The organism is Luteibacter pinisoli (assembly GCF_006385595.1).
Taxonomy (GTDB): domain Bacteria; phylum Pseudomonadota; class Gammaproteobacteria; order Xanthomonadales; family Rhodanobacteraceae; genus Luteibacter; species Luteibacter pinisoli.
This window is the reverse complement of the sequence record NZ_CP041046.1, coordinates 4,355,001-4,581,337: the sequence shown is the minus strand read 5'-3', so window position 1 is coordinate 4,581,337 and position 226,337 is coordinate 4,355,001. Positions and strand designations below refer to the sequence as shown.

Genomic DNA, 226,337 nt, shown 5'->3' with positions numbered 1-226,337 from the left:
TGGGGCGGCGCGACGGCCGGCTTCGCCGTGGTACCGGGAGCCGGCGGCGGCGGCATGAACAGGTCGCCCTTCTGGCCGCAGCCTTCGAGGCTGGCGGCAACGGCGCAGGCGAGGACAAGCGGCAGGATCAGTCGGCGCATGGGCGTCTTCCCGGAAACGGCGGCCAGTATAGCCCCGGGTCGCGTCAAAGCGTCTTTTCGAGGCGCAGCGCGTCGGCACCGTCGCCGTAGTACGCCGCGTACTCGCCGATCCGGTGGTAACCCATGCGCTCGTAGAGGCGGATCGCCACGCTGTTGTCCTTGCGAACCTCCAGGCGCAGCACGCGGCAGCCGCGTGCGCGGCCGGCGTCTTCGGCGGCCTCGATCAGCGCCGAACCCACGCCCTTGCCACGGGCCTGCGGCTTGGTGGCGATCGAATACAGCCGGGCCACCGAGGTGCCCTTGCGGTAGAAGACCACGGCCGTGCCGAGGAAGCGCCGATGGTTCGCGCTGGCCACGAGCACCTGTGCCGTTTCGCTGTCGAGGTGCTTGCGGTACTGGGCGCGGCTCAGGCGGTCGGTGTCGAAGGTCGCCTCTTCGAGGGCGACCAGGTCGTCGAGATCACTGACCTCGGCGCGACGAACGCGTACCGCGGCGGTTACCGGGGGTGGACGCATGCGCTTTGGGGGCTCCGGCGCGAGGTTGGGGGGTGGGGCAAGCGCGGCACTGTAGACCCGTGGGGGCGGTCGATCAATGACTTTTTCCTTAATCCTTTGCGAAAGCCGGAACCCGGCGCCTTGTACGCCGCCATCGCCCGGACCACACTGCGCCACCGGCGAACGATCGGCCCCGGGTGGGGTCGATCCAGGGCATGCGCCGTGGAATCGAGGTCACATGAGCCGGCTCGTCATCGTCGTGGAGAAAGCCTCGGACTGGGGCTCGTATTACCCATCCGCCGACGTCGTCAGCGCCATGGATTACCTCCGCGAGCCCGTCGGTGGCGACGACGAGCGCACGCACGTGATCAACCTCTGCCGCAGCTACAAATACCTCGGCACGGGCTATTACGTGTCCCTGCTGGCCGAAGCGCGCGGGCACAAGGTCATCCCCTCCGTGCGCACGGTGAACGACCTGCGCCGCCGCTCGCTGTACGGCCTGCACATCGACGACCTCAACGAAAAGCTCGAGAACTTCCTGCCCGCGCGTGGCCGGGACACGACCGACTTTGGCGTGCTGATGTATTTCGGCGAGACGGCCTACCCTGACCTGCAAGATCTTGCGCGACAGATCTTCGAACTGTTCCCGTGCCCGCTCATGCGGATCGAGTTCGAGCGCGAGCGCATCTGGCAGATTTCCGCGGTGAAGCCGGTAGGCCTGCACACGCTGGATGACGCGCAGGAAGACGCCTTCGCCGCGGCGCTGGAGAAGTTCTCGCGCAAGATCTGGCGCCGTCCGCGTGCGCGCAGGCAATACCGTTACGACATCGCGATGCTGGTGGACCCGAACGAATCGATGCCGCCGTCGAACAAGAAGGCGCTGAAGCATTTCATCGAAGCGGGCAAGCACCTCGGCATCGAGGTGGACCCGATCGGCAAGAACGACTACCAGCGCCTGGCCGAATACGACGGCCTGTTCATCCGCGAAACCACCGCCAGCGATAACCACACCTACCGCTTCGCCCATCGCGCCGAGCGCGAAGGCATGGTGGTGATGGACGACCCGACATCGATCCTGCGTTGCACGAACAAGATTTTTTTGAACGACCTGATGGTGTCGCGCAAGCTCGCCACGCCGAAAACCGAAATCCTCTATCGCGACGACATCCGCCGCCTGCGCGACCTGCCCGACGCGCTCGGCCTGCCCATCGTGCTGAAGATTCCCGATGGCTCGTTCTCGCGCGGCGTGGTGAAGGTGGAATCGGTCGAGGCGCTGGAGAAGGCCGCGGTGGACCTGTTCTCGCACAGCGCCCTGCTCATCGCCCAGGAATACCTGTACACCGAGTTCGACTGGCGCATCGGCGTGCTCAACCACGAGCCGCTGTACGCGTGCCAGTACTTCATGTCGCGCGGCCACTGGCAGATCTACAACCACGGCGCGAAAGGCACGGCCAAGTCCGGCGGTTTCCGCACGGTGCCGGTGCGCGAGGCGCCATCGGACGTGGTGAAGCTGGCGCTGAAGGCCACGCAGACGATTGGCGATGGCCTGTACGGCGTGGACCTCAAGCAGGTCGGCGACCGTCCGGTGGTGATCGAGGTGAACGACAACCCGTCGATCGACGCGGGCGTGGAAGATGCCTACCTCGGCGAAGACCTGTACCTGCGGATCATGCAGGAGTTCCTCCGCCGGCTTGAGCTGAAGCGGCTCGGCATCCAGCCTTAAGAGCCCTCAGCGGCGCATCAGCGCGGCGAGCAGGTCCAGCGGCAGCCGCGGCTTGATCGCCACCAGCACGCTCATCGGGGCGAGCAGCAGCCAGAACGTCGGCGTCCAGCCCAGGGTCTCGCTGCGCGCGGACAGCGGCGTCAGCAGGAGCAGCAGGAAGCCACCGGCCAGCCAGGCCAGGGCGATCAGGGCGACGGTGCGGCGCGGGGTCAGCGTGTCGTGCATGGCGTGCTCCTCGGTGCGGTGGGCGTGGAACGGATCCTGGCCCGCCGCCGTCTCAGATGCCGCGACCGTTGACCGCACGTTGATCTCGTTCGTTGCAGGCTGCCCCATGAGCCGCTTTCCCACCGCCTTGCTTCTCCTGGTTAGTGTCGCCGCCGCCAGCTGCGCGGCCGATGCGCCGCTGAAGACCGTGGACCACGTGGACCTGCCCCGTTACATGGGCACCTGGTACGTGATCGGCACCATTCCCAACATGTTCGAGCGCGGCAAGGTGGCCACCGCCGATGAGTACCGGTTGCGCCCCGACGGCACCATCGACAACTGGTTCCACTACCGCAAGGGCTTCGATGCCCCGGCCAAGAGCTGGCACGGCAAGGCCTGGCTGCCCGACCCGAAGGACGCCAGCCGCTGGAAGGTGCAGCTGCTGTGGCCCTTCCGCAGCGACTACTCGATTCTCGCCCTCTCCGACGATTACCGGATCAGCCTGGTCGGCCTGCCCTCGCGCAAGCTGCTGTGGGTGCTGGCGAAAGACCCGGTGATCGATGACGCGGTGTACCAGCGCCTGCTGGAGCTGGCGCGCGGGCAGGGCTATCCGGTGGAACAAGTGCGGAAAGTGCCGCAACGGGCGGAAGACGCCGGCAAGCCGGGATATCTCTAGGCCTTGCTAGAATCGCCTCGCCGGGCGCGGGGTCCGGCGTTGAGCCAGGAGAGTCCATGAGCGCTGAAGCGCCACGTTTCGCCGTCTTCGGTCACCCCATCGCGCATTCGCTGTCGCCCCGGATCCATGAGGCGTTCGCGGCGCAGCTGGGCATCCGCCTCGAGTACGCGACGATCGACGCCGAGCCGGCCCGGTTCGAGGCCGCCGTGCGCCAGTTCTTCGCGGAAGGCGGTGTGGGCGCCAACGTCACCCTCCCGCACAAGCATGCCGCTTTCGCGATGGCCGACGAACACACCGAAGCCGCCCGGCGCACCGGCGTGGCCAACACCCTGACCCGCCTGCCCGACGGCCGGATCAAGGCACACAACACGGATGGCGGCGGCTTCGTCCGCGACATCACCGAGCGTGGTGGCTTCGACCTGCGCGGCCACGATGCCCTGCTGCTGGGTGCCGGTGGCGCGGCGAAGGCCGTGGCCTGGGCGCTGATGGACGCCGGCGTGCAGTCGCTGACCATCGTCAACCGCACGCCCGAGCGTGCCGATGAAGTGGCCGACGCGATCGGCGAGCCGGCCCGTTGCCACACCCGCTACTGGGATGGCCTGGAAGGCGAATGCTTCGACCTGATCGTCAACGCCACCTCGATTGGCGTCACCGGCGGCGGTTTCGACCTGCCGATGTCCATCGTCCAGGACCACTCCACCGCCTACGACCTCTGCTACGGCGCATCGGCCGCTGAGTTCAAGGGCTGGGCCGTGGCCGCGGGCGTGCGCCCGGACTGGTTCCGCGACGGCCTGGGCATGCTCGTGGAACAGGCAGCCGACGCGTTCGAAGCCTGGCACGGCCAGCGCCCGGACACCGACCCGGTGTACCGGGAACTCCGCCAGCGCTACTGATGGCGCTAGCCTGCCGCCCCGGATGCGGGGCGTGCTGCATCGCCCCGTCGATCAGCTCGCCCATCCCCGGCATGCCCCACGGCAAACCCGCCGGCGTCCGCTGCATCCAGCTCGGCGCCGACCACCGCTGCCAGATCTTCGGCCACCCCGATCGCCCGAAGGTCTGCGCCGGCCTCCAGCCCGAGGCGGCGATGTGCGGGCCACATCGCGAGCATGCGATGGCGTGGCTGGCCGACCTCGAACGAGCTACTTCGGCGCCACCGCGTTAACGGGCGAGGCGCAGCTGTAAGTCGCGCGATAGTCGTAGCGTGGCGTGCCTGCGCCGGGTTCGGCAAGCACCAGATGGATCGTGTCCACTGCGGGCTTCGCACATCGATGCTGGGCTTCGGCGAAGCACGGCCGATCGCTGATGGCGTCTTCCGTACACGACACCGCGATGCCGGCGCTGGCTGGCAGGGCAGCCACCGTAGCGGGGGGCGATGAAGCACAGCCGGCCAGGGTGGCCAGCAGCATCGCGGGGCAAAGGATTCGTCGCGGGTATCGCATCGGCCACCTCCACGGTCCGGAAGGTAGCTTCACCGGATGACGGCGCGGTGTCAGCGAACCAGTTGGCGAATGCCGAGGGCCAGGATCACCGAGCCGCAGACGCGGTCGATGGCTTTCTTCCACTGGCGGTAACGCGTGGCGACGCGCGGCGTGGCGAACAGCACGGCGACGAAGGCGTACCAGGACGAGGCGACGACGGCCACGGTGGCCAGCATGCCCAGGAAGGTGGGCGCGTTGACGTGGGCTGGCGCGGCCGCGGCGAACACCGCCGCGAAGAAAGCCATCGACTTCGGGTTGGCGATGTTCGTGGCGACGCCGGCGCGGAACGACTGCCAGACGGTGGGGCCACCTTCGTTCACCCTCGCCTCGCTGGCGCTCCCCGCCTTCGCGATCAACCGGCCGCCGAACCAGACAAGGTAGAGGGCGCCGGCGATCTTCACCGCCAGGGCGATCCACGGGAAGGTGGCAAAGACGATGCCCACGCCCAGGATCGAGCAGCTGGCCCAGAACAGGTTCACCACGACGATCCCGGCCACCATCGCGAGGGCATCGGCCGTGTTGGTCGATGCCGCCTTGTGGGCGACGGCCACGAAGTTCGGCCCGGGGATCACCACGCCGACGACGTAGACGGACAGGACGACGGCGATGGCGTGGAGATCGAGCATCCCCGGATACTAAGGGAAGGCTGCGCCGTGCGCTCAGGCGGCGCTTACCACCACGAGGGCCAGGACAATCGCCACGACGTCCTCGACCAGGCCCGCCGGGCGGTCCGACTTGAACGCCCGGGCCATGGCCGTGCGGGCCGACGAGCCGCCGTAGGTGCCCAGCACCGCGCCGACGATGCCGGCAACGCCGCCGCCGATCAGCATCCCGTGGGCCGCCCCGACGCACGCGCCGCTCAGGGCGCCGGTGACCACGCGTGTGCCGAACTGCACGGGAATCTTGCGGCTGGGCGTGGTCGGCAGCTGGTCGGTCACCAGTTCGGCCAGGGCCGCGATGCCCAGGATCCACGGCGTCCACGCGTAACCCATGAAGGCTAGCGGCGTGCCGGCGAGGGCCAGGCCGCCGAAGCGGGCGGCGAACGACACGGCGGCCGGGGCGAGCATGGCGCGCAGTCCCGCGACGATGCCGATGAGCAGGGCAAGCAAAAGGATCATGACCGGTTCACTCCATGGGTGTGATGGGATTCGATGCCGGGCGGCGGGTCGCTGGCTTGTCCGAAACCACCGCCATGGGTGGCCGGTCACCGGCCTGCAACACTGGGCGGGGAAGATGGCGCGCCCGCAGGGGCCGTCCGACAGGGGGCCGGCCTGGTTGCGGGCTGTGTGACGGAACTACCCCCATGAACTCCGCTTCCCGTATCGCCGCGGTTCCCCGCCGCGCGATCATCGTCGTTGTCGTCACCGCCGTGCTGCTGGTGGCGGCGCTCGTGCTTGGCGTCCGCCAGCGCCACCAGCTTGCCGAGGCCGATGCGCCGGCGAAAATCCCGGAGCCCGTCGCCACGGCCGGCGCCTCGCCCGAAATCGACATCCTCCTCGGCCTGGCGCGCGACGCCACCCGCGAGGGGCGCCTCGTGGCCCCGCAGGGCAACAACGCCTACGAGTACTACCTCAGCATCCTCCAGCTCGACGTCAACAACGCCACGGCCACCGACGCCCTGCGCGAGACCCTGCCGTTTGCCTCGCAGGGCATCGAGCGGCAGATCAACCACCGCGACCTGGAAGAGGCGCGCCGGGAGATCGCCCTCCTTCGCGACTTCGATCCGACCAACTACACCCTGATCATCCTGGGCGCGAAGCTCGACGCCCAGCAGCAGGTGGTCACCGCCGAAGACGAGGCGAAGGCTGATGCGATGCGTCGGAAGAGCGGGGGCTGAGGCACCGGTTCATGGTCCGTGGCGGGGCGCTGTCTTAAGATCGGCGCTCCCCCCAAGGCAAGGAGCCTGTCCCATGTCCCGCATCGGAACCCTGTTTTTCATGGCGATCCTCGGCGGCGCCGCCCTCAGCGCCTGCCAGACCACCCCGGCCTCCCCGCCCGCACCGACGGCGGTGAAAGGCTTCGTTACCGATACCAAGGCCTTCGACGCCTTCATCGCCACGAAGCCCACGGCTGAGCAGTTCCATGCCGCCTACCCCGACGTCCAGCTGGTGATGCCCGACTCGATCACCACGCGGGAATTCCGGATGAACAACAGCCGCTATTACCCCCAGTGGGACGACAGCGGCCACATCACCGGCGGCAGGTTCCAGTAGGAACGCACCCTGTGCGCGACGCCCTTCGCGATCGCGCCACAGGGCCTCCCTCGAGGACCTAGAATGGCGCCATGCCTACGAACCTAAGGCCCTTCAAGGGCACCCTTCCCCGCCTCGGCGCCCGCGTCTATGTCGATCCGGCCGCCACGGTCATCGGCGACGTGGAACTGGCCGACGATGTCTCCCTCTGGCCGGGCGCCGTCGCCCGCGGCGACGTGCACCACATCCGTATCGGCGCGCGCAGCAACCTGCAGGACGGCGCCGTCATCCATGTGACCCACGACGGCCCGTACAGCCCGGGCGGCTTTCCCACCATCATCGGTGAGGACGTCACCATCGGCCATGGCGCGGTCATCCACGCCTGCACCCTTGAAGACGCCTGTCTGATCGGCATGCACGCCACCGTGCTCGACGGCGTGGTAGTGAAGAAAAACGCCTTTATCGCTGCCGGCGCGCTGGTCCCGCCCGGCAAGGTCGTCGGCGAGCGAGAACTGTGGGTCGGCAATCCCGCGAAGATGGTGCGGGTGCTGAGCGATGCGCAGGTAGAACAGTTGTATTACTCGGCGGCGAATTACGTTCGCCTGAAAGACACGTATCTGGCCGAACCAGGAGATGTCCATGGATAACAGCACTAACCCCCTTCTGGATCCCAGTGGCGACCTGGCCGCGTTCTCGGCTATCCGGCCCGAGCACGTGGAACCCGCGATCGACCGGCTGATCGCCAACGAGCGCGCCGGGATCGACCAGATCACCGCGGCTGGCGCCATCCGCGATTTCGAGCACGTCATCCTTGCCCAGGAGCGCCTGGACCAGGCGCTGTCCCGCGCGTGGTCGCCGGTGAGCCACCTGCATTCGGTGGCGGACTCCGCCGCGTTGCGCAAGGCGCATGGCGCCGCGGAAGAAAAGCTGACCGAGCACGGGCTCGAGGTAGGCCAGAACCGCGACCTGTACGCAGCCACCCAGGCCGTCGCCGACGATGCGGCGTTCGCCAGCCTCCCGGCGGCCGCGCGTGCCGCGGTGGAGCATGCCCTGCGTGATTTCCGGCTCTCCGGCGTCGCCCTGGAAGAACCCGCCCGTACCCGCTTCCGCGAGATCGGCGTGGAGCTGTCGCGCCTGACCACGGAGTTTTCCAACGCCGTGCTCGACGCGACCGAGGCCTGGCACAAGCACATCACCGACGAACGCGACCTGGCCGGCATCCCGGAATCGGGCCGCGCCGTGCTGCGTGAATACGCGCGCGAAGAGAAGCTCGACGGTTACCTCGTCACCTTGAAGCAGCCCAGCGTGCAGGCGGTGCTCACCTACGCCGAGAACCGCGACCTCCGCTTCGACGTGTACTACGCCTACCAGACGCGTGCCTCGGACGAAGGCCCGAACAAGGGCAAGTTCGACAACTCCGAACGCATCGAGAAGATCGTGGCGCTGCGCCACGAAGCCGCGCAGCTGCTGGGCTTTGCCAACGCCGCCGAGGAATCGCTGGCAACGAAGATGGCGAGCTCGCCGCAGGTGGTGCTCGATTTCCTGCGCGACCTTGCCGCGAAAGCACGGCCGCGCGCCCGCGAAGAACTGGCGGAACTGCGCCGCTTCGCCACCGACACACTGAAGATCGACAACCTCGAACCCTGGGACGTCGCCTTCGCCGCCGAACGCCTGCGTCAGGATCGCTACGCGCTGGACGAAGAGCAGCTGAAGCCGTACTTCCCGGCGCAGCAGTCGGTGGACGGCCTGTTCGCCGTGGTCGAGCGCCTCTACGGCGTCACCTTCACGCCGCGCGACGACGTGGACACCTGGCACAAGGACGTCCGCTATTACGACCTGAGCAACGCCGACGGCACCATCTTTGCCGGCGCCTACCTCGACCTGTACGCGCGCTCCGGCAAGCGTGGCGGTGCGTGGATGGACGTGAGTGCCGCACGCTTCCGCGATGGCGACCACCTGCAGCTGCCGGTGGCCTTCCTCACCTGCAACTTCCCGCCGCCGACCGACGGCGCGCCGGCGTTGCTGACCCACGACGACGTGCTCACCCTGTTCCACGAATTCGGCCACGGCCTGCACCACATGCTGACCGAGGTGGATATCCCCTCCGTCGGCGGCATCGATGGCGTGGAGTGGGACGCGGTGGAACTGCCCAGCCAGTTCATGGAGAACTTCGCCTGGGACCGCGAGGCCCTGCGCTCCTTCGCGAAGCACTACCAGACCGGCGAGCCGCTGCCCGACGAACTTTACGAGCGCATGCTCAAGGCCCGCCATTTCCACACCGGCATGTTCCTCGTCCGCCAGCTGGAATTCGGCCTGTTCGATTTCCGTCTGCACCTGGAATACGACCCGGCCCGGGGTGCGCGCCCGATGGAGGTGCTGGAGCAGGTACGCAAGGAAGTGTCGGTGCTGCACCCGCCGGCATGGCAGCGCTTCCCGCATGCCTTCACCCACGTGTTCGCCGGCGGCTACTCGGCCGGCTATTACAGCTACCTGTGGGCGGAAGTGCTCTCGGCCGATGCGTTCGAACCGTTCGAAGCGGCGGGCGTGCTGGACCGCGCCACCGGTGAGCGTTTCCGGAAGGAAATCCTCGCCGTGGGCGCCACCCGTCCTGCCCTGGCCTCGTTCACGGCCTTCCGCGGCCGGGAGCCCAGCCCGGATGCGTTGCTCAGGAGCTACGGCCTCACCGCCTGACCGCCGGGGGAAACCCATCTGACGCCGGGTCGTCACGTGGGTTTCCTTTACAATGCGGCGATGAAGATTGCCTCCTGGAACGTCAATTCGCTCAAGGTCCGCCTGCCCCACCTCCAGCAGTGGCTGGCCGAGGCGCAGCCGGACATTCTTGCGCTGCAGGAAACCAAGCTCACCGACGACAAGTTCCCCGTCGACGAGATCGCCGCGATGGGTTACCGCGTCGTGTACTCGGGGCAGAAGACCTATAACGGCGTGGCCATCCTGGCGAAGGATGAGCTGACCGACATCGTCACCGATATCGAAGGCCTCGACGATCCGCAGCGGCGCATCCTCGCGGCCACCGTGGGCGACGTGCGCGTCATCAATCTTTACGTGGTGAACGGCAAGGCGCTCGGCGACGAGAAGTACACCTACAAGCTGCACTGGCTGGAGCGCGTGCGCGCCTTCATCGCGCAGGAAATGGCGAAGCACGCGAAGGTGGTGGTGCTGGGCGATTTCAACATCTGCCGCGACGACCGCGACGTGTACGATCCCGTGGCCTGGGGCGAGGATATTTTCTGCTCGCCGCCCGAGCGCGCGGCACTGCAGGCGATCCTCGACACCGGCCTGCACGACAGCTTCCGCCTGTTCTCCGACGAGGCCGGCCTCTTCAGCTGGTGGGACTACCGCCAGGCCGCGTTCCGGCGCAACATGGGGCTGCGGATCGACCTCATCCTGATCAGCGACGCCCTCAAGGCCGCCGCCGTCTCGTCCATCATCGACAAGGCGCCGCGGAAGTGGGAGCAACCGTCCGACCACGCGCCCGTCGCGCTGGAGTTAACGCTTTGAACGTACCCAAATCCGAATGGCCCAGTTCGCTTGACGACAAGGAACTGGAAGAACTCGACACCTACCTGCGCGTGCACGGGCGGGAAGGTGACCTGATGCTCGACGGCGTGCACGGACTGCTGTCCGCCATCGCCGTCGGCCCACTCGAAGTCCAGCCTGACGAATGGTTGCCCGAAGTGCTGCACGACGCGTTCACCGATGAGGATGAAGGCAATCGCGTGCTGGCGCTGCTGGCCAAGCTCAACGACTCCATCACCGCCGAACTCGACGTGGAAGCGTACGAGCCGATCCTCGGTGAAATCGATACCGAAGAAGGCCCGATGCTCTCCGCCGCCGGCTGGTGCGAAGGCTTCAGCCGTGGCATCGACATGCGCGCCGCGCTGTGGGAAACGCGCCTGGCCGAAGACCCGGAACTGATGCAGCTGCTTGGCCCGGTGATGGCGCTGGCGGTGGACGAAGGCGTGCTGCAGGCAGACGCGGAGTTCGAGCGGCTGAGCGACGAAGAATACGACGAGTGCCTGGGCCAGCTGCCCGAGGTGCTCGCCGTGGTGACGGCCTACTGGCGCGACAACGTCCCCACGGAAAAGGAGATCGCCGCCATGGCGACGCGCCCCACCGACGAGGAGCCGCCGCCGCGGCATCGCTCCGGCCACTGGGTGCACTGAGTCCCATGGGCCAGCGCAGCATCACGCGCCGCGTGCGCGGCATGGATACCGCCGACGGCGCCGGCGTGAAGCTCAAGCGCGTGATCGGCCAGCCGGCGCTCGACATGCTGGACCCGTTCCTCACGCTCGACGAATTCCGTTCGGACCAGGCCGGCGATTACATCGAAGGCTTCCCGGACCACCCGCACCGCGGGTTCGAAACCGTCACCTACATGCTCGCCGGGCGCATGCGCCACGGCGACAACCAGGGCAACCAGGGCGATCTCGGCCCCGGCAGCGTGCAGTGGATGACCGCCGGCCGCGGTCTTATCCATTCGGAAATGCCGCAGCAGGAAGAAGGCCTGATGTGGGGCTTCCAGCTGTGGGTGAACCTGCCCGCCGCCGACAAGATGACCGCGCCGCGCTACCAGGACATCCCGCCCTCGGACATTCCCGTGGTGCAGCCCGCTCCCGGGGTGACGGTGAAGGTCGTCGCCGGCGAGCTGGCGGGCGCGACGGGTCCGGTGTCCGGCATCGCCACCGATCCGATCTACCTGGATATCGCGCTGGAGGCGGGCGCGGCGTTGGACGTGGCCCTGCCGGAAGGCCACAGCGCCTTCGCTTACGTGTTCGATGGCAAGGCGGCGAGCGTCGCCGGCCAGGTGCTCTCGCGCGGCGAGCTGGCCGTGCTGTCGAAGGGCGATACGGTGGCCTTCGCCGCCGCGGAGCCTGCCCGGCTCCTGCTGGTCGCGGGACGCCCGCTGGCCGAGCCGGTCGCGCGCTACGGTCCGTTCGTCATGAACACGCCCGCGCAGATCCACGAAGCGATCGCGGACTTCCGCGCCGGCAAGTTCTGAAACTGAACAAGGCCGGGAAGTTCCCTGCCGCGTTTAAGTGCCGGACGGGGAAGGGTTTGTAGGCTTGGGCCCATGCGCTTCTTCCTCACCGTAATCCCGCTAACGGCCGCCTTCATCATCGCGGCCTGCTCGCCCCCGGGGCCCCAGGCGCCCGCGGGCGCGGCCCCCGCCGCCGCCAGTACGGCCTCCTCCCCGGCGCCCGGTCGCCTCGCACCGGCCACGGCCGCCCTGGGTACCCCTGAGTGGTTCAGCTGGGTCGACACGACCCTGGCCGTGAGCGACGACGGGCACGGCCCGCAGCCGAACACCCCGGCCTGGGATCAGGCCGTGAACGCCAAGCTGGGCGAGGAAGCCCCGCAGTCTGAACCGGGCTCGGCGGAATGGCAGCAGGCGGTGGACGCCCTGCTACGGACGCGCGTCGCCGCCCACTGACGCCTGGGTCTGGCCCTTGGTGACCTTGATCTCGCCCGATGGCAGGGACAGCACCAGGCCGCCCGGCGGATGGATCGGCTGGGTGATGGTCAGCGTCGCCTTGCCGTTCTTCGCTTTCAGCGTGTAGCCCAGGCGGCCATACGGCGTGCGCAGGTCCTGGACGGTGATGCCGTCGCCTTCGAGCCAGGCGGGCTGGACGCCCGCGGCCAGCACCATGGCGCCGTCGGCGTCGCGATCGTAGGCGAACAGATCCAGCGCCGAGCGCACGTAGTCCGAGGCGATCCACGCGTGCGGCATGTCGCCGACGAAGCGCGGCTTGCGTGGGTCGTGGCCCACCACTTCCGCCCACTGGTTCCACGCTGCCGGCCGGCGGTCGGCGAAGAAGAACGCGATGAGATCGTTGGTCCGTTCACGCCAGCCGAGGCGGACGAACGTCGCGATCGTGCGCAGTTCGTAGGGCGTGTAGTCCTCCCACGCCACGCTGCCGTCGCGGCGGGCGACGAAGGTCTGCCAGTACTTCTCGAACGTCCCGTCGACCAGCGCCTTCGGCAGGCGCGAGCCTTCACCACCGGGCGAGAGCGCAATCGTCGTCGAGGTGGCATCGAAGTCGCCGAGCTCCGCGGAACCGGGAATGAAGCTGAGGCCTTTGGCTTTCACCGCAGCGTCGATCGAGGCGTGCAGGTCGTCGCGGAACTGGTCGCGCGAGGTGCCGAAGCGCGACGCGTCGTCGGCGTGGCCCAGCGCGGTCGCCAGGTCCGCGGCGTCTTCGTAACCCTTCAACGCCCAGAAATCATCCCAGTACGAATGCATCGGCTTGGCCGAATAGCCTTCGTGGCTGATCGAGGCCGGCATCAGGCCGTACAGGGCGCGGTCGGCGCCTTGCAGCCGCGCGGGCTGGCGCTCGCTGGCGCGCAGCGTGTCCATGTACTCCGCTGCCTTGCGCACGTGCGGGTACAGCGCCTCCACCGTGGCGCGGTCGTGCGTGTAACGCCACAGCTCGGCGACACTGGAGATCAGCTCGCCGTGGCTGTCGTTTTCCGGCACGGGATCGGAGCCGCGCGTGTCCACGCAGCAGGGCACCTTGCCGTTCAAAAACTGGTGCGGCGCGTACCAGGTGATGAACTCGCGCGCGACATCGTCATGGCCCGTGCGCAACAGGCCTTCCAGCATCATCGCGCCATCGCGCACCCACGTGCGTGAGTACGAGCGCGTGCCCGGCTGCAACGCCGGGCCGTCACGTGAGATGAGGATCTGGCCGATGCCGCTCTTCATCGTATCGACGATGGGCTGCGCCACGGCGGGTACGGTGATCGACACGCGGTCCAGCTTCTCGCGCCACTGCGCCGCCACCGCGTCCGCGTGCGAAGCCAGCCACGCCGACACATCCGTGGGCACGGCCACCGCATCGTCCTGCGCCACCGGCACCACGAGCCCGAGATCGACATGCCCGTGCGCCGGCACGTGCACCGGATAAAGCAACGCGCCCTGCGCGAAGCCCGATGCGTCGCGCAAGCCGTTGGCACCCAGCGCCAGGCTGCCGGGTGATTCGCCACCCTCGATGCGCTCGGTCAGCATCTTCGGCGTATTCACGGAGCCGATGACCGCCCCGGTCTTCTGCAGCGGGATCACCTTGCGGCTGCCGTTGACGGTCAGCGCCGTCCCATCCCACGCCAGCTCACGAATCGTCGCGATGCCGCCTGGTGCATTGAGGAACTGTGTCGGCGGGTTCACCTGGAACGGCCGCGCGGCGAGCATCACGGTGACGTCGCGCGGCGCATCGCCCGCGTTGGCCACGCGATAGGACAGCACGAGTTCGGAGGCACCCGCCGCACCCTGGGCAAACGCCGTGGTGCTCAGCGACAGATCGCCCTTCGTCCACGCCACCGAAGGCATCGGCAGGTAGCGATCGCGCAGCGACTGCGTGGTCGTGACATCCGCCCACGTCACCAGCTTGCCCTGGTCGAGCAGGAAGGGTTCGATGGAGAAGCCGCCGCGGGTGATCTCTACCGCGCCATCCTCGGAAATCAACGCCGAATCACGGCTGCCGCCGTCGACGCCGACGATGGTCCAGTACGACTGCTCGCCGGAGAAGCCGCGCGGGTAGAGTCCGCGACGAACCGCCGTGGCGCGCTGCTCGAACACCGCATTGGCGGTTGGCGCCGGTGCCGGCACGGCGGCCGGCTTGCGCGCCACCAGCGCGAGGTTGTCGAAGCAGACCTCGCCCTTGTCAGGGCCGGCCTGCGGCTGGGCTTCCTTGTAGACGACGAATTCCACCTCGCGCGTGTGGCGCAGCGTGCGGTCCTTCGTCGGGCCCCAGGCAAACTCCACCTGGCGGCTGGTGGCGTCCACGGTTTTCCACTGCGTGGGCGGCACGAAGCCCGACTGCTGGTACCACCACACGTTGTCGCCGCTGTCGTCGATCAGCTTCAGCTGCAACGTGTTCGCCGGCATCGCGCCGCGCACGTCGAAGCTCAACGCAAAGCCGGCGGGGAAATCGATCGGCAGCGTCTTGCGGATCGACGCCGCGCCGGACACGCCGTTGAAATCGAACGCAAGGCAGACGCCCTGGCCCTTCGTGCCCGGCACGGCATGCAGCGACGCGGAGACATCATCGGTATGCGTGGCGACCCAGCCGGTGGTGGCGTCGAACGTGTCCAGCGTCGTCGCCTGCGCGCCCGTACCCACGAGCGCGGCAGCGAGGAATCCCAGTGCTTTCATGGCTTACCCCTTCACGCTGCCGAGCAGCAGGCCTTCCAGGTAGTAGCGCTGCAGCGCCAGGAACAGCACGAGCACGGGCAGGATGGTGACGACCGAGCCGGCCATCATCAGTTCGCTGTCCTGCACGTGCTCGCGTGACAGCGAGGCCAGCGCGATGGGCAACGTGTAGTGCTCCTGGCCGGTCAGCGCGATCAACGGCCACATGAAATCGTTCCACGCGGCAAGGAAGGTGAAGATCGCCAGCGTCACCATGATCGGCTTGAGCAGCGGCATGACGATGGTGGCGAAGATGCGGAACTCGCCCGCGCCATCGATGCGCGCCGCTTCCATCAGGTCGTCCGGGATACCGCTCGCATACTGGCGGACGAGGAAGATGCCGAAGATGGTGGCCAGCGCGGGGACGATGACCGCCCCGTAGGTATTCACCAGGCCCATGTACTTCAACAGCAGGAACAGCGGCAGCATGGCGACCTGGGCCGGGATGACCAGCGCGCCGAGCAGCAGCTGGAACAGCCGCGCACGGCCCTTGAACTCCAGCTTGGCGAACGCGTAGCCGGCCATCAGGTTGAAGGCCAGCGACACCACGGTGATCGAGGTCGACACCAGCAGGCTGTTGAACAGGTAACGGCCCATGCCCGCGTTGAGGAACAGCTGCCGGTAGTTGGCCAGCGTCCAGTGCGTGGGCAGCACCGGCGGCGGCAACGCGCTCGCCTCGCCCGGCGTCATGAACGATACCGAGACCATGTACAGCAGCGGCGCGATCGCGACGGCGGCCGCCGCGATCAGCAGGCCATTGATGACGGCTTTCGCCATGCGCGGGCTCATGCCGGCTCTCCCCGCTTCGACAGGCGAAGCATCGCCGCGGTCACCGCGAACATGATCACGAACAGGATGAAGGCCACGGCCGAGGCCGAACCGAGGTTCCACCACTTGAAGCCTTCTTCATACATCAGGTACAGCACCGACGTCGTGCTCTGCAGCGGGCCGCCTTCGGTCATCACGTAAGGCTCGGCGAACAGCTGGAAGTAGCCGGACACGGTGAGGATGCTCACCATCAGCATCGTCGGCTTCAGCATCGGCAGCGTGATGTGGCGGAACTGCGCCCAGGCGGATGCGCCATCGATGCGCGCCGCTTCGTACAGGTCGGCGGGAATCGCCTGCAGGCCGGCCATGAAGATGATCATGTTGTAGCCGAAGTTCTTCCACACCGCGAACAGGATGATCGTGGGCATCGCCCAGTGCGGATCGCCCAGCCAGTCCACGGTGGGCATGCCGATGGCATCCAGGGTGTAGTTGATCAGGCCGTACTTGGTATTGAACAGGTAGCGCCAGATCACCGCGACGGCGACCACCGTGGTCACCACCGGCGCAAACAGCGCCGTGCGGAAGAACGGCTTGAAGCGGGCCAGCGGCGAGTTCAGCAGCATGGCCGCGCCCAGCGAGGCCAGCAGCGACAGCGGCACGCCCACCACCACGAAGTACACCGTATGGCCCAGCGCCGACCAGAACAGCGGACGCTGCAGCAGCGCCCAGTAATTCTGCAACGCCACGAAGCGCAGGTTGCGGATGTCCGCCAGCGCGTAGAGGTCGTAATCGGTCACCGACAGCACCAGCGCGGCGACCACCGGCAGCAGGAAGAACAGCCCGAGGATGATCAGCGCAGGGGTGATGAAGAGCCAGGCGGCACGGGAGGTGTTCATGGCGTTGCCTTGTGGCCGTGGTCGAGCATCCAGCGGCGCTTCTCGAGGAGACGGTCGGCGCGGCGGTCGATCTCGGCCGCGGCCTGGTCGATGGTGAGGTCGCCATGCGCGGCCTGCGCGGCCACCAGCTGCATCTCGGTGACGATGCGCTCCCATTCCGCCACCGGCGGCGTGGCCTTCACCCGCTCCAGCTGGTCGCGGAACGCGGCGGCCTTGTCGTCATCGCGCAGCGCGGGCGCCGTCCACGAGGAACGTCGCGGCGGCATGTCGCCGAGGATCTGGTAGAAGCGCTCCTGGATCGCCGGCCGGGACAGGAACTCGATGAGCGCCCACGCATCGTCCTTGTGCTTCGAGGCGCGGTAGATCACCAGGCTGGACCCGCCGGCATTCGATGCGCCCGGGCCATCGGGGCCCGGCAACGGCGTCGTCGCCCAGTCGCCCTGCTGCTCCGGCGGCAGGCGCTTGCGGAACTCACCGATGTTCCACGGGCCGGACAGGTAGAACGCGTAGAAGCCCTGGCCAAACGCGGCCCACGGGTTGCCGACGCCGACGTTGGTCATCATCGGCGCCTGGTCGTCCTTGAACAGCGACACGTAAAAGGCCAGGGCCTTCTTGAAGCCCGGGCTCTGGAAATTGCCGTAGCGGCCGTTGTCGCGCAGCAGCGGGTCCGGCTGCTGCAGGGCCAGCGACAGCAGCTGCTCGAATTCGTTGGTCGGCAGCAGCACGCCGTAGGCCTTGCCGCGCGGCTGGGCCAGCTTCGCCATCATGGCCTGCCATTCCGCCCAGTCGCGCGGCGGATGGTCGTAGCCGGCCTTCGCCAGCAGGTCCTTGCGGTAGAACAGCAGGCGCGTGTCGACGTACCACGGCACGCCATACAGCGTGCCGTCGATGACATTGGTGGACCAGATGGCCGGGAAGTAATCGGCCGGGTCGACCACCTTCGAGGCCTTCACCCGCGCGTCGAGCGGCTCCAGCGCGCCGAGCGCCACCATCTCCGGGATCCAGGTGTTGCCCAGCTGGGTGATGTCCGGCGTGGAATCGCCCGCATACGCGGTGAGCAGCTTCTGGTGGGCCGCCGTCAGCGGCAGCTGCTGCACTTCCACGTGCAGGCCCGGATGCTCGTGTTCGAACTCGGGAAGCAGTTGCTGCACCGCTTCGCCCTCGCGGCCGATCGTCCACAGCTGCAGCGTCCGCGTGCCGCTCTCTTCCTTCGCGCACGACGACAGCGCCACGCCGGCAAGGGCCAGCGCGGCGACGAAGCCAAGGCGGGTGGCGCGAATCACCACAGGGTGGAAGCCGTCTCGGCGTCCAGCCAGCCGCCGGTGAAGCCGGCACGCTGCAGGCCCTTGCGGATGTACGGGTTCTTCTTCATCACGTTCCAGACGAACTCGCTGCGGTAGTTCTCGATCATCAGCACGATCGGGCCCTGGTCGATGCCCAGGTGCACGGTATCGGCCCAGCCGAAGCCCGGTACCACCTGGCCGGTGCGCAGGTCGGTGTGCGTGTCGAAGGTGAGGTTGAACGCGTCGACAAAGCCGTACTTGGTGAAGATGTACTTGCCGTACTTCGCCTTCATCTCTTCCAGCGCGGGGATGACGATTTCCGGGGCGAAGGCGATGGAGCCGCCGGCCGCCGTCGGCACGATGGTGCCGTCGTCGGAGATGTAGTCCAGGCCGGCGCCGCGCGCGGTATAGCCCTGGTACGTACGCTCCTTGTCGCCCTGCTTGATGATCAGGCCGCCCGGGCCGTTGCTCGCCGTGAGGCCCCAGACGTTCTTGCCATAGCCCGTCCAGCCGCCCGGGTTGGCCACGGCGTAGGCCTGCTGCGAATACGCGGCGCGGCGGCTGTTCTCGAAGTAGTCCAGGCCCTTCTCGCGGTTCCACGCATCCTTGATGCCGCGGAAGTCCACCCAGGTGTGGCTGTACTGGTGGCCGAACATCGGCGCGAAGTTCAGGAAGGTCTGGCCGTGGAACTCGCCCCAGGTCTTATCGTAGGTTTTCGTCCACGCGGTCCACGCGTCGTCACCCACCGGATGCGTCGGCGAGCCCAGCGCCAGGATGTAGACAAGCATGCCTTCGTTATAGCCGGCCCAGTCGTGCGGGATCATCTTGCCGCCCGGCGTCCAGCCCATGCTGATCAGCGGCGAGTGGTTCTGCAGCCAGGTCCAGTCCACGCGGCGGTAGATCTGGTCGGCCAGGTCGCGGATTTCCTTTTCCTTGGGCGTGTCGTGGTCGTAATAGCTCTGCGCGAACAGCACGCCGCCGAGCAGCAGCGTGGTATCCACCGACGAGACCTCCACCCAGCGCGCGAAGCGCTTGCCGGTCTGCATGTCGAGGAAGTGGTAGTAGAAGCCGTGGACGCCGGTGGCGTCGTCCTCGGTCTCGTTCTGCGCGGACTCGTTAAAGAACTTCAGCGTGGCCAGCGTGCGGTCCACCGCCTGGTCGCGGGTGACGTAACCGCGCTCCACGCCCACGCCGTAGGCGGTGAGGCCGAAGCCCACCGAGGCGATGGAAGCGAAGGAATTGGTCGGGTAGTGATCCGGGATCAGCCCGTTCTCCGGGTTGGCGCTATCCCAGAACCACTGGAAGGTGCGCTTCTCGAGGTCGGCGATCATCGGCGGCACGGGGTGCAGGTCCTTCGACATCACGGCGGCCGGCCTGGCCGCCTTGGCGCCCTTGGTGGCGTCGCGGGCCATGGCCAGGGGGGCGGTGCACGCCAGCAGGGCGGCGAGGGCGAGGGTCAGGCGCTTGGTGGTCGAAGCTTTCATGGGGGAAGTCCTTGGAGCTGTTTCGAGGCTAACGCGAACCGCGTGGGGACGGTGTTCGCGTAAACGTTTACGTCGCGAGGCCAGAAGAAGGCCCCGAAGGGCCCTGGTCGAAGTCAAAACCATACGGGGCGCCACCCCCCGTGTCCATGCCCCGGAAGGTCATGCGGCGACCTGCGGGGCGGGGCATTCGCGGGCGATGAACTGTTCGTGCGCCGGCATCAAGTCGACATTCTTCGACACCACCTCGCGCACGCTGGCCAGGAACTTCACCAGGTCCGCATCGGGCATCTGGTCCACCAGCGGATGGTAGCCGGTGGGCATGATGCCCTGGCCGACCATCACCTGGACCCAGCTGACCAGGCCGAACATCTCCTCGGCATTGCGGAAGAAACGCCCGCTATGCCGGAACAGGTCGATATTGGCCTGCAGGGACTCGGGGATCGGCATGGTCCGGCAATGGTTCCAGAACGCCGAATCGTCGCGCTCGGTGGCCTTGTAATGCAGGATCAGGAAATCGCGGATCCGCTCGGCTTCAAAGCGCGACTGCTCGTTGTAGCGGTCCACCAGCACCGGGTCGATATCGCCGGTGGCCGGGAAGAGCTGCAGCAGGCGCGAGATGCCGGACTGGATCATGTGGATGGACGTCGACTCCAGCGGCTCCATGAAGCCGCTGGACAGGCCCAGGGCCACCACGTTGCGCATCCACGCCTTGCGCCGGATGCCGGTGGTGAAGCGCAGCGGCTTCGGGTCGGCCAGTGCCACGCCGTCGAGGTTGCCGAGCACGGTGGCCGCGGCTTCGTCGTCGCTGAGGTACTGGCTGGAATACACGTAGCCGTTGCCGGTGCGGTGCTGCAGCGGAATGCGCCACTGCCAGCCGGCTTCGCGCGCGGTGCTGCGCGTATACGGCGTGGGCGGGCCCACCTTCGCGCACGGCACGGCCATGGCGCGGTCGCAGGGCAACCAGTGGCTCCAGTCCTCGTAGCCGGACTGGCAGGTACCTTCGATCAGCAGGCCGCGGAAGCCCGTGCAATCGATGAACAGGTCACCCTCCACGCGATCGCCGTTCTCCAGGCGCACCGCGGTGACGTAGCCGTTCTCCGGGTTGGTTTCCACCTCCCGCACCTTGCCTTCGGTGCGGCGCACGCCGCGTTCTTCGGCGAACTGGCGCAGGAAGCGCGCGTACAGCGCGGCATCGAAATGGTACGCGTAGGCGATGCTGCCCAGCGGATTGCTCGGTGGCACGTCGACGGGCGCGGGCATGAACTTGCCGCGCATCGCCGCCACCGTGTTGACGGAATAATCGAGCAGGTCAGCGGCCTCGCCGCGCAGGCGGCCCTTGATCCAGTACTGGTGGAACGGAACGAGGCCAATGTCATGGCCCATGGAACCGAAGCCGTGCACGTACGTGTCGCCCTTGCGGCGCCAGTCACGGAATTCGATACCGAGTTTGAACGTCCCCTGGGTGCGCGCGACGAACTGCGCTTCATTCAGGCCCAGGAGCTGGTTGAACGCCTTGATGTGCGGGACGGTGGCTTCACCGACGCCGACGATGCCGATCTCTTCGGATTCCACAAGGCGGATGCTGGCGTGCTGGCCCAGCGTTCGCGAGAAGGCCGACGCCGCCATCCAGCCGGCCGTACCGCCGCCCACAATGACAATCTTCGTCGTGCCGTTGCTCATCGCGCGGAACCATCATGCCGGAAGAGAAAAGACGCCCGCGGGGAGACTCGCGGGCGTGAAGGAGGCGCATCCGGTCTTGCCCACCGGATGCACCCTTGCTACAGCGATAACGCTTAGAACTTGAAGCCGGCGGTGATCTTCGCCGTGCGCGGCACACCCGTGATGTTGCCGTCCTTGTTGTAGACCACCGGCGAACCCACCGCGTTCGGACCTACGTTCGAGGTGTAATCCGCGAAGTTCTTCCAGTTGAACACGTTGAGCAGGTCGATGCGGACGTAGAACTTGGTCTGGTCGTTCTCGTTGACCAGGAAGTCCTTGGTGGCCTGGAGGTCGATCTCGCGGTAACCCCAGATCTTGCCCCCCACCAGGAACTTCGATGCCGGCGGCACGGCTGCGATCGGGTACGACGACTCACCCTTCGCATAGACGCAGCCCGAACCGCAGTTCTGGAAGCCGTTCCACGGCAACGGCGTCGCCACGATCAGCTTGCCGGAGAAGGTGAAGCCCCACGGACCATCCAGCGAGCCGGTGGCCACGAAGCGATGCTTGGCGGCGGCGTTCGAGGTGATGAACGGGTAATCGCGGATCGAGCCGTAATCGAACGAGTAGTGCTCGTTGATATCGCGGTTCTGCTTGGCGTGGCTATAGGTGTACGCGAAGTTCGCGCTCCAGCCCGATTCGCGGGTGTACGGCTTGTCGGTCGACAGCAGCACCTGGGTCGTCGCGGTACGAATACCGTTATCGCCACGGATCATCGAACCGAAGCCCGGGATGCCGTTGTTCCAGGGCTGGCCGCCGTTCTGGAAGAACGAGCCATCCGGGTAACGGTTGCCGAGGGTGAACACGAAGCCGTCGTAGGACAGCACGCGGGTGATGGTCGCGTCGGTGTTCCAGTCACCCAGCTTGTTCGACATGCCGATGCTGAACTGATCCGAGTACGGTGCGCGCAGGTTGTTGTTGAGCATGTCAACTTCCTGGCCCAGGTTCGTGCCCTGCACGAGGCCCTGGAGCGTGCTCAGGCCGTTGAGGTAGGCCGGATCCCACGCAAAGCAGCTGTTCACGCCGACCGTGCAGGGGTGGCTCGCCGTGTTGATGTTGATCGCCTGGTACGGCAGCGCGGACTTGGTCTGCTCAAGCTGCAGGTAGTCGTACAGGTTGCGGTCGTACGAACGACCGACACCACCGTGGATCACATGCTCTTCGTCGGCGAACAGGTCATACGAGAAGCCCAGGCGCGGTGCCCACTGGTTCTGCGCATGGCGGTTGCTGCCGTTGCTGATGTAGTTCTGGTAGTCGATGCCGCCCTTGGCCAGCGTCTGCGCGTAGGTCTGGCCCGGGAACTGGCCCTGGGCATTCGGATCGAGCGAATTGAACGCGTTGACCACGCTCTCCGGAGTCACCCACTCGAGGTACGACGGGGTCTTCTCCTTATCCCAGCGCACGCCAAGGTTCAGGGTCAGGTGATCGTTCACCGACCAGTCGTCCTGGATGTAGGCGCCGTACTGCTTGTCCTTCGTCTCGGAAACCGAGTTCAGGCCCGGGACCGGGTTGGAGAACTGGATCTTGTACGGGATCGCTTCGGTGCCCGTGTCGTCCACGCTGTAGGTGTACTGCGGGTTGACGTCCTGGGAGTCCTGCGCATGCAGGGTCACTTCCTTGTACTTCCAGCCCATCTTCACGACGTGGTCGCCGTGCCAGGTCAGGTCGTTGAAGGTGAAGTCATCCGACAGCATCGGGCCTTCCTGGCCCTTGATCTGGGTGGCCAGCGGCGAGGCGGCGCCGATACCGATGATGGTGGCGTCGTTGGCCGGCTTGTACGTGTAGTTGTAGCCGTTGCCGTAGTTCACCGGCAGCGGGTCGTTCGACGAATTCTCGTACGACGCCTTCAGCTCGTTGAAGTACCAGTCGCCGCTATGCTGCCAGCGGAACGTGCCGCGGGTGTCATGGTTCTCGGTGAAGATGGACTGCGAAACCGACTGGCCCTGGCCGATGTTGTCGGCCTGGGTTTCACGGCGCACCTGGGTGCTGATCTCGATACGGTCGCGATCGGTGAATTCCCAGTCGATCTTGCCGAAGTACAGCTTTTCGTCGAACGGCAGGCTGGCCGAACCGAAGGCGTTCTGCGCGGCGGTCGGCAGCAGGCCGATCGCACTGGCCGGCGCATCGGAGCCCGGGCTCACGGTGATCGGCGTATCGAACTTCTTCTGTTCGAAGGTCACGAAGAAGTGCATCTGGTCCTTGATGATCGGACCACCCAGCGCGAAGCCGTATTCCTTCTCGAACGAACGCGCCTTGTCACCGTCTTCTTCCGACGGGGTGCGGCTGCGGTACTTGTCCGAGGTGTAGGTATCGAACACTTCACCGTGGAACTCGTTGGTGCCCGACTTGGTTTCCGCGGTGATCGCCGCCGACGAGACCTGGTCGTACTCGGCCTTGTAGTTCGAGGTGATGACCTTGTACTCGCCGATGGCGAGCTGCGGGAACGGGTTGCCCTGGCTGTTCACCTGGCCGGAGACGCCGCCTTCCTTCACGTAGCTCTTCTGGCCCACGCCGTCGATGAAGACGTTGACCGAGCTGTCGTTCTGGGCACCGCCGCGCAGCGAGGTATGGCCCTGCGCATCGACGCTGAACACCATGCCGGGGACGGTATCGGCGAACTCAAGGAAGTTGCGCGACACCTGCGGGATGGTCTGGATCTGGCGCAGCGAAATGGTCTTGGCCACTTCCGGCGTCTTCACTTCGGTCAGCGTCGAGGCGCTGACGGTGACGCCTTCCATCGAGGTGGCATTCGCCGCGGTGGCGGCCGGCGCCGTGGACGAGGCGGCAAGGTTGAGCGTCGCCGTGGAGGCGACCGTCAGGGTGACGTTCTGCTGCGTGCCCGGGCCAGCATCCACCTGGTAGGTGGCCGGCGGCAGGCCGTTGATGATGTAGGCGCCGTCCGAACCGGCGGTGGCCTTGCGGGTCGTGCCCGTCTGCGGGTTGAACGCGGTGACCTGCGCGCCCGGCGTGGCCTTGCCCTTCAGGGTAGCGGTGACGGTCTGCGCCATCGTGGCGGTCGGTGCAACGGCCGCGGCGATGCTGGCGGCGATCACGCCGCACAGCAGTTTTTTCTTCATGTGCTTCGAAGCGTTCATGGTACCCCTCTCTCCCAATAACTCTCTGTGTGTGCGACCCGGTCCGGCTGGGCTTGGGTACGACGTCCGGCCTTCCAGCCGCGTCGCGGTGGTCGAAGCCACCTCATCAAAGGCGATCTGCGACGTACCCCCGCCCGTTCCGCGCGCGGACCGGATGGTTCTCGATATCCATCAATAACGCCGTCCTGGTTTCCAGCCACGGCCCGGCAAGCCGCGTAGCGCCGACGCCGCAATCAGTCGCGTCGTCGTACCTTGTCGCTGGCGCCACAGGAGGCGCGTACGACGAGTTCGGTGCCGACCACGACGCCCGGCCTGGGCTCGTCGTCATCGGGGGATTCAATCATCTGGGCCAGGCGATCCAGCGCGGCTTCGCCCAGTTCGGCAATGCGCACGCGCACCGTCGTCAGCGGCGGCGTCACGTAACGCGCCATCGGGATATCGTCAAAGCCGACCACGGCGATGTCGTCCGGCGTGCGCACGCCAGCTTCGGACAGCGCGGAGAGCGCGCCGATGGCCATCATGTCGTTGGCGGCGAAGATCGCGTCGGGGCGTGGCGACAGCGCAAGCGCTTCCTTCGCCAGGCGGTAACCCGCTTCTTCGGTGAAGTCACCCTGCAGCACCACGGCGGTGTCACCGAGGCCGGCGGCGGCGAGGCCTTCGCGGTAGCCGCGGCAGCGCTCCTGCACGTCGTGGTTCACTTCCGGGCCGGCGATGAAGGCGATGCGCTTGCGGCCGCTGGCCACCAGGTGGTCGACCATCGCGTGCGCGCCACCGAAGTCGTCCACGTCCAGCGACGCATGGCGCTCGGAGCGCACATGGCTGTTGATCAGCACGGTGGGGAGGACGATGGGGAGGTTTTCGTCGAGGAAGGCGGCGTCGGCGTGCGGGGACATCACCAGCAGGCCGTCCACGCGGCCCTGCATGGCACGCAGGGCGATGGCCGCTTCGGTGGCATCACCGTGCGAGCTGGAGACCAGCAGGTAGAGCCCACGGGCCCGTGCGGCGAGGTCGATGCCGCGGATCAGTTCGGAGAAGAAGGCGCCATGCAGGTCGGGCAGGAGGGCGCCGATGGTCTGGGTGCGACGGGTGATCAGGCTGCGCGCAGCACTATGCGGCACGTAGCGCAGCCGGGTGGCGACTTCGCGGATGCGTTTCTGCGTCTCGGCGGTCACGCCGCCATGGCCGTTCAGCGCACGAGAAACCGATGCCACCGATACGTTGGCCATCCTCGCGACGTCTTTGATCGTCACACTCACGTCGTGTTCGCCCTGCGTCCCGGCCCCTCCGGGGTTCGACGGCGCGGAACGTAAACGTTTTCAGATTCCGTGTAAAGCCTGTTAAATCAAGCAGTTGTTGCACTGCACGAGTAAACGTTATTACGTGCAATACCACTTGCCCGGCTTTAATGAAAATCTATTTAGAAACGGTGACTTGGGTGGTCTTGCCCGAACTTCTGCGGTGCAGCACGTTTCTATGCAAAACCTTCACGTTTTTGAATAGCTGTCGGGGCTATTAAACGCCGAGCAACGCGTCGAGCCAGCGGCCGATGTCGTCGTTGGTCGGGGTCGACGGGGCGAAAAGGATCCCGTACATCAGCTTCGAGACCACGCCCTCGATCACCGCGTCCGTCGGCAGCGGCGTCTCGCCGCGAGCCAGGGCGCGTTCGCCAATCGCGTCGATCTGCTGCGTGCAGTAGAACAGGCAGCGGCCGGTGTTCTGCTCTGTGGAGGCGCCGAGGATGTCGCGCAGCATGGTGCGCCCCGGGCCGGACGACATCTCGTCGAGGTACTGCTCGAGCCACAGGGTCAGGTCGCCACGGTAGCTGCCGGTGTCGGGCGGCGCGCCTTCGGGATGCAACACGGCGACGGCCACATCGGCCATCAGCTGCGAAAGATCACCCCAGCGGCGATAGATCGTCGACGGCGTGACGCCGGCACGTGCCGCCACCGCAGGTACGGTCAACGCGTCACGCGGCCCCTCGGCAAGGAGCTCGCGGACCGCCTGGTGGACGGCGGCCTGGACACGCGCACTGCGGCCACCGGGACGGGGGCCGGCAGTACGGGCAGGAATGAGGGTGGCGTCGTTCATGGCGAGCGCCAGTTTACACCTAAACGCAAAGTAGTTGCTTTAGTGGCAGGGCGGCGTACACTAACGCACATTCTTTGCTTTTAGGCGAAACCCATGATCGCCCATGACGCCCGCCGCCCGCTGGCCATCCACACCTTCACGCTGGCCACCTTTATCGCCGCCTCCACGGCGCCGACGCCGCTGTACCGGCTGTACCAGGCGGCGTGGCACTTCACGCCCACCCTGCTGACCGTGATCTTTGCGGTGTACGCCTTCGCCCTGCTCATGGCGTTGCTCGTCGGCGGCCGCCTCTCCGACCACCTCGGGCGGCGGCCGGTGATCGTCGCTGCCATCGCGCTGGACGTGGTCGCACTGGTGCTATTCATGGTCGCCGACGGCCCGGCGTGGCTGATCGTGGCCCGCCTGGTGCAGGGCGTCGCCACGGGCATCGGCATGTCCACCCTCGCTGCCGCCCTCCTCGACCTCGACCGACAGCGCGGTGCCACGGTGAACAGCCTGGCGCCGATGATCGGGCTGGGCGCGGGCGCGCTCGGCAGCACCGCGATGGTCGTGCTGGCGCCGGCGCCGCTGCAGGGCGTGTACGTGGTGCTCGCCGTGTTGCTGCTGGCCGGCCTGGCCTTGACCTTGCGCACGCCGGAAACCGCGGTGCGCAAACCGGGCGCCCTCGCCAGCCTACGTCCGCACGTGGCCGTACCGGAACGCGCGCGTGCCGCGCTGATGGCGGTGACGCCGCTCAATGTCGCGCTGTGGATGCTCGGCGGTTTCTATCTCTCGCTGATGCCGTCGCTGGTGGCGAAGACGACGCACTCGACGTCACCGTGGCTGGGTGGCCTCACCGTCACCGCGCTGATGCTGAGCGGTGCCATCGCCGTGCTTGCCGGCCTGCGCCACGCGGCGCTACACGCACTGGTCGTCGGCGCGTCGCTGCTCGCCGGTGGCTTGCTACTCGTGCTGGTGGGTGCGGGCACCGGCTCCGCCGTTGGCCTGCTTGTCGGCTCGGTGATCGCCGGCGCGGGCTTCGGCGCCTCGTTCCTCGGTGCCGTGCGCAGCGTGATGCCCCTGGCCGAACCGCATGAGCGCAGCCGCCTGATGGCCGCGTTCTATATCGAGAGCTACGTGGCCTTCAGCGTGCCGACCATTGCAGTGGGCTATGTCGCCCAGCACCAGGGCCTGCTCACCGCCATCAATCTTTATGGCGGCGTGATCATCGCGCTGACACTCGCGGCGCTGGCCTGGATTGTCCTGCGCGCGCAGCACGTGCGCGCACCGGTTGCCGCCTAGCCCCGATGCGCGAGCGCGTAGTCGATGGCGGCACGCACCGCCGCCACCTGCGCGTCGTTGCATTCCTGCGGCGTGGCGCGCGGGCTGTCCGGATACACCTCGGTGGTGGTGCAGAAGCGCGCCGGGGTGATGCCGGCGCACAGGCCGAGTGACTTCAGGGCGTATTCGATCACGCCGTGCGCGACTTCAGGCGAGCCGATGATTTCACCGGCCGCGTCGGCGGGGGCGATATGGGTGACTTTCGCCACGGCGTCGATCACCGCTTTCTGGAAGTCGGGCTGCGGCTTGTCCGCGTCGTCCACCAGGTAGAAACCATCCGGCACGTCGCAGGGGTCGTAGACCTTGCCATCGCGCGCCGCCAGCGCGGGGCGGAACTCCGATTCATCGGTGTCCGTCGTTTCGTGCAGGTCGATGTGCATCAGCACGCTGTCGCCCAGCGGTGCCAGCAGCTGCACGAGCGCGGCGGACTCGGCCGCAGGGCTGCCCTCGCGGAAGTTGCGGTTCGGGTCGATGGCGTCGTAGTTCCAGCGATGGATGCGCTCGTACGCCCAGGGGCTCACGCAGGGCACCACCAGCACGTTCGCCCGGCCGGCGTAGTCGTTGCCGTGCTCACGCAGGAACTGGAGTGCGCCATGCACGCCGCTGGTTTCGTAGCCGTGCACGCCACCGGTAACCACCATCACCGGCAGGCTGGCATCCCAGTCGCGCGTCCGCAGTGCGACGAACCGGTAGTGCTCTCCGGCGTAATCGACGGCACCGTAATCCTGCACATCGAAGGCCGCGCGCAGCGGCTCGATCGCGGCGAGCACTTCGTCCGCATAGCTGCGCTGCTTCACCTGTTTCGCGCGCCACGCGTCGATCTCGGCAGGCCCCCAGGGCTGGCCGGGTGTACCGATGGGATAAGGCGTGGCGTGGGTCATGGCGCGGGCATCAAGGCGGGAACAAGCCCCGATTCTATACGGCGCCTGTCAACGCGTGGTGCTCAGGCCGCCGTCCGTACCACACGCTGCACGGGTCACCTTCCACCGCGCGCTTGCGCGTGGCCATGCCCAGCCAGCCAAACCCCGCGCCCATCGCAATGGCGACCAGGTCCACGCCGAGCACGTCGTAACGGCCTTCAGCCAGCGTGCGGGCGAGGCGATCGCCGTGCAGCACGATGTCGAGCCCGCCCACGGCAACGGAAATCACGGCGGTGGCCCACAGCAGGTCCACGGCGGCGCGTGCCGGCCGGCGCCAGACCGTCCAGGCGATGGCAGCGAAGAAGGTGATGAAGCACGCCGGCTGCACCACCCGCGTGGGTTCCGCACCAACATACGACGCCAGGTGGTTGGCAACGAACATCACCGAGATGGCCAGGCACGACCCCAGGCAGACGCCGACCGTGGCCGTGGCCATGGCGCGCACCTTCAGGGGCTGCTCCGCCTGGCGGCGTTTGCGGCGCGTTTCGATGTACAGCAGGTTGCCGGAGTAGAACAGGAAGGCGCCGGCCAGGCCGAGGATGAAATACAGCCAGCGCAGCGACAGGCTGCCGAACGTCCCGAAGTGCAGGCCGAAGATGGCCGAGTACGTCGCGTGGTTGGCATCGCGCGCGCCGGTCAGCTGGATATTCGTCACGCGGCCGGTGGACGCATCGAGCGCGACCATGCCGTACTCGCCCAGCGTCTTCGTCGAGGTGCCGCGCACTTCCGCCGCCGCACCGGGCTGGCCGTAATGCACGTAGCGCATGTAGTCCGGCTCGAAGTTCGCCGCGCCGGCGCCGAGCGCGGCCTTGCGTGCGAGCGCGCCGAGTTCGGCCGGCGGCAGCATGGTGGCGACACCGGCGCTGGCCTTCGTCTCGGGCAGCGCGCTGGTCATGCGTTCGAACGCGCCCATCAGCTTGCCGTCGAAGATGGCGGTGTTGAAGGCCATCAGCGTCACCATCGTCAGGCACAGCAACGCGCCGGTGATGGCGAAGATGATGTGGAAGGGCAGGCTGAGGATGCCGATGACGTTATGCGCGTCCTGCCACAGCCGCTTGAGGTTGTGCCCCGGGCGCAGCGCGAACATCTCGCGCACCAGGTTCGGCAGGTGGATGATCACGCCCGTCAGCAGCGCCAGGCCATAAATGACGCTGACGATGCCCATCAGGTAGATGCCGAACTCGGGGATGCCGAGGTCGTAGTGCAGTTCGTAGACGAAATCCGCCAGGCCGTGCTCGTGGTCTTCGGCATCGTGCGCGGCGGTGTCGTCGATGGCCTGGGTCATCCAGGAGCCATCTTTTTCCATCCAGTACGCGGCCACTTCGTGCGACGGGTGTCCCGCGGCATAGGTGACGCCGATCGACGCGCGGGCGGCGGGATGCTTCGCCACGATGTCGGCCATCATGGCGCCGGCGCGGTCCATCACCCGTGCATCGGCCAGCTCCTGCTTCGGCAGCGCCCAGGTGTCGATGGGGTCGTGGAACATGGTGATCGCGCCCGCATAGAACGCGATGAACAAGGCAAAGCCGGCGAGCAGGCCCGTCCAGGTGTGCACGGTGGTGAAGGTGCGGAGGGTGCTGGACTTCATGGCTCAGATACCCGGCAGGGTGTGCTTGGCGAGGAACAGGGCGGCGAACGCGCCCACGTTGGCGACCGCCAGCCACGCCCAGGCGCGGACGCCGGTGCGGAACAGGAAGGTGCAGGCCATCACCACCGTCCACAGCGGGAAGAAGGCGACCAGCCACGGCATCAGCACGGCTTCGCTGGCGCCCGGCCACAGGTACACGGCCAGGCCGACGATGGCCATCGACAGTGGGAAGCCGAGGAGGATGCCGGCGAACGTCTTGCCCAGCATCAGCGGGCCTTCCTTTCAGCGGCCGGCTTGAACAGCCAGGTGACGTAGGGCAAGGCCACCGCGCCGAGCATCAGGGCGGTCAGCGTTGAGAAAATTCCTGGAAGCGTCGTTTCACCCGCCACCCAGCACGCCAGCGCCAGCACCGTCAGCACGCCCGCCGCCACCTTGGCCCCACGGCCCAGGGGCCGCGCCAGGGCGCGCTGGTTGCGCGAAGACAGGTAGGCGAGAGCCATGGCGGCGAAGGCCACCAGGCAGCCGAGGAGGTTCATGGGCGAGCCCGGTCAGGGAGTTATTGATAATTGTTATCATTTGGGGTCCACCGGTCAATCGGTGGTCACTCCTTGCCCAGTGCTCAAGTTTTGACCAACCCGTCCGCTAACTGAATATGGGGGTTTGGTAAAACTAGCGTTAACCCCTCCCGTTAGTTTAGAGTTAACACCCCAACCGATCAGCGCCGTGCGGCATCTCGTTGCACCGCGAGACAGGAAAACGACGTAACCGTCTGATGTAACAGCCATGCTGACTATCGCCCTCCTCACCAGCGTCCTTCTCGCCAGCGCCCTCGCGGTTGCCTCGGTGAAGCGCGTGCCGGAAGGCAAGGTCTACAGCGTCCGCCGTTACGGCCGTACCCCGGCCCTGCTCTCGGCCGGCACCCATATGGTGCTGCCCATGCTCGACCGCATCGCCCACAAGATCGACCTCGGCGGCCAGGTGCTGCGCTTTGAAGGTGGCACGGTCTACTGGCAGGTGCTCGAGCCGGCCGCGGCGGATCCGGTGATCGACGAAGCCCCCGAGCTGATCCGCAGCAACGTGGTCGCCGCCCTGCGCGACACCGCCACGGGCCATGCCCTGGACCGTCGCGCCGTCGGCACGCAGCTCAAGCACGCCGTGAACGGCTCGCTCCGCGCCCGCGGCATGCTGGTTACCCGCGTCGAGCTCGACGCCGCCTGAAGCAGATAACAAGAGAACGCGTGCGCGTTTTTTAAGAGGCGGCGGCAACGCCGCCTTTTTTTCGCCGATAATTTGCGGCCAGTAGACGAGTCCCCATGCCCATGACCGCGCGCGACGACCTCAAATCCCTGCTCGAACGCGGCATTGCCCAGCTGGACGTCGGCCTGCCCGAGGGCACGGTGGACCGCCTGCTCGACTACCGCGAGCTGCTGGAGCGCTGGAACTCGGCCTATAACCTCACCGCCGTCCGCGACGACCGGGAGATGGTGACCCGCCACCTGCTCGATTCGCTGGCCATCCTTCCCTATGTCCACGGCCGCTCGCTGGCCGACCTGGGCACGGGCCCGGGGCTGCCGGGCATCCCCCTGGCGCTGGCCGAGCCGGCGCGCGAAGTGCTGATGGTGGATTCCAACGGCAAGAAGGTGCGCTTCCTGCGCGAGGCCATCCGCTCGCTGAAGCTGGGCAACGCCAGGGCACTGCAGAGCCGCGTGGAAGAGGTGGAAGGCACGTTTGAATGCATCACAGCCCGCGCCTTCGCCTCGCTGGCCGACATGCTCGGCTGGGGCGGGCACCTGCTGGCGCCGGGCGGCACGTGGCTGGCGATGAAGGGCAAGCAACCGGCGGAGGAGCTCGATGGCGTGCCGGCGGGCTTCGTGGTGGAGGCGATCCACGCCCTCTCCGTGCCGGGCGTGGAGGGTGAGCGGCACCTGGTGGTGATTCGCCGGGCCTGAGCGGGCGGCGCAGCGCCTGCAGCCTTCGCGCGCTAGATGCTACGCTAGCGCCCCTTCCGTGCACGGCAGCTACCGACACTCCATGGCCCGCATTATCGCAGTCGCCAACCAGAAGGGCGGCGTCGGCAAGACCACGACTTCCGTCAATCTCGCCGCGGCCCTGGCCGCCGCGAAGCGCAAGGTGTTGCTTGTCGACCTCGATCCGCAGGGCAACGCCACCATGGCGTCGGGCGTGGACAAGCACGAAGCCAAGCCCAACGGCTGCGAAGTGCTGCTGGACGAAGTGTCGATCCAGGACGTGCTGGTGCGCACCGAGGCCGGCTTCGACCTGATGCCCGGCAACGGCGACCTCACGGCCGCCGAGCTGAAGCTGATGGACGGCATGGCCCGCGAGCATCGCCTGAAGGAGCAGCTGAAGAAGGTGTCCGATCGTTACGACACCATCATCATCGACTGCCCGCCCTCGCTGCACCTGCTCACGCTTAACGCGCTGACCGCCGCCGATGGCGTGCTGATCCCGGTGCAGTGCGAGTATTTCGCGCTGGAAGGCCTTTCCAGCCTGCTGGATACGATCTCGGCCGTGCGCCAGCGCCTGAACCCGGCGCTGGAAGTGGAAGGCCTGCTGCGTACCATGTACGACGTGCGCAACAACCTCGGCAACGAGGTCTCGGCCCAGCTCACCACGCACTTTGGCGACAAGGTGCTGCGCTCGATGATCCCGCGCAACGTGCGCCTTGCCGAGGCACCCAGCCACGGCCAGCCCATCCATCTTTACGATCGCGGCTCGCGCGGTGCCATCGCCTATATTGGCCTGGCCGGCGAAATCATCCGCCGCGAGCGGGCCCTGAATGGCGCCACCCCCCCTGCGGCCGACGCAGAGGCGGATGCCGGCGACACCACGGCCCCGACCACGCCTTAAGGAGCGCCCCATGGCAGCAGCGAAGAAACGTGGACTCGGCCGTGGCCTGGACGCCCTCCTGGGCGGCGGCAGCGGTCCCGAAGCCGCCCCCTCGGTGATCGAGCAGGAAGGCGAGCTGCGCACGCTGCCCATCCACCATATCCAGGCCGGCAAGTACCAGCCGCGCCGCCACTGGAACGACGAGGCGCTCGACGAACTGGCCGCCTCGATCAAGGCCCAGGGCCTGATCCAGCCGGTGGTGGTGCGCGCCATCGGCAAGAACAGCTACGAACTCATCGCCGGCGAACGCCGCTGGCGCGCCGCCCAGCGCGCGCAGATGAGCGAGATTCCCGCGCTGGTGAAGGACGTGCCCGAGCAGTCCGTTCTGGCCATGGCGCTCATCGAAAACATCCAGCGCCAGGAGCTCACCCCGCTGGAAGAAGCCCAGGCCCTGCAGCGCCTGGTGGACGAATTCGACCTGACCCACCAGCAGGCGGCCGACGCCGTGGGCCGCTCGCGCGCCTCCGTCTCCAACTTGCTGCGCCTGAACGAGCTGCCGGCCTCCATCAAGCAGCTGCTCGACGAGAGCAAGCTGGAGATGGGCCACGCCCGCGCCCTGCTCACCCTGCCGGCCACCATCGCCGAGCCGCTGGCGCTGGAAGCCTCGCGCCACGGCTGGACGGTGCGCGAGTTGGAAGACGCGGCCCGCAAGGCCCAGGAAGCGCCCAAGGGCAAGGCCAAGTCCGCCGGCCCGGTGGATCCGAACATCGCCACGCTTGAGCGCGAGCTGGCCGAACGCTTCGCCACCCGTGTCGAAGTGGCCCATGGCCGCGGCGGCAAGGGCAAGCTCGTCATCCACTACCACAGCAACGACGAGCTGGACGGCATCCTCAGCAAGATCCGCTGACGCGCGCCGGGGTGTAAGGAAATGGCGAAGCCCCCGGTCAGTGAGGTAGTGAACCCGAAGCAACGCCAGTACGAAGCCATGGTGCGCGCCCTCTCGGCCGACCTCTACCGGTTTGCCTGGTGGCTGACGCGCTCTGAAACCGTGGCCCAGGACCTGGTCCAGGAAACCTTCCTGCGTGCCTGGAAGAACCTGGACGCCCTGCGCGACGCCGAGTCGGCCAAGGCCTGGCTGTTCACCATCCTGCGCCGGGAACACGCGCGGATGTACGAGCGCAAACGCCTCGAGGTGGTGGAACTGGATGACAACATCACCGAAGACACGGTGTTCGCCAGCCCCGAGCGCAGCGGCGACGCCGCGCAGGTGCGCGACGCGATCAGCCGCCTGCCCGACAAATACCGTGATCCGCTGGCCATGCAGGTGCTTGCCGGCATGAGCGCCGACGAGATCGCCGCCAGCACGGGGCAGAAGCCCGGTGCGGTGATGACCCAGTTGTTCCGCGCCCGCCAGCAGCTCAAGGCGCTGCTTGGCGGACGCGCCGCGGCCGAAGGGGGCCGGACATGAACTGCCTCGACTTCCGCCGCCGCATCGGCAGCGAACCCCGTTCGCGCGATCCCGAACTGCTCGCCCACCGCGACAGCTGCCGCGACGGCTGCGCCGCGTTCTGGCAACGCGCCCAGCGCTTCGAAGACGACATCGAGGCGGCGATGAACATACCCGTGCCCGAGGGCCTCGCCGACCGGATCCTGCTCGCCCAGGCCACCGGCGAGCGCCGCCAGCAGCTGGGCCGCCGGCGCAGCTGGATGGCGATGGCCGCGTCCGTGCTGATCGCCTTCGGCGGCGTCGGGATGTTCTGGCGCTACGCCGACCAGCACTCGCTGGACGCGCTGGCCGTGGCGCACATGCCGGGCGAAATGGACGCCCTGGCGCTGACCCGGCCGATGACCGACGACCAGGTCGAGGCCGGCTTCGTCGGCCGCGCCACGCACCTGAAGGGCCCCGCGCCGGGCATGGTCACCTACGTGCACGACTGCGTGGTGGGCGCGTATCCGGTGGTCCACGCGGTGACCCGGATGGACGATGAGCCGGTGGTGGCGCTGTACATGCCGGGCAAGATGGACGGCAAGGCCGGCACCTTCCAGCGCGATGGCTGGGATGGCCGCGAGGTGCCGCTGCGGGAGGGCACCCTGCTCCTGCTCGCCCAGGGCGCCAGCCACAAGGCCATGGATACCGCGGAGCGCGGCTGGCGCGAAGCCATCGAGGGCCCGGCCAGCCCGACGGCCACGGTGTCGCTGTAAAGGTTTGTTGGGCGATAATGCGGCCCGACTCCCGCTACCCGCCCCGGAACCACGATGACCGACCTCGCCGTGGTCGTGCCCGTCTTCAACGAGCGCGACAACATCCCGCCCCTCCTCGCCGAAATTGCCACGGCCCTGCGCGGACGGATCGACTTCGAGATCATCTACGTCGACGATGACAGCAGCGACGACAGCGTCGCCGTGCTGAAGGCGGCGCAAAAGGACTACCCGGAACTGCGCATCATCCACCACGTGACCCGCAGCGGGCAGAGCACGGCGGTGTGGAATGGCGTGCGCGCGGCGCGTGCGCCGTGGATCGCCACGCTCGACGGCGACGGGCAGAACGATCCGGCGGATATCCCCAAGCTGCTCGAGGCCCGTGCCGGCGCCGCTGCGGACCTCAAGCTGTTCGCCGGCTGGCGCGTCACCCGCCGCGACAGCTTCAACAAGCGCATTTCCTCGAAGGTCGCCAACGCGGTGCGCTCGCGCATGCTCCAGGACAGCACCCCGGATACCGGCTGCGGCCTGAAGCTGTTCGAACGCGAAACCTTCCTGCGCCTGCCCTACTTCGACCACATGCACCGCTACCTGCCGGCGCTGGTGAAGCGCGCGGGTTATGCAAGCCAGAGCGTGCCGGTGGGCCATCGCCCGCGGACGGCGGGCACCTCGAAGTACGGCATGCTCGACCGCCTGTGGGTGGGCCTGGCCGACCTGCGTGGCGTGGCCTGGCTGATGCGTCGCGCCAAGGTCACCCGCACCGAAGAGCTCTGAGCGTTACGGACGGAGCGGGGTGCCGCGCGGCACCCACTTGTCCAGCATGGCGTCGGTGCGTTCGCGGCCGAGTTCGATGAGCTCGCGGGCGCGGTAGAACTCGTACACCGCCGACACATTGCGCGGCATCTCGATCAGCAGGTCCGGCGGGTACGCCGCCAGGCGCAGGCGCGAGAGATTGGCCTGCATCAGGTCCATCGCCTGGGTCATCAGCTCGAAGGCCCCCGGGTCGCGCGCCAGCTTAGAGTCCGAGCCGGGCAGCACCTTGCCGAGCAGCCGGCCCAGCTTCGCCGCGTAGCCCTGGTCCGGCACGGCGGTCACGTCCTTCTCCGGCGCCTTCTGCAATTCAGCCGCGCCATCGACGCTCACGGCGATAACGTAGTCGGCGTCTTCGCGCATCAGCGGCAACACCGGCAACGGATTGAGCAGCGCGCCATCGACCAGGCGGCGGCCTTCGTGCGTATACGGGCGGAACAGCGTGGGAATGGCGATGGACGCGCGGATCGCATCGAACAGCGGCCCGCGGGTGAGCCACACCTCGCGCTCGCGGTCGATGTCGGTGGCCACCGCGGTGTAGTCGATGGAGAGGTCTTCGATGTTCACCTCGCCGATCAGCTCGCGCAGCGCCGCCATGATCCGGTCGCCCTTGATGAAGCCGCCGCCGGAGAAGCTCCAGTCGACTAGCCGCAGCACGTCGAAGCGGGCCAGGGTGGAGACCCAGTCGCGGTACACGTCGAGCTTGCCCATGCCGTAGATGCCGCCGACGAGGGCGCCCATGGAGGTGCCGGCGATGGCGACGATCTCGAAGCCGCGGGCTTCCAGCGCTTCGATGGCACCGATGTGGGCCAGGCCCTTGGCCGCACCCGCCCCCAGCGCCAGTGCGACGCGCGGTTTGCGGGGATGGCCGAGGGTGGCAGGTAGCGCGCCGGTTTCGGCGATATCAAGGTCGCTCATGGAGCCAGGCGCGTCTTCTTAAGGGTGGTTACCGTTCGTGCCGTTCTGGTAGCCGGTCAGCGCCAGTTGCAGCAGGATCTTCATTTCTTCGCGCAGCGGCAGCGGTGCCACGATTTCGGCATCGGGGCCGTACTTCAGCACGTCCATCAGCAGCTCGCGCGAGTTCGAGTACGGCACCTTCAGCTCATACCGGCCGTCGGGCAGCCAGTCGCCCTTCTGCTGCGAATGCCAGTGCTCGTCGGCCACCCAGCGGGCGGCATGCGAGGAAAAGCGGATGGTGGCCCAGGCCTTCGGCTTGCCGGCGAAGATGCCGTAGCTGGAGGCGAGCAGGTCGTTGAGCTCGGCGTCTTCCACGTCCTTCGCGCGGGCATCCTGGGCCTGCGGTTCGGCGATGCGGTCCACGGCGAAGCTGCGCAGCGCTTCGCGGTCGTGGTCCCACACGTCGAGGTACCAGTTATCCCGGTAGTGGGTGAGGCGCTGCGGCGAGACGGTGCGGCGGGTGTCCGAATTGGTCGTGCGCGCGCGGTAGCGGAAGGTGACCTGGCGGCGCTCGAGCACGGCGCCGGCGACGATGCGGAACACCTGCTGGTCGAGCTTGCGCGCGCCCCAGGAAATGACCCGGATACGGTCGACGGGCAGGGCCTTGCCGCTGCCGTGGTCCGAAAGCAGCCGCTCGATACGCGCCTTGAACGGCGCCAGGGCGCCGGCCAGTACCCCGGGGTCGGACCGGCCGATGAGTTCGTTCAGGGCCATCAGGGCGGCCAGCTCGTCGCTGGTCAGCCACAGGCCGGGGAGTTCGAAACTGTCGCCCTCGCCCGCCTCATAGCGGAACGAGGCCTGCTCGCCGGCCACGCTCTGCACGGGCGCGCCGAGGGCGTCGCGGAGGAAGGCCACATCGCGGTAGAGCGTCGCGCGCGAGCATTCCAGCTCGTCCATCAGGCGCGAAAGCGGTACCGGATAGTGCGCGGACTTCAGCAGTCGGTGCAGGGTGAGAATGCGCTCGTAGCGGTCCATGGGTCTCGCCGGCAGGTGGAGCTGTGCAAAGTGTGTCCGCGCGGGCGTGACACCCGTATCTACGCGCAACAAGCATGGCGTTGGCCGGGGCCGTCCGCAAGGGTTGGCGCACTACGCCGGACGGCCAGGCGGGCCGCCAGGGCATGAGAACGTTTGCGCCAGGGGCCAATCGGCGCAAAAATGTCGCTTTGCCATCGCCGAAGCCCCCGACCATGGCGCAACCCGACGACGGTGCGACCGTCGCGCCGGACCCGAGAGGTCAGCTGTTCTCCCTCCCTGCCGCGGTCATCCAGACCGCGACCGCGGCCGGTTACGGCCTGTGGATGGTGCTGGGCACGGCCGTGGCGCTGGGCAGCTACCCGGACGGGCGTGGCGATGTGCTGGTACCCTTGTCGTTCGGCCTGGTGCTGGTGAGCCTGGGCCTGGTCGCCACCTGCCTCCGCCTGCCCTTTGCGCGCGAATGGCATGGCTGGGACCCGTTCAGGCGCATGTTGCCGACCACCGAGGGCATGGTGGCCATGGCGAATTACCTGCCGATGCTGGCCCTGGGCGGCCTGGCGCGGGGGGAGAACGATTTCTGGGCCACCCGGCTGGCTGGCGCGGCGCTGATGCTCTGCAGTCTGGCGACGCTGATCTTCACCGCGCGCGGCACGGCGCGGGAGATGCCGCAGCCGCTGGCCTCGGTGGCCAATGCGCAGCCCCTGGGGCGCGCGGTCTCCGCGGTGTTTGCCGGTGGCCTGTGGTTCTGGCTCTGCGTCGCGCTGCAGAATGAGACGACGCTGGGGCCGTTGAACCCCTGGCGGCTGAGCATGCTGGCGCTGGGGCTGGTGCTGGGCGTGATCGAAGGCATGCGCTGGCGGGCCTTGCGCCTGCTGGCCGCGGAACGCGCCTTTGACGGCGCGACGGGCATGGGCCGCGAGGGCGGCACCTTGCTGGCGTGGTGCTTCGGCATTGCCGTGCTGTCGGTGGGCCTGCCGTGCGTGCTGCTGGTATCGCACCCGGTCGGGCCGCTGGTCTCCGTGGCCGCCGGTATGGCCGCGTTAAGCTGCGTTATCGGTCAATGCCTTGAGCAGCGCCTGTATGGACGCGCCTGGGTACAGTTCGCCGGCCATTGACCCGCCACCCTTTTTTTTCCACATCCGGGTAAACGATGAAAAAGATCCTCCTTGCTTCGCTTGTTCTTGCCGCGCTGCCGATGGCCGCCCAGGCCCAGGACGCAAACGCCAACGCCAATGCCGCCCCGAGTTCGGACGCCTCCAAGAACAACGGCTGGACGGGTTCCGGTGAATTCGGCTTCGCCTCGTCGCGAGGCAACTCCCGTTCGGAGAACGCCAACGCCAAGCTCGGCCTGCAGCAGGAAAACGAGGTGTGGAAGAACAGCTTCTACCTTAACGGCCTGCGTTCGAAGGGCGACGTGGAAGTGCAGGACGCCGCCGGCAACACCATCGACAAGTTCAGCACCACCGCCAACCGCTATGACAGCGGCGCGTCGGTGGGCTACAAGTTCGACCCGCGCAGCTACGTGGTGACCGCCGCCCGTTACGAGCACGACGATTTCGGCGCCAACCTGTGGCAGGGCATCATCTCGGTGGGCTACGGCTACATCGCGCTGAAGAACGAGCGCGCCGAGCTGTCCTTCGAAATCGGTCCCGGTTTCAAGCGCTACCAGCCGGCCAAGACGACGGAAGACGTGACCCAGCCCGACGGCTCGGTGGTCTCGGTGACGACCCAGCCCAACGCCCAGAGCGAAGTGGTTGGCCGTGGCCTGGTCAACGGCAAGTACCGCCTCACCGACAACACCGCGCTGGAAGATACGTTCCTGGTGGAAGCGGGCTCCAAGAACCAGTACTACCAGAACGACATCGGCCTCTCGGTCAGCATGACCAAGAAGATGGCGCTGAAGCTCGGCTACCAGATCCGCTACAACAGCGACACGCAGCCGGGCACGGTCAGCACCGACAAGCTGATGACGACGAACCTCGTCTACAACTTCTGAGTCGACGAACGACGGTGGAGGAGCGCACGGGTTGCGCTCCTCCTATCCTCAGCGCTGCGGCTTGAGCAACTCGGCCGCGCCCTGCTGGATCAGCATGGCAGCCACTTCGTGGCCCAGCTCCACCGGCTTGTCGCCGTCGATATCGGCCTGCGCCACGATCAGCTCGCCGCTGCCGGCATCGCCGACCAGCGCATGCAGCGTGAGGCCAAACTCGGCCACCACGCAGAACGCCCCGATCGCCACGGCGCAACTGCCACCCAGCTGTTCGTTCAAGGCGCGCTCGGCGTCGGTCGCCAGGCGGGTGTCGGCATCGTCGATGGCCGCCAGCAGTTCGGCGACGCGGGTGTCGCCTTCGCGGATTTCCACGGCAATCGCGCCCTGCCCTGGGGCGGGCAGCCAGTCGGGGCTGGCCAGGCGGCTGCGCACGCGGCCGCCCAGGCCCAGGCGATCCACGCCGGCGCAGGCCAGGATGATCGCCTCGTAATGGCCTTCGTCGAGCCTGGCCAGGCGGGTGTTCACGTTGCCGCGCAGGTCGAGCAGCTGCAGGTCCGGGCGCAGTGCGCGCAGCTGGGCCTGGCGGCGCAACGAGGACGTACCCACGCGGGCGCCATTCGGCAGTTCGGCGATCGTCGCGTAGTCATTGCTGATGAAGCCATCCGCCGCGTCCGCGCGCGGCAGGATCGCCGACAGCGCGAAGCCGGGTTCCAGCGAGGCGGGCACGTCCTTCAGCGAATGCACCGCGATATCCGCGCGACCTTCCTGCATGGCCACTTCCAGTTCCTTGAGGAACAGGCCCTTGCCGCCGATGGTGGCCAGCGAGCGGTCGAGGATCTCGTCGCCGCGGGTGGAGAGCGGCACCAGTTCCACCACCAGGCCGGGGTGCGCCTGGCGCAGCAGCGCGGCCACGTGTTCGGCCTGCCAGAGGGCCAGCGCGCTTTTGCGGGTGGCGATGCGAAGCGGTGCGGTCATGGGGAGTCCGGAAGTGCGGATAGCAATCCGCCTATTCTAGCGGCCGCTGGCGGCCACGGCTCAGGCGTCCGTGCGTAGCAGCTGACGCACCGCCGGCAGGTTGCGCCGGCTCACCTCGGGCGTGCTTTCGGTACCGGCAAGGCGCGCCAGCACCCGGCCGTCGGCCAGGCTGCGCAGGCCCACCAGGCGGTCGCGCGGCACCAGGCAGTTGCGATGCAGGCGGATCACCCGTTCGCCCAGGGCCACTTCGAGCTGGCGCAGCGAATCGTCGATCAACCGGGCCCCACCCACGTGTTCGACGGTGACGTATTTCTCGCCCGCCGTCAGCAGCAGCACATCGGCCAGGGGAATACGCACTTCGTCACCACCGCTGCGCGCGCGCAGCCAGCCGCCACGCTGGGGCTGCGCGGGGGCCAACCGGGAGGCCGCGCGGTCCAGCGCTTCGTCCAGGCGCTCCGCGCGCACGGGCTTGAGCAGGTAATCGGTGGCGCCGAGTTCAAACGCGCTCAGGGCGTGCTGCTCGTACGCCGTGCAGAAGACGATCTGCGGACGCACCGGCAGGCTGGCGAGCTTCGCCGCCACCGCCGTTCCGGAGAGCCCGGGCATTTCGATATCGAGCAGCAGCACGTCGGGTCGGTGGCTGGCGCAGGCGGCCAGCACCGCGTCGCCATCGCCGACGCTGCCGACCACTTCCACGTCGCTACGGCGGGCGAGCAGGCTGGCCAGGCGCGCACGCGCCAGCGGTTCGTCATCGGCGACCAGGACGCGCATGCGCTACCTCCGGCAGGAACAGGCTGACGACGAAACGGCCGTCGCGTGTTTCGGCTTTCACCGTGGCGCGCTCGCCAAAGTGCAGGCGCACGCGCTCGCGCACGCTGCGCAGGCCGTGCCCGGTGCCCGGCGTGGCCGGTGTATCGGCCAGCGGGTTATCCACCGTCAGCGCCACGCCACCGTCGACACGGCGCCCACCCAGGCGCAGCACGCCGCCTTCGCGCAGCGGCTGGATTCCATGGCGGATGGCGTTCTCGACCAGCGGCTGTAGCAGCAGGCGCGGCATCGGCAGCGCCTCGGGTACGTCGATGTCGCGTTCCACGCGCAGGCGCGAGCCGAGGCGCAGCGTTTCGATATCCAGGTACTGGTCCACCAGCCGCCATTCCTCGCCCAAGGTGCCGGGACTGGCGCCGTCGCTACCCAGGGCGGCGCGGAACAGCTCGGCCAGGTTTTCCACCGTGCGCTCGGCGGCGTCCGGATCAACGCGGATCAGCGCCGCCACGGCATTCATGCTGTTGAACAGGAAGTGCGGGCGGATGCGCGCCTGTAGCGCGGCCACCTGCGCCTGCGCCGTGGCTTCCACGCGAGTCTGCCACTGCGCCACCACGTAGAAATAGCGAAGCAGTGCCGCCCCGAGCAGGCCGGTGGCGAGCAGGGTGTCGCGGACGAAGCGGGCCGTGGAGACCGGGGTGAGGCCCGAGCCGATGTTGTGGTCGATCCAGGCCAGGGTGAGGCTGGTCACGCCGACCATCACCATCAGCACGCCCCAGATGCCGGCATACGGCCACATCCCCGGCAGCCGCTGCATCACCGGCCGCGCCTTGCACAGCACCACGGTCAGCAACACCGAGAGCCACGCCGTGTAGAGCACGCCCACCGACAGCGAGCGCACCCGCAACGTGCCGCCCGGGGCGAGCCACATCAGGCACGCGGTGATCGTGCTGACCACCAACAGCGCGAACAGCGTCGGCAGGCTGCAGAAGTCGGGCAGCGGTGCCGACGCACGGGGCGTGGCGGGGTTATCGGAGGGCGCGGGCGGCATGCGGCAGAGTATGCCGGATGCCCGGCACGCCGCGCCGCGCCGGCCATCACGCGGCGGCGAAGATGCCGCTGAGCCAGGTACGGATGTCGTTGATCTCCGGCAGGCTCACCGAGTGGCCCATCGGGTAGGTATGCCAGTCGATCCGGTGGCCAAGGCTTTCGAGCAGCTGGCGCGACTGTTCACCCAGCGCCAGCGGCACGACCGGATCGGCCACGCCGTGGCCCCAGAACATCGGGGTGGCGTGGTTGGCACCGCTACGCTCGGCCTCAATGGTCTCGTGCATGGGCAGGTAGGCGGAGAGCACCAGCAGGCCGGCCAGGGTTTCGCGATGGCGCAGGCCGGCGGATAGCGTCATGGCCCCGCCCTGCGAGAAGCCGGCGAGGACGATCCGCGACGCGGGCACGCCGCGTTCCTGCTCCCGCGCAATCAGCTGTTCCACTTCGCCGATCGACATCCGGATGCCTTCCGCGTCCTGCTTGTCGGCGATGGCCAGGCCCTTGATGTCGTACCAGGCCCGCATCGGCGCGTTGTTGTTCACCGTCACCGGCCGCACCGGCGCATGCGGGAACACGAAGCGGATGGACGGCCACGCCGGATCCACCAGCTCCGGCACGATCGGCGCGAAGTCGTTGCCGTCGGCGCCCAGGCCATGCAGCCAGATCACCGACCATTCGGGGGCGGAGCGGGTTTCGTGTTCGACGGTGGGAAGCGGCATGGGCAACGGTCCGGGGAAGGAGAATCGGCTGATGCTATCAGCCCCGCTCCACGCGGACGCTGACCAGCTGCCACCCGCCGACGGCGATATCGCCCTGCACGGGCGCGAGCGCCGCTTCGGCCAGGTTGGACAGCGACGCCTTGCCCACCGGCCCGCTCCAGTGCAGCCGCGCGCGCCGGTCGCTTCCCGAGGCACCGAACAGGCGCAGGATGAAGGCCTTGCCGTCGCTGCTGGGCGTGATCGACTGCAGCTGCACGTCCTCGGGTTCGATCCGTAGCAAGGGCGCCGAGGGGGCGGCGGCATCGACCAGCAAGGGCTGGGTCATGCCGGTGGCCAGGCGCGAGGCAAGCCCGTCGTCGCGCGCGCCATGCGGCCTCAGCGCATAACGAAAACGCACCGGGCCTTCCTGCCACGCCCGGTAGTTCGTGCCCCAGTGGTTGTTCATCACCCACGACATCACCGTCTGGCTCGGCGCAAGGCGATCCATCCACACGCTGGGATCGGTCTGCGAGTTGAGCTTGGTGGCGGTGACGCCGCCGACCTCGATCAGGGGCGCATCCAGCGTCATCCACGTCACGCCGAGTGCGTCATTCGCCACGTCGACATAGCGGCCTACCGGCATCCAGTTGCGGCAGGCGCCAGGCAGCTGGTCGGCTTCGGGTTCCATCTGGCCCAGCGGCACGTCCACGTGCATGCGGCCACCGGGGACGGCGAAGGGAAACGCGAACTGCAGGCTTTCCTTCGCCACCGCCTGCATGGTCTTGCCGCGGTGGTTCGGGTCCGGCACCTCCTCGTACGGTGCACGCGTCTTGTCGATCGTGTTCTCGATCTCCAGCCAGTCCGCGCCGGCCATGAGCCGGATGCGGCGCGTGAGGGAGCGGCACGACGGTGCGGACGAGGTCACCAGCACACTGACCACGAACGGACCGGCCTCTTCCACCGTGATGACGGCCTGCGATGTCGTCTGCAGGCGGTTCACCGCATCGCCCGCCATGTAGACGAACTGGTTGGCTGACCACGCGGCATCGGTGGCGAGGAATTCGTGGTCGATACCGTGCCGGCGCAGGCTGGCCAGGTTGCCGGTGGCCGGATCGATGCGCGCGCTGACCAGGCCGTTGTCGAGCACCGACCCATCGAAGGATACGGCATGCGGCGGCGCACCCGCGCTGCCTTCGCCGCGATGCACGGCCACGGTGGCCAGCGGTGGCAGTGGCGGCAGCCAGGCGGCCACGCGGCCGTCATGCAGGCGCTGCGACGGCAGCACGTGGCCGTCGAGGGTGAGCCTGTCGCCGGCACCGGCGGGAAGGCAGACGAGCCCGCCGCGCTCCCAGCCGGTGGTGTTGGTGACGTGGTGTGTCGTCGCGTGGGCCGGTGACCTGGCGGCCACCATGCCGTCGGCCAGCGCCGCCGCGTCGTCGGCAAAGGCCCGCTTCACCCGCCACTGGTCCACGGTCATCGCTTCTTCCGGGCGGGTCACGCTGTGCGCGGCGCCCCAGGTGTGCTCGGAATACAGCAGCACGTCGCGCCATGCCGCGTCGCCATCGAAGGGCTTGCCGTGCATCGCCGCAAGGGCGGCCGCCTGCACCAGCGTATCCGCCGTGTTGCGGTTCAGCGCCGTTTCGCGCGCGGACGAGGCCGCGCCATCTTCCCAGTAGGGTGTCAGGTCGCCACGCAGCTGCGGCAACGCATCGCCGTGCTTGCGTTCGAACGCGGTGAACGCCTCGCTGGTGCCGCTGATCTGGAAGCGTGGCCATGCATAGCGGGTGTTCCAGTCGCGTACGAAGTCGCTGATGCCCTGGTCCGGCGGCGCGTTGTCGCCATGGCCGGCCCAGCGCACGTGGGCGATGTCGTAGCGGAATCCCACCTCGTCGAGCCGTGCCTGGTAGGCGCCGACCCAGTCGACATCCGCGCTCATCACGTGCGACATCGCGTAGCCCGTCCACGGCACCCAGAACAGCACGCGCGAACGGCCGCTGCGCGATACCCACCAGAACGGCCTGTCCTGCCACGTGGCCATGAAGCGGCCAATGCGATCAAAGTAATTCGGCGCGGCGGAGAAGTAGCGGATCCCGGCCTGGGCCATGGCCTCGACCGTGCCCCAGGTGTAACCCGGCACATCGCTGATCATGGCCGCGTTGACGGGCGTGCCCGTCTGCGCGGCGAGCTGCTGGCCGAAGCGGAACAGGCGCAGCAGTTCTTCCGGACGGCAGATGCCGGTGAGTTCATTGGCATACGCGCCGTTGAGCGCGAGCTTGCCGCTGCGGACCGCGTCGATGAAGGCGTCGCGGTCGGCGGCGTTGCCGCGCTTCAGGTAGAGGTCTGCGCCCCACAGCACCTCGAGGTTCCAGACGAACCGCGCGCCCTCTACGTAACCGGACGTCGCATCGGCCATCGCGATGCCGCGGCGGATGTTCTCCACCTGGTGGTCTTCGACGTCGGCCTGGTGCTCGGTGTAGCCGAGGTCGTGGTGCGAATGCGGCAGCACGTAGACCAGCATCTTCCGTACCGGCTGCAGGGTGACGGCGCCGACGACATGCGCGCCGCCTACCTCGGACTCGACGCGCACGGCCTTCGCGGCATCGACGGCGGGGACGAGGATATCGAACGACGCCTCACCGGCTGCGACCGTCCGGCGATCCACCTCCATGCCGTCGACGCGGGTGATGGCGAGGCGCGAGGTGCCGGACGCCGGTGGCGTGATGCGAATCGGCTGTCGCGCCGGGCCGTCGCCTCGCACCAGGCCCCGGATGGCGCGGACCGGCGCGGGCGCGGTGGGTGCCGCGCCTTCGGCGCCTGCCCAGCGGGGAAGCCAGAGCCCCGCGGTTCCCGCGAGGGCGAATCCTTTAAGCAAGTCACGTCGCTGCATGCAGGGTCCCGTCGACATAACGCGGGACTGTCACGATCTAAAACGAATCGACAACTTCACCCGCAAGACCCCTGTTTATAGGCGGCAGGGATCGGGTTGTCACGATCCAATGCAGCATGGAATCCCGAACTGCGACCGGGTCAACGAAACCGATGCGGCACGAAGCAGCTGGTATTCCGCGTGATCCGGTCGTTGTCCTCGCGGATGCCGATGCCGGCGGCTTCATCGCCGACCACCCACGAACCCACCAGCGTGTGCCGCCCGTCGAACACCGGTAGCGGTGCGAGCGCCTGGTAAACGCGATGCGGTGCGACCACCGCGCCCTGGTGGGCGTCGAGGATGGCGATGCCCTCGCCTTCGCGGCCCCAGAACGGTTTGGCGACGGCCGGGCCGGCAATGTCTTCGCGGCGCAGGCTGGCGGGCAACAGGTTCGGATGGTGGGGGAACCATTCCCACAACAGCGGCAGGATCGCCTTGTTCGACAACAGCATCTTCCACGCCGGTTCGACGAAGCGCGTACCGGAGCGGGCGATGTGGTCGGCAAACGGCTCGGCCAGCATCCACTCCCACGGATAGAGCTTGAACAGGCGGTCGATCGGTCGGTTGGCCAGGTCGATGAAGGCCTTGCCGGACCAGCCGACCTCTTCGATGTCGAGCGCCTGCACGTCGTGGCCGGCCTGCACGCAGGTGTCCAGCAGGTAATCGGTGGTCGTGCCGTCTTCGGGGTTGTCGTAGCAGGCGGCGAAGTGCACGCGATGGCCGCCACCGACGCGGCGCCAGCGCTCGATCAGTTTCTCGTGGATGGAGTTGAACTGGTCGTCGTCGGGATAGCAGGCTTCCAGCCAGTACCACTGCACGACCGAGGCTTCGAACAGCGAGGTGGGCGTATCGGCGTTGTACTCGAGCAGCTTGGGTGGGGCGACGCCATCCCAGGACAGATCCATGCGGCCGTACAGCGCCGGCTCGCGATCGAACCAGCTGCGCTCGGCGAGTCGCGCGGCGTGGTCGTCGATGCCCAGCGCGTCATAGCGTCCGTCGCGGACGATGCGGTCCACCGCCTCCAGGCACATCGCATGCAGCTCCCCGGTCGCCGCCTCCATGCGGTCGATCGCCTCGGCGTCGAACACATAGCAGGCGTCCTCGCGCCAGTACGGGTGGCCATCGATGGTATGGAAGCCGAAGCCGACGGACTCCACGTCACGCTGCCAGTTCGCCCGCGGCGTGATCCGCTCGCGGCGCATCAGCCGCCTCGTGCCGAGACGTGGCCCGTGCTGCCGAAGCCGCCGCGGCTACCGAAGTCGAAACCGGTCGGGCCGTGGCCGGTGTAGCCGCCCATCGAGGCGGTGCTGCGTCCCGGGCCCGGATCGCCGGCACGCGGGCCATTGCGCCAGTCGCTGCGATACCAGGGGCCGTAGTAGTGATAACCGCCGCCACCGCTGTAACCGCCCGATACCGAACGATCCTGGCTGCACTGGCCGGTGGCGTAGTCGCGCTCGCAGTCCTCGAGGGAGTTATAGCTGTTGCGCTGCACGTCCTTGCCGCTGAAGACGGCCATGCCCACGGCGGCTACACCAAGCACGCCCAAGGTAATGCCCACCGTGCGCTTACGAGTGAGTGGTTTGCCCTCGTCTTCCATGGCGATGGCCTCAGTACGACATGGCGGCGGCGTTGATCGCACCTACGCAGGCGGCGACCACGGCGACGAACAGGGCGACCGAGCGCACGTCGGCTTCGATCTGCTGGCGCAGGTCGCGGATCGTCAGGCGCAGGATGAAATGCGTCAGCAGCTGCACGGCCCAGGCCACGGCACCCCACAGCGCCAGGTCGAGCGGGTTCACGCTGTGCGCGATCGCGCTGGCCAGCGGCTGGACGAAACCGATGGCCGCGCCGGCCAGGCTGATGGCGGCGGCGAGGTTGCCCTCGCGGATCAGCGCCATCTCACGCTGCGGCGTGATCCAGATGTAGGTCACGATGAACGCGACGAAGTAAAAGGCGCCCAGGGCGAGGTAGGCCACGAAAGCGGGCAGGGTGAACAGGTCCGACACGATCACGAACGCTTCCTTGTAAGACGCGGCTCCCCATGGCCGCCTCGCCACTATAAGGCGAGGCGGCGCGGGTTGTTACTCGCCCAGCCCCAGCTCGTTCGCGAAGAACGTCATCGACAGCGCGGCGTTGCCGACGCGCTGGCTGAAGGGGGCGCCGATGCCGTGGCCGGCGTCCATGCGGGTGAGCAGGAGCACGGGGTTACCCGAGGTGGACGCATCCTGCAGGCCGGCGGCGAACTTGCGCGACTGCCACGGGGCCACGCGCGGGTCGTTCGCACCGGTGGTGATCAGCACGGACGGGTAGGCGGTGCCCTTCTTGATGTTGTAGATCGGCGTGTAGGCGCGGATAGCCTTGGCCACCGCCGGATCCTTCACCGAGCCGTATTCGCTGACGTTGTACGGGCCGTTGGCGAAGGCCGTCTCGTGGCGGCCGACGTCGTAGATGCCGACCATCGCCACCACCGCGCGGTACTGCTCCGGGTGCTGGGTGAGCGCCGCGCCCATCAGCAGGCCGCCGTTGCTGCCGCCGAGGATGCCCAGGTGCTTCGTGTCGGTCCAATGCGTGGCGACCAGCGCCTGCGAGGCCGCGTAGAAGTCGTCGAACACGTTCTGCTTGTGGGTCTTCTGGCCCTGCTCGTGCCACTGCTCGCCAAACTCGTTGCCGCCGCGGATGTTCGCGTAGGCGAGCACGCCGCCGCGCTCCAGCCAGGCCAGGTTGGCGCCGACGAAGCCCGGGGTCACGGGGATGCCGAAGCCGCCGTAGCTGTACAGGATGGTCGGGCGCTTGCCGTTCGGGGTGATGCCGTCCATCGAGATGACGGTGACCGGGATCTTCGTGCCGTCCTTCGAGGTGCCATCGATGCGGGTGACGCGCACCTTCGAATAGTCCGCGGCCGGCTTCACTTCGAACACCGTCTTCAGGGTGCCGCTGGCGCCGTCGTACTCAGCCCAGCGGGTCGGCTGGGTCCAGCCGCCGTAGGTGATCAGCGCCTTGTCCTGGCCCTTTTCGGCGGCGACGCCACCGATGGTGATGCCGGTGGCCGGCAGCGGCAGGCGGCGGACGAAGGTGGCCTTCGCGTCGTACTGGTCAGCCCACCAGTCGGGGCCGGCACTGCGCACCACGAGGAAGCCGTTGCCGATCGGCGTGACGCGCTGGATGGCGCCCTCGCCCTGCGGCAGCACGTCGGTCTGCTTGCCGCTGGCGTCCAGGGCGATGACCTTGCCGCGCGGCGCACCGGCGAAGGTCACCACGTACAGGCGGTCGCCCACCCAGTGCGCCGAGCGCACGTCGGCGTCGTGGCCGAGCACCTTCTTGAACGGGCCGTTGCCCTGGCGCAGGAACACCTCGGCCGGGCCGCCGTCGCCTTCGTTGGCGAGCAGCGCGGTGGTCTTGCCACCCTCGCCTTCGAGCAGGATGTATTCGGCCACCGGCGAGTAGCCCTTGCCGAAGACCACGGTGTCCTTGTCCTGCGTGGTGCCGATGACGTGGTGCGCCAGGAAGGCGTCGAACTCGTGCAGCGGCTTGGCCTTGGTCGGCGTCTCGAAGCGCGCGTAGGTGACGCCCTTCTCGTCGGCATCCCAGGCGAGCGCCTGCGGGGTGGTACCGCCGCCGGCCCACGGCAGCGAATCGGAGAGCGCCTTGCCCGTCTGCGTATCCAGGATATGCACGGTGGTCAGCTCGCTGCCGCCCTCGGCGGTGCCGTAGGCGAGGTAGCGACCGCTCGGCGAGGGCCAGTATTCGGTGATGGCGGTGTTGCCGTCGCCCTTGTTGAGGTCCACCAGCGTGCGCACCGGGCCGTCCGGCCAGGCCTTGGCCACCAGCAGCGGCTGGGCCTGCGGCGGGGTGTTCTCGAAGTAGAACAGCGTGCCGCCGGCCAGGGTCGGCGACGAGCGCGTGGTGGAGGTGATGGCCAGTTCGCGAATGCGCGCGCTCAGCTCCTTGCCCATGGGCATGCTGCCAATGGCCGCTTCCGTGTAGGCGTTCTGCGCCTCGATCCACTTCTGCACGCCGTCGCCGGTCGGGTTTTCCAGCCAGCGGTAGGAGTCCACGACAGGCTGGCCACCCAGGCTGTCGTTGACGTCGTGCCTCGGCGTGGGCGGCGGGCTGCCCGCGGCGGCGTGGGCCGAGCAGGCGGCGAACAGGCTAAGGGCAAGCAGGCGGGGAACCATGGCGCGCATTGGGGACAACCTCGTGGGCAAGTCCTCCGAGCGTAGCAAACCCATGACGCCTGGCACCCCTGCCGCCAGTTGGGTAGCGCCTGCGGTTATCCTCGACGAATTTGCCGCTGCCGGAAACACCCATGCGCACGCTCGCCACCGCCCTCCTCACCGCCCTGGCCGCCGCGCCCGCGCTGGCGCTGGCCGCCCCGCCGCCGCTGGACATGGAAACGATCATGGCCGACCCGGACTGGATCGGGCAGGCGGTGGAAGAGCCGTACTGGAGCGTGGACGGCAGCCAGGTGTACTACTCGCTCAAGCGCGATGGCAGCCCGGTGCGCGACCTGTACCGCGTGCCCGCCGCCGGTGGCGCGGCCGTGAAGCTGGACCCGGCCGCGGCCGCCACGGCCGACGGCACGAAGCAGGTGTTCGACCGCGAGCACCGCCATGCCGCGTTTGTCCGCCACGGTGACATCTTCCTGCGCGACCTGGGCAGCGGCACGACCGTGCAGGTCACCCGTTCGGCCACGGCGGAAACCTCGCCGCATCTTTCGGCGGACGGCCGCCTGCTCACCTGGCGCGCCGGCAACGACTGGTTTGCCTACAACACCGTGGGCGGCCCGGCCTGGCAGGCCGCGGTGGTGGAAGCGAAGGACGACCCGAAGAAAGACAAGACCTCCGACCTGCAGGACCAGCAGCAGGCGCTGTTCACCACGCTGCGCGGGATCAAATCCGACGAGAAGGCGATGAAGGCTGACGCCGACGCGCTCGCCGCCGCCGACCCGGGCCGCGCGCCCGAGGCCTTCTACCTCGGCAAGGACGTGGCCATCGTCGATACCTCGCTGTCGCCCGATGGCCGCTACCTGCTGGTGGTGACGAAGGCGAAGGACGCCGATGACGGCAAGGTGGCCGACCTCACCCATTACGTCACCGACTCCGGTTACGCCGAGCCGGAAGCCACGCGCCCGTACGTCGGCCGCAACGATCCCGCACCGCAGTCGCTGACCCTGCTCGACCTGCGTGCCCACGCCACGTACGCGCTCGACACCGCCACCCTTCCCGGCATCCACGAGGATCCGCTGGCGGAGATCCGCGCGAAGACGGTGGCCGCGCTGCGCAAGGCGGGCAAGGACGACCGCGCCGACAAGCTGGCGGCACCGAAGACCCGCCCGGTGATCGTCAACGCCGAATACAGCCCCGGCATCGTCTGGAGCGGCGACGGCCACGAGGTGGCCGTGCAGCTGCGCGCGGTGGACAACAAGGACCGCTGGATCGCCACCGTGGACTTCGACCGCCACGCCCTGGCCACCCAGCACCGGCTCACCGACAAGGCGTGGATCAACTGGGACAACAACGACTTCGGCTGGCTCAACGACGGCCGCACGCTGTGGTACCTGAGCGAAGAGACCGGCTACTCGCATCTCTACACCCGGGCCCTCGGCGGCAAGGCCACCGCGCTGACCTCGGGTCGTTTTGAAGTGGACCACCCGGTGCTCAGCGCAGACGGCAAGACCTTCTACGTGCGCACCAACCAGGTCGCGCCGTACAGCTACGACGTCTACAGGCTGGCCTCCTCCGGCGGTGCGCTGACCCGCGTCACCACCTACCAGGGCATGGACGACTTCGCGCTGTCGCCGAACGGCCGCCAGCTGGCCGTGCTGCACTCCGCCCCGTACGTGCCCTCGCAGCTGGCCACCGTCTCCGCCGACGGCGGCACGCCGCGCGAGCTGACCAACACGGTGAAGCCGGGCTTTGCCGACCATGCGTGGATTGCGCCGAAGATCGTGGAAGTGCCGTCGGCGCACGGCGCCGGCACCATCTACGCGAAGTTCTATGGGCCGGCCGATGCCGCGCAGGCGGCCTCGCGCCCGGCGGTGATCTTCGTGCATGGCGCGGGCTACCTGCAGAACGTGCACCTGTCCTACCCGTCGTACTTCCGCGAGCAGATGTTCCATAACCTGCTGGTGCAGCGTGGCTACGTGGTGCTGGACATGGATTACCGCGCCTCGAAGGGCTACGGCCGCGACTGGCGCACGGCGATCTACCGCAACATGGGCCACCCGGAGCTGGACGACCTGCTCGACGGCAAGGCCTGGCTGGTGAAGAACCAGGGCGTGGATCCGAAGCGCGTGGGCATGTACGGCGGCAGCTACGGCGGCTTCATGACGCTGATGTCGCTGCTCCGCGCCCCGGGTGAATTCGCCGCGGGCGCTGCGCTGCGCCCGGTCACCGACTGGACCTCGTATAACCACGACTACACCGCCAACATCCTCAACGACCCGCAGCTGGATCCGGACGCATACGCCACCAGCTCGCCGATCAACTACGCCGACAAGCTGCAGGATCCGCTGCTGATCGAGCATGGCCTGATCGACGACAACGTGCTGGCCAGTGATTCCATCCGCCTCTACCAGCGCTTCATCGAGCTGCACAAGCAGAACTTCTGGATGTCCCTGTACCCGATGGAACGCCACGGCTTCGTCCACCCGGATTCGTGGCACGACGAATACCGCCGCATCGACGAGCTGTTCAAAGACAAGCTGGGCCAATAAGGCCCAGCGGAATTTACGCAGACGTTACGCCCTGCCCCCGGCGCCTTACACCGTAAATATCCACGAGGGCGAAAAATACGCTCCGTCTCCTAATGACGGAATGCTCCCGTGGAATTCCTGTGCGTCCTGCTCATCGTCGTGCTCACGGCGGTGACCATCGGCTTTCTCATGATCTGCGACCGCCTCGGTCGCCGCTGAGGAGCCGCCATGTCACTCACTTACGTCCTCGCCACCGTGATCGCGGTGGCCCTGTGTGGCTATCTCTGCGTGGCCCTGTTGAAGCCGGAGTGGTTCGAATGACCGCGAACGACTTCCTCCAGATCGGCCTGTTCCTCGCCGTGTTGCTGGCGCTGGTGAAACCCGTGGGCCAATACATGGCCCTGGTGTTCGCCGACGAGCCCAACCGGGTGACCCGTTTCGGTGGCCGCGCCGAGCGCGTGCTCTATCGCCTTGCCGGCATCCGTGCCAACGAGGACACGGGCTGGAAGCGCTATGCCATCGCCATGCTGGTGTTCAACGTCGCCGGCCTCGCCGTGGTGTACCTGCTCCAGCGCACCCAGCAGTGGCTGCCGCTGAACCCGCAGCACCTGGGTGCCATCACGCCGGATTCGGCGATGAACACGGCGATCAGCTTTGCGAGCAACACCAACTGGCAGGGCTATGCCGGCGAATCGACGATGAGCTACTTCACCCAGGCCCTCGGCCTCGCGGTGCAGAACTTCCTCTCGGCCGCCACCGGCATCGCCGTGCTGATCGCGGTGGTGCGCGGCTTCGTTCGCCGTGGCGCCGGTGCGGTGGGTAACTTCTGGGTCGACATGACCCGCGCCACGCTGTACGTGCTGGTGCCCTTCGCCATCGTGATCGCGCTGCTGCTGGTCTCGCAGGGCGTGGTGCAGAGCCTGTCGCCGTACGTTGACGCGTCCATGCTCCAGCACGGCACGCAGAGCCTGCCGCTGGGCCCGGTGGCCTCGCAGGAAGCGATCAAGATGCTCGGCACCAACGGTGGCGGCTTCTTCAACGCCAATAGCGCGCATCCGTTCGAAAACCCCACGCCGTTCTCCAACTTCGTCGAGATGCTGGCGATCTTCGTTATCCCTGCGGCGCTTTGCTACACGTTTGGCAGCATGGTCGGTGACCGCCGCCAGGGCTGGGCGATCCTTGCGACCATGCTGCTCATTTTCGTGCCGCTGACCGTCGGCCTGGTGGCCGCCGAACAGGCCGGTAACCCGGCGCTGCATGGTCTCGCCGTCGATGCGCAGGCGTCCGCCATGCAAAGCGGCGGCAACATGGAAGGCAAGGAAACCCGCTTCGGCATCGTCTCCTCGGGCCTGTTCGCCGCGATCACCACGGCGGCGTCCTGCGGCGCGGTGAACACGATGCACGACTCGCTGACCCCGCTGGGCGGCCTGGTGCCGATGTGGCTGATGCAGCTGGGTGAGGTGATCTTCGGCGGTGTCGGCTCGGGCCTCTACGGCATGCTCGCCTTCGCGGTGGTCGCGGTGTTCATCGCCGGGCTGATGGTGGGCCGCACGCCGGAGTACCTGGGCAAGAAGATCGAAGCGCACGAGATGAAGATGGCGAGCCTCGCCGTGCTGATCCCCTGCGCCCTCGTGGTGGTGTGCACCGCCATCGCCGTGATGTCGCCGGCGGGCAGGGCGGGTGTCGCCAACCCCGGTGCGCATGGCTTCAGCGAGATGCTTTACGCCGTCACCTCGGCGGCCAACAACAACGGCAGCGCCTTCGCCGGCCTCTCCGCCAATACGCCCTTCTGGAACGCGTTGCTCGGCATCTGCATGTTCCTGGCCCGCTTCCCGCTCGCCATCGCCATGCTGGCCATGGCCGGTTCGCTGGCCGCCAAGCGCCACGTGCCACCGTCGGCGGGCACGCTGCCCACGCATACGCCGCTCTTCGTCACGCTGCTGGCCTGCGTCGTCATCGTCGTCGGCGCGCTTACCTTCCTCCCGGCGCTGGCCCTCGGGCCGATCGTCGAGCACCTCACGTCCGTTACGGGCCACTGATCCATGACTTCCCATGCCCACACCCCGCGCGGCTTCGACCGCGCGCTGGTGACTCGCGCCCTCCGCGACGCGTTCACCAAGCTCAATCCCCGCCTGCAGTTCCGCAACCCGGTGATGTTCGTCGTGTTCGTGTGCAGCGTCCTCACCACCCTGCTCTGGGTGCAGGCGCTCACCGGCCGCGGTGAAGCCCCGGCGGGTTTCATCTTCCAGGTCTGCCTGTGGCTCTGGTTCACGCTGCTGTTCGCCAACTTCGCCGAAGCGCTGGCCGAAGGCCGCGGCAAGGCCCAGGCCGATGCCCTGCGTGGCTCGCGCCGTGATGTCGTGGCCAAGAAGCTTGTCATGCCGCGCCGCGACGGCCAGGTGGTGTTCACCCCGTCCAGCGAACTGCGCACGGGCCATCACGTGCTGGTCGAAGCCGGTGACATCGTCCCCGGCGACGGCGAGATCGTGCTCGGCGCGGCCAGCGTCGACGAAAGCGCGATCACCGGTGAATCCGCGCCGGTGATCCGCGAAGCCGGCGGTGACCGCAGCGCCGTCACCGGTGGCACCCGCGTGCTCTCCGACTGGCTGGTGGTGCGCGTCACCAGCAACCCGGGCGAGAGCTTCCTGGACCGGATGATCGCGATGGTCGAAGGCGCGTCACGCCGCAAGACGCCCAACGAGATCGCGCTCACCATCCTGCTGGCGAAGTTCACGCTGATCTTCCTGCTGGCCTGCGCCACCCTGCTGCCGTACTCGATCTATAGCGTGGAAGCGGCCGGCGCGGGCAACCCCATCACGCTGACGGTGCTGGTGGCGCTGCTGGTCTGCCTGATTCCCACCACCATCGGTGCGCTGCTGTCGGCCATCGGCATCGCCGGCATGGACCGGATGATCCGCGCCAACGTCATCGCCACGTCGGGCCGCGCCGTGGAAGCGGCGGGCGACGTGGACGTGCTGCTGCTGGACAAGACCGGCACCATCACCCTTGGCAACCGCCAGGCCGTGGCCTTCCACCCGGCCCCGGGTATCGAGGAACGTGAACTGGCGGAAGCGGCCGACCTCGCCTCGCGCGCCGACGAAACGCCGGAAGGCCGCAGCATCGTCGTGCTGGCGGAGACGAAGTTCGCCATCCACGGCCATCGCCGTGACGACACCCGCGCCGCCTTCGTGCCGTTCACCGCGCAGACCCGCATGAGCGGCGTGGACGTCGGTACCCGGCACATTCGCAAGGGCGCGATGGACGCCGTGGAACGTTACCTGGACGAGCAGGACAGCCACATGCCGCCGCTGGTCCGGCGCATGGCCGAGGAGGTCGCGCGTCGCGGCGCCACCCCGCTGATCGTCGTCGACGGCGCCCTGACCCTCGGTGTCGTCGAGCTGAAGGACATCGTCAAGGACGGGATCAAGGAGCGCTTCGCCGAGATGCGCCGCATGGGCATCCGTACGGTGATGATCACCGGCGACAACCCGCTGACCGCCGCCGCGATCGCCGCCGAAGCGGGCGTGGATGATTTCCTCGCCGAGGCGACGCCTGAAGCGAAGCTCAAGCTGATCCGCGACATGCAGGCCGAGAACCGCCTCGTGGCGATGTGTGGCGACGGTACCAACGATGCGCCGGCGCTGGCCCAGGCCGACGTGGCGGTGGCGATGAACAGCGGCACCCAGGCGGCGAAGGAAGCCGGCAACATGGTGGACCTGGATTCGAACCCGACCAAGCTGATCGAAGTCGTGGCGATCGGCAAGCAGATGCTGATCACCCGCGGTGCGCTCACCACGTTCTCCATCTCCAACGACATCGCCAAGTACTTCGCGATCATCCCGGCGGCGTTCGCCACGACGTACCCGGCCCTGGACGCGCTGAACGTCATGCACCTGGCGACGCCGCAGAGCGCGATCCTGTCGGCGGTGATCTTCAACGCCCTGATCATCATCTTCCTGATCCCGCTCGCCCTGAAGGGCGTGGCCTACCGCGCCCTGGGCGCCGCCGCGCTGCTGCGCCGCAACCTGCTGGTGTACGGCCTGGGTGGCGTCGTCGTCCCGTTCATCGGCATCAAGCTCATCGACATGCTGCTGGTCCTGTGCGGACTGGCCTGACCCGAGGTTTCCCATGCATACCGTGAAACTCACCGTGCTTATCGACGACCCGGGCGACATCGACATGGAAGTGCGTGTCGTCGCCCCCGACGCCGCCAGCGCCACGCGCACGGCCGGCGTGACCGCCCTGAAGCCGCGCGTCGTCGCCACCCCGCGCGACGACGCGGACGACGAATACAGCCTCGGCGGCTACGCCGGTATCTGATCCACCCACACCCACCCACACAAGGCGTCCCGGAAGGGACGGTTCTTCATGCGCACCTCTCGTTATGCCTGTCTCGCCGCCCTGCTCGCCCTGGCCCCGGCCTCCAAAGCCCTTGCCGCCAGCAGCGACGACTGTTCCCAGGGTTTCGCCACCCGGCTCGCCGCCGCCTACCGCGAGGACGCCCAGCCGGCGGACCCCAACGCGGAGGCGCCGGCACGCCGCGCCATGCCCTCGCCGTTCCTGTCACCGCCGTTCCCCTCGGCGGAATGGCAGCTCGGTGGCGTGGCCTATCCGATCGGCGTGCCCAACCTGAATTCGCAGTACCCGCTGGAAAAGGCCCTGGCCTGCAACGCCGTCGGCAAGTGGATGAAGGACAACCGCATCGAGGTGTATGGCTGGATCAATCCGTCGGTCAACGCCAGCAGCTCCGCGCATTCGAACTATCCCCTCTCCTACGCGACCCGCCCGAACCGGGTGGAATTCAACCAGGCCTTGCTGCGTATCGAGCGCCTGCCGGATACGGTGCAGACCGACCACGTGGACTGGGGTTTCCACCTCGATAACCTCTACGGCTACGACTACCACTACACGACCATGAAGGGCGTTCTCAGCAACCAGCTGCTGAACAACCCGCGTGCCGGCGAGGCCCTGAACGGCAAGACCTACGGCTACGATCCCATGCTGTTCTACGGCGACATCTACATTCCGTGGGTGGCCGAAGGCATGGTGGTGCGCATCGGTCGCTACCTGTCGCTGCCCGATATCGAAGCCCAGTTCTCGCCGAACAACTACCTGGTCACGCACTCGGTGCTGTACACGGTGGACCCGTACACCCAGATGGGCGTCATGACCACCACGCGCCTGAACCAGCAGTGGACGTTGCAGATCGGCGTGAATGGCGGCAATGACACGGCGGTCTGGAACCACAGCTCGCGCCCCACGCTGCAGGCCTGCGTGCGCTGGGTGTCGGCCGATAACAACGACATGCTGTATCCGTGCGTGAACAGCTTCAACTCGGCGGATTACAACTACAACAACGTGCAGATGTATGTAGCCACGTGGGGGCACCGCTTCAGCGAGAAGGTGCACATCCTCACCGAGGGTTACTACATGTACGGCCGCAACATCGCGGGCTTCGGCCCGGGCGGGGAGCCGGATGTCGTCGCGTCGTCGCCGTTGCCGGGCAAGGCGGCGGAGTACGGCGTCGTGAACTACATCAACGTCGAGATCAACCCGACCAACATGTTCTCGTTCCGCAACGAGTGGTACAACGACCAGAAGGGCCAGCGCACGGGCTTCGCCACGCGCTATACCTCGCACACCCTCGGCATGACCCACTGGGTCAGTCCCGACCTCGAGATCCGCCCCGAGGTCCGCTATGAGCGCTCGTACGACGCGTCCGCGTACGACAAGGGTCATAAGGATTACCAGCTCACCGCTCTCGTCGACGCCATCTGGCATTACTGAGGAGGCCGCCATGGTCACCCTGCTGCGCAATGCGCTTGTCCTTCTCCTCCTGCTTACCGCGGTCACCGGCGTGGCCTACCCCGTCGTCGTCGGCGGGCTAGGCCACCTGATGTTCGCGCACGAAGCGGGCGGCAGCCTGATCGAACGCGATGGCAAGGTCGTCGGTTCGTCACTCATCGGCCAGTCGTTCACCGCGCCCGGCTACTTCTGGGGCCGGCCGTCGGCCACCACGCCGGACCCGTACAACGCCGGTGCCTCGACCGGCTCGAACCAGGGCCCGACCAACCCGGCACTCGCCGACGCGGCGAAGCAGCGCATCGCCGCGCTGCGTGCCGTGGACCCGACGAATACCGCGCCGGTCCCGGTCGAGCTGGTGACCGCTTCGGCCAGTGGCCTGGATCCGGAGATCAGCCCGGCCGCGGCGGAGTACCAGGCCAACCGCGTGGCAAAGGCGCGGCACATGGATCCGGCGAAGGTGCGTGAACTGGTCGCGGCGAATACGAAGGGCCGGCAGCTGGGCCTGCTCGGCGAGCCGCGGGTCAACGTGCTCCAGCTCAACCTCGCCCTTGACCAGGTCGCCCGTTAAGCCGGCCGCCACGGTGCGCTATCGTTCGCCCCATGACTGACACCCGCGACGCCCGCGCCGATGCGCTGCTCAACGCCGTGAACCACGACGGCGGCCAGCGGCTGAAGATCTTCCTCGGCGCCGCGCCCGGGGTGGGCAAGACCTACGCGATGCTCTCGGCGGCGCGCGAACTGCGCCGCCAGGGCATCGACGTGGTGATCGGCTTCGTCGAGACGCACGGGCGGGCGGACACCGCCGCGTTGCTCGAGGGCGTGGAGGTGCTGCCGACGCGCACCGTGCCGTATGCCGGCCGTGAGTTCCAGGAGTTCGACCTGGAGGCCGCGCTGGCCCGCAAGCCCGCGGTCATCGTCGTCGACGAGCTGCCGCATACCAACCTGCCCGGCGGCCGGCATACGCGCCGCTGGCAGGACATCGCCGACCTGCTCGATGCCGGCATCGAGGTGTACACGGCGCTCAACGTGCAGCACCTGGAGAGCCTCAATGACCAGGTACGCCGCATCACCCGCGTCGCCGTGCGCGAAACCGTGCCGGACGCCTTCCTCGACCGCGCCCGCGACATCGTGCTGGTGGACCTGCCGCCACGCGAACTGATCACCCGGCTGAAGCAGGGCAAGGTCTACGTGCCGGAGACGGCGGCGGTGGCACTGGATGCGTTCTTCTCGCCGACCAACCTGGCAGCCCTGCGCGAGCTCGCCGTGGAAACCGTGGCGCGGCACGTCGACACCGACCTGCGCGAACACATGCTCGCCCGCGGCAGCGCCATGCCGGTCCGCCGGCGGACCATGGCCGCAATCGACGGTCACGCGCAGAGTGAATACCTCGTCCGCATGACCCGGCGTATCGCCGAGCGCCGTGGCGGTCCGTGGAGCGTGCTGTTCGTCGACCGCGGCAACGTGGACGGTGAGCGTCGCGAGCGCGTGGATGCCGCGATGCGCCTGGCCCGCCGCCTCGGCGGCGAGCCGGTGATCCTGCGCGGCCACGCGATCGCCGACGAACTGCTCGCGTGGGCGGATCGCGAAGGCGTGGGCCAGATCGTCGTCGGCCGCACGCGCGAGCGGCCGATCGCGCGGCGCCTCGGCTTCTCGCTCACCCAGCAGCTGCTGCGGCGTGGCGCGCACCTGGAACTCACCATCGTCGCCACGCCCGCCGAACGCGCGCGGGCACGGCGCCGGCTGCGTTTTGCCGACGGCAACGGCACGCGGCGCGAGTACGCGTTCGCCACCGGGGCCACGGCCATCGCCATGGCCCTGTCCTTCGTCGCCGACCGCGTGCTGTCGGTGGCCAACCTCTCGCTGATCTTCCTTACCGCCGTGCTGATCGTGGCCGCGCGTACGCGCATGGCCGTCGCGGTGTACACGGCCATCCTCTGCTTCCTCGGCTACAACTTCTTCTTCGCCCCGCCGCGCTACACGCTGGCCATCGCGAACGCCGATGACGTGCTCGCCGTCACCCTGTTCCTCGTCGCCGCGCTGGTGTGCAGCCGCCTGGCGACGCGGCTGGCCGGGCAGGTGCAGTCACTGCGCGCGGCGCAGGCGCGGGGGCGCGTGCTGGTGGCGCTCGGCCAGCAGCTGGCGACCAGCGCGGATGCCGAAGGCGTACGCACGGCGGCCGCCCGTGCGCTGGCCCGGGCACTGGATGCGGAAGTGGCCGTGCTGGCGCGCAGCGCCGGCGACGAGCTGCAGGTGGTCGCCTCGCAGCCGGATGCCTTCGCCCTGTCCACGCAGGACCGGGCCGCGGCCGACTGGTGTGACCGGCATGCCGAACCGGCCGGCCGTTTCACCGACACGCTCAACGGCGCCTCGTGCTGGATGCTGCCGCTGGGCACCGAGCAGCGTCATGCCGGCGTGGCCGCGCTGCGCTTCCCGCTGCACGCGCGCGAGCCGGATGCCGATCGTCGCGGCCTGGCCCTGGCCATGGCCGAAGACATCACCCAGGCACTGGAACGCGCCCGCCTTGCCGCCGAGCTGGAGAGCGCCCGCGTGCAGGGCGAAACCGAACGCCTGCGCAGCGCCTTGCTGTCCTCCGTCTCGCACGACCTGCGCTCACCGCTGGCCTCGATGATCGGCTCGGCCGGCACCCTGCTCAGCTACGACGACCAACTGCCGGCCAGTGAACGCCATGAACTGCTCCAGGCGATCCTTGGCGAAGGCCAGCGGCTGGACCGTTACATCCAGAACCTGCTGGACATGACCCGCCTCGGCCACGGCACCTTGCAGCTCAACCGTGACTGGGTGGATGCGGGCGAGATCGTCGCCGCGGCCGTGTCACGGCTGCGGAAGCTGATGCCGGATACCCGGGTGGACGTGCACCTGCCCCACGACACGGTGCTGCTGCACGTGCATCCGGCGCTGATCGAGCAGGCGCTGTTCAACATCCTCGAGAATGCGGCGAGCTTCTCCCCGGCTGGTGAGGCCGTGCGCGTCATCGTGCGCACCGAAGCCGGGCGCCTGCTGGTGGATGTCGCCGACCGCGGCCCCGGTATTCCCGAAGACGAGCGGGCGCGCATCTTCGACATGTTCTACTCGGTGTCGCGCGGCGACCGCGGCAAGCAGGGCACCGGCCTGGGCCTGGCGATCTGCCGCGGCATGATCGGCGCGCACGGCGGCACGGTGGAGGCCTTGCCCCACGCCGGCCAGGGCACCACCATCCGGATCTCCCTGCCGCTGCCGCCGCCTCCCGAAGACGCCGAATGAATCCCGCCGCCCCCCGTGTCCTGGTGATCGACGACGAAGCGCAGATCCGCCGCTTCCTCGATATCGGCCTGCGTGCCGAGGGTTACCAGGTGGTGCTTGCCGCGACCGGCGCCGAAGGGCTCGGCCTGGCCGCGACGCAATCACCGGACGTGGTCGTGCTCGACATCGGCCTGCCCGACATGGAAGGCCACGACGTGCTGCGCGAGCTGCGCACGTGGACCCAGGTGCCGGTGCTCATGCTGTCCGTACGCGATGCGGAAACCGAGAAGGTGAAGGCGCTCGACCATGGCGCGAACGACTACGTGACCAAGCCCTTCGGCATCCAGGAGCTGATGGCGCGCCTGCGCGTGCTGCTGCGCCAGGGCGCGAAGGCCAGGCAGGCCGATGCCCCCGTGCGCTACGACGATGGCTCGCTCGTGGTGGACCTGGCCCGGCGCGAGGTCTTCCTCGATACGGTGCCCGTCACCCTCACCCGCAAGGAGTTCGCGGTGCTCTCCATGCTCGTGCGCCATCCCGGCCGCGTCGTGAGCCAGCAGCAGATCCTGCGCGATATCTGGGGACCGACCCACGTGCAGGACACGCATTACCTGCGCATCGTGATGGGCAAGCTGCGCCAGAAGCTCAGTGACGATGCGTCCGCGCCACGCTGGCTGAAGACGGAACCCGGGGTGGGATACCGCTTTCCGGCACAGTAAGCCGCATTTCTCAGACTATTCGTATTCCATTCGGGGGTGCGCCCCCGCAGGCTGCTCGGTCCCCGTTGGAACCGGAGCCACCCATGCGCCTTTTTCCCGCCGCCCTGCTCTGCCTGAGCGCCTCGCCGGCGTTTGCCGCCACGCACTGCTCGGACGAACGCTACGTCTTCGGCAACCATCACTTCCCGTCGCACGAAGAGGCGCTGGCGCAGTGCCGGCAGGACGAGGCGGAGATGACCCACGCCGAGACCGGCACGTACGAGCGGATGACCAGCTGCCACGACATCGGCGAGACGGGCCAGCACGACGGCTGGACCTACGGCCGCGTCGCCGTGGAGGTTGTCGCGCGGGCCACGGGCGAGCCGTTTAGCTTCGAAGGCCTGTGGATGTGCAAGCCCGTGGTCGACTGAGCCTTCGTCAGGCCGCCGAGGCCTGGCGCGAGAGGTAGCGTCCCGGCGTATCGCCGAAGGCCTTGCGGAACATGGCGACGAATGCGCTGGGCGTGGCATAGCCCAGGGAATCGGCGATGGTCGCCACGGCCTCGCCTTCGGCCAGCCGTTCCAGCGCGCGGGTGAGCCGCGCATGCTGCCGCCACTGCGCCACGCTGCACTGGGTTTCCTCGCGGAACAGCCGGGTGAGCGTGCGCACGGACAGGCCCGCCCAGCTGGCCCAGTCCTCGATGCCGCGGGTGTCTTCCGGGTGTTCGATCATCGCCATGGCCACGCGGCGCAACCGGCGATCGGTCGGCATGGGCAGGTGCATGCGCTCCACTGGTGCGTGGCGGATCTCGTCGAGCAGCACCGCGAGCAGGCGCTCGCGCTCCGGTGTCATCGGCGCATCCGGCGCCCACGTGGCCGCGCGTTTGACGACGGCGCGGAAGACGTCATCGACGCCGACGACGCAGGCATGCTCCGGCAGGCCACGCGCCGCATCCGGCGAGACGAATACGCCCCAGGCCCGGCTCGGGCCCGAAATACTCACCGTATGCAGCAGGCCGGGTGGCATCCAGCCGGCACGGTGCGGCGGCAGCAGGTAGGTGCCGCGATCCGTGCGGGTGATGATAAGGCCCTGTTCAACATAGAAAAACTGGCCACGCACGTGGCTGTGCCAGTCGATCTCGAGCAGCGCCGTATCCCGCTCCGCCGCATAGGCGAGCAGGGACGGACCATCGGCCCGGTCGAACATCTCGTGGAAGGCTTCTTTATCCATAATGGCCGAATCTCGACACTAATTGGCCCGATGACGATATCAGGCCGATAGGGGACATGTATAACATTTGCATCCCCAAGTAACTGTCCCCGCGCGGCATCCGCCGACAGCCCGCGAGGGGGGACACCGACGCCGGAGATCCCCATGATCCGTCTGGTTACCACCGATTTTAGCGAACTCCACGAGGACACCGCCGCGGGCGATGCCCTGGTCACGTTTGTCGCCTGCGCCCACGCGATGCTGGATGGCACAACGCCTGAAGAGCAGCGCCGCCGCCTGGAACCCCGCCTCCTCGCCCAGCTGCCGACCCTGCGGGCCCTCGGCATTTTCGATCTTTTCAGCGTGCGCGACCCAGCGCTGGCGGCCCTGCTGGCCGACGAGGAGTAGGGCCGCTTCACTTGTAAATATATGCCACCAGCATATTTGCCTTGACAACTATCTTTGGGGCAATAGAATATGTGGCATGAATACTTCTCCGTGCCCCACGTCGCCTGATGGCCGAGACAGCCTGGGTGCCCTCATCGGCATGGTGCGCGGCGAGATCGTCCGGGCCATCGAGGCCGACCTGGCCGCCCAGGGGGCCGACCTCAAGTTCACCCAGTTCCACGTACTCAAGCGGCTGGCGTACGCGGGGCCGATGACGGCCACCGAACTGGCCCGTGCGGTGGATCTGGACGGCGGGGCGATGACCCGGCAGCTGGACCAGCTGGAAGCCAAGGGCTACCTGCGTCGCCAGCCGCACGAACAGGACCGGCGCGCGCTGCGCATCGAACTGACCGAAGCGGGGCTGGCGCTGTGGCGCCACCTGCACGAAAGCAATGTCGCCACGCTCGAGCGCGCGCAGAAAGACCTCGCCGCGAACGAACGCAGCCAGCTCATCGATTACCTGCAGCGCGTCCTCACCGCGCTGCGCGAAAAAAACTGATCTAGAAACCTGAGGCAAAACGCATGCGTCTGCACACTCTCGTGGCGGCCATCGGTGCCGCCTTCGTTCTTTCCGGCTGTGTCACCAGCCGCGGACTGGAACCGCAGGGCCACCTGAACGAGCCGGCCACCCTCCACGCCGAGAAGAGCCTTGCCCGGGGCGATGCCCCGTCGGCGTGGCCGGCCGCCGACTGGTGGACGGGCCTGGGCGATGCCCGCCTCTCCGCCCTGATCGACGAAGCGCTGAAGGACAACCCGAACCTGGCCGCGGCCGACGCCCGCGTGCGCCAGGCGCAGGCCCAGTCCGGCGCGGCCGACGCCGACCGCACGCCCACCTTCAACGTGGGCGGCGGCGTGGCCGGCGCGCACCTGCCGGCCACGGTGTTCCCCGCCCCGCTGGGCGGCCACTTCAGCACCACGAAGTACGGCTACGGCAACTTCAACTGGGACCTCGACCTGTGGGGCGGCAAGCGTGACGCGTTCGAGGCCGCCGTCGGCTCGCAGCGCGCCGCCGAAGTGGATGCCCGCGCCGCCCGAATCGAAATCTCGACCAACGTCGCCCGCGCCTACGTGCAGCTGGGCTACGCGTTCGACCAGATGGACGTGGCCAAGGCCGAGCTGGATCGCAGCCGTTCGTCCAGCACCCTGACCCGCCAGCGCGTCGCCGCCGGCGTGGACAACCAGATCCAGGTGAAGCAGGCCGATACGGAAGTCGCTTCCGCCGAGCGCGAGATGGCGGTGGCGCAGCGCGCGATCGACACCGCGCGCACGCAGCTGGCCATGCTGCTGGGCAAAGGCCCGGACCGCGGCCTCGCCATCGATCGCCCGAGCACGCTGTCGCCGTCGGCCGTGGCCGTGCCGGCCAACGTGCCGGCCGACCTGCTCGGCCATCGCGCCGACCTCGTCGCCGCGCGCTGGCGCGTGGAAGCGGCATCGAAGGACATCGATTCGGCGAAGAAGGAGTTCCTGCCGAACGTCAGCCTCGGCATCCTCGCCGCGCAGGTGGCCAGCGGTTCGGACAACCTGTTCGCCGCGAGCGCTCGCTTCTGGCAGGTGCTGCCGGCGATCAGCCTGCCGATCTACGACGGCGGCCGTCGCCGCGCCAACCTGTCGGGCAAGGATGCGCAGTACGACCTCGCCGTGGCGCAGTACAACCAGACCCTGGTCGGCGCGCTGAACGAAGTGGCCGACGACCTGGCCGGCCTCGACACGCTCGGTGCGCAGGTGCAGGCCCAGCAGCGCGCGCACGACGCCGCGCAGCAGGCCTACGACCTCTCACAGCAGCGCTACAAGGCCGGTGTCGGCAGCTACCTCGAGTCGCTCGTCGTTCGCCAGCAGCTGCTGCTCGCCGAACAGCGCCTCGTCGGCCTGCGCGCGCAGCAGGTGGATGTCTCGGTCCAGCTTATCCAGGCGCTCGGTGGCGGCTTCCGCCCCGAAGCCGGCGACCAGCCCGTCGCCGCCGCCACCACTCCTTAAGAACACTTTCCAAGGCACATCACGATGTCTCAAGAAACCATCGCTCCGACCGGCGCCACCGTGGCGCCACCGCCGAAGAGCCGTCGCGGCTTCTTCCTCAAGCTGCTCGTGCTCATCATTGTCCTGGCCGCCATTGCCTGGACGGTGTGGTACTTCGTGGACGGCCGCTGGTATGAAGATACCGACGACGCCTACGTCAACGGCAACGTCGTGCAGATCACCCCGCAGATCGCCGGCACGGTCACCTCGATCGGCGCCGACGACGGCGACCTCGTCCACCAGGGCGACGTGCTGGTGAAGCTCGACCCGAGCGACGCCGAAGTGGCCCTGGAAAGCGCACGCGCCAACCTCGCCAACACCGTGCGCCGCGTGCGTGGCCTGTACAACAACGTGACCTCGGCGCAGGCCGATGTCTCGGTGCGCCAGACCGCCGTCGACCGCGCCCGCGCCGACTTCAACCGTCGTCGTGACCTCGCCAAGTCCGGTGCGATCTCGGCCGAAGAACTGTCGCACGCGCAGGACACCCTGGTCTCCGCGGAAAGCGCGCTGTCCTCGGCGAAGCAGTCCTACAGCAGCAGCAAGGTGCTGGTGGACGACACCGTCGTCGCCTCGCATCCGGACGTACGTGCCGCCGCCGCCAAGCTGCGTTCGGCCTACCTCGATTCGGTGCGTTCCACCCTGCTCGCGCCGGTGGACGGTTACGTCGCCAAGCGCAGCGTGCAGGTCGGCCAGCGCGTCCAGCCGGGCGCGGCCCTGATGGCCGTGGTGCCGCTGCACGAAGTCTGGATCGACGCCAACTTCAAGGAAACCCAGCTGACCAAGATGCGCATCGGCCAGCCGGTGGATGTCACCGCCGACGTCTACGGCAGCAGCGTTGTCTACAAGGCCAAGGTGCGTAGCCTCGGCGTGGGCAGCGGCAGCGCGTTCTCGATCCTGCCGGCGCAGAACGCCACGGGTAACTGGATCAAGATCGTCCAGCGCGTGCCGGTCCGCGTCGTCTTCACCGAGCCGAAGCAGCTGGAAGAGAAGCCGCTGCGCCTGGGCCTGTCGACCAAGGTCACCGTCTCGCTGCACGACCAGAGCGGTGCGCTGCTCTCGCAGCAGGCGCCGACCAAGCCGGAGTTCTCGACCACGGTCTACGACAAGCAGCTGGCCGATGCCGACCTCGACATCACCCGCGTGATCCACGAAAACGCTTCTGCCGGCGAGGGTGCCGAGCAGCAGAAGGCTCCGAAGTAATCCGATGAGCACCGAATTTCGACCGCCCAATCTGGCACTGTCCACGGTCGGCTTGTCGCTCGCGACCTTCATGCAGGTGCTCGACACAACGATTGCGAACGTGTCGCTGCCGACGATCGCGGGCAACCTGGGTGTCAGCTCCAACCAGAGCACCTGGGTGATCACGTCGTTCGCGGTCAGCAACGCCATCGCGCTGCCGCTCACCGGCTTCCTCACGCGACGGTTTGGCGAAACCAAGCTGTTCGTGTGGGCGACGCTGCTGTTCTCCCTGGCCTCGTTCCTGTGCGGTATCGCGCAGAGCATGACCATGCTGATCCTGTTCCGCGCCATCCAGGGCGCGGTGGCAGGCCCGATGTACCCGATCACCCAGTCGCTGCTGATCTCGATCTATCCACCGGCGAAACGAGGCATGGCCCTCGCGCTGCTGGCGATGGTGACGGTGGTGGCGCCGATCGCCGGCCCGATCCTGGGTGGCTGGATCACGGACAACTACACCTGGCCGTGGATCTTCTTCATCAACGTGCCGATCGGCATCTTTGCCAGCTTCGTCGTGGCGAACCAGATGAAGGGCCGCCCGGAAGTCACCGAGAAGCCCAAGGTGGATTACGTGGGCCTGATCACGCTGATCATCGGCGTGGGTGCACTGCAGGTGGTGCTCGACAAGGGCAACGATGAAGACTGGTTCTCCTCGCCGTTCATCATCGTCACCGCGATCATCGCCGCCATCGGCCTGGCCGTGTTCCTGATCTGGGAACTCACCGACAAGGACCCGATCGTGAACCTGCGGCTGTTCCGACACCGGAACTTCCGCATGGGCACCTTGTGCCTGGTGCTGGCCTACGCGGCGTTCTTCGCCATCGGCCTGCTCGTGCCGCAGTGGTTGCAACGCAACGTCGGCTACACCTCGACGTGGGCGGGCTTCGCCGCGGCGCCGCTGGGTATCCTGCCGGTGATCCTCACGCCCTTCGTGGGCCGTTACGCGCACAAGTTCGACCTGCGCGTGCTGGCCTCCGGTGCGTTCCTGGTGATGGGCGCGACCTGCTTCATGCGCTCTGACTTCTACCTGGACATCGACTTCTACAGTGTCGCGATGGTCCAGCTGATCCAGGGCCTGGGTGTGGCGTTGTTCTTCATGCCGGTGCTGAGCATCCTGCTCTCCGACCTGCAGCCGCGTGAGATTGCGGCGGGTTCGGGCCTGGCGACGTTCCTGCGTACGCTGGGCGGCAGTTTCGCCGCCTCGCTCACCACGTTCCTGTGGGACCACCGCGCGATCGTCCACCACGAGCGCCTGGCGGAGAACTTCACCCCGTTCAATCCCAACACGACCCAGGCACTGACCCAGATCGGCCACGGCGACTCGCAGTACGCCGCGTCGTCGGTCAACGCGATGATCACCAACCAGGCGTACCAGATCTCGTTCAACGAGGTCTTCTACATGCTCGGTTTCGTGTTCCTCGGGCTGATCTTCGTGGTCTGGCTGGCCAAGCCACCGTTCGCGGCCAAGGCCGGCCCCGCCGCCTCGGGCCACTAAGCAGCAAAAAAAAACCCCGGCTCATCGCCGGGTTTTTTTTTCAGATGTCGAAGCCGACGCCGATCAGGGCCATCGTCTCGCCACGGTTGGGCTCCTGGAAGCTGCCGTTGGAGATGTGGCGCACCTGGAAGCTCAGGTTCTTCCACTGCCAGCCCAGGGTGCTGACGAACTCGTACGCCGAGGACAGGGCCTGGGTGCGGCCACCGGCCGTGCCGGCCACCTGGAAGCTGAAGAAGAACGGGTGGTACCAGTCGCCGTCCGTGCCGTAGTGCAGGCGGGCGCCGGCGGCGCCGACCCAGACGTTGTTGTTCACGCCCGGGTGAGAATTTTCGTACCGACCCACGTTGCGACCGTTGATGTAGCCGATCGAGACATCCGGCGACCAGGTGAACCGGCTGGCACCGATGGGGCGCGCCGCGAACACCGATTCGATGAAAAACGCGTCGGTCGGGTGCGAGTCCATGTAGCTGCGGCCGCCCTGGATTTCGATATGGGTTTCGGCGGCGGCGGGCAAAGCGGTGGCGGCGAGGGAGAGCGCGGCAAGGGCGCCGAGTGCAACGCGGGACGAGCGCATGGAGGAACCTTATGTTGGGACGTTTATTTGAGGACCGGTTTTGTGAACTGGATCGTTCGGTAAATAGTGTTCAGCCAGCGTGAAAAAAGGGGGTAGGCAAAGAATATTTCTGCCGAATATCCGCAGGATTGCATTCACCTGTCTTTCCCGCGTCGTCTCAAGACGATGCAAGGCCTGCCGATACAACCCGAGGACACGGGCGCAAGGCGGACACCAAGGGTGACAGGGGCGGCGGACAAGGGAGCGACCAAGCTACGCGCGCGCCGCATCCGCGTTGCCCTCTGGGTGGCAGCGGCCGCCCTGTCGGTGGGCGTGGTGGCCATCGTCGCCCGCCTGCAACTGGACGCCTACCAGCGCATGCTCGTCTCCAGCCACCGGCAGATCGCCGGGGCCGCCTCGGGCGTCGTCCGTGCCGTCGACCAGAACATCGATGCCAGCCTCGGCCCGCTGCTGGCGCTGCGCAACGGCGTCACCAGCGCCGATCCCGGCCCCCTCGCCACGGCCCTGGCCGACGTCCACGCGCGCCATCCCGAACTGGGCAACCTGGTGGCCCTGGATGCGGACGCGAACCTCATCGCCTCCACCCGGCCGCCGCGGAGCAACGACTGGCAGGCGATGCGCGCGGCGCCCCGGCACAAGGCACTGGGTGCCACCGTCCGCGTGACAGTCACCCCCGCGCGGGCCGATGCGGGCCCCACGATCCGCGTGGTGGTCGACTCGCGCGTGGCCGACCCCGCGGCGTTCGGCGCACGCATCGACAGCGCCCGCGCCACCGAAATGCTGCGCCACTCCATGCTCAGCGCCACCGGCGTGCTCACGGTGTTCTCCACGGACGGCGCGATCTTCGCCACCAACCGCGAGACCCTGGCCCAGCACTGGGCCATGCGTGATGTTGCCGCGGCCAGCAGCGGCGCCTATGACGAAGGCGATTACATGTATGCCTGGGCGGCATCGGCGTCTTACCCGCTGGTGGTTCGCGTGGGCGTGGACCGCAGCGCCATCCGCGACGAGTGGTTCAGCCAGGCCCAGGCCAGCGTGCTGGCCACGCTGGTGCTCCTGCTGATCCTCAACGGCGTGGCCGCGTGGCTGGGCCGTGCTTACCAGCACCAGGGCACCCTGCTGGAAGCCCTCACCCGCAGCGCACGCCACCTCGGCGACGTGCAGCGCAGTGGCCATATCGGCCTGTGGGAGGCCGACCTGCGCTCGCGCAGCATCCTGTGGTCCGGCCATGTGCACGAGATCACCGGCCTGCCGCTGGAGCGCATGGGTGGGCGCCTGGGCACGTATTACAAGCTGGTGCACCCGGACGACCAGGGCGCGATCGTGGCGTGGCTGGATCGCTTCAGCCACGGCGACGGTCCCTACGAAATCGAACACCGCCTGTGCCGTCCCGACGGGCTCGAAGTGCGCGTGAACCTGCGCGCCGCGTGCATCACCAACGAGGAAGGCGCCACGATCCTCGCCGGCACGATCAGCGAGATCACCGCGCTGCATGAAACCCGCCAGCGCCTGCGTGATTCCGACCGCGACCTGGCCGCCAGCGAAGCGGCCTACCTCAAGCTGCTCTCGCGCATGCCCCTGCCCTTGCTGGTGGTGCGCGACGACCGCATCGACTTCGCCAATCCGCTGGCCGAGGAGCGCCTCGGCATGGGTGGGCAGCACCTGACCGGGCAGGACGCGTCGGCTGTGATGGATGCCGATGCACTGGCCGCCGTGCGCGCGGGCAGTAGCGAGGGCGCTGGCGTTATCGCCTGGCTCGAGCCCATGCAGGGCATGCCGTTCGAGGCCGAGCTCGCGCTTTCGGATTACAAGGATTCCCGCGGCCGCGGCACCCTGGTGATCGTGCGCGATGTCACCGAGCAGCGCCGCTACGAAGAGCGCCTGAACCACCAGGCCACCCACGACGAACTCACCGGCCTGCCCAACCGCCGCGCCCTGCGCGAACAGCTCGACGGCCTGGTGCGCGACTGCATCCGCGATAACAGCGGCCTGATGGTGCTGTTCATCGACCTGGACCACTTCAAGTTCATCAACGACGCCCTCGGCCATGCCCTGGGCGACCAGGTACTGCGCGATGTCACGCTGAAGCTCGGTGATGCGCTGGACGGCATGGGCCACGTCGGCCGCTTCGGTGGCGATGAATTCGTCGCGATGTTGCCGTTCAGCGGGCCGCCGGCGAAAGCGCTCGATGCCTTGCCGCGGATCCAGCGCGCCATCGAAGAACCGCTCGAAGTCGGCGGTACCCTGCAGCGGCTGAAATGCAGCATCGGCGTTGCTTTCGCCACTCGCGACGGTGCCGACGCCGACACCCTGATCCGCAACGCCGACACGGCGATGTACGACGCCAAGCGCTCCGGCCGGCACACCTGGCGGCGCTACTCCGCTGACATGCACGCCACCGCCATGGCGCGCCTGAGCGTGATCACCCGCCTCGTCGCCGCCAACCTCGACCAGGAACTGGCGCTGGCCTGGCAGACCCAGCACGACGGGGTCACCGGCAAGCCCATCGGCGTGGAAGCCCTGCTGCGCTGGCCGATGGCGCCGGGCGACCTCGCCTGGCCGGACAAGCTCATCCCCTTGCTCGAAGAAACCGGCGCCATCGTGCCGATCGGCCAGTGGGTGTTGCGCGAGGCCTGCCGCCAGCAACGCCGCATCGTCGACCTGCTGGGCCCGGGCTGCCGCGTCGCCGTGAATATCTCGGCGCAGCAGCTCGCGCATTCGGACCTGGTGGCCGAAGTGCGCCACGCCCTGCTCGAAACCGGCGCCAGCGCCTCGGCGCTGGAGTTGGAACTCACCGAAAGCGCGTTCATGAACGAGCCCGAGCGGGCCATCCGCACGCTGCACGAACTGCGTGCGATGGGTGTCAGCATCGCGCTGGACGACTTCGGCACGGGCTACTCGAACCTCACATACCTGTCCCGCCTGCCGCTGGACAAGATCAAGGTGGACCGGCATTTCACCGCCGCGCTGCTCGAGGAAACCGTCGACGCCTCGATCTGCCGATCGATCATCTTCCTCGCCCGCAGCCTTAACCTGGACGTGGTCGCCGAAGGCGTGGAAACCCAGTCGCAGCGGGAATGGCTGGAGCGCGAGGGCTGCATCGCCATGCAGGGCTTCCTGTTCTCGCGGCCGGTGCCGCTGGACGAGCTGGCCGGCGAGCCCCTCCTCGTCCGCTGAACAATCCGTTCGCGTGGCGACGATTTATCCGCGTCGCCGCGATGCCTACATTGGTGACTATCCCCCCATGTCCCCAGGCAGCTGGCCATGCAACGCGCTCCCGCCCTCTTCGTCTCCCACGGCGCCCCGACCTTTGCGCTGGAGCCTGGCCTGCTTGGCAGCCAGTTGACGGCGCTGGGCGAGCGCCTGGCGGCCGCCACCGCCATCGTCGTGGTGTCGCCGCACTGGCAGACCTGCGGCGTACGCGTCTCGGGCGCGCCGCGGCCGGCCACGATGCATGACTTCGGCGGCTTCGCGCCGGCGCTGTACACGCTGTCGTATCCGGCGCCGGGCCTGCCGTCGCTGGCCGCGGAAACCGCGGGCCTGCTGATCGAGCAGGGCTTCACGGCGATGGTCGACAGCGAGCGCGGCCTCGACCACGGGGCGTGGGTGCCCCTGCGCTACCTGCGCCCGGCCGCGGACATCCCGGTGCTGCAGGTGTCGATGCCGCACAACCTCGACGTGGACAGCGCATTGCGCATGGGCCGTGCGCTGGCGCCGCTGCGCGATCGCGGCGTGGTGGTGCTCGGCTCCGGCAGCCTCACCCATAACCTGCGCGAAGCACGCCCGAACCGCGAGACCGAGGATTACGCGAAGGCCTTTGCCGCGTGGGCGCGGAGCGCCGTGCTCGCGGGAGATACCGATGCGTTGCGCACCTACCGCCAGCACGCGCCCTCCGCGCTGCGCGCCCACCCCACCGACGAGCACTACCTGCCGCTGCTGGTGGCCGCGGCGGCCGCCGGCGACGATGCCCCGCGCGTCATCGAGGGCGGCGTAACCTATGGCGTGCTTTCCATGGATTGCTACGCCTGGGGCGTGCACTGAGGCATTCTTTTTTACCCGGGCACTATTGACTGATAATTTGTTCCGGGTAATATCTGGCGGGTCCCGGTTCGAGGAAAGACCCCCATGACGACCAATTACACCGCGTTCGACGGCACGGCCCGCGTGGCCACCGGTGCCCTGTCGTTGGTGGCCGAGCGCTGCAAGGCGCTGCTCGACGACCAGCCCCACGCCAGTCCGATCATCTACGACGACAGCACCGGCCGCCCGGTGGACGTGGACTACCGCGGCACCACCCACGATGTCCTCGGCCGCCTGCCGACCACCGACACGGCCCCGGCCCCGGCCAAGCGCGGGCCCGGTCGGCCGAAGCTCGGCGTCGTCGCCCGCGAGGTCACCCTGCTGCCGCGACACTGGGAATGGCTGGCCACCCAGCCCGGCGGTGCGTCCGTCGCCCTGCGCCGGCTGGTCGAACTGGCCAGCCGCGAACGCGCCGACAGCGACCGCGTGCGTGAGGCCAGCGAGGCCGTGGACCGCGTGATGCTGGCGCTGGCCGGCAACCTCAGCGGTTACGAAGAAGCCTCGCGCGCCTTCCATCGCCGCGAGGGCGACCGCTTCGCCACGCTCACCGAAGCCTGGCCGGCCGACGTGCGCGCTTACGTCCGCACGCTGGCCGGGGCGGTGCTGTCAGCGTAAGCCGCGCGCCTTGCGCAGCTTCTTCCACACCTTGTAGCGGCGCTTGAGCATCTTGCGGTGCTTGCGCCGCACCTTGCGTTCCTTGCGGTCGTGGTTCCACAGGTAGATGGCCGGCGTGCTCAGCAGGGTGAGCAGCTGCGACACCAGCAGGCCGCCGACGATGGCGATACCCAGCGGCCGGCGCATCTCCGAACCCACGCCGAAGCCGATGGCCAGCGGCAACGCCGCGCCCATGGCCACCAGGGTGGTCATGGTGATCGGGCGAAAGCGCACCAGCGCGGCCTGGCGGATCGCTTCCACCGGCGACATGCCCTGCTCGCGTTGCGCGGTGAGCGCGAAATCCACCATCAGGATCGCGTTCTTTTTCACGATACCGATCAGCAGCAGGACCGAGATGATCGCCATCAGCGTCACCTGGGTCTGCGTCACCAGCATGGCCAGGAAGGCGCCGGCGCCGGCGGCGGGCAGCGTGGAAAGAATCGTCAGCGGGTGACCCAGGCTCTCGTAGAGGATGCCGAGCACGATGTACACGGCGAGGATGGCGCCGACCAGCAGCACCATGCCGTTGGACTGCGCATCCCGGATGCGCTGGTTCGCGCCGGTGAAGTCCATGCGCACGCCTTCGGGCAGGTTGAGCTTGGCCACGGCCTGCTCCACCAGGGTGTTGCCCTTGTCGGCGGTGATCTTCGGCGCGAGGTTATAGGTGACGTCGGCCGACTCGAGCTGGTTCTGGTGGGTCACCGAACTGGGCGTGGTCACCGGCGCGATATGCGCGATGGACGACAGCGGCACCATCGTGCCGACGTTGTTCCGCACGTAGGTATTGAGCAGCGCACCGGGTGACAGCGACTGCGCGGCCGCGGCCGTGAGCACCACCCAGTACTGGTTGATGTCGGAGTAGATGATCGACACCTGGCGCTGGCCAAATGCGTTGTATAGCGCCGTGTCGACCATGCCCATGCCTATCTGCAGGCGGCTGGCGGCATCGCGGTCCACCTGCAGCATCTGCTGCTTGCCGACGATGTCGAAGTCGCTGCCGACGTCGCGGAATTCCTTCATGCCGCGCATGATCTGCACCAGCTTCAGCGTCCACGGTTCCAGGCTCTGGCCACCGGTGCTGATCAGCTGGAACGAATACTGGCCGCGATTGCTGTTGCCGCCACCACCGCCGAGGAACTGCACGGGATTCATGAACACCTGGGCATCGGAGATCTTGTCGTACTCCTTGCCCATGCGGTCCATGATTTCCTTGATGGACTCGGTGCGCTGGCCCGGGCCGTTGCCCTTGGGTTTCAGGTCGATGAACATCAGGCCCTGGTTGCCCACCGCGCCGCCGTTGTCGCCACCGAGGATGGCGGTGACGTCGGCCACCGTCGGGTCCTTCTGCATGATGTCGGCGATGCGCGTGAGGCGCCGGGTCATCTCGTCGGGCGAAATGTTCGCATCGGCGCTGATCTGCGCCTGCATCATGCCGGTGTCTTCATCGGGCATGAAGTTGCCGCCGGCGGTCTTCACCACCGCCATGGCCAGCAGCACCGTTGCGATGAGGAGGAACAACGGCTGCCAGCGCATGATCCGGCGGTGGCGCATGGCCCAGTCCAGGCCACGCTCGTACGTGCGCAGGAAGCCACGGTCGAACCGCTCCAGCGCCTTTTCCAGGCGGCCCGGCTTGCGGTCGGGCGCGTCGTGCTTGAGGTAGCGCGCGCACAGGGCGGGCGTCAGCGTCAGCGAGACCACGGCCGAGATCAGCACCGCCGCCGCCAGCGTCACCGAGAACTCGCGAAGGAGCTTGGTGATCATGTTGTTGCCGAACAGCAGCGGCGCGAACACGGCAACCAGCGAGATGGTGATCGAGATGACGGTGAAGCCGATCTCTCGCACGCCCTCCAGGGCGGCAGGCATCGGCGCGGTACCGTTCTCCATGTGCCGGACGATGTTCTCGATCACCACGATCGCATCGTCCACGACGAAGCCGATGCATAGCACCAGCGCCATCAGCGACATCGTGTTCAGCGTGTAACCCAGCGTCCACATCACCACGAACGCGCCCGCCAGCGACAGCGGCACGCTCAGCGTCGCGATCAGCGTGGGGCCGAGGCGGCGCAGGAACACCATCATCACCAGGCAGACCATGACGATCGAGATCATCAGGGCCACCTTCACCTCGTGCAACGCGGACTGCGTCGTCTGCGTGAGGTCGAAGATCGGGGTGACCACGGCATCGGCCGGAAGCATCGCGCGGAAACGCGGCAGCGCGGCGCGGATGGCGTCCGCCGTGGCGATGGAGTTGGCTTCCGGCCGCTTGCTGATCTGCATGGTGACCGAGCGTTCGCCCTGGAACCACGCCTTCTGGTAGATGTCCTGCTGGCCGCTGGTGACCTTGGCGATATCGGACAGGCGCACGGGCGTGCCGTTGCGCATGGCGATGAGGATGCGGCCGAAGTCGTCGGCGTCACGCAAGCCGTCGTTGGCGATCACCGTCATCTGCGAACGGCCATCGGAGAGCAGGCCCTGCGGCGAATTCACGTTCGCCGCCTGCAGCGCGTTCGATACGTCGTTGGCGGTGAGGCCCTTGGTGGACAGCGCGTTGGTGTCCAGTTCCACGCGCACCGCGTGCGGCGTGCCACCGAACACCTGCACGCGCGACACGCCGTCGATCTGCGAGACCGTCGGGCGGATCAGCGTGTCGACCACGTCGTAAAGCTTGTCGGCCGGCATCGTCTTCGAGGTGAACGACACCAGCAGCACCGGGATCTGCCCGGTATCGAACTTGAAGTACTGCGGCGGGCTGGGCATGCCGGCCGGGAGATCCGCCACCGAGGCGTTGATGGCGGCCTGCACGTCGCGTGCGGCCGCATCGGTGGAACGGTCCATGGTGAACTGGATGCGGACGAAACCGCCGCCTTCCGTGCTGTTCGAATACATCCGGTCCACGCCGGGGATCTGGCCGAGGTGGCGCTCCAGCGGCGCGATGATGGTGGATGCCATCGTCTGCGCATTGGCGCCGGGCATCTGGGCCTGGATGAACACCGCGGGGACTTCGATCGACGGCAGGGCCGCCACGCCCAGCAGCATGTAGGCGAGGATGCCGGCCAGCGTCAGGCCCGCTGCAAGCAGCGAGGTTCCCCTGGGCCGGTGGATAAACGGAGCAAAAAAATTCACGACACATCCTGTGACAGCGGGAACGCCCCCGCGCCGCGCACTTTATGACGTGCGGGGGGCCTCCGTCGCGTGTGCCGTCCGTCAGCCCCTGCCGAAAGGCAGGGGAAACCTGTTCGGACAGGTATTTCTGTCCGAACCGGCTTTCTGTGCGAACCGATTGGGTCAGTACTTACATAGCGGGCGAGAAACGGACCGTCATGTAATAGGTGCGGCCCAGCTGGTTGTAATACGCCGCCGTCTCATAGCGCTTGTCGGCGATGTTGGCCACGCGGCCCTGCACGCTCCAGGCGCTGTCGATGTGCCACGTGGCGCGCAGGTCGGCCGTGGTGTATCCGCCCAGGCGGGTGCTGTTGGCCGCGTCGTCGTAGCTGTAGCCGGCGGCGTACACCGAGCCACCCAGGGTGAACGCGCCCAGGTCCTTGTCCAGGTCCACGCGGCCGGTGCGACGCGGGCGGCGGGCCAGCAGGTTGTCGTGCTGGTCACCGCTATCGCGGTTCAGCGGCTGCTGCAGGGTCAGGTAGGTACGCACGTGCCAGCCATCCACGTCGGCGCCCAGCTGTCCTTCCAGGCCACGGATGCGTGCTTCGCTGACGTTGATCGGCAGGAAGGACGCGTCGTAGCCGATCAGGTCGTCCACCTTGCTCTGGTAGGCGTTCACCGCCCAGTTCCAGATGCCCGGGCGGCCGCTCAGGCCGATCTCGGCGGTGCGCGAGGTCTCGGGCTTGAGCGACACCGGCGAACCGTACGGGTAGTACTCATCGTTGAACGTCGGCGCGTGGAAGGCGCTGCCGTACGACGCGGTGACCCGCATGCCGTTGTCGAAGCGGAAACCGTACGCGGCCGAGCCGGTGGTGTGGTTGCCGAACTGGGTGTTGTGGTCGTGGCGCGCCGAGAGCTGGATCTCGTGCGGGCCGAACACGCCCTGGTACAGCGCGAACACGCCGGTGTTATCGCGGGTGTCCTTGAGGTAATCCGTCGCGCTGTCCAGCTTCTCCTGCTGGAAATCGACGCCGGCGCTCAGGGTCTGGCCCGGGGCCAGGGTGATGTCGTTCTGCCAGGCGGCCTGGTTGCGCTTGGAATACAGGTAGCCGACGCGCGCCTTGTCCACGCCGTAGTTCACGAAGTCCAGGGTCTTGTTCGCGCCGTTGAGGTAATCGTCGGCACGATCCTGGTTCTGGCCCAGGCTCACCGACATGCGCCAGTCGGCCATGGCGTCGAAGCTGAGCTTGCCGCCGGCCACCTGCTGCGAGCGACGGGTGAGGTTCTGGAAGTCACCGTCGTACTCGATGGTGCCCTTGCTGCGCAGCCAGCTGCCGGTGAGCTCGGTGCCGTTGTCCCAGCGGTAGCCCCCCGAGAGCGCGCCGTTGTAGGTGCGGTAGGCGTCGTGGTCCGGTTCGTCGGTGAAGCAGCCCTTGAAGGCCGTGCCCGCGCCGACGCGGCACGCATTGATGCCGCCGGTGTACTGGCCGCCCAGGCTGGCGTTATACCAGCCGTGCGTGGTGCCGCCGGAAACGCCGACCTGGCCTGCGGTGTAGCCGTGGCTGCCGCCGGTGACCGACACCGTCGGGGTCGGTGCTTCGCCAGCCTGGCCGTGGCGGGTGAAGATCTGGATGACGCCGCCGATGGCGTCCGAGCCGTACAGGGTGGAACGCGGGCCGCGGACGACTTCGATGTGGTCGATCTGCTCCACCGGGATCTGCTCATAGGCCGGGATGCCCGCGCCGACGGTGCCCACGCGCACGCCGTCGATCAGCACCAGGGTGTGGGCGGAGTTGGTGCCGCGCATGAACATGGAGGTCTGCTGGCCGATGCCACCGGCATTGGCCATCACCACGCCCGGCAGGCCGGTGAGCAGGTCCTGCACGCTGACCGGCTGCAGGCGCTCGATGTCCTCGCGGGTGATCACGGTGACCGGGGCGAGCACCTCGTCCAGCGGGGTGGCCGCGCGGTTGGCGGTCACCACCACGGAGGGCAGGTTTTCCGGGGCATCCGCGGCGTGCGCCAGGGCGATGGACGACAGCAGGGCCGTCGCGAGCAGGGTCTTCTTCATCAGGAACATCCTCGTGCCGCCGGTGCGGCAAGTCTTGAAACCGAGGACGGTCGTGGGGGAATGAGACGAACGGCGCGCGGGCGGGAAGCCACGAGGCTGTCCGGATCCGCCCGCCGCGAATCGTCCGAAACAGGGCCACCCCCGCGGCCATGGCTGGCGCAGGGGGTGTTTCGGGCCGGTCTCCGGACTCGCCCTTGCCGCGTTGGCGGATTCTCCCGGCGCCTTCCCACCCCGTTCGGGGCAGTGGCTGAGGCCGGTTAGAACGGGGTGTTCCCCTGGGGCTTACCGTTGCGGGGGCAGTGCCGGCCTTGCCGCTTCAGCGGCGCACCGGCTTCCCGTTTCATCCTTACCGCCATGAAGGCGGGTGGACACCCGAACGGGGGCATTCTAGCGGTGAACTGGCGAGAACGGTGGCAGAGGCTGGACGGGAGGCTGCGTGAGCGGGGGCGGGCAGGCCCCTGGGGCCGCCAGACGCGGACCTGCGGACCGGGCCGTAGCTTCCGTGTCGCAAAAATCGTGGCGTTGGGCGGCCCTCCGCTTATGTCGGCCCCAGGGGCCTGCCCGCCCCCGCGTCGACACCGTGCGAGTGTCCATGGAGAAAGCAAAGCGCCGTAGTGTCTCCCCAGATACGTGTCGCTGTCCCTTGATGGAATTGGTCAGAAAGCACGGCCGTCGCATTACAGATTGGCCGCATCAAACATCAGGCGACCGGCAATCCGGGTCGAGAAGCGCGGCCGTTTGAGGTGTCGAATGAGACCGGCCATACCCGCAACGGCGGTGGAAGCGGGCTGGCTGTAAGGAGTTCGTGTCAACTTAAATGCTTGCCGTAAATGCATATAAGACGACTCGTCCGGCCGGTCTTAAGAGATGAGATGAATCCACTCAATAATTCAACGTGCCCTGGCCCAAAAAGGTAATATCCGCGAAACGAAAAACAGGGGATGAAGGAATGGCAGGGAAAGTTAGCCAGCTGAGCGCGGCTGAACTCAATTCGCTCCAAATTCAGCAGCTCGTATTTCATGTGCTAGAGCCAGGAAATGAAGCGGAGACCGTTCGCTATCTTGACGAGCCGCTCCAACTATCCGTATCGCAGCGATCGTTTTTTCTAGAGCGGTTACAGCAGGCAGCGTCGGGTACACAGTACGTTTTTTCCGGGCGCGTGCAGACGCTTCGAGGTATCTGCTCGGAAATGCTCGAGCACCAACGATCCTTTATCGATGCCTCGAAAGATATTGCCGCGGCCTTCAGTGAGCACCACCGCGGAAGACAAATGGCTCCCGGTGTTGTTGTGATTGCGATCGCCACCGTGGAGGTCGATGGGAGTCATACGCCGCTGGTCTTTATCCTTAAGATGGATCACCAGCGAGCGATGACCTACAACCTCCGAGCTGGAGCGGCAGGCACGGTCGCGAATATGCGTGAGTACGCGGACGCATTAGTACAAGACAAGGCCGCAGTACAAAGACATGCACTTATCGATCTGTCTGACACGTTTGCTTGGGACGTCCTCGCAGCAGAAAGAAATGAGGGTACGACTCCCAATCTGAAGAACTTTTTTAAAGCGTTTCTCGGGGTCGAGCTCAGAGAGGACGCGAGTGTTCTAACAAGGCGAACATTCGACGTATTGAGACAGTGGACTCTGGGGTTGACCGATGACGATAAGCCTCAGGACGAGGACCGTCAGCGATACCACGAGAGGGCCATTCAATACTTCAAGGATCGCGACGCGTTCGATTCGGAGTCCTTTGTCGAAGCGGTCGTGGTTGATCCAGGGAGCCCGGAGCGTAGGCAACGAGTACGCGAGTCGCTATCGAACGCGCTCGGAGAAGCGGGAATTCAGGGGCAGGAGTTCGCCCCGATGCCCGAGTCGATACGAAAAAGCGTGCGAACAACAAGGATCAGTACAGACGAAGGTGTCGAGATCCGGTACGAAGGCGCACAGGAGAACGCCCGAGTGACGATCGAGGATGATCCAGAAGGGAATCCCGGATCCAAAATTATTACAATTCGGACCAACCACATCACCGAGAAGAACGGATAAAGTGCACGCGTTGCTCGAATCCTTGAGATCATTGTTAGCCGCGTCGCAAGATGTAGCGGAGGCGCACGATCACGTCTCGGCCACCGGCACCGAGGTTGAGTACGCTGAACTTGCGTCATTCATGCGCGAGGCGACGTCTGTCAACTTAGATGCGAGCGTGCGCTTAAATGGCGGGACCATCGATATTTCTTTGCCGCTTAATCCGTTGATTGCAGGCGATGTCTGGCGATTGTCACTTAGCAAGAACTTGGTGATCACTGCCTTAGGTTTGCTCGAAGACGAGGTTTCGGTTTTTCTCTTCGTGTCACCTGGTGCACTTGATCGATGGCTACAGTCCATACCGACGATCTCAAACAAGCGCCCGGCGATGCCGCGCCGGCTAACGATCCACGTCGTGGATGGGCTCGCTCAAGTCACTGGTCCAAATATTCGTGTGATCGCATCTTCCAGACAGCCCATCGGATTTGATGTCGAGGATGCGCAACGGTTTCCCTCGACCGAGGACGTCGCGGGCCTTGTTCATTTAACGTCCGGCACACCATCGTTCGCACCGAGCGTCGTCGCGCTGACGCGCGGAGATCTTGATCATCCGCAGGCGGATTCTGTTCGAAAGATCGCAGAGCGAGCAATGTTGCTATGTCTGTCGAGCGAGATTGTCGAGCGTGAGGGAAAGCAGGTCGCTATTCTTCGAGGTGGGCGTCGCTCCGAGCTTCCACTTCTTCCCGACGGGGAGTATGAAGCCCCATCACTACACAACATACTCAATCTTCAAGCGGCCATCTCGTGGCTATTTTCTGATAACAAGGAGACTCGACATTCATTGTTGGTAGACCGAGTTTGCCTTGAACAGCGAGACGGAGAATCCTTGCTTGACGTCGTGAGGAGAGTGATTTCCTTGGCGGTGGTAGATGCAAAGGAAAAATATCGAATCTTCGTTTTGGATAAAAAGGACGCCTCAGCGAAGGAGCTTCGCGACGTTCTAAAGGATGTGCGCGCGCAAGCTGACACGTACTCAGCGAAGGTGAGAGATCTACTCAGTTCGTTTCTGAGGGATGCGATCGCTCTATTGTTGCTTCTGGGTGTCGGGCTGTTCAGTAAGATTGATTCGAATGAGCTCGCCAAGTTGCCGAGTTCTTCTGCCGCGGGATGGCTATTCGTTGTGCTGGGCAGCTACTTCTTAATCTCTGGCGCGAGTCAAATTACCTTTCATTCCATGGATCTCAGGCTCACGCGCCAAGAGCTCTTGCGCTGGTTGGGTGCGAGTCGAAATTACTTAACGCAATCGAAGATCGAGACGGTCGTGCGCGAAGGTATTGTTAGTCGGCGAAAGTTTTTCGTGAAAGCAATGATCGCCCTGGGCATCGTGTATGCGCTCACTGCAACCGCGCTGTTCTGTTGGGAGCCGATTGTTGTTTGGCTGATTGGAGCAGGTCACTAGCTAAGTGCTTGTGTAGCGGCAAACGAGGAGTGTTGCCGCGCTCGTAAAATCTCTAGCCTAAGATGGTGTTATGCGCTGGCGGCGCGCATTCGCTAGCGACGGAATTTAGTCATTAGCTTGAAGCCGAAGGCGAGCCAGTTAGGTAGCGTAGACGCACTTGCCGCCGATCCAGGTTTCGGTCACGAATTGCGCGTCGTCCATCACCACGAAATCCGCGCGGTAGCCGGCGGCGATGTGGCCGTGGGTGGCGCCCAGGCCGAGGAAGGCGGCCGGGTACGTCGCCGCCATGCGCGCGGCCTCGTCGTAAGGCACGCCCACCATGTGCACGGTGTTCCGCACCGCGGTGGCCATGTCCAGCGCCGAGCCGGCCAGGGTGCCGTCGGCGGTCTGGCAGATGCCGTCCTTCGCCGTGATGGTCTCGCCCTTCAGCACGAAATTCGGGTTATCCGAGCCCACCGGCGGCATGGCGTCGGTGACCAGCATCATCCGCTCGCGCGCCTTCGCGGCGATCGCCACGCGCAGCGAGGCCGGGTGCACGTGGTGGCCGTCGACGATCAGGCCGCACCAGCTGGCCTGGTCTTCCAGGGCCGCGCCCACCACGCCCGGCTCGCGGCTGGTGAACGGGGTCATCGCGTTGAACAGGTGGGTGAAGCCACGCACGCCCATGGCCAGGGCATTACGGGTGATCTCGTAGTTGGCGGCCGTATGCCCGGCACAGACGATGACGCCGTTGTCGACCAGTTCCTTCAGCACCTCGTCGGTGACGCGCTCCGGTGCCAGGGTCAGCAAGGTGACGCCACCGTGGCGGCGCGCCACCATCGCGATGTCATCGGCGCCGGCGATGCGGAACTTGGCCGGGTCATGCACGCCCTTGCGCTCGGGGGCGATGAAGGGGCCTTCCAGGTGCACGCCGAGCACGCCCGGCACGCCCTGGGCCACGGCGTCGTTCACCGCGTCGATGGCGCGCGACATCACTTCGGCGTCGTCGCTGATCAGCGTGGGCAGGAAGCCGGTGGTACCGAATTTCGCGTGCGCCTCGCCGATCGCGCGGATCGTCTCCACGGTAGGCGCATCGTTGAACAGCACGCCGCCACCGCCGTTCACCTGGCAATCGATGAAGCCCGGCAGCAGCGTGCGGCCGCCGAGGTCATGCCGCTCCGCGGCGCGCACGCGCGGGTCCGACGGCAGCGCGAGGCCGACGATGGTGTCGTTCTCCACCAGCACGGCAAAGCCGGTCTGGAAGCCGTTGTTGGTCAGCACGCGGCCGTTGACGAAGGCGAGGGTCATGGCGGGTTCCTTCGAGGACATCGGGATCAGACGGTTTCCGTCACCTTGTTGAGGTGCGGCGGAACGTCGGGATTGAAGCCGCGCTTGAGCGCGAGGGCCGCGGTGGCGCGGTAGAAGCTCTGCACGGTGACCAGCACGGCGGCGATCGGCGCGGTGGCGACCAGGGGCAGGACGCCCTCGCCCGTGGCACCCGGCGCGGCAATCCACACCTTGGCGCCGCGCTTGCGGAATTCGGCGGCGACCTCGAGCACGCCCGGCAGCGTGTCATCGTTCTGGGCGAAGAACAGCACCGGGAAATCCGGGCCGACCAGGGCCATCGGGCCGTGCTTCACTTCGGCCGCGCTGAAGGCTTCCGCATGCAGGCCGCAGGTTTCCTTGAACTTCAGTGCCGCTTCCAGCGCGCCGGCAAAGCCGAAGCCGCGGCCGACGACGAACAGGTTGTGCGCATCGACCAGGCCGTCGGTGAGCGCCGACCAGTCGGCCTCCCAGCCCTGGCGCAGCTGCGCCGGCAGCGCGGTAAGCGCATCGCCGATCTCCGCCTTGCCGCTCCAGCGGGCAGCGATATGCAGGATGGCGAACAGCGCGCCGAGGTAGCTCTTGGTCGCGGCGACGCTGGTTTCCGGGCCGGCATGCAGCGGCACGACGACGTCGGCGACCGCGGCCAGCGGCGAATCCACCACGTTGACCAGGGCGACCACGTAGGCGCCGGCGCGCTTGGCGGCCTCGGCGTTGCGGACCAGGTCCGGGCTCTTGCCGGACTGCGAGACGGCGACGTACAGCGCGCCATCGAGGTGCTGCGAGGCGTGGTAGATCGAGGTGACCGACGGCGAGGCCGACGCGGTGACCACGCCGAGCTGGGTCTCGAAGACGTACTTGGCGTACATGGCGGCGTGGTCGGAGCTGCCGCGGGCGCAGGTGATCACCATGCGCGGCGGGTTCGCCTGCAGGCGCTCGGCGAGTGCGCCGATCACGGCCTCGTTATGGGCCAGCTGGCGCTCGACGACCTCGGCGGTCTCGTGCGCTTCGCGGAACATCAGGGTGTCTTGCGGCTGGATGGTCATGGGGGCTTCGGCTCGTCAGTCGCTTTGCAGTTCGGCGACGAAATCGTAGATATCGCCGCGGTACCAGGAATTGGTGAATTCGACGATGCGCCCGTCGTCGAGGAAGCTGCGCCGTTCGATGTTCAGGCCGGCGCTGCCGATCGGCAGGCGCAGCAGGCGCAGCTGGGCGGGGCCCAACACCACGGCGCGCAGGCGTTGCAGCGCGCGGGTGGGCCGGTTGCCGAGCTTGTCGAGGGCCTCGTAAAGCGAATCCTCGACCAGGCCCGGGTCGGGCAGGAGGGACAGCGGCACGGCGCTGCGCTCGATGGCCAGCGGCTCGTCGCCCGCATAGCGCAGCCGGTGCAGGCGGACCACCTGGGTGCCGGGCGACAGGTTCATCGCCATGGCTTCCTCGGGATTCACCTCGCCGATGGCCCGCTCGAAGAACTCCGAACGCGGGTTGAGGCCACGGGCGCGCAGGTCCTCGGTGAAGCTGGTCATCCGCGACAGCGGCTTGACGATGCGCTCGGAGACGAAGGTGCCGGCGCCGTGGCGCTGGGTGAGCAGGCCGTCCTCGACCAGGCCACCGATGGCCTTGCGCACCGTCACCCGGGACAGGGTGAGGGCCCTGGCCAGGTCGCGTTCGCTGGGCAGGGCGTGGCCCACCTGGACCTCACCGTTCTCGATCACGTTACGGATGGCCCGGCGCAGGCGCATGTACGCCAGCGGCAGGCGGGCGGCCGTGTCGTGCTGGAGGCGCTGGTATTCGGCGACGAGGGCGGTTTCCATGAGCGAGAAGATACCAATAGCTAACCACTGCGGCAAGGCCGTCCAATAACGTGCAGACCACCGATCTTCTCAAACGACCGTTTGCACGATCTAAATCAGGCTGAAAACGTTTCCGTTGTGTGATCACGAGGTTACGTGAGGGGGAAGAACATTCGTAGTGGTACGGGGCTGGTACGCCGTGGTATGTCACTGGTACGATCCAGAGGCACCCCTCAGCAAACCCCTCAAGAGGCCCTGTCGTGAGCGCTCCTTCCCATCCGGTCGAACCGTTCGACCTGGTCATCTTCGGCGGCACCGGCGACCTCGCCGTGCGCAAGCTCCTTCCCGCGATGTACCACCGCTTCATCGACGGCCAGATCCTGCCCAAGAGCCGGATCATCGGCGTGGCCCGCGAAGGCCTGGATGACGCCGGTTACCGCGAGCAGGTGCGCGCGGCCGTGGAGAAGGGCGTGGGCCACGTCGCCCCGGCCCAGCTGGACGCGTTCATCAGCATGATCGGTTACCGCTCGCTGGATGCCCGCAAGGCGGATGGCTGGGACGAGTTCGCCGCGCTGATGGCCGAGCACGCCGACCACATCCGCGTGTTCTATCTCTCCACCTCGCCGGAAATCTTCACCGACATCTGCCAGCGCCTGGGCAGCCTGGGCCTCAATGGCGAAGGTTCGCGCGTGGTGCTGGAGAAGCCGATCGGCCGCGACCTGCAGAGCGCCAACGCCATCAACGATGCCGTGGCCCAGGTGTTCACCGAAGCGCAGACCTATCGCATCGACCATTACCTCGGTAAGGAGACGGTGCAGAACCTGCTGGCGCTGCGTTTCGGCAACGCGCTGTTCGAGCCGCTGTGGAATGCCCAGCACATCGATCACGTGCAGATCACCGTGGCCGAAACCGTCGGCGTCGGCCATCGCGCCGGCTACTACGACCGTGCCGGCGCGCTGCGCGACATGGTCCAGAACCACATCCTGCAGCTGTTGTGCATGCTCGCCATGGAGCCGCCGTCGTCGCTGGCGCCGGATGCCGTGCGCGACGAAAAACTCAAGGTGCTGCGTTCGCTGCGTCCGATCAACGGCAGCAACGCGGCCCAGCTCACCGTGCGCGGCCAGTACCGCGCCGGTGCGGCGGAAGGTCAGGGCGTCCCGGGTTACTTCGAGGAACTCGGCAGCGACCAGTCAAAAACCGAAACCTTCGTCGCCCTCAAGGCGGAGATCGGTAACTGGCGCTGGGCCGGCGTGCCGTTTTACCTGCGCACCGGCAAGCGCCTTCCCAACCGGGTCTCGGAGATCGTGGTGACGTTCCGTGCGTTGCCGCATTCGATCTTCGACCCGACCAGCGGCCCGCTGCTGCCCAACCGTCTCACGCTGCGCCTGCAGCCGGACGAGGGCGTGAAGCTGTGGCTGACGATCAAGCATCCGGGTCCGGGCGGCCTGCGCCTTCGCCACGTGCCGCTCGACATGAGCTTCGCGACGGCGTTTGGCGTGCAGCAGCCCGACGCCTACGAGCGGCTCATCCTTGATGTCGTGCGTGGCAACCCGACCCTGTTCATGCGCCGCGATGAAGTGGAAGCGGCGTGGAAGTGGGCCGGCCCCATCCTCGACGCCTGGGAGGCCTCCGGCGACACGCCGAAGCCGTACACCGCAGGTACCTGGGGTCCGAGCGCAGCCGTTGCGCTCATCGAACGCGATGGCCGCACCTGGGCCGAGGACGCCGCATGAACGCAAAACTCATTCGCAACGAATACGCCGACAAGCTCACGCTCGCCGACAAGCTGGCGCGCGATATCGCGTCGAAGCTGGATGCCGCCATCAAGGCGCGCGGCAAGGCGACGCTGGCGGTCTCCGGCGGGGGCACGCCGAAGCAGATGTTCGCCGTGCTGTGCGAGCAGGAAATCGACTGGTCGAAGGTCACCATCACGCTGGTCGACGAGCGCTGGGTCGACACCGACAGCGACCGCTCGAACGCACGCCTGGTCGCCGAGCACCTGCTGCACCACGAGGCGCACACCGCCCGTTTCGTCCCGCTGTTCGACCGCGAGCACAAGGACGATGTCGACGCCGCGCTGGGTGCGGTGGGCAAGCGCATCGATGACCTTGGCCGGCCGCTCGACGTGGTGATCCTGGGCATGGGCCCGGATGGCCACACCGCATCGTTCTTCCCCGGCGGCGACCACCTCGCCGAGGCGCTGGATCCGAACGGCACGAAGGCTGTCGTCTCCATGCGCGCCGGCGGCGCCGGCGAGCCGCGCATCACGCTGACGCTGCCGCGCGTGCTCGATGCCGGCAAGCTGTACCTGCACATCGAAGGCGACGACAAGAAGGCCCTCCTCGCCAAGGCGGAAGCCGGCGAAGACCTTCCGATCCGTGCCGTGCTCGCGCAGGACCGCACCCCCGTCCACGTCTTCTGGGCGCCCTGACGCGCGCCCCGCTCCATTTGGTCAAAGCCCCGGAATCCTTGCCATGACCCTGCATCCCGTCCTCGTCGAGGTCACCCAGCGCATCGCCGAGCGCAGCCATGCTTCGCGCACGGCGTATCTGGCGAAGATCGACGCCGCGCGCGGCAAGGGCGCCAAGCGCCACCACCTGTCGTGCGGCAACCTCGCCCATGGTTTCGCCGCCTCGTGCGAGTCCGACAAGGATGCGCTGCGCAACGGCCACGCCGCCAACATCGCGATCATCACCGCGTACAACGACATGCTTTCCGCGCACCAGCCGTACGAAGGCTACCCGGAGCGCATCCGCAGCACCGCGCGCCGCCTCGGCGCCACCGCCCAGGTGGCGGGCGGCGTGCCGGCGATGTGCGACGGCGTGACCCAGGGCCGCCCGGGCATGGAGCTGTCGCTGTTCTCGCGCGACCTGATCGCGATGGCCACCGCCGTGTCGCTCTCGCACGACATGTACGAAGGCGCGCTGTACCTCGGCATCTGCGACAAGATCGTGCCGGGCATGCTGATCGGCGCCCTTTCCTTCGGCCATCTCGCCAGCGCGTTCGTGCCGTCGGGCCCGATGCCGTCGGGCATTCCCAACGAAGAAAAGTCCAAGGTGCGCCAGGCGTTCGCCGCCGGCAAGGCCACGCGCGCGGAGCTGCTCGAAGCCGAAGCGCGCTCGTACCATGGCGCCGGCACCTGCACGTTCTATGGCACGGCCAACTCCAACCAGATGCTGATGGAGATCATGGGCGTGCACCTGCCGGGCTCGAGCTTCGAGCCGCCGGATACGCCGCTGCGCAACGCGCTGACCGACGCTACCGTGGAGCGCGTGCTCGCCACCGACTGCAACGGCGAGCAGTACATCCCGCTCGGCCGGATCATCGACGAGCGCGCCATCGTCAACGGCGTGGTCGGCCTGCATGCCACGGGTGGCTCCACCAACCACCTGCTGCATCTCGTCGCCATCGCGCGCGCGGCCGGCATCGACCTGCGCTGGGACGATTTCGACGCGCTGTCCTCGGTGGTGCCGCTGCTGGCGCGCGTGTACCCGAACGGCTACGCGGACGTGAACCACTTCCACGACGCCGGCGGCATGGCCTTCCTGATTGACCAGCTGCTCGACGCCGGCCTGCTGCACAACGACGTGCACACCATCATGGGCTACGGCATGGACACGTACCGCAACGTGCCCGCGCTTGGCGACGACGGCGTGCTCGCGTGGCATCCGGTGTCGAAGGAAAGCGGCAACCGTGGTGTGCTGCGTTCCACCGCCGAACCGTTCCGCCAGGACGGTGGCCTGCGCATGCTCAAGGGCAATGTCGGCCGCAGCGTCATCAAGGTCTCGTCCGTGCCGGACGACCGCATGGTGATCGAAGCGCCGGCCATCGTGTTCGATGAACAGGATGACGTGAAGGCCGCTTTCGACCGTGGCGAGCTCAACCGCGACTTCATCGCCGTGGTGCGCTTCCAGGGCCCGCGTGCGCGCGGCATGCCCGAGCTGCACAAGCTCACGCCGACGCTGAGCCTGCTGCAGGATCGCGGGCACCGCGTGGCGCTGGTCACCGACGGCCGCATGTCCGGCGCGTCCGGCCGCGTGCCGGCGGCGATCCACGTCACCCCGGAAGCCGAAGCGGGCGGCCCCATCGCACGCATCCGCACGGGCGACCTGATCCGCCTGGACGCCAACACCGGCGCCCTCGAAGTGCTCGTGGACGCGGACGAGTGGAACAGCCGCGTGCCTGACAACGTGGACCTCGGTGTGCACCACACCGGCATGGGCCGCGAACTTTTTGCCATGTTCCGCCAGTCGTCCGTTGCGGCCGACCTCGGCGCGGGCGTGTTCTAAGCAACGGAGTAACGATGAGCAACGAAGCAAAGCAGGCCAAGGTCGCATCCACCCTGGCCCTGGCACCGGTAGTTCCCGTCGTCATCATCGAGGACGCCGCGAAGGCCGTGGGCATGGCCCGCGCGCTGGTCGCCGGCGGCATTCCGGCGATTGAAGTCACCCTGCGCACGCCCGCCGCGCTCGACGCGGTGCGCGCCATCGCCGCCGAAGTGGAAGGCGCCTTCATCGGCGTGGGCACCGTGCTGACCGCGCGCGACCTCGAGGCCGCGCTGAAGGCCGGTGCGAAGTTCGCCGTCTCGCCGGGCAGCAGCCCGCGCCTGCTCGACGCCGCCGACGATTCCGAACTGCCGTTGCTGCCGGGCGCGGCGACCTCCAGCGAAGCGATGGAGCTGCTCGAGCGTGGCTACCGTTTCCAGAAGTTCTTCCCGGCCGTGGCGGCGGGTGGCGTGAAGCTGATCAGCGCCTGGGCCTCGCCCCTGCCGCAGATCACCTTCTGCCCCACCGGCGGCATCAGCCTGGCCAGCGCGCCGGAGTTCCTCGCGCTGCCCAACGTTGCCTGCGTCGGCGGTTCGTGGCTCACCCCGGCCGACAAGCTCGCCGCCGGCGACTTCGCCGGCATCGAAGCCCTGGCCCGCGAAGCCGCCCAGCTGAAGCGCTAAGCCACGACACAGGCCATGGGCCGGCGGTTCGTGCGATCCTTCCGGGCTTCGTACACCTGATAACCGGTCCCATGGTTTACATTCTTCTCGCGGTTCTCTTCAGCGTTTCGGTGTCCGTCCTGCTGAAGCTCGCCCGCCGCGGCGGTATCGATATCGTCCAGGCCGTCGCCACCAATTACGTGGTGGCGTCGCTTCTCGCGTGGTGGCTGCTCGGCGCGACGCCACAGGCGGCGCTGGCAGCGAAGGCCACGTGGCCGCCGCTCATTGCCCTGGGCATCCTGCTGCCGGCGATCTTCGTGGTGCTGGCGCGTTCCGTGCGCACCGCCGGCATCGTGCGCACCGACGTGGCCCAGCGCCTGTCGCTGTTCGTCTCCCTGTTTGCGGCGTTCGTCGTGCTCGGTGACGTGCTCACCGGACAGAAGGCGCTCGGCATCGGCATCGCGCTGGTGGCGGTGCTCTGCGTGCTCTGGCGCCGGCAGCGCGGTGGCGCGAGCGAAGCGGACGCGTGGTGGGCGCCGCTGCTGGTCTTCGCCGGCTTCGGCGCCATCGATATCTGCTTCAAGCTCGTGGCGAAGGCCGGCGCCTCGTTCGGGGCCGGCCTGCTTGGCGCGTTCCTGATCGCCATGGTGCTGTGCTGGATCGTCGTCGCCGTCCGCGCGGTGTCGCGCACGGCCGCCCTCTCCGCACGCAGCATCGGTTTCGGCGTGCTGCTGGGCGCGTTCAATTTCGCCAACATCCTGTTCTACGTCAGGGGCCACCAGGCCCTGCCGAACGACCCGTCCCTGGTCTTCGCGTCGATGAACGTGGGTGTGGTCGTCCTCGGCACGCTGGTCGGCGCGCTGGGCTTCCGCGAAAAGCTCACGGCGGTGAACTGGCTCGGCATCGCACTGGCCATCGCCGCCATCGCCGTAATGACGTACGCCTAAACCGTGGCGCTGGCGTTGGCGGCGTCTTCCGGCAACGCCGGCAGCGTCTCGTCGACTGTCAGCGGCGCGTCGCTCGCCAACAGCTCCTTCGCCTCGGCGTGATCGGCCACGGCCGGCGGCGAACCGCGCAGCGGCAGGCCGGCCGTTTCCGTGACGAAGAGCATGGTGATGACACCGATCACGGCCGCGCCCATCAGGTAATACGCCGGCACCATCGGGTCGCCGGTGCGCTCCACCAGCCACGCGGTGACCAGCGGCGTCGTGCCCCCAAACAGCGACACCGAGACGTTGAACGCGATGGACAGCGCGCTGTAGCGCACCGGTGTATAGAACAGCGCCGGCAACGTCGCCGGCATCGTGCTGGTGAAGCAGACCAGCGCCACGCCCAGCAGCATCAGGCCGGTGAAGATCCAGGCATCGTTGCCGGTACCGACCAGCCACATGCACGGGATGGCCAGCACGAACATCGCCGTGCACGCGCCGATGATCATGGGGCGGCGGCCAAAGCGATCGCTGAAGTAACCCCCCACGACGTTGAGCGGCATCATCACCAGCATCACGATGAGGATCAGCAGCAGGCCTTTCGCTTCGCTGTAGCCCAGCGTCACCGTGAGGTAGCTCGGCATGTAGGTCAGCAGCATGTAATCGGTGACGTTGAACACGAGCACCAGGCCGATGCATTTCAGCAGCTGAGCGCCGTGCACCGAGACCAGCTCAATAAGACCAATGCGTGGTGAATCGCCGGCCGCTTCCATCGCATCCGCGTGCGCCTTGAAAGCCGGTGTCTCTTCCAGCTTCATGCGCATGTACAGGCCGAACAGGCCGAGCGGCCCGGCGACAAGGAACGGCACGCGCCAGCCCCACGCCAGCATGTCCTCGCTGCCGAGCAGCGTGGTCAGCGCGGTGACCACGCCGGCACCGGCGATATACCCACCCAGCGTGCCGAACTCCAGCCAGCTGCCCATCTGCCCGCGTCGGGCATCGGTGGAATACTCCGCGATAAACGTCGCCGCGCCGCCGTATTCGCCGCCGGTGGAAAAGCCCTGCAGCAGGCGCGCCAGCAGTAGCAACGCCGGGGCCCACAGGCCGATGCGGTCGTAGCTGGGGATCAGGCCGATGGCGAAGGTACCCAGGGCCATCATGATCATGGTCGCGGCCAGCACGCGCTGACGGCCGAATCGGTCGCCGAGCGGCCCGAACACCAGGCCGCCGATCGGACGCACGAGGAACGCGACGGTGAACGTGGCGAACGTCGCAATCACCTGGGCCGTCGGGCTGCTGCCCGGGAAGAACACGTGGCCGAGCGTCACGGCGAGATAGCCGTATACGCCGAAGTCGAACCACTCCATGGCATTGCCGAGGGCTGCGGCGCCGACGGCGCGTTTCAGCATCGAGGCGTCGACGATGGTCAGGTCGTCGGGCTTGAGGTGTTTACGGCGGCGGGTGAACCAGCCGAAATGGGCGTCATGCCCGGCAGTCTCCTGCATCGTGCGTGCTCCTGTGTCTCGCGGAGGTGCAGGCACGACAGAGCGTGGCCGGAAGCAACCGTCCTGGGGATAGGGATGCGCTACGCGGAACGCGCGGGATATCCACCTCAAGGCAAACGCAAGCGGCGCGCGCAGTGGATATCCCGAAAAGATTAACAAATGCGGCGTTAAGCCGATGTCGCCGCGTGGATCAGAGGCGGCGAGGGGCCGTGGAACCGCGCACGACGAGGTCCGGGCTGAAGCCTTCGTTGTCGATGGGCGGTGCGCCGTTGTCACGCTCGAGTTCGGCGATGAGGCGCTGTGCCGCGTGGCGGCCGATCTCCTCGGTGTTCTGTCGCGAGGTGGTCAGCGCGGGCCACGACTGCTTCGAGAACGGGCTGTCTTCGAAGCCGGCGATGGAGAGCTCCCACGGCACGTCGACGCCACCGGAGCGCGCGGCGGCGAGCACGCCCGCGGCGATTTCATCGTTGGAACCGAAGATCGCCGTCGGCGGGTTGCGCAGGCCGAGCAATTTGCGCGCGCCACGGAAGCCATCGTCGAACGAGTAATCGCCTTCGACCACGAGCGCGGGGTCCACGTCGATGCCGTAACCGCGCAGCGCGTCTTCATACCCCTGGTAACGCTCGGGGCTGGAGCGGTGCTCCTTGCCACCCCACAGGAAACCGATGCGATGGTGGCCGAGCTGGATCAGGTGCTCGGTGATCGCATAGGCCGCGTCTCGGTCGTCCACGAACACGCAGGGCCAGCCGTCCTTCGGGTCCTTACGGGCGGAGATGATCCGCACGAACGGCACGTTCTGCTCGGTGAGCAGGGCCAGCAGCTCGGGCTGCTCCGACATCGGCGGGCACAGCACGAGGCCGGCCAGGCGGTTGCGCCGGACCAGGTCACCGAGCTGCTCCGCCAGGCGCGGTGCCGACGAGTCGCACGGATGGATCTGCAGGCCGAAGCCCCGCTCGCGGCACACCGACAGCACGCCGTTCTGCATGGCGATGACGTAGTGGGCGTTGGGGTTGTCATACACCAGGCCCAGCGCGTACGTGCGCGAGCTGCGCAGGCTGCGGGCGGCCTGGTCGGGCTGGTAATCCAGCGCCTCGATGGCGCGCTGCACCTTTTCACGGGTGCGCACGTGCACGGAGGGCTCGTGGTTGATGACGCGCGATACGGTCTTCAGCGAAACGCCGGCCCGCTCAGCGACGTCCTTGATGGTGGGGCTACGCAAATCACGACCCTCGATAGCAAGACGGCCATCCTAGCGGATGGCCGTCACCGAGCGAAGAGAGGTTTCAGTCCTTTGTATGCTGACCGACCTTATGGCCGGCAGCGCCGTAATAAAGGATGTACAGGTAGCACGGCATCATCAGGGCGAGGAACACGAGCTGGAAGTCGTGGCCCTGCTTCAGGTGGGCAAACAGCTGCGGGATGATGGCGCCACCGGCGATACCCATGATCAGCAGGGCCGAGCCAAACTCGGTGAGGCTGCCGAGGCCCTTGATCGCCAGCGGGAAGATCGCCGGCCACATCATGGCGTTGGCAAAGCCCAGTGCCGCCACGAAGGCCACCGAGGTGTAACCGGTGGTGACATAGGTGCCGATGGAGAACAGCACGCCAAGCACGGCTGAGAGCGCCAGGTACTTGTGCTGGGAGATCACCCTGGGGATCAGCACCAGGCCGGCGACATAGCCGATCAGCATGGCGAACAGCGTGTACGAGGTGAAGTGCTTGGTGTCTTCCGGCGTCATGCCGAAGCCCTGGCCGTAGGTGCCGATGGCGTCGCCCGCCATCACTTCCACGCCGACGTACACGAACAGGCAGAGCACGCCGAGCCACAGGTGCGGGAAGCTGAAGATGCTGCCCTTGGCATGGCCGATGGCGCGCTCGGAGTTATCCGTGGACGCGCGGATTTCCGGCAGCGACGAACGCACCACCCAGATCGCCAGCACGACCAGGATGCCGGCCATCGCGAGGTACGGCATGTGCACCTTCGCGGCGAAGGCGTTGAGCAGGGCCTCCTTCTCTTCCGGCGAGGAGGCCGCGGCGATCTGCTTGTCGAAGCCGCCGATGTTGCTCATCACCACCCAGCCGAACACGAAGGGGGCGAGCGCACCGGCGATCTTGTTGCAGATGCCCATGAAGGCGATGCGCTGAGCAGCGCTGTCGATCGGGCCAAGCACCGAGATGTACGGGTTGGAGGCGGTCTGCAGCAGCGAGAGGCCGGCACCGATGATGAACAGGCCGATGAGCGCGCCCGGGTACACGCGCATGGTGACGAACTGGCCGAACGTGGCCGCGCCGATCGCCATGACGAACAGGCCCAGGCCCATGCCCTTCTTCATGCCGGTCTTCTTCAGGATGAAGGAGGCGGGCAGGGCGAGGAAGAAGTACGAGAGATAGAAGGCGCTGGGCACCAGGAAGGCGCCCACGTCATCCAGCGCGAAGGCCAGCTTGACGAAGGTGATCAGGGGGCCGTTGAGCCACGTGACGAAGCCGAAGATGAAAAACAGGATGCCGATGATGATCATCGGCCCGACGCTGGAATGGCGCGTCTCGCCGACAGCGGCCGTGGTGGACGACATGGGTTGTGCTCCCCTTTCTTGGTGTTGATGCCGCGGTTTTGTCCCTTTAATGACTCGTGTGCGCAACGTTGTCAATCGCGCCATCCCGCCCCCGGCCCGGGTCGGGTCGATGTACTGACTATCGATGTCGCAACGCCGCAAGCGCCTGATCGGCCGGGCCAAACGGCCTCCGGACCGCCTGTCGCGCAAAGTCTGCGGAAAATCGCCCCCGGACGAAAACGTTTCCTGTTGCGACGCACGATGGAATGTTCCCTGTCCTAGCCATTTGTCCTGTTGACAACGTTGTCATCGGAAACACAGACTGCGAAAAACAGGGGCGTCACAGGAAATTCATGTGACCGCATCGCAAGGACACAAGGGGCCAGGCGTGGGCGAACAGGCAAGCAAGCGGGAAGCAGTGCGGACGACGCGTGCGGAGGCGTTCATCGCCGCCGACGTGGGCGGCACGCATGCCCGTATCGGCTTGGTGCGTCCCGCGCTCGCCGGCGGCTCCTTCGACGTGCTGCGCTATGAGCGCTATGCCTGCGCGGACTGGCCCAGCCTCACCGCCGTGCTGAAGGACTTCGTCGGCCACCTCGACGGCCAGTTCGCCGTGCACCACTGCGCGGTGGCCAGCGCCGGTTACGTCCTGGGCGACGCCATCGTCAACGAGAACCTGCCCTGGCCGGTGTCCATCGGCGACATCCGCGACAGCCTGCACCTGGCCGGCCTGCGCGTGGTCAACGACTTCGAGGCCGTGGCCTACGCCTGCCAGTTCCTGCGGGACCACGAGACCACCGCCATCATCGAGACCGCCGCGGCGCCCGCCGCCGGCCCGATGCTGGTGATGGGCCCGGGCACCGGCCTCGGCTCGGCGGTGCTGCTGCCCGGCAAGCCGCACGCCACCGTGCTGGCCACCGAAGCCGGCCAGATCTCGCTGGCCCCGGGCACGCCGCGCGAAGCCGCGATCCTCGGCGAGCTGGCGAAGAGCCGCGACTACGTTTCCTACGAGACCGCCCTTTCAGGCCCCGGTCTGGTCAACCTCTACAAAGCGATTTCGACGCTGCGCGGCACCCCCGCGACGCATGCCGAACCCGCCGCCGTCACCAGCGCCGCCCTCGCCGGGAATGATCCCGCCGCGGTCGAAGCACTGGACGTGTTCTGCGGCCTGCTCGGCAGCTTCGTCGGCGACCTCGCCATGCTCTATGGCGCCCGCGGTGGCGTGTTCCTGGCCGGCGGCATCCTGCCGCAGATCCGCGAGTATCTCGCCGCCAGCAGCTTCGCAGACAGGTTTTTCAACAAGGGCGTTATGCGCGCCTTTCTCCAGCAAGTGCCGGTACGTCTCATGGACCACGGACAGTTGGGAGTGATCGGTGCCGCCGGTCTCTACCTGCACGGTTCGGCTGCTCATTGATGAGTGGGAAAGGAACGCAGGCTTAGTAAAAAACCGGGCCGAAAGGCTCTCCGATAGCAACGAAAGCCCGGCGCGGTCGCGAAACCCGCCGAAGCTACATCCTCTGAGGGGAGGACACCATGTCGCATCGTAGGAATCTGCTCACGGCGAGCATCATCGCCGGACTCTGCTGTTTCACCGGAACCGTTGCCGCGCAGGACGCGTCGACCCAGGACCCGGCCAAGCCGCAGACCGCCCAGCAAAAAGCCGACGCTGCCAAGGCAGCCCAGCTCGAGGGCATCACCGTCACCGGCATCCGCGCCAGCCTTGAGAAGTCGCTGGACACCAAGCGCAATGCCGACGCCATCGTCGAAGCCGTCACGGCCGAAGACATCGGCAAGTTCCCGAACACCAACGTCGCCGAAGCGATGACGCAGGTCCCGGGCGTCACGATCGACCGTCAGTTCGGCCAGGGCGACCGCGTCTCCATCGACGGCACCGATCCCAGCCTCAACCTGACGTTCCTCAATGGCCAGCCGGTGTCGCAGACGCCGTGGCAGTACGGCGCCCAGCCGAACCGCGGCTTCGACTTCACCATGCTCGCGCCGGAAATCGTCGGCCGCCTGGAAGTCTACAAGTCGCCCGAAGCGCGCCTCACCGAAGGCAGCCTCGGCGGCACGGTGCTGCTGCACACGCTTGAGCCGCTCGACCTGCCGGCTAACACCGTCCGTGGTTCGTTCGGCCTGAACTACAACGACCAGGGCACGGCGGGCACCCGTCCGACCGGCTCGGCGCTGTACAGCTGGAAGAATGCGGACAGCACCTTCGGCATGATCGCCTCGCTGCAGCACTACGAGGAAAAGATCGACCGTCAGGGCTTCGAAATCTTCAGCTACAGCCCGGTCTCGAAGTGGGCCTCCAGCCCGGCCGTGGCCGCCGGCATCGCCAACGGTTCGCTCGATCCGAACGCGAAGGTGCCCGACGAAGTCAACTCGGCGTGGTTCCAGCAGAAGCGCAAGCGCGACACTGCCACGCTCGGCTTCCAGCTGCGTCCGACGGACAACTGGGATCTCGAGTTCAACAACCTGTTCGTCCGCGAGAACTTCGACAACTGGAACCAGTCGCTGTACCCGTTCACCGGCGCGACGCCGGGTAACGTCACCAGCTTCAACCAGGGCCCGAACGGCGTGGTCACCGGTGGCCATGTCTGCGGTAACGACGACCCGACCTGCCCGGCCATCGCGCAGGGCACGTTCGACAGCAACATCCGCAAGTCGGTGGTGCGCACCGTCGCCCATGACCTGAAGTCCACCTTCCACGGTGACGGCTGGCAGCTCGCCGGTGCGGCCGGTTACAGCAAGGCGATCAACGACAACATCTCGCAGGCCGTGATGGAGCCGGTGTACGCCGGTGGTTACACCTGGGACATCAACAAGGGCTTCAACTTCGACAGCCCCGCCGCTGCCCGCGATCCGGCCAACTGGCACATGGGTGACGTGGATGGCCTGGGTGGCTGGCCCGGCAACTACGGCTCGTACTCCGCGCACTCGCGTGACACGTATGCGCAGCTGGACTTCTCGAAGTTCTTCGATTCGTTCATCAACGAAGTGGCCGTGGGTTACCGCTGGAACCGACACGAAGAGGGCATGAATGCCCACGTCTACGGCGGCAACGCACCGACCAACCTGGAAGACCTCGGCTTCGGCGGTTACACGAACACGCTCGATGCGCTGAACGGCCTCGACGGTTCGGCCAACCACGTCATGCCGGACAAGGAAGCCCAGTACCAGTGGGTGCGCAACACCAACGGTGGCAACGAAGACCCGGGTACGTACCTCAACGGCACGTACAAGCTGGTCGAGAAGACCAACGCGGCGTACGCGCAGGCGAACTTCGCGGGTGGCGGCTTCCACGGCAACTTCGGTATCCGTTACGTCGACACCAAGACCGACGGCACCGGCTTCAACTACAGCGGCGCCCCGGTGCTGCCGGCCCCGCCGGGTTCCTGGCAGACCTCCTCGCGCACCACGAAGAACTGGCTGCCGAGCATCAACATCGCGTACGACCTGATGGAAGACGTCGTGCTGCGTGCCGCGGCCGCCAAGGTGATCGCGCGTCCGCCGTACAACATGCAGGTGAACAACCTGTTCCTCAACGACTCGGTGCTGACCGGCTCGGGTGGCAACCCGAACCTGAAGGACTACAGCTCGAAGAATTACTCGGCCTCGGCTGAGTGGTATTTCGCGCCGCAGTCGTACCTGGCGCTGACCGGCTTCTACAAGAAGATCGACAACTACACCGTGGTCGATTCGGCGAACGAGCTGCTCTACAACGGCGGCCTGGTCAACGACCCGACGACGTTTGCCCGCCAGGTCGCACAGGGCCTGTGCACGCCGGATGGCTTCTGCGAGTACTCGATCAGCCGTCCGCGCAACACCGGCGCCGGCAAGGTCCGGGGCGGCACGCTCAGCTACCAGCAGGCGTTCTGGGATACCGGCTTCGGCGTGACCGCAAGCTACACGTATGCAAAGGGCACGCTCGATTCCGGTGGTTCGCTGCCGTACAACTCGAAGAACGCCTATTCGCTCAGCCCGTACTACGAGGAAGGCCCGTTCAGCGCCCGCATCACGTACAACTGGCGCAGCAAGTACCTCGCCGGCGGTTACATCGCCGGTGCGCCGCCGGCCACCACGGCCGACTACGGCGACCTGGGTGCGACGATCGGCTACAAGCTCAACAAGAACGTCTCGTTCACCCTCGCGGGCATGAACCTGACGAACGAGGAATACAAGCAGTACCTCACCGTCACCTCGCTGCCGGTGGCGAAGTACACGACCGGCCGCCGCTACATGGCTTCGGTGCATTTCGACCTCTAAGCGTTAGCGTCATGGCTTGGCGGCCACGGATGGCCGCACATAACCCTCGAAGCTTCATTCCCCTCGGGCCCGTCGACATCCTTGCCGGGCCCGCTTTTTTTGCGGCGGCATACCGGACACAATCGAGCCTTCGCGTTAGCCACGTTGGAGTCCCGATGCGCCGTATCCTCCTCCTCGCCCTGGCCACCGGCCTTACCGCCTGTGCCACCCAGCCGAGGCATGACACCACGCCCGTCGATACGACGCCGCTTTCGCTGATCCCCATGCCCGCCCAGGTCGCACGCGTGGCGGGGCACTTCCCTATCGATGGCAGCACGAAGATCGCCACCGCCGCCGGGGACACCCAGGCGAAGAAGGTGGCCGCCCAGCTGCAGGGCTGGTTGCGCCAGGCCCGTGGCATCACCCTGCCCATCGTCGAAGGCAAGGCCGGTGCCGACACCATCTGGCTGCATACCGAGGCCTCGGTGAAGGGCATCGAGGCGTATGCGCTCGATGTCGACGACAAGGGCGTGCGCATCGCCGCCAACGACGAGACCGGCCTGTTCTACGGCGCCGTCACCCTGTGGCAGCTGGCCACCGACCCGACCGCACAGAACGGCCTGCCCGGCGTGCACATCGTCGACAAGCCGCGCTTTGAATGGCGTGGCCTGATGCTCGATTCCAGCCGCCACTTCCAGTCGGTAAGCGACATCGAGCACCTGCTCGACCAGATGGCGATGCACAAGCTCAACACCTTCCACTGGCATCTCACCGACGACCAGGGCTGGCGCCTGCAGATCGAGAAGTACCCCAAACTCACCGACGTGGCGTCGTGCCGCAAGCCCGTGGGCCCGGATATCGCCCTCACCGGCGGTGCGGACAAGCCGTACTGCGGGTTCTACACGAAGGAAGAAGCACGCCAGGTCGTGGCGTACGCCGCCGAGCGCCACATCACCGTGGTCCCGGAAATCGAGATGCCTGGCCATGCCCAGGCCGCGGTGGCCGCGTATCCGAAGTTCGGCATCGGCAAGTCACACACCGTCTCGTCGGACTGGGGCGTCAACACGGCCCTGTTCAACGTGGACGATGGCACCTTCACCTTCCTCGAGGATGTGCTCGATGAAGTGATGGAGGTGTTCCCCTCCACGTACATCCACGTCGGTGGCGACGAGGCGGCGAAGGACGAATGGGAGCATTCGCCCGCGGTGCAGGCGAAGATGAAGTCGCTGGGCATCACCGACGAAGAGAAGATGCAGGGCTGGTTCGTCGCTCGCATCGGCGAGTACCTCGAGCAGCATCACCGCCGCCTGATCGGCTGGGACGAGATCCTCGACGGCAAGGTGCCGGCGAGCGCCACCGTCATGTCCTGGCGCGGTACCCAGGGTGCGATCAAGGCCGCGAACGCCGGCCACGACGTGGTGATGGCACCCTCGCCTAACCTGTACATGGATTACCTGCAGTCCAGCCTGCCGGATGAGCCGGCCGGCCGGCCGAACGTGCAGTCGCTGGAAAGCGTCTACACCTTCAACCCGGTGCCGGATGGCGTGCCGGCCGACAAGGCCAGCCACATCCTCGGCGAGCAGCTGACGATGTTCACCGAGTACCAGCCGAACTGGGGCCGCGTGCAGCACGCGATCTTCCCGCGCGTGGCGGCCGTGGCCGAGCGCACGTGGTCGCCGATCGCCGACTGGAACAGCTTCCTCACCCGCCTGCCCGCGCAGTTCTCCCGCTACCGCACCGCGGGCATCATCCCGGCGGACAGCGCGTTCGCGGTGGCCATCGACGCGAAGGCCTCGGGCAACGACAAGGCCTCGGTGACGCTGTCCTCGCAGACCGGCTTCGGCAAGATCCGCTACTCCACGGACGGCACCCCGCCCACGGCGCAGTCGCCGGAGTACAGCGGCCCGTTCGAGGTGTCGCTGCCCACCACCGTGCAGGCGATCACGTTTGCCAACGACTTCGGGGTGTCGGGCCCGCGCTCGGCGGTCATTGATGCGAAGTCCCTGCTGCGTCGTAGCAGCGACCAGCTCGACACCTGCAGCAACAAGCTCGCCGTGCGCGTGGAGTCACCCACGCTCATCGATGGCGTCCGCCCGGTGTACAAGGTGGACATCATGGATACCTGCTGGGTGTGGAAGGGCGTGAAGCTGGATGGCCGCTACGGCGTCGCCATCGACGTGAACCGACTGCCGTTCAACTACGCGTTGTGGAAGGACACCGCCGGCATCGTCACGCGCAAGGCCAAGTCGCGCGATGGCGAGATCGAGATCCACCAGGACACCTGCGACGGTCCGAAGCTCACCACCATCCCGCTGGCCAAGGCGAAGGGTGGCCCGGCCACGCTCGACGGGATCCTGCCCAAGCGCGAGGGCACGCACGATCTGTGCATCCTCGTCACCGGCAAGCCGGGCCCGTCGACCTTCTGGGTGATCGACAACGTCCAGCTGCGCTAGGGGTCAGGCGGGGATGCGCATGTCCGCCCGGCGCTGGAGCGCCGAGCGGGCCTCGCGTTCGTCGTCGCCGGACAGCTCGCCCAGCACGACAAACTTGCCGGCGACCATCGCGGCAAGCGGCACGCCATCGCGCAGGGCGATGCGGTTGCCGATGTTCGCCGGCACCTTGCTGCCGGCGACGATGCCGCCGATGAGGTTCAGCGGATCCGTCGCGGCGATGCAGACGATCTCGCCGTCGTGTTCGCGATGGCGGATCTGCCGCAGGGCCGGCAGCGCCTCGGGCAGGGCGAACTGCTCGCCCACCAGCCCATCGACGAAGCGACCACCGCGGATCTCGCCGCGGGCTTCCAGCCGGTGGTACACGCGGCGCAGGTCGCGCCACGCAGGCAGCCACGCGGCCTCGCGTTCGAGGATGCGCCAGCTCACCACGCCATAGCGGCGCAGCAGCGTGCGGGCGATGTGTTCCATGCCGTCGGCATCGTTGCGCTCTTCGCGCGAACGGCGCGCCAGCGACCAGCGGCCGGCATCCTCGATGCCGCTGAGCATGTGCCGCCGCGTCCGCCGGGCGCGGCCGCTGTTGCGCTTGGCGGACGGCAGCAGCAGTGCGCGCAGGCCGGCAAAGCTGTCGGCGGTGACGCGCCCGCCTGCGACCAGCTCACCCAGCGCGTCTTCCAGCTCGGTGCGCAGCAAACGGGTGGTCGACGCCAGCTCGTCGAAGAACAACGCGCCCTCGTCGCGCAGCGTGTCTTCCACGGCCTGCGCACGCGAGGAAAGCCTGGCCTCCTCGTTGACCGCCGGCGCCGCGGCCGTCCACACCGGCAGCTGCCGGCGCGGCAGCAGCACGATGGGTGTGGCGCGCACCGGGCCACCGCTGCCGGTGCCCAGGCGCAGGCGGCTCCACACGACGCGTCCCGCACGGCACAGGTCGTCGAGCCAGCCGATGCTGTAGTCCTTCACGCGCGAGGGCAGCAGCTCGGATTCCCACGCGCCCGCCGCGGCTTCAAAGCCCTCGAGCTGGCCAATCATCGCGGCCAGCGCATCCGGCCCGGCCACCTGGGTGGCGTGGGTGACGTGCTGCCAGTCGAGCAGGAAGCGCAGGAAGTCGCGCGGCGCGACCGGTTCGATCTCCCGGCGCAGGCGGCCGATGGTGTAGCGATGGATGCGTGCCAGCAGGTGGCGCTCGCACCATTCCGCGTGCGTCGCCCCAGGCGAGAACGGGCCGCGCATGACGTAGCCCTCGCTTTCCAGCGACGACAGCGCAAGGGCCACGTCCGCGGCATCCACGCCGAGCGTGGGCCCGATATCGCGTTCCTCGACCACGCCGAGGCCGCCCAGGCGGCCGCGCACCAGGTCGACCATGGCCGCTTCACGGGTCCAGGCCTGCGCGGCGTACTCGGCCGGTGCGGCGATGGCCGGCTGCAGGCGCGCGGACGGATGGATGGCCTGCCATGCCGGCAGGCGTTCGGCGGCCACCCACAGCGCGGCATCGCCGGCGCTGAGCAGCGTGGCGCGGGCATCGTTCGCCAGTGCCTGGAGCCACGGCAACCAGCCGTTGTCGCGGGCTTCCGCGCTCGTCACCGCGCCGAGCAACATCAGCGCTTCGTGCATCTCGTCCGCGCTGCGCGCCTCGGGCCATGCTTCCTCGCGCACGGCGGCGATCGCGTCGGCATCGAGCCGGCCGAGATCGTCCGCGCTTTCCGCGTCGTTCCAGCGGCGTGACTGCACGGCCTGCGTGCGGCGTTCTTCCAGCGGGGCGTCATCGAGGAAGGCATACGGCGCGGCACTCAGCACTTCGGCTGCGAGCGGCGACGGCGTGGCGAGGTCGCGGGCGATGACGCGGATGCTGCCGTTCTCCATGCCGCGCAGCACGCGCAGCCAGCCCTCGGTATCCATGGCTTCATGCAGGCAGTCGTCCAGCGTCTGGTTCACCAGCGGGTGGTCGGGCACTTCGCGCTCGCCGACGATGTTCTCCAGGCAGGCCACCTGGTCGGGGAACACGGTGGCCAGCAGGTCCTCGCTCTTCATCCGCTGCAGCTGCGGCGCCACCTTCTTGCCGCCGGAGAAACGCGGCAGCGCCAGCGCCGTGGTCGCGTTCCAGCGCCAGCGCACGCCGAACAGCGGCGCATCCAGCAAGGCCTGGACGAGCACGTGCTCCGCGCTGTTGGAATGCAGGTAGCGCGCCACTTCCTCCAGCGGGAAGCTGTGGCTGGTCGACAGCGACAGCACGATGGCGTCTTCGGTCGCCGCTGCCTGCAGTTCGAAGTTGAACTGGCGGCAGAAGCGCTTGCGCAGCGCGAGGCCCCAGGCCTTGTTGATCCGGCTGCCGAACGGTGTGTGGATGATGAGCTGGGTGCCGCCGGATTCGTCGAAGAAGCGCTCCATCACCAGCGTGTCGCGCGTGGGCAGCGCGCCCAGCGCGGCGCGGGCGCGGAACAGGTACTCCACCACCTGTTCGGCCGCCGGCTTGCCCAGCCCGAGCTCGCCCATCAGCCACGCCATGGCGGCCTCGCGGCCACCCTCGTCGAACTTCGCCGAGAGCTCTTCGCGCAGGCGTGCCACGCCGATGGACAGTTCCTCGGTGCGGCCCGGTGCCTCGCCCAGCCAGAACGGGATGTTCGGCGGCTGGCCCTGCGCGTCTTCCACGCGCAGCCGGCCCATCTCCACGCGCAGGATGCGGTAGGAGCGGTTGCCCAGCTGGAACACGTCGCCGGCGAGGCTCTCGATGGCGAAGTCTTCATTCACCGTGCCGACCACGGTGGACTGCGGCTCCAGCAGCACGTTGTAGTCGCCGGTCTCGGGAATCGTGCCGCCCGAGGTCACGGCCGTCAGCCGTGCGCCGCGACGTTCGCGCAGGCGCTTGTTCACCGCGTCGCGGTGAATGTAGGAGCCGCGCGGGCCTACCCGCGTGCTGAAACCGTCGGCGAGCATCCGCACCACTTCGTCGAAGCGCTCGCGCGGCAGCTCACGGAACGGGTAGGCGCGGCGGACCAGGTCGTACAGCGCGTCTTCGTCCCACTCCTGGCAGGCGACTTCGGCGACGATCTGCTGGGCAAGCACGTCCAGCGGCTGGTGCGGCATGATCAGCGCATCGAGCTCGCCACGGCGCACGCAGTCCAGCAGCGCGGTGCATTCCACCAGGTCGTCGCGCGAGGTGGGGAACAGCCGGGCCTTTGGCGTGCCGCCCACCGCGTGCCCGGCGCGGCCGGCGCGCTGCAGGAACGCCGCGATCGAGCGTGGCGAGGCGATCTGGCACACCAGGTCGACGTCACCGATGTCGATGCCCAGTTCGAGCGACGCCGTCGCCACCAGCGCACGCAGCGTGCCGGCCTTGAGCCGCTGCTCCGCATCGAGCCGTTGCTCGCGGGACAGGCTGCCGTGGTGCGCGGTGACCGCGTCCCGGCCGAGGCGCTCGGAGAGATGCCGTGCCACGCGCTCGGCCATGCGCCGCGTGTTGACGAAGATCAGCGTGGTGCTGTGTTGCTCGATGAGGTTGCCGAGCCGGTTGTAGACCAGCTCCCACATGTCGTTCGACATCACCGCTTCCAGCGGCACGGGCGGCACTTCCAGCGCGAGGTCGCGCCGGCGCGCGTGGCCGATATCGATGACGGCGCAGTCCTCGCTGCCGGTGAGGAACGCGGCCACCTTCTCGATGGGCTTCTGCGTCGCCGACAGGCCGATGCGCACGAGGCGCCGCTGGGCCAGCGACTCCAGCCGCTCCAGCGAGACCGCCATGTGGCTGCCGCGTTTGCTGGCGGCCACGGCGTGGATTTCATCGACGATGACTTCGCGGATGTCGCGCAGCATGGCCCGGCCCGATTCCGAACCGAGCAGCACGTAAAGCGATTCGGGCGTGGTCACCAGGATGTGCGGCGGGCGCTTGCGCATGCGCGTGCGGTCCGCTGATGGCGTGTCGCCCGTGCGCACGGCGGTGCGGATCTCCACGTCAGGCAGGCCCTGCTTGCGCAGTTCCTCACGGATGCCGGCCAGCGGGGCTTCCAGGTTGATCCGGATGTCGTTGGACAACGCCTTCAGCGGCGATACGTACAGCACCGTGGTGCGATCCGGCAGGCCACCCTGCTCAACGCCTTCGCGCACCAGCATGTCGATGGCCGAGAGAAACGCCGTCAGCGTCTTGCCCGAACCCGTGGGTGCGGCGACCAGCGTATGGCGGCCCGAACGGATGGCTGGCCACGCGGCCACCTGCGCCTCGGTGGGCGCAGGGAACGTGGCGTTGAACCACGCGGCGACGGCAGGATGGAAGGCGGCCAGTGGCATTGACGTTTGTGAATTCATTCAATGACATAGATGGGGCCGAAAGTGCCCCCGGACAAGCGCCGACAGTACACCTGGCGCGTCTCGCGGCTTGCGATAACCGCGTTACTACACCAAGGTTGTGCGCATCATTTCCCCGGACCCCGTGATCATGGCTGATACCGCTCGCCGCACCGCCCTCGCTTTCGCCATTACTGCCGGTATCACCGGCATGGCTTCCGCGGCCACGCCGCCGGCCCAGCCGTGGATGGACCGCGGCCTGTCGCCCGACAAGCGCGCGGAACTGCTCGTCGCGGCGATGACGGATGACGAGAAGTACCGCCTGATCCGTACCGACTTCGGCATGAAGAGCGACAAGCACGGCCAGCCCGAGGGCGCGCTGGGCAACGCCGGCTTCATCCCGGCCATGCCGCGCCTGGGCCTGCCGGCCGTGCAGGAAACCGATGCCGGCCTCGGCGTCACCCGTCCGGGCGTGGATAACGCGGGCGCGGTGTCGCTGCCCGCCGGCCTCGCCACCGCCGCCAGCTTCGATCCCGCCGTGGCCCATGCCGGTGGCCGCATGATCGGTGGCGAAGCGCGCGGCAAGGGCTACAACGTGCTGCTCTCCGGCGGCGTCAACCTCGTGCGCGATCCGCGCAATGGCCGCAACTTCGAATACGCCGGTGAAGACCCGCTGCTCGCCGGCCTGATGGTCGGTGCCACGGTGAAGGGCGTGCAGGAGCGCCAGGTGGTCGCCACAGTGAAGCACTTCGCCGCCAACGACATCGAATCCGGCCGCAACACCATCAGCTCCGAGATCAACCCCGTGGCGCTGCGCGAGTCGGACCTGCTGGCCTTCCAGCTGGCCATCGCCCATGGCGACCCGGGCTCGGTGATGTCCGCCTATAACCGCGTCAATGGCACCTATTCGGGCGAGGACGACTGGCTGCTCAACGAGGTGCTGAAGAAGGAATGGGGCTTCAAGGGCTGGGTGATGTCCGACTGGGGCGGCGCGCACAGCGCGGCGAAGGCGGCCAACGCCGGCCTCGACCAGCAGTCCGCCGGCGAAGTGTTCGACGCCGAGGTGTTCTTCGACAAGCCGCTGCGCGAGGCGGTGGCCAGGGGCGAGGTGAGCAAGGCGCGCCTGGACGACATGGTCAAGCGCATCCTGCGCAGCTTCTTCGTGCACGGCGTGCTCGACAACCCGGTGCCGGTGAAGGCCGGCAAGGTGCCCTACGCCGCGGACCGCGTCGTGGCGCGCGACGCCCTGGAGGCCGGTGCCGTCCTGCTTCGTAACCAGGGCGCGCTGCTGCCGCTGGCGAAGGGCACCTCGGTGGTCGTGATCGGTGGCCATGCCGACAAGGGCGTGCTCGCCGGCGGCGGCTCGTCGGCGGTCAGCGATGTCGACGGCGATCCGGTGCCCGGCCTCGAGCCCACCGGCTGGCCGGGTCCAGTGAAGTACCACGCCTCCGCGCCGCTCACCTTCATCGGCAAGCGCGCCAGCAAGGTCAGCTTCAACCCGGGCACGGATCCGGTGGCGGCGGCGAAGGCCGCATCAGGTGCGGACGTCGCCGTGGTCTTCGTCACCAAGTGGGCGGCCGAATCGTTCGACACGCCGGACCTGGGCCTGCCGGATAACCAGGATGCGCTGGTGGCGGCGGTGCTCAAGGCCAATCCGAAAACCATCGTGGTGCTGGAAACCAACGGCCCCGTGAAGATGCCGTGGCTCGACCAGGCCGGCGCCGTGCTGCAGGCCTGGTACCCGGGCTCGGGCGGTGGCGAAGCGATCGCCCGCCTGCTTTACGGCGAGGTGGCCCCGAGCGGACGCCTGCCGCTGTCGTGGCCGAAGGACGAATCGCAGCTGCCGCGCGCGACGATCCAGGGCGCCGGCCTCAACAGCAAGGAAAAGCCGGCCGACACCATCGACTACAACATCGAAGGCGCCGACGTCGGCTACCGCTGGTACGAAAAGACCAAACGCCAGCCGCTTTTCGCGTTCGGCTATGGCCTCACCTACACCTCGTTCGACTACAGCGGCTTCGCGGTCGACAAGGACAAGGACGGCCGCGCCGTCGCGCACGTGACGGTGAAGAACACCGGCAAGGTAGCCGGTGCGGACGTGCCGCAGGTGTATGTCACGGGCCCCGATGGCGGCACGCGTCGCCTGGCCGGCTGGACGAAGGTCGCGCTGAAGCCGGGCGACAGCCGTCGCGTCGACATCGCGCTGGAGCTGCTGGCGCTGGCGCGCTGGGATGACGCCGGCAAGCGCTGGCGCGTCGCCGCGGGCACCTACCAGGTAAAGCTGGGCCGCTCGGCGGACGACTTTGCCGCCGACGCCACGCTGCAGCTCCCGGAAAGCTTCCCGGTGGTCAAAGCCCCGTAACAGGGCGGTGCCCCCTTCGCGTGATCGCGACGGGGGCATCCTTCAGAATGCGGCGCATGAACCTGCGCCCTGCCCTCGCCCTCGCTGCTTTCCTTGCGCCCGCCGTCGCCCTTGCCGATCCGCCGGACTTCGACCGTCCCGGCGCCGGCTTTGCCACCAGCGTGCTGCCGGTGGGCACGGTCGCGCTGGAACAGGGCCTGCCGAGCTATGAGCGCCAGCGCGCCGACGGCTTCCTCGACCGCACCTATACCGCCGACAGCCTGATTCGCATCGGCACCGGCGGCCCGGTGGAGTTGCAGGTGGGCGGCTCCGCGTGGAACCGCCTGGAAGAACGCGGCGACGGATCACGCCGCCACGCCGTGGGCCACGGCGATACCAGCCTCGCGATGAAATACGCGCCCGCCGGAAACAACGCCGACGGTGCCTTCAGCTGGGCAGCGCTGGGCCAGGTCACCTTCGCCAACGGCGACGAGGACTTCGGTAACGGCGCGAAGCAGTACACCCTCGGCACCACGATGCAGTGGAAACCCAGCGACCAGCAGCAGAACACGTTGTTCGCCAACGTCGACCGAATCAAGGGCAAGAACACCTGGACGCTGGCGCCGACGTTCGGCCGCAAGCTCGGCGAGAACTGGATGGCTTACCTCGAAGCCGACGCGATCCACGATGCCGACGACGGCAACGAACTACAGGCCGGTGGCGGCGTGGCCTACAGCATCGGCGACCATATGCAGCTCGACGCATACGCGCTCCATCGCATCGGCAGCCACGGCCCGTCCGTCATCGCCGGCCTCGGCGTCTCGGTGTTCCTCGGCCACGCGAAGTAGTCGCTCAGCGATTCCCGCGCCGCATCGCGCGAAACAGCAGCCCGGTAAGCACCAGCCCCACGACCAGGCCGATCACGGCCCCATACACCGCGCCCGACTTCTCGCCGGCCAGCCAGCCGATGCCACAGCCGAGCAGCAGGAAAATCGGAAGTGGAAGACAGCCCATGATCTGATCCTGTTTGACGGCATTGCCTTGCAGACAACAACAAGAAAAAGATTTATCGCGGAATATCGGGGACCAGGCAATAGAACATGTTCATTCGCAGGGCGAATGCGTGTCTCACGCGGCTTCGCCGCCTCACTCTCGATAGGTTGAGGAAGCTGCGGGTGGTCAGGCCCTTGGGGCCGCCAGACGCGGACCTGCGGACCGGGCCGTAGGACCCTCACCGCGAACATCGTTGCGTTCGGCGGCCCTCCGCTTATGTCGGCCCCAAGGGCCTTCCCGCTCCCGACTCCGATGCCCCGCTCGGCGCGAAAGGTGTGCGGCTCCTCCCATCGGCTAGGGAGCCTCATCACGTGTAAGACATGGCCCTCGCGCTCACGCGGAGGGCCATGGTGACCGTCCCTGGGTCTGGTGGCATGCCACCGGAAACACGGCCCGGTATGACCGGCGCGGCGTTATCGTCGATGAAGGGGGGATCGATCCTGGCGCTAGGGACGGACGGCATCCTGCCGTCGGATCGGTCATCGACGGTGCCGTAAGTCTTACTTACGGCGCTCCGCCGGGGATATAGGAGGATTCTTAAAATTAGGCTCGAACGACCATCGGCCGTGTTGTCACTGGCCTGCCGTTCAGGCTGGCGTGTTCGACGGGCGGCGCGGACGCTCAGGTTGCTGGCGCGTGGTCGGCCGTGTCGTCTGGCGCGGTGCCGGGTTGACCTGGGGAGGCACGGGGACACCGCGGCTCGCGAGCGAGCGGAGTGCGGCGCTGTCGGACGTGCCGTAATCGCGTTTTCCCGGTTCTCTTTGCATAAACGTCTCCTGCGTATCCCGCCCGGAGGGCCAGACTGGTCGCAGAAGACGTAAATTTGGGTGTCACGCCCGTGAAGCTTCAGTGACAGGAATCGCGGCGTGGAACCGCTGTCGCCGCGTTAAGGCGGCGTGGAGACCTTGGGCGCCAAGGGCCGCGGCGGCATGCGCGAAATCAGCTCGGTGGCGAGCTTTTCGTAGTCTTCATCAAAGTGATGGGAGCCCGGCTTTTTGAACACCGTGACGAAGGCCGGCAGGTGGGGATCCGTGCAGCCGCTGTCGTCGGCATCCTCGGCCCCGTAGTAGCAGGCCATCGGCGGCTTGCCGCCCAAGGCGGCGATCGGCGGCATCGCGTCGGAGTGGACCACCGGATTCAGCCACTGCAGCAGGTCGTGGGTGTGAGTCGTCCACCAGCCCTGGTGCATGTAGCCCTCCAGTTCGATCTCGAAGTTCACGTCGCGGCTGGCCGACAGCAGCACCAGCTGGGCGAGCCGGTTGCGGTTATCCGGCCTCAGCTTGCCCACCAGGGTAGGCAGCACGTCGGCGCCGAACGAGTAACCGACCAGCAGGATCCGGGTCTTGCCCCACTGGCGGGTGTACTTGTCCAGCAGGCGGTCGAGATCGCGGGCGGATTCCTCCGGCGCGCGGTAGCGCCAGAAGTACTTGAACGTGCTCAGCCCGGCCACGGGAATCCCGCGCTGGGTGAAGACGGCACCCAGGCGCTGGTCGAGATCCCACCAGCCGCCGTCGCCGGAGTAGATCACCACCATGAGGTCTTCCTCACCGGTGGGCGGTGCCTTCAGGGCGGGCAGCTCCACGGTGGCGCTTTCCAGCGAGGCCCGGGTCCACGGATGCCAGGCGAGGAAGAAGCCGGCAAGCAGCACGACGATGGCAAGGAGGGTGTTGCGGACGATCTTCCTCACCGGCGCACTACCCCGCCCAGGCCGCCGGAAATCAGCGTCGCGACATTGGCCAGCGCCAGCGGCAGGGCGATGCCGCCGGGCACGGCGATGTAGCGCGGCTCCCACTCGGGGTCGAACTTGTCCTTGTAACGGTGCAGGCCACGGAAGTTGTAGAAGCGCTCGCCGCGGCCGAAGACCATGGCGCCGAAGCGGCTCCACAGGGGCGCGGTACGGCGGTTCTGCAGGCCCGACAGCGGCGCCATGCCAAGGTTGAACCAGCGATAGCCGTTGGCTTTCGCCCACGTCATCAGCTCGATGAACAGGAAATCCATGATGCCAGCGGGACCTTCAGGCAGGTGGCGCATCAGGTCGACGGAGGCCTCCTCCTTCGACTCGGTGAGGAACATGTTGGCGAAGGCGACGGGCTCTTCGCCCTGCCAGATCACCGCCATGGGTGTGCGTGAGAGGTAGCGCTCATCCCACAGGCCCAGCGAGAAACGCTTCTCGCGAACCTTCTTGTCGCGCATCCATGCATCGGAGATCAGTTTAAGCCTTGGCAGGATGGCCGGCACGTTTTCGATCGGGATGATCTCCAGGCGCAGGCCGTCGCGGGCGAGCTTGTTCACCGTGCCACGCAGGGTCTTCTTCGACTTGCCGTCCAGGTTGAACGTCTCCAGCCGCACCCGGGCTTCCTCGCCGATCTTCAGCAGGTTCATGCCCACTTCCAGGTACAGGTCGAGGTCTTCCGGGCGCACCTGGTAGAACAGCGGCCAGCCGCCGGCGCGCTCGCATTCCTCGCGGAAGCTCCAGACCAGCTCGCGGCGGGCGTCTTCGTCCTCGCCGACGGGGTCGCCCATGGCCACCCAGCTGCGGCCCTCGATGTCGTACATGATGAAGGCGCGGTCGTCCGGCGCGAACATCAGCGTCTTGTCGGCAACGAGGGCCAGGTGGGCCTGGGCCGAACTGAACTGCTTCAGCAGCGGCATGGCGCGGGCCAGCTCGACATCATCCGGACGCGCACGGCGTGGCCGGGCAGGACGGATGAGGTTGGCCAGCGCGAACAGCATCACCACGGCCGCGGCACCCACCAGCGCGCGCAAGGCACGGGGCGCGCCGCCGTGGTGGAAGCTGAATTCCCACCACAGGTTGTTGCTGTATTCGACGTGCTTGAAGCTGAAGAACACCAGCCACGTCGCGCAGGCGAACACGGCGGCGATCGCCAGCACCCAGCCCGGCGAGAACGTCGCGCGGAACAGCGAGGCCCGGCGGTGGAAGTGCCGGTGCGCCGGCGCAAGGGCCAGTGCCAGCAGGGTCAACAGGGTGGCTTCTTCGTAGTCGATGCCCTTGAGCAGCGACAGCACGGCACCGAGCACCAGCAGCACCAGCGACAGCCAGTACGCGGCATCCAGGCGGCGCTGCAGGCCACGGGCCAGGATGAGCAGCAGCATGCCGACCACGCTGCTCAGGAAATGCGAGACCTCGACCAGCGGCAGCGGGACGAAGCCGCGCAGGATCTCCATGCGGCCCGGAATCGCCAGGGTGGCGCCGGAGAACAGCAGCACGGCACCGCAGACCAGGGTGAGGCCGGCGAAGAACGGCGGCAGCAGGCTCGCGAACCACGGGGTGATCAGCGCGGCATGGCGCAGCGCACGTACCTCGCGGACGATGATCATCAGCGTGGCGGCGCACAGCGGCAGCAGGTAGTACACCGCGCGGTAGACCGCCAGCGAACCGAGGATCGGTGCCTCGAGGCCGTGGTTGCCCGTGGCGCCGAAGCCGGCCAGCATCACCGCCTCGAACACGCCCAGGCCACCGGGCACGTGGCTGATCAGGCCGGCCATCTGCGCGATGACGAAGATGGCGAGGAAATGCCCAAAGCCACCGACGATGGCTTCCGGCATCAGCACGTAGAGCACGCCGGCGGCGAGGCCCCAGTCCAGCGCGCCGATCAGGATCTGCCGCGCGGCCACGGTGGGCGTAGGCGAGCTGATCGCCCAGCGCCAGACCTGGATCGGCCGGCGCACGAACACCGCCACGGCAAACCAGGCCAGCGGCACGGCCGTCAGCAGGATCGCCAGCGGGATGCGCAGGTTGGAGAGCGGCACCTCCGGCGGGATCGGCACCACCAGCAAGGTGACGCCGGTGAGCGCGGCGAGGCCCAGCCAGAAGCTCAGCGTGGTGTAGAGCACGACGCGGGCGATTTCGCCCGTGGTCAGCCCGGCCTGCACGTAGAAGCGGTAGCGGATCGAGCCGGAAACGAGCAGCGACATGCCCAGCGCATTGGAGAACGCGTAGCTGATGAAGGAGATCAGCCCGACGCGCTTCGCGGGCAGGCGCTTGCCCACGCTGGCCAGGCCGAACCAGTCGTACAGGGTCATCACCGCGTAGCCGGCCCCGGTCAGCAGCACGGCCAGGCCGATATCCGCATTGGGCAGGCCGTGCACGTAGCTGCCGATCTGCCGGTACGTGACCTCGCTGGCCATGGCGTGCAACGCCCACAGGGCGAGGCAGAGCAGGACGACGGACAGCAGCGGGCCGCCGACCCTGCGCAACAGGGTGGCGTACAGGGCACGCTTGACCAGGGGCGGGTTCGGCGACAGCTCCGTGCTTGATTCGTGCTCCACGGTGCCGCGGCTCCACTTTGGCTCGTAAGGTCGTGTAGGGTGCCACAACGTGCGCCGGGGCGGCAGGGCAAGCTTTTTGCTTTCGGCCGGGAACGTGCCCAGGCTCGTGAAAGCTTGCGCTAAGGTTGGGGAAAGCAACTTGTAAGGCGGCCTTTTTACGCTGGCGTGACAAGGTCGGCCATGCTGCCAACCCGTCCCGTCACGAGGCACCATGCATCCTGTTTCCCCGGCGCTGCGCCAGCGCTTCCGGCCCCTGGCCTGGTTCGGCGTCCTGTTCGTGGCCGTGGCCTTCCTGGTCCGGCTCATCCTGCTGATCAAGACCGGCAAGGACGTGCCCCACTCCGTGGGCGCATGGCTTTACGTCTTCGGCGTGGGCCTGGGCTACGACCTGGTCACCTTCATTTACATGGGCTGGCCCATGCTGCTGGTGCTGTGGCTGCTGCCGCGGCGGGCGGCCATGTCCCGTTGGGGCCGGCGGATCTTCCTGGGCTTTGCCTGGCTGCTGGCCTTCGCCACGCTGTTCATCGCCGTGTCGGAGCTGGTCTTCTGGGGCGAGTTCAGCGCCCGCTTCAACTTCATTGCCGTGGATTACCTGGTCTACACCCACGAGGTGGTCGGCAATATCCGTGAGTCGTACCCGATCGGCACGTGGATCGCGATGATCGCGCTGCTTGCCGTGGGCATCGTCTGGCTGAGCCGCCGCAAGCTGACCCTGGGCGACGATGGTTCCCGCTTCGGTGGCCGCTCGGCGGTGGTCGGCGTGTGGCTGCTGGCCACGGTGGCGGTGAGCTTCGGCGTGGATGCGTCGATGAAGGACGGCCAGCGCAACCAGTACATGAACGAACTGGCCGGCGACGGTACCTACCAGTTCTTCGCCGCGTTCCGCGACAACGAACTGGATTACGCCAAGTACTACCCGTCGCTGCCCAAGGCCGAAGCCTTCGGCGAGCTGCGCACGCTGCTGAAGACCCCGGAGTCGACGTTCACCAGCGACGACCCGATGGACATCACCCGGCGCATCGAGAACACGGGCCCGGAGAAGAAGCTCAACATCGTGCTGATCAGCGTGGAGAGCCTGTCGGGTGACTACGTCGAAGGCCTGTCGGTCAGCAAGCACAAGCATTTGATGCCGAACCTCGACGCCCTGGCGTCGAAGAGCCTGTTCTTCACCGAGCTCTACGCCAATGGCACGCGCACGGTGCGCGGCCTGGAAGCGCTGTCGCTCTCCGTGCCGCCGACGCCGGGCGAGTCGATCGTCAAGCGACCGGGCAATGAGCACCTCTGGTCGCTCGCCGACGTGTTCAACGAGAAAGGTTACAAATCCGAGTTCGTCTACGGTGGCTACGGCTACTTCGACAACATGAACTACTTCTTCGCGAACAACGGCTACGACGCCGTGGATCGCAACGCCATCACCGACAAGAAGGACATCCACGCGGAGAACGTGTGGGGCGTGGCCGACGAAGACCTGTTCACGCTGGTGATGAAGCGCATGGACGATGCGTACGCGAAGGGCAAGCCGTACTTCGGCCATGTCATGACCACGTCGAACCACCGGCCGTTTACCTTCCCCGCCGGCCGCGTGTCGCTGCCGCAGGGTTCGCGCCGTGCCGCCGTGCAGTACACGGACTGGGCGATCGCCGACTTCCTCAAGCGCGCGGCGACCAAGCCGTGGTTCGACGACACGATTTTCGTGATCACCGCCGACCATTGCGCGACCAGCGCGGGCAAGACCAGCCTGCCGGTGGACCGCTACCACATCCCGCTTTACATCTATTCGCCCAAGCACGTGGCGCCGGGCCGCATCGATCGCCTGATGAGCCAGATCGATATCCCGCCGACGCTGCTGGGCATGCTCAATTTCAGCTACACGTCGCGCTTCTATGGGTACGACCTGTTCAAGCTGGAGCCGGGGCGCGAGCGCGCGTTCCTCAGCACGTACCAGGAACTGGGCTACCTGCACGGGGGCCAGCTGGCCTCGCTGGTGCCGCGCCAGCCGGTGAAGGAAATGGTGCCCGAAGAGGCCACCGGCGACGCAGCACCGGTGGCCCAGACCAACGAGCAGAACGCGAAGGACGCGATCACTTACTACCAGACCGCGGCGTACCTGTTCACCAACGGCCTGATGAAGCGCAAGTAAGTTACGCGGCGCTGTCGACGAGGACGAGCTCGGCGTCTTCCTTCGCGGTGATGCGCAGCACGCTCTCATCGCGGATGGCAGCGCCATCGCCCTTGCCGAGGGCCTGGCCGTTGATCTCCACGGCGCCGGCAGCCGGCACCATGTAGGCGTGGCGGCCCTGGCCCAGCGCGTACTCGGCCGTCTCGCCGGCCTTCAGGCTGGCACCCAGCACTCGGGCATCCGTACGGATGGGCAGCGCGTCGTCGTCACCGGCGATGCCGCTGGCCAGCGTCACGAAGCGGCCCGAGCGCTCGCCCTTCGGGAACGGGCGGGTGCCCCACGACGGCGCCTTGCGCTCGCCATCCGGGATGATCCAGATCTGGAAGATCCGGGTGGCATCGGGCTCGGCGTTGTACTCGGCGTGGCGGATACCGGTGCCCGCGCTCATCACCTGCACGTCGCCCGCTTCGGTACGGCCCTTGTTGCCCAGGCTGTCTTCATGGGTGATGGCGCCTTCGCGGACGTAGGTGATGATCTCCATGTCCGAGTGCGGGTGCGGCGGGAAGCCGGTACCAGCGGCGATGGTGTCGTCGTTCCAGACGCGCAGCGCACCCCAGCCCATCCGCTTCGGATCGTGGTACGAGGCGAAGGAGAAATGATGCTTCGCATCGAGCCAGCCGTGGTTGGCCCCGCCAAGGGTGTTGAAGCGGCGGATGTCGATCATGGTCATGCTCCCCCGGTGTGAACCGGACTGGTTGAGTGGATGGGCGTATTTTCCGCCTCACACCGGGGTTGCGGAGCATCGATGGGCCGAACGGATCGTTTCCCGAGGGAATCACCGAACGCAGCACGGGCGCCTAAGGTCTGATTTCGCGAACGACGACGACCGCCGGGCACCACGCGCTGCCCTGCAGCCGCGCGTGGCCCTGGACGCGCGCCGCCTGCGTCGCCGGCGTGTGCGAAGGGCAGCGCGAGACCAGCCGGTCGAGCGGGATCAGGGCGTGGCGCTCCGTGTAGAACGGCCACGCCGCGTTCCACGCCGCCGGCCGTTGCACGATGCGACTGGCCAGGCGCATGGGCCGGCCGTCCTTGAGTGCACGGCTGAATGCCCGGGCTCGCGCGGTCTCGCTGATCCGCACGACGAAATCGGGGATGTCGGCGGCCGCGCCAACGGTTCGCAAGGCGAAATAACGATCGGCCTGCATGGGGCCAGCGACGGCGGCAGGCGACGCCAGGGCGAGAGCGACGAGCGGGAGCACGGGTTTCATCGGGGGTGTCCTTCCATGGTGGGCGGCGGTCAGGGAAACATGGCGCGCGCGGCGCGGTCCATGCCCGGGCCGCATGTCGGGGTCCACGCCTACGCCCGATACCGGCGTTCCCCTACACGGTTGCCTTTGGCCGAACGCTGCCCATATGGAAAGGATCGGTGCCCGACGCACCCCAAGGATTGCCCCATGATTCCGTTTTCCGTCCTCGACCTCGCCCCGGTGCCGCGCGGGTCCACGTCCGGCGAGGCGCTGCGCCATTCGCGCGACCTCGCGATCCACGCCGAAGCACTCGGCTTCCATCGCTACTGGCTGGCTGAACACCACAACATGACCGGCATCGCCAGCGCGGCGACGGCGGTGGTCATCGGCTTCATCGCCGAGGCGACGAAAACCATCCGCGTGGGTTCCGGCGGCATCATGTTGCCCAACCACGCGCCGCTGGTGATCGCCGAACAGTTCGGCACGCTGGCATCGCTGTATCCGGGCCGCATCGACCTGGGCCTTGGCCGCGCGCCGGGCACGGATTACGCCACGGCGCGCGCCCTGCGCCGCGCGCTGGGTTCGAGCGACGACCGCTTCCCGGAAGACGTGGTGGAGCTGCAGCACTATCTTGGCCCCCTGCAGCCAGGCCAGACGGTGCGCGCGGTGCCGGGCATGGATACCCAGGTGCCGTTGTGGCTGCTCGGCTCCAGCCTGTTCAGCGCCAGACTCTCCGCCGAGCTTGGCCTGCCGTTCGCCTTCGCCTCGCACTTCGCGCCGGACCTGATGATGAAGGCGCTCGAGGTGTACCGCACGATGTTCCGCCCGTCGGCGACGCTGGCGAAGCCTTACGCGATGCTCGGCATCAACGTGGTTGCCGCCGACACCGACCAGGAAGCGCAGCGCCTGTTCACCTCGCAGCAGCAGGCCTTCTGGAACCTGCGTCGCGGGGCGCCGGGCCAGCTGCCGCCGCCGGTGAACAGCATGGAGGGCGTGTGGACGCCGATGGAGAAAGCCCAGGTGGACCATGCGCTGTCCTGCGCCGTGGTCGGTTCGCCGGATACCGTGCGCGAAGGCCTTGCCGCGTTCGTCGAGAGCACCCAGGCCGATGAGCTGATCATCACCGCGCAGGTGTTCGACCACGAGGCACGCAAGCATTCGTACACCCTGGTGGCCGAACAGCACGCGAAGCTCGCTGCGAGCGCCGCTGCATGACGTTGCGGGTGGTCCTCGACACCAACGTGTGCCTGGACGCCTTCGTCTTCGGCGACCCCCGCGCCGCCGCGTTGCTCGCGGCGATCGAGGGCGGCGAAGTGGAAGCGGTAACGCGCGAGGATTGCCGCGCGGAATGGCTGGCCGTCCTTGACTACCCGACGCTGAAGCTGGACGCGGCACGCCGCGCCGAGGCGGTGTCGCGTTTCGATGCCATGGTCAACGTGCTGCCGCTCGCGGCATGCGAAAAAACACCGCCGCGCTGCAAGGATCCCGACGACCAGAAGTTCCTCGAGCTGGCTGCGTCGTCGCGCGCGTCCATCGTGTTCTCGCGCGATGCGGAAGTATTGCGGCTGGGCCGACGCACGAAGCGCGACGGCCTGTTCGAGATCATGCGCCCGGAAGAATGGCCCGCGTTCCGCGACGCGGACTGACTAGTCGCCCCAGCGCCACTGCTTGCCGAGTTCCTCGACGCAGAACGCCACGAAGCGACGCACCTTGGGCGCAAGGTGCTGCGCGTTGGCATACACCGCATGCAGTGGCGCGGCCGGGATGACATAGCCCGGCAGCACGCGCACGAGGCGGCCGGCACCGAGGTCGTCGCCGACATCCCAGATGGACTTCTGCACGATGCCCGCGCCGGCGAGCGCCAGGCTCTGCGCGGTTTCGCCATCGTTGGTGAGGTACGCGGGATTCACCCGCACCGAGACGCCCTGGCCGTCGCGCTGGAAATGCCATTCCCGTGACGGGTGCTCGCCGAATACCACGCAGTCGTGCTTTGCCAGGTCGGAAGGCTGCACCGGCTGGCCGCGGCGTGCGAGGTACGAAGGTGCCGCGCACAGCACGCGAAAGCTCGGTGCGATGCGCCGCGCGATCAGCGAGGAATCCGCCAGCTCGCCAAAGCGGATGGCCAGGTCATAACCGTCGTCGACGATGTTCACCACCGCATCGGTGAGGTGCAGCTGCACCGTGAGTTCCGGATGGCGTTCGCGGAAGGCGACCAGCAGCGGCGCGATATGCGAACGCCCGAAGCCGCGCGGCGCGGTCACCCGCAGCAGGCCCATCACCACGTCCCGCGTGCGGGACACGGCCGCCTCCGCTTCCTGCACCTCGGCCAGGATCCGCACACAGCGTTCGTGGAAGGCGTGGCCTTCGTCGGTCAGCGACTGGCGCCGGGTGGTTCGTTGCAGCAGGCGCACGCCCAGCCGGGTTTCCAGGGCGGTGAGCCGCTTGCTGACCACGGCCAGCGAGAGGTCCAGTTCGCGGGCGGCGGCGCTCAGGCTGCCGGCGGAGACGATTCTTGCGAAGACGGTCAGTTCCAGCAGGTTGTCGATCATTCTTCGCTCCTGGGAAAGAGTGCATCCGCGCATACCCACTTTGTCGGCGGATGGGCAAGGATCATAGTGAACCCCGTCCTTCCAACGCTTGTCGAGGTGTTCCCCATGTTCTCGTTCCCGAACCAGGATGTACTCGTCGTCGGCGGCAGCTCAGGCATTGGCCTGGCCACCGCCAAAGCCTTCGCCGAAGCTGGCGCCCAGGTGACCATCGCCTCCCGCTCGCGCGACAAGCTCGCCGCCGCGGCGGTGGAGATTGGCCATGGCGCCCAGTGGGCCGAGCTGGATACGGCCGACAACGCCGCCGTGGAGGCCCTGCTCGGCAGCCGCGCCTGGCATCACGTGGTGGTCTCCGCGGCGCAGACGCCTTCCGGCCCGGTGCGTGCCCTTGCGCTGGACGATGCGCGCCAGGCGATGGAGAGCAAGTTCTGGGGTGCCTATCGGGTGGCCCGCGCGGCCCGGATCCAGGACGGCGGTTCGCTCACCCTGGTCAGCGGTTTCCTGTCGGTTCGCCCGAGCGCCACCTCGGTGCTGCAGGGCGCGATCAACGCGGCGCTTGAAAGCCTGGTGCGCGGGCCCGCGCTGGAGTTCTCGCCGGTGCGCGTCAATGCCGTGTCCCCGGGCATGATCCGCACGCCGCTGTGGGATGGCATGGACGAGGAGAAGCGCGACGCGCTGTTCAAGGCCGTGGCCGCGAAACTCCCGGCCAAACGCGTTGGCGAAGCCGAAGACATCGCCAACGCGGTGCTCTATGCGGCGGCGACGCCGTTCACCACCGGCTCGACCATCCTGGTCGACGGTGGCGGCGCCATCGCCTGAGGCTTAGTCGGCCGGCACGAGCGCGATGAAGTTACGCAGGCTGTAATAGCGCTCGTGCTGTGGCCACTCCACCGAGGCGATGGCCTTGTGGCCGGCCGCCCAGGGCTCGTTGTCGAGCAGCACTTCCACCTGGGTCGTGCCGTCGCCGACGTTGCCGTAGAACACGCGGATCCAGTGGACGTCGTTGGTGAGCGGCGCGGTGGCGATCGCCGCCTGCAACGCCGAGAGCGCGTCCTCCGGAATCGCCAGCGGCTTGTCTTCCTCCCCGCGCAGGGTGAAGTCGCCCACGTAGACGGTGAACGGATGCGTGCCGGCGACCAGTTCGCGCACGGCGAGCTTGTCCTTGTTGACGATATGCCAGCAGGCGGCGAGCACCACGTGGAAATCGTTGCGCGCGAAACTGTCCAGCGCATCGCGGCAGCCGGCCTTGCCCGCGCCGATGCCGCCAAAGCTCTCTTCAATCGTGCGCTCTTCGTCCAGCACGATGTCGAGGTCGAGGCGGCCCATGCCACCGTCCTTGCCTTCGTGCCAGATGCCACGGATGGCCGGGAAATCGTCGCCTTCGGTAAGCAGCCAGTCTTCGTCGGGCTCAAGGCCGACGCCGTGCTCGCCAAAGAGGTCCATCAGTTGGTTCTGGATAAGTCGGTCCATGGAGGTTCCGCGCAGGATCAGTGGGTGGATTATGAAGCGTCGGCGAGCTTGCCGAGCGCTATCGCGGCTGCGGGATTGCGTTCCTTCGCCGCCGAGATGAAATAGACGAAGACATCCCTGGGCTTGCCCCTGGCCTTTGGCGTGTCGACATGCGGCAGGCCGGCCGGGTCACCGCCGGCCGCCCAGGTGGCCGCATGCGCCACCCAGTCCGCCAGCGCTTTCGCCGTGTAGCCCGTCTTGCGCTGGGCCTGGCTGCGCATCAGCCGGGCGTAGACGAAGGGCCCGGTGAGGTCGGCGAGGTTCGGGTAATCAGGAGAATCAGTGTAGACGGTGGCCACGCCGCGCTCGCGCGCGAGCGCCACCCAGCGCGGATCAAGGAAGCTCTCGTGACGCACTTCCACCGCGTGGCGCAGGGTGACACCGCCCGCGGATTCGGGAAGTAGATCGAGGAAGGCCGCGATGTCGTCGGGGTCGAAGGCCCGCGTGGGCAGGAACTGCCACAGCACGGGCCCCAGCGTATCGCCCAGCGCGGCGGCACCCTCCAGGAAGCGGTTCACCCGCTCGCCCGTGGATGCCAGCTGCTTCGTCTGCACGATATGCCGAGGCGCCTTCACCGAGAACACAAAACCCTGGGGCACCGTCGCCGCCCACTGCGCGTACACCTCGGGCGAGGGCGCGCGGTAGTACGTGCCGTTGATCTCGATCGACGTGACCTGCCGGCTCGCGTACTCGAGCTCGCGCTTCTGCACGAGGTCGTCGGGGTAGAACACGCCGCGCCAGGGCGCGAAGGTCCAGCCGCCCATGCCGGTGCGGATCGTGCCCTGGGGTGTGCGCCGGGTTGCCATGGTGGCCGATGGTCGCAGGGGCCGGGTGGAGGGCATGTCGTTGCATGCCGGGCGGTGGCAGATCGGCGATACTCCGCGCCATGCCACCCATCCGCATCATGACCGTCGACGACCATCCCCTGCTTCGCGAGGGCATCGCCGCCGTGCTCGAAGGCCAGCCGGGCCTGGAGCTGGTGGCCGAAGCGAGCACGGGCGAAGAGGCGGTGGCGCGTTATCGCACGCTGCGCCCGGACCTCACCCTGATGGACCTGCAGATGCCCGGCATGGGTGGCATCGCCGCCATCGAGGCCATCCGCGCGGAGTTTCCGGATGCGCGCATCCTGGTGCTCACGACGTACCGCGGTGACGTGCAGGCGCTGCGGGCGTTCCGCGCCGGCGCGCAGGGCTACCTGCTGAAAAGCGAGCTGCGCAAGGACATGCTGGCCACGATCACCCAGATCATGGAAGGCAAGCGCCGCGTGCCCGATGAGATCGCCCACGACATCGCCGGCCACGCCAACGACGACGAGCTGACGCCGCGGGAAACCCAGGTGCTCACCCACGTGGCCACCGGCGCCGCCAACCGCGATGTCGCCAGCATCCTCGGCATTGCCGAGGAAACGGTGAAGGCGCACATGAAAAGCATCCTGGCCAAGCTGCAGGCGAACGACCGTACCCACGCGGTGGCCATCGCCCTGCGCCGCGGGATCATCGAGCTCTAGCTCAGGTACGTGCGTGCGCGTAGCGCTTGCGGTAGTCCGCGGGCGTCACGCCCAGCCGGCGCATGAAGGCGCGGCGCAAACCGTTGGCGTCGGCGTAACCGAGTTTCGCCGCCACGCGCTTGGGCGTGTCGTGGCCGTCTTCGAGCCAGCGACGGGCCGCTTCCACCCGCATCGACTCCACGAACTCCGCCGGCGTCATGCCCACCTCGCGGTGGAAGACGCGGGCGAAGTGGCGCGGACTCATGCCGGCGCGCTCGGCCAATGCGCCCACCGAGTGGTCCTCGCCAGGGTGCGCGGCCACGTAGCGCTGTAGCTCCTGCAGCGCGCCGCGACCGGCGGGCGCCGCTTCGCCGTGGCGGCTGAACTGCATCTGCCCACCGGGCCGGCGATAGAACACCACCAGCTCGGCGGCCACCGCCATGGCCACGTCGCGGCCGAGGTCTTCCTCGACCAGCGCAATCGCCAGGTCCATCCCGGCGGTGACTCCCGCCGCCGTGCACACCGGCCCGTCGCGGACGACGAAGGCATCGGCCTCCACGGTGAGCGAGGGATGCCGCCGGCCGAGCAGCTCGGCCACCTTCCAGTGGGTCGTCACCCGGCGGCCGTCGAGCAGGCCGGTCTGGGCGAACAGCAGGGCGCCGCTGCAGATGGAGCCATAGCGGCGGGCGCGGCCCGCGTGGCGCTGCAGCCATTCCAGCGTATGCAGGTCGGTCGCGGCGCCAGCCAGGTCCGGCGAGCCGGCGACCAGCAGGGTATCCAGCGCGGGGATGTCGTCCTGGGTGCTGCGGTCGGGCAGGAAGCGCATGCCCGACGACGCGGCCACGGCCAGGGGCGCCGTACCCACCGTCAGCACCTTGTACGCCTCGCGGCCCACCTGCCGATTCGCTTCGGCAAACACGTCCGCAGGGCCCGAGACATCGAGCATCTGGACCCCGGGCGGGGCGACGATGAGAAGGACGAGCGGCTTCGACATGGGTGGAGTATGGCCCGTTCCGACGCTCACTATCAAATCCAGCCACGGAAACGCCCGTCTTTGATGACGTATTTGATCTGATAATCAGTCGTATTTACGATTAGCGCCTTTCGCCCCTTTCCCCAAGGCTGCTTTTCGATGTCGATTCGCCCCACCCTCCTCGCCCTGGCGCTCGCCAGCGCCCTCGCCGCGCCTGCCGCCTCCGCCCAGGAGGCGGTGCCGCCGCCGTCGGCTACCAACCTCGAGGGCGTGAAGGTCGTCGGCGACTGGCTGGGCGATGCCCAGGAGAACACGTTGCAGAACCATCCGGGCGCGCGCACCGTCGTCCGCCGCGAGGAACTGCGTGAGGCCGGTGCGACCAACCTGCGCGATGCGCTGCGGCGGATCCCCGGCGTGCAGGTGCAGGAGAGCAACGGCACCGGCGGCAGCGATGTGTCGCTCAACGTGGGCGTGCGCGGGCTGACGTCGCGCCTGTCGCCGCGCTCCACCATCCTGCTCGACGGCGTGCCGCTGGCGGTGGCGCCGTACGGCCAGCCGCAGGTCTCCATGGCCCCGGTGGGCCTCGGCAACCTGCAGGCAGTGGACGTGGTCCGTGGCGGCGGTTCGGTGCGTTACGGGCCGCAGAACGTCGGCGGCATCATCAACTTCGTCACCCGTGACATCCCGGACACCTTCGGCGGCAGCGCCGGCGTGCAGTTCCAGGGCAGCGAGCACGGCGGCATCCGCACCAACACCAACCTGTTCGTTGGCGGTACGACGCAGAACGGCCTCGGCCTCGCCCTGCTCTACAACGGCCTGCATGGACCGGGGTATCGCGAGAACGAGGACAACGAGAGCATCGACGACGTGATGCTGAAGGCGAAGTACGCCATCACCAGCGAAGACACGCTTACCGGCAGCATCCACCACTACGACGGCCAGGCCGGCATGCCGGGTGGCCTCACCCAGGCCGATTACAACGCGGACCCGTTCCAGTCGCGCCGCCCGTACGACGACTTCCACGGCCGCCGCACCGATTACGTGGTGAAGTACAGCCACGTGGAAGATCGTCGTTCCTTCGAAGTGCAGTCGTACTACTCGGACAGCTTCCGCGGCAGCCACATCGAAACCATCACGCAGAACCCGAACGGCAGCTACACCCACCAGCTGAACGCGTACCCGCGCAATTACCATGTGTTCGCGATCGAGCCGCGCTATTCGCAGCTGTTCGACTGGGGCCAGGTGACGCACGAAATCGGCGTCGGCTACCGCTACACCAACGAAGCGATGCACGAGCGCACGGACCGCAACAACAAGTTCACCTCGAACCTCTGGTACACGCCGTTCACCGGTGACCCGTACAACGGCCCGTATGTGCTCTCCGGCGACAACACCGGCAGCAACGAAGCGCACGCCGTGTACATCGACGACACGATCAACGCGGGCAACTGGACGATCACGCCGGGCCTGCGCTACGAGCGCATCCGCAGCCAGTGGGAAGCGCACCCGAGCAGCACCGTCATCGTGAAGGGCCCGACCGCGCGCCGCGAGGATTACTCCAAGCCGCTGCCCTCGCTCAATGTCATGTACCACCTGAGCGAGGCGTGGAAGCTTTACGCCAACGCGGAAACCTCGTTTGGCTCGCTGCAGTACTTCCAGATCGGCCAGAAGGATTCCACCGGCCAGTTCGCCCAGGGCCTGGAACCCGAGCTGGCGCGCACGTTCGAGGTCGGCACGCGTTACGACACCAGGGCCTGGGGCGGTGAAGTCAGCCTGTTCCGGATCAACTTCGACCACGAGCTGCAGCTGGTAGGCAAGCTGCCCAACGTGCCGGATTCGTACGAAGGCTGGACCAGCCTGGGCGCGACCACGCACAAGGGCGTGGAAACCTCGGCGCACGTCGATCTCGGCGCGTTTGCCGATGCGCTGCAGGGCTTCACGCTGTGGAGCACGGCCACCTATACGCACGCGATCTACAAGCATGGTTCGTTCGCCGACAAGGACCTGCCGTTCTACTCGCGGCGCACCGCCAACCTCGGCCTGCGTTACAACGTGGCCGCGTGGACGTTCAACCTCGATGCGTTCTCGCAGTCGCGCCAGCACTCGCCGGGTTCGCCGAGCTTCGATCCGGCCAATCCCACCGTGTACGTCACCCAGCCTTCCGCCAATGGCGACCTCGGCAACATCCCGGGCTGGACGACGTGGAACGCGCGCGGTGAGTATGCGTTCGGCCCGTCGCTGTCCAACCTGCGCGTGGGCGTGGGCGTCAAGAACCTGTTCGACCGCCGTTACTTCACGCGTTCTACCGACAATAACGATGGTTTGTATGTCGGCATGCCGCGCACCTATTTCGTCCAGGCCTCCGTGGATTTCTGATGACCCCTCGCCCGCGCCGTTTCCGTAGCACCCTGAAGACCCTGCACCTGTGGCTGGGACTTTCCCTTGGCGTGCTGCTGGCGCTGGTGACGATGTCCGGCAGCGTCCTGCTATGGGAGCAGCCGCTGCTGGTCGCGGGGCACCCGGAACTGGCGGCCCGGCCGTTGCCCGACCTGGCAACCCAGGCGCACTCACTGGAGGCCGTGCTGGCCTCCCCGCAGGCGAAGGGCCTGCGCAGCCTCGCGCTGCCCGATGCCGAACTCCCCGTGTGGGAAGCGCAGGCTCGCGGCGGCGACCGGATGTACTTCGATGCCAGCACGGGCGAACCCCTGCTCACCCGCCACAAGAGCGGCGATGGCCTGCTGACGCTGCTCGACTGGCATACCCACCTGCTCACCGGCGAGGTCGGTGAGACAGTGCTCGGTGTCGTCGCGTGCACCGGCCTGTTCATGCTTTTCTCCGGCGCATGGCTGTACTGGCCGGGCCGCTCGCGTGCGCTGAAACACCTGAAGCCGCACGCGAACCCGCCGGTGCTGCGCTGGGCGAGCTTCCATCGCGCGGTGGGCGTCATCGCCCTGCCCTTGCTCATCGTCATGATCGGCACCGGCACCACCATGGCGTATCGCGGTGCCGTGCGTAACGGGCTTGCCGCGGCCTTTGGCGAGCATGCCCCGGCGAAGCCGCCGAAGATCGCGGCGCTGGACGGGCCGGTCGACTGGGCTGCGGTCCTGGCCGCCGCGCAGGCCGCGGCACCGGATGCCGAGCTCACCCGGATCATGCTGCCGACGAAGGAGTCGGGGACGATCGTGATGCGCGTCCGCCGTGCGGGCGAATGGAACCTGGCCGGCCGCAGCACGCTGTTCATCGACGGCCACGACGCGCGCGTGGTCGGTGGCGAGGACGCCACGAAACTGGGCCCCGGCGGCCGCCTCGCCAATGCATTGTTCCCGATCCACTCGGCGGCCGTGGGCGGGCTGGTCTGGCGCACCGTCGCCTGCATCACCGGCCTGCTGCCGATGTTCCTGCTCGTCACCGGCTTCCTGTTCTGGCGTGCGCGCCGGCGACGCAGACCGGCGTCGCCATAATTTGGCCCCTTGCAGGGCCTTAGTGCGACGTAGCCTGCGCCTTCAGCCCAACGGGAACCTCGCCATGCGCCGCACCCTGACCCTGCTCGCCGGCCTCGCCGCCCTGCCCGCGTTTGCCCAGCCGCCCACCGCGCCGGTGCCCGAGTGGAGCGAGCCGGCGGCGCCGCACGTCATCTATGGCAACACCTGGCAGGTGGGTACGAAGGGCCTTTCGGCCATCCTCATCACCTCGCCGCAGGGCCACATCCTGATCGACGGCACGTGGACGAAGAACGCGCCGCTGATCGAAGCCAACATCCGCCAGCTCGGTTTTCGCGTGGAGGACATCAAGCTGATCCTCAACTCGCACGCGCACCACGACCACGCCGGCGCCATCGCCCAGCTGGTGAAAGACAGTGACGCCACCGTGCGCGCGACCGCCGCCGGCGCGAAAGCGATGAAGCTGGGCGGCAAGGATCCTGCGGATCCGCAGTACGTGGCGAATTCGAAGGACTCGTATCCGGCGATCGATGCGAAGGGCGACATCGTCGATGGCACGGTGGTCACGGTGGGGCCGCTGAAACTCACCGCGCACATCACGCCCGGGCATACGCCAGGCGGCACCGCGTGGACGTGGGATGCGTGCGAGGGCAGCGTGTGCAAACACATCGCCTACGCCGACAGCCTGTTCGCGTTCTCGTCGGGCACGTATCGCTACAGCGATCACCCGGCGTACGTGGCGGCGTACTGGAAAACATTCGATCGGGTCGCGGCGTTGCCGTGCGACATCCTGGTGACGCCGCATCCCGAACAGGGTGAAGGGCAGACCTGCCAGACCTACGCGCAAGCCGGCCGCGACCGCCTTAAGGAAAAGCTCGCGGAAGAGGCGAAATAGGCTTAGGCCGGCTTCGCCAGCATCGCCGCTATGCGCTCGTCCTTCTCGGTCCACAGCTGGTTGATCCACGCCTGGAAGCGCTCGCGGAAGGCCGTATCGTTCTCGTAATCGCCGCGCATGCCCTCCGGGATGGCGAGCTGGCGGACGTGGATGCGGATCTCGCGGATCCGCCCGGCGATCATGTCCATCATGCTGCCGGCGCCATCGGGGTAGACGATGGTGACATCGAGCATGTTGCGGATCGCATCACCCATCGCATCCACCACGAAGGCGACGCCGCCGGCCTTCGGGCGCAGCAGGTGCCGGTACGGCGAGCCCTGCGCATCGTGCTTGGCCGGCGTGAAGCGCGTGCCCTCGGTGAAATTCATGATCGCCACCGGCACGTGGCGGAACTTCTCGCAGGCGCGGCGGGTGGCATCACGGTCCGTGCTGCGCAGCTCCGGGCGGCGTTCGAGTTCTTCGCGGGAATGGCGCTTCATGAAGGGGAAATCGAGCGCCCACCAGGCGGGCCCCAGCAGCGGCACCCAGATCAGCTGGCTCTTCAGGAAGAAGCGCATGAACGGAATTCGCCGGTTGAAGATCTTCTGCAGCGCCGGGATATCGATCCAGCTCTGGTGATTGCACACCACCAGGTAGTTCTCGCGCGGCGAGAGGTGATCCACGCCCTCCACCGTCCAGCGCGTGCGGGTAAAGGCGCCCCACAGCCAGCCGTTGAAGCTGAGCCAGCTTTCGGCAATCCACACCGACGCGCTGCCCACGCCACGCCGCAGCGCGGGGACCGGCAGCACCATGCGCACCAGCGTCAGCAGCAACAGCGGCACCACGTGCAGCACCGTATTGCCCAGCAGGAACAGGCAGGCGAGGGTGACGCGCAGGAAGACGGGGAGCGTGGCAAACATGGAGGGGCGGCCGTGGGATCAGCCTCCAAGTCTACAGGCCCAGCCGTTCCACCACGTCATCCAGGCTTTGCTGCACTGCGTCGATGCCGTCCCAGGGATCCTTCTTCTGCCGGGCCAGGCGTTTGGGCACGGTGTGGATGGTGAAGTCCGCGCCCGACTTCAGTTTGCCCAGGTCTTCCCAGCGCACGGGCACGGCCACCGGTGCGCCGGCGCGGGCGCGCAGCGAGTACGAGGCCACCGCCGTGGCGCCGCGGCCGTTGCGCAGGTAGTCGAGGTAGATCTTGCCGCCACGCACTTTCTTCGCCGCCGTGGCGACGAACTCCAGCGGGTGCGCCTGGGCCAGGGCCTCGGCAAAGCCGCGCGCAAAGCTGCGCACGGTGTCCCAGTCTGCGGCGGGCGCCAGCGGCACCACCACGTGCAGGCCCTTGCCGCCCGTGGTGCGCACGAACGAGGTGAGGCCCAGCTGCTTGAGGAAGTCGCGGACCATGCGCGCGGCAGCCACCACGCGCTTCCACGCCACGTTGTCGCCCGGGTCCAGGTCGAAGATCACCCGGTCCGCGGCGTCCGGTGTTTTCACATGCGACCCCCACGGATGGAACTCGATGGCACCGAACTGCACCAGCTCAAGCAGGCCGGCTTCGTCCTTCGGATACAGGTAAACAGCCTGCGCACCGGTTTCTTCCTTCAGCTTTGCCGTGCCGACATGGTGCAGGCCGGCGATCACGTGCTTCTGGAAGAAGCAGTGCTCACCGATGCCACCCGGACAGCGCAGCATCGGCATCGGCCGGTCCGCGACCGGTGGCAGGAACCACGGCATCACCGCCTTGTAGTAGTCGGCGACGTCCTGCTTGGTGACGCCGTCGTCGGGATAGACGACGCGGTCGGGGTGGGTGATGGTGATCTCGTCCTTCGCCACGGTCTTTTTCCTCGCAGGCTTCGCGGGCTCGGTCGCGCGGTCGCTGTCGCGCAGGTCGTTCGGTGCCTTGTCGATGCGCAGCGCCTTCAGGCTCGGCTGGCGCAGCAGCTGGTGGTTGCCGATGCCGCGGTAATACACCTCGGCCACCACCGTGGGCTTCACCCACAGGGCGCCGCGGAGCAGGGGGTCGATGCCATCAAGCGGCACCGGTGGTGTTTTCGCCCCGCCTTTCGCCAGGGAGGCGCCCAGTTCGCGCAGCATTTCGTCGGTGAAACCCGTGCCGACGCGGCCGACGTAGGTCCATCGACCCCTCGTGCCTGGCTTTGCGAGCAGCAGCGAGCCGAAGGCCACGCGCGAGCCCTTGGCCGCGGTGTAGCCGACGACGGCGAACTCGTCGGCCTCCAGGCGCTTGATCTTCAGCCAGTCGTCGTTGCGCCCGCTGTGGTACGCGCCGTCAACGCGTTTCGAGACGATGCCTTCGAGTTTCTCTTTCATGGCCATCGCGAACACGGCATCGCCATCGCCGAGGTTATGGCCGCTGTATCCCAGGTGCGAAGGCGCATGCGCGAGCACGCGTTCCAGTAGTGCCTTGCGCTCCGCCAGTGCCGTGCGCGACAGGTCATAGCCTTGCAGGAAGGGCATGTCGAACAGCATGTAGACGAGCGGTGCCTGTGCTTCGCCGGCAAGCGTTTTCTGCAGGGCGTTGAAGTCGCTGCGGCCCTGCGCATCGACGGCGATCAGCTCGCCGTCGAGCCGGGCGCTATCGAGCCCGAGTGCTTCCACGGCCTGGACGATCTCGGGCAGGCGGTCGTTCCACGGCAGGGCATTGCGCGACCACAGGCTCACGGCGCCCTTGGCCACGCCAGCGAGGATACGGTAGCCATCCCACTTCACCTCGTGCAGCCACAGCTCGCCTTGTGGCGGGGTGTCGCGCAGCTTCGCCAGCTGCGGCGCGAAGTAATCGGCGCTGGGCTTGCCCTTCTTCACGCCCTTGATGGCGGCGGCCGCCTTGGTCAGCGTGGCGAGGGGGACGCGGCGGCCCTTCGGTACGGCCCTCCTGCTGGCGGTGCTTTTCTTCGCTGCCGCCTTCGTTGCCGGCGTCTTCGCGGCGCGGCGAGTGCTTTCGCGCATGGTGTTATCCAGGAGGTCGTCGGCTTCCACGTCGCTGGCGTAGGCATCCTCGGCCTTGATCAGGAACCAGGCGGGCTGGCGTTCCTTCTTCCCGCTGCGGACCAGGTGCCAGGCACCTTTCAGGCGTTCCCCGAACAGTTCAAAGCTCAGGTGGCCCTTGGCGAGCTGCGCCTCCACATCGCCCGCGGTCGACCACACGCCGCGATCGAAGGTATCGACGTGGCCCTTGCCGTAGCCGTGCTCGATGTCGCCTTCAAAGTCTGCATAGGACACCGGGTGGTCTTCGACCTCCACGGCCAGGCGCTTCACCTTCGGGTCGTAGCTTGGGCCTTTCGGTACCGCCCAGCTGCGCAGTACATCGCCCACCTGCAGGCGGAAATCGAAGTGTCGCCGCGAGGCGTGATGCAGCTGCACCACGAAGATCGCCCGGCCGGCGCGCGCCGAGCGTTCCGGCGCCGGCTCGCGGGTGCGGCTGAAGTCGCGCTTCTTCCGGTAGTCCTGCAGGCTCATGGGCGTGATGATTGGCGCGTGGCGGTGAATGGCCCGTGCACCGCACGGAGCCTGCTCCAGAGTTGTCGGGGCACCACGGGCGTGGGTACGCTCGACGTTCCCCGGGTTTTCATCGGATGTTCGCACGCCATGCACGGCCGTCGTCTTGCCCCCTTCGATCCCTCGCGCCGCCTCTTCGTCCAGGGGCTCGCGGTCGCCGGCGTGGGCCTTGCCTCCGGCGCCGTGCGCGCTTTTCATGCCGAGGCCTCCCTGCCGGGGATGGCCCGCCTGCAAGGGCCGGCCTTCCAGCTGGCCGTGCGCGAGGCCGCCGTGGACTTCACCGGGCGGGCGCGCAAGGCGGTGACGTTGAACGGCGGCGTGCCCGGCCCGACCCTGCGCTGGCGCGAGGGCGATGACGTCAGCATCGCCATCGACAACCAGCTGGACACGGTGACGTCGCTGCACTGGCATGGACTGATCGTGCCCGCGAACCAGGATGGCGTGCCCGGCCTCAGCTTCGACGGCATCCCGGCGCGCTCGCGTTTCACCTACCGCTTCCCCGCGAAGCAGGCCGGTACGTACTGGTACCACGCGCACAGCCGCTTCCAGGAACAGAGCGGCCTGTACGGCGCCATCGTGATCGAGCCCGCTGGCGGCAAACGCTATCCGGCCGAGCGCGAGCACGTGATCCTTATCAGCGACTGGACGGATGAAGACCCGGAAAGCGTCTACGCGAAGCTGCGCACGCGGTCGGATGTCTATAACTATGGCCAGCCGACGCTGGCGGATTTCCTCCGCGACGCGCGCAGCAAAGGCTTCCGAGACGCGGCAAGCATGCGCCGCATGTGGAACCAGATGCGCATGAACCCGACAGACCTTGCCGATGTCGGCGGCGCGACATACACGTATCTCGTCAACGGCGTGACCCCCGCTGGCAACTGGACCGGCGACTTCAAGCCGGGCGAACGCGTGCGCCTGCGGCTTATCAACGGTTCGTCGAATTCCATCTTCGACCTCCGCATCCCAGGCCTGCGCATGCAGGTGGTGGCGGCGGACGGACAGGACATCGTGCCCGTGGACGTCGATGAGCTGCGGCTTTCCGCGGCGGAAACGTACGACGTCATCGTGACGCCCACCGAGGATCGCGCATACACCGTCTTCGCACAGTCGATCGACCGCTCCGGCTACGCACGCGCCACCCTCGCGCCGCGCCCCGGCATGCGCGCCGAGGTGCCCGCGCTGGATCCGCGGCCGCGGCTGACGATGAGCGACATGATGGGTGGTGGCATGGCGATGGCCCATCACGCCAGCACGGAATACGGCCCGAATACCGACATGCACGTCGACATGCCGCGCACCAACCTCGACGATCCGGGCGTGGGCCTGCGCGAGCGCACGCATCGCGTGCTGACCTATGCGGACCTTCACACGGTGGGTGGTCCGCTGGATACGCGCGAGCCGTCGCGCACCATCGAACTGCACCTCACCGGCAACATGGAGCGCTTCGCCTGGGGCTTCGACGGCCAGAAATATTCCGAAGCGAAACCCGTGCATTTCCGCCAGGGCGAGCGGCTCCGCGTCACCCTGGTCAACGACACGATGATGAATCATCCGATCCATCTGCACGGCATGTGGAGCGAGGTCGAGACGGAAGACGGTGCGTTCCAGGTGCGCAAGCACACGGTGAACGTGCAGCCGGCGCAGCAGGTGAGTTACGCGGTCACCGCGGATAATCCCGGCCGCTGGGCGTTCCATTGCCACATGCTGTACCACATGGAAGCGGGCATGTTCCGCGAAGTGGTGGTGTCATGAGGCGCTGGTTGTTTCTTCTGGCGCTGTGCCCGCTGGCCGCCGTTGCGCAGGACATGCAGGGCATGGACATGCAGCACATGGATCACTCGGCGATGCAGCACGACATGGGCCCCATGACCATGGGCCCGATGCAGGGCGGCAAGGCACCGGCCGATGCACGCAGCCCGGACTGGTCCGACGGCGTCATGCCCGCGTCCATGCATGGCATGGCGATGCACGACATGGACGACACGGCGCCCAGCGCCACGTTGCTGCTGGATCGCCTGGAGTCCTTTGCCGGACAGGGCGGCCATGGGCAGTCGTGGGAAGCCGAGGGATGGTACGGCAACGACACCGACAAGCTCTGGTTCCGCAGCGAGGGCGAGCGCGACGGCAGCGGCCCGCACGACGCGGATGCGGAGCTGTTCTGGAGCCACGCGGTGGCCACCTTCTGGGATACCCAGCTCGGTGTGCGCAGCGATTTCGGCGACGGGCCGAAGCGGCAGTGGGCGGCGTTCGGCGTGCAGGGGCTTGCCCCGTACTGGTTCGAACTCGAAGCCACGGCGTATGTAGGGCAGGGTGGCCGCACCGCGGCGCGCGTGCGCGCCGAGTACGAGCTGCGCCTTACCCAGCGGTTGATCCTGCAGCCCGAACTCGAAGCCAACGCCGACGGCAAGGACGACGAGCGCCGCCAGCGACGTGCCGGGTTGTCCTCGCTCGAAGGTGGCCTGCGCCTGCGCTACGAGTTCACCCGCGCGTTCGCACCGTACGTCGGCGTCGCGTGGGAGCACCTCACCGGCGGTACGGCTGACCTCGCTGCCGCACAGGGCCGACGCATCACCGACCGTCGCTGGGTGGCCGGTGTGCGGCTGTGGTTCTGAGCCACCCGCCCGCGTGAACGTGGCGTTGACGCCCGCCATGGTTCGCTCCACGGACTCACCTGCCGCGGAGCCCTGCCATGCCGCCTCGCGATACGTACGACGACCCCACCACCGGCTCGGGCGACCCGACCCACGGCCAGCCGCCCGGGCCCGTTGAGCCGGAAACGACCGGCTCTGGCGATCCCCAGCACAAGCGGGAGCCAGCGCCGTGAGTGGCGCCTTCCGCCGCATCACCCCGTTCCTCTGGTTCGACACGCAGGCCGAGGAAGCCGCGACGTTCTACACGTCGATCTTCCCCAACTCGCGCATCGTGGCGACCACGCATTACTCGAAGGAAGCCGCCGAGGCGTCCGGTCGTGCGCTGGGCTCGGTGATGACCGTCGCCTTCGAACTGGATGGCGAGCCGATCACCGCGCTCAATGGCGGCCCGATCTTCACCTTCAACGAGGCGCTCTCGCTGGTGGTGCATTGCGAAGACCAGGCTGCCATCGATCACTACTGGGAGAAGCTTTCCGCCGGTGGCGATCCGAAGGCACAGGCGTGCGGATGGCTGAAGGACAGGTACGGCCTGTCATGGCAGATCTGTCCCGTCGACATCGAGCAGCTCGTGCAGAATCCCGGTTCCGTCGCCGCGTTGATGCACATGACGAAGATCGACATCGCCGCGATGAAGGCCGCCGCTACTTCTGCGTGACTTCGCGGACGAAGTCGGCGTACGTGCGCGGTTCGCGGCCAAGCAGGGTGCGTAGCGTGCCGCGTGCCGCCGGCTTCGCGCGCATGCCGTCACGCTGGAACCGCGACAGCATCAGGCGCATGTCGTAAGCCAGCCAGGCCGGCGCCCGCTCGGCGATCGCCGCTTCCGCCGCGTCCAGGTCATCACCGCCATAGGTGACGTCGCGGCCTAGCGCATCGGCCCAAATCTTCGCTGCCGAAGTGCCGGTCATCGCTTCCGGCCCGGCGATCTCGATGACTTCGCGTGGCAGCGGGCCCGTGGCGCGGGCACGGCGCAACAGGGAGGCGACGGCGACGTCGGCGATGTCACGGATGTCGACCATCTCGATGCCGACGTGGCCCAGCGCCATGGGATACACGCCGTACTCCGCTGCCTGCTTCAGGCCGGCATCGTTCTGCATGAAGTACGACGCACGCAGCACCGTGGCCGGCAGGTCGAGCTGCTCGATCATCCGCTCGACGGTGTACTTCACGGTGAAGTGCGGCACATCGGTGAACGTCTCGGCGTTGAGCACCGACAGGTAGACGAAGCGCTGGATACCGGCGTCGCGGGCCAGGGTGAGCAGGGTGATGCCCTGGTTGAGCTCCTCGGTGGAGACGGCGTTGAGCACGAAGAGGGTATCGACACCGGCCAGCGCCGCGCGCATGGCCACGGGATCCGAGGGGTCGCCGCCGACGGCGCGTACGCCGGCGGGGCCCTGGTACTCGGCCGGGCGGCGGGTGAGGGCGCGCACGTCGGCGCCGGCGGCCGCAAGGCGTTCGATCACGGCCGAACCGATGGTGCCGGTGGCACCGGTGACAAGAATGCTCATTGGAGTGACTCCTTTGGGGTGGGAATGAGCAAAGCTTGATCGTCTCGCCTGCGGTACGATAGACCGCAAATCGAGACGTGCTGTCTCGCTGACGAGACACACCATGGACCTGCTCGCCCTCGCCGACTTCAATGCCGTCGCCTCGCACGAAGGCTTCGGCGCCGCCAGCCGCGCCACCGGCCGGCCCAAGGCCACGCTCTCGCGTCGCGTGCGTGAACTCGAGGACGCGCTCGGCGTCCGCCTGGTCGATCGCGGGGCGCGGCCGTTCCGGCTCACCGAGGAAGGGGCCGTATTGCACGGCGAGACCGCCGGCATGCTCGGCCGCATCGAGGGCATCGCCGCGGACCTCGCCGCCGGCACCGGTGCGCCGCATGGGCGGCTCAGGGTCAGCGTGCCGGTGCTGTTCGCCCAGCGCGGCCTCGGTCGCCTCGCGGCGCGGTATGTCGCCATGTATCCCGCGGTTGAACTGGAGGTGATCGCCGACGATCGCTTCGTCGATCCGCTCGCCGAAGGTTTCGACGTCATCATCCGCGCCAACCCGAAGCCCACGACGGAACTGGCCGGCCGCTGCTTCCTGCGCGATCATTACGTCGTCGCCGCATCGCCTGCGTTGCCACGGCCGCGCGACGGCGCATCGTTCCCCGCCATCGTGCTGCCGGCGATGGCGCAAACCGATGCCTGGCATGTCGTCGACGGAAAGAAACGCATGGCCATCGTGCCACGCACGGTGCTGCGCCTCTCGTCGATGACCATGGTCAACGATGCCGTGCATGAAGGCACCGGCGCGGCGATGCTGCCGGCATCACTCATCGGCGGCGATCTCGCGCGAGGCGACCTGGTGTCATGGGGCGACGTCGAGTCGCGCACCATCGAAGTGTGGGCGCTGTATCCACCGCAACGCCACGTCGCGCCCAAGGTGTCGGCCTTCGTGCAATTGCTGGTCGATCATTTCAAGGACGCCTCGCCGCGACACTTCGTGGAACTCGGCGTGCGTTGACACCGCTGCACGCGTGGGTGAAAGTCGTCCGTCATCTCATGGCGGGGAGAAGGTGTTGAATCGTCGGGAATTCGGGAAGGTGCTGGCGCTGGCCGGTGCGGTGGGGAGCGGCCTGTGGCCGGTGAAGCAGGCGTTTGCGCAGGCACCGAAGACGTCGCGCGGCGTGGCCGTCGACCCGGCGAAGCTGCGCGATCTGCAGCAGGGCTTCCTCGACCTGCGCTTCGGCATGTTCATCCATCTCAACATGGCCACGTTCGAAGAGCGCGAGTGGGGCGACCCGATGCTCTCGCCCAAACTGTTCAATCCGAAACACCTGGATCCCGCGCAGTGGGCGAAGGCGGCGAAGTCCGCGGGCATGGGTTACGCCTGCCTCACCACCAAGCACCACGACGGCTTCTGCCTGTGGCCGACGAAGACCGGCAGCGCGAACGTCATGCAGTCGTCCTACCCGCACGACGTGGTGCGCGCGTACGTGGATGCGTTCCGCAAGGCCGGCCTCAAGGTCTGCCTGTACTTCTCCATCCTCGACCTGCGCCAGGACATCCGCGCGCGCACCGTGACGCCGGCAAAGATCGCGCTGATCAAGGCGCAGATCACCGAACTGCTGACGAATTACGGCCCGCTCACGGCCCTGATCCTCGATGGCTGGAACGCCTCGTGGTCGCGCATCTCGTACGCGGAACTCCCGTATCGCGAGATCTACGACCTGGTGAAATCGCTCCAGCCCGATTGCCTGCTGACGGACCACAACGCGGGCAGCTATCCCGGCACCGCGCTGTACTACACCGACATCAAGCAGTACGAGCAGCACGCCGGCCAGAAGATTCCGCCGAATAGTCCGGTGCCGTCGCAGTCGGGCACCACGCTGCAGAGCGATTGGTTCTGGAAGACGACGTATCCCACGGCGGAACTGGCGGCGGCAAAAACCATCGTCGACGACTGGCTGGTGCCGTTCAACGCCAACCACTGCAACCTCATCCTCAACGTGGCGCCCAACCGCGACGGCCGTTTCGACGACAACGCCGTGGCCCGTCTGGCCGAGATCGGCCGGCTGTGGAAGCCCGAAGGCAAGGTGGCCGCGATCGAACCCCAGGTGACGATCACCACGCCCGACCTCGCCAGCGGCAAGCCCGCATGGGCGAGTGCCAGCGATGAAGCCGTGGGCCCGGATCTCGCCTTCGACGACAACTTCCGCACGTACTGGCTGGCGGATCGCGGCAAGGACGAAGGCTGGATCGAGGTGCGCTTCGATGCGCCGGTGGCGTTCAACACCGTCTTGGTGGTCGAACCCGTGCACGACACGGACTACGGCGCGAGCAGCCGAATCACCGCGTACAAGGTGCAGGTGGAGCAGGGCGGCGCATGGGTGGACCTGGCGGCCGGCGGCACGCCCGCGGCGTACCAGTTCCATGAGTTCCCACGGACTACGGCCAGCCGGGTTCGCCTGTGGGTGAAAGGCCGCCAGCCGGGCATCACGGAATTCGGCCTCTACGACGAGCCGCGCCTTTAGATTCAGGGTGTTGGCCCTATCTTTGGAGGATAGGGCACGGCACCCGGGAGGTGCACCATGGCAACCGGCTGGGCGGGTGATACCGCCGTACAGGACCAGATTGACGCCACCGTGGAAGACGCGGTGAAGCGCGTGCGCAGCCAGCTGCCGAAGGGCCCGAGCCTGGAGCGCTGCGAAGAGTGCGACAAACCCATCCCCGAAGCCCGCCGCAAGGCGGTGCCTGGCGTGCGCCTGTGCGTGGCCTGCCAGGAAGCCGCCGACCACGAAGAGGCCACGTTCAGTGGCTATAACCGGCGCGGGAGCAAGGACAGCCAGTTGCGCTGACGCTTACCATGCCCTTTCCCCGTGTAGTGAAGTCCCCACGATGCTTGAACACCTGATTGTCTGCCGCCACGGCGAAACCGAATGGAACATCCAGCGCCGGGCGCAGGGCAGGGCGGACAGCCCGCTCACCGCCGCCGGTATCGCCCAGGCGCAGGCGCTGGGACGCGCGCTCGCGGCACGCGGCGTCGAGCACATCGTGTCGTCCACGCTGGGTCGCGCTTTGCACACCGCTGAGATCGTCGCCGACATCACCGGCTGCACCGTCTCGGTGGACGAACGCCTGGTGGAGCGTGCCTTCGGTGAACTGGAAGGCCAGCGTTTCGAGGACATGGCGCTGGATCCGATGTGGACCGCCGTGGTCCGTTGCTCTGACCCCGACGCGACCGCTCCCGGCTCGGAATCCCTGCGCGAGGTCGCCGCGCGGGTGATGGCGGCGCTGGAAAGTGCGATGGCGCTGCCTTACCGCAGCATCGCCGTCATTACCCACGGCCAGTCCATCTCGGCCCTGATGGGCACGCTGCACGCGAGCGGTGATTACTCGGCCTATCGCCACGGGAATTGCGGTTACACGCCGCTCCACGTGCGCGAGGGTGGCCTGGTCGTGGATGCGTGGAATATCGACCCGCTGGCCGTGCTTGAGGCTGAAGCCGCGACCGTCACAAATCCGAAATAATTGATTTTCAAGCAATTATTAAAGTAAGCATGGCAGGCTGCCGATAACCGGGGCAGTTCACCGGCCATCCTCCATGCCTTCTTCGTCACCCATCGAACAGGTGCTTTCCGGCGCCGCGCTCTCCGCCGTGTTCCAGCCGGTCATCCGGGTGGACAGCGGCCAGGTGGTCGCGCACGAAGGGCTGATCCGCTGCGCCCTGCCGCACCTGGAACTCACCCCCACCGACATGCTCGACCTGGCGCGCACCCGTGGCCGGCTGGGCGAATTCGAACTGGTGGCCGCGCGCTGCGTCGCCGAGCGCTTCGTCGCCCTGAACCTGCCGGGCCGCCTGCTGGTGAACCTCAGTGCCCAGGCGGTGATGCACGAAGGGCTCGCGGCCGATGACGTGATCGCCGCGCTCTCCGTGCCGGGGCTGGACCTGGGCCGCGTCACCATCGAGCTGACCGAGCGCGACATCGTCGAAAACGCCGCCCGGCTGGCCCACGTGCTCGGCTTCCTGCGCGCCCGCGGCGTACGCGTGGCGCTGGACGACTTTGGCAACGGCCACTCGAACTTCGAGATGTGGAACGAGATCCACCCCGAGGTGGTGAAGATCGACCGTTACCTGATCAACGGCCTCGCGCAGAGCGTCGAGCGCCTGGCCATCGTCCGCGCGTTGTGTTCCGTCGCTGAAACCCTCGGCGCCGACCTCGTCGGCGAGGGCGTGGAAGACGAAGCGGACCTGCGCATGCTGCGCGAACTCGGCATTCCCTACGCACAGGGTTTCCTGATCGCGCGGCCGTCGGTGGAGCCGGGTGGCGACGTGCCGGCCCACGTGCTTGCCGCGTTGCGCCGTACCCATGTGCCGGTGCCGCCGCGGCCCAGCAGCCCCGTGCCGGGGCGTTCGCTGACCGCCGGCCACATGCTGATCGAAGCACCGGCGGTAGTGCCCGCGCAGACCAATGACGACGTGGCGGACATCTTCGCGGCGTGGCCACGCCTGCACGCGGTCGCCGTGGTCGACGACGGCGTGCCCGTGGGCATCGTCAACCGCCGCACCTTTACCGAGCGCATGGCCCAGCCGTTTGCCCGCGAGCTGTTTGGCCGCAAGGCCTGTACGAGCCTGATGCACCCCGAGCCGGTGCTGTGCGACGAGGACATGTCCCTGCAGGGCATGGCCGACATCCTGCGTGGCGAAGACCAGCGCTACCTGAGCGACGGTTTCATCATCACCTCGCACGGCCGCTACCTCGGCCTGGGCACCGGTGAAGCCCTCGTGCGCCGGGTGACCGAGATTCGCGTGGAGGCGGCACGCTACGCCAATCCACTGACCTTCCTGCCCGGCAACCTGCCGGTCACCGAGCACCTGGCGCGGCTGCTGCAGGCGGCCCGTCCGTTTGCCGTGGCCTACTTCGACCTCGACAACTTCAAGCCCTTCAACGACCAGTACGGCTACTTCCGCGGCGACGAGATGATCCGCCTCCTCGCCAGCGTGCTCACCGGCGACCTGCGCCGGGACGCCGACTTCGTCGGGCATATCGGCGGTGACGACTTCATGGTCGTCTTCCAGGGCACGGACTGGCACGCCCGCTGCGACGCCATGCGCACGCGCTTCAATGGCATGGCCGGCAACCTGTTCGACGAAGCCGATCGCGTGCGCGGGGGTATCGACAGCGAAGATCGCCACGGCAACCGGCGCTTCTTCCCGATCACCACCGTGGCCGTCGGCGTCGCCTGCTTCGATGACACCTTCCCGGATGATGCGGAGTCCGTGGCGAGCCTGGCCGCGGCGGCGAAGCGCGTGGCCAAGAACGCTGGCCTGGGGATACAGGCCGTCACGTGGCGGGACGACAATGACATCCTCGTGTCACGTGCTGGTCAAACGTCTGAAATAAACGATTAATCAAGCACTTAGTTCTAAAGTTGCCGAAAACGCGGCCGATGCAGGGGTGGCCCTCCCACCCCTGAGTTCCCCATGCGCCTTCCCCAAATCATCCTGCCGACGCTCACGCTTCGGGCCCGCCTGACGCTGCGTCTGGCCGGCACCATCGTGCTGCTGCTCGCCCTCTGGATCGTCGGCGGCCTGCAGTTGCGCCAGGCCAACGACCGCCTGCAGTCCGTGGTCGGCGAGACGCTGGCCCCCGTCGCCAACGTCGGCCGCATCCAGAACGACTACAACGACCTGATCGATGCGCTGGTGCACGCCACGCTGGCGCGGCTGCCCTCGGCGACGGACGACGCCGTCACCGCCATCGGCGCGAACCGCCACGACATCGACAAGCAGTGGAAGGAACTGGAAGCCAGCGGCCTCGGCCAGCAGCAGAAGAAACTGGTGACGCTGGCGGCCGAACACCGCAAGGCGGCCGACGCGGCCGTGGACGGCGTGATCGAACTGCTCAAGGCCGAGCAATACGAGATCGCTCCGTTGCAGCTCTCCAACGATGTGCAGTCCGCCGTTGGCCCGCTGAAGAGCGACTTCTCCAACCTCTTCCAGCTCGCGCTCGCCGGCGGCAAGGCCGAGGCCGAAGCGCAGCAGGCGGACGTCCGCCACGGCGCGGTGCTCTCCTCCATCCTCCTCGCACTCGCCCTGCTCGTCGCCAGCGTCGTGGATATCGCGATCATCCGCTCGTTGCATCGTCGCCTGCGCCAGGCCACGAACGTGGCGGCCGGCATCGCCGGTGGCGCGCTGGGTTCGCGCATCGACATTGGCCGTGAGGATGAAATCGGCCAGCTGCTTTCCTCGCTCGCGGCCATGGACACGCAGCTGGGCAACGTCGTCGTGCAGGTACGCGATCGCGCCGACCATGTCGCGCTGGCGGCCAACGGCATCGCCGGCGGCAACGACGCGCTCAGCGAACGCACCCGCACCCAGGCCGAGCATCTCGAGCAGACCTCGCAGGCGATGCGCGTGATGGCCGATGCGGTGCACGGCGGACTCGGCCACGCCACGGCCGCGAATCGCGCCGTGGTGGAGGCGCGTGCGATGACCGACGAAGGCCACAGCGTGGCGATGGAAGCGATCGATAACATGCGCGCCATCCAGGACAGCAGCGGGCGCATGGGCGAGGTGCTCGACCTGGTGGACCAGGTGGCCTTCCAGACCAACCTGCTTGCGCTCAACGCTGCCGTGGAAGCGGCGCGCGCCGGCGAGCACGGCCGCGGCTTCGCCGTGGTGGCGCACGAGGTACGCGAGCTTGCCCGTCGATGTGCCACCGCCGCGCGCGAGATCCGCGGCCTCATCGCCACCAGCGACGACGCGGTGCAGGCCGGCGTGCAGTCGGTGGACCGCGCGGTCGCCGTGCTCGAAGGCATCGGCGGACGCGTCGGCACGCTGGCCACGCTGGTCGGCGATGTCATGGCGGCGACGCAGGGCCAGGCCAGCGGCATCGAGCGCGTCAACGGCGCCATCGTCGTGATCGATGAAACCACCCGTGAAAACGCCGCACTCGTCCAGCATGCCGCGGCCGCTAGCCGCGCCATGCGTGAGAGTGCCGAGATCCTTCGCGGCGAAGTGGCTTACTTCACCCTCGAAGACGCCTGACGCGTCATCGCACGGCGCTGCTGCGCTGGTAGCGCAGCAGCGCCATCACCGCACCGCGATCGCGCGGCGCGGCTTCGCTAAACCATCGCGCCAGCAGACGCGCTTCTTCGTTGTCGTTGTTGTCGCCTTCGACTTCACCGACCAGGAAACCGATCGATACGCCGAAGTACGCTGACAGCGCGCGAAGTGCTGAAAATGACGGATTCGCGCTAGTTCCGCGTTCCAACTGGTGGACGTGGGATTTCGACATGCCGAGCGCGTCGGCGATTTCCTGCAGCGATTTTCCATGGGCCTTCCGCAGCTGGCGAATACGTGCCGCCAGTGCATTGGCCGTCGCGGTCTCTCCCTCCGCGACGTACGAAAAATTCCTATCCTGGTCACTGCCACTGTTGCCCCTGACCATGGGTCTAGCCTCTCTTTTATCCGCGGCAAGCGCATGAAATCATGCCGCGCCGGCGCTTTCGCACCTGGGTAAATCCGCCCTGTAACGGCGCCATGGCGCCATTTGCCCGTCGAAAACCCGCTGTAAAGCGGGGCTCGCCTGGCTCTTTTGTCGCAGCCGCGGGCGCGTCTGTCAAATGGACGTCCGTTTGCCGGTAGCGCCATTCCGTACTGCGGGAACGTACGAATCCGTCGGCTGTGAACGGACACGTTCGCAAGAACATGAAAAAAATGTTGACGGTCTATTACTGCCACGGATACAAATCCAACCCTGCGATGTGACAGGCGTCACCGTTTGCCCATCGCTTCGTCGACAGCACCCTGAGGGAGGGGGCTGCCGTCGCATTTCCAAGCGCGGCCTGTTGCCGCGCCCCTTTTCTGGGGAAAACTTGCATGTTCTCATCGCTTCGGTCGCGTAACGCGTCCGTTATTAGCCGGTCTTTGCTCCACGTCGCCGTTGCCACGGCGCTCGCCCTGCCTTCGGCCGCCGTCTTCGCGCAGGCCACCTCGGGCACCATCTTCGGTTCGGCCCCGGCTGCCGCGGGTGAAAGCATCCGCATCGAGAGCGCCTCCGGCCAGACGCGCACCGTCGACGTCGACGCCAGCGGCCGCTACACCATCCCGCAGGTACAGAACGGCACGTACAAGGTGTCGCTGCTGAAGGACGGCGCGGTCATCGACTCGCGCGACAACATCAGCGTCGTCGTCGGCCGCGGCTCGGAGGTCTCGTTCGCCGGTGCCGCCGGCGCCGCGCAGGCGCAGGACCTGCAGAGCGTCACCGTCTCGGCCAACACGCTGCCCGCCATCGACGTCTCGAGCGTCGACGCCCGCACCGTCGTGACCTCGCAGGAACTGGCCAAGTACCCGCTGGGCCGCACGGCCGAAGCCATCGCACTGCTGGCGCCGGGCGTCGTCCCGGGCAGCTCGTACTTCCAGGGCCCGACCCGTAACGCGCTGGCCTCGTTCAGCGGTTCGTCGGTCACCGAGAACGCGTACTACATCAACGGTTTCAACACCACGGATCCGGTCAGCGGCTTCGGCGGCATCACGCTGCCGTACAACGTCATCGACCAGCAGGAAGTGCTGACCGGTGGCTACAGCGCCGCTTACGGCCGTTCCGACGGCGGCGTCATCAGCCAGATCGGCAAGCGCGGTTCGAACGAGTGGCACTTCGGTGCCCAGGTGCTGTGGACCCCGCGCTCGCTCAAGGGTGACCAGAAGAACACCGATTACACGCAGGGCCCGAACGCCGGCAAGATCTACCGCCAGTACGACGACAACAAGTCCTGGGTTGCGACCACCAGCGCCTACGTGTCCGGCCCGCTGATCAAGGACAAGCTGTTCTTCTTCCTCGCCGGTGAATACGAGAAGACCGAAGGCAACAGCGTCGGCGCCGTCACCCTGCCGTACAACACCAGGTACAGCTACCGCGACCCGCGTTACTACGGCAAGCTGGACTGGAACATCACCGACAACCACCACCTTGAAGCGACGTTCGCGTCGAGCAAGGACCAGTACGCCGGTAACCTGTACGACTTCGACTACTCGACCCGCCAGACCGGTGCGTACAACAGCGGCGACACCTCGCTGAAGAACTCCGGCGACCTCGGCGTGCTGAAGTACACCGGCTACATCACCGACGACCTCACCATCAGCGCGATGTGGGGCAAGCTGCGCTCGACGTACTTCTCGCAGATCCCGGGTTACGACCCGACCCTGCCGTACATCTCCGGCCGCGACCAGCAGAACCCGGCCATCGGCACGAACCTGGGCAACACCCAGACCGTCGCCACGTTCACCGATCCGCGCCACACCTCGCGCAACACCAACCTGCGCTTCGACGTGTCGTACCACATCGGCGACCACCTGATCACGGCCGGTATCGATAACCAGACCGTGCGCGACCTCAACGACGGTGACACCACGTCGGGTCCGGGTTACGAGTGGATCTACCAGCACCTCGATCCGGCGACGCCGATCCTGGACAACGGCACGGCCTTCGTCGACGCCCCGGGCAACTACGCCAATGGCGGCCAGGGCTACATCGTCGGCAAGCAGATCTACCAGACCGCCGCATCGGTGAAGGTCACCCAGCGCGCGCAGTACATCGAAGACGCGTGGCAGGTGGACGACCGCTGGCTGGTGAAGATCGGCCTGCGCAACGACCAGTTCACCAACTACAACCCGGATGGCATCGCCTACCTGAAGCTCACCAGCCCGCAGTGGGCACCGCGCCTGGGCGTCAGCTGGGACGTGAACGGTGACTCCTCGATGAAGGTGTTCGCCAACCTCGGCCGCTACTACCTCGCGCTTCCGGCGAGCGTGGCGCTGCGTTCGGCCGGTTCCTCGCTGTACACAACCGACTACTTCACGTACTCGGGCATTGACAGCCAGGGCGTCCCGCAGGGCCTGACCCATATCGACAGCTCCACGGGTGGTCCGGTCTCGGGCAACGCCGAATATGGCCAGCCGCGCGATCCGAAGACCGCCGCGTCGTCGAACCTGAAGTCGGAGTTCCAGGACGAGGCTATCCTCGGCTTCCAGACCGAGCTGACCCCGGAGTGGAATGCCGGTGCGAAGCTCACCTGGCGCAAGCTGCGTAACGCCATCGACGACGTCGCCGACGCGGGCACCATCCTCGCCAAGGCCGAGTCGCTCGGCTACGACGTGGATCCGGCCAACGTGCAGGGCGGCTACCTGTTCAACCCGGGTCGCTCGAACACGTTCAAGATCTCGGACGGCAACGGGGGTTACTACGACGTCCCGGTGTCCAACGCCGACTTCGGCTTCCAGAAGCTCAAGCGCAAGTACTACGGCATCGACCTGACCCTCGAGCATCCGTTCGATGGCAAGTGGCAGGCGAAGGCCATCTACACCTTCAGCCGCAGCTACGGTAACTCCGAAGGCCAGGTGAAGTCGGACATCGGCCAGGAGGACATCTCGGCCACGCAGGACTGGGACTTCGCCTCGCTGATGAGCTACGCCAACGGCGCGCAGTCGAACGACCAGAAGCACGTGCTGAAGCTGTACGGCTCGTACCAGTTCAACCCGGAGTGGATGGTCGGTGCGGTGATCAGCCTTGCCTCGGGCAAGCCGCGCACCTGCCTCGGCTACTACGGTGAAGGCGAGACCGCACCGGCTTACCCGGGCCCGTACTACCACTGGTGCGGCGGCCAGCCGTCGCCTCCGGGCACGTACCGTTACCCGTGGCAGAAGAACGTCAGCCTGAACGCGGAATACCGTCCGTCGTTCGCGGATCACAAGCTGGCCTTCAACGTCATGGTCTACAACGTGTTCAACCAGCGCGCCGTGACCACGGCCTACCCGTACTACGGCAGCTCGGCCGCCCCGCTGTCGCGTTACGACAGCGCGACGTACCGCACCACGCCGCGTTATGTTCGCTTCGGCATGACCTACGACTTCTAAGGTCAGCCGGTGACACCGGTCGGCCGGCCATGGATGGCTGGCCGCCCACAAGTCCGGAAGGAAGAGTGGAGCGCCTAGAACACCGCCACTTCCGGCGGCGAAACATCACTATCCCATTCGCTGAATCTCCCCATGACCCGCGCGCCAGCGCGGGTTTTTTTATGGGCGGCGTCCGGCTCAGTAGTCCAGCTTGGGATACCAGTCCGGCCGGCGGCCTTCCGGCGTGGAATCGAGCACCGTCCACAAGGGCATCAGGTCGGGTGCGCCGCGCGGGTCCTGGCCGGGGTCGGAGGTATCGAAGTTCATCTCGCCCGCCCAGAAGTGCCGCGTGCTGCCGTCGCGGCGCGTGAACACATTGAACGCCGGGATATCGTTGTCCTGGTCCAGCGCGTAGTAGTCACGGCTGAAGTTGCCGTTGGTGTCGGTGAAGAAGCGCAGGTGCTGCCATCCGCGTTCGCGCGCGAAGGCCTGCATGCGCTCCACGGGCGATCGCGAGATGACGGCGAGCGCCACGTTCTGTTCGATATCCCGCGCTTCGCCATCCCACGACGCCAGCAGCGACGTGCACATGGGGCAGGGCCGTTCGCGTTGCGGGCCAAACATCCAGCTGTAGGTCACCAGCGTCTGCTTGTCGCCGAACAGGCCGTTGAAGTCGAGCGGGCCGTCGGCGCCGATGAAGCGGTAATCGCCTGTGACGAGGCCACCGGGTGGCAGGGCGCGGCGCTGTTCGGCTACGCGTTCGATCTGCCGGCGCAGTTCGATTTCCTCGGCGAGCAGGGCGGTGCGTGCGGTGCGGTATTCGGCGCTTTCGTTGGGCATGCGCATGGGGCTGCGCGCGGCGAGTTCGGCGGCGGAAACAAGCGGTTGTGCACTCATGGTCAGGGTCTCCGGATTAGTCGCGGTCGGGTGCGCCGAGGGGGAAGAGGGCGCGATAGGTGCGGGCTTCATCGACGGCGCGCGCAAATGACGGGCGCTCGAGCAAACGCCGCCGGTACGCGTGGACACGGGTGAGGGCGGGATCGATGGGGTGGGTCCAGTCCGCATAGAACAGGGAGGGCGCCGCACCACAGTCAGCCAGGCTGAAGGTGTCGTCCACCGCCCAGGTGCGGCCGTCCATGTAGCGGTCCAGCCAGGCGTAGGCGTTCTCGAGCAGGCAACGGGCCTGTGCCACGCCGTAGGGGTCGTGCTGGTGGGCCGGGCGCAGGGCGTTGCCGACGATGGCCTGCAGGGGTGCGGAGATGTAGTTGTCGAAGAAGCGGTCGAGGTGGCGCACCTCCAGGGCCGCCTTTGGCGCGTCCGGCAGCATGCGCACCGGCCCGGGGTGGTACAGATGCAGGTACTCGATGATGATGCTGGCCTCGGTGACCACCCGCTCGCCGTCGACCAGCACCGGGAACCGCTTTAGCGGCCAAAGATCGGCGAACTCCGCGTAAATCTCCGGATGGTCCGGCGAGAGCATCTGCCAGTCGAACGCGATGCCGTTTTCGTACAGGGCGATCAGCGCCTTCTGGCAGTACGACGAGAACGGGTGGGCGTAGAGCTTCAGCGTCACGGGCGGTTCCTCGCTTCAACGGCGGCTTCTACTCCTCGTCGAACGGGGCCGGGCGTTTTCGACTAACCGCCTTGGTATGCTCGGCACGACAAGGAGAGGCCATGAAAATAGCGATCGTGGGCTATGGAACGGCGGGGCAGGCCAGCGCCATCCTGCTCGGTGCCCAGGGGCACGAGGTTACCGTGTTCGAGAAGAGCCCGTCGCTGGGTCCGGTGGGTGCGGGTTTCCTGCTCCAGCCCACGGGGCTGGCGGTGCTGGACCGGCTGGGACTGGGCGAACAGGCCCTCGCCACCGGCCAGCGGATCGACGAGCTGCTCGGGCATACGCCGCGCGGCCGCGCCGTCATGGCCATGCGCTACGGCGACCGCCGCGAAGGCTGCTTTGGCCTGGGCATGACCCGTGGCGCCCTGTTTGAACTGCTGCGAGGCGCACACGCCGGCGCGGACCAGGTGCGCACCGGCGTGCACATCGTCTCGTACGATGCGGAGACCCACGTGCTGCACGACGACGCGGGCGGCAGCCATGGCCCCTTCGACCTCGTGGTCGCCGCCGACGGTGCGCATTCCGCGCTTCGTCCGCATTGCACGGGCAATGTCCGTCGCGCGTCGCTGTATCGGTGGGGCGCGGTGTGGTGCCTGCTTCGGATCGACGACTGGGCCACGCCCAACGTGCTTCGCCAGCGCTACGCCGGCACCCGGGCCATGATCGGCATGCTGCCCGTAGGCACGCGCCCCGGCCACGACGGACGCTGGGTCACCTTCTACTGGAGCCTGCCCGGCCACCAGGTCGACGCCTTCGACGACGCCGGCGTCGCGGCCATGAAGGCGACGGTGCATGGCATCTGGCCAGAGATCTCGCCGCATCTCGCCCACCTCCAGCAGGCCGGCCAGCTCAACCGCGCGCGCTACCGAGACGTGGTCCTGAAAGCCCCGCACCGCGGCCGCCTGGTGGTGATCGGCGACGCCGCGCACGCCATGAGCCCGCAGCTGGGGCAGGGCGTGAACATGGCCCTGCTCGACGCCGCGGCACTGGCCGACACACTGGCCGCCCACGCCACGCTCGACACCGCGCTGGAGGCCTACCGTCGGCAACGCCACGCGCACGTGCGCATCTACCAGCGCATGAGTCGCTGGCTGACGCCGCTGTTCCAGTCGGACTACACGGCGCTGGGCTGGTGCCGCGATGCCGTGTTTGGTCCGCTCGGCCGCGCCCCCGGTGCGCGCGGCGCGATGCTCAGCATCCTCACCGGGGAAGCGGGGCACCGGCCGACCATACCTTTGGTTGAGGGCGAGGCACCGGCCGATGGCATTACCCTCGACGCCAAACGCACCCAGGGAATTTCCGTATGACCCGTCTCCTCGCCGGCCTGGCCCTGTTCCTCGCGCTGGTCACGACAGCCGGCGCCGCCGTCCCCTCCTGGGGCGCGAAGCAATCCAGCCCGGCGGATACACCGCCCTCCGCGCTGAAGCCGGGCGAATGGATCTGGGGTGGTGCGCCGATGGCGCCGGGCCCGATGGCGGTGATCGTCAGCCTCACCGAGCAGAAGGCCTACGCGTACCGCAACGGGATCCTCGTTGGCGTGACCACGGTGAGCACCGGTAAGAAGGGCCACGAGACGCCGACCGGCGTGTTCACGATCCTGCAGAAGGACAAGGACCACAAGTCAAACGTCTACAACGCAGCGCCCATGCCCTATCAGCAGCGGCTGACCTGGGACGGCGTGGCACTGCACGCGGGCGGCCTGCCGGGATACCCGGAATCCCACGGCTGCGTGCACATGCCCACGGAGTTCGCGAAACTGCTGTTCGCCGCCACCAACATGGGCATGACCGTGGTCGTGGCCGAGGAAGGCACTGCGCCGGTGACCGTCGTGCATCCCAGCGCGGTGATCCCGATTGATCCGCGCAACGGTCGCGACCTGACGGTGGCGCCACTGATGAACGGCTCGATGTACAGCTGGAACCCGGACGCCTCGCCCACCGGCCCCATCTCCATGGTGCTGAGCGTGCCCGACCAGCGCGTCATCGTGCTCCGCAACGGCATCGAGATCGGCCGCGCGAAGGTCGAAGTCACCAATCCCCTCGTCGGCACCCACGCCTACATCGTCTCCGCCGGCTACATGGCCTCGGCGACACGCGAAGGCCTGCGCATGCCGAACTGGATCACCATCGGCATCCCCGGCCACGGCGACGAAGCCGGGAAGGTCGTCGACGAAGCGCTCGTCGATCGCGTGGCGGTACCGCGCGAGTTCATGGAGAAGATCCTCCCCGAGCTGAAGCCCGGCGATGTCCTCCTCGCCACCGACGAACGCATCCTCCCGTCAACCACCGGCCCGAAGCTCCAGGTCATCGACTCCAACCCGCCAGAGCATGCCCCGTAGGAGCTCACCCTGTGAGCGACATCTTTCGCCTCAATTCGGCAAAGGCAACGACATCGGATTGGCCTTGATGCTCGCACTCAACCCAGGAAACGGATCCACCCCCGTCTCATCCGTAATCGCATCAATCGACACCACCGTGCACACCGGCGCATCCACGTTCGTGCAACGCCACGCCGCCGCGCCACCCTCGGCCGGATCGTAAATCGCCTTCCAGGTGTAGTTCGGCACGATCACCGCATTCGCGCCGATGGTGTCCGGCGTCGGCCCGTCAAACCCCGGGCTGGTGACGACGAAGATCTCGCCATCGTCCAGCACCATGGTGCGCAGGCTGGTTTCGATGCGCTCCCACTTGCCCGTATTCAGGGTGTGGTTCTGCGGGACCATGTTCGCGAGCGAGAAACTGTCGCGCTGCGCCGTGGCATTGGGCTCGTCGCCGCTCGGCGTCATGTGGCCACGGTCGTAGCCGCTGCCTTTGTAATCGGCGAGGGCGGAACGATCTTCGGCGGGAATGCCGGTTTCCGCGTGGAAGGCGTCCTTGCGCGGCGTGTCCTGCGCATCTTCGATCTGCTGGGCCGTCAGGTGTTCCGCGGACCACAACGGGCCCTTGGTCACGCCCGATGCGATCAGCGAATACGCGTTGAAGCAGAGGGTCGTGGTGCGCTCAGCGAGCGAGCTGTCGACCAGGTCCGGTGCCTCGGACCCCTGGAACAGCTGCGGGCAGGACGATTCCGAGGCGTGTGCCGCACCGGCAAGCACAAAGACAGCAACGGCGCAGAAGGCGCGCGCATGGCGTTTGAACATGGTTGGTGTTCCCCAAAGAAATGACACGGAAGTCCCCTGTTCGCGAGCCCGGTCATTCTTGCCATGTTGCGTGACACCTGCGGTGCACGATGTCGCCGGTAAATGCGACCACGTTCACGCTTTTGCGCTTATCAATCGTTCGTTCAGCGATTGAAGCCGTTTTCGCCTATCGCTTCGGCCAGGTAATTCACGAATGACGCGATGCGCGCGGAGATCGCCGTGTTGCGGTAATACACTGCGTTGATCGGCTGACGATGTTCGACGTTCTGCTTGGGCAATACTTCGACCAATGTACCTGCGCGTCGATCTTCCCAGGTCATGAAATCCGACAGGCAAACGATACCGTTGCCACCGAGTGCCAGATGGCGCAACGTCTCGCCGCTCGACGTGGATATCGTGGGCTTGATATGCACCGGCTGGCGCTTCGCATCGAGCAGCGGCCACTCGTTCAGTGCATCGGGTTCAGTGAAACCGAGCAACGCATGGGCGTCGAGGTCCGCGACCTTGCGCGGCGTACCGTGCTTTTCCAGATACGCCGGGCTGGCAAGCAGCCGGATGCGGCTACTACCGATGGCCTTGGCATGCAGCGTCGAATCCTTCAACCGACCGATGCGCAATGCGACATCAGTGCGCCGTTCCAGCAGGTCGATATAGCCCTCGCTGGTATGCAATTCGAGTTCCACATCCGGAAAGCGCTCGCGATAGCCCGCCACCAGCGGTGCCACGACGTGCAGCATGAACGGCGTCGCCGCATCCACCCGCAGCCGGCCCGCCGGCCGCGATCGCCGCGTCGCCATCGCTTCCTCGGCCCCTTCCACGGCAGCGATGATGTCCCGCGCCCGTTCAAGGAACGCCTCACCCTCGTCGGTCAGCTCAATCCGCCGCGTCGTCCGCCGGATCAACGTCGTCTGCAGCTTCTGCTCCAGCCGCCCCAGCGTCCGGCTCGCCGCCGACACCGTCTGGTCCAGTTGCTGCGCCGCACTGGTGATCGAGCCCGCATCGACCACGGCGATGAAGTTCTGGATTTCGTCGAGGGTGATATTCATCGTTGCGTTCGCGGTAAGTATTACCTGCTTATACGCGGCTTTACGATCAAAGGTAAGCTTTACAATGAGCCGACATCCTCACCAGTGAGATGGGCGGCACGCTGGCCGTCGCGCCGTCTGAACGCGGGACGGCAATTGCGCTGCTGCGAGTTCCTCTTGGGAAATGGATTCGCGCACCCAGTCGGCATGCGCGGCCAAGGTCGCACTCGGGCGGCGACCGCTCTTTGTTCCGCCTAGCGGACCGCCAAGGGGTAGGATCACCCCGACCCGTACGTCGGTGTCGTCCCTTATGGTCCGTAACGCCGGGACCATGTCGCTATCGTTAGAGACGAGGACGACTTGATCCACCAAGGCCGCCCTCGCGTCCCTGTACATCGTGACGGCCAACGAGACGTCAGTCTCCTTCTCCTCGATGCGCCAGATCTTCACCCGGTCACCGATGTTTGGCGGGGTCACGTGGCGTAGTGCCTGAGCGGACTCAACTGAAAATCGGCCTTCCGTGATTGCGATGCGGGGATTTTCCCGCAAAGCCCGGATGTACTCGGCCTGTGCATTAGTGGATGCCTGGCCTCGCCGGGACAATGATCCTTTGATAGGTGACGTGAAGTACTTGACTCGGAGCAGTTCGCTCCCCGGCGCGGCGCCCGCGATCATTGTGGTGAGCAAGGCCTCAAGGTCGAGCCACTTGTACTGCGTCTTCTTCAGGCAGTTGAAATAGAGGTTGTGTCCATCCACGTAGGCAATCGTGCGCATGATTTCTCGTCCATGAAAAAGAAAACACCGGCCTGAGCCGGTGTTTCCGCCCCAAGCTTGATCGCAATGCTGCGCGCACAAGGGGATCGTCGTAAGGCGATTCTGCCGTCTCGGCAGTGGCGCAGCAATCGGTCAATGTCGACGCGCTACGTAGGCTATATCTGACCTCCGTCGGCGCCGGCTCGTCCGTAGGCTCCGCACAAATGAAAACACCGGCCGAAGCCGGTGTTTTCGCCCCAAGCCCGGTCGCAATGCTGCGCGCACAAGGGGATCGTAGTGGGGGTATTTTGGCCTGGCTTGCGAGCTTCGACAATCAGCGGACTTCGACTGGATGCGTAGGCGAAATCTGACCTCATCCGTCACCACGGTTCAGTACGCCAGCCCTCGGCACTGGCCCAGTAGCGGTGCGTGAGCCCCAGCGCATCGAGAAATGCGACGTCGTGCGACACGACGATCAACGCACCGGTGTATTCCCGAAGCATCGCTTCCACAGCTTGCACAGACGGCAGGTCCAGGTGATTGGTGGGCTCGTCGAGCAAGAGTAGTCGGGCAGGTGGCGTGGCGAGGATGGCCAGGGCGAGGGCGGCTTTGAGGCGTTCGCCGCCACTGAGGTGGGCGGATGGGGTGGTGACCGTCGCGGTATCCAGGCCGAGCAGGGCGAGTCGGGTGCGCAGTTCGCCTTCGCGCAGGCCGGGTGCGGCGTTGGCGAGTTGTTCGAGTACGGTTTGCGTCGGGTTGAGCTGGTCGAGGCGCTGGTCGAGGCGGGCGAACGGGACGAACACCTCGACGTTGCCTGCTGCCGGTGCTATTTCGCCGGCGAGGACTTTAAGCAGGGTCGACTTGCCGCTTCCGTTCGGGCCGGTGATGCCGATGCGCTGGGCGCCGTAAACCGTAAGGTCGACCGCGCGAAGTGCTTCCGGCCCCCACGGAAGGGTGACCTGGCCCAGCCGTGCGACGCGGCCTTGTGATGCCGGGCCGTCGGGCGCGCGCAGGACGACCGTGGTATCCCGCATGACGGCCGACGCCGCTTCACCCACCCGTTCGTTGAGCTGCGCCCGCGTACTCGCCTGCTGCTCGCGAAGCTTGCCGCTGGTGACTTCACTGCGTTCCTTGCGTCGGCCGAGAAGAATGGGCGGCAAGTTCGCTGTTTTTCCTGCACGATCACCGCGGGCACTGCGTCGTGCGTGGTTTTCGTTCTGCTCGCGTAGCGCCTGTTCCCCACGTCGGCGCTCGGCCCGCGCGCTGTCGAGTTCGCGTTGCGTGGCCTCGCGCTCATGCGCCTTCTGTTCGGCGTAAAAAGCGTATCCGCCACCGTACGAACGCAGGCCACGCTCACTCAGTTCCAGCGTCCGCGTCATCGTATCGAGCAAGGCGCGATCGTGGCTGATGACCAGCAGGCCGCCGCGCCATGTGGCCAGCCACGCCATCAGTGCCGCGCGGTTGTCGGCATCGAGATGGTTGGTGGGCTCGTCGAGGATCAGGTAGCCCGCATCTGCCAGGCGTGCGCCAAGGAGGGCCACGCGCATGGCTTCACCGCCGCTGAGGCGTGTCGCTGGTATATCCGCCGTGAGATGGGCCAGGCCGGCATCGGTAAGCGCATCGGTAAGCCGGGCGCGCATGTCCCAGCGTGTGCCGACGGCATCGAAATCAGCCGCATCGACGCTACCCTGTTCAATCCGGGACAGCGCCGCCAGTACATGATCCACGCCCGCCAGCGAAGCGACCGTACCGTCGCCGGCACCCACCTGCTGCGCAAGGTAGTGCACGTTCACGCTGCGCTGGCAGCGCCCGGACGACGGAAGCAACGCACCGGCAAGCAACTGGCCAAGCACGGACTTGCCCACGCCGTTACCGCCGGCAAGCCCGGTGGGTCTGTCGTCGAGGGTTTCAAAAAGATCGCGGAAGAGAACCCTGCCATCGGGCAGGACGAACGAGACGCTTTCCAGCGTCAGTAAAGATGCAGTCATGGATGTCACCTGGCATGCCGGGCACTCCCCGCGAAAACGGGGCGGGAGGAGGGCGGACCGTCAAAAGGACGGTGGCATTACTGGCGCATCGGACGCATACCTTTGCAGGAGGGCAGGTGGGCGCATTCTAGCGCGCCCACCTGAACCGGGCGATCAGGCGCGGCTGATCGAGGCGCCACCGTCCACGAGCGAGGCGGTGCCGGTGACGAACGACGCATCGTCCGAGGCCAGGAACAGCACGGCGCGGGCCAGTTCATCGGGCGAGGCCACGCGACGCAGGGCATGCAGCTTGTACATATATTCCTGCGACTCGGGCGTGCTGTTCATCTCCAGGTACATGTCGGTCTCCACTGCGCCCGGGAGCACCGCGTTCACGCGGATGTTGTCCGGGCCGTATTCAGCAGCGAGTGCCTGGGTGAGGCCGACCACGCCGGCCTTGCTCGCGGCGTAGGCCGCCGTGCCCGGGAAGGCAAACGAATAGCCGACGAAGGTGGAGGTGAAAATCACCGAGCCGCCGCCGTTCTTCAGCATCTGCGCCACCTGGTGCTTGGCGCCGAGGAACGAGCCGGTCAGGTTGATATCGATCGCCTGGGCCCAGCCTTCTTCGCTGACCTCCGTGCTCGGGCCGGTCTGGCCGAGGGTACCGGCGTTGTTGAAGGCGATATCGAGGCGGCCGTAACGGGCGACGGCGAGGTCGACCAGCGCTTTCGCATACGCCTCGTCGCGGACATCACCGGCAAGGGCGACGGCGTGACCGCCCGCGGCTTCAATTTCGGCAACCAGCGACTGCAGTTCGGCGTCGCGGCGAGCGCCGACGACCACCTGCGCACCTTCGGCGGCAAAGAGCTTCGCGGTGGCGCGGCCGATACCTGAGCTGGCACCGGTGACGATGGCGACCTTGTGGGCAAGACGGGACATGGTGGCACTCCGGGTGGTTTTGGGATGCGCACAGGTTGCGCCGGGCGGGGGCGGATGACGTTCCACGCCACGCGCCGGGAATGTTCGATGGCGTCGAACATGACGACGGGCATGCAGCAAAAGGCGCATCCTTGGGACTTCCTCCCCACGGACGACTCCCATGCGCGCCATCGACTTCAGTGACTTCGGCGAGCCTTCGGTGCTGCAGCTGGCGGAACTGCCCGACCCCGTGGTCCGGCCCCACGACCTGCTGGTGCGCGTGCATGCCGCCGGCGTGAACCGTGCCGATGTGCTGCACCGCGTGGGCCACTACGGCCGCTCGGACTTCGGCGATTCCACCCTGATGGGCCTGGAGATCGCCGGCGTGGTGGTGGCGATGGGCAGCGACGTCCGCACCTGGAACCTCGGTGACCGCGTGATGGGCATTGTCGGTGGTGGCGGTTATGCCGAGCTGGCACGCATCGATTACCGCATGGCGCTGCCGATCCCCTCCGGCGTGGAGTACGTGGAGGCCGCCGCGATCCCCGAGGTGTTTGTTACCGCGCACGAGGCGCTGGTGCACCTGGGCCGGCTGGGCGCGGGCGAGACGGTGCTGATCCACGCAGCCGCGAGCGGGGTGGGCTCGGCGGCCGTGCAGCTGGCCAAGGCCTGTGGTGCGCGCGTGTTCGCCACGGCACGCGGCAGCAAGCTGGATCGCGTGCGCGAACTCGGTGCGGATGTCGGCATCGATTACACCTCCACGGATTTCGCCCAGGCGATCCAGGAAGCCACCGACGGCCACGGCGTGGACCTGATCGTGGACTTCGTCGGCGGCACGTATTTCGAGCGCAACCTGGCCTCACTGGATTTCGGCGGGCGGCTCGTCCAGGTCGGGATGCTGGGCGGCGGCGACATGCCCGTGATCGACCTGCAGCGGCTGTTGTATCGCCACCTGCATATCTTCGGCACGGTGATGAAGTCGCGTCCGCAGGCGGAGAAGCAGGCCATGACCAAGCGCTTCCGCGACACCTGGCTGGATCACTTCAGCAGTGGCCTGCTGCTGCCGGTGGTGGATAGCGTGTTTCCGCTGGCGCAGGCCGCCGACGCGCACCGGCGGATGGAGAGCAACGAGAGCGTCGGGAAGATCGTCCTGCGCCCCTAGTTCCTACACGAGCGGCCCGTCGTCACGCGGCGCGTCATCGTCAAGCAGCGCGGCCAGGCGCACCAGGCTCGCCTTCAGTCGCGCGCGATCACGCACGCCACCCAGTGAAATGCGGATCGCCTCCACCGCCGGCGTATTCGCGGCAAAGGCCGTCGAGGGCGTCACCGCCAGGCCTTCCATGCGTGCCGACGTGGCCAGCGCCTGCGCTGTCCAGCGCGCGGGCAGCGGCAGCCACACGTGGATGCCCTCGCCCGGCTGCGTCGGGTCGAGCGGCAACGTGTTCACCGCGATGCGCCGCCGCTCCGCCGCTTCGCCGCGCACGCCCTCGACGATGCGCGCGGCCGTGCCGTCGTGGATCCATTGCGTGGCCAGCGAGGTCATCACCGGCGTGGACATCAGCGCCAGCGAGCGCAGGCAGGCAAGGAAACGCGCGCGCGTCTCGCGGTCGGGGGCCACGACGTACGCCGTGCGCAATCCGGGTGTCAGGGCCTTCGACAGCGTGGAGACGTAGTACGCGCGCTCGGGCAGGCGCGCAGCGAGCGGGGCAGGCGCGCGTGCGGCAAGCAACCAGTACGGGTCGTCCTCGATCAGCGTCAGGCCCAGCCGGCGCATCACGGTGACGAGCGCGTCGCGACGCACCTCGCCCATCGTGGTTGCCGTGGGATTGCGCAGCGTCGGATTGAGATACACCACGCGCACGCCGAGGGCCGCGGCCTCTTCGAGCGCTTCGGGCAGCATGCCCTTCGCATCGGCGGCGATGGGCCATACGCGACGGCCCAGCTGTTGCGTCGCCGCCAGCACGCCGGGGTAAACGAGCGGCTCGCAGGCGATGGCGTCGCCCGGTTCCGTCAGCGTGAGCAGCAACGCGGACAAGGCCACCTGCGCGCCGGGTGAGATGACGATGCGCTCCGGGTCCACCTTGCCCAGTGGCGTGGCGAGCCACGCGGCGCCGGCCTTGCGATCCGCCTGGGTACCGCCGCCGGGGTGGTAGCTCATCAGCGCGTGGGTATCGGTATGGGTAAGCACCTGCTCGAAGCCATGCTGGAGCAGTTCGCGCAGGTCCACGCCCAGGGGTGGCGGCGGCAGGTTCATGCCCAGGTCGAGCATCTCCGACGTCTCGAAGCGCGGGGCCGAGACAAACGAGCCCATGGCGCCACGGGCGTGCAGGAGGTTGCGCTCCCGGGCTTCCGCGTAGGCACGGGTAATGGTCGTGAGGTCGACGCCCAGGGTGCGGGCCAGTTCGCGCTGCGGTGGCAGGCGATCGCCCGAGCGCAGCCGGCCCTCGGCGATGGCCTTCTCCATGAAGCGGACGATCTTCAGGTAGCGCGGGCCCGCTTCGTCCAGGGCCTCCCGCCACTCGGCGTCTTGTATGGACATGGCCATGCCACCTTGTCGTCGATGTATGGATTTCCCTGAGGCCTAGTATGCGCCTGGGCTTCGGGAATATCCCTACATGGTCAACCGGCGATCGCGAGGTCGATGGCGTGCGCGAGCTTGGCCCGGTCGAACGGCTTGTCCAGCCGCAGCATGCCGGGGAACGCGTCCATGGCCAGGTCCGCGTAGCCCGTGGCCAGCACGATCGGCAGGCCGGGACGTGCCCCGCGGGCGACCAGGGCCACGTCGGCGCCGGTGATCTTCGGCATGGCGTAGTCGGTGAGCAGCACGTCGTAGCGGTCCGTGCCGCGTAGCAGGTCGATGGCGCGGTCGCCGGAGGAGGCGGCCGTCACTACGTGGCCCATGTCTTCAAGCAGAGCTTTCAGGGTCGACAGCACCAGCACGTCGTCGTCGACGGCGAGCACGTGCAGCGCTTCGACGGGTGCGGTCATCGGCGACACGGCGATCAGCGGTTGCGGCGCATCGGCAAGGACCGGGCCCACGATGGGCAGCCAGATGTCCGCACGCGTGCCGACTGCCGGCTGGCTGCGCAACACCAGACGGCCACGCGACTGCGCGGCCAGGCCGTGCACCATGGAGAGGCCCAGGCCGGTGCCCTTGCCCACGCCCTTGGTGGTGAAGAACGGGTCCGTCGCGCGGGCCAGCGTGCGCTCATCCATGCCCGGGCCCTGGTCGATCACCGCGAGGCGGACGTAGCGGCCCTCCGGCAGGCCCGGCACGTCGGCGTGCGGGGCTTCCATCACATCCGCCTCGATGGCGATGCGGCCGCCTTCGTCGCCGTAGGCGTCACGCGCGTTGACCACGAGGTTGAGCAGGGCCAGTTCGAGCTGGTGCGGATCCACCAGCACGCGGTCCAGCCGGAAGGCGAAACGCGTGGCCAGCTGGAAGCGCGCCCCCAGCGTCCCGTCGATCAGTTCGGACATGCCGTAGACGAGGTCCACCAAATCCACGGCCTGCGGCTTGAGCTCCTGTTTGCGGGCGAAGGCCAGCATGCGCTGCGAGAGGTTCTTGCCGCGGGCCACGCCAGCCAGTGCCGCACCCATCAGGTTCTGCACGCGCTCGTCGGTGGGCAGGTAGCGGCCCAGCAGATCCAGCGAACTCTGGATGGCCATGAGGAGGTTGTTGAAGTCGTGGGCCATGCCGCCGGTGAGCTGGCCGATGGCTTCCATCTTCTGCGACTGGAACAGGGCCTCGCGGGCTTCTTCCAGCTGGGCGGCGGCGAGGCGCTGCTCGGTGACATCCCGCGTGACCTTGGCAAAACCGATGATCTGGCCGTCGTCGCCCAGGATGCGGTCGATGATCACGTGCGCCCAGAAGCGGGTGCCGTCCTTGCGCAGGCGCCAGCCCTCGGCCTCGACCCGGCCTTCCGTCGCGGCCAGGCGCAGGTTGCGCTCCGGCTCGTGGGCGGCGCGGTCTTCCTCGGTGTAGAAGGCGCGGTAGTGCTGGCCGATGATTTCGGCGGGCGTGTAGCCCTTGATGCGCTGGGCACCGGAATTCCAGCTGGAGACGACGCCCTCGGGGCTGATCATGTAAATGGCGTAGTCGGCCACGCCGTCGACGAGAAGGCGAAACTGGGTATCGCTCGAACCCGCTTCGATAGTTCCCTCACCCATCTCGATCCCCCACCCCGTAAAACGTCGTGCAGCATGGACTCGTGGCCGTCCTTCCGCCAGCCCCCGGTGGCGGGCATTCCCCAAAGTTAGTGCTGGGCGGGTTACGGGCGCGTGCAAGGCGGTGCCTCACATCCTCACAACGTGGCGTGGCCCATCGTGGGTACTCCCTGCTGAGGACACTGCCATGACCGACCATGTGTACAAGTCCGTGGAACTCACCGGTACCTCCCCCGACGGCATCGACGCGGCGATTCGCTGCGCCATCAGCCGCGCCTCGAAAACCATCCGCGACATCCGCTGGTTCAAGGTGCTGGAAACGCGTGGGTACGTGGAAGACGGCAAGGTGGCGCACTGGCAGGTGACGCTGTCGGTCGGCTTCACGCTCGAGGACTGAGCTAGCCCTCGCGGCTGGCGACCAGGACGCGCACGGCTTCCGTCGTTTCCGGCGTGCTCGGGTTGTAGACCATCAGGGTGAGGTCCGGGCGGCCTTCCACCGCGAAGGTCGAGAACTCCAGCTCGATCGGGCCGAGCACGGGGTGATGCAGTTTCTTCAGGCCATCGCCGTGGCTGGCGATGTCGTTGTTGCGCCACAGTGCCGCGAATTCCGGGCTGCTCAGAGAGAGTTCGTCCACCAGCTGGGTGATCTCGGCCGTGGCGCCCGCACGCGCGGCATCCGCACGGAACGACGCGACGACGAACTGCGCCACGCGCAGCCAGTCGTCTTGCGCCGCGCGCACGCGCTGGTCGGAAAACATCATGCGCAGGATGTTCCGCTTCTCGCGCGGCAGCTTCGAGTAGTCGGTGAGCAACGCCGCGGCCGGGCGGTTCCATGCCACCACGTCCCACGTCGCCGTGCGCAGGATCGCCGGGCTGGTGGGCATCGCGTCGAGCACGCGCTGCAGGCGCGGGCTGATGCTTTCCGGCTCGCGGTAGCGCAGCTCCGGCGGGTGGCCCAGCGCCAGGATGAACATGTGTTCGCGCTCGGGCTCGGTGAGCATCAACCCGGACGCGAGCCGGTTGAGTACCTCCGCCGAGGGCGCGCCGCCGCGGCCCTGTTCCAGCCACGTGTACCAGGTCGGGCTGATGTGGGCGCGTTGCGCCACTTCCTCACGACGCAGGCCCGGCGTTCGTCGGCGGCCGGCCGCGAAGCCAAACGTCGCCGGGTCGAGGCGCGCACGACGGTCGCGCAGGAAGCTTCCGAGGGGATTGCCGGTATCGGTAGGCATGGGGAGGCGGGTGATGCTTATAACAGGATAATGTCACTACTTTACCATGCTGACGTGCCTGCGCAGACTGGGCCTCACTCCTCCCACAGGTGAGTTCCCATGCGTATCTTCCTTACTGGCGCCACCGGCTTCATCGGTTCGCGCATCGTCCCCGAGCTGCTTGCCGCCGGCCACCAGGTGCTCGGGATGACCCGTTCCGATGCGGGTGCCGCGTGGCTCACCCGCCAGGGCGCCGAGGTCCATCGCGCGACGCTGGAAGACCTCGACAGTATCCGCGCCGGCGCCGCCAACGTGGATGCCGTGATCCACACCGCCTTCGACCACGATTTCGCCAACTTCGTCGCCAACTGCGAGAAAGACGCGCGTGTCATCGCTGCGCTGGGTGCCGTGCTGAAGGGTTCGTCGCGGCCGCTGCTGATCACCTCGGGCACGGGCATCGGCCAGGCCGGCCCGCACCTGCCGGCCACCGAGGACGTCACCAACTTCGCCCACCCGAACCCGCGCATCGCCTCGGAGAAGCAGGGCAATGCGCTGCTCGATGCAGGCGTGAACGTCGCCGTCGTGCGCCTGCCGCAGGTGCACGACACGAAGCGGCAGGGCCTGATCAGCCCGTTCATCGACATCTCCCGCGAGAAGGGCGTGGTCGGCTATGTCGGTGATGGCGGCAACCGTTGGCCGGCGGCGCACGTGGACGACGTGGCGCGCCTGTATCGCCTGGCCATCGCGCAGGCCGAGCCGGGTGCGCGCTATCACGCGGTGGACGAGGAAGGCGTGGCGGTACGCGATATCGCAGCCGTCGTCGCGGAAGGCCTCAACCTGCCGTTGAAGTCGCTGTCGGCCGAGGAAGCACCGGCGCATTTCGGCTGGCTGGGCATGTTCGCGGGGCTCGACCTCGTGGCATCGAGCAAGGTCACCCGTGCGCGCCTCGGCTGGACGCCCACCGGCCCGTCGTTGCTGGACGACCTGCGCCACATGGATTTCGCCGTCACCGCGTAAGCAGGCATGTCACTTCTGGTGAATGGCGGTAGCCGGCCCCGAGGCGTAGGTTGTTGCGACCACGTCGGGAGGGGCCTGGATGGCAGATCGGATATTCAGCGCGAGACGAGTTGCCTGCGGCGCATGCGCGCTGGGCGGATGGGTGTTAGCCGCCATGGCGAGCCCACCGCCCGCCGTGCAGGGTCCGGGGCTGGTGGTGACATCCCGGCCCTGCGACTTCGGTAATGCGCCACTCGCGCCCGGGCCCGCCTGCCTGCTGGCGCGCCAGGATATCGGCGCACTACCCAACGGGCCGGTGTATTGGCACATCGAGACGTTTCCCGACGAAGCCAGTGCGCTGCTGGCGAAGGAAGCCAGCGGCACGGTGGTCATGGATTTCGGGAAGGTCTGGCTGTTCACCATCGCGCCGAAAGACTGGACGGCCAAAGCCGGCACGCACGTCGCCACCATCGGCCCGCTTCCCGTGGCAAAGGCGGAGGACTTCAGCGCCGAGTACGTGCACTCCTTCTTCGCACCGGGCACGAGTGCACCGATACACAAGCATTCCGGTCCCGAAGCGTTCTACGCCATCGATGGCGATACGTGCCTTGAGATGCCCGGCGGTGCCCAAACCGGCCGTGGCCCGGGCAACACCGTCGTCATGCCGGGAGGCGAGCCGATGTTGCTGATGGCTATCGGCAAGGTACCGCGCCGCGCGTTCGCGCTGGTGCTGCACGACTCGACGCTGCCCGCGACGACACGGGTCAACGACTGGACACCTGCCGGTGTGTGCGCCGCGAAGCAAGCAGCCCCCTAGACCGAGGCGCTGGCGACCTGGCGTTGCCACCGTGACATCGCGGCAAGCGCCACGGCGTAGCACACCGCACCGGCATACCAGACGAAACCCGGGCAGCTGGCGCGGAAGGCGAAGTACGCCGCGCTGATGACGACCGGGCCGACGACGGTGACCAATCCGGTGACGCTGGCGAGCAAGCCTTGCAGGCGACCCTGGTGCGCTTCGTTGGTGGATGCGCTCATCATCGATTGCAGCAACGGCGAGGCGATGCCACCGACGCAGAACAGGGGCATCAGCGCGAAGGCCATCCAGCCCTGGAAGGCCATGGCGATCAGCACATACGCGGTGGCGTCGCTGAGCATGCTGACGATGGCCGCACGCCGTTCGCCGAGCCACGCGGCCAGAGGCCCCGCGACAAAGCCCTGCATCAACGCATGGAAGAAGCCGAAGCAGGCCAGCGATATGCCGACCATCGCCGGCGTCCACGCAAAGCGGTCCTCGCCGTAAAGCACCCACACCGTGCCGCCGACTTCGCCGACCAGGCACACGATGGCGAAGGCCACGAGGCACGGCGCCGTGCCCGGCAGCTGGCGTGCCCACAGGAGCGCAGACAGTGGATTGACGAGCAGGGGCGCGTTCTCCGCCGGCGCACGCACGTCATCCTTCGGCAGGGTGAGCGCGATCCACGCCGCATTTACCGCGGCAAGAACGCCCGCGGCGACGAACGGCATGCGCACATCCATGCCACCAAGCACGCCGCCCAGCAGCGGCCCGACGATGAAGCCAACGCCCATGCACGCACCGAGCTGGCCGAAGCGCCGCGAGCGCTCCTCCGCCGGCGTCGTGTCGGCGATAAACGCGGAGACCACCGGCGTGCTCGACCCGAACACACCCGCCAGCGCACGGGCGGCTAGCAGCCAGCCGTACGACGGGGCCACGGCCAGCGCCGCGTACGCGAGCGCCTGGCCCAGCAACGACACCAAGAGCACCGGCCGGCGCCCGAGGCGATCCGACAGCGCCCCCACGGCCGGTGCCAGCAGGAACTGCATCAGGGCATAGATGCCGATGAACACGCCGAACCGCCAGCCAAGGTCGACGCCCAGCCCGACGTCGCCCAGCAGGGCCGGCATGACGGGCAGCGTAAGCGCCACGCCCATGGCATCAAGGGCGGCGGTGCAGAGGACGGCGGCGAGGACGGGCTTCATGCGCGGGTGAATCGTGGTAATTTATCGATGATAAGGCATAGTTTATAGGTGATAAATAGTGGCGCGCAAGGCAGGCACCCGGCTGGACCCGGCCCAGATCGTCGAGACGGCCCTTGATTTGCTCGACGAGGTGGGCCTCGACGGGCTATCCACCCGGCTGATCGCGGAGCGCATGGGGGTGAAGCAGCCGGCGTTGTACTGGCACTTCACCAATCGCCAGGCCTTGCTCGATGCGATGAACAACGGGCTGATGCGAAGCCGTGTCGAGCGTGAGCCTCGTGCGGGTGAAGCCTGGGATGCGTTCCTCCTGCGCAACACGCGCAGCTTCCGTGCCGCGCTGCTCAGCCGCCGCGACGGTGCGCGCGTCCACGCCGGCACACATGCCGACCCGGGTGACGTCGCGGTAGTGGAGCGACAACTCGCCTTGCTGGTGGGTGCCGGCTTCAGCGCGGGCACGGCGCTCGACGTGCTGGTGGCCTGCAGCCGCTACACGGTCGGTTGCGTGCTGGAGGAACAGGCGGAAGCGCAGCGCGTGGACGACAGCGCACTCGTCGAAGCCGCCGCACCGTTCCCGCTCACCGCGGAGGCCGTGTGCCACTATCACGCGCATGGCCACGACAACGCCTTCGAAGACGGCATGCAACTGCTGCTCGACGGCGCCCGCGCGCGGCTGGCGCGCTTGAGGTCGTAAGCGCTGGTGCTAGGGCTGGTGCTGCAGCACCTTGCCCGGCGCGTCGCCGGCCGAGTCGGTGATGACCAGGTAACGCCGCGCCGTTGAAGCGGGCGTATCGACCAGCTGGCGGATCGGGCCGGACGCATTGACGATAGCCGCGCCCGCCGGATTGCTCATGAAGCGGGCCAGCGGCTGGAGGTTGCCGCCGGTCGGGGCATCCGCCAGCGCCACGAAGTAAGGCTTCTTCGGTTCCAGCCCCGTCACGGCCGCCTGCAGCACCTGCACCAGGCCCTGGTCGAACAGGGTGACGTGCGTGCGCTCACCCGTGCCATCGCGGAGCACCAGTGAATAGGTGTTACCGGCGATACCCAGCTGGGCGAGCTTCGCGTCGGCGTCCGGACTGGCCGCGGCGCCGGATACAAACGCCAGTGCCTGCGGTGCCTGGCCGATGGGGATGGTGGCGATGACCTTGTTCGTGCCCGTATCGATCACGGCGAGCTTGTCGTCGTTCTCCAGGCCCACGTAGACGCGCGACCCATCGGAGGAAGGCCACACGCCGTGCGGCATCGCGCCGACAGGGATGGTGGCCACGGTGCTGTAGTCAGCGACGCGCAGCACCTTTACCTGGCTCAGGCCACCAATCGTGACGTAGGCATATGTCTTGCCCTTTACGTTGGCGAAGTTCACGTGATTCGCAATCGGGCCCATGTCCATCGTCTTCAGGACGGTGAAGGGCGGCAACGCGGAAAAAGCCACGAGCTTGCCGGTGTCCTTCTGCGTGAACCACACCTGCTTGCCATCGGGCGTCACCGCAATGTTCGGGCAGAACGGGCTTGGCTGCTTCACCTCACCGACCTGGGTGCGGCTGGCGACTTCAATGACCACCGTGATCGGATTGAACGAGGAGCAGATGTACGCGTACTTGCCGTCGGGGGAGAAGATCGTCATGCCCGGGCCGCCGGGAGTCTTTACCCGCGCGACTTCCTCATACGTCTTCGTATCCAGCACCGAGACATAGTCCTCGCCGCGCACCGTCACCCACACCGCCGTGCCGTCGGGTGTGAAGAAGGCTTCGTGTGGGGAGCGTCCGACATACGTGGTGTGCTTCACCGTATTGGTCGCGGTATCGACGAAGCTCACGCCATTGGAGCCGATCGACACGATGGCGAGAGTTTTGCCATCCGGCGAGAAGCCCATGCCGTGGGTAAGCACCTGGCCTTTGTAGAGCGGGGCAAAGTTCATCGGCTGCGGTTCGCCCAGCCGGATGACCCCAAGCAGCTTGTTGTCGACCGGGTCCGTGACCGACACCGTGTTGGAGAACTGCTCGGCCGCATAGACGCGGTCAGCGTGGGTGATCGGCTGATCCGGTTTGCCCCAGGGTGCCTGTTGCGCCATGGCGGTAGCGGGCAGCAGGACAAGAGCCAGGGCGAGTCGGGTGACGATGTTCACGGGGATTCCTTGCCGGCGTGTGCGCGCGGCGCGGTGGCGGTCGTGGGTGCGGGCGCGGAAGGCGGCAAGGGCTGGCCGAGGGCCAGGCGCATCGCCGCGATTTCCTGCTGCTGGTCGACGATGATTTCCTGGGCGATGCGCTTCAGGTGTTCATCGTGGCCGTACTTGAGTTCCGCCACGGCCATGTCGATGGCCCCCTGGTGGTGCGCCACCATCATCGCGACGAAGTCGTGGTCCACGTTACCCGTGGCCTTCACGTCCATGCCGGTCATCATGGTTTCCATGGCCCGGTCGGTGAGCGCATGGAAGCCGTCATCCGGCGTGGGCGGCGCCGAGCCCGAGACAGCCCCGGCAACAAGGCACGTCACCACGAACAAGCCGGCCGCGAGCTTCACGTCACGCATTCTCGAAACACCGCCATGCGGAGAAGAGTGCCGCATTCTCGGCACGGCGGTTAAGCCAATACTTGCGCCGGATGGGGTCGGATTGTCGAAACTTATCCTATTCCGTCGGCGGCGCCGGGCGTCGCGACTGCACCCGAGTGGCTCGCTCGCGTAGAGGCATAGCGGCGCCGCAGCGCGCGGTTCAACGGATCGCCGATCCACCGGGCGATAGCCCAGGCGAGCAGGGCGGAGAGCCCGAAGAACACGGCCAGCATGGGCAGCTTGCTTTCAACGGGCATATCGGCGCGCGGGATCAGGTCGACCGTGATGCCGAGCACCACGATGTGGAACAGATACAGCTCGTAGCTGTGCGACCCGAGCCATGCCAGCGGGCGGCCCAGCGTGCGGGCGATGGCGCCGGCTTCGAGTCCCGCTACTGCGATGAGGAACAGCGCCGTCGAGAGGCCGAGGAAGGTGGCGCCGAGCGCCTCGTTGCCACCGATGCCCTGCATGTAGATGCAGGCGATGCCGATGCAGGCGAACACGCCCAGCACCCGCCGGGCCATGTTCGACAGCCGAAGGTCGCGCGCCACCATGGCCGCCACGCAACCAAACGTCAGCATATCGACGCAGGCGAGATTCCCGTAGAGATAGAACAGCTCGTCATCGTTATGGATAAAGCGATAGACCGGCGCCACCACCACGCTCACTACGGCAAGGCCGATCAGCTGCCAACGCCGCCGCACGAACAGAAGCACCAGCGGGTACAGCAGATAGAACACCTCCTCCACCGACAGCGACCAGTAGATGTTCATCGCGTAGTTGAAGTAGCCCTTCGCCTCCATGAGGAGGTTGTGCCAGAACGTCAGCACCGAAAGGTTCGCGATGAAGAAATAACCGTTACCGAAATCCACGCCATCGGCGTGGTTGGAGAAGTGCGACATGCCCGCCAGCCCGAGGATTGTAATGACCACGAGGGCCAGCACCACCAGCGGGTAAAGGCGGAAGAAACGCAGCTTGTAGAAATGCCCGACGTCCACGCCGCCCAGCGAGCCATACCGCGCAACTATATTGTTCGTGATCAGGAAGCCCGAGATCACGAAGAAGATGGAGACGCCGTAATTGCCGTTGTAGAAAACGGTCCGCAGCGTATCCACCGAGAACCAGTCCCGCAGCGGGCTGGTCTGCAGCCGGTACGACAGGCAGTAATGCAGCAGCATCACCAACACGATGGCGACCCCGCGCATCATGTCGATATAGAGATTGCGACCCGGCGGAGGCTGGTCGGCACGGGACATGGCTGAAGGTCTCAGGCAAGGAAGAGGGCGCCGGCGATCATCGCATACCGGCCTCGTGCCGCACGCCTTTATGCGTTCTTTACGCCCGTGGCTCGTCGCGCATAACCCTTTTTACGGCCGTCGGCCGATCCTTTGCATGTCGCCATTACCCAGGTCCGTCCATGTCCATCCTCCTTGTCGTCGCCCCGATGCTCGCCAACCCCCTTCCGCCGGTGGCCAACAGCACGATGATGACCTTGTGGGACCGCGCGCAGGCCGAAGGCGAAGACCTCCTGTGGCGCCCTTGCGACGATATGGGCGACGTCATCCGCTGCCTCAGCTGCCAGGGTGACGCCGCGGCGGACCTCATCCTGCTGGACATCGATGCCGACGCCATCGCCGCCCCGGATATCGAGCCGCTGCGCCACGCGCTGAACGCGTGCAAGGTGCCCGTCATCGAAGTGCACGACGACAGCCGCGAAGGTGACCTGGCACGTATCGCGCCCGGCCACGCCTCGGTGGTGAGCATCACCGTCCCGGGCGATCGCAACGCCGGCTACGGCATGGCGCTCTCGGTGGGGCTGCGCTACATCGCCCAGCAGCGGCGCATGGCCGCCTGAGTCGCACCCTTGCCGTACCGCGCATGCAGACCACCCGGATAGCGCTCTACGTCCTCGCCGGCTGCGTGATCACTACGCTGGTCGCCTCACAGCTCTTGCGCGTGTTCGACGTGACCAACGTGGTGATGGTGTTTCTGATGAACGTCGTCATCGCCGCACTGTACTGGGGGCGTGGTGCGGGTGCGCTCTCGGCGCTGCTCAGCGTGGGGTGTCTCGATTTCTTCTTCGTGCCGCCGGTGTGGTCGTTCCACGTCTCGGACACGCAGTACCTCTTCACCTTCGTGTTGATGCTGGCCGTGGCGCTGGTCACCGGCCACCTCATGGCCGAGCTGCGCGAGCGGACCCGGCGTGCCGCCGTGCGTATCGAAGGCGAGAAACTGCGCAACGCCCTGCTGGCCTCCGTCTCCCACGACCTGCGCACGCCGCTGGCCGCCATCCGCGGGATGGCTGGTGTGATGGGTGATGGCGAGCTCCCCCGCGCCATCGCCGCGCAGGCAGACAGCATGCAGCGGCAGATCGCCAACCTGCTCGATACCGCCCGCATGCAGGACGGCGGCGCACGGCTCGACCGCCAATGGCATGCGCTGGATGAGCTGGTCGGCGTGGCGCTGGCGGAGGCGCGCCTGGGTGAGCGGCATGTCGTGCTGGCGCTGTCGCCGGACTTGCCGCTGGTCGATGTCGATGCCGTGATGTTCGATCGCGTGCTGGCCAACCTGCTGGACAACGCGGGCAAGTACACGCCATCGGACGCGACCCTCTGCATCCGCGGCGCGTACGACGGCACGCACATCCGGCTGCACGTGGAAGACGACGGCCCGGGGTTTCCCGCGGGCGTCGACCCGGCCACGATGTTCACCGCCTTCGAGCGCGGCGAACGGGAGTCCACGGTGCCCGGTGTCGGCCTCGGGTTGTCGCTCGCGCGCCGCATCATGCAGGCACATGGCGGCGCCATCAGCGCATCACGGCGCTACCCCTCGGGCGCCGTCTTTACCCTCACCCTGCCGCGGGGCCAACCGCCCGCCATCGAACGGGAACCGATGCCATGAACGTCCCTCGCATCCTCGTCGTGGAAGACGAATCCGATATCCGCCGCTTCCTCCGCCTCGCCCTGGAGCGCAAGGGCATGGCGGTGTTCGAAGCGGACGACGCGCAGCGCGCTCGGATCGAAGCGGCCACCCGCCAGCCCGAGCTCATCGTGCTTGATCTCGGCTTGCCTGATGACGACGGCAAGGCGGTGATTCGTGATGTGCGCGGCTGGTCGTCGTGCCCGATCATCGTGCTCTCGGCGTGCGACAGCGAAGCGGAGAAGGTGGCCGCGCTGGAAGCTGGCGCAGACGACTACCTCGCCAAGCCCTTCGGGGTGCCCGAACTCGTCGCCCGCGTGCGTGCCCAGCTGCGCCGCGCGAGCCTGGCCGGTGACAAGGGCACGGCCAGTGCGCGGGTGAGCTTCGGCGACGTCGAGGTCAATCTCGCCACGCACGAGGTGTCACGAGCGGGCGGCGCCGTGCACATCACGCCGATCGAATTTCGCCTGCTCGCCTCGCTGGTGCGCGGGCAGGGCAGGGTGCTCACCCACAAGCAGCTGTTGCTTGATGTTTGGGGGCCGGGCTATGCCACGCGACCGCACTACGTGCGCGTGTACATGGCCAACCTGCGACAGAAGCTGGAGCGCGAGCCCGCACGCCCGCGCCACCTGGTGACGGAACTGCAGGTGGGCTACCGGCTGGCAGGCCTGGCCTGAGCGCGATCTTGATATCGCCTTGATACAAAGCCTGCAAATACGTCACCGCCTATAGGCGCCCATGCATAGCATGGGTGGTCATCCTTGATCCTCAGGCATGACCATGACCCGCCGCTTTATCCTGCTTCCGCTCGCCCTCCTTGCCGCTCCCCCGGCCTTCCATGCGCATGCCGACGACGCGCCGGCCATCTGCACCGACCGCCCCACCAAAGCCAACGCCACGTGCACCGTCCCCGAGGGTGCGTGGCAGCTGGAAACCGATATCGGTAACGCCACGCACGATGCCCATCCGGGCAGCAGCACCGACACGCTGTACGTCCTGAACCCGTATCTGAAATACGGCCTCACCGCGCACACCGATATCGAGGTGAACTGGGCGCCGACCGTCCGTATTCGCATCAAAGCCGATGGTGAGCGCGACACGACGCGAGGCAGTGGCGACGTCTACCTCCGCCTTAAAACGGTGCTGTACGCAGGCGACGTGTTCAGTGCCTCGCTGATTCCCTTCGTCAAGGCGCCCACGGCGTCGCACGACATCGGCAACGGCCTGTGGGAGGGTGGCGTGGCGGTACCCATGAGCGCGGCGGTGGGCGGCGGCTTCACCGTCACGGTCGGCCCGGAGTTCGATGCGCTGGCGGATGCCGACGGCAACGGCCGGCACTTCGCGCTGACCAACCTCGTCAACGTCGCCCACCCGCTCACGAGCAAGCTTTCGGTGGCCGTGGAGTTCTGGTGCCAGGACAACCACGACCCGGCGGGGCGGGTGAAGCAGGAGTCGGCGGATATCGCCTTCACCTACCTCATCAGCCCGAGCTTGCAGGTGGATCTTGGAGCAAACATCGGCTTGAACAACGGGACGCCGGATCGCCAGGTGTATGGCGGTGTGTCTTACCGCTGGTGAAGGCGCGGTGTCAGGCGGCAGCCTTCAGTTTCGTCAGTAGCTGAGCCTTGCGGGCTTCCATCTGCGCGCCAAGCTCATTGAGCTCTGCCCTGCTCAGCAGCTTTTTCGCGTCCTTGAACATCTCCTGCTCTTCTTCCTCGATGTGGTGCTCGATGAGTTCCTTCAGCACCTTGGCGCGGCCCGAGAACTGCTCGGTCGCCGGGTTGGTTTTCATGAGGTCGGGCAGGACGAGATCCTCCGCGGCGCGATGCTCCTCCAGCGCCTCGAAATACATCTTCTCTTCTTCCTTCTTCCCCGCGGCCTTGAACGCCGGATAGAAGATCTCTTCCTCAATGGTGGTGTGGGCCTTGAGGTTGGCGTGGATCTGACGGAGAAGATCGCCACGTTTCTTGACGGCGCGGGTGGTGGATTCGGCGAGTTGCTCGAGAAGATCTTTCACGAGTTTATGGTCTTGCTTGAGAAGCGCGATGGCATCCATGGGTGGTTCCTGGCGGCGGCTGGGAGACGCTAGCCTTTCAGTGATCCAGTGACGGGGGTGTGCGGCTCGTGAGGGTTTGCGAACACGTGAGCACGACGTCGAGTGAAAGGGCGACAGGGCTCACAGGCTGAACCGCAAGTTCTTGCCACCCTGACGGGTGACACATGTCCCTTGAAGCCGGGGCCGCGTCGCCCCAAAGTCACACCCCACTGGTACCCCGGAAGAACGTCATGCAAAAGCTGCTGCTCGCCCTGATCCTGCTGGTTGCCGCCTCGGTGGCCAGCGCCGCCGATTCGCCGAAGGATGTGCAGGCGCTTATCGCCCAGGGGAATTACCCCGCCGCGGAGGCCGCCCTGCGCCAGGCCGTGTCCGAGCACCCGCAAAGTGCCAAGGCCCACTACATCCTGGCCGAAGTGCTCGCGCACGAAGGCAACATCGGTGAAGCCAAGGCCGAAGCCAACAAGGCGGCCACGCTGGATCCGGCCACCCACTTCACGGACCCGGCCAAGTTCCAGTCCTTCCAGCAGAAGCTGAACCAGGCGCTCGCGCCGGCCCCGGTGAGCCGCTCGTCCAGCACGCCGCTGCGCTCGGTGGACGCGCCCGTGGTGGGCGCGCCGGCCGCCGGCGTGCGTGAAGGCGAGCGCGAACGCGGCGGCTTCGGCTTCGGCAGCCTGTTATTGATCGTCGTGGTCGTCGGCGTCATTGCGTTTATCTGGTCGCGCCGCCGCGCCGCCCAGAACAACGCCTTCCCCGGCTATGGCTCGGTACCGCCGCCGGCACCGGGCGCGCCGTACGGCGGCCCCAGCGGCTACCCGGGCTACGCCCCGCCGCCGTCCTCGGGCATGGGCTCGACCATCGCCGCCGGCGTCGGTGGCCTGGCCGCCGGTGTGCTGCTCGATGAAGCCCTGCGCTCGCACAACCAGAACGACGTGAACCGCGACAGCAACTTCCTCAATGGCGGTGGCGGTAGCGGTGGCGCCGATCAGCGCGACCCGTCCGGCGATGCGTACAACGACCTGCGCAACGACCCCATCGACATGGGCAACAACGACAGCTCGTGGGATGACAGCAACTCGTCGTCCGACGATAGCGGTTCGTTCGACGACAACTCCTGGTAAGTCGCGTCGCGCCTGGAAAAACGAAGGGCCGGGGTCACTGCGACCCCGGCCCTTTGCGTTCGTGGCATACCTGAGGGCAGGTGCGTTCTAGGAGGCCTTGCGAGCCCGTGTACGGGCGGCCTTCTTCGCCGCCGTCTTGCGGCCTGCGGCACCCTTGGTGTGCGCTGCCTTCTTCGCCGCGGCTGACTTGCTGGCCGACGTCCGCTTCGCGGCGCTCTTGCGGGCCTGGGTCGACAAGGCCTTCTTGGAAGCGGCGGCCGTGCCCTCGCGCTTCAGGGCCTTGGTCGAAGCGCGTTTGCGCGTCGCCGATTTCTTCGTTGCAGTTCCTGCCGTCCGCTTCTTCGACGCCGCCGTGTCCTGTGCGGCTTTCTTCTTCGTGGCCTTGCTTGCCGTCTTGGCGACGGGAGCCTTTACGCCGGCGCGGCGCGCTTTCGAGAGGCCAATCGCGATTGCCTGCTTCGCGGAGCGGGCGCCGTGCTTGCCTTCGCGGATGTGGTCGATCTCTTCGCGGACGAATTCACCGGCCTGGGTGGAGGCGGACTTGCCTTCGCGTTTGTCGCGGGCGGCGCGGGCGGTGGTTTTTTTGTCGGGCATCGGGGTGGCTCCTTCTGGGGAAGGTGGGTGCTACCTCGCCGAGACTACGAGCCTGCTACGTGATGCGCGTGTGTCGCATGCGTCACCAGGCAAGGGACGCCACCGCTCACCCTGAGGCTGCTTTGACGCCTCGCGCGACCTCCGATTACACTCAGCCCCACGGAGATGGCATGCCTCCGCGAACCGCCTTCGGGCTGATGATGCCTACGTATCCTGGGTTCCGGGGGCGTAGGCATTTGTGTTTTAGCCTTCCGGATTCCAGGTGGTGAACCACCTCTACTGGAACCCCCATGCGTCGCCTTCGTACCCTCGAACAGACCGAGCTATTGGCCTATATGGGCAAATGGCTGGTTATCAGTTCTGCCGCTGCCGTTCTGGCCGGCTCCGCCTCCGCCTTCTTCCTTGCGGCCCTTGAGTGGGCGACGGCGACGCGTGAAGCACAGCCCTGGATGATCTGGCTGCTGCCCGTGGCCGGCTTCGTGGTGGGCTGGGCGTACGACAGCGTGGGCAAGCCGGTGGAAGCCGGCAACAACCTCATCATCGACGAGATCCACGACCCGAAGAAGGTGATCCCGCGGCGCATGGTGCCGCTGGTGTTTATTGGTACCGTGATGTCCCACCTGTTCGGCGCCTCGGTGGGGCGCGAAGGGACGGCGGTGCAGATGGGTGCGGCGCTCGCCGATCAGCTCACCGGGGTTTTTCGGTTGAAGCACGCCGACCGGCGCATCGTGCTGATGGTGGGGATGAGTGCGGGCTTTGCCGCGGTGTTCGGGACGCCGCTGGCGGGTGCGTTGTTCGGGCTTGAGGTGCTGGCGATCGGGCGCATGCGCTATGACGCGCTGTTTCCGTGTGTCATCGCGGGCATCGTGGCGGATCGGGTGTGCATCGCGTGGGGGATTCATCACACGCTTTACGTGGTGCCGTTTGTCACTGCGGTGACGTTTCGTACCGTGCTTACGGTGATCGTGGCGGGCTTCGCCTTCGGCCTGGTCGGGCTGCTGTTCGCGAAAGCCACCCACGCCGTCGGCGGGTTGATGAAGCGCTGGATCACCTATGCGCCGCTGCGGCCGGTGGTGGGCGGTTCGGTTATCGCGGTTTCCGTGATGTTGCTGTCTACCGAGCGCTACATCGGCCTCGGCATTCCTACCATCGTCGCCGCGTTCCAGCATCCGCTGGCGCCGTGGGACTTCGCGGGGAAGTTCGCATACACCGTCGCGTCGCTTGGGTCGGGCTTCAAGGGGGGTGAGGTGACGCCGTTGTTCTTCATCGGCGCGACGTTGGGTAATGCCTTGGCGCCGCTGCTTAGTCTTCCCGTGCCGATGTTGGCGGGGTTGGGGTTCGTGGCCGTCTTCGCGGGAGCCGCCAACGTGCCGCTGGCCTGCACGGTGATGGCCATCGAACTGTTTGGCCCGGCCATCGCGCCGTTCGCGGCGATCGCCTGCGTAGCGAGCTACATGTTCTCCGGCCATGCGGGGATTTACCACGCGCAGCGGCTGGGGCACGCCAAGTAAGTGCGCCACCTCCCGGCGGACATGCGGCTGGCCGACCTTCATCAACGCGACCATCACGCCCAAAGCACCCGGCCTTGAAGATCCCGCAGGGAATCTAGCGCCAACTACCGAGGGCGCCCCGCATGCTGCAACTCAACCCGCCACTGCCCCTGAACACCCCCAAGGGGGAGGGCTTCGCCCATTTCCTGATCGACTACGGCCCGGAGTCCGATCTCTACTGGACGGTGTTCATCACCGACACCGGCGAGATCTGGACGTTCTCGAACCGGGAAGTGCGGGCGTCGAAGAACATCACGTTGGGGCGCACGGCGCCTTCGTCACCGCGGCCAGCGCCGGCTCGTCGAGCCGAGGCCGACCGTTCGGTGATTCCGATGAGTGCGAAGGATGGCGCCAAGGGCTAAGCCCCTGGTTCAGGGCGCGGGATAGTTCGACGCCTTGAGCAGCTTCGCCAGGTGCGCGGCATTGGTCGTTAGCGTCGCGATGGTTTTCAGTACGGCCTCAGGGGTCTTCTTGAGGTCGATATAGTTCTTGTCGCTCATGGCTTCGCCCACCCAATAGGCCGAACTGCCGGCGGGAATGGTGAAGCCAACATCCGCGAGTGCCTGATACATCTCGGCCGTCACATGGTGGGCGCCATCCTCGTTACCCACCACGCCGACAATGGCCACCTTGCCAAACGTGGGGTAGCGACCGTCATCCCCGATGTCGCCGAGGATCGCGTCCATCCGTTCTACGACGCGTTTGGCCACGCTCGACGGCTGGCCCATCCAGATGGGCGTCACCATCACCAGGATGTCCGCGGCCATCATGCGCTTGCGCAGCGCCGGCCAGTCATCGCCTTCGCCTTCATCGTGGCGAACACCGGGTTTGATGTTGAGATCGACGACGCGTGCGCTGTCGCCAGTGACACCGTGTTTGCCCAAACCTTCGAGCAGCTGATCAAGCAGCTTTTGGCTTGAGGAGGGATGGGGAGAAGCGGAGAGAGTGCAGTTCAGGCCGAGGGCGGTGAGCGCCATGCGGGTGGCTCCGGTGCGGGGACGCCGCCAGAGTTAACGAAGCTGCGTCCACGGGGCGCATCGCGGTCGTGAATGGGCTGTCCTGCGAACCTGTCGCGCTTTCCCGGGTTCGATACAGGTGCCGGGTAGGCAACACCGCGGTTCGGCGGCTATCCTCGCCCCACCCGCGTTGCCTCCATGCCGCCCGACGATTCGGACCGGTTCGGAGCATTGCCCGGGTTGGGGGACAGCCTGCCCATAAGACCTTCGACACCTTCGAACGTCTCGATGCGGGTGCGCGTACGTCTTTCGTTGTCTGAAGTCGCAACCTGTATTTACGGGCGGTATCTCGCCGCCTCATTCTGGGAGTTGTCGGCATGGCACGTATGAACGTTCTGGATTGTGTATCGAGGCTGCTTCTGGCCGGCGCGCTTCTGGTGGCGGCGAGTTCCCCCGCCCTGGCGGATGTCACTCCGCTGCCGACTTCCTTCCATGCGCAGGAAATTGCGACCGATGGCGCGACGCTCCACGTTCGCGTCGGCGGCAAGGGCCCGGGCGTGCTGTTGCTGCACGGTTTCGGCGACACCGGGGACATGTGGGCCCCGCTGGCCATCGACCTGGCCCGAGACCACACCGTGGTGATTCCGGACCTTCGCGGCATGGGCCTTTCCTCGCATCCCGAGGGTGGCTACGACAAGAAGACCCAGGCGGCGGATATGCGCGCCGTGCTGACGAAGCTGGGTATCGATACGTCGGTCGTCGTCGGCCACGACATCGGCACGATGGTGGCCTATGCGTATGCGGCCCGCTATCCGGACAAGACGGTGAAGCTGGTGGTGATGGATGCGCCAGTGCCGGGCATCCCGCCGTGGGACACGATCGTTCGCAATCCGCTGCTCTGGCACTTCGACTTTGGTGGCCCGGACATGGAGCGTCTGGTCGCTGGCCGTGAGCGCATCTACCTCGATCGTTTCTGGAACGAGTTCGCCGGCACACCGTCGAAGATCGATGAGGGCACGCGCGCTCATTACGCGGCGATCTATGCACGTCCTGGTGCGATGCACTCGGCGTTTGCCCAGTTCCATGCGATTCGCACGGATGCCGTGGATAACAAGGATGCGCCGAGCCACAAGCTGACGATGCCGGTGCTCGCCATCGGTGGTGAGAAGTCGTTTGGTCCGAACGAAGCGATCGTGATGCGCAATGCCGCGACCAACGTCACCGAGCTGGTGGTGCCGGGTGCGGGACATTGGCTGATGGAAGAAGCGCCGGCTGTGACGGTGAAGGCGATTCGGCAGTTCATCGACGCGAAGCCGTGACAAAGGACCGCCTCCTTCTGGAGGAAGCCTGCGAGTTGTTTGAGTCTGGCGACCGTTCCAGGTCGATCAGACTCTTTCAACGTGCTGCCCGCATGGGCAATCTCGAAGCCCAGACAAACCTTGGCAACATCTATGACGATGGTGACGGGGTGCGTGCGAGTTTCGACAAGGCCAGGTACTGGTATCGGCGGGCCATAGCGCGCGGTAGTCCCGATGCGGCGTACAACCTCGGAATCAGCTATCTGAACCGGGGTAACGCGCGCTGGGGAACCTACTGGCTCAAGGTGGCCAGGGCGTGGGGAGACGAGTTGGCCGACGAGAGGCTGGTGGACCTCGGTCTCTGAGGACGCCTTGGCCCCGATCGGCCTCTCGGTGCCTGACTACATCGTGGAATACGGGGGGATGCGTTGGTGGGACGTTATGAGGCACAAGCTGCATTCGTCGCGAGCTCCTTAAGGGCGATCACCCTCGTTCTTATGCTGGGGATCTCTCTCACTCGCCCCGTCAAGGCCGACGGGCTTCCCCCGTCATCAACACCATCGCCAGTGAGCCCAGCCGACGCGCGACGCATCATGCATCGCGTCGTCTCAGAGGGCTATTACAAAGGCGGCGCCTACGAAGAGGTGCCAAGGGATAGCGGCGAGCCGAACTTCTACGTCTTCCAGCTTTTCAGGCGCAATGCGAAGGCAGGCGAATCCGACGTATTAGGGTTCATCGCCATCAGTCGACGTACCGGGCGCATCATCGAAGTCTCTGCGGAGTGGTGCTACGCCTTTCCGGTGCACAAAGGCGACAAGCCGCTGAAGCCGACACCCGGGGTCGACCTGCCAGAGAGTTGTGAAGATCCGGCACTGGGGGAGTAAAGTTCGCCGGACAAGGATCGTCTCCGCAAGCGTTGCTACTGAGGCGGGGCTTAGAGTATGCAAACCACCGGAGAACGCCATGAACCAACAAATTGCGACCATCGCAGGTGTTATCGGGTTTGTGATCTGCATCGCGACCGCGTTGATCCTCGCCCTGCGGTCCCGCTCCAGGAAACGTGATCGGTAGCGCGCCGCCTGGGATCACATCAACCGGACAACGTCCGCACCACGTTGCAGTTCGCGATGGTCTCGTGCGCGCAGTCATCGAGCATGGCGCGTAGATCCTCGGCCATCGCAGCAAGCTCCTTCTGCTTTGCCTCTACCTGCGCCAGATGATTTCGGACCACCGCATCGACGTCGCGGCACGACCTATCGCGAGCGACGCTCAGGTCCATGAGGCTTCGTGTTTCATCAAGGCTGAAGCCGAGGCCCCGGCAGCGCATGACGAAGGCGAGATGCGCCACGTCACCGTCGTCGTAGTTGCGGTAGCTGTTCTTCCGGGGCGGCACGGGGATCAACCCGATCTTCTCGTAGTACCGGATGGTCTCGACGTGACAGCCCGTCGCCGCCGACAGGTCGCTGATGCGCATAGGTTGACTCCGTAGTCACTACGGAGTCTAGCCTAGCGCAATTAACCTGCGGACCGTGCCATGAGCTGCTGCGACCACGATTCATGCGATTCCCGCCCAATTGCCGAGGGTGTCCGGCATCGCCGGGTGCTGTGGATTGTCCTGGTAATCAACGTCGTCATTTTTGCCGGGGAGTACATCGCCGGCTGGCTGGCCAGCTCCAGTGCCGTGCAGGGTGATTCGCTCGACAGTCTTGGCGACGCGCTGGTTTATGGCCTCAGCCTGATGGTGGTGGGACGCTCGCTGCGCGCCCGCGCAGGGTCGGCGCTGGTCAAGGGTACCGTGCAAGTCGTCTTCGGGCTGACGGTCATGGCCGAGGTCGTGTATCGGCTGTCGCACCGCGTGCCACCCAATACGGTCGTGATGGCGATCGCAGCAGGCGCGGCTCTCGTACTCAATGCGACATGCCTGGCGTTACTGACGCCATTCCGGGCGGATGACATCAACATGCGTTCGGTCTGGCAGTGCTCGCGAAACGACGTCATCGGCAATGCCGCCGTGCTCGTGACCGCCGGACTCGTGGCGCTTACCGGGTGGTGGTGGTTGGATCTCGTGGTCGGTGCCGGACTAGCTGCCTTGTTTTTCCAAACCGGCGTGCGGGTGATCCAGGCGGCATGGCCGCAACTGCATCGGCCTGCTCCGATCAAACACGATTTGTCGTAAAGACAAGACGAAGTCGTTTTGCTACGTTGATCTCGTTGCCTGCGCGCGTCTCACCCCCGCCACGCAGGCAACCACCGCTTCGGCGGTGAGAGTCGCGAGCCAGGTGTGCTTCAACACACCTGGCCCGCTAACCAAACCAACTGTAGAAGAGTTGATTATGGCTACCCTTGATCATACGGCTTTCGCTCGCCCGCCGGATCCCCCCGGCGACACCTCAACGGTTCACGGGCCGCCTGCATAAGCCGCAGGCACGGTTGAAGAACCGCAGCGACGTCTGGACTTGAGACAATTCTTGATCGAATGAGGCAGGCGTGACGCCTGGCGAGCCTCACGGACGGTTGTCGCCGCAATCCACTTCGTCAATCAAACCGCCCGGCGCCCGGATAGGGCAGCCGGTGAAACCGCGATCCTATGGTCCGTGGCATGGCAGGCGTTTGTCTGTCGTGCCACGTTAGAAGCGCGGTGGCGGCAATAGGGACATGCTGAGATGAGTGAATCAAATGAACACGTTGAACCGGTTGAGCCTTCTGTCCATGAGTTGCTGAACGAGGCACTCATGTGGTTGCAGTGTTCGCGTGGGACGACTGCAACACTGGCCGATCTCGTGCATGAGGCTGAGGACCTAGACTACAAGCAGCTTAGTTTGTCGCTCGAGGCTATCGCAGCGATGACTCAGGCGGGTGCTGAGCAGGTGAGGCAAGCACACGCCATCTGGGTATGGAGCCAGGGGCTTGAGCACGGCAAGAGTGAAGGGCCTCACGCCTTGAGACGGAGAAACGGTGTGTAGAAGCGAACGTCAAAGCCTTGGACAGAGGCTCGTAGCGCGTGATCGCCATGCGTCCACACTTCCGCCCTCATATTCCCAATCGCGAGCATGTCGGCGACATGAGTTCCCATGTTGGCAAGGTGATCGAGCCGTGCTTCGGGGCTAACGAACTCCTCATAGAAGACTGCTTCAGAGCCGTCATCGTTGACGAAGATGTCGAGTCGGAGCGTGCCCGTATCCTTCTCGCGTGTTAGGCGAATCATGTTAGCGGCAATGCGTCTGAACTCCTCCTCCTTGCCAGCGTGAATCTCAAAGCGGACTACCGCCTGAAACCGGTTCACGCCCGCACCCCGGCCTGCTCGGATTCAAGGGCCGGGAAATCGGTGTACCCGGCGGCAGGGCCCTCGGGCTGGTGCCCGAAGAAGACACGATGGTCAGCCGTATTCAGTGGTGCATTCGCGGCAAGGCGATCGAGGAAGTCCGGATTTGCCAGCACGTGCGTCCCGTAGGATTCCAGGTCCGCGAGACCTGACGCGACGTCCTTACCGATATCCTCGCGAGCGCGCCCAGGACGATTGAGGATGATTGCCCGGTGCCAGATCCTGCGGAAGTCGTGCAGGATGTCGTCCTCGCCATAATGGACGATGTGGACATAGGCGAGGCTGAGCTTGTCCAGCTCGCCCACAAGGTAGCGGAACAGGTCAGGTCCTTCCGGACCGACGTCCAGGCCGAAGCCAGTAAAGCCCGGCGAGAGTCGGATGCCGGTCCGATCAGCGCCGATCTCGGCGACAACGGCCTGCGCCACCTCGATGGCGAATCGCGCCCGGTTCACTATCGAACCGCCGTAGCGATCCGTGCGTTGGTTTGAGCTCGTCGCGAGAAACTGATGAACAAGGTAAGCGATGCCGTGAATCTCGACGCCATCGGCGCCGGACTCGATTGCCCGCCGTGCAGCGTAGGCGTAGTCCTCCACCGTCGCCGCCACCTCGTCGGTAGTCAAAGCACGGGGAACCGGAATGTCTTTCATCCCCCCCAACGTGTAGATCTGCTCTCCTGGCGGAATCGCTGAAGGGGCGACGGCCTGCCGGTGATGCGGCGTGTTGTCAGGGTGTGACATGCGCCCCGCATGCATGAGCTGATAAAACACGTGGCCGCCGTGCGCGTGGATTGCCTCGTTGACTTCGCGCCAACCAGCCACATGGGCATCGGTGTAGATGCCCGGCGTCAAAGGATAGCCCTGCCCGTCGTCCGAAGGCTGCGTTCCTTCCGTGACCGTCAGGCCTACGCTCGCGCGCTGCCTATAGTATTCAGCCGCCAGAGCCCCCGGCGTGCCGTCCTCGTTAGCGCGGGCCCGTGTCATTGGCGCCATGACGAAGCGGTTTTGAAGCGTGATCGTTCCAAGCGTGAAGGGCGAATGGATGTCGGTCATTCGTATTACCATCTTCTAGTGTTCAAGAAAGGCCGGCGTTTGCTTTCCGCAACGGGAAACGCCAGGCGCGCGGTGGCGCAGCAATGGTCACGTCGTTACGGGAGCGGGCTGGCGACCTTGACGAAGTCATGGGCGATGAGCGGCCCGCCGGGGGACTGGAACAGGCGGCTGCCATGCTCCACATCGCCCAGGTCCAGTCCGAAGAAACCGAGTTGGTCGATAAGGCTTGCGACCTCGGCCTTCGCACCCTCGTCGTCGCCCGCGTAGAACAGGACGCGCCGCCCGCCATCAGCGTCGGGGGATTTTTCGAGATTCATGAAAAAGTGATGGTTGAACGCCTTCACCACGCGCGCCCCAGGCGCCCACTCCTGGACGATCGAAGTGGATGCACGTCCCCCAATATCGATCGGCGGTAGTGGAGGCTTTTGCATGTTGTTGTTGGTGTCGATCAAGATGCGACCGTTCCAATCGAGCCCGGCGAGTGCCCCCTGGAGCGCGGGCCATTTCACTGACACGAAGACAATATCCTTGGCAGCCGCTTGCTCACGGGTGCCTGCGGTGATCGACGGCCCGGCTTTGGTAACAAGATCTTTGAGGGTTTCGGGGCCGCGGCTATTGGCGATCGTCGCAGCAATGCCTTTGGCGCCAAGGCGCTGCGCAATGGCACCGCCAATCATGCCGGCACCCATAATTCCTATCGAAAGCATGCATCTCTCCGGATTCATTCAGCCGCGGTAGATCGGGGTGGACCCAGACACGCGCTGGCGGTTTCCAAGCGAAAAAAGCTGTTCTTTGAGCTCTGCGATGTTGCGTTCGCCGGTCACCAGTCCTTCGGCAGTCGCGTGCACCGAGTAGTAGCCCAGGTGCAGATCGTGTGGGTGCGGTATGGCCGAGCCCAGAACGAAGGTCGCTCCTTCGGAGCCACCTTGCAGCGCGATCACGCCGTCGTCTTCCGAAAAGACGAGCAACTCACCATTTGAGGCCTTGGCAGAGCCGGACAGGCTGCCCCTGGAGAGGGCTAGCCAACCGATGGTGTGTCCGGCGGGGGGCGTGTAATTCCAGAGCTGACCGGGCGCGAGTGTCACGAGGAGATAGTTCACCCCATCCGGAGCCCTGATCGGGCTCGTGACGCCGCCATGCGTCCCGACGATCACGTGGGCCGGGCCGACCTGGTGCATGTCGGAGGCCTCGATGTACTGGCTGTCGACCGGTGCGAGCTCCAGCTCGGCCGGCAGAGCCAGCCAGAGCTGGAAGCCGTGGATCCGCTCAGACCTGCCGGAAGACAGCTCCTTGCCGTGCCAGACGCCGGCACCAGCGCGCATCCATTCAACGCCACCGTAGCCGATATAGCCCGATCCCGCGTCGGGATCGTCGAAGTGGACGTCGCCACGGGTGAACACGGTGACGGTCCCTATGCCGGAATGGGGATGCATCCCACCAGCGGCGGCGAATTCGCTCATGACGCCGCCGAAGCTGTCAAGAAACACAAAGGGCTTGAGCTGTTCGCCCAGACCGCTGGGGCTTACGAGTCGGAACACCTCCCCGTGCCCCCGACCGCGCGTTCGATAGATGACATCGCGGGTAACGGCAACTGTGGACACAAACGTTCTCCTTTGGGGCAGCGTTCCGCTGCCGCCACGCATGGTGTTGCGATTAAGACCGATCGGTGTGAGTCAGGCCGCTTCGGTACGGGCTGCTGTCCCGGCACGGGCGGCCATGGTGGCCTTGGCCCACCAAACCAGCTCATCAAGCGCCGTGGTCGCCGCGGGGAGCAGATTCTGTTCGATCGTCTCAATGGGCTGGTTCCCGACAGCGGGAAAGATCGTGAAGAAGTCGCTGCCACCGATGTGCACGGCGGCGTGGGTCGAAACCATGTGCATCTCGATCCCAATCAAGCGCAGGTGTTCGATGGCGCGGGCCGCACCGACGCCGCCATAGCCAATGGCGGTGAAGGGCTTGTGGCTCCACTCCGTGTAAGCATGATCTAGCGCATTCTTCAGAGAAGCGGTCAGGGAATGGTTGTACTCAGCGACGACGAAAATGAAGCCGTCGAATCCGGCGAGCGTTTGCTGCCAGCGCACGGCTTCCGGGCTCTGACTCGGCACCCACGCGCTCGATGCGACCTCATCGAAGAAGGGCAGGCTGAAATCACGGAGGTCGAGCAGCTGGACATCCATATCCTCGCGGGCCTGGGCCTGCTTGAGCATCCATTGCGCAGGAACGTCGGCAAAGCGTGCGGCGCGCGTTGATCCGATAATGAGGGCGATCTTAGGTTTGGCGGCGGCGGTTGACATCAGATTTTCCTTCGCTCATTTGGGGAAGATTGCCCGGAGCAATCTCGTTGTCGGCGAAGTCAATGTGACGCAGTTGAAGGCCCGCCACTAGATAGCGAGACCGTTCTGCGGGGGTGCGCTTTCAGGAACACCTTGGCGGCGCCGCCCAAAACTGCCGAATGATGGCGATCCGTCATCTCGTCCTACCACCCGCCAGTGAAATGCTACCCTGTGTTCCTGAAACCAGAACGCCGTCCGGCCTTGGGAGGCCGTCACGGAGACGAGGGGGACCATGGAAATCGAGGATCTTCGGATATTCGTCGAGGTGGCCGATGCAGGCGGAATAAACTCCGCGGCCCGGCGCCTGGGCCTTGCAAAGTCGATCGTCAGTCGGCGCCTCCTGAGACTCGAAGAGGAGCTGGGTGCAGAGTTGATTTCGCGGACCACCCGCGGCGCAGTCCTGACTGAAGCGGGCATGTCATTCCGGGACCAGGCGGCAGACATCTGCGCACGGATCGACGCGGCACGCGATGAAATGTCTCCTAACGGCGATATCCGAGGATTGCTCCGGATCGCCGGTCCAGCTTCTGTCGGCACGTACTTCGCATCTGCGCTTGCGGAATTTGCCCGGCGGCATCCGGCTCTAAGTATTCACACAAGGTTTTCGGATCAGTATGTCGATCTCGTCGCCGAGGGTTTTGACTGCGCCATCCGCGTCGGCTATATGCCTGATTCGAACCTCGTTGCCCGGAAGATCGGGTCGCTCCCTATGCGCCTCTATGCAAGTCCCGAATACATTGCGGAAAACGGCGCGCCTGAGTATCCGGGTGACATACTCAAGCACGCGGCGATCACGGCCGGCACGAATAGCTGGGTTTTCAGTGACGGAACCCAGAGCTTCACGGTAAACCCGCAGGGACGCTTCATGGCAGACAATGCATACGTACTTACGGAAGCTGCGGCAGCGGGTTTGGGCATTGTGGCGATGGGAGCGATGATCGCCGATCCCTACGTCCAGGACGGCAGGCTGCTACCGATCATGACCCGCTACACGCTTCCCGACGTTGGCATTTTCGTGGTGCGACCACAAAGTCAGCACACGCCAAGAAAAGTGCGAGTGCTGATCGATTTGATGGTCGAGCGGTATGCCTCGGTAGATCTTTGACCATGCCCTGAAATCCGGCGATGTATAGCCGCGGTTATGTCCCGGAAAGTCTGGCTTGGTCAGGATGGATTGGCATAGCTCCCACGTCCATGAAATCCGAAATCTGCCGTCGGCCGTGGCCCAAAAGGCAATTGAATCCTGGGAGCGTCTGATGTTCAAAAGGCACGGACCACCAGCTCCTGATTGCCATCTGCGAGTCGATATCACCAGCCAACGAGCATTAACTACTGGACGAGGGTCTGGGGCGTCACCGATCGGGATCTGATGCGGGATGTCACGCTGGTGGGCGAAGACTCCCGAGACGTTCGCCTCGAGTGGCGCAGGAACCGTAAAAAGTGATGGTGACGTCCCGGTAGAGCTGTCTAGTTCACCCTATCCACGATGGCTTGCTTCAGTGATCGCATCAAGCAGCTCGCGCGCACCGAACGGCTTGGCAAGCAAGACCGCCCTGGAGGGAATCCCGGGCACTTCCTCGAAAGGACGTGAGGATATGACCACCAAGGCAATGTCTTCCCTCTCAGCCAGCGTGTGAAGGATGGGGACAGCGTTGCCCCTTGCGTCAGATGGCAGCGTCGCGTGACAGACCGCCACGCGAATGGTGGGAGCCGCTTCGAGTGTAGAAACGGCTGCCTCGAAGTGCTCGGCAACGGCTACTTCGAAACCCCGGGAAATGAGGACCTCGCCCGCCATCTCGGCCAGCTCACGGTGAGGGTCGAGGATGAGAATCGTCGGGGTGGGCTTGGTCATCGTTCGTTATGCGCGGCCGTCCCAAAAAAGGGGAATCGGGCGGACCTTTCGGTCAGTCGCCTTTGGGTTCTGGCCTGCGTTCCCGTTCCCGGAAGCGCGGTTCGTAGCGCGCTACGGCGCCCCAGGTGAGCGCCGTAGCCATGCTGCCGATCAGCTAAAGCCGAGCTGGGACATGACGACCGCCATGTCGGTCGCACCTGACGTTAGAGCCCTTCGGGCCACGACTCCACGATGAACACGGTGCTCGTGGCCGCGGCCTGGCGCATCGCCTTGAGGGGGCCGTATTCAGCGGACTTGTACCAGGCCTTCGCTTCTTCGACGGTCGGGAACTCAAGCACGACGCTGGAGTCCACGGGACCGTTTTCCATCGCATCGACGATCACGGGGCCGGCAAAGAACTTCACGCCCTGGCTCTTGACGACCGGGATCGCTTCATCGCGATACTTCTGGAGCAATGCCTTGTCGTGAGCGCTGTGCACGACGAAGATCACATAAGCACTCATAAATCACCTCATGTCTTTAAGTGGGTTCAATGTTTGCGGGGCGGAAAGATCGAAGATCGCTGACTTAGCTGATGAGCATGCCGAGAGGAAGCAGCGGACCGACAGGCAGGTAATCGAACGAGTGGAGCTTCTCCTTGGTAAGGGGAAGATCACCAATGAGTTTCTTGGCTTCGTCCAGGGACTCGACGTTCAGAAGGAATACCGCGCCCTTCATTTCGTCACGCAGCCAGTGCTGTTCGATCTTTCCGTCCAGGTAGAGCTGGAGGGTGGCGGGCACTTCGTGCGGGAAGATCCGCTTGCCCTGTTCTTCAGTGAAAGGCTTCAACGTACCGATGGCCAAAACTTTCATGTGCTGTCTCCGTAGGGGTTTGCTGTCGGAATCGACAAGCACAATGTACGCAGCACGCCTCATCGGAACTATCGTCGTTCAAGACATTCGTCGGATCATTTACGACAATTTTTTCGACCGACATCCAGGGGCGTTCTATTGGAGTTCGGCACGTAGTTCGCGCACGGTCCGTCCGGTTCGACGTCGCAGCAAACTCCTCAAGGTCGCGGATTCTGCATAGCCGACCTCGGTGGCGATGGACTCGATATCCTGGCCCATGGACACAAGGTGCTGCGCACGCGCCACACGCAAGTCCTGGAAAAAGGCGAGCGGCGACTTTCCGAGCACCGCCCCGGTTCGGCGCTGCAGTGTGCGAGGCGTAACGGCCAGTGCACTCGCCGCGTCCTGGAGCGAGAATCCCGTCGCAAGGTGTCCGCGAGCCCATCGCTCAAAACGTTCCACCAGTGGGTCGGCACGAGCGAGGAGCTCGGGCTTGATGTACTTCGATTGGGTCGGCCGCTTGTCGATGAGCATGACGCCCGCGACAAGCGCAGCGATGTCGGGGCTCGCCTGGCGTACCAGCCAGAAGGCGAGATCGAGATGGCCCATGGTGGCTCCCGCCGTCACGACACTGCCCGCAGCGACGATGATTCGCGTCTCGTCTAGCCTGACCTTGGGATAGCGTTGGCGAAACACCGGGGCAATCGGCCAGGAGGTTGTCGCTTCCTGGTCATCGAGCAAGCCTGCTTCGGCCAGGAGGAAGGTTCCGACGCAGGCTCCTGCCACGTTAATGCCGTTAGCGTGCCACGCGCGCAGATGCGCGATGGCTTCACGGACGTCCTCGCGGCCCAACGTCTCAATCAACTCGTCTGGTTGCTTGACGTTGACTGCCGGCACGACGACCCAATCCGGCTTTTGAACCCCGCTGGCTGGCTCGACTGCGGCTGTGAAGCCGAGGGCCGTGCGGACGCTTTGTCCTGCTCCCACGATCTCCACGCTGAAGGGCGGAGTCGTGATCCCCAGGCCGGACGCCAGTTCGTTTGCGGTGGCGAACGTGTCCAGCAACACGGATAGACCGGAATCGAAAACGCCATCAACGACGAGAATGACTATTTTCATGACGTCCCAACCGTTGTCACCAGGGAGGAATAGCTAAGTCGTCGGTCACCGTCGCGGAGTATCAGCGGTATGGCGGGGAATCGCTTGTTGGGTCATCCGCTATTTGCTCGATCACATTTGGGTGGCGTGGACACCCTAAAGGCTACAGAGGAGGCGGCGACGTCGCGATTACCTGGCAGGTCATTGATACCCCACCGGAGTGCCTCCCTCTTGGACGGATTCCCGTTGTTGGTGCAGGCCCATGGTTGTTTCGGTCGGACCAGGGCAGCTTTCCGGTAGCAAGAACTTGCGACCCGTCGCGGGCTGTACCAAAATCTCGACACTAAAAGCCAGGGAGGGGCGCAATGGGTCATTGGGCGGAATTAGTGCGCCAGGGGCGGCGATGACATCGGCGCGTCGACCCAAGGGACGCGCGGTAGACTCCATTTCTCCCAGCCCGCTGATGCGAGTGCTCTGGGCCATCGTGCTCCTTGCCGCCCTCGCCTTTCTCGCGTTTTTACTCAAGGAGGTTCAGGCACGTCCTCCAAGGGATTGGGCAGGCGTTTCCTTTGTTGGGCTCACCACCCTGGCAACGGCCTTCCTCGCTGGACGGGCCTTGTTTCTCCGGGTCGAGGTGGACCGGGACGGCATAACCATCCACCGCCCCTTCAGCACGACCCGCGTGCGGCGGGAAGACGTCAAGGGTTACCGCCACCAGACTGCGGCGGCGACCCGGACGACGGACCTTGTCATCGAGACGAAGGCAGGGGACCGCGTGGTGGTGCCGGATGCCGTGCGCCGACGGGTTGAACGGGAAACCTGGCTTGCAGAGACCCCCGACCTCCAGGCCGAAGCTCGAGCAGAGGAGAAAAAGGGCTGGGAGCAGGATCCGCGCTGGGGGAGGGATGCAAAGGCCCGAAGGGCGAAGGCTGGCCGCTGGGAGATATGGTGCGTCATCCTCAATCTGCTTGCTGCTGCCCTCTGCTTCGTCGCCTGGCTCCCCGACACCATGGGCAGCCGGGGCTATTGGGCCCTGCTTATGGTCCTCGCGGCGCTGCCGCCCATCGGGGCCATGGCCTGCTGGTTCACCTATGGGGCGGTTGACCTCCTATTCCGGAACGGCCAAGGCCAGTTGACCGTGGGCGGGCTCATGCTCAGTCCCTTGATGCTCGTCTGGCGCGCGCTCGACTGGACCTTGCTCGACGCATGGCAGGTGTGGCTCATCGCCGTGGTCTGCGCCGTCCCCATCGCCAGCGTTCTTGACCGAATGACCCGCATTGATGAGCGGGAAAGCGGCACCCGCTGGCTCGTCTATCTTGCCCTGACGACCCTGTGGATTGGCAGCGGTCTCGTGCTGACCGATGTCCGTTACGACCGTGCGCCCCCGGCCACGTTTGAAGCGACCGTGACCTCCAGCGAGGGCCGGTCAAGCTACCGGGGCCGGCGCGGCCACCGGCTCGGCCAGAGCTTCGCCAAGGTTCATCTTGGCCCATGGGCGCTCGACAAGGATGGCACCACCCTACGGTCCATGTATGGCGCGGCGAGAGGCCACCATTGCACGGTCAACGTCCACTCCGGGACACTTCGGTTCCGGTGGGTTGACCTCGGGTCCTGCACCGATCCAAACACGGCACCAGGACAGCCCATCTCCAATGACTTTTTCAAGGGCGTCTCCGTCCTCTGAGCCCTAGTGCGGGCGCCGCTTTGTATCGAAACGTACCCGGCCCGGCCGCACGACACACTGCGATACGTTTTGGCATGCGTGGCGACACATGGGGGATACGCCACCGTCGTCTCATGTGTCCACCGGCCGGCAACGGCCCTCACTGCGGACCCATGACCATGAGCCAGATCGACACCGTTCTCTATACGGGCAAGACCCACACGACCGGCGGTCGCGACGGCCGGGCACGTAGCGCCGATGGCGCCCTCGACATCATGCTGACACCGCCAGGCGGGCAGGGACAAGGCACGAACCCCGAGCAGCTTTTCGCCGCCGGCTGGTCGGCCTGCTTCATCGGTGCCATGGGCCTCGCCGCCGCCGAGCGCAGGCTGCGCCTGCCGCAGGGCACTGCCGTGGACGCTGAAGTAGACCTCGGCACCGGTACCGGCGGTTACTTCCTCCAGGCGCGGCTCACCGTCAGCCTGCCCGGGGTCGACGAGACCACCGCTCGCGCCATCGTCGATACGGCCCACCGCACCTGCCCTTACTCGAAGGCCAGCCGCGGAAACATCGACGTGTCCATCGAGGTATCCGTCGCGGGCGTCGTCGCGAACCAGGAGGCATCGCTATGAACAACCTTACGAACCAAGGCAGGACAGCACTTGTGTATGGCGGCTCACGCGGCATCGGTGCCGCCATCGTGAAGCGCCTCGCCGAAGATGGATACGACGTCGCGTTCACGTATGTATCCCGGCCCGACGCAGCCGGAGCGCTTGTCGACGAAGTGGCCGCGCTAGGCGGGAATGCACTGGCCATCCTTGCCGACTCCACGGACGCATCCTCCATCGAGCATGCGGCCACCGCCGCCCACGCTCGTTTCGGCGCGATCGATGCCGTGGTGGTGAATGCAGGAATTTACAAAGCCGGCCAGGTAGGCGAGGTGAGCATCAGTGACCTGGATCAGATGCTGGCGGTGAACGTGCGAGGAGTCTTCCTGTCCATTCAGGCCAGCGTTCCGCTGCTCAAGGATGGTGGTCGCGTCGTCACCATCGGTAGCAATGTCGTCAACGGTGTTGGTTCGCCTGGATCCAGCGTCTACCAGCTCACGAAGGCGGCGGTCGCCGCGATGGTAAAGGGGCTTGCGCTGGACCTGGCGCCGCGACGGATCACCGTCAACAACGTCCAGCCCGGCCCGACCAAGACCGACATTACCTCCGGGTTCCTGGAGTACCTGATCGAGCGTAGCCCACAGAAGCGTGTCGCCGATCCTTCGGAAATCGCAGGCGCCGTTGCCTATTTCCTGCGGGACGACGCGGCCTACGTCACTGGTGCAAGCCTGACCATCGATGGCGGCTTCACGCTCTGAGCGTGCCCCCCATTCCCCTACCTTCGATCGTGGAGTCATCCTGATGCGCGCAATGATCCTGGCGTTGACCCTGGCGGGGATCGCCATCCCCATGTCCGCCCATGCTGCGGCCGCTGCTACAACGGTCGGCGACGATGCAACGGTTCGTGCCTACCACGTCCATGTATCGGACAAAGATCTTTCCGACCTTCGCCGACGTATTGGCGATACGCGGTGGCCCGACAAGGAGACGGTCGCCGACGATGCCCAGGGCATCCAGCTCTCCAAGGTACAGGCCCTCGTCGAGTATTGGGGAAAGGGCTATGACTGGCGTAAGTTCGAGGCACAACTCAACGCGTTACCGCAGTTCGTCACAACGATCGACGGTGAGGAGATCTACTTCATCCATGTTCGTTCGAAGCAGCCCGGCGCCTTGCCCCTCATCCTCACCCATGGCTGGCCGGGCTCGCCAGCCGAATTCCTCAAGACGATCGACCCGCTCGTGAACCCCACTGCACATGGTGGCAAGGCGGAGGATGCTTTCGATGTCGTGATCCCCGCGATTCCGGGCTATGGCTTTTCGAGCAAGCCCAAGGGCACGGGATGGGGACCGGACCGTGTCGCGAAGGCATGGGACACGTTGATGCACCGCCTTGGATACAACCGCTACGTTTCGCAGGGCGGCGACCACGGCTCGGTCATCTCCGATGCATTGGCACGCCAGGCACCTGCCGGGCTACTGGGCATCCACCTGAACATGCCGGCCACCGTGCCGCCCGAGCTCGTGAAGCCCATCTTCGGTGGCGAGCCTGCGCCGGCCGGCCTGGCGCCCGACGAGAAACGCGCCTTCGACTCCCTCAGTAGCTTCTTCGGCCGCAACGCCGCCTACGGCGCATTGATGGTCACCCGACCCCAGACCATCGGCTATTCGCTTGCTGATTCTCCCGCCGGCGAGGCCGCGTGGATGTACGAGAAGTTCGTCCAGTGGAGCGACAACCGTGGGCATCCCGAAGGCGTGCTCAGCCGTGACGAGATACTGAACGATATCAGCTTGTATTGGCTGACCAACACGGGTGCCTCGGCTTCGCGGTTCTACTGGGAGAACAACAACAACAACTTCAGCGCCGAGGCGCAGAAGACCCGGCAGATCAAGGTGCCCGTGGCTATCACCGTGTTCCCGCGCGAAATCTACCAGGCACCGAAGAGCTGGGCGCAGCGTGCCTACCCCTCGATGTACTACTTCCATGAGGTCGATAAGGGTGGCCACTTCGCCGCATGGGAGCAGCCCCAGCTGTTCGTGGAAGAAATCCGCGCTGCCTTCAAGTCGCTTCGCTAAAGAAGGATCCGTCATGTCATCCGATCAGATCTTCACCCGGCGTCGCTTCCTCGGCATGAGCGCCCTCGCCATGGCCGCTGGCCAGCTGGGTATGGCAAGCATCGCCGCTGCGTCACCCGCTTCCGCCGTGCGAAGTGCCAGCGCCACGGGAGTCGCTTTGGGCGGCACGGCCTTCCCACCGCTGAAGCAGATCCGCGCCGGTTCGTTGGACGTCGGCTATGTCGACATGGGGCCAGCCACCGGCCCCGTGGTCATCCTCCTCCACGGTTGGCCCTACGACATCCACAGCTTCGTCGATGTCGCGCCGATCCTGGTAGCCAGCGGGTACCGGGTGGTCATCCCCTACCTTCGTGGCTACGGGAGCACCCGGATCATCGATACCACCACGCCGCGCAATGCCCAGCCCGCGGCGCTGGCCACTGACATCATCGACCTGATGGATGCACTGAAAATCCGCAAGGCGGTCCTTGGCGGATTCGACTGGGGTGCGCGTACCGCGGACATCGTCGCGGCGCTTTGGCCGCAGCGTGTGAAGGCGCTGGTCGCGGTCAGTGGTTACCTCATCGGCAGCCAGGAGGCGGGGAAGAAGCCACTGGCTCCAGGTGATGAGCTGCAGTGGTGGTACCAGTTCTACTTCGCCACCGAGCGCGGCCGGGCAGGTTACGAGGCCAACCGCCACGACTTCAACAAGCTGATCTGGAAGCTCGCCTCCCCGAAGTGGGCCTTCGACGATGCCACCTACGAGCGCAGCGCCGCTGCGTTTGATAACCCGGACCACGTTGCGCTCGTGATCCATAACTACCGGTGGCGCATGGGTCTCGCGGAGGGCGAATCGAAATACGATGTCCTCGAGGCCAAGCTTGCACAGGCCCCCTCGATCGCGGTGCCAACCATCACCATGGAAGGCGACGCCAACGGTGCGCCCCACCCGGCACCCTCGATGTACGCATCGAAATTCACGGGTATGCATGAGCACCGCACGCTCAATGGCGGCATCGGGCACAACCTGCCGCAGGAGGCTCCGAAGGCGTTTGCGCAGGCGGTGGTCGATGTGGGCAGGCTCGCATGAGTGAGGGTGCATCGCTCAGCATCGGCAACTGGACCATGGCTCGGATCTGACTAAGATGTCGCGGGGGGATAACGTTCCGCGCGCCTGATCACCCTTGCTCACTTAGGAAAGGTCAAATGAAGCTTTTCGGTCGTTCGAAGATGGCTCCAGACACTCTGTTGACCATGGACGAGGTCACGTTTCTCGCTGGCCCGGAGCAACTACGTTCGCTGGCCCAGTTCTTCCTTTCCCAAGCCGAAAAACAAGAAGCGGGAACCGGGCGTGACCATGAGCACTACTCGGATACCCCGGGCGCGATTGATGGTGATCATGAGGTTATTGTCGCGGACCCGAAGATCCTATCGGGTTGAAGCTGCTCTACGAGCATCGTTGGCGTTGGTAGCGGCCTCCGCGAACACAGGAGACTGGATGAACAGGGGCTGGTTGAGATAGGCCTGGACGCGCGCCTCCCATATCTGGATCGCCGCGAGATCAGGTCCTAGAGGCTGTCCGGGCCATCGGCCGCCCGTGCGGTGTCAAGGAGATAGAGGGCTGGCTCGAAAAGCTACAACTCCCTAGGAATCCCTCCAGTTGCACCGCAGCAAAACGCTCCCTAAATTGGTGCAATGGATGCACCCGATCACACCGAGCTTCTGACCCTGCTGGGTACCGGCATCGCCGTTGTCGGCCCGGACCTGCGCGTCGCCTGGATCAACCCTGCCCTCGGTGAGGTGCTGGATGTCGGCCCCCGAACGGCCGTCGGCCAGCCCCTGGCCCAGCTGATGCGTGAGCCCGCCCTGGCCAGCCAGCTGGAGCGCACCCTATCCGAAGGCCGTGGTTTCAACCTTCGTGGGGTCAGCTTCGGGGTGGCACGGGGCCGCGATGTCACGGCAGACCTCTCCCTCCAGCCCATCGGCGATGGTCGGGTGCTGGTCGAGGTCCACCCCCTGGCGACCGACCTGCATGGGGGTGACACCCCGCTCTCCGCCACCCTCCGCGGCTTCGCCCACGAGGTGAAGAATCCGCTGGCTGGCCTGCGTGGTGCAGCGCAGCTGCTGGAGCGCCGGCTGGCCGATGCGGACCTGCGCGGCCTGGCCGCCATGGTGATCTCAGAGGCAGACCGCCTCGCTGCCCTCGCCGACGGTTTGCTGCGCCACGGCGGCGCGGCGCGGATCGGCCCGGTCAACATCCACGAACTGCTCGAACGCCTCGAAGGCCTGGTCACCGCCGAAGCCGACGCCCCGCGCGTCCGCCACGACTACGACCCCAGCCTGCCGGACGTCTCCGGCGACAACGACCGCCTGCTCCAGGTGCTGCTCAACCTCACCCGCAACGCCACCGAAGCCGGGGCTCGCACCATCACCCTGCGTACCCGCATTGAGCACGGCGCGCGGCTGGGCGAGCGCACCGTTCGCGCGGCCCTGCGCGTGGACGTGCTCGACGACGGCCCCGGCGTGGCCGACGAACTGCGCGACATCCTGTTCCATCCGCTGGTGAGCGGCCGTCCCGACGGCACGGGCCTGGGCCTGGCGCTCTCGCGCGAGATCGCGCTGGAGCACGGCGGCGACCTCCGCTACGTGAGCCACCCGGGCGACACCGTGTTCTCCCTGTACCTCCCGATGGAGCGTCCGCATGAGTGAGATCTGGATCGCCGACGATGACCGCGGCGTGCGCTTTGTGCTGGCCGAAGCCCTGCGCGATGCTGGGCATGCCGTGCGTGAGTTCAGCGCCGGTGATGCGGTACGTGCCGCGCTGGAAGAGAGCCGTCCGGCCCTGCTGGTGACGGACGTGCGCATGCCCGGCGAAAACGGCCTGCGCCTGCTCGAAGACCTCACCCGCCGCAACATCGGCCCGGTGATCGTCATGAGCGCCTTCACCGACGTGGCCACCACCGCCGCGGCGTATCGCGCCGGCGCCGCCGATTATCTGGCCAAGCCCTTCGACCTCGACCACGCCGTGGAAACCGTGGAGCGCGCACTGGCTGCCGCACGCGAGGAAGTGATCGTCCCCGCGCAGCGTGCCGACGCCCACGCCCTCATCGGCGAAAGCGCTGCGATGCGCGAAGTGTTCCGTCTGATCGGTCGCGTCGCCGCCAGCGACCTCAACGTGCTGATCACCGGCGAAACCGGCACCGGCAAGGAACTCGTCGCCCGCGCGCTGCATGAAGAAAGCGCCCGCGCCGGCAAGCCCTACGTCGCCCTGAACACCGCCGCCATCCCCGCCGAGCTGCTCGAAAGCGAACTGTTCGGCCACGAAGCGGGGGCCTTCACCGGTGCCACGCGTCGCGTGGCGGGCCGTTTCGAACAGGCCGATGGCGGCACGCTGTTCCTCGACGAAATCGGCGACATGCCGCTCGGTTTGCAGACACGCCTTCTGCGCGTGCTGGCCGGCGGCGAGTTCTACCGCGTGGGCGGGCGTGAGCTGATGCACGGAAACGTCCGCATCATCGCCGCCACGCACCAGGACCTGGAAGCGCGGGTGCTGCAGGGCCTGTTCCGTGCGGACCTGAAGCATCGCCTGGACGTGGTGCGCATTCCGCTGCCGTCCCTGCGCGAGCGGCGCGGTGATATCCCGCTGCTGGCCAGGCACTTCCTTGCCCAGGCCTCGGTGGAACTGAATCTCCCCGCGAAGCGCTTCTCGCGCGGCGCCCTGAAGCTGATCGAACAGCGCGACTACCCCGGCAACGTCCGCGAACTGGAAAACCTCTGCCGCCGCCTGGCGGTGATCGCCCCCGGCGTGGAAATCCAGACCGCGGACCTCGGCGCGCTGCCTGCCCGCGAAACCCGCAGCGGCGAGTGGACCGAAGCGCTGCGCCTGTGGGCGCAGGATGCGCTGGCCCAGGGCGAAGCGGACATCCACGCCCGCGCCCGCGAGTCCATGGACAAGACCTTGCTGCAGGCCGCCCTCATCGCCACCGACGGCCACCGCCAGCAGGCGGCGATCGCGCTGGGCGTGGGCCGCAATACGTTGACGCGTAAACTGGGTGCCTCGCGCAAACGGCGCCCCTCGACGGAACTCTGACCATGTCGCTTTACGTACGCCGCGCGTCGGTGGAAGACGCAGACCACATCGCCCGCTGGAACATCGCGATGGCGTGGGAGACGGAAGAGAAGCGGCTGGATCCCGAGACGATCGGCCGTGGCGTGCGCGCGGTGTTTGATGAGCCGCGTCGCGGGTTTTATCTCGTTGCGGAACTCGACGGTGTCGCGGTGGGCTGCCTGCTGGTCACGTATGAGTGGAGTGACTGGCGCTGTGGGGACTTCTGGTGGGTGCAGAGTGTGTATGTGGCACAGGAGGCGCGCCGGGCCGGGGTGTTCCGCGGGATGTATCACCATGTGAAGGCGATGGCGGAAGGGGCGGGGGCGGTGGGGTTGCGCCTATACGTGGAGACGGAAAACAGCCGGGCGCAGGCGACGTATGGTGGCCTTGGCATGGAGCGCTGCCACTACTTCATGTATGAAGCCGAATTGAAGCGTTAGGCCAGCCGGAGGCCCTGGTCGACCTGCGCGATGCGCGCTTCGAAGTCGCGGGCGGGGACGGCGCGGCCGAAGAGGAAGCCTTGCATTTGCGTGCAGCCGGCGTTGCCGAGGAAGCTGGCTTGTTCGACGCTTTCCACGCCTTCGGCGAGCACCATCTTGTTCATGCCTTTGCCCATGGCGATGATGGCGCTGACGATGGCGGCGCTGTCGTTGTCCCAGGCGACGTCGCGGATGAAGGCGCGATCGATCTTCAGCGTATCCACCGGGAAGTGTTTCAGGTACGCAAGGCTGCAATAGCCGGTGCCGAAGTCGTCGAGGCTGAGTGAGACGCCTTCGGCCTTGATCCGGTGCAGCAGGTCGGCGATGTGGTCGCCGCCTTCCATCACCGTGCGCTCGGTCACTTCCAGCTCAAGCAGCGTGGGATGCAGGCCGGTTTCGACGAGGATGGCCTGCATCGATTCGAAGAAACGCGTGTGCTGGAACTGCAGCGCGGAGACGTTCACCGAGACGGACAGCGGGCGGTACGTCTGCGACCATTCCCTGGTCTGCCGGCAGGCTTCGCGCAGGGCCCATTCGCCGATCGGCACGATGAGGCCGCAATCCTCGGCCACGGGAATGAACTGCTCGGGCGTGTAGATATCCTCGCCATCCACCTGCCAGCGCAGCAGGGCTTCGGCGCCGACGATGGTGCCGAGGTCCACGTCGACCTTGGGCTGGTAGTGCAGGCTGAGTTCGTTGCGGGCCAGCGCCTTGCGCAGCTCCACTTCGATGCGCACGCGCGCGGTGTTGCGCTCGTTCATGCTCGGGTTGAAGAAGCGGTAGCCGTTGCGGCCCTGCATCTTCGCTTCGTACATGGCGGTGTCGGCGTTGCGCAGCATGGATTCGGCGTCGTAGGCGTCGTCCGGGAACAGGCTGATGCCGATGCTGAAGCTGATCGCCAGCGCCGAGGCTTCCAGGCCGATCGCCTCGTTGCACGCCTGTAGCACCTTCTCGGCCACGTCGGTGGCATCCACGGCGTCGTCCACGTGCGGCAGCAGCACCACGAACTCATCGCCACCGAGCCGGCTGACGGTGTCGTCGGCGCGCACGGCCGAGCGGATGCGTCGCGCGACTTCCTGCAGCAACGCATCGCCGGCGGCGTGGCCGAGGCTGTCGTTGATCTGCTTGAAGTGATCGATGTCCACGAACAGAAGGGCGCAACGCTGGCGACGGCGCGTGGCGACCGTCACCGCGAACTCCATGCGCGACTGCAGCAGCGCGCGGTTGGGCAGGCCGGTGAGCGTGTCGTGGTGCGCGAGGTGCGCCATCTTCAGCGCGAGCGCGCGCGTTTCGCTGACGTCATGGAACACCACGACGCCGCCAACCACGTTGCCCGCGTGGTCGTGGATCGGCGCGGCCGAATCCTCGATCGGGCTGTCGAAGCCATTGCGGTGGACGAGGATGGCATCGGTGGTGAGGCCGATGATGGTGTTCTTCTGCACCGCCGTGCGCAGCGGGTTGGCGATGGGGCGGCGGGTCAGCGGATCGCGTAGCTGGAAGATGTCGTCCATCGGCCGGCCCACGGCTTCATGCGTGGACCAGCCGGTCATCGCTTCGGCGATGGGGTTGAGCGAGGTGACCATCAGCTCGGGATCGGTGGTGATCACCGCGTCGCCGATGGATTTCAGCGTGACTTCGGCCAGCTCGCGCTCGCGGAACAGCGCGTCTTCGAAGGCCTTGCGCTCGCTGATGTCCTGCACCTGCGAGACGAAATACAGCGGCTCGCTGCGCTCGTCGCGCACCAGCGAGACGGTGAGCAGCGCATGGACGATGTGCCCCTCGCGGTGCAGGTAGCGCTTTTCCATGTGGTACGAGGCGCGTTCGCCATCGAGCACCTGCTGGAGCAGGCCGAGGTCGGCGACGAGGTCATCCGGGTGGGTGATGTCCTGGAAGCTGAGCGCGAGCAGTTCGTCTTCGGCGTAACCGAGCATGCCGCAGATGGCGTCGTTTACCTGCAGCCAGCGGCCGTCGGGCATCACCAGCGCCATGCCGATGGCGGCGTGGCGGAAGGCCTGCGAGAAACGCCGCTCGCTTTCCTTCAGGCGCGCTTCGAGCGCGCGGCGGTCGGAGATATCGGCGAGCACCACGAAGGCGCCGCGCACGTTGCCTTCGTCGTCGACATCCGGCGAGAAGCTGGCCTGGGCGAAGCGCTCGACGTCTTCGCGGCGCAGTTCGCGGTCGGTGATCATCGTGCTGCCGGCGAGCGCGGCGACGACGCCTGGCTCGATGCGCTCGTACAGCGCGGCAGGAATCAGTTCGCGCAGCGTGCGGCCTTCCACCGGCGCGTCGCCCAGGCCCATCCACGCGCAGTACGCCGGGCTGGCGTAACGGAACCGCTGGTCCGTGCCGACGTACGCCACCATGGCGGGCGCGCGTGCATGGATAAAGGCGGGCCAGTCAGCCGGGGCGAGCTCGTCGGGTGAAGCGGGGAGGCGCATGGGGAGGCCAGCGGGGCAATGAACCCACTTTAATGCTCGGGTGGGTTCATCGTATATCGGCGGTTGTGAAGAGCCGCGTCAGTGCAGGGCGGGTGCCGGGGCTGTCAGCGCCCCGTTGGCATCCAGCATCACCCGGCCCAGGGCCTGGAGCTCACGGTCCGTCCCGAAGCGGGTGGCCAGGGCGTCGAGCATCGGCGCCAGGGCATTCGGCTCAAGCGGGTAGCCGTGGGCGAGGACGCGGGCCTTGCCCGGCGCGGGCTGGGCCACGGTGACGGCGGCCATGCCCAGGCCGGCGGCCTCATGCGCGTACAGCTGGGGCGCCGGCAGGGCCGGATCGGCCTCGGCCAGGGCTTCCACCAGGTAACCGGCGGAGGAGGCGGGGTCGCCTTCCAGGTGCAGGGGCACGTGGTGGGCGGCGAGCAGGGCGGCGTACTGGCGCAGCTCGAACAGGGTGCCGGCCAGCTCGTGGGTGGGGTTGTCGCGCTGGATGCCGTCGCGGGCGAACCAGCCGGCGATGCCCGGCACGCTGACCCGGCCCTCGGCGTAATGCAGGGGCAGGCCGCGCGAACCCATCGCCGTCTCTTCCTTATAGGGGGTGAGCAGGGCGGTCTCGAGCATGGTCCACAGCGGGGCCAGGTTCACGTGCTCGTACTGCACGCAGGTGAGGGCCAGCAGGTCGTCGCGGCTGAGGTAGCGGGCGTGCTCCAGGCGGATGCCCAGGGTGCGCATGAGGAAATCCGCCGTGAGCGAGCCCGCTTCGCCCTTGCCCACCAGCTGGACTTCCATGGCCTGGGTGAGCTCTTCGGCCAGCTCTTCCGGGGCCAGCAGCACCCACGGCACCAGGCGCATGGGGCCGCCGGCGTAGCGCGGGTCCGGCACCAGGGGCTGGGCGGGCATGTGGCCTTCGTGGGTGCCGAAGGCGACCACGCCGCCCTGGGTGGTGACGCGCGGCACGCGGCGGGCCAGCTCTTCCAGGGTGGCGAACACCGGGAAACCGGGGCGCAGCAGCTCCACGCCATCGAACAGGGCGCCGGCCACGGCGAAGCGCGAGGCTTCCACGCCGGGCAGCAGGGCGCTGAGGTCCTGGGCCATCAGGGCGGCCAGCTCCTGCGCTTCGTCGCGGGTGAGCTCAAGCCGATCGGGGGCTTCGCCCGGGACCAGTTCCAGCGCCAGGATGGCGGGGCAGGCGATCAGCGGCTCGGACACGACGCATTTCCACAACGGCAAAGGAACGCAATTCTACCATTGGCCGTGTTTGCCCTTTCGTTGTGAGGGGATGCGGGTTAGCCTTGCCGATACCCGGTTCGTCGGCGAACGTCGGCGTCCGCGTCCCCTTTGGCTTCGATCATTAGCCGGTCGGGCATCCCTATCAGGTTTCGGACAGTCCCTAGAGCATGGAAAAGTCGCAAAAGCGCGTGGGTGTGGTCGGTGGTGTCCGCATTCCCTTCTGTCGCAACAACACCGCGTATGCGGATGTCGGCAACTTTGGCATGTCGGTCAAGGTGCTCGGGTCGCTGGTTGAAAAGTTCGGCCTGCACGGCGTGGAGCTGGGCGAAGTGGCGATGGGTGCGGTGATCAAGCACTCGTCGGACTGGAACGTGGCCCGCGAGGCCGTCCTGTCATCGGGCCTGGCCCCGACGACGCCGGGCATCACCACGGCGCGCGCCTGCGGCACCTCGCTGGATAACGCGATCATCATTGCCAACAAGATCGCCACCGGGCAGATCGAGGCGGGCATCGCCGGCGGCTCGGACACGACCAGCGACGTGCCCATCGTCTACGGCCAGAAGTTTCGCAAGCGCCTGCTGGCGCTGAACCGTGCGAAGAGCCTGAAAGAGAAATTCCAGGTCGCCACGCGCGGCTTCTCGCTGAAGGAACTGAAGCCCTCCTTCCCGGGCGTGGCCGAGCCGCGCACGGGCAAGTCGATGGGCGACCACTGCGAGAGCATGGCGAAGGAATGGCACATCGGCCGCGTGGAGCAGGACGAGCTCGCGCTCGCCAGCCACAAGAAGCTCGGTGCCGCCTACGACGCCGGTTTCTTCGACGACCTGGTGGTGCCGTTCCGTGGCCTCAAGCGCGATGGTTTCCTGCGCGCGGATTCCACGCTGGAGAAGCTCTCGTCGCTGAAGCCGGCGTTCGACAAGACCTCGGGCCAGGGCACGCTCACCGCGGGTAACTCCACGGGCCTGTCCGATGGCGCGGCGGCGGTGCTGCTGGCCTCGGAAGACTGGGCCGCCGCGCGTGGCCTGGCCATCCAGGCGTACTTCCTCGATGCCGAAGTGTCGGCGGTGGACTTCGTGCATGGCGAAGGCCTGCTGATGGCGCCGACGGTGGCGGTGCCGCGCATGCTGAAGCGCCACGGCCTCACGCTGCAGGATTTCGACTTCTACGAAATCCACGAAGCGTTTGCCGCCCAGGTGCTGTGCACGCTGCGTGCATGGGAATCCGAAGACTATTGCCGCAACCGGCTGGGCCTCGACGCCCCGCTGGGATCGATCGATCCGGCAAAGCTCAACATCAACGGTTCCAGCCTCGCGGCGGGCCATCCGTTCGCGGCCACGGGTGCGCGAATCGTGGCCACGCTGGCGAAAATGCTGGAGCAGAAAGGGTCGGGCCGTGGCCTGATCTCGATCTGCACCGCCGGTGGCATGGGTGTCACGGCGATCCTCGAACGTCCCTGATCACGGTTTCGCATGCTCGCACTTCGTACCAGTACCTCGCTTAGCGCCATCGGTCTGCTCATCGGCATTGCCGGGACGAGCTTCCTGACGGCGCTTACCTACGAACGCGCACCGGCCACGCGCCGCCTGGCCGAAGTGGTGATGCCAGGCAGTGCGAAGGACCTGCTGTCCCAGCCGCCGTCGCGGCGCACCCCCGCGGCCACGCCGCCGGAGCGCCTGCGCACGCGTGCCGTCGTCGACCTGGCCGCGCACCCGGTGATCCATCGCGCCGCGGCCACGGCCGCAGCGGCCGAGCCGGCAGCGGAGCCGCTGGTGCCGGTGTACATGCCGTCGCCGCGTTACCCGATGGAAGCCCTGCGCGCGCATCGCGAAGGCCAGGTGGTGCTGAGCGTTACTGTCACCCCGCAGGGTGATGTCACCGCCGTGGCGGTAGGCCGTTCCAGTGGCGATCCGTCGCTGGATGATGCGGCGGAGGAGGCGGTGCGTAACTGGCGTTTCGCCGCGGCCGATCGTGCGCCGCGCTATACGTCGGATTTGCCGATTCGCTTTGAGCTGACCGATCCGCTCTGACAGGGCGAGCTCCTACAGGATGCCGGAAGAGGCTGAGCCGAACGCGGTGATCATGCGGGTGTAGATCATCTTCAGCGACACATCCACTTCGGGGAAGTCGCCGACCGGTTCGTAGCATTCGAAGAACTTCGGATCCGTCCAGCGCATCGGGATGCAGCCGGGTTTCAGGTCGTAGCTGGTGGCGTAGCGGAACGGCCACAGGTCGAAGAACGGCAGGCGTTCGGAGACGTCACCGATGAATTCGTTGATCTCCGACAGCACCGGGATCGTCTTCTGCCGCGGGCCGATCACCCACGCATTGCCGGGCTCGGTGTCCTGCATGATCGAGCCGCGCAGCCGATCCGAGAAACGCTTGTCGTAGATGATCACGCCGGACTCGGTGTTGTAGTGGTCCGAGCGCGGGTCGAAGTTGTGCGTGCCGACCATGGCGAAGGTGTCGTCCACCACGATGGACTTGGCATGCAGGCCGAAGCGCACGCCTTCGGTAAGCAGCGGCGCGGGGCGATGGCGTGCGCCGGGGCCGTAGCGGCGGCCGGCGGACAGGAAGCCGGCGCTTTCCGACGGACCCGACGTGCCGGCGGCACGCGAACGCTCCGCGCGGGTCGGGCGGCGATCGCCGCCTCCCGAGCCCACCGGCCGGTTGATCGGCGGCGTGATGATGTCGGTGGTCGGCCCTTCCAGCGCGTCGCGGTCGGCGTTGGCCGGGTGCGGCTTCAGTTCGTAGATCTCGAAGCCGTAATCGATGAGGTAGCGCTTACGGTGCTTATACGACATGGCGTACACCGCGAAGGCGTCGGTGGACGCCAGCGAGTTGGTGGAGACGACGACGCGCGGCGGATCCGGCTGCTTGTGCAGGTTGCTGAAGATCTTCTTCGCCGGCTTGCTCATCACCAGGTACGGCGTCTGCAGCACGATCTCGCTTTTCGCGTTACGCACCAGGCCCATGATGTGCCGGGTAAGCGTGCGCGCCTCGCGGCGTTTCGGGTCGTCCGTCTTGCCGGGCAGGTCGGAGAGGTATTCCACGCGGTTGAGTCGTAGCGTCGCGCGGACCAGTCGCTCGTCGACCCAACCCGCGTCCTCGGCGTGCTCGAGCAGTTCCGTCACGCGTTCGGGGTTGTCGTAGGTGGGTGGCGCCCATCGCTTGAGGTCGTCGGTGTCGGCCACCAGCTCGCTGTTGACGTCACGCAGGTGGGTCAGCGGCACCGCGCGCTTGTGCACCCAGAACTGGTCGAAGCTGGCGCCCATGGCCTTGGCGGCGGGGCCGCCGACCATGACGTCGCGGTCCACGTAATCGAACGCCGGGTCCCAGTCGAAATAGCGGTCTTCGTAATTGCGCCCACCGGTGATGCCGATCAGGTCGTCGATGACGATCAGCTTGTTGTGCATGCGCTGGTTGAAGTGGAAGAAGCAGCAGACGATGCCGGCGGCGAATTCCAGCGGCGGCGTGCGCGCGCTGTAGAAGGTGGGGTTGTAGAGGCGGATCTCGATGTTGTCGCTGGCGCGCGCCAGCACCGCGAGCAGGCCCGGGTCGCGGAAGGAGAACAGCTGGTCGGCGAGGATCCGCACGCGGACGCCACGGCGGGCGGCGGCGATCAGTTCATCGAGCACCAGCTTGCCGGCGTCGTCCTGCTCCCAGATGTAGGTCTGCACGTCGATGGTCTGGCGGGCGGCGCGGATCAGGTTCACGCGCGCGGCCAGCGCGGTCTCGCCGTCTTCCAGCAGCGTGGCCACGTGCACGGGCTTGTCCGGGGTGGAGGCGGCGTTGGCTTCCAGCGCCGCATCGACCAGCACCGAGGGCAGGGCGCAATGGTCCGGCTGGGCGCAGGTGGACTGCCGGTCGACGGTGAGGGCCACCACCGCATCGGCTTTCTGGATGCGCGCCGCCGAGAGCGAACAGCCGCCCGTCGCCAGCGTGGCGGCAAGGATCAGGAGCAAGAGGAGGCGGCGCATGCCGCGCATCATAGGGGACGCTTAGCAACGGAACGTGAGCCGTGCGCGCGCCGTGGGCTTACATTGCCTCGATAACTATGGCCATGCCGAGGTTCACGCGGTCTGACAACGCGCCGCGGCGGCCAAGCATCCCGAAATCCGTGCGGTCGATGATGCCCTGCAGCTGCAGGACGCAGCCGGCCATGGACTCGGGCGGGCAGCGGTTGGCCAGGAGCCGGAAGGTGACCGGACGGGTGACGCCGCGGATGGTCAGCTCGCCGGTGACTTCGCCACCATGGCTGAGCAGGACCAGCGGCGTGGCCTGGGAAACGAAGTGGATGCGCGGGTGGTGTTCCGCATCGAAGAACTCCGGCGCCAGCACCCAGCGGCGCAGGCGCGCGGATTCCATCTGGATGTTCTCGGTGTCGATGTCGGCCCGGACCACCGCCGTGGCGGTGGCCGGATCGGTGGTGAGATCCCCGCGGATGCCCTGGAAGCTGCCTGCGACCGAAGTGACCCAGAGCAGGCGCACGCTGAACTCGGCCTTGGAGCGCACCGGATCGATGCGCAGTTCAGCGGCGTACAAAGGCGCCGCTGAGAGGAGCAGGGCGATCGCCGACAGCAGGAGGCGCATCAGGAAGCTCGACGGGTAAGACTAGTTGGGTGGAGACCAGAAGGTTTCGAGCTTGGCCTTGCCGGGCTCGAGCTTGTCGCCGATGGACAGGCGGGCCATGCCACCGGGCGGCATGCCGCGGTAATCCTCGGAGCGACCTTCGACGAGGAAGGCTACCAGCTGCTCGATGCCGGGATTGTGACCGACGAGGACGACACGCTCGGCGTCGCTCTGCTCATCGAGGAGGTCGTACAGGTCACCCACGGTGGCGTCGTAGATGGCGGGTTCGAACTGGGGCTCGACCTGGCCCAGCGCCAGCGCCGCGGTTTCGCGGGTGCGCTCGGATGGGGAGCAGAGGATGCGGTCGTAATGGACGTCGTGGCTGGCGAGCCACTCGCCGGCGGCGCGGGCTTCGTTCTTGCCGTGCTGGGTGAGTTTTCGCTCGCGGTCGTCTTTACCTGCCGTGGCGGTTTCCGCCTCGGCATGACGCAGGAGAATGAGTTCGCGCATGGGTACAGCCCTCCGCTAAGGCCACGTATCGTGGCGTGATGCTTGCTCGCGGTTGCCCTTACGCTCAGGTGCTTCGCTTTATCCAGCGAAGAAGTTTCGCCCAGTCGTCCTGGTGTCCGCGCACGTTTTCCGAGTGATAGTCGAAGATGCCCTTACCGAGCGCCGTGAGCAAGACGTAAGCCTGCGAATCACGTAACTCGGCCACCACCGGGAAGGGCGATTGTCCGGCAAGATCGGCCATGGCTTGCTGGCTGGCGTTCGTCCACGGCTTCAGGCGATTGCCGACCAGGGCCACGGGCAGCTTGCCACGCTTTACCCGGGGGATGCCTTGCAGGATCTTGAGGAAATCCATGGTCGCGTCGAGGTCGAAGGACGACGGCAGAACGGGGACCAGGATGACATCGGCCTTGTCGAGGTAAGGCTCCATGTCCTTTTCGTCGACGCCGGCGGGGGTATCGACGATCACCCGCTGGATATCGTCGGAGAGACGGTCGAAGGCGCGGCGGCTACCTTCGATGGCGGTGACGCCGGGGACGTTCTCAGGGCGGCGGCCGGCCCAGCGCAGGCTGGAGTGTTGCCGGTCCGCATCGATGATGGCCGTGTGCTTGCCGGCCTGTGCCCAATGGGTCGCGAGCTGGGTCACCAGCGTCGTCTTGCCGCAACCACCCTTGCTGCTAGCCACGAGCGTCGTAAGCATCCGCGAGCACCTGCCATGGGGAGGTGCCTAGCCTACACAGGGTGAGTGGATCAAAACAGCTTCGTACGAACCTTGGGCATAACGACCAAGATCAGGGTGCCGATGGGGCCCAGGATGAGGGAGAGCAGCCACCAGACCAGGCCGCTGCGGTTCTTGCCCTGGGCCAGGCCGGCGTTGATCAGCGAGAGGGTGCCCCAGCCGACGAAGAAACCAGCACGTTCACTGGCGAAGATGGCGAATTGGTCCATTGCAAGCTCCTGTTCTATCGCAGGATGGAGGCATGTCCACCCAGCGTCGCCCCCGATGGTAACAACGTCGAGCGTTTGTGAAACCGAGGGGCCGTAGCTTCCGTTCATCCTGCGGCCGTATCCTTGTTCTTTTATTTCACGGAGATGTCGCATGCGGGGACGCCGCGCCGTAACCCTGGCCCTTGCCGGGCTGCTTTCCCTGCCTGCGCTGGCCGCCACCCCCTGGCCGGGTGCCGCCAAGGGGCCGACCAAGGCTGACGCCAAGGCCCAGAAGGACCAGACCAAGGCCCTGCTCCAGTTCCAGAAGGACCTGGCCAGCGTGCTGGCGCTGCGCACCGAGGCCGAGCCGCTGCTGGGCGCCGCCTTGCTGGCCCGCCCGCTGCCCAGCCCGCCCGAGGTGCTCAGCTACCACGCCCTGCTCGAGCGCGCCTCGCGCAATGCCGACGCCGGCCCCCGGGTGACCTGGGCGAGCCTGGCCGATTGCAATGCGAAGACCGATGGCGCCTGCCCCAACGCGGACGCCGTCACCCAGCTGCAGACCCAGGCCCCGGATAACGCCGCGGTGTGGATGCTCAAGCTGGGTATCGACGACCACAAGGGCGATGCCGCCGCCGCCCGCGCCGACCTGGCCAAGGCCGCCAACGCCAAGGTTTACGATGATTACCTCGGCGCCAGCCTGAAGGCGCTGGCCACCTCGGTGAGCCAGCTGCCCCCGCCGCCGGACACCTTCAACGCCCTGCAGGGTTCCGGCGCCGCCGGCGTGCAGATGGTGATCGTGTTTGGCCTGGCCAGCGCGCAGCCGCTGCCTTCGTTCCAGTCCACGGCGCGCTTCTGCGAGACCAACAAGGAAAACGGCGCGATCGTCGCCGACTGCCTGAAGCTGGCCAAGGTGCTGGAATGGGGTAGCAGCCCGCTCGGCCGCTCCCTCGGCCTGCATCTGCGCGAGACCCTGTCGACGGATGCCGCCGACCAGCAGTCCGCGAAGGCGGCGCGCCTCAACCTCGTGTGGCAGATGCAGCGCTTCGCCCAGCTCAACGTCCAGGCCCAGGGCGACCGCGCCACGGCGCTGAAGCTGCTGATGCTGGCGCGCAGCGGCGGCACCGAGATGAGCGTGGTGCTGGCCTCGTTGCGAGCCTACGGCATGCCGGCCGAGGCGCCCGCCGACTGGTCACCTGCCCACGTCGAAAACGGGAAATAAAAAAAAGGGCGCCCAAGGGCGCCCTTTTTTCGTTCGTCGTCGACGTTCTTTATTCGCCCAACGCCTCGCGCATGAATTCCGGCTGGGCGAGGGCGCCCTTGTGGATGTCAGCGTTATAGTACTTGGTCGGGAAGCCCTTGCTGATGGCGCCGCGCTCGCGGAAGCCGGACAGGTCGCCATCCTTGCGGGCCATGGTGCAGCTCCACCAGCCGGTGGGGTAGCACGGCTGCGGGAAGGGCAGCGTGCGCACGGCCTTGAAGCCGGCGGTACGCATGGCCGAGCGCATCGACTTGATCAGCTCGATGTGGGCGATCGGCGATTCCGACTGCTGGACCAGGATGCCGCCGTGGCGCAGGGCCTTGAAGCAGCTGGCGTAGAAGGCGGCGTTGAACAGGCCTTCGGCCGGGCCCACCGGGTCGGTCGAGTCGACGATGACCAGGTCGATCGATTCCGGCTCGGCTTCGGCCATGTACTTGATGCCGTCGATGAAGAGCAGCTCGGCGCGCGGGTCGTTGTTCGAATCGCACAGCTCCGGGAAGTACTCCTCGGCCAGGCGGGTGACGCGCTCGTCGATTTCCACCTGGGTGGCCTTCTCGACTTCCTCGTGCTTGAGCACCTCGCGCAGCGTGCCGCAATCGCCGCCGCCGATGACCACGACGCGCTTGGCGCGGGCGTGGGTGAACAGCGCCGGGTGGGTCATCATTTCGTGGTACAGGAAGTTGTCACGGCCGGTGAGCATGACGCAGCCGTCGATCACCATCAGGTTGCCCCAATCGGTGGTCTGGTAGATCTCGATCGTCTGGAACTCGGTCTTCTCGGCGTGCAGCAGGCGCTCGACGCGGAAACCGATGGAAGAGCCCGAAGCCTGGTGGGCTTCGGTAAACCAGCTGAGTTGCTGCTGCGACATGACGCGTGATCCTGGAAACGGGTAGGGGGTTTGAATCGACGATTGTACCGGCTCCGGGGCAAAAAGCGGCCAAGTCCCTGACCGGCTTGCGGTGTAGGCCCATCCCTACCGATACCCGGATGTCATGTGGGGCCGCTACAATAGAAGGTCAGCCGCTACCCCCGACGGGTGGCTGGCCCCGCCTGGTCTGGCCCCGCGGCGTGCGAGGCTCCCGGCCGTCCAGGCCCGTTTCAGGTCAAGGTTCGCCGCTGCGACTGTTCCGCGCCCCCTCAAGGGGACACGACAACATCACCTGGAGAACGCCTGCCCATGGCGAACTGGACCATCGATCGCGCCAAGCTGACCTACGCGATCCCCCACTGGAGCAACGGCTACGTCGACGTGGCCGCCGACGGCCACCTGCAGATGCGCCCGCGCGGCGACGAGGGCCCGGCCCTCGACCTGCCGGCCATCGTCGACCAGGCCAAGGCCGAAGGCCTGCGCCTGCCGTTGCTCATCCGCTTCCCCGATATCCTGGCCGACCGCCTGCGCCGCCTGCGCGAAGCGTTCGCCAAGGCCATCGACGATGCCGACTACGCCGGCTCGTACACGGCCATCTATCCGATCAAGGTGAACCAGCAGCGCGGCGTGGTCAGCGAGCTGGTCGCCGCCGGCGAGGAAGGCTTCGGCCTGGAAGCCGGCTCGAAGCCCGAGCTCATGGCCGTGCTGGCCTATGCCCGCCCAGGCAGCATGGTGGTCTGCAACGGTTACAAGGACCGCGAATACGTGCGCCTGGCGCTGATCGGCCGCAAGCTCGGCCTGCGCGTGCACATCGTGGTGGAGAAGCTTTCCGAGCTGGACCACGTGCTGGCCGAGGCGAAGGCGCTGGACGTGGAGCCGCTGCTCGGCGTGCGCGTGCGCCTGGCCTCCATCGGCGCCGGCAAGTGGCAGAACACCGGTGGCGACAAGGGCAAGTTCGGCCTCAGCCCCGGCCAGGTGCTGGAGCTGATTGACCGCCTGGACGCCGCGGGCCTGAAGCACACCCTGCGCCTGCAGCACTTCCACATGGGCTCGCAGATCTCCAACGTGCGCGACATCGCCGCGGGCATGCGCGAAGCCGTGCGTTACTTCATCGAGCTGCACCGCCTGGGCGTGCCCATCGATGTGGTGGACGTCGGTGGCGGCCTGGGCGTGGATTACGAAGGCACCCGTTCGCGCAGCTTCAACTCGATCAACTACAGCCTGGGCCAGTACGCCGCCAGCATCGTCCAGCCGCTGGCCGAGGCCGTGGCCGAGCACGGCATGCCGGCGCCGATCATCTTCACCGAGTCGGGCCGCGCCATGACGGCGCACCACGCGGTGATGGTGGTGAACGTGAGCGAAGTGGAAGAGGTGCCGACCGGCGCCATCGTCCCGCCGCGCGCGGAGGAGCCGTCGGTGCTGCGCCACCTGCGTGAAACCCACGCCGAGCTGGACGATCGCCCGCCGCTGGAACTGTTCCACGAGGCGCAGCATCACTTCGCCGAAGGCCAGGCGCTGTACGCGCTGGGCCAGCTGGACCTGCGCGACCGCGCCACGCTGGACGACCTGTTCTACGCCATCGCCAACGCCGTGCGCCCGCGCCTGCTGCCCGCCGAGCGCGCGCATCGCCAGGCGCTGGACGACCTGGACGAGAAGCTGGTCGACAAGTACTTCGTGAATTTCTCGGTCTTTGAATCGGTGCCGGACATCTGGGCGATCGACCAGATCTTCCCGATCGTGCCGATCAATCGCCTCGACGAAGAACCCACCCGTCGCGGCGTCATCGCGGACCTCACCTGCGATTCGGATGGGCGCATCGACCATTACGTGGATGCGGAGGGCGTGGACGTGAGCCTGCCGCTGCATTCGCTGAACGAGGGTGAGTCGTACCGCCTGGGCATCTTCATGGTCGGCGCGTACCAGGAGACCCTGGGCGACATTCACAACCTGTTCGGTGACACGGATGCCGTGAACGTGCGCGCCACCGCGTCCGGCTACGAGTTCGCGCACATCCGCCGTGGTGACACGACGGACCTGATGCTCGACTACGTGGGCTACGACGTGAAGGCGCTGCGCCAGACCTACGCCGAGCGCATCCAGGCCGCGGGCATCGGCGGCGCGCTGGCGGATGAACTTGCCGCGTCGCTCGACAAGGGCCTCACCGGCTACACCTATCTCGCGGAGACCACGCGATGACTCTGAAAGCGGCGTTTATCGGACTGGGCGCGATGGGTGCGCCCATGGCCGGGCACCTCCATGCCAAGGGCCTGCTGGCTGCCGTGGGCAACCGCACGCAGTCGCGCGCCGATGCGTTGGCGCAGGAACTGGGCGTGCAGGCGCCGGACCTCGCCACCATCGCCTCGACCTGCGATGTCATCGCCCTGTGCGTGAGCGCGGATGCCGACGTCATCGGCGTGGTCGAGGCGCTGGCGCCTTCGCTGAAGAAGGGCGCCGTGGTGGTCGATCACTCCACCGTCTCGCCGGACACGGCGAAGAAGGCGGCACGCATCATCGGCGACGCCGGCGGCCTGTTCCTCGACGCGCCGGTGTCCGGTGGTGTCGAAGGCGCGAAGAACGGCAAGCTCTCGGTGATGGTCGGCGGTGACGAGGCCACGCTGGAGAAGGCCCGTCCGGTGCTCGACGCCTATGGCGTGCGCATCACCCACATGGGCCCGGTCGGCAGCGGCCAGGCGACGAAGGCGGTGAACCAGGTGCTGGTCGCCGGCATCGCCCATGCGGTGACCGAAGGGCTGGCGCTGGGTGAAGCGCTGGGCCTGGAAGCGGATCGCCTGATTCCCACGCTGGGCGCGGGCGCGGCCGGCAACTGGTTCCTCGAGAAGCGCGGCGCCACCATGCTGCGCAACGAGTTCTCGGTGGGCTTCAAGCTGGCGCTGCTGCATAAGGACCTGGGCATCGTCCGCGGCATCGCCACGGACGCCGGCACGGACCGGACGATCATCGAACAGTCGCTGGCGGATTTCGCCCAGCTGATGTCCGAAGGCTACGGCGACGACGACATCTCCGCGCTGATCCGCCTGAAGCGGAAGAGCTGACGAAAAAAAAGGCCCCTCGCGGGGCCTTTTTTTAACCGCCTTCTTTCAGCGCGATGGCCTTGATGCCGGCCGACTGCAGCCGCTGCTGGGTGCTTTCCAGCTCGGTGGCCGACTTGAACGGCCCGAGGCGGACGCGGTTATACGTCTGCGCGCCGACCTTCACCGGCTGCACGTTGGCGATGAAACCCTGCAGCGCGAGCTTCGCCTTCAGCGATTCGGCATCCGCCGCGCTGGGGAACGCACCGACCTGCAAGAGGTAACCCGGCGTGCCCGAAGGCGCGGCCGGTGCGGCCTGCGCGGGCGTGGCGGTGACCGTCTGCGTCGTGGCCTTCGGCAGGTTCGCCGTGGCGGCGCTGACCTGTTCCTTCTGCTGCTGGGTCGCGGCGGCGGCCGCGGCAGCCTGCTGGGCAGCCTGCGCGGCCTGGGCCTGCTGTTGCTGCGCGGCGGTCTGCTGCTGGGTCTGCTGCGCCTCGGCCTTGGCCTGGGCGTGGATCTCCGCATCCGGAATGCGCACTTCCTTCTCGGAAAGCACCGAATAGAAGTCGTACGACGGCTTGCGCGGCTTCTCCGGCTCGGCCGTGTCAGCCACGCCCGGCTCGCTGGCCTTCTGCGCGGTGGCCTGCGGGTTCGGCTCGGGGCCGTCCTTCTTCATCGGCATGAAGCTGCCGCGCATGGCGAAGGCCATCAGCAGCGCACCGGCCATGATGCCGATCAGGGCCCAGCCCCAGCCCGGCATGCCGCCGGAGCTGTTGCGTACGGCCTGGCGGCCCTTGGGCTTCTTGCGTGTTGCCATTTACATGCTCTCCGGGGCGCTGATGCCCAGCAGATCCAGACCGTTCCTGAGTACCTGTTGCGTCGCCGCGACCAGGGTGAGGCGGGCGTCGCGCAGGTCGGCGTCGTCCACGATCCATTTGTGCTCGTGATAGTAGCTGTGCAGGGCGCCCGCGAGTTCGCGCAGGTATTGCGCGATCAGGTGCGGTTCCAGATTGATGCCGGCGGCTTCGACCACTTCCGGGTAGCGCGACAGTTCCACCATCAGCGCCTGCTCGTGCTCGGTATCGAGCAGGGGCAGCTTCGCCAGGCCGTTGCCGCGGTCCGTGGACAGGCCACGGTCGGCCAGTTCGCGGAACACGCGGCAGGCGCGGGCATGGGCGTACTGGATGTAGTAGACCGGGTTGTCGTTGCTCTGCGAGCGGGCCAGGTCGATGTCGAACACCAGCTGCGAGTCGGCCTTGCGCGCGATGAGGAAGTAGCGCGTGGCGTCACGGCCGGCTTCGTCGATCAGGTCGCGCAGGGTGACGTAGGAGCCGGCGCGCTTGGAGATCTTCACCTCTTCGCCGCCGCGCATCACCGTCACCATCTGGTGCAGCACGTATTCGGGCCAGTTCTTCGGGATGCCGGCGTCGAGCGCCTGCAGGCCGGCCTTCACGCGCGCCAGCGAGCCGTGGTGGTCGCTGCCCAGCTCGGTGATGGCGCGCTCGTAGCCGCGCTGCCACTTGGTGCGGTGGTAGGCGACGTCCGGCAGGAAGTAGGTGTAGGTGCCGTCGGACTTGCGCATGACGCGGTCCTTGTCGTCACCGAAATCCGTGGAGCGCAGCCACAGTGCGCCGCCTTCCTCGTAGGTGTGGCCATGGGCCACCAGCTCGCGCACCGTCTCTTCCACCTTGCCTTCGCTGTAGAGCGAGGACTCGAGGTAGTAGGTGTCGAACGAGACGCCGAAGGCCTTCAGGTCGAGATCCTGCTCGCGGCGCAGGTAGGCCACGGCGAAGCGGCGCACGTCGTCCAGGTCGTCGGCGTTGCCGGACGCGGTGACGGTTTCGCCATCGGCCTCGACGGATTCCTTCGCCAGGAACGCGCGGGCGACTTCGGCGATGTAATCGCCGCGGTAGCCGGATTCCGGCCAGCCAGCCTCGTCCGGGGCGATGCCCTTGGCGCGGCACTGGGTGGACAGGGCCAGGTTGGCGATCTGCACGCCCGCGTCGTTGTAATAGAACTCGCGGAACACCTTGTAGCCGGTGGCGTGGAGCAGGCGGCCGATGCTGTCGCCGATGGCCGCCGCGCGGCCGTGGCCTACGTGCAGGGGGCCGGTCGGGTTGGCCGACACGTACTCGACGCCCGCCGTGCGGCCACCGCCATCGCGGTTATGGCCGTAGCGGTCGGTTTCGGCCAGGGCGCGGTCGATCTCGGCGTGGAACGCCGCGGGCGCCAGGAAGAAGTTGATGAAGCCCGGGCCGGCGATCTCGACCTTGCCCACCAGCGGGGAGGCCGTGAGGGCCTCGACCAGGTCGGTGGCGATGTCGAGCGGCTTCCGGCCGGCGGCCTTGGCCATCATCATGGCGGCGTTGGTCGCGAAATCGCCGTGCTCACGGCTGCGCGTGCGCTCGATGACGAACGTCGGGGCCACGAAGTCGGACGGCAGTTTGCCGGACTCCCGCAGCGCGCCGATGGCCTGCAGGACGAGTTGTTTGAGCTCTTGTTTCACGGGCTTCGCGACACGGAGATGGAACCGGTAATCCTAGCAGAAAGGGGCTACGCGGCCTGCCGCCAGAGGCGCCCCGGTGAAGCCCACAGCCTGTGGATAACTCTGTGGGCAATACGCCACGCCGCCACCCTTCGCCGGTCGCGCGCTGCCGTGACATCGATGCGTAACAAGTCAAATCCCCAAGAATCATGCACTTGGCACGCTGACCTGCGCCGGGACAACAGCTGTGACGGCCAACTGCGAAAAACGTCCGATGTGCATAAGTCGGAATTTGCAAGTGCGCCACATACCCGGAACCGGCACGTCACAGGCCTGTCATCGCGCCCTGTCACACTTTTTTTGTGCCCGGTGTCTCCCCGGCCCAAGGCACGCACGGGTTATCGAAGCCCCTCCCTCGACGTAGGTGACCCAGGACGGCGCGAGCGGCACTCGCGCCGTCTTTTTTTTGGCCTCAGTCGCCAAGCATCCGTAGGGCGGCCATGGACATGGGCACGCCCGAGCCGACCACGATGTGGTCGAGCAACTTCACGTTAAGCAGCTCCAGGGCGTCCTTCATGGTGAGCGTCATCGACTGGTCGTCCGGGCTGGGGTTGGGATCCCCGGACGGGTGGTTGTGCACCAGGATGACATTGACCGCATGGTGGCGCAGGCAGCCGCGGATCAGTTCGCGGGGATGCAGCGTGGCCTCGTTGATCGTGCCGTGGCCGAGGATCTCAAAGCCCGTCACCTGTTGCCGGGCGTCCAGGAACAGGCAGCCGACGACCTCGTGTTCCAGGTGGCACAGCTTCGCCTTCAGGAAGGCGAAGCACTCCTCGACACTGGTGATGCAGGGCAGCGCCTCCAGGCCTTCCTCCAGGGAGCGGCGGGCCAGCTCGATCGCGGCAACGAGCCGGGCGCGCTTGACCGGGCCGACGCCGGGGACGGGCGGCAGCTCGGCCACGCCACCCAGCAGGCGGCTGAGGCTTCCCGCACCGCTGAGCAGCGCCCGCCCGGTGGCCACGGCGTCGACGCCGCGGCTGCCGTTGCCCAGCAACACCGCGAGGAGCTCGGCGTCGGACAGGGCGGCCGGCCCCTGCGCGAGCAGGCGTTCGCGGGGGCGCTCGCGGAGCGGCCACGCGGGGATGGGGTTGGACCAGGCCGCTTCGGAAGGGGCGGCATCGCGGGCCCGGGGCTTGGGTCGGGGTTCGGTGGACGGTTGGCGTGGCATCGTGCGCTTCCTTTGCGGGGGCCGTCTCGCGGCTGGGGTCCCACGTTAAGGTTGCCGGCCCGGCGCTGACGATAGAAGGATTCCGAAAAGCGCCCTGACCGGTGCCCACGCTGGTGCGTAGGTGAAATCCGTTAAGCTAACGCGTCCTGCCGCCATGCCTTGCCCTGTCATGACTCTCCGCGAGCGTCGCATCCTGATTGGCGTCACCGGCGGCATCGCTGCCTACAAGGTCTGCGAGCTGGTCCGCCGCTTGCGCGACCTCGACGCCGACGTGCGCATCGTCATGACCGAGGGCGCCACCCATTTCGTCACCCCGACCACCTTCCAGGCGCTGTCCGGCCAGCCGGTGCGGGTGAGCCTGTGGGACGAGGCGGGCGAAGCGGCCATGGGTCATATCGAACTGGCGAAATGGGCCGAGCGCGTGCTGATCGCACCGGCCAGCGCCGATACCATCGCGCGGCTGGCGCATGGCTTCGCCAACGACCTTCTTTCCACCGTGGTGCTCGCCACCGCCGCCCCGGTGTACGTGGCCCCGGCCATGAACCAGCAGATGTGGGCGAACCTGGCCGTGCAGGCCAACATCGGCACGCTGCGCGTGCGCGGGGTGCAGGTGCTGGGGCCGGCCGATGGCGACCAGGCCTGCGGCGACATCGGCTCCGGGCGCATGCTCGAGCCGCATGAACTGCGCGACATCATGGTGGCGTCGTTCGGCGAGCAGCCGCTGCGTGGCCGTCGCGTGGTGGTCAGTGCGGGCCCGACGTACGAAGACATCGACCCGGTGCGCTTCATCGGCAACCGCAGCTCCGGCCGGATGGGCTTCGCCGTGGCCGCCGCCGCGCGCGATGCCGGCGCCGACGTGACCCTGATCGCCGGCCCGGTGTCGCTGCCGACGCCGCCCGGCGTGAACCGGGTGGACGTCCGCAGCGCGCGGCAGATGCACGATGCCGTGTTGGCCGCGACCGAGGGCGCCGACATCTATATCGGTGCGGCGGCGGTGGGCGACTACCGCCCCAGCGAAACGGCCGGGCACAAGCTGAAGAAGGCCGGCGGCGAGCCGCTGCGCCTTGAGCTGACCGAAAACCCCGACATCATCGGCGCGCTGGCCGCGCTCCCCCGCCGTCCGTTCCTGGTCGGCTTTGCCGCCGAAACCCGTGACGTGGCCGGCTACGCCCGCGACAAGCTCGCGCGGAAGGGCCTGGACATGATCGCGGCCAACGAGGTGGGCGAGGGCCGGGGATTCGAAGTGGCCGACAACGCCCTGCACCTGTTCTGGGCCGACGGCGACGTGGCCCTGCCGCGTGTGGCGAAAACCGAGCTGGCGCGCCAGCTGCTGACGCACGTGGCGCACCGCTTTCTTGCTAGCCAGGGACTTCGCTCTTGATCGACATTGAACTGAAGGTGCTGGACCCCCGCCTGGGCGACAGCATCCCCCTGCCGGAACCGGCGACGGACGGCAGCGCGGGCATGGACCTGCGCGCCGCCGTGGAAGCGCCCCTCACCCTGAAACCGGGCGAAAGCGTGCTGGTGCCCACGGGCATGGCCATTCATATCGGCGACCCCGGCTGGTGCGCGCTCATCGTGCCGCGTTCCGGGCTGGGCCATAAGCAGGGCCTGGTCATGGGTAACCTGGTGGGCGTGATCGACGCGGACTACCAGGGGCCGCTGATGATTTCGGCATGGAATCGTGGAACTGCCGAATTGACCATCACACCCGGGGACCGTATTGCGCAATTATTGCTCGTGCCGGTCGGGCGGGCGCGCCTGCGCGTCGTCGACGGGTTTTCACCGTCGCGCCGGGGCGAGGGCGGTTTTGGATCCACCGGCGTTAACTGATCCTCCGAGAGGGTAAGGGGCAACATGGCTCGGAAAGCAGGAGGGGTGGGGCGGGGGCCTCGCGTCAATGCACGGCAGCTGCTCACGCTGGTGGGAGCGACCGTGCTTATCGTGTCGGGCGCGTTCTGCGCCTGGCAGGCGTGGCTGATCGCCGATGAGGAAAACGCGGCGGCCCAGGTCCGGACGGCGCAGACCGAGGTGGTCAGTGCGCTGACCACCGAGTACGCGGGCCTGCGCAAGCAGTTCCAGGGCGCGGTGGCGGATCCGACGCTGCTGGCCACGATTGATGATCGCCCCGCGGCGGCGGCCCGCCTGCGTACCCTTGTACCCGCGGCCCAGGCGGTGGAGATCTTCAGCCCGGGCCTCGACGAGGTGGTGCGCGCGAACTACCGCGAGTTTGGCTATGCCAAGGCAGCCCAGCTCATGGCGGCGCTGGGCTCGGCGGAACCGCCGTCGGCCAGCACGCAGTCGCGCGACGGCAAGCGCCAGCTGAGCGTGGTCGAGCCCGTGCAGATGAGCGGCGCCCTGCGCGCATGGGCATGGCTGGAATACCCGTTCGATGGCATCGCGACGCGTTTTTCCAGCGTCTCGCCGCATGGCGGTCGCCTCGAGCTGCGCCAGGGTGACGGCCCGGACAGCCTCATCCTGCTGGTGGATGGCAGCAATAGCGGCGATATCGAGGCCAATGGCAAGCGCATCCCTGGCACGGCGCTGTATGTCTTCGCCGCCATGCCGCACGCCTTCATCGTGATTCCGCACTCCGAGGTGCTGGCGGCGCTGCTGGCGCTGATCGGCCTGGGCGGCGGTGCCTTCCTGCTCTGGGCGCGCAGCCGTCCGGAGCCGGTGGTGGTGATGCAGCAGCCCGAAGAGGAAGAAGTGCTCGTCGCCGACGTGCAGCGGAAGCCGCGTCTTCCGCCCTCGCCGGGCATGGCCGATGGCCACCAGGAGTCCACGGCACCCCCGGCCCGGCCGAAACCCGCTCCCGCGGCCGCCCCTGTCACGGTGGACCCGGCCATCTTCCGCGCCTACGACATTCGTGGCGTGGTTGGCACGACGCTCACCGCTGACGTGGCCCGGCTGATCGGCCAGGCTGTGGGCGCGGTGATGCACGAACGCGAATTGCGCGAGATCGTCGTCGGTCGTGACGGCCGGCTATCCGGCCCTGAACTGGCCAACGCGCTGATCGACGGCCTCCGCGACGCGGGCATCGACGTCATCGACCTGGGCGTGGTGCCCACGCCCCTGGTGTATTTCGCCTGCTACCAGTTCGGGACCGGCTGCGGCGTGGCGGTGACGGGAAGCCACAACCCGGCCGATCACAACGGCTTCAAGGTGGTCATCGGCGGCGAGACCCTGGCGGAAGAAGCGGTGGCCGATCTTTATCGGCGTATCGCCGCGGGTGGCCTGCCGACCGGCGGGCACGGCAGCTGGCGCGAACAGTCCGTGGTCGACGCCTACGTGACGCGCGTGGCCGACGATGTATCCACCCAGCGCCGCCTGAAGATCGTCGTGGATGCCGGTAACGGTGCCGCCAGCGAAGTGGCCCCGCGCATCCTGGAAGAGATCGGTTGCGAAGTCGTGCCGCTGTACTGCGATGTGGACGGACGCTTCCCGAACCATCATCCGGACCCGTCCGACCCCCGCAACCTGGCGGACCTGATCGCCGCCGTGCACACGATTGGCGCGGATATCGGCATCGCGTTCGACGGCGATGGCGACCGCCTCGGCGTGGTGACGCCGGCCGGCGAGATCATCTACCCGGACCGCCTGCTGATGCTCTACGCGCAGGACGTGCTGGCGCGTAACCCGGGTGCCACGGTCATCTACGACGTGAAATGCACGGGCCACCTGCGCAAGGTGATCCAGGATGCCGCCGGCGTGCCGCTGATGTGGCGCACGGGGCATTCACTGATCAAGGCGAAGATGCGCGAGACCGGCGCGGCGCTGGCAGGCGAGATGAGCGGCCACTTCTTCTTCGCCGACAACAATCGCTGGTACGGCTTCGACGACGGCATCTATGCCGCGGCGCGCCTGATGGAAATCCTTGCGGCGGACCTGGAAGAGCGCACGCCGGCGGAGATCTTCGACGGCTTGCCGAAGAGCGTGTCCACGCCGGAGATTCGCCTGCCGATGGCCGAGGGTGCGCCGGCACGCTTCATGGAGGCCTTCCGTGCGAAGGCGTCGTTTGACGATGCGCGGCTCAGTACGCTGGATGGCATTCGTGCCGACTGGCCGGATGGCTGGGGCCTCGTCCGTGCGTCACACACGCAGCCGGCCCTGGTGTTCCGTTTCGACGCCGACAGCGCAAAGGTGCTCGATCGGGTGAAGCAGGCCTTCCGGCTGCAGCTTCACGCCGTGGACGCGAAGCTGCAGCTGCCCTTCTGAGGGAACGGCGGCCTTAGCCGCCGTTGGCGCGTGCGGCCTTGAGCTGGCGGTAGTGCTGGATATCCGCCGCCATGCCGGCCTTCGCCGAGGCTTCGGCGGCCTGCTGGCGCTGCAGGGTGGCGCGCAGACCGGCCACCGTATTGCGCTGTTCGCCGATGCGCTCGGTGAGGTACGGCGGCACCGGCTGCTTGGCGCGCTCGAGGTCGCCGGCGCGGTTGAGCAGGTCGGCGAGGGTTTTCTCCTGGCCCTGCAGGTTCAGCTGCGTGGTGTTCACGGCCTGGTGGAAGTTATCCACCTGCGACTGGCGGGCGGCGGTGTACGCCTCTTCCGTGGGGTAGGCGTTCAGGGTCTGCGCATCGTCGCGGGCCTGCTGGTCGGCCACGGCCTTCGCGGCAGCCTGCTGGTCAGCCACCTTCTTGGCGGCCGCGCGCTCGTCCGTGGTGAGCTGGCGATCGACATGGCGAACGACCATGCCCTGCGAATTCACCACGTCGTACCCGACCTTCAGGGCGTCCGACGTCAGGCTGTCGCTGAAGTACGACTGCCCGGACGCGTCCCGCCACCGATAGCGGTAGGCGCTGTTGTTCTTGTCGTTCTGAAAGGCGGTGGCGGACATGGCAGCGATCAACGCCGTCCCCGCCCAGATGTAACGCACTGCTCGCATGGTTTCCCCTCCTGAGCGGGCAGTATAGCCAGCGGCGCGCGCCGTGAACGACGCGCCCGCTGCAACCGCTTGTGGCCGCGTGACGCGGTCGTGGGTTTCGTCAGGCCTTCACGCCGTACTGCGCGCGATAGGCCACGAGGCGTTCATGTTCAGCCGCCAGTTCCGGCCGTTCGCCGGCGTACGTGAGCACGTCGGCCAGGCTGGCGATGGCGATGACCGGGATGCCGAACTGCGCGGCCACTTCCTGGGCGGCGGAAAGCTCGCCCTGGCCGCGTTCCTGGCGGTCCAGCGCGATGAGCACGCCGGCCGGCTCGGCGCCCTGCGCGCGGATCAGTTCCAGCGATTCGCGCACCGCGGTGCCGGCGGTCATCACGTCATCGACGATCAGCACCCGGCCGGTGAGCGGGGCGCCTACCAGGGTGCCGCCTTCGCCGTGGTCCTTGGCTTCCTTGCGGTTGTAGGCCCAGGGCACGTCGCGGTCCTGGGTGTCCGCCAGGGCGATAGCCGTGGCGGCGGCGAGGGCGATGCCCTTGTAGGCCGGGCCGAACAGCATGTCGAAGGCGACGCCTGAACGGACGGCGGCCGCGGCGTATGAGCGGCCGAGGCGGGCCAGCGCGGCGCCCGAATCAATCCGGCCCATATTGAAGAAGTAGGGGCTGGTGCGCCCGGACTTCAGGGTGAACTCGCCGAAGCGAAGGACGTCTCGGGCGAGCGTGAGCTCGATGAATTCGCGCTGATAATCGTGCACGGCATAGGGTCCGGTGAAAGCAAGGCGCCATGGTACCGCGAGGGGCCCGGGCACGCCCCGGTTGCTATCATGGGCGCATCGCTACCCGACACGAGATCCCATGCGCATCATTTCCCTGAATGCCAACGGCATCCGCTCGGCCGCCACCAAGGGCGTCTTCGAGTGGTTGCGCCAGCAGGACGCCGACGTGGTCTGCCTGCAGGAAACCAAGGCGCAGGAAGCGCAGCTGACCGACCCGATGTTCCGCCCGGACGGCCATCATTGCTTCTATCACGATGCCCGCAGCAAGAAGGGCTACAGCGGCGTCGCCATCTATTCGAAGCGCGAGCCGGACGAAATCCGCACGTCGCTGGGCCGCGAGGACTTCGACTGCGAGGGGCGCTACATCGAAGCGCGCTACGGCAATCTCAGCGTCGTGTCGTTCTACATCCCTTCCGGTTCGTCCGGTGACGAACGCCAGCAGTACAAGTTCCGCATCATGGAATGGCTGACACCGATCTTCCGCGAGTGGGCCGCCAGCGGCCGTGACTACGTGCTGTGCGGCGACTGGAACATCGTGCACACCAAGGACGACATCAAGAACTGGACCTCGAACCAGAAGAATTCCGGCTGCCTGCCGCAGGAGCGTGCCTGGCTGGACCTGCTGTTCAAGGAGATCGGCTGGGTCGACAGCTTCCGTGCGCTGAAGCCGGATGCCGTGGAATACACGTGGTGGTCCAACCGTGGCCAGGCCCGCGCGAACAACGTGGGTTGGCGCATCGACTACCAGATCGTGACGCCGGGGCTTCGCGATCGCCTGCGTGATTGCTCGATCTACCGCGACGAGCGCTTCTCCGACCATGCGCCGTTCACCGTGGACTACGCCGAGTGACCGAAACAGCGGTGAAGGCCCGCTACAAGGGCTGGCGTGGGCTGTTCGCCGCGTTCGCCCAGCCGGGCGCGGTGGTCATGCTGTTCCTCGGCCTGGCCTCGGGCCTGCCGTTCCTGCTGGTCGGTAATACGCTGTCGGCGTGGCTGAAGGAATCGGGCGTGGACTACGGCGCCATCGGCGTCGCCTCCTTCGTTACCTTCGCCTACAACTTCAAGTTCGTCTGGGCACCGGCGGTCGACAAGCTCTACCTTCCGCTGTTCTGCCGGCTGGGCCAGCGTCGCGGCTGGCTGCTGTTCGCCTTGCTCCTGCTTGCGGCGGGCCTGATGGGCATGGCCGCGTTCCCGCCGTCGGAATCGCTGCCGCGGTTCCTCGGGATGACCCTGCTGGCCGCGTTCGCCGGCGCCACGGTGGACATCGCCGTCGACGCCTACCGCGTGGAGATCGCCCCGCCGGAAGCGCAGGGCGCGCTCGCCGCCACGTATACGCTGGGCTATCGGCTGGGCCTGATCGCCGGTGGCGCGGGCATCCTCATCGTGGCGGACGCGCTGGGCTGGCAGAAGGGCTACATGGCCATATGCGTCCTGCTGCTCATTCCGCTGGCCACGGTGCTGGTCGCGCGCGAGCCGGAACATCGCGTGCGTGAGCGCGTGCCCTTCGCCGTGGCCGTGCAGGAAGGTTTCATCGGGCCGTTCCGTGATTTCTTCGCGCGCTTCGGCGTGGCGCTGTCGCTGGGCCTGCTGCTGTTCGTGGCGCTGTTCCGCCTGCCCGACCAGATGCTCGGCGTGATGGCCTACCCGTTCTATCTCGATGCGGGCTTCAGCAAGACGCAGATTGCCGAGGTATCGAAGGTGTACGGCGTCATCGTCGGCATCGCCGGTGCGCTGCTGGGCGGCTGGGCGGTCACCCGGTTCGAGATGCGCCGCCTGCTGGTGGTGTCCGCGATCGGCGTGGCGCTGTCCAACATGCTTTACCTGCTGATGGCGCAGAACCCGGGGCAGACCTGGGCCTTCGTCGCCACGCTGTCGGGCGACAACTTCGCCCAGGGTTTCGCCGGGCCCGTGCTCGTGGCCTTCATGTCGGGCCTGGTCAACCGCCGCTTCACCGCGACCCAGTACGCGTTGCTCAGTGCGCTGGCCAACCTGCCGGGCAAACTGCTGGGCGGGTTCTCCGGCTTCCTCGTCAAGGACGCGGGATACACCGCGTTGTTCGTGGTGAGCACGGTGTCCATCGTGCCCACCCTGATCGTCCTGGCCATCCTCTGGCGCGGCCTGCCGGCACCGGCTGCCGTGGAGGAATAGTGCGACAGGCGTATATGCGCGCCCCCGGGCAACCTGTGTAAGATTCGCCACACAGGGGGCATGCGCGAAGGAGGTTACGCACGTGCCGGATATCGTGGTACGACATATCGACGAGCAGATGGCCGAGCGGATCAAGCAGCTCGCCCGGGAACGCCGCTGGTCGATCAACGAAGTCATACTGCACGCGTTGCGGTACGGACTCGGCTTGAGCCCGGGCGACGTGTTCAGCGAGCTATTGCTTGAGCCCGGCGACATCGCGCACCTGACCGGTGCGTGGGATGCCGAGGAGCAGGCCGCGTTCCAGGAAGCGCTGTCGGCCTTGACGATGGCCTCGCCGGCGTCGCTGTCCGAAGCCGCGAAATCCTACGAGCGAGGCACCGCCGAAGAGCGGCGATAGCGTTACGGTGCGGCGTACAGGGCGCCGAGCAATCGCGGGCCAGCAGCGCCCGTGACCGCGGGCAGGTTGCCGGGTTCGCCGCGCAACCGGCGGAATGCCAGCCACGCGAAGCCCATGGCTTCCATCACGTCCGGATCGATCCCGAAATCACGGCTTGAACGCAGCGGCCGGCCTTCGAGCCGGCTCTCGATCGCATGCATCAGCGCAGCGTTGTGCACGCCGCCACCGCAGGCGATCACGTCCGTGGCATCGGCCGCATGCTGGCGGATGGCATCGGTCACCGACACCGCGCTCAGTGCAAGCAGCGTCGCCTGGACGTCTTCCGGCGGCAGCTCGGCCACGCGCGGATGCGCATCAAGCCACGCAAGATGAAAGTGCTCGCGCCCGGTGCTCTTGGGTGGCGGCAGGATGAAGTACGCATCGTCGAGCAGCTCGGCGAGCAGGTCCGGATCGACGGTGCCGGAGGCAGCGAACATGCCGTCACGGTCAAACGCCTCACCGCGATGCCGCAGGCACCACGCATCCATCAGGCCGTTGGCCGGGCCGGTATCGAAGCCGATGACGCCGCCCTCGGTCGTCAGCCGTGTGACGTTGGCGATGCCGCCCAGGTTCAACACCACGCGCGCGCCGGTGGCCGGGCGCAATACGGTGGCATGGAACGCCGGCACCAGCGGTGCGCCCTGGCCACCGGCGGCCACGTCGGCACGGCGGAAGTCGGCGACGGTGTCGATGCGCGTGCGCTCCGCGATCACCGAGGGATCGCCGATCTGCAGGGTAAACGGGTGCGATCCATCCGGGCGATGGCGAATCGTCTGGCCGTGCGAACCGATGGCGCGCACATCGCCTGCGTTCACGCCTGCCTTGGCCAGCACCGCCTGCGCGGCATCGGCGAAGGCGCGGCCGACCGCGACATCAAGGTAGCCGTAACCGTCGAGGTCGAGGCGCTGCTCGTCCTGGGCGACGGCGAGGATGCGTTCGCGCAGCGTTTCGTCCCACGGATACGTCAGCCCCGCGACAAGCGCGGGGCGGGTATCGGTGAAGCGGACCAGCGCGGCGTCGATGCCGTCCGCGCTGGTACCCGAGATAAGGCCCAGGTACAGGCCATCCGACGCGTGTGCCACGCTCAGTCGTCGCTCGAGGCGGTGGCGCCCTTGGCGCTGGCGAGCTTGTAGTTGCTATCCAGCTGGTTCAGGCGAGCCAGCTGCGGGCCGACCACTTCCTTCTTGAACTTTGCCAGCTGCGCGGCCGGAAGCGGCTCCGGCTTCGGCAGGGTGACCGACTGCGGGTCGCGCTGTACGTTGTTGACGCGGAATTCGTAATGCAGGTGCGGGCCGGTGGCCAGGCCGGTCATGCCGACGAAGCCGATGGTGGCGCCCTGGCTCACGTGCTGGCCGACGCGCAGGTTGGCGAAGCGCGACATGTGGCCGTAAGCGGTGCTGATGGTGCCGTTGTGCTGGATGACCACGAAGTTGCCGTAGCCATTCATCCAGCCGCGGAACTTGACCACGCCATCGCCGGCGGCGTGGATGGGCGTACCGGTGGGGGCGGCGTAGTCGACGCCCTTATGGGCGCGCATCTTGCCGAGGATGGGATGCATGCGGCCGGCGCTGAACTGCGACGAGATACGGGTGAAGTCGACCGGGATGCGCAGGAACGAACCGACGAGCGGGCGGCCTTCCTCGCTGAAGTAACCGATCTTGCCGTCGGCGTTCTTGAAGCGGTACGCGGTGT

Annotated in this window: 207 protein-coding genes and 2 riboswitches (2 of these 209 cut by a window edge); of the genes, 111 read left to right on the top strand and 96 right to left on the bottom strand. The window is 66.9% G+C overall.

What is annotated here, in order from left to right; translation table 11 throughout:
- Positions 1 to 140, bottom strand: partial view of an LPS translocon maturation chaperone LptM gene (gene lptM / locus FIV34_RS20725; protein WP_139985478.1) — the 5' portion only. Its footprint begins 130 nt before the window's first position; the window shows 140 of its 270 coding nt (coding positions 1-140); it begins with the start codon at positions 138 to 140; the stop codon falls past the left edge of the window.
- Between the two features lie 44 nt (positions 141 to 184).
- Positions 185 to 655, bottom strand: coding sequence for a GNAT family N-acetyltransferase (locus FIV34_RS20720; protein ID WP_139985476.1), 471 nt, complete (start codon positions 653 to 655; stop codon positions 185 to 187).
- A 217-nt stretch (positions 656 to 872) separates the two neighbouring features.
- On the opposite strand from FIV34_RS20720, the gene FIV34_RS20715 reads away from it, so the two are divergent.
- Positions 873 to 2,357: a RimK family protein gene (locus FIV34_RS20715; protein ID WP_139985474.1), complete on the top strand. Its 1,485-nt coding sequence runs from the start codon at positions 873 to 875 to the stop codon at positions 2,355 to 2,357.
- A gap of 6 nt (positions 2,358 to 2,363) precedes the next feature.
- On the opposite strand, the gene FIV34_RS20710 is transcribed toward FIV34_RS20715, so the two are convergent.
- A complete protein-coding gene (locus FIV34_RS20710) occupies positions 2,364 to 2,690 on the bottom strand; it encodes a hypothetical protein (protein WP_246058703.1) in 327 nt (108 codons plus the stop codon).
- Here FIV34_RS20710 and FIV34_RS20705 point away from each other — a divergent pair.
- The 3 genes from FIV34_RS20705 to FIV34_RS20695 are packed head-to-tail and all read left to right on the top strand — an operon-like array spanning position 2,689 to position 4,399.
- The gene (locus tag FIV34_RS20705; RefSeq protein WP_170207675.1) at positions 2,689 to 3,237 is read left to right on the top strand and encodes a lipocalin family protein; all 549 of its coding nucleotides are present in this window, start codon (positions 2,689 to 2,691) and stop codon (positions 3,235 to 3,237) included. The genes FIV34_RS20710 and FIV34_RS20705 overlap by 2 nt on opposite strands.
- Positions 3,238 to 3,293: 56 nt before the next feature.
- The gene (gene aroE, locus FIV34_RS20700; protein WP_139985468.1) at positions 3,294 to 4,130 is read left to right on the top strand and encodes a shikimate dehydrogenase; all 837 of its coding nucleotides are present in this window, start codon (positions 3,294 to 3,296) and stop codon (positions 4,128 to 4,130) included.
- Positions 4,130 to 4,399, top strand: coding sequence for a YkgJ family cysteine cluster protein (locus FIV34_RS20695; RefSeq protein WP_139985466.1), 270 nt, complete (start codon positions 4,130 to 4,132; stop codon positions 4,397 to 4,399). The genes aroE and FIV34_RS20695 overlap by 1 nt, the downstream gene beginning before the upstream one ends.
- Here the strand turns inward: FIV34_RS20695 and FIV34_RS20690 are convergent.
- From FIV34_RS20690 to FIV34_RS20680, 3 genes are read right to left on the bottom strand one after another with little or no spacing between them, the layout of a single operon-like run.
- On the bottom strand, positions 4,377 to 4,676 hold the full coding sequence (locus tag FIV34_RS20690; RefSeq protein ID WP_139985464.1) for a hypothetical protein: 300 nt from the start codon (positions 4,674 to 4,676) through the stop codon (positions 4,377 to 4,379). The genes FIV34_RS20695 and FIV34_RS20690 overlap by 23 nt on opposite strands.
- Before the next feature lie 50 nt (positions 4,677 to 4,726).
- Positions 4,727 to 5,341 carry a LysE family translocator gene (locus FIV34_RS20685; RefSeq protein ID WP_139985462.1) on the bottom strand — a complete coding sequence of 205 codons (615 nt, stop codon included), beginning with the start codon at positions 5,339 to 5,341 and terminating at the stop codon, positions 4,727 to 4,729.
- 33 nt (positions 5,342 to 5,374) lie between these two features.
- Positions 5,375 to 5,833: a DUF4126 family protein gene (locus FIV34_RS20680; protein WP_139985460.1), complete on the bottom strand. Its 459-nt coding sequence runs from the start codon at positions 5,831 to 5,833 to the stop codon at positions 5,375 to 5,377.
- A 185-nt stretch (positions 5,834 to 6,018) separates the two neighbouring features.
- Between FIV34_RS20680 and FIV34_RS20675 the strand changes: the two genes are divergently transcribed.
- The 8 genes from FIV34_RS20675 to FIV34_RS20640 all read left to right on the top strand — a co-directional run bounded on the left by FIV34_RS20675 (position 6,019) and on the right by FIV34_RS20640 (position 12,359).
- A complete protein-coding gene (locus FIV34_RS20675; RefSeq protein ID WP_246058702.1) occupies positions 6,019 to 6,552 on the top strand; it encodes an energy transducer TonB in 534 nt (177 codons plus the stop codon).
- Positions 6,553 to 6,625: 73 nt separating this feature from the next.
- The gene (locus FIV34_RS20670) at positions 6,626 to 6,928 is read left to right on the top strand and encodes a hypothetical protein (protein WP_139985458.1); all 303 of its coding nucleotides are present in this window, start codon (positions 6,626 to 6,628) and stop codon (positions 6,926 to 6,928) included.
- 71 nt (positions 6,929 to 6,999) lie between these two features.
- A complete protein-coding gene (locus FIV34_RS20665; protein WP_139985456.1) occupies positions 7,000 to 7,554 on the top strand; it encodes a gamma carbonic anhydrase family protein in 555 nt (184 codons plus the stop codon).
- Positions 7,541 to 9,598 (top strand): M3 family metallopeptidase, encoded by a 2,058-nt coding sequence (locus tag FIV34_RS20660; RefSeq protein WP_139985454.1) that lies wholly within the window; start codon positions 7,541 to 7,543, stop codon positions 9,596 to 9,598. The genes FIV34_RS20665 and FIV34_RS20660 overlap by 14 nt, the downstream gene beginning before the upstream one ends.
- A gap of 60 nt (positions 9,599 to 9,658) precedes the next feature.
- Positions 9,659 to 10,426 (top strand): exodeoxyribonuclease III, encoded by a 768-nt coding sequence (gene xth, locus FIV34_RS20655; RefSeq protein ID WP_139986150.1) that lies wholly within the window; start codon positions 9,659 to 9,661, stop codon positions 10,424 to 10,426.
- Positions 10,423 to 11,091 carry a YecA/YgfB family protein gene (locus FIV34_RS20650; RefSeq protein WP_139985452.1) on the top strand — a complete coding sequence of 223 codons (669 nt, stop codon included), beginning with the start codon at positions 10,423 to 10,425 and terminating at the stop codon, positions 11,089 to 11,091. Before xth ends, FIV34_RS20650 begins: the two co-directional genes overlap by 4 nt.
- A gap of 5 nt (positions 11,092 to 11,096) precedes the next feature.
- On the top strand, positions 11,097 to 11,927 hold the full coding sequence (locus FIV34_RS20645; protein WP_139985449.1) for a pirin family protein: 831 nt from the start codon (positions 11,097 to 11,099) through the stop codon (positions 11,925 to 11,927).
- 72 nt (positions 11,928 to 11,999) lie between these two features.
- Entirely contained in the window at positions 12,000 to 12,359 is a 360-nt protein-coding gene (locus tag FIV34_RS20640) for a hypothetical protein (RefSeq protein WP_139985447.1), read from the top strand.
- On the opposite strand, the gene FIV34_RS20635 is transcribed toward FIV34_RS20640, so the two are convergent.
- From FIV34_RS20635 to FIV34_RS20595, 9 genes are all read right to left on the bottom strand, one after another.
- On the bottom strand, positions 12,333 to 15,077 hold the full coding sequence (locus tag FIV34_RS20635) for a glycoside hydrolase family 15 protein (protein WP_139985445.1): 2,745 nt from the start codon (positions 15,075 to 15,077) through the stop codon (positions 12,333 to 12,335). The genes FIV34_RS20640 and FIV34_RS20635 overlap by 27 nt on opposite strands.
- A gap of 3 nt (positions 15,078 to 15,080) precedes the next feature.
- Positions 15,081 to 15,902 (bottom strand): carbohydrate ABC transporter permease, encoded by an 822-nt coding sequence (locus tag FIV34_RS20630; protein WP_139985443.1) that lies wholly within the window; start codon positions 15,900 to 15,902, stop codon positions 15,081 to 15,083.
- The gene (locus tag FIV34_RS20625; RefSeq protein WP_139985441.1) at positions 15,899 to 16,777 is read right to left on the bottom strand and encodes a carbohydrate ABC transporter permease; all 879 of its coding nucleotides are present in this window, start codon (positions 16,775 to 16,777) and stop codon (positions 15,899 to 15,901) included. The genes FIV34_RS20630 and FIV34_RS20625 overlap by 4 nt, the downstream gene beginning before the upstream one ends.
- Positions 16,774 to 18,060 (bottom strand): sugar ABC transporter substrate-binding protein, encoded by a 1,287-nt coding sequence (locus tag FIV34_RS20620; RefSeq protein ID WP_425462903.1) that lies wholly within the window; start codon positions 18,058 to 18,060, stop codon positions 16,774 to 16,776. Before FIV34_RS20620 ends, FIV34_RS20625 begins: the two co-directional genes overlap by 4 nt.
- Positions 18,057 to 19,544, bottom strand: a complete 1,488-nt coding sequence (locus FIV34_RS20615; protein WP_246058701.1) for a glucoamylase family protein — start codon at positions 19,542 to 19,544, stop codon at positions 18,057 to 18,059. Before FIV34_RS20615 ends, FIV34_RS20620 begins: the two co-directional genes overlap by 4 nt.
- A 159-nt stretch (positions 19,545 to 19,703) precedes the next feature.
- Entirely contained in the window at positions 19,704 to 21,224 is a 1,521-nt protein-coding gene (locus FIV34_RS20610) for a tryptophan halogenase family protein (RefSeq protein ID WP_139985437.1), read from the bottom strand.
- Positions 21,225 to 21,337: 113 nt separating this feature from the next.
- Positions 21,338 to 24,358 (bottom strand): TonB-dependent receptor, encoded by a 3,021-nt coding sequence (locus FIV34_RS20605; protein WP_139985435.1) that lies wholly within the window; start codon positions 24,356 to 24,358, stop codon positions 21,338 to 21,340.
- 233 nt (positions 24,359 to 24,591) lie between these two features.
- On the bottom strand, positions 24,592 to 25,584 hold the full coding sequence (locus FIV34_RS20600; protein WP_139985433.1) for a LacI family DNA-binding transcriptional regulator: 993 nt from the start codon (positions 25,582 to 25,584) through the stop codon (positions 24,592 to 24,594).
- Positions 25,585 to 25,870: 286 nt separating this feature from the next.
- Positions 25,871 to 26,446 (bottom strand): TetR/AcrR family transcriptional regulator, encoded by a 576-nt coding sequence (locus FIV34_RS20595; RefSeq protein WP_139985431.1) that lies wholly within the window; start codon positions 26,444 to 26,446, stop codon positions 25,871 to 25,873.
- Positions 26,447 to 26,539: 93 nt separating this feature from the next.
- Here FIV34_RS20595 and FIV34_RS20590 point away from each other — a divergent pair, with 93 nt between their 5' ends.
- Entirely contained in the window at positions 26,540 to 27,727 is a 1,188-nt protein-coding gene (locus FIV34_RS20590; protein ID WP_139985429.1) for an MFS transporter, read from the top strand.
- Here the strand turns inward: FIV34_RS20590 and FIV34_RS20585 are convergent.
- The 4 genes from FIV34_RS20585 to FIV34_RS20570 are packed head-to-tail and all read right to left on the bottom strand — an operon-like array spanning position 27,724 to position 30,810.
- Positions 27,724 to 28,647 carry a M14 family metallopeptidase gene (locus FIV34_RS20585; RefSeq protein WP_139985427.1) on the bottom strand — a complete coding sequence of 308 codons (924 nt, stop codon included), beginning with the start codon at positions 28,645 to 28,647 and terminating at the stop codon, positions 27,724 to 27,726. The genes FIV34_RS20590 and FIV34_RS20585 overlap by 4 nt on opposite strands.
- A gap of 34 nt (positions 28,648 to 28,681) precedes the next feature.
- Positions 28,682 to 30,274: a PepSY-associated TM helix domain-containing protein gene (locus FIV34_RS20580; protein WP_139985425.1), complete on the bottom strand. Its 1,593-nt coding sequence runs from the start codon at positions 30,272 to 30,274 to the stop codon at positions 28,682 to 28,684.
- A gap of 3 nt (positions 30,275 to 30,277) precedes the next feature.
- Entirely contained in the window at positions 30,278 to 30,541 is a 264-nt protein-coding gene (locus FIV34_RS20575; RefSeq protein WP_139985423.1) for a hypothetical protein, read from the bottom strand.
- Positions 30,541 to 30,810, bottom strand: coding sequence for a hypothetical protein (locus FIV34_RS20570; RefSeq protein WP_139985420.1), 270 nt, complete (start codon positions 30,808 to 30,810; stop codon positions 30,541 to 30,543). The genes FIV34_RS20575 and FIV34_RS20570 overlap by 1 nt, the downstream gene beginning before the upstream one ends.
- A 247-nt stretch (positions 30,811 to 31,057) precedes the next feature.
- Here FIV34_RS20570 and FIV34_RS20565 point away from each other — a divergent pair, with 247 nt between their 5' ends.
- The 7 genes from FIV34_RS20565 (at position 31,058) to FIV34_RS20535 (ending at position 36,094) form a co-directional block, all read left to right on the top strand.
- Entirely contained in the window at positions 31,058 to 31,492 is a 435-nt protein-coding gene (locus tag FIV34_RS20565; RefSeq protein WP_139985418.1) for an SPFH domain-containing protein, read from the top strand.
- A 101-nt stretch (positions 31,493 to 31,593) separates the two neighbouring features.
- Positions 31,594 to 32,223: a 16S rRNA (guanine(527)-N(7))-methyltransferase RsmG gene (gene rsmG / locus FIV34_RS20560; protein ID WP_139986146.1), complete on the top strand. Its 630-nt coding sequence runs from the start codon at positions 31,594 to 31,596 to the stop codon at positions 32,221 to 32,223.
- A gap of 82 nt (positions 32,224 to 32,305) precedes the next feature.
- The gene (locus FIV34_RS20555; RefSeq protein ID WP_139985416.1) at positions 32,306 to 33,142 is read left to right on the top strand and encodes a ParA family protein; all 837 of its coding nucleotides are present in this window, start codon (positions 32,306 to 32,308) and stop codon (positions 33,140 to 33,142) included.
- A 10-nt stretch (positions 33,143 to 33,152) separates the two neighbouring features.
- A complete protein-coding gene (locus FIV34_RS20550) occupies positions 33,153 to 34,028 on the top strand; it encodes a ParB/RepB/Spo0J family partition protein (protein WP_139985414.1) in 876 nt (291 codons plus the stop codon).
- 21 nt (positions 34,029 to 34,049) lie between these two features.
- Entirely contained in the window at positions 34,050 to 34,589 is a 540-nt protein-coding gene (locus FIV34_RS20545) for a sigma-70 family RNA polymerase sigma factor (RefSeq protein ID WP_139985412.1), read from the top strand.
- Positions 34,586 to 35,323 (top strand): DUF3379 family protein, encoded by a 738-nt coding sequence (locus FIV34_RS20540; RefSeq protein WP_139985410.1) that lies wholly within the window; start codon positions 34,586 to 34,588, stop codon positions 35,321 to 35,323. The genes FIV34_RS20545 and FIV34_RS20540 overlap by 4 nt, the downstream gene beginning before the upstream one ends.
- Positions 35,324 to 35,377: 54 nt before the next feature.
- Positions 35,378 to 36,094: a glycosyltransferase gene (locus FIV34_RS20535; RefSeq protein ID WP_139985408.1), complete on the top strand. Its 717-nt coding sequence runs from the start codon at positions 35,378 to 35,380 to the stop codon at positions 36,092 to 36,094.
- A gap of 3 nt (positions 36,095 to 36,097) precedes the next feature.
- Here the strand turns inward: FIV34_RS20535 and FIV34_RS20530 are convergent, their stop codons facing one another.
- Both FIV34_RS20530 and FIV34_RS20525 read right to left on the bottom strand, forming a co-directional pair.
- Positions 36,098 to 37,048 (bottom strand): patatin-like phospholipase family protein, encoded by a 951-nt coding sequence (locus FIV34_RS20530; protein ID WP_139985406.1) that lies wholly within the window; start codon positions 37,046 to 37,048, stop codon positions 36,098 to 36,100.
- A gap of 18 nt (positions 37,049 to 37,066) precedes the next feature.
- On the bottom strand, positions 37,067 to 38,062 hold the full coding sequence (locus FIV34_RS20525) for a helix-turn-helix transcriptional regulator (protein WP_139985404.1): 996 nt from the start codon (positions 38,060 to 38,062) through the stop codon (positions 37,067 to 37,069).
- 212 nt (positions 38,063 to 38,274) lie between these two features.
- Here FIV34_RS20525 and FIV34_RS20520 point away from each other — a divergent pair, with 212 nt between their 5' ends.
- Together FIV34_RS20520 and FIV34_RS20515 are read left to right on the top strand one after the other, a co-directional pair.
- A complete protein-coding gene (locus FIV34_RS20520; RefSeq protein ID WP_139985402.1) occupies positions 38,275 to 39,177 on the top strand; it encodes a hypothetical protein in 903 nt (300 codons plus the stop codon).
- A 35-nt stretch (positions 39,178 to 39,212) separates the two neighbouring features.
- On the top strand, positions 39,213 to 40,058 hold the full coding sequence (locus FIV34_RS20515; RefSeq protein ID WP_139985399.1) for a DUF481 domain-containing protein: 846 nt from the start codon (positions 39,213 to 39,215) through the stop codon (positions 40,056 to 40,058).
- A 48-nt stretch (positions 40,059 to 40,106) separates the two neighbouring features.
- On the opposite strand, the gene hemC is transcribed toward FIV34_RS20515, so the two are convergent.
- From hemC to FIV34_RS20470, 9 genes are all read right to left on the bottom strand, one after another.
- The gene (gene hemC, locus FIV34_RS20510; protein WP_139985397.1) at positions 40,107 to 41,027 is read right to left on the bottom strand and encodes a hydroxymethylbilane synthase; all 921 of its coding nucleotides are present in this window, start codon (positions 41,025 to 41,027) and stop codon (positions 40,107 to 40,109) included.
- Positions 41,028 to 41,087: 60 nt separating this feature from the next.
- The gene (locus FIV34_RS20505) at positions 41,088 to 41,798 is read right to left on the bottom strand and encodes a LytR/AlgR family response regulator transcription factor (protein ID WP_139985395.1); all 711 of its coding nucleotides are present in this window, start codon (positions 41,796 to 41,798) and stop codon (positions 41,088 to 41,090) included.
- Complete coding sequence (locus tag FIV34_RS20500) at positions 41,776 to 42,840, bottom strand: sensor histidine kinase (RefSeq protein ID WP_139985392.1); 1,065 nt, start codon at positions 42,838 to 42,840, stop codon at positions 41,776 to 41,778. Before FIV34_RS20500 ends, FIV34_RS20505 begins: the two co-directional genes overlap by 23 nt.
- 46 nt (positions 42,841 to 42,886) lie before the next feature.
- Entirely contained in the window at positions 42,887 to 43,555 is a 669-nt protein-coding gene (locus FIV34_RS20495) for an alpha/beta hydrolase (RefSeq protein ID WP_139985390.1), read from the bottom strand.
- Positions 43,556 to 43,592: 37 nt separating this feature from the next.
- A complete protein-coding gene (locus tag FIV34_RS20490) occupies positions 43,593 to 46,421 on the bottom strand; it encodes a glycoside hydrolase family 38 N-terminal domain-containing protein (RefSeq protein ID WP_139985388.1) in 2,829 nt (942 codons plus the stop codon).
- 140 nt (positions 46,422 to 46,561) lie between these two features.
- On the bottom strand, positions 46,562 to 47,662 hold the full coding sequence (locus tag FIV34_RS20485; protein ID WP_139985386.1) for a glutathionylspermidine synthase family protein: 1,101 nt from the start codon (positions 47,660 to 47,662) through the stop codon (positions 46,562 to 46,564).
- Positions 47,662 to 48,057 carry a hypothetical protein gene (locus FIV34_RS20480; RefSeq protein ID WP_139985382.1) on the bottom strand — a complete coding sequence of 132 codons (396 nt, stop codon included), beginning with the start codon at positions 48,055 to 48,057 and terminating at the stop codon, positions 47,662 to 47,664. Before FIV34_RS20480 ends, FIV34_RS20485 begins: the two co-directional genes overlap by 1 nt.
- 10 nt (positions 48,058 to 48,067) lie before the next feature.
- Complete coding sequence (locus tag FIV34_RS20475; RefSeq protein ID WP_139985380.1) at positions 48,068 to 48,472, bottom strand: DUF350 domain-containing protein; 405 nt, start codon at positions 48,470 to 48,472, stop codon at positions 48,068 to 48,070.
- 69 nt (positions 48,473 to 48,541) lie between these two features.
- Positions 48,542 to 50,644: a prolyl oligopeptidase family serine peptidase gene (locus FIV34_RS20470; protein ID WP_139985378.1), complete on the bottom strand. Its 2,103-nt coding sequence runs from the start codon at positions 50,642 to 50,644 to the stop codon at positions 48,542 to 48,544.
- A 122-nt stretch (positions 50,645 to 50,766) separates the two neighbouring features.
- Here FIV34_RS20470 and FIV34_RS20465 point away from each other — a divergent pair, with 122 nt between their 5' ends.
- The 10 genes from FIV34_RS20465 (at position 50,767) to FIV34_RS20420 (ending at position 63,325) form a co-directional block, all read left to right on the top strand.
- Positions 50,767 to 53,175 (top strand): S9 family peptidase, encoded by a 2,409-nt coding sequence (locus FIV34_RS20465; protein ID WP_139985376.1) that lies wholly within the window; start codon positions 50,767 to 50,769, stop codon positions 53,173 to 53,175.
- Between the two features lie 207 nt (positions 53,176 to 53,382).
- Entirely contained in the window at positions 53,383 to 53,475 is a 93-nt protein-coding gene (gene kdpF / locus FIV34_RS20460) for a K(+)-transporting ATPase subunit F (protein ID WP_139985374.1), read from the top strand.
- Positions 53,472 to 55,193, top strand: coding sequence for a potassium-transporting ATPase subunit KdpA (gene kdpA / locus FIV34_RS20455; RefSeq protein ID WP_139985372.1), 1,722 nt, complete (start codon positions 53,472 to 53,474; stop codon positions 55,191 to 55,193). The genes kdpF and kdpA overlap by 4 nt, the downstream gene beginning before the upstream one ends.
- 3 nt (positions 55,194 to 55,196) lie before the next feature.
- Positions 55,197 to 57,269, top strand: coding sequence for a potassium-transporting ATPase subunit KdpB (gene kdpB / locus FIV34_RS20450; protein ID WP_139985370.1), 2,073 nt, complete (start codon positions 55,197 to 55,199; stop codon positions 57,267 to 57,269).
- A 13-nt stretch (positions 57,270 to 57,282) separates the two neighbouring features.
- A complete protein-coding gene (locus FIV34_RS20445; protein WP_139985368.1) occupies positions 57,283 to 57,474 on the top strand; it encodes a hypothetical protein in 192 nt (63 codons plus the stop codon).
- Positions 57,475 to 57,522: 48 nt separating this feature from the next.
- On the top strand, positions 57,523 to 58,941 hold the full coding sequence (locus tag FIV34_RS20440; RefSeq protein WP_139985366.1) for an outer membrane beta-barrel protein: 1,419 nt from the start codon (positions 57,523 to 57,525) through the stop codon (positions 58,939 to 58,941).
- Positions 58,942 to 58,951: 10 nt separating this feature from the next.
- Positions 58,952 to 59,527 (top strand): potassium-transporting ATPase subunit KdpC, encoded by a 576-nt coding sequence (gene kdpC, locus FIV34_RS20435; RefSeq protein WP_139985364.1) that lies wholly within the window; start codon positions 58,952 to 58,954, stop codon positions 59,525 to 59,527.
- A 32-nt stretch (positions 59,528 to 59,559) separates the two neighbouring features.
- Complete coding sequence (locus FIV34_RS20430; RefSeq protein ID WP_139985362.1) at positions 59,560 to 62,220, top strand: sensor histidine kinase; 2,661 nt, start codon at positions 59,560 to 59,562, stop codon at positions 62,218 to 62,220.
- Entirely contained in the window at positions 62,217 to 62,915 is a 699-nt protein-coding gene (locus FIV34_RS20425; RefSeq protein ID WP_139985360.1) for a response regulator, read from the top strand. Before FIV34_RS20430 ends, FIV34_RS20425 begins: the two co-directional genes overlap by 4 nt.
- 83 nt (positions 62,916 to 62,998) lie before the next feature.
- Positions 62,999 to 63,325, top strand: a complete 327-nt coding sequence (locus FIV34_RS20420) for a hypothetical protein (RefSeq protein ID WP_139985357.1) — start codon at positions 62,999 to 63,001, stop codon at positions 63,323 to 63,325.
- Between the two features lie 7 nt (positions 63,326 to 63,332).
- On the opposite strand, the gene FIV34_RS20415 is transcribed toward FIV34_RS20420, so the two are convergent.
- The gene (locus tag FIV34_RS20415) at positions 63,333 to 64,124 is read right to left on the bottom strand and encodes an AraC family transcriptional regulator (protein WP_139985355.1); all 792 of its coding nucleotides are present in this window, start codon (positions 64,122 to 64,124) and stop codon (positions 63,333 to 63,335) included.
- A 144-nt stretch (positions 64,125 to 64,268) separates the two neighbouring features.
- Here FIV34_RS20415 and FIV34_RS20410 point away from each other — a divergent pair, with 144 nt between their 5' ends.
- From FIV34_RS20410 to FIV34_RS20390, 5 genes are all read left to right on the top strand, one after another.
- Positions 64,269 to 64,511 carry a hypothetical protein gene (locus tag FIV34_RS20410; protein ID WP_170207674.1) on the top strand — a complete coding sequence of 81 codons (243 nt, stop codon included), beginning with the start codon at positions 64,269 to 64,271 and terminating at the stop codon, positions 64,509 to 64,511.
- A gap of 76 nt (positions 64,512 to 64,587) precedes the next feature.
- Positions 64,588 to 65,049, top strand: a complete 462-nt coding sequence (locus tag FIV34_RS20405) for a MarR family winged helix-turn-helix transcriptional regulator (protein WP_139985353.1) — start codon at positions 64,588 to 64,590, stop codon at positions 65,047 to 65,049.
- Between the two features lie 23 nt (positions 65,050 to 65,072).
- Entirely contained in the window at positions 65,073 to 66,524 is a 1,452-nt protein-coding gene (locus tag FIV34_RS20400) for an efflux transporter outer membrane subunit (RefSeq protein WP_139985351.1), read from the top strand.
- Between the two features lie 24 nt (positions 66,525 to 66,548).
- Complete coding sequence (locus FIV34_RS20395; RefSeq protein WP_139985349.1) at positions 66,549 to 67,763, top strand: HlyD/EmrA/EmrK family protein; 1,215 nt, start codon at positions 66,549 to 66,551, stop codon at positions 67,761 to 67,763.
- Positions 67,764 to 67,767: 4 nt separating this feature from the next.
- Complete coding sequence (locus tag FIV34_RS20390) at positions 67,768 to 69,294, top strand: DHA2 family efflux MFS transporter permease subunit (RefSeq protein WP_139985347.1); 1,527 nt, start codon at positions 67,768 to 67,770, stop codon at positions 69,292 to 69,294.
- 40 nt (positions 69,295 to 69,334) lie between these two features.
- Here the strand turns inward: FIV34_RS20390 and FIV34_RS20385 are convergent, their stop codons facing one another.
- A complete protein-coding gene (locus FIV34_RS20385; RefSeq protein ID WP_139985345.1) occupies positions 69,335 to 69,868 on the bottom strand; it encodes an acyloxyacyl hydrolase in 534 nt (177 codons plus the stop codon).
- Between the two features lie 219 nt (positions 69,869 to 70,087).
- Here FIV34_RS20385 and FIV34_RS20380 point away from each other — a divergent pair, with 219 nt between their 5' ends.
- The 3 genes from FIV34_RS20380 (at position 70,088) to FIV34_RS20370 (ending at position 74,563) form a co-directional block, all read left to right on the top strand.
- Positions 70,088 to 73,045 carry a bifunctional diguanylate cyclase/phosphodiesterase gene (locus FIV34_RS20380; protein WP_139985343.1) on the top strand — a complete coding sequence of 986 codons (2,958 nt, stop codon included), beginning with the start codon at positions 70,088 to 70,090 and terminating at the stop codon, positions 73,043 to 73,045.
- 87 nt (positions 73,046 to 73,132) lie between these two features.
- A complete protein-coding gene (locus FIV34_RS20375) occupies positions 73,133 to 73,909 on the top strand; it encodes a DODA-type extradiol aromatic ring-opening family dioxygenase (protein WP_139985341.1) in 777 nt (258 codons plus the stop codon).
- 84 nt (positions 73,910 to 73,993) lie between these two features.
- Complete coding sequence (locus FIV34_RS20370) at positions 73,994 to 74,563, top strand: DUF2239 family protein (RefSeq protein WP_139985339.1); 570 nt, start codon at positions 73,994 to 73,996, stop codon at positions 74,561 to 74,563.
- Here FIV34_RS20370 and FIV34_RS20365 read toward each other — a convergent pair.
- Together FIV34_RS20365 and FIV34_RS20360 are read right to left on the bottom strand one after the other, a co-directional pair.
- Positions 74,555 to 77,725 carry an efflux RND transporter permease subunit gene (locus tag FIV34_RS20365; protein WP_139985337.1) on the bottom strand — a complete coding sequence of 1,057 codons (3,171 nt, stop codon included), beginning with the start codon at positions 77,723 to 77,725 and terminating at the stop codon, positions 74,555 to 74,557. The two genes, FIV34_RS20370 and FIV34_RS20365, sit on opposite strands and share 9 nt — an antisense overlap.
- Before the next feature lie 169 nt (positions 77,726 to 77,894).
- Entirely contained in the window at positions 77,895 to 79,775 is a 1,881-nt protein-coding gene (locus FIV34_RS20360; RefSeq protein ID WP_139985335.1) for a TonB-dependent receptor domain-containing protein, read from the bottom strand.
- Between the two features lie 156 nt (positions 79,776 to 79,931).
- A riboswitch (cobalamin riboswitch) is annotated at positions 79,932 to 80,166 on the bottom strand.
- A 558-nt stretch (positions 80,167 to 80,724) separates the two neighbouring features.
- Here FIV34_RS20360 and FIV34_RS20355 point away from each other — a divergent pair.
- Both FIV34_RS20355 and FIV34_RS20350 read left to right on the top strand, forming a co-directional pair.
- The gene (locus tag FIV34_RS20355; protein WP_139985333.1) at positions 80,725 to 81,816 is read left to right on the top strand and encodes a nucleoid-associated protein; all 1,092 of its coding nucleotides are present in this window, start codon (positions 80,725 to 80,727) and stop codon (positions 81,814 to 81,816) included.
- Complete coding sequence (locus tag FIV34_RS20350; RefSeq protein ID WP_170207673.1) at positions 81,743 to 83,254, top strand: hypothetical protein; 1,512 nt, start codon at positions 81,743 to 81,745, stop codon at positions 83,252 to 83,254. The genes FIV34_RS20355 and FIV34_RS20350 overlap by 74 nt, the downstream gene beginning before the upstream one ends.
- A 138-nt stretch (positions 83,255 to 83,392) precedes the next feature.
- On the opposite strand, the gene nagA is transcribed toward FIV34_RS20350, so the two are convergent.
- The 3 genes from nagA to FIV34_RS20335 are packed head-to-tail and all read right to left on the bottom strand — an operon-like array spanning position 83,393 to position 86,370.
- A complete protein-coding gene (gene nagA / locus FIV34_RS20345; RefSeq protein WP_139985329.1) occupies positions 83,393 to 84,541 on the bottom strand; it encodes an N-acetylglucosamine-6-phosphate deacetylase in 1,149 nt (382 codons plus the stop codon).
- Positions 84,542 to 84,567: 26 nt separating this feature from the next.
- A complete protein-coding gene (locus tag FIV34_RS20340; protein ID WP_139985327.1) occupies positions 84,568 to 85,602 on the bottom strand; it encodes an SIS domain-containing protein in 1,035 nt (344 codons plus the stop codon).
- Between the two features lie 15 nt (positions 85,603 to 85,617).
- The gene (locus FIV34_RS20335) at positions 85,618 to 86,370 is read right to left on the bottom strand and encodes a GntR family transcriptional regulator (RefSeq protein ID WP_139985325.1); all 753 of its coding nucleotides are present in this window, start codon (positions 86,368 to 86,370) and stop codon (positions 85,618 to 85,620) included.
- Between the two features lie 239 nt (positions 86,371 to 86,609).
- Between FIV34_RS20335 and zwf the strand changes: the two genes are divergently transcribed.
- From zwf to FIV34_RS20310, 5 genes are all read left to right on the top strand, one after another.
- Positions 86,610 to 88,082, top strand: a complete 1,473-nt coding sequence (zwf, locus tag FIV34_RS20330) for a glucose-6-phosphate dehydrogenase (RefSeq protein ID WP_139985323.1) — start codon at positions 86,610 to 86,612, stop codon at positions 88,080 to 88,082.
- Positions 88,079 to 88,780, top strand: coding sequence for a 6-phosphogluconolactonase (gene pgl / locus FIV34_RS20325; protein ID WP_139985321.1), 702 nt, complete (start codon positions 88,079 to 88,081; stop codon positions 88,778 to 88,780). The genes zwf and pgl overlap by 4 nt, the downstream gene beginning before the upstream one ends.
- 43 nt (positions 88,781 to 88,823) lie before the next feature.
- Positions 88,824 to 90,638 (top strand): phosphogluconate dehydratase, encoded by a 1,815-nt coding sequence (gene edd / locus FIV34_RS20320; protein WP_139985319.1) that lies wholly within the window; start codon positions 88,824 to 88,826, stop codon positions 90,636 to 90,638.
- Between the two features lie 14 nt (positions 90,639 to 90,652).
- On the top strand, positions 90,653 to 91,297 hold the full coding sequence (gene eda / locus FIV34_RS20315; RefSeq protein WP_139985317.1) for a bifunctional 4-hydroxy-2-oxoglutarate aldolase/2-dehydro-3-deoxy-phosphogluconate aldolase: 645 nt from the start codon (positions 90,653 to 90,655) through the stop codon (positions 91,295 to 91,297).
- A 71-nt stretch (positions 91,298 to 91,368) separates the two neighbouring features.
- A complete protein-coding gene (locus FIV34_RS20310; RefSeq protein WP_139985315.1) occupies positions 91,369 to 92,223 on the top strand; it encodes a DMT family transporter in 855 nt (284 codons plus the stop codon).
- On the opposite strand, the gene proP is transcribed toward FIV34_RS20310, so the two are convergent.
- From proP to FIV34_RS20295, 3 genes are all read right to left on the bottom strand, one after another.
- Entirely contained in the window at positions 92,220 to 93,710 is a 1,491-nt protein-coding gene (gene proP / locus FIV34_RS20305) for a glycine betaine/L-proline transporter ProP (RefSeq protein WP_139985313.1), read from the bottom strand. The two genes, FIV34_RS20310 and proP, sit on opposite strands and share 4 nt — an antisense overlap.
- 190 nt (positions 93,711 to 93,900) lie before the next feature.
- Positions 93,901 to 94,929 (bottom strand): LacI family DNA-binding transcriptional regulator, encoded by a 1,029-nt coding sequence (locus FIV34_RS20300; protein ID WP_139985311.1) that lies wholly within the window; start codon positions 94,927 to 94,929, stop codon positions 93,901 to 93,903.
- A 64-nt stretch (positions 94,930 to 94,993) separates the two neighbouring features.
- On the bottom strand, positions 94,994 to 96,283 hold the full coding sequence (locus FIV34_RS20295; RefSeq protein WP_139985309.1) for a sugar MFS transporter: 1,290 nt from the start codon (positions 96,281 to 96,283) through the stop codon (positions 94,994 to 94,996).
- Between the two features lie 367 nt (positions 96,284 to 96,650).
- Between FIV34_RS20295 and glk the strand changes: the two genes are divergently transcribed.
- The 3 genes from glk to FIV34_RS20280 all read left to right on the top strand — a co-directional run bounded on the left by glk (position 96,651) and on the right by FIV34_RS20280 (position 102,963).
- Positions 96,651 to 97,676, top strand: a complete 1,026-nt coding sequence (gene glk, locus FIV34_RS20290) for a glucokinase (RefSeq protein WP_211352801.1) — start codon at positions 96,651 to 96,653, stop codon at positions 97,674 to 97,676.
- Between the two features lie 119 nt (positions 97,677 to 97,795).
- Positions 97,796 to 100,531, top strand: a complete 2,736-nt coding sequence (locus FIV34_RS20285; protein ID WP_139985305.1) for a TonB-dependent receptor — start codon at positions 97,796 to 97,798, stop codon at positions 100,529 to 100,531.
- A 155-nt stretch (positions 100,532 to 100,686) separates the two neighbouring features.
- The gene (locus FIV34_RS20280; protein ID WP_170207672.1) at positions 100,687 to 102,963 is read left to right on the top strand and encodes a beta-N-acetylhexosaminidase; all 2,277 of its coding nucleotides are present in this window, start codon (positions 100,687 to 100,689) and stop codon (positions 102,961 to 102,963) included.
- A gap of 3 nt (positions 102,964 to 102,966) precedes the next feature.
- Here FIV34_RS20280 and FIV34_RS20275 read toward each other — a convergent pair whose 3' ends face one another.
- A complete protein-coding gene (locus FIV34_RS20275) occupies positions 102,967 to 107,238 on the bottom strand; it encodes a DEAD/DEAH box helicase (RefSeq protein WP_139985301.1) in 4,272 nt (1,423 codons plus the stop codon).
- A 148-nt stretch (positions 107,239 to 107,386) separates the two neighbouring features.
- On the opposite strand from FIV34_RS20275, the gene FIV34_RS20270 reads away from it, so the two are divergent.
- Positions 107,387 to 109,597: a glycoside hydrolase family 3 C-terminal domain-containing protein gene (locus FIV34_RS20270; RefSeq protein ID WP_139985299.1), complete on the top strand. Its 2,211-nt coding sequence runs from the start codon at positions 107,387 to 107,389 to the stop codon at positions 109,595 to 109,597.
- A 56-nt stretch (positions 109,598 to 109,653) separates the two neighbouring features.
- Positions 109,654 to 110,424, top strand: a complete 771-nt coding sequence (locus FIV34_RS20265; RefSeq protein ID WP_170207671.1) for a transporter — start codon at positions 109,654 to 109,656, stop codon at positions 110,422 to 110,424.
- A gap of 4 nt (positions 110,425 to 110,428) precedes the next feature.
- Here FIV34_RS20265 and FIV34_RS21070 read toward each other — a convergent pair whose 3' ends face one another.
- The 3 genes from FIV34_RS21070 to mprF form a co-directional block, all read right to left on the bottom strand.
- On the bottom strand, positions 110,429 to 110,590 hold the full coding sequence (locus FIV34_RS21070; protein WP_170207670.1) for a hypothetical protein: 162 nt from the start codon (positions 110,588 to 110,590) through the stop codon (positions 110,429 to 110,431).
- Between the two features lie 925 nt (positions 110,591 to 111,515).
- Complete coding sequence (locus FIV34_RS20260) at positions 111,516 to 112,316, bottom strand: virulence factor (RefSeq protein WP_246058700.1); 801 nt, start codon at positions 112,314 to 112,316, stop codon at positions 111,516 to 111,518.
- Positions 112,313 to 114,919 (bottom strand): bifunctional lysylphosphatidylglycerol flippase/synthetase MprF, encoded by a 2,607-nt coding sequence (gene mprF / locus FIV34_RS20255; protein ID WP_246058699.1) that lies wholly within the window; start codon positions 114,917 to 114,919, stop codon positions 112,313 to 112,315. Before mprF ends, FIV34_RS20260 begins: the two co-directional genes overlap by 4 nt.
- Before the next feature lie 211 nt (positions 114,920 to 115,130).
- Here mprF and FIV34_RS20250 point away from each other — a divergent pair, with 211 nt between their 5' ends.
- A complete protein-coding gene (locus tag FIV34_RS20250) occupies positions 115,131 to 117,059 on the top strand; it encodes an LTA synthase family protein (RefSeq protein WP_139985293.1) in 1,929 nt (642 codons plus the stop codon).
- A 1-nt stretch (position 117,060) separates the two neighbouring features.
- On the opposite strand, the gene FIV34_RS20245 is transcribed toward FIV34_RS20250, so the two are convergent.
- Positions 117,061 to 117,762, bottom strand: a complete 702-nt coding sequence (locus tag FIV34_RS20245) for a pirin family protein (protein ID WP_139985291.1) — start codon at positions 117,760 to 117,762, stop codon at positions 117,061 to 117,063.
- A 133-nt stretch (positions 117,763 to 117,895) separates the two neighbouring features.
- On the bottom strand, positions 117,896 to 118,306 hold the full coding sequence (locus FIV34_RS20240) for a hypothetical protein (RefSeq protein ID WP_139985289.1): 411 nt from the start codon (positions 118,304 to 118,306) through the stop codon (positions 117,896 to 117,898).
- A 186-nt stretch (positions 118,307 to 118,492) separates the two neighbouring features.
- On the opposite strand from FIV34_RS20240, the gene FIV34_RS20235 reads away from it, so the two are divergent.
- Positions 118,493 to 119,500, top strand: coding sequence for an LLM class flavin-dependent oxidoreductase (locus FIV34_RS20235; RefSeq protein ID WP_139985287.1), 1,008 nt, complete (start codon positions 118,493 to 118,495; stop codon positions 119,498 to 119,500).
- The gene (locus FIV34_RS20230) at positions 119,497 to 119,931 is read left to right on the top strand and encodes a putative toxin-antitoxin system toxin component, PIN family (RefSeq protein ID WP_139985284.1); all 435 of its coding nucleotides are present in this window, start codon (positions 119,497 to 119,499) and stop codon (positions 119,929 to 119,931) included. Before FIV34_RS20235 ends, FIV34_RS20230 begins: the two co-directional genes overlap by 4 nt.
- Here the strand turns inward: FIV34_RS20230 and FIV34_RS20225 are convergent, their stop codons facing one another.
- A complete protein-coding gene (locus tag FIV34_RS20225; protein WP_139985282.1) occupies positions 119,932 to 120,834 on the bottom strand; it encodes a LysR family transcriptional regulator in 903 nt (300 codons plus the stop codon).
- A gap of 66 nt (positions 120,835 to 120,900) precedes the next feature.
- Here FIV34_RS20225 and FIV34_RS20220 point away from each other — a divergent pair, with 66 nt between their 5' ends.
- A complete protein-coding gene (locus FIV34_RS20220; RefSeq protein ID WP_211352670.1) occupies positions 120,901 to 121,650 on the top strand; it encodes an SDR family oxidoreductase in 750 nt (249 codons plus the stop codon).
- Positions 121,651 to 121,653: 3 nt separating this feature from the next.
- On the opposite strand, the gene FIV34_RS20215 is transcribed toward FIV34_RS20220, so the two are convergent.
- Together FIV34_RS20215 and FIV34_RS20210 are read right to left on the bottom strand one after the other, a co-directional pair.
- Positions 121,654 to 122,301: a DUF6348 family protein gene (locus FIV34_RS20215; RefSeq protein WP_139985278.1), complete on the bottom strand. Its 648-nt coding sequence runs from the start codon at positions 122,299 to 122,301 to the stop codon at positions 121,654 to 121,656.
- Positions 122,302 to 122,330: 29 nt separating this feature from the next.
- Positions 122,331 to 123,146, bottom strand: coding sequence for a DUF72 domain-containing protein (locus FIV34_RS20210; protein WP_139985276.1), 816 nt, complete (start codon positions 123,144 to 123,146; stop codon positions 122,331 to 122,333).
- An 80-nt stretch (positions 123,147 to 123,226) separates the two neighbouring features.
- Between FIV34_RS20210 and FIV34_RS20205 the strand changes: the two genes are divergently transcribed.
- Positions 123,227 to 123,847 (top strand): response regulator, encoded by a 621-nt coding sequence (locus FIV34_RS20205; RefSeq protein ID WP_139985274.1) that lies wholly within the window; start codon positions 123,227 to 123,229, stop codon positions 123,845 to 123,847.
- Position 123,848: 1 nt separating this feature from the next.
- Here FIV34_RS20205 and FIV34_RS20200 read toward each other — a convergent pair whose 3' ends face one another.
- Positions 123,849 to 124,820, bottom strand: a complete 972-nt coding sequence (locus FIV34_RS20200; protein WP_139985273.1) for a GlxA family transcriptional regulator — start codon at positions 124,818 to 124,820, stop codon at positions 123,849 to 123,851.
- Between the two features lie 138 nt (positions 124,821 to 124,958).
- Here FIV34_RS20200 and FIV34_RS20195 point away from each other — a divergent pair, with 138 nt between their 5' ends.
- From FIV34_RS20195 to bla, 3 genes are all read left to right on the top strand, one after another.
- Positions 124,959 to 127,175, top strand: a complete 2,217-nt coding sequence (locus FIV34_RS20195; protein WP_139985272.1) for a TonB-dependent receptor family protein — start codon at positions 124,959 to 124,961, stop codon at positions 127,173 to 127,175.
- Positions 127,175 to 128,260 carry a PepSY-associated TM helix domain-containing protein gene (locus FIV34_RS20190; protein ID WP_139985271.1) on the top strand — a complete coding sequence of 362 codons (1,086 nt, stop codon included), beginning with the start codon at positions 127,175 to 127,177 and terminating at the stop codon, positions 128,258 to 128,260. The genes FIV34_RS20195 and FIV34_RS20190 overlap by 1 nt, the downstream gene beginning before the upstream one ends.
- Positions 128,261 to 128,324: 64 nt before the next feature.
- The gene (bla, locus tag FIV34_RS20185) at positions 128,325 to 129,134 is read left to right on the top strand and encodes a subclass B3 metallo-beta-lactamase (RefSeq protein WP_139985270.1); all 810 of its coding nucleotides are present in this window, start codon (positions 128,325 to 128,327) and stop codon (positions 129,132 to 129,134) included.
- Positions 129,135 to 129,136: 2 nt separating this feature from the next.
- On the opposite strand, the gene FIV34_RS20180 is transcribed toward bla, so the two are convergent.
- Together FIV34_RS20180 and ligD are read right to left on the bottom strand one after the other, a co-directional pair.
- Complete coding sequence (locus tag FIV34_RS20180) at positions 129,137 to 130,033, bottom strand: acyltransferase (protein ID WP_139985269.1); 897 nt, start codon at positions 130,031 to 130,033, stop codon at positions 129,137 to 129,139.
- 31 nt (positions 130,034 to 130,064) lie between these two features.
- Positions 130,065 to 132,590 carry a DNA ligase D gene (ligD, locus tag FIV34_RS20175; RefSeq protein ID WP_139985268.1) on the bottom strand — a complete coding sequence of 842 codons (2,526 nt, stop codon included), beginning with the start codon at positions 132,588 to 132,590 and terminating at the stop codon, positions 130,065 to 130,067.
- Positions 132,591 to 132,719: 129 nt separating this feature from the next.
- On the opposite strand from ligD, the gene FIV34_RS20170 reads away from it, so the two are divergent.
- From FIV34_RS20170 to FIV34_RS20160, 4 genes are all read left to right on the top strand, one after another.
- Complete coding sequence (locus FIV34_RS20170; protein ID WP_139985267.1) at positions 132,720 to 134,381, top strand: copper resistance system multicopper oxidase; 1,662 nt, start codon at positions 132,720 to 132,722, stop codon at positions 134,379 to 134,381.
- Positions 134,378 to 135,241, top strand: a complete 864-nt coding sequence (locus FIV34_RS20165; RefSeq protein WP_211352669.1) for a copper resistance protein B — start codon at positions 134,378 to 134,380, stop codon at positions 135,239 to 135,241. Before FIV34_RS20170 ends, FIV34_RS20165 begins: the two co-directional genes overlap by 4 nt.
- Positions 135,242 to 135,318: 77 nt before the next feature.
- Entirely contained in the window at positions 135,319 to 135,453 is a 135-nt protein-coding gene (locus FIV34_RS21390; protein WP_281286823.1) for a hypothetical protein, read from the top strand.
- Positions 135,450 to 135,935 (top strand): VOC family protein, encoded by a 486-nt coding sequence (locus tag FIV34_RS20160; RefSeq protein ID WP_139985266.1) that lies wholly within the window; start codon positions 135,450 to 135,452, stop codon positions 135,933 to 135,935. The genes FIV34_RS21390 and FIV34_RS20160 overlap by 4 nt, the downstream gene beginning before the upstream one ends.
- On the opposite strand, the gene FIV34_RS20155 is transcribed toward FIV34_RS20160, so the two are convergent.
- Entirely contained in the window at positions 135,922 to 136,785 is an 864-nt protein-coding gene (locus tag FIV34_RS20155) for an NmrA/HSCARG family protein (protein WP_139985265.1), read from the bottom strand. The genes FIV34_RS20160 and FIV34_RS20155 overlap by 14 nt on opposite strands.
- Before the next feature lie 103 nt (positions 136,786 to 136,888).
- Between FIV34_RS20155 and FIV34_RS20150 the strand changes: the two genes are divergently transcribed.
- The 6 genes from FIV34_RS20150 to FIV34_RS20125 all read left to right on the top strand — a co-directional run bounded on the left by FIV34_RS20150 (position 136,889) and on the right by FIV34_RS20125 (position 143,809).
- Complete coding sequence (locus tag FIV34_RS20150) at positions 136,889 to 137,782, top strand: LysR family transcriptional regulator (protein WP_139985264.1); 894 nt, start codon at positions 136,889 to 136,891, stop codon at positions 137,780 to 137,782.
- Between the two features lie 55 nt (positions 137,783 to 137,837).
- Positions 137,838 to 139,292 (top strand): alpha-L-fucosidase, encoded by a 1,455-nt coding sequence (locus FIV34_RS20145; RefSeq protein WP_211352668.1) that lies wholly within the window; start codon positions 137,838 to 137,840, stop codon positions 139,290 to 139,292.
- 57 nt (positions 139,293 to 139,349) lie between these two features.
- Positions 139,350 to 139,616, top strand: coding sequence for a DksA/TraR family C4-type zinc finger protein (locus tag FIV34_RS20140; RefSeq protein WP_139985263.1), 267 nt, complete (start codon positions 139,350 to 139,352; stop codon positions 139,614 to 139,616).
- A 40-nt stretch (positions 139,617 to 139,656) separates the two neighbouring features.
- A complete protein-coding gene (locus FIV34_RS20135; RefSeq protein WP_139985262.1) occupies positions 139,657 to 140,289 on the top strand; it encodes a histidine phosphatase family protein in 633 nt (210 codons plus the stop codon).
- Positions 140,290 to 140,362: 73 nt separating this feature from the next.
- Positions 140,363 to 142,171 (top strand): GGDEF domain-containing protein, encoded by a 1,809-nt coding sequence (locus tag FIV34_RS20130; protein WP_139985261.1) that lies wholly within the window; start codon positions 140,363 to 140,365, stop codon positions 142,169 to 142,171.
- Positions 142,172 to 142,243: 72 nt separating this feature from the next.
- Entirely contained in the window at positions 142,244 to 143,809 is a 1,566-nt protein-coding gene (locus tag FIV34_RS20125; protein ID WP_139985260.1) for a methyl-accepting chemotaxis protein, read from the top strand.
- Positions 143,810 to 143,813: 4 nt separating this feature from the next.
- Here FIV34_RS20125 and FIV34_RS20120 read toward each other — a convergent pair whose 3' ends face one another.
- Positions 143,814 to 144,212, bottom strand: coding sequence for a helix-turn-helix domain-containing protein (locus FIV34_RS20120; protein WP_139985259.1), 399 nt, complete (start codon positions 144,210 to 144,212; stop codon positions 143,814 to 143,816).
- A gap of 431 nt (positions 144,213 to 144,643) precedes the next feature.
- On the opposite strand from FIV34_RS20120, the gene FIV34_RS20115 reads away from it, so the two are divergent.
- On the top strand, positions 144,644 to 147,676 hold the full coding sequence (locus FIV34_RS20115; protein WP_139985258.1) for a TonB-dependent receptor: 3,033 nt from the start codon (positions 144,644 to 144,646) through the stop codon (positions 147,674 to 147,676).
- Positions 147,677 to 147,853: 177 nt separating this feature from the next.
- On the opposite strand, the gene FIV34_RS20110 is transcribed toward FIV34_RS20115, so the two are convergent.
- Positions 147,854 to 148,552, bottom strand: coding sequence for a DUF899 family protein (locus tag FIV34_RS20110; RefSeq protein WP_139985257.1), 699 nt, complete (start codon positions 148,550 to 148,552; stop codon positions 147,854 to 147,856).
- A gap of 16 nt (positions 148,553 to 148,568) precedes the next feature.
- Complete coding sequence (locus FIV34_RS20105) at positions 148,569 to 149,228, bottom strand: glutathione S-transferase family protein (RefSeq protein WP_139985256.1); 660 nt, start codon at positions 149,226 to 149,228, stop codon at positions 148,569 to 148,571.
- 101 nt (positions 149,229 to 149,329) lie between these two features.
- Here FIV34_RS20105 and FIV34_RS20100 point away from each other — a divergent pair, with 101 nt between their 5' ends.
- Positions 149,330 to 150,577, top strand: a complete 1,248-nt coding sequence (locus tag FIV34_RS20100; RefSeq protein WP_139985255.1) for an FAD-dependent oxidoreductase — start codon at positions 149,330 to 149,332, stop codon at positions 150,575 to 150,577.
- Positions 150,574 to 151,608 (top strand): L,D-transpeptidase, encoded by a 1,035-nt coding sequence (locus tag FIV34_RS20095; RefSeq protein WP_139985254.1) that lies wholly within the window; start codon positions 150,574 to 150,576, stop codon positions 151,606 to 151,608. Before FIV34_RS20100 ends, FIV34_RS20095 begins: the two co-directional genes overlap by 4 nt.
- Positions 151,609 to 151,638: 30 nt before the next feature.
- Here the strand turns inward: FIV34_RS20095 and FIV34_RS20090 are convergent, their stop codons facing one another.
- From FIV34_RS20090 to FIV34_RS20070, 5 genes are all read right to left on the bottom strand, one after another.
- Positions 151,639 to 152,409 (bottom strand): DNA/RNA non-specific endonuclease, encoded by a 771-nt coding sequence (locus FIV34_RS20090; protein ID WP_139985253.1) that lies wholly within the window; start codon positions 152,407 to 152,409, stop codon positions 151,639 to 151,641.
- Between the two features lie 143 nt (positions 152,410 to 152,552).
- Complete coding sequence (locus FIV34_RS20085) at positions 152,553 to 153,455, bottom strand: LysR substrate-binding domain-containing protein (RefSeq protein ID WP_139985252.1); 903 nt, start codon at positions 153,453 to 153,455, stop codon at positions 152,553 to 152,555.
- A gap of 78 nt (positions 153,456 to 153,533) precedes the next feature.
- Complete coding sequence (locus FIV34_RS20080) at positions 153,534 to 154,208, bottom strand: NYN domain-containing protein (RefSeq protein ID WP_139985251.1); 675 nt, start codon at positions 154,206 to 154,208, stop codon at positions 153,534 to 153,536.
- 359 nt (positions 154,209 to 154,567) lie between these two features.
- Complete coding sequence (locus FIV34_RS20075; protein WP_139985250.1) at positions 154,568 to 156,175, bottom strand: ABC-F family ATP-binding cassette domain-containing protein; 1,608 nt, start codon at positions 156,173 to 156,175, stop codon at positions 154,568 to 154,570.
- Between the two features lie 153 nt (positions 156,176 to 156,328).
- Positions 156,329 to 157,093, bottom strand: coding sequence for an SDR family oxidoreductase (locus FIV34_RS20070; RefSeq protein WP_139985249.1), 765 nt, complete (start codon positions 157,091 to 157,093; stop codon positions 156,329 to 156,331).
- A gap of 160 nt (positions 157,094 to 157,253) precedes the next feature.
- Here FIV34_RS20070 and FIV34_RS20065 point away from each other — a divergent pair, with 160 nt between their 5' ends.
- Positions 157,254 to 158,234 carry an NAD(P)H-quinone oxidoreductase gene (locus FIV34_RS20065; RefSeq protein ID WP_139985248.1) on the top strand — a complete coding sequence of 327 codons (981 nt, stop codon included), beginning with the start codon at positions 157,254 to 157,256 and terminating at the stop codon, positions 158,232 to 158,234.
- Positions 158,235 to 158,237: 3 nt separating this feature from the next.
- Here FIV34_RS20065 and FIV34_RS20060 read toward each other — a convergent pair whose 3' ends face one another.
- Both FIV34_RS20060 and FIV34_RS20055 read right to left on the bottom strand, forming a co-directional pair.
- Positions 158,238 to 159,611, bottom strand: a complete 1,374-nt coding sequence (locus FIV34_RS20060; RefSeq protein WP_211352667.1) for an aminotransferase-like domain-containing protein — start codon at positions 159,609 to 159,611, stop codon at positions 158,238 to 158,240.
- An 80-nt stretch (positions 159,612 to 159,691) separates the two neighbouring features.
- Complete coding sequence (locus tag FIV34_RS20055; protein WP_139985246.1) at positions 159,692 to 161,242, bottom strand: PAS domain-containing sensor histidine kinase; 1,551 nt, start codon at positions 161,240 to 161,242, stop codon at positions 159,692 to 159,694.
- A 184-nt stretch (positions 161,243 to 161,426) separates the two neighbouring features.
- On the opposite strand from FIV34_RS20055, the gene FIV34_RS20050 reads away from it, so the two are divergent.
- The gene (locus FIV34_RS20050) at positions 161,427 to 161,636 is read left to right on the top strand and encodes a dodecin (RefSeq protein WP_139985245.1); all 210 of its coding nucleotides are present in this window, start codon (positions 161,427 to 161,429) and stop codon (positions 161,634 to 161,636) included.
- 1 nt (position 161,637) lies between these two features.
- Here FIV34_RS20050 and FIV34_RS20045 read toward each other — a convergent pair whose 3' ends face one another.
- Positions 161,638 to 162,468 carry a helix-turn-helix transcriptional regulator gene (locus FIV34_RS20045; protein WP_139985244.1) on the bottom strand — a complete coding sequence of 277 codons (831 nt, stop codon included), beginning with the start codon at positions 162,466 to 162,468 and terminating at the stop codon, positions 161,638 to 161,640.
- Between the two features lie 99 nt (positions 162,469 to 162,567).
- Here FIV34_RS20045 and FIV34_RS20040 point away from each other — a divergent pair, with 99 nt between their 5' ends.
- Both FIV34_RS20040 and FIV34_RS20035 read left to right on the top strand, forming a co-directional pair.
- The gene (locus tag FIV34_RS20040; protein WP_139985243.1) at positions 162,568 to 163,464 is read left to right on the top strand and encodes an SDR family oxidoreductase; all 897 of its coding nucleotides are present in this window, start codon (positions 162,568 to 162,570) and stop codon (positions 163,462 to 163,464) included.
- A 154-nt stretch (positions 163,465 to 163,618) separates the two neighbouring features.
- Positions 163,619 to 164,260, top strand: coding sequence for a cupin domain-containing protein (locus FIV34_RS20035; RefSeq protein WP_139985242.1), 642 nt, complete (start codon positions 163,619 to 163,621; stop codon positions 164,258 to 164,260).
- Here FIV34_RS20035 and FIV34_RS20030 read toward each other — a convergent pair.
- The gene (locus FIV34_RS20030; RefSeq protein ID WP_139985241.1) at positions 164,257 to 165,444 is read right to left on the bottom strand and encodes an MFS transporter; all 1,188 of its coding nucleotides are present in this window, start codon (positions 165,442 to 165,444) and stop codon (positions 164,257 to 164,259) included. The genes FIV34_RS20035 and FIV34_RS20030 overlap by 4 nt on opposite strands.
- A 58-nt stretch (positions 165,445 to 165,502) precedes the next feature.
- Between FIV34_RS20030 and FIV34_RS20025 the strand changes: the two genes are divergently transcribed.
- Complete coding sequence (locus FIV34_RS20025; RefSeq protein WP_139985240.1) at positions 165,503 to 166,135, top strand: TetR/AcrR family transcriptional regulator C-terminal domain-containing protein; 633 nt, start codon at positions 165,503 to 165,505, stop codon at positions 166,133 to 166,135.
- A gap of 9 nt (positions 166,136 to 166,144) precedes the next feature.
- Here the strand turns inward: FIV34_RS20025 and FIV34_RS20020 are convergent, their stop codons facing one another.
- From FIV34_RS20020 to FIV34_RS20010, 3 genes are all read right to left on the bottom strand, one after another.
- The gene (locus tag FIV34_RS20020) at positions 166,145 to 167,566 is read right to left on the bottom strand and encodes a YncE family protein (protein ID WP_246058698.1); all 1,422 of its coding nucleotides are present in this window, start codon (positions 167,564 to 167,566) and stop codon (positions 166,145 to 166,147) included.
- Entirely contained in the window at positions 167,563 to 167,970 is a 408-nt protein-coding gene (locus FIV34_RS20015) for a DUF305 domain-containing protein (RefSeq protein ID WP_139985239.1), read from the bottom strand. Before FIV34_RS20015 ends, FIV34_RS20020 begins: the two co-directional genes overlap by 4 nt.
- A gap of 92 nt (positions 167,971 to 168,062) precedes the next feature.
- Positions 168,063 to 169,247, bottom strand: coding sequence for an acyltransferase family protein (locus FIV34_RS20010; RefSeq protein ID WP_139985238.1), 1,185 nt, complete (start codon positions 169,245 to 169,247; stop codon positions 168,063 to 168,065).
- 161 nt (positions 169,248 to 169,408) lie between these two features.
- On the opposite strand from FIV34_RS20010, the gene FIV34_RS20005 reads away from it, so the two are divergent.
- The 4 genes from FIV34_RS20005 to FIV34_RS19990 all read left to right on the top strand — a co-directional run bounded on the left by FIV34_RS20005 (position 169,409) and on the right by FIV34_RS19990 (position 172,488).
- Positions 169,409 to 169,846, top strand: a complete 438-nt coding sequence (locus tag FIV34_RS20005) for a hypothetical protein (protein ID WP_139985237.1) — start codon at positions 169,409 to 169,411, stop codon at positions 169,844 to 169,846.
- 23 nt (positions 169,847 to 169,869) lie between these two features.
- A complete protein-coding gene (locus FIV34_RS20000) occupies positions 169,870 to 170,892 on the top strand; it encodes a DUF4118 domain-containing protein (RefSeq protein WP_139985236.1) in 1,023 nt (340 codons plus the stop codon).
- Positions 170,889 to 171,587 (top strand): response regulator, encoded by a 699-nt coding sequence (locus tag FIV34_RS19995; RefSeq protein ID WP_139985235.1) that lies wholly within the window; start codon positions 170,889 to 170,891, stop codon positions 171,585 to 171,587. The genes FIV34_RS20000 and FIV34_RS19995 overlap by 4 nt, the downstream gene beginning before the upstream one ends.
- Positions 171,588 to 171,690: 103 nt before the next feature.
- Positions 171,691 to 172,488, top strand: coding sequence for a transporter (locus FIV34_RS19990; RefSeq protein WP_139985234.1), 798 nt, complete (start codon positions 171,691 to 171,693; stop codon positions 172,486 to 172,488).
- A 10-nt stretch (positions 172,489 to 172,498) separates the two neighbouring features.
- Here FIV34_RS19990 and FIV34_RS19985 read toward each other — a convergent pair whose 3' ends face one another.
- Positions 172,499 to 172,966, bottom strand: a complete 468-nt coding sequence (locus FIV34_RS19985; RefSeq protein WP_139985233.1) for a PA2171 family ribosome-binding persister protein — start codon at positions 172,964 to 172,966, stop codon at positions 172,499 to 172,501.
- 230 nt (positions 172,967 to 173,196) lie between these two features.
- Here FIV34_RS19985 and FIV34_RS19980 point away from each other — a divergent pair, with 230 nt between their 5' ends.
- Entirely contained in the window at positions 173,197 to 174,084 is an 888-nt protein-coding gene (locus FIV34_RS19980) for a tetratricopeptide repeat protein (protein WP_170207669.1), read from the top strand.
- A gap of 87 nt (positions 174,085 to 174,171) precedes the next feature.
- Here FIV34_RS19980 and FIV34_RS19975 read toward each other — a convergent pair whose 3' ends face one another.
- Entirely contained in the window at positions 174,172 to 174,678 is a 507-nt protein-coding gene (locus FIV34_RS19975; RefSeq protein ID WP_139985231.1) for a DUF6496 domain-containing protein, read from the bottom strand.
- A 152-nt stretch (positions 174,679 to 174,830) separates the two neighbouring features.
- Positions 174,831 to 174,892: riboswitch (Fluoride riboswitch) on the top strand.
- A gap of 76 nt (positions 174,893 to 174,968) precedes the next feature.
- Between FIV34_RS19975 and FIV34_RS19970 the strand changes: the two genes are divergently transcribed.
- Both FIV34_RS19970 and FIV34_RS19965 read left to right on the top strand, forming a co-directional pair.
- Complete coding sequence (locus tag FIV34_RS19970) at positions 174,969 to 176,189, top strand: voltage-gated chloride channel family protein (protein ID WP_139985230.1); 1,221 nt, start codon at positions 174,969 to 174,971, stop codon at positions 176,187 to 176,189.
- 122 nt (positions 176,190 to 176,311) lie between these two features.
- Positions 176,312 to 176,590, top strand: a complete 279-nt coding sequence (locus tag FIV34_RS19965) for a hypothetical protein (RefSeq protein WP_211352666.1) — start codon at positions 176,312 to 176,314, stop codon at positions 176,588 to 176,590.
- A gap of 9 nt (positions 176,591 to 176,599) precedes the next feature.
- Here the strand turns inward: FIV34_RS19965 and FIV34_RS19960 are convergent, their stop codons facing one another.
- Positions 176,600 to 177,205, bottom strand: a complete 606-nt coding sequence (locus tag FIV34_RS19960; RefSeq protein ID WP_139985229.1) for a flavodoxin family protein — start codon at positions 177,203 to 177,205, stop codon at positions 176,600 to 176,602.
- Between the two features lie 356 nt (positions 177,206 to 177,561).
- Here FIV34_RS19960 and FIV34_RS19955 point away from each other — a divergent pair, with 356 nt between their 5' ends.
- The 3 genes from FIV34_RS19955 (at position 177,562) to FIV34_RS19945 (ending at position 179,366) form a co-directional block, all read left to right on the top strand.
- Positions 177,562 to 178,503, top strand: a complete 942-nt coding sequence (locus FIV34_RS19955) for an alpha/beta fold hydrolase (protein WP_246058697.1) — start codon at positions 177,562 to 177,564, stop codon at positions 178,501 to 178,503.
- A 92-nt stretch (positions 178,504 to 178,595) separates the two neighbouring features.
- Positions 178,596 to 178,847 carry a tetratricopeptide repeat protein gene (locus FIV34_RS21065; protein WP_170207668.1) on the top strand — a complete coding sequence of 84 codons (252 nt, stop codon included), beginning with the start codon at positions 178,596 to 178,598 and terminating at the stop codon, positions 178,845 to 178,847.
- Positions 178,848 to 179,075: 228 nt separating this feature from the next.
- A complete protein-coding gene (locus FIV34_RS19945) occupies positions 179,076 to 179,366 on the top strand; it encodes a hypothetical protein (protein WP_139985227.1) in 291 nt (96 codons plus the stop codon).
- Between the two features lie 206 nt (positions 179,367 to 179,572).
- Here the strand turns inward: FIV34_RS19945 and FIV34_RS19940 are convergent, their stop codons facing one another.
- Complete coding sequence (locus FIV34_RS19940; RefSeq protein ID WP_139985226.1) at positions 179,573 to 179,956, bottom strand: MerR family transcriptional regulator; 384 nt, start codon at positions 179,954 to 179,956, stop codon at positions 179,573 to 179,575.
- Between the two features lie 60 nt (positions 179,957 to 180,016).
- Between FIV34_RS19940 and FIV34_RS19935 the strand changes: the two genes are divergently transcribed.
- Complete coding sequence (locus FIV34_RS19935; protein ID WP_139985225.1) at positions 180,017 to 180,658, top strand: cation efflux transmembrane domain-containing protein; 642 nt, start codon at positions 180,017 to 180,019, stop codon at positions 180,656 to 180,658.
- Positions 180,659 to 181,414: 756 nt separating this feature from the next.
- Here the strand turns inward: FIV34_RS19935 and FIV34_RS19930 are convergent.
- The 5 genes from FIV34_RS19930 to FIV34_RS19910 all read right to left on the bottom strand — a co-directional run bounded on the left by FIV34_RS19930 (position 181,415) and on the right by FIV34_RS19910 (position 185,147).
- Positions 181,415 to 181,765, bottom strand: coding sequence for a putative quinol monooxygenase (locus FIV34_RS19930; RefSeq protein ID WP_170207667.1), 351 nt, complete (start codon positions 181,763 to 181,765; stop codon positions 181,415 to 181,417).
- Complete coding sequence (locus tag FIV34_RS19925; protein WP_139985223.1) at positions 181,762 to 182,853, bottom strand: alkene reductase; 1,092 nt, start codon at positions 182,851 to 182,853, stop codon at positions 181,762 to 181,764. The genes FIV34_RS19930 and FIV34_RS19925 overlap by 4 nt, the downstream gene beginning before the upstream one ends.
- A 95-nt stretch (positions 182,854 to 182,948) precedes the next feature.
- The gene (locus FIV34_RS19920) at positions 182,949 to 183,560 is read right to left on the bottom strand and encodes an NADPH-dependent F420 reductase (protein WP_139985222.1); all 612 of its coding nucleotides are present in this window, start codon (positions 183,558 to 183,560) and stop codon (positions 182,949 to 182,951) included.
- Positions 183,561 to 183,578: 18 nt separating this feature from the next.
- Entirely contained in the window at positions 183,579 to 184,454 is an 876-nt protein-coding gene (locus FIV34_RS19915; RefSeq protein ID WP_211352665.1) for a pirin family protein, read from the bottom strand.
- 72 nt (positions 184,455 to 184,526) lie between these two features.
- Positions 184,527 to 185,147, bottom strand: a complete 621-nt coding sequence (locus FIV34_RS19910; protein WP_139985220.1) for an NADPH-dependent FMN reductase — start codon at positions 185,145 to 185,147, stop codon at positions 184,527 to 184,529.
- A gap of 271 nt (positions 185,148 to 185,418) precedes the next feature.
- Here FIV34_RS19910 and FIV34_RS19905 point away from each other — a divergent pair, with 271 nt between their 5' ends.
- Positions 185,419 to 186,291, top strand: a complete 873-nt coding sequence (locus tag FIV34_RS19905) for a LysR family transcriptional regulator (protein ID WP_139985219.1) — start codon at positions 185,419 to 185,421, stop codon at positions 186,289 to 186,291.
- A 183-nt stretch (positions 186,292 to 186,474) separates the two neighbouring features.
- Positions 186,475 to 186,630, top strand: coding sequence for a DUF3606 domain-containing protein (locus tag FIV34_RS21565; RefSeq protein ID WP_139985218.1), 156 nt, complete (start codon positions 186,475 to 186,477; stop codon positions 186,628 to 186,630).
- A 33-nt stretch (positions 186,631 to 186,663) separates the two neighbouring features.
- On the opposite strand, the gene FIV34_RS19895 is transcribed toward FIV34_RS21565, so the two are convergent.
- From FIV34_RS19895 to FIV34_RS19880, 4 genes are all read right to left on the bottom strand, one after another.
- Complete coding sequence (locus tag FIV34_RS19895; RefSeq protein WP_139985217.1) at positions 186,664 to 187,038, bottom strand: response regulator; 375 nt, start codon at positions 187,036 to 187,038, stop codon at positions 186,664 to 186,666.
- Between the two features lie 203 nt (positions 187,039 to 187,241).
- Positions 187,242 to 187,541: a DUF1330 domain-containing protein gene (locus FIV34_RS19890; protein WP_139985216.1), complete on the bottom strand. Its 300-nt coding sequence runs from the start codon at positions 187,539 to 187,541 to the stop codon at positions 187,242 to 187,244.
- A 64-nt stretch (positions 187,542 to 187,605) separates the two neighbouring features.
- Positions 187,606 to 187,890 carry a hypothetical protein gene (locus tag FIV34_RS19885; RefSeq protein ID WP_139985215.1) on the bottom strand — a complete coding sequence of 95 codons (285 nt, stop codon included), beginning with the start codon at positions 187,888 to 187,890 and terminating at the stop codon, positions 187,606 to 187,608.
- A gap of 135 nt (positions 187,891 to 188,025) precedes the next feature.
- Positions 188,026 to 188,988, bottom strand: a complete 963-nt coding sequence (locus FIV34_RS19880) for a GlxA family transcriptional regulator (RefSeq protein WP_139985214.1) — start codon at positions 188,986 to 188,988, stop codon at positions 188,026 to 188,028.
- A 382-nt stretch (positions 188,989 to 189,370) separates the two neighbouring features.
- Between FIV34_RS19880 and FIV34_RS19875 the strand changes: the two genes are divergently transcribed.
- The 9 genes from FIV34_RS19875 (at position 189,371) to FIV34_RS19835 (ending at position 197,838) form a co-directional block, all read left to right on the top strand.
- Positions 189,371 to 190,651 (top strand): hypothetical protein, encoded by a 1,281-nt coding sequence (locus tag FIV34_RS19875; protein ID WP_139985213.1) that lies wholly within the window; start codon positions 189,371 to 189,373, stop codon positions 190,649 to 190,651.
- 158 nt (positions 190,652 to 190,809) lie between these two features.
- Positions 190,810 to 191,262, top strand: a complete 453-nt coding sequence (locus tag FIV34_RS19870; RefSeq protein ID WP_139985212.1) for an organic hydroperoxide resistance protein — start codon at positions 190,810 to 190,812, stop codon at positions 191,260 to 191,262.
- Positions 191,259 to 191,996 (top strand): SDR family NAD(P)-dependent oxidoreductase, encoded by a 738-nt coding sequence (locus FIV34_RS19865; protein ID WP_139985211.1) that lies wholly within the window; start codon positions 191,259 to 191,261, stop codon positions 191,994 to 191,996. Before FIV34_RS19870 ends, FIV34_RS19865 begins: the two co-directional genes overlap by 4 nt.
- Before the next feature lie 43 nt (positions 191,997 to 192,039).
- Positions 192,040 to 193,311 (top strand): epoxide hydrolase family protein, encoded by a 1,272-nt coding sequence (locus FIV34_RS19860; protein ID WP_246058696.1) that lies wholly within the window; start codon positions 192,040 to 192,042, stop codon positions 193,309 to 193,311.
- A 13-nt stretch (positions 193,312 to 193,324) separates the two neighbouring features.
- A complete protein-coding gene (locus FIV34_RS19855; RefSeq protein WP_139985209.1) occupies positions 193,325 to 194,380 on the top strand; it encodes an alpha/beta hydrolase in 1,056 nt (351 codons plus the stop codon).
- 116 nt (positions 194,381 to 194,496) lie between these two features.
- Positions 194,497 to 194,730, top strand: a complete 234-nt coding sequence (locus tag FIV34_RS19850) for an Imm32 family immunity protein (RefSeq protein WP_139985208.1) — start codon at positions 194,497 to 194,499, stop codon at positions 194,728 to 194,730.
- 255 nt (positions 194,731 to 194,985) lie between these two features.
- Complete coding sequence (locus tag FIV34_RS19845; RefSeq protein WP_139985207.1) at positions 194,986 to 195,999, top strand: two-component system sensor histidine kinase NtrB; 1,014 nt, start codon at positions 194,986 to 194,988, stop codon at positions 195,997 to 195,999.
- Positions 195,992 to 197,380, top strand: a complete 1,389-nt coding sequence (gene ntrC, locus FIV34_RS19840) for a nitrogen regulation protein NR(I) (protein WP_139985206.1) — start codon at positions 195,992 to 195,994, stop codon at positions 197,378 to 197,380. Before FIV34_RS19845 ends, ntrC begins: the two co-directional genes overlap by 8 nt.
- Positions 197,381 to 197,382: 2 nt before the next feature.
- Complete coding sequence (locus FIV34_RS19835; RefSeq protein WP_139985205.1) at positions 197,383 to 197,838, top strand: GNAT family N-acetyltransferase; 456 nt, start codon at positions 197,383 to 197,385, stop codon at positions 197,836 to 197,838.
- Here FIV34_RS19835 and FIV34_RS19830 read toward each other — a convergent pair.
- Together FIV34_RS19830 and FIV34_RS19825 are read right to left on the bottom strand one after the other, a co-directional pair.
- Positions 197,835 to 200,315, bottom strand: a complete 2,481-nt coding sequence (locus tag FIV34_RS19830) for a sensor domain-containing protein (RefSeq protein WP_139985204.1) — start codon at positions 200,313 to 200,315, stop codon at positions 197,835 to 197,837. The genes FIV34_RS19835 and FIV34_RS19830 overlap by 4 nt on opposite strands.
- Before the next feature lie 78 nt (positions 200,316 to 200,393).
- The gene (locus FIV34_RS19825) at positions 200,394 to 201,521 is read right to left on the bottom strand and encodes a hypothetical protein (protein ID WP_246058695.1); all 1,128 of its coding nucleotides are present in this window, start codon (positions 201,519 to 201,521) and stop codon (positions 200,394 to 200,396) included.
- Between the two features lie 188 nt (positions 201,522 to 201,709).
- Between FIV34_RS19825 and FIV34_RS19820 the strand changes: the two genes are divergently transcribed.
- Together FIV34_RS19820 and FIV34_RS19815 are read left to right on the top strand one after the other, a co-directional pair.
- Positions 201,710 to 202,996 (top strand): acetyl-CoA C-acetyltransferase, encoded by a 1,287-nt coding sequence (locus FIV34_RS19820; RefSeq protein ID WP_139985203.1) that lies wholly within the window; start codon positions 201,710 to 201,712, stop codon positions 202,994 to 202,996.
- Between the two features lie 12 nt (positions 202,997 to 203,008).
- A complete protein-coding gene (locus tag FIV34_RS19815; RefSeq protein WP_139985202.1) occupies positions 203,009 to 203,566 on the top strand; it encodes an energy transducer TonB in 558 nt (185 codons plus the stop codon).
- A 12-nt stretch (positions 203,567 to 203,578) separates the two neighbouring features.
- Here FIV34_RS19815 and FIV34_RS19810 read toward each other — a convergent pair whose 3' ends face one another.
- The 5 genes from FIV34_RS19810 to FIV34_RS19790 all read right to left on the bottom strand — a co-directional run bounded on the left by FIV34_RS19810 (position 203,579) and on the right by FIV34_RS19790 (position 207,563).
- Positions 203,579 to 205,516, bottom strand: a complete 1,938-nt coding sequence (locus tag FIV34_RS19810; protein ID WP_342777367.1) for a phospholipase D family protein — start codon at positions 205,514 to 205,516, stop codon at positions 203,579 to 203,581.
- A 58-nt stretch (positions 205,517 to 205,574) separates the two neighbouring features.
- On the bottom strand, positions 205,575 to 206,129 hold the full coding sequence (locus tag FIV34_RS19805) for a YceI family protein (protein WP_139985201.1): 555 nt from the start codon (positions 206,127 to 206,129) through the stop codon (positions 205,575 to 205,577).
- Positions 206,130 to 206,150: 21 nt separating this feature from the next.
- Positions 206,151 to 206,618 (bottom strand): SixA phosphatase family protein, encoded by a 468-nt coding sequence (locus tag FIV34_RS19800; protein WP_139985200.1) that lies wholly within the window; start codon positions 206,616 to 206,618, stop codon positions 206,151 to 206,153.
- A 64-nt stretch (positions 206,619 to 206,682) separates the two neighbouring features.
- Positions 206,683 to 207,315: a ParA family protein gene (locus FIV34_RS19795; RefSeq protein ID WP_139985199.1), complete on the bottom strand. Its 633-nt coding sequence runs from the start codon at positions 207,313 to 207,315 to the stop codon at positions 206,683 to 206,685.
- Between the two features lie 50 nt (positions 207,316 to 207,365).
- Positions 207,366 to 207,563, bottom strand: a complete 198-nt coding sequence (locus FIV34_RS19790) for an antitermination protein NusB (protein WP_139985198.1) — start codon at positions 207,561 to 207,563, stop codon at positions 207,366 to 207,368.
- Positions 207,564 to 207,714: 151 nt separating this feature from the next.
- Here FIV34_RS19790 and FIV34_RS19785 point away from each other — a divergent pair, with 151 nt between their 5' ends.
- Positions 207,715 to 208,761 (top strand): hypothetical protein, encoded by a 1,047-nt coding sequence (locus FIV34_RS19785; protein WP_139985197.1) that lies wholly within the window; start codon positions 207,715 to 207,717, stop codon positions 208,759 to 208,761.
- A gap of 49 nt (positions 208,762 to 208,810) precedes the next feature.
- On the opposite strand, the gene speE is transcribed toward FIV34_RS19785, so the two are convergent.
- Entirely contained in the window at positions 208,811 to 209,668 is an 858-nt protein-coding gene (speE, locus tag FIV34_RS19780; protein WP_139985196.1) for a polyamine aminopropyltransferase, read from the bottom strand.
- A gap of 309 nt (positions 209,669 to 209,977) precedes the next feature.
- Between speE and speA the strand changes: the two genes are divergently transcribed.
- Complete coding sequence (gene speA / locus FIV34_RS19775; protein ID WP_139985195.1) at positions 209,978 to 211,864, top strand: arginine decarboxylase; 1,887 nt, start codon at positions 209,978 to 209,980, stop codon at positions 211,862 to 211,864.
- A complete protein-coding gene (locus FIV34_RS19770; protein WP_139985194.1) occupies positions 211,861 to 212,721 on the top strand; it encodes an NAD(P)-dependent oxidoreductase in 861 nt (286 codons plus the stop codon). Before speA ends, FIV34_RS19770 begins: the two co-directional genes overlap by 4 nt.
- Before the next feature lie 31 nt (positions 212,722 to 212,752).
- Here the strand turns inward: FIV34_RS19770 and FIV34_RS19765 are convergent, their stop codons facing one another.
- From FIV34_RS19765 to radC, 3 genes are all read right to left on the bottom strand, one after another.
- Positions 212,753 to 213,514, bottom strand: a complete 762-nt coding sequence (locus FIV34_RS19765; RefSeq protein WP_139985193.1) for an SPOR domain-containing protein — start codon at positions 213,512 to 213,514, stop codon at positions 212,753 to 212,755.
- Complete coding sequence (gene argS, locus FIV34_RS19760; RefSeq protein WP_139985192.1) at positions 213,515 to 215,203, bottom strand: arginine--tRNA ligase; 1,689 nt, start codon at positions 215,201 to 215,203, stop codon at positions 213,515 to 213,517. It abuts the gene before it with no gap.
- A 451-nt stretch (positions 215,204 to 215,654) separates the two neighbouring features.
- Positions 215,655 to 216,410, bottom strand: coding sequence for a RadC family protein (gene radC, locus FIV34_RS19755; protein WP_139985191.1), 756 nt, complete (start codon positions 216,408 to 216,410; stop codon positions 215,655 to 215,657).
- Positions 216,411 to 216,579: 169 nt separating this feature from the next.
- Between radC and coaBC the strand changes: the two genes are divergently transcribed.
- Genes coaBC through FIV34_RS19740 form a run of 3 tightly spaced genes read left to right on the top strand, consistent with a single transcriptional unit; the run spans position 216,580 to position 220,628 of the window.
- Positions 216,580 to 217,791, top strand: a complete 1,212-nt coding sequence (gene coaBC / locus FIV34_RS19750; protein ID WP_139985190.1) for a bifunctional phosphopantothenoylcysteine decarboxylase/phosphopantothenate--cysteine ligase CoaBC — start codon at positions 216,580 to 216,582, stop codon at positions 217,789 to 217,791.
- Entirely contained in the window at positions 217,788 to 218,243 is a 456-nt protein-coding gene (dut, locus tag FIV34_RS19745) for a dUTP diphosphatase (RefSeq protein ID WP_139985189.1), read from the top strand. Before coaBC ends, dut begins: the two co-directional genes overlap by 4 nt.
- 24 nt (positions 218,244 to 218,267) lie before the next feature.
- Positions 218,268 to 220,628 carry a phosphomannomutase/phosphoglucomutase gene (locus FIV34_RS19740; protein WP_139985188.1) on the top strand — a complete coding sequence of 787 codons (2,361 nt, stop codon included), beginning with the start codon at positions 218,268 to 218,270 and terminating at the stop codon, positions 220,626 to 220,628.
- Positions 220,629 to 220,641: 13 nt separating this feature from the next.
- Here FIV34_RS19740 and FIV34_RS19735 read toward each other — a convergent pair whose 3' ends face one another.
- Both FIV34_RS19735 and pyrE read right to left on the bottom strand, forming a co-directional pair.
- Positions 220,642 to 221,292 carry a DUF4124 domain-containing protein gene (locus FIV34_RS19735; protein ID WP_246058694.1) on the bottom strand — a complete coding sequence of 217 codons (651 nt, stop codon included), beginning with the start codon at positions 221,290 to 221,292 and terminating at the stop codon, positions 220,642 to 220,644.
- Between the two features lie 100 nt (positions 221,293 to 221,392).
- Positions 221,393 to 222,040 carry an orotate phosphoribosyltransferase gene (pyrE, locus tag FIV34_RS19730; protein WP_139985187.1) on the bottom strand — a complete coding sequence of 216 codons (648 nt, stop codon included), beginning with the start codon at positions 222,038 to 222,040 and terminating at the stop codon, positions 221,393 to 221,395.
- A gap of 100 nt (positions 222,041 to 222,140) precedes the next feature.
- Between pyrE and FIV34_RS19725 the strand changes: the two genes are divergently transcribed.
- From FIV34_RS19725 to FIV34_RS19715, 3 genes are all read left to right on the top strand, one after another.
- Entirely contained in the window at positions 222,141 to 222,911 is a 771-nt protein-coding gene (locus FIV34_RS19725) for an exodeoxyribonuclease III (protein WP_139985186.1), read from the top strand.
- Positions 222,908 to 224,209: an AmpG family muropeptide MFS transporter gene (locus FIV34_RS19720; protein ID WP_425462902.1), complete on the top strand. Its 1,302-nt coding sequence runs from the start codon at positions 222,908 to 222,910 to the stop codon at positions 224,207 to 224,209. The genes FIV34_RS19725 and FIV34_RS19720 overlap by 4 nt, the downstream gene beginning before the upstream one ends.
- 82 nt (positions 224,210 to 224,291) lie before the next feature.
- Positions 224,292 to 224,606, top strand: coding sequence for a ribbon-helix-helix protein, CopG family (locus FIV34_RS19715; RefSeq protein ID WP_139985185.1), 315 nt, complete (start codon positions 224,292 to 224,294; stop codon positions 224,604 to 224,606).
- Between the two features lie 2 nt (positions 224,607 to 224,608).
- On the opposite strand, the gene FIV34_RS19710 is transcribed toward FIV34_RS19715, so the two are convergent.
- Positions 224,609 to 225,727: an anhydro-N-acetylmuramic acid kinase gene (locus FIV34_RS19710; protein WP_139985184.1), complete on the bottom strand. Its 1,119-nt coding sequence runs from the start codon at positions 225,725 to 225,727 to the stop codon at positions 224,609 to 224,611.
- Positions 225,728 to 225,729: 2 nt separating this feature from the next.
- Positions 225,730 to 226,337 carry the 3' end of an OapA family protein gene (locus FIV34_RS19705; RefSeq protein WP_139985183.1) on the bottom strand. Its footprint extends 871 nt past the window's final position, so the window shows 608 of its 1,479 coding nt (coding positions 872-1,479); its start codon lies beyond the right edge, outside the window — the gene reads right to left on this strand; the stop codon is at positions 225,730 to 225,732.

Excerpts from the sequence above, each read along its gene's own strand:
- FIV34_RS20635 (WP_139985445.1), bottom strand. The coding sequence starts at position 15,077 with ATGAAAGCACTGGGATTCCTCGCTGCCGCGCTCGTGGGTACGGGCGCG.
- FIV34_RS20210 (WP_139985276.1), bottom strand. The coding sequence starts at position 123,146 with ATGGCAACCCGGCGCACACCCCAGGGCACGATCCGCACCGGCATGGGC.
- FIV34_RS20000 (WP_139985236.1), top strand. The coding sequence starts at position 169,870 with ATGCAGACCACCCGGATAGCGCTCTACGTCCTCGCCGGCTGCGTGATC.
- FIV34_RS20340 (WP_139985327.1), bottom strand. The coding sequence starts at position 85,602 with ATGACCATCCAGCCGCAAGACACCCTGATGTTCCGCGAAGCGCACGAG.
- FIV34_RS21390 (WP_281286823.1), top strand. The coding sequence starts at position 135,319 with ATGCCGCCTCGCGATACGTACGACGACCCCACCACCGGCTCGGGCGAC.
- coaBC (WP_139985190.1), top strand. The coding sequence starts at position 216,580 with ATGACTCTCCGCGAGCGTCGCATCCTGATTGGCGTCACCGGCGGCATC.
- FIV34_RS19830 (WP_139985204.1), bottom strand. The coding sequence starts at position 200,315 with ATGCGCCTCCCCGCTTCACCCGACGAGCTCGCCCCGGCTGACTGGCCC.
- FIV34_RS20295 (WP_139985309.1), bottom strand. The coding sequence starts at position 96,283 with ATGTCGTCCACCACGGCCGCTGTCGGCGAGACGCGCCATTCCAGCGTC.
- FIV34_RS19855 (WP_139985209.1), top strand. The coding sequence starts at position 193,325 with ATGTCATCCGATCAGATCTTCACCCGGCGTCGCTTCCTCGGCATGAGC.
- FIV34_RS20575 (WP_139985423.1), bottom strand. The coding sequence starts at position 30,541 with ATGCTGGGCAAGACGTTCGCCGGCATCCTCCTCGGCTTCCCACTGTCG.
- FIV34_RS20285 (WP_139985305.1), top strand. The coding sequence starts at position 97,796 with ATGTCGCATCGTAGGAATCTGCTCACGGCGAGCATCATCGCCGGACTC.
- FIV34_RS21070 (WP_170207670.1), bottom strand. The coding sequence starts at position 110,590 with ATGGGCTGTCTTCCACTTCCGATTTTCCTGCTGCTCGGCTGTGGCATC.
- FIV34_RS20550 (WP_139985414.1), top strand. The coding sequence starts at position 33,153 with ATGGCAGCAGCGAAGAAACGTGGACTCGGCCGTGGCCTGGACGCCCTC.
- FIV34_RS20115 (WP_139985258.1), top strand. The coding sequence starts at position 144,644 with ATGTTCTCATCGCTTCGGTCGCGTAACGCGTCCGTTATTAGCCGGTCT.
- FIV34_RS20310 (WP_139985315.1), top strand. The coding sequence starts at position 91,369 with ATGGTTTACATTCTTCTCGCGGTTCTCTTCAGCGTTTCGGTGTCCGTC.
- FIV34_RS20015 (WP_139985239.1), bottom strand. The coding sequence starts at position 167,970 with ATGCGTGACGTGAAGCTCGCGGCCGGCTTGTTCGTGGTGACGTGCCTT.
- kdpF (WP_139985374.1), top strand. The coding sequence starts at position 53,383 with ATGTCACTCACTTACGTCCTCGCCACCGTGATCGCGGTGGCCCTGTGT.
- FIV34_RS20535 (WP_139985408.1), top strand. The coding sequence starts at position 35,378 with ATGACCGACCTCGCCGTGGTCGTGCCCGTCTTCAACGAGCGCGACAAC.
- FIV34_RS20100 (WP_139985255.1), top strand. The coding sequence starts at position 149,330 with ATGAAAATAGCGATCGTGGGCTATGGAACGGCGGGGCAGGCCAGCGCC.
- FIV34_RS20280 (WP_170207672.1), top strand. The coding sequence starts at position 100,687 with ATGCGCCGTATCCTCCTCCTCGCCCTGGCCACCGGCCTTACCGCCTGT.
- FIV34_RS19955 (WP_246058697.1), top strand. The coding sequence starts at position 177,562 with ATGGCACGTATGAACGTTCTGGATTGTGTATCGAGGCTGCTTCTGGCC.
- FIV34_RS20030 (WP_139985241.1), bottom strand. The coding sequence starts at position 165,444 with ATGAAGCCCGTCCTCGCCGCCGTCCTCTGCACCGCCGCCCTTGATGCC.
- FIV34_RS20225 (WP_139985282.1), bottom strand. The coding sequence starts at position 120,834 with ATGATCGACAACCTGCTGGAACTGACCGTCTTCGCAAGAATCGTCTCC.
- FIV34_RS20120 (WP_139985259.1), bottom strand. The coding sequence starts at position 144,212 with ATGGTCAGGGGCAACAGTGGCAGTGACCAGGATAGGAATTTTTCGTAC.
- FIV34_RS20125 (WP_139985260.1), top strand. The coding sequence starts at position 142,244 with ATGCGCCTTCCCCAAATCATCCTGCCGACGCTCACGCTTCGGGCCCGC.
- FIV34_RS19795 (WP_139985199.1), bottom strand. The coding sequence starts at position 207,315 with ATGCTTACGACGCTCGTGGCTAGCAGCAAGGGTGGTTGCGGCAAGACG.
- FIV34_RS19800 (WP_139985200.1), bottom strand. The coding sequence starts at position 206,618 with ATGCGCGAACTCATTCTCCTGCGTCATGCCGAGGCGGAAACCGCCACG.
- FIV34_RS20480 (WP_139985382.1), bottom strand. The coding sequence starts at position 48,057 with ATGGAAGACGAGGGCAAACCACTCACTCGTAAGCGCACGGTGGGCATT.
- FIV34_RS20235 (WP_139985287.1), top strand. The coding sequence starts at position 118,493 with ATGATTCCGTTTTCCGTCCTCGACCTCGCCCCGGTGCCGCGCGGGTCC.
- FIV34_RS20010 (WP_139985238.1), bottom strand. The coding sequence starts at position 169,247 with ATGTCCCGTGCCGACCAGCCTCCGCCGGGTCGCAATCTCTATATCGAC.
- FIV34_RS19845 (WP_139985207.1), top strand. The coding sequence starts at position 194,986 with ATGGATGCACCCGATCACACCGAGCTTCTGACCCTGCTGGGTACCGGC.
- FIV34_RS20110 (WP_139985257.1), bottom strand. The coding sequence starts at position 148,552 with ATGAGTGCACAACCGCTTGTTTCCGCCGCCGAACTCGCCGCGCGCAGC.
- FIV34_RS19815 (WP_139985202.1), top strand. The coding sequence starts at position 203,009 with ATGCTCGCACTTCGTACCAGTACCTCGCTTAGCGCCATCGGTCTGCTC.
- FIV34_RS20665 (WP_139985456.1), top strand. The coding sequence starts at position 7,000 with ATGCCTACGAACCTAAGGCCCTTCAAGGGCACCCTTCCCCGCCTCGGC.
- FIV34_RS20545 (WP_139985412.1), top strand. The coding sequence starts at position 34,050 with ATGGCGAAGCCCCCGGTCAGTGAGGTAGTGAACCCGAAGCAACGCCAG.
- FIV34_RS20360 (WP_139985335.1), bottom strand. The coding sequence starts at position 79,775 with ATGAAGAAGACCCTGCTCGCGACGGCCCTGCTGTCGTCCATCGCCCTG.
- FIV34_RS20470 (WP_139985378.1), bottom strand. The coding sequence starts at position 50,644 with ATGCGCGCCATGGTTCCCCGCCTGCTTGCCCTTAGCCTGTTCGCCGCC.
- bla (WP_139985270.1), top strand. The coding sequence starts at position 128,325 with ATGCGCCGCACCCTGACCCTGCTCGCCGGCCTCGCCGCCCTGCCCGCG.
- FIV34_RS20370 (WP_139985339.1), top strand. The coding sequence starts at position 73,994 with ATGACGACCAATTACACCGCGTTCGACGGCACGGCCCGCGTGGCCACC.
- FIV34_RS19820 (WP_139985203.1), top strand. The coding sequence starts at position 201,710 with ATGGAAAAGTCGCAAAAGCGCGTGGGTGTGGTCGGTGGTGTCCGCATT.
- FIV34_RS19850 (WP_139985208.1), top strand. The coding sequence starts at position 194,497 with ATGAAGCTTTTCGGTCGTTCGAAGATGGCTCCAGACACTCTGTTGACC.
- FIV34_RS19925 (WP_139985223.1), bottom strand. The coding sequence starts at position 182,853 with ATGACCGACATCCATTCGCCCTTCACGCTTGGAACGATCACGCTTCAA.
- FIV34_RS20540 (WP_139985410.1), top strand. The coding sequence starts at position 34,586 with ATGAACTGCCTCGACTTCCGCCGCCGCATCGGCAGCGAACCCCGTTCG.
- FIV34_RS20075 (WP_139985250.1), bottom strand. The coding sequence starts at position 156,175 with ATGACTGCATCTTTACTGACGCTGGAAAGCGTCTCGTTCGTCCTGCCC.
- FIV34_RS19835 (WP_139985205.1), top strand. The coding sequence starts at position 197,383 with ATGTCGCTTTACGTACGCCGCGCGTCGGTGGAAGACGCAGACCACATC.
- FIV34_RS20530 (WP_139985406.1), bottom strand. The coding sequence starts at position 37,048 with ATGAGCGACCTTGATATCGCCGAAACCGGCGCGCTACCTGCCACCCTC.
- FIV34_RS20135 (WP_139985262.1), top strand. The coding sequence starts at position 139,657 with ATGCTTGAACACCTGATTGTCTGCCGCCACGGCGAAACCGAATGGAAC.
- FIV34_RS20055 (WP_139985246.1), bottom strand. The coding sequence starts at position 161,242 with ATGGGTGAGGGAACTATCGAAGCGGGTTCGAGCGATACCCAGTTTCGC.
- FIV34_RS20675 (WP_246058702.1), top strand. The coding sequence starts at position 6,019 with ATGAACTCCGCTTCCCGTATCGCCGCGGTTCCCCGCCGCGCGATCATC.
- FIV34_RS20495 (WP_139985390.1), bottom strand. The coding sequence starts at position 43,555 with ATGCCGCTTCCCACCGTCGAACACGAAACCCGCTCCGCCCCCGAATGG.
- FIV34_RS19935 (WP_139985225.1), top strand. The coding sequence starts at position 180,017 with ATGAGCTGCTGCGACCACGATTCATGCGATTCCCGCCCAATTGCCGAG.
- edd (WP_139985319.1), top strand. The coding sequence starts at position 88,824 with ATGACCCTGCATCCCGTCCTCGTCGAGGTCACCCAGCGCATCGCCGAG.
- FIV34_RS20490 (WP_139985388.1), bottom strand. The coding sequence starts at position 46,421 with ATGCAGCGACGTGACTTGCTTAAAGGATTCGCCCTCGCGGGAACCGCG.
- FIV34_RS20485 (WP_139985386.1), bottom strand. The coding sequence starts at position 47,662 with ATGCGCCGCGAGCGGATCACGCCGCGGGCGAACTGGCAGCGTGACGTG.
- FIV34_RS20695 (WP_139985466.1), top strand. The coding sequence starts at position 4,130 with ATGGCGCTAGCCTGCCGCCCCGGATGCGGGGCGTGCTGCATCGCCCCG.
- FIV34_RS20090 (WP_139985253.1), bottom strand. The coding sequence starts at position 152,409 with ATGTTCAAACGCCATGCGCGCGCCTTCTGCGCCGTTGCTGTCTTTGTG.
- FIV34_RS20425 (WP_139985360.1), top strand. The coding sequence starts at position 62,217 with ATGAATCCCGCCGCCCCCCGTGTCCTGGTGATCGACGACGAAGCGCAG.
- FIV34_RS19985 (WP_139985233.1), bottom strand. The coding sequence starts at position 172,966 with ATGGATGCCATCGCGCTTCTCAAGCAAGACCATAAACTCGTGAAAGAT.
- FIV34_RS20200 (WP_139985273.1), bottom strand. The coding sequence starts at position 124,820 with ATGTCGAAGCCGCTCGTCCTTCTCATCGTCGCCCCGCCCGGGGTCCAG.
- FIV34_RS20085 (WP_139985252.1), bottom strand. The coding sequence starts at position 153,455 with ATGAATATCACCCTCGACGAAATCCAGAACTTCATCGCCGTGGTCGAT.
- FIV34_RS19810 (WP_342777367.1), bottom strand. The coding sequence starts at position 205,516 with ATGCGCCGCCTCCTCTTGCTCCTGATCCTTGCCGCCACGCTGGCGACG.
- FIV34_RS20355 (WP_139985333.1), top strand. The coding sequence starts at position 80,725 with ATGGCAGGGAAAGTTAGCCAGCTGAGCGCGGCTGAACTCAATTCGCTC.
- FIV34_RS20405 (WP_139985353.1), top strand. The coding sequence starts at position 64,588 with ATGAATACTTCTCCGTGCCCCACGTCGCCTGATGGCCGAGACAGCCTG.
- FIV34_RS20585 (WP_139985427.1), bottom strand. The coding sequence starts at position 28,647 with ATGACCCACGCCACGCCTTATCCCATCGGTACACCCGGCCAGCCCTGG.
- FIV34_RS20045 (WP_139985244.1), bottom strand. The coding sequence starts at position 162,468 with ATGCCTACCGATACCGGCAATCCCCTCGGAAGCTTCCTGCGCGACCGT.
- FIV34_RS20570 (WP_139985420.1), bottom strand. The coding sequence starts at position 30,810 with ATGAACCTCCTCGGCTGCCTGGTGGCCTTCGCCGCCATGGCTCTCGCC.
- FIV34_RS20415 (WP_139985355.1), bottom strand. The coding sequence starts at position 64,124 with ATGGATAAAGAAGCCTTCCACGAGATGTTCGACCGGGCCGATGGTCCG.
- FIV34_RS19905 (WP_139985219.1), top strand. The coding sequence starts at position 185,419 with ATGGAAATCGAGGATCTTCGGATATTCGTCGAGGTGGCCGATGCAGGC.
- FIV34_RS20275 (WP_139985301.1), bottom strand. The coding sequence starts at position 107,238 with ATGCCACTGGCCGCCTTCCATCCTGCCGTCGCCGCGTGGTTCAACGCC.
- FIV34_RS19740 (WP_139985188.1), top strand. The coding sequence starts at position 218,268 with ATGGCTCGGAAAGCAGGAGGGGTGGGGCGGGGGCCTCGCGTCAATGCA.
- FIV34_RS20130 (WP_139985261.1), top strand. The coding sequence starts at position 140,363 with ATGCCTTCTTCGTCACCCATCGAACAGGTGCTTTCCGGCGCCGCGCTC.
- FIV34_RS20605 (WP_139985435.1), bottom strand. The coding sequence starts at position 24,358 with ATGAACGCTTCGAAGCACATGAAGAAAAAACTGCTGTGCGGCGTGATC.
- FIV34_RS20215 (WP_139985278.1), bottom strand. The coding sequence starts at position 122,301 with ATGGACCGACTTATCCAGAACCAACTGATGGACCTCTTTGGCGAGCAC.
- FIV34_RS19735 (WP_246058694.1), bottom strand. The coding sequence starts at position 221,292 with ATGCGAGCAGTGCGTTACATCTGGGCGGGGACGGCGTTGATCGCTGCC.
- FIV34_RS21065 (WP_170207668.1), top strand. The coding sequence starts at position 178,596 with ATGGGCAATCTCGAAGCCCAGACAAACCTTGGCAACATCTATGACGAT.
- FIV34_RS19725 (WP_139985186.1), top strand. The coding sequence starts at position 222,141 with ATGCGCATCATTTCCCTGAATGCCAACGGCATCCGCTCGGCCGCCACC.
- FIV34_RS20170 (WP_139985267.1), top strand. The coding sequence starts at position 132,720 with ATGCACGGCCGTCGTCTTGCCCCCTTCGATCCCTCGCGCCGCCTCTTC.
- FIV34_RS20595 (WP_139985431.1), bottom strand. The coding sequence starts at position 26,446 with ATGAACGACGCCACCCTCATTCCTGCCCGTACTGCCGGCCCCCGTCCC.
- FIV34_RS19870 (WP_139985212.1), top strand. The coding sequence starts at position 190,810 with ATGAGCCAGATCGACACCGTTCTCTATACGGGCAAGACCCACACGACC.
- FIV34_RS19875 (WP_139985213.1), top strand. The coding sequence starts at position 189,371 with ATGACATCGGCGCGTCGACCCAAGGGACGCGCGGTAGACTCCATTTCT.
- FIV34_RS20375 (WP_139985341.1), top strand. The coding sequence starts at position 73,133 with ATGCAACGCGCTCCCGCCCTCTTCGTCTCCCACGGCGCCCCGACCTTT.
- FIV34_RS20640 (WP_139985447.1), top strand. The coding sequence starts at position 12,000 with ATGCGCTTCTTCCTCACCGTAATCCCGCTAACGGCCGCCTTCATCATC.
- FIV34_RS20060 (WP_211352667.1), bottom strand. The coding sequence starts at position 159,611 with ATGTCCATACAAGACGCCGAGTGGCGGGAGGCCCTGGACGAAGCGGGC.
- FIV34_RS19960 (WP_139985229.1), bottom strand. The coding sequence starts at position 177,205 with ATGGCGCTCACCGCCCTCGGCCTGAACTGCACTCTCTCCGCTTCTCCC.
- FIV34_RS20615 (WP_246058701.1), bottom strand. The coding sequence starts at position 19,544 with ATGAAAGCTTCGACCACCAAGCGCCTGACCCTCGCCCTCGCCGCCCTG.
- FIV34_RS20205 (WP_139985274.1), top strand. The coding sequence starts at position 123,227 with ATGCCACCCATCCGCATCATGACCGTCGACGACCATCCCCTGCTTCGC.
- kdpB (WP_139985370.1), top strand. The coding sequence starts at position 55,197 with ATGACTTCCCATGCCCACACCCCGCGCGGCTTCGACCGCGCGCTGGTG.
- FIV34_RS20245 (WP_139985291.1), bottom strand. The coding sequence starts at position 117,762 with ATGATCGACATCCGCCGCTTCAACACCCTTGGCGGGGCCAACCACGGC.
- FIV34_RS20095 (WP_139985254.1), top strand. The coding sequence starts at position 150,574 with ATGACCCGTCTCCTCGCCGGCCTGGCCCTGTTCCTCGCGCTGGTCACG.
- FIV34_RS20520 (WP_139985402.1), top strand. The coding sequence starts at position 38,275 with ATGGCGCAACCCGACGACGGTGCGACCGTCGCGCCGGACCCGAGAGGT.
- FIV34_RS19920 (WP_139985222.1), bottom strand. The coding sequence starts at position 183,560 with ATGCTTTCGATAGGAATTATGGGTGCCGGCATGATTGGCGGTGCCATT.
- FIV34_RS20690 (WP_139985464.1), bottom strand. The coding sequence starts at position 4,676 with ATGCGATACCCGCGACGAATCCTTTGCCCCGCGATGCTGCTGGCCACC.
- pgl (WP_139985321.1), top strand. The coding sequence starts at position 88,079 with ATGAACGCAAAACTCATTCGCAACGAATACGCCGACAAGCTCACGCTC.
- FIV34_RS20565 (WP_139985418.1), top strand. The coding sequence starts at position 31,058 with ATGCTGACTATCGCCCTCCTCACCAGCGTCCTTCTCGCCAGCGCCCTC.
- FIV34_RS19940 (WP_139985226.1), bottom strand. The coding sequence starts at position 179,956 with ATGCGCATCAGCGACCTGTCGGCGGCGACGGGCTGTCACGTCGAGACC.
- FIV34_RS20680 (WP_139985460.1), bottom strand. The coding sequence starts at position 5,833 with ATGATCCTTTTGCTTGCCCTGCTCATCGGCATCGTCGCGGGACTGCGC.
- FIV34_RS20410 (WP_170207674.1), top strand. The coding sequence starts at position 64,269 with ATGATCCGTCTGGTTACCACCGATTTTAGCGAACTCCACGAGGACACC.
- FIV34_RS19860 (WP_246058696.1), top strand. The coding sequence starts at position 192,040 with ATGCGCGCAATGATCCTGGCGTTGACCCTGGCGGGGATCGCCATCCCC.
- FIV34_RS20335 (WP_139985325.1), bottom strand. The coding sequence starts at position 86,370 with ATGGAAACCGCCCTCGTCGCCGAATACCAGCGCCTCCAGCACGACACG.
- FIV34_RS19895 (WP_139985217.1), bottom strand. The coding sequence starts at position 187,038 with ATGACCAAGCCCACCCCGACGATTCTCATCCTCGACCCTCACCGTGAG.
- FIV34_RS20250 (WP_139985293.1), top strand. The coding sequence starts at position 115,131 with ATGCATCCTGTTTCCCCGGCGCTGCGCCAGCGCTTCCGGCCCCTGGCC.
- FIV34_RS20390 (WP_139985347.1), top strand. The coding sequence starts at position 67,768 with ATGAGCACCGAATTTCGACCGCCCAATCTGGCACTGTCCACGGTCGGC.
- FIV34_RS20040 (WP_139985243.1), top strand. The coding sequence starts at position 162,568 with ATGCGTATCTTCCTTACTGGCGCCACCGGCTTCATCGGTTCGCGCATC.
- FIV34_RS20500 (WP_139985392.1), bottom strand. The coding sequence starts at position 42,840 with ATGCCGCCCGCGCCCTCCGATAACCCCGCCACGCCCCGTGCGTCGGCA.
- FIV34_RS20265 (WP_170207671.1), top strand. The coding sequence starts at position 109,654 with ATGAACCTGCGCCCTGCCCTCGCCCTCGCTGCTTTCCTTGCGCCCGCC.
- FIV34_RS20240 (WP_139985289.1), bottom strand. The coding sequence starts at position 118,306 with ATGAAACCCGTGCTCCCGCTCGTCGCTCTCGCCCTGGCGTCGCCTGCC.
- FIV34_RS19945 (WP_139985227.1), top strand. The coding sequence starts at position 179,076 with ATGCATCGCGTCGTCTCAGAGGGCTATTACAAAGGCGGCGCCTACGAA.
- FIV34_RS20385 (WP_139985345.1), bottom strand. The coding sequence starts at position 69,868 with ATGCGCTCGTCCCGCGTTGCACTCGGCGCCCTTGCCGCGCTCTCCCTC.
- FIV34_RS20630 (WP_139985443.1), bottom strand. The coding sequence starts at position 15,902 with ATGAGCCCGCGCATGGCGAAAGCCGTCATCAATGGCCTGCTGATCGCG.
- FIV34_RS19785 (WP_139985197.1), top strand. The coding sequence starts at position 207,715 with ATGCGGGGACGCCGCGCCGTAACCCTGGCCCTTGCCGGGCTGCTTTCC.
- FIV34_RS20525 (WP_139985404.1), bottom strand. The coding sequence starts at position 38,062 with ATGGACCGCTACGAGCGCATTCTCACCCTGCACCGACTGCTGAAGTCC.
- FIV34_RS20610 (WP_139985437.1), bottom strand. The coding sequence starts at position 21,224 with ATGAGCAACGGCACGACGAAGATTGTCATTGTGGGCGGCGGTACGGCC.
- FIV34_RS20080 (WP_139985251.1), bottom strand. The coding sequence starts at position 154,208 with ATGCGCACGATTGCCTACGTGGATGGACACAACCTCTATTTCAACTGC.
- FIV34_RS19970 (WP_139985230.1), top strand. The coding sequence starts at position 174,969 with ATGCGTCGCCTTCGTACCCTCGAACAGACCGAGCTATTGGCCTATATG.
- hemC (WP_139985397.1), bottom strand. The coding sequence starts at position 41,027 with ATGACCGCACCGCTTCGCATCGCCACCCGCAAAAGCGCGCTGGCCCTC.
- FIV34_RS20720 (WP_139985476.1), bottom strand. The coding sequence starts at position 655 with ATGCGTCCACCCCCGGTAACCGCCGCGGTACGCGTTCGTCGCGCCGAG.
- FIV34_RS19865 (WP_139985211.1), top strand. The coding sequence starts at position 191,259 with ATGAACAACCTTACGAACCAAGGCAGGACAGCACTTGTGTATGGCGGC.
- ligD (WP_139985268.1), bottom strand. The coding sequence starts at position 132,590 with ATGAGCCTGCAGGACTACCGGAAGAAGCGCGACTTCAGCCGCACCCGC.
- FIV34_RS20395 (WP_139985349.1), top strand. The coding sequence starts at position 66,549 with ATGTCTCAAGAAACCATCGCTCCGACCGGCGCCACCGTGGCGCCACCG.
- FIV34_RS20065 (WP_139985248.1), top strand. The coding sequence starts at position 157,254 with ATGCGCGCCATCGACTTCAGTGACTTCGGCGAGCCTTCGGTGCTGCAG.
- FIV34_RS20190 (WP_139985271.1), top strand. The coding sequence starts at position 127,175 with ATGACCCCTCGCCCGCGCCGTTTCCGTAGCACCCTGAAGACCCTGCAC.
- xth (WP_139986150.1), top strand. The coding sequence starts at position 9,659 with ATGAAGATTGCCTCCTGGAACGTCAATTCGCTCAAGGTCCGCCTGCCC.
- FIV34_RS20555 (WP_139985416.1), top strand. The coding sequence starts at position 32,306 with ATGGCCCGCATTATCGCAGTCGCCAACCAGAAGGGCGGCGTCGGCAAG.
- FIV34_RS20430 (WP_139985362.1), top strand. The coding sequence starts at position 59,560 with ATGACTGACACCCGCGACGCCCGCGCCGATGCGCTGCTCAACGCCGTG.
- FIV34_RS20165 (WP_211352669.1), top strand. The coding sequence starts at position 134,378 with ATGAGGCGCTGGTTGTTTCTTCTGGCGCTGTGCCCGCTGGCCGCCGTT.
- FIV34_RS20155 (WP_139985265.1), bottom strand. The coding sequence starts at position 136,785 with ATGAGCATTCTTGTCACCGGTGCCACCGGCACCATCGGTTCGGCCGTG.
- FIV34_RS20670 (WP_139985458.1), top strand. The coding sequence starts at position 6,626 with ATGTCCCGCATCGGAACCCTGTTTTTCATGGCGATCCTCGGCGGCGCC.
- radC (WP_139985191.1), bottom strand. The coding sequence starts at position 216,410 with ATGCCACGCCAACCGTCCACCGAACCCCGACCCAAGCCCCGGGCCCGC.
- FIV34_RS20005 (WP_139985237.1), top strand. The coding sequence starts at position 169,409 with ATGTCCATCCTCCTTGTCGTCGCCCCGATGCTCGCCAACCCCCTTCCG.
- FIV34_RS19805 (WP_139985201.1), bottom strand. The coding sequence starts at position 206,129 with ATGCGCCTCCTGCTGTCGGCGATCGCCCTGCTCCTCTCAGCGGCGCCT.
- FIV34_RS19885 (WP_139985215.1), bottom strand. The coding sequence starts at position 187,890 with ATGAAAGTTTTGGCCATCGGTACGTTGAAGCCTTTCACTGAAGAACAG.
- FIV34_RS19880 (WP_139985214.1), bottom strand. The coding sequence starts at position 188,988 with ATGAAAATAGTCATTCTCGTCGTTGATGGCGTTTTCGATTCCGGTCTA.
- speE (WP_139985196.1), bottom strand. The coding sequence starts at position 209,668 with ATGTCGCAGCAGCAACTCAGCTGGTTTACCGAAGCCCACCAGGCTTCG.
- FIV34_RS20715 (WP_139985474.1), top strand. The coding sequence starts at position 873 with ATGAGCCGGCTCGTCATCGTCGTGGAGAAAGCCTCGGACTGGGGCTCG.
- FIV34_RS20230 (WP_139985284.1), top strand. The coding sequence starts at position 119,497 with ATGACGTTGCGGGTGGTCCTCGACACCAACGTGTGCCTGGACGCCTTC.
- FIV34_RS20705 (WP_170207675.1), top strand. The coding sequence starts at position 2,689 with ATGAGCCGCTTTCCCACCGCCTTGCTTCTCCTGGTTAGTGTCGCCGCC.
- FIV34_RS20515 (WP_139985399.1), top strand. The coding sequence starts at position 39,213 with ATGAAAAAGATCCTCCTTGCTTCGCTTGTTCTTGCCGCGCTGCCGATG.
- FIV34_RS19770 (WP_139985194.1), top strand. The coding sequence starts at position 211,861 with ATGACTCTGAAAGCGGCGTTTATCGGACTGGGCGCGATGGGTGCGCCC.
- FIV34_RS19990 (WP_139985234.1), top strand. The coding sequence starts at position 171,691 with ATGACCCGCCGCTTTATCCTGCTTCCGCTCGCCCTCCTTGCCGCTCCC.
- FIV34_RS20195 (WP_139985272.1), top strand. The coding sequence starts at position 124,959 with ATGTCGATTCGCCCCACCCTCCTCGCCCTGGCGCTCGCCAGCGCCCTC.
- eda (WP_139985317.1), top strand. The coding sequence starts at position 90,653 with ATGAGCAACGAAGCAAAGCAGGCCAAGGTCGCATCCACCCTGGCCCTG.
- FIV34_RS20150 (WP_139985264.1), top strand. The coding sequence starts at position 136,889 with ATGGACCTGCTCGCCCTCGCCGACTTCAATGCCGTCGCCTCGCACGAA.
- FIV34_RS20590 (WP_139985429.1), top strand. The coding sequence starts at position 26,540 with ATGATCGCCCATGACGCCCGCCGCCCGCTGGCCATCCACACCTTCACG.
- FIV34_RS20600 (WP_139985433.1), bottom strand. The coding sequence starts at position 25,584 with ATGGCCAACGTATCGGTGGCATCGGTTTCTCGTGCGCTGAACGGCCAT.
- FIV34_RS20445 (WP_139985368.1), top strand. The coding sequence starts at position 57,283 with ATGCATACCGTGAAACTCACCGTGCTTATCGACGACCCGGGCGACATC.
- FIV34_RS20070 (WP_139985249.1), bottom strand. The coding sequence starts at position 157,093 with ATGTCCCGTCTTGCCCACAAGGTCGCCATCGTCACCGGTGCCAGCTCA.
- FIV34_RS20685 (WP_139985462.1), bottom strand. The coding sequence starts at position 5,341 with ATGCTCGATCTCCACGCCATCGCCGTCGTCCTGTCCGTCTACGTCGTC.
- nagA (WP_139985329.1), bottom strand. The coding sequence starts at position 84,541 with ATGACCCTCGCCTTCGTCAACGGCCGCGTGCTGACCAACAACGGCTTC.
- FIV34_RS20645 (WP_139985449.1), top strand. The coding sequence starts at position 11,097 with ATGGGCCAGCGCAGCATCACGCGCCGCGTGCGCGGCATGGATACCGCC.
- FIV34_RS20440 (WP_139985366.1), top strand. The coding sequence starts at position 57,523 with ATGCGCACCTCTCGTTATGCCTGTCTCGCCGCCCTGCTCGCCCTGGCC.
- FIV34_RS20710 (WP_246058703.1), bottom strand. The coding sequence starts at position 2,690 with ATGGGGCAGCCTGCAACGAACGAGATCAACGTGCGGTCAACGGTCGCG.
- FIV34_RS20270 (WP_139985299.1), top strand. The coding sequence starts at position 107,387 with ATGGCTGATACCGCTCGCCGCACCGCCCTCGCTTTCGCCATTACTGCC.
- FIV34_RS19910 (WP_139985220.1), bottom strand. The coding sequence starts at position 185,147 with ATGTCAACCGCCGCCGCCAAACCTAAGATCGCCCTCATTATCGGATCA.
- FIV34_RS20400 (WP_139985351.1), top strand. The coding sequence starts at position 65,073 with ATGCGTCTGCACACTCTCGTGGCGGCCATCGGTGCCGCCTTCGTTCTT.
- FIV34_RS20035 (WP_139985242.1), top strand. The coding sequence starts at position 163,619 with ATGGCGAGCCCACCGCCCGCCGTGCAGGGTCCGGGGCTGGTGGTGACA.
- proP (WP_139985313.1), bottom strand. The coding sequence starts at position 93,710 with ATGCAGGAGACTGCCGGGCATGACGCCCATTTCGGCTGGTTCACCCGC.
- FIV34_RS19790 (WP_139985198.1), bottom strand. The coding sequence starts at position 207,563 with ATGGACCAATTCGCCATCTTCGCCAGTGAACGTGCTGGTTTCTTCGTC.
- FIV34_RS20505 (WP_139985395.1), bottom strand. The coding sequence starts at position 41,798 with ATGCGCGTCCTGGTCGCCGATGACGAACCGCTGGCGCGTGCGCGCCTG.
- FIV34_RS20180 (WP_139985269.1), bottom strand. The coding sequence starts at position 130,033 with ATGTTTGCCACGCTCCCCGTCTTCCTGCGCGTCACCCTCGCCTGCCTG.
- FIV34_RS20580 (WP_139985425.1), bottom strand. The coding sequence starts at position 30,274 with ATGAAGTCCAGCACCCTCCGCACCTTCACCACCGTGCACACCTGGACG.
- rsmG (WP_139986146.1), top strand. The coding sequence starts at position 31,594 with ATGACCGCGCGCGACGACCTCAAATCCCTGCTCGAACGCGGCATTGCC.
- FIV34_RS20660 (WP_139985454.1), top strand. The coding sequence starts at position 7,541 with ATGTCCATGGATAACAGCACTAACCCCCTTCTGGATCCCAGTGGCGAC.
- FIV34_RS19890 (WP_139985216.1), bottom strand. The coding sequence starts at position 187,541 with ATGAGTGCTTATGTGATCTTCGTCGTGCACAGCGCTCACGACAAGGCA.
- FIV34_RS20420 (WP_139985357.1), top strand. The coding sequence starts at position 62,999 with ATGCGCCTTTTTCCCGCCGCCCTGCTCTGCCTGAGCGCCTCGCCGGCG.
- speA (WP_139985195.1), top strand. The coding sequence starts at position 209,978 with ATGGCGAACTGGACCATCGATCGCGCCAAGCTGACCTACGCGATCCCC.
- FIV34_RS19980 (WP_170207669.1), top strand. The coding sequence starts at position 173,197 with ATGCAAAAGCTGCTGCTCGCCCTGATCCTGCTGGTTGCCGCCTCGGTG.
- aroE (WP_139985468.1), top strand. The coding sequence starts at position 3,294 with ATGAGCGCTGAAGCGCCACGTTTCGCCGTCTTCGGTCACCCCATCGCG.
- FIV34_RS20050 (WP_139985245.1), top strand. The coding sequence starts at position 161,427 with ATGACCGACCATGTGTACAAGTCCGTGGAACTCACCGGTACCTCCCCC.
- kdpA (WP_139985372.1), top strand. The coding sequence starts at position 53,472 with ATGACCGCGAACGACTTCCTCCAGATCGGCCTGTTCCTCGCCGTGTTG.
- FIV34_RS19995 (WP_139985235.1), top strand. The coding sequence starts at position 170,889 with ATGAACGTCCCTCGCATCCTCGTCGTGGAAGACGAATCCGATATCCGC.
- FIV34_RS19975 (WP_139985231.1), bottom strand. The coding sequence starts at position 174,678 with ATGCCCGACAAAAAAACCACCGCCCGCGCCGCCCGCGACAAACGCGAA.
- FIV34_RS20140 (WP_139985263.1), top strand. The coding sequence starts at position 139,350 with ATGGCAACCGGCTGGGCGGGTGATACCGCCGTACAGGACCAGATTGAC.
- FIV34_RS19765 (WP_139985193.1), bottom strand. The coding sequence starts at position 213,514 with ATGGCAACACGCAAGAAGCCCAAGGGCCGCCAGGCCGTACGCAACAGC.
- FIV34_RS20465 (WP_139985376.1), top strand. The coding sequence starts at position 50,767 with ATGCGCACGCTCGCCACCGCCCTCCTCACCGCCCTGGCCGCCGCGCCC.
- ntrC (WP_139985206.1), top strand. The coding sequence starts at position 195,992 with ATGAGTGAGATCTGGATCGCCGACGATGACCGCGGCGTGCGCTTTGTG.
- FIV34_RS20625 (WP_139985441.1), bottom strand. The coding sequence starts at position 16,777 with ATGAACACCTCCCGTGCCGCCTGGCTCTTCATCACCCCTGCGCTGATC.
- FIV34_RS19965 (WP_211352666.1), top strand. The coding sequence starts at position 176,312 with ATGCTGCAACTCAACCCGCCACTGCCCCTGAACACCCCCAAGGGGGAG.
- kdpC (WP_139985364.1), top strand. The coding sequence starts at position 58,952 with ATGGTCACCCTGCTGCGCAATGCGCTTGTCCTTCTCCTCCTGCTTACC.
- FIV34_RS20350 (WP_170207673.1), top strand. The coding sequence starts at position 81,743 with ATGATCCAGAAGGGAATCCCGGATCCAAAATTATTACAATTCGGACCA.